Genomic DNA, 230,686 nt, shown 5'->3' on the forward strand with positions numbered 1-230,686 from the left:
CCCTCGAGCATTCGATCAAGGGTGAGCACGGGTTCACCCATCTGGGGTATCGCTATGTCGACGCGTTGATGAATCGCACCGCCGCCGAACGGGTCGTCAACGAACAGGCCGTGGTCATCCGGCCCCTGGCGTTCCAACGCAAGGACGGCGCCGACTGTGATGTGGCCGCCAACATGTTCATCATCGAGCCCAAAGACTTGCAGGCCACTGGCCCGCATATCCTCTATCGCCCTTTGTACACCCCGTCACTGCAGCAATACGCCGCACGCAGCGACTTGCTCAAAGCGGTCGCGCAACAGGGCGCGCTGCAAACCAGCGTGCTGACCTGGCTCCCGGACCGCGCACGTCCGGTTTACGACAACAACGGTTTCAACGAACCGCATATCAACCACTTTCACATCGGCGACGAGTTCTCGCCGCCCGACAAGCCGAAACCGGCGATTCTGGCAGGCGACGAAGCTGCGGCCCAGTGGCTCAGTGCTATGGAGGAAGGTCGATTGCCGGCCAGCCTGTTCGCCAGCAACGCCCGGGCGCTGGCCGATCTGGCTGACAGGCAATCGGTGTCCAATGCCGAAAGCCGTTGGGCGATCATCCTTGAGGGTGGCTGGCTGGTCTTTAACAACCTGGTACTGCCACTGTTGCGCGGCCCGGCAATGCTGGTGGGCTGGATGCTGCAAATCACCCATAGCCTGATCAACGACCTGCCCGCACTGGACAGTGATGACCCAACTACCCGGAATCTGGCCTGGGTCGATGTGCTCTTGAACATCGGCCTGCTCCTTTTGCATGTCGCACGAACTCAAGGTGAACGGCCTGCACTCGCGCCAGAGCGCATGGGCGAAGACGCTCCGGTGACCCTCGATCCGCTGCGCCGTCTGTTGCCACTGGACTTGCTGCATCCCGAGACAACCATCACTCAAGAAACACCCGGACTGCCCTCCGAACCGCCGGGCAGTGGTAATACGTTGCTGGATTTCAACCTGTCGACCGCTCGGGACTCGACCTCGGCGCGGCTGTTCAACAAGCTGCAGGCGGTCAAGGTTGCATGGCCCGCGTCTCTGCCAGAGCCTGTTGCAACCGGTCCGTTCAAGGGGCTGTACCGGATCGACAACAAATGGCACGTCACGGTCGCCGGCCTGCTGTTTCGCGTGAGTGTCCTGCCCGGTTTCGGTGAGGTCTACCTGGTACATCCCGAGCATCCCGACCATCCGGGAATCAAGCTCAAAACCGATGGATACGGCCGGTGGACGCTGGATCAAGGGCTGAAACTGCTCGGCGGAGGACGTAACGCCAGGCGGGATGCCCTGCGCGAGAGCAAACAGCAACGCATCAGCCTGCTGGAACTGAACCACCAGGAATTTTTGCAGCAACAGACGCAGGTGCAAAAACGCGTTGATATCGCGGAAAAGCTGATGGAGCTGAAAACAAACGACCCCGCCAGCAGCGAGCAGGATCGCGCCACTTTTCGCCAACGGTTCGCAGACGAGCTGGACAAACAGAGCGAAACCTATGTCACGGCGCTTGCCGAAATCCGCGAAAAAAGCGCTCTGAGCAAAACTGATCCCGATTCAAACCTGCAGCGCAGCCTGCTGGAGAATCTCATCAACAACGCGCGCAAACGTGTTGTCATCGCCGACCGGGAACGGGAAGCCACCAATCGAACTTACGCGGACTTGACCCGCGGTATCGAACACTTGCGCGAAGCAATCAAGGACAAGGGCAACGTCGTACTGGATCGATACTTCGAATTCATGCGCAGGACCTCCGAAGTCAACGAAACCATGATCAGGTTCTACGAAGAAACAGAGAGCCGACTTACGGAGCTTAAACACTTGTCTCGCTTGGGCTTGGAGGACTGGAAACGGTTGACCGACAATCGCTCCGAGAATGAATTGACCGCTTTGCGAGTCAAGTCCTACCAACTGAGCATCTTGCGTATTCTCAGCCTGAAGGAACTGGGTAGCGCCACCATGGCCCCACTCGAACGCGCGCTCGATCCCCTGATGTTGCTGTCTCGCTCTCATTCCGAACTGCAAACGTCTCGCACATATAACAGCAGCGATCGGATCGCCGTTCTGGACAACCTGGTCGATCACTACCGCAAAGCACTGGACGGGCTTGAAAGTATCGGCATCTTCAATGCCGAAGAATTACAGCCAGCGGCCTTCAATCGCCTGCGAGAGATCATCGGTGAACTGCGCCTCGATGCCGAGCGACGTCTGGCCGACGACCTTCAAAATCTCCCGCAACCTTCGGTCTCCGAGCCTGGTCCGTCTTCACCCGGAACCAGCAAGCCCCCGATCCAGCGCCCCTCTTCATGGGCCAGTCGCAAGCGGGTCATCAAAACCGCCAAGGGCACTCTGATCGGCGATATTCGCCCCCGCGTGGCTAACCAGGGCGCAGACATTGTTGATATCAGCGGTCCACTCGAAGATGCACCACTGGCTTCGTTCCATGAACATGAACCGAATGTCTGGGTAGAAATGATCGAGGTCAGGCAGCCCGCACCCAAGGCCTCCGCGCACTCCTACGCACAGCTCAAAGGGGATGCCCGCAAGGCCATCGCCAATGTCGACAAGCAGGTAAGGAAAATCGAGGGTTACGCGCAACGCGCAAGCTCACCCAAGGAAATTGAAGAGCAATTGCAACGCGAAGCACAAAAGCTGACCGGGTATGCCGAGGGTCTGGAACACCATGAGGCACCCTCGCCAAACCGGGAGCAAGATGCCTCGTTAATCAGCGATTTACGCGATCACGCGCGAGCCCTCGACAGCAAGGCATCGGAACTGCGCATCCGCATGACACTGGCCCAGCCCCCCAGCAGTGAGGGTGTGGCGTTTCTGTTACGGTGCAAGGAGGTTTACCCACGCATGATCGGTAATCGCGTACAACTGAAAACCGGACGTAAAGACTTCATGCAGGAGTACGTCCTGTTGAACAAAGACGATCAACCCTGGGGGTACGCGCATTTTCACTATGAGCGCTTCGATGATGCCAAGACGCACTATACCCAGGCCCATCTGAAAACCAGGGAACAACGCTTCGAAACCTACGAATCGGCGATGGCCAAGGCTACAGATCCGAGACAGAAAATCGATATCCACCGCGGGATCATCAGCAAGGAACTGGCCAACAGTGCATTCCTGACGCTACAACCACGCTGAGTGCTCGGTCCCCCATAAAAAAAAGCCGCAACCTGAGTTGCGGCTTTTTGGGTCAGGCTGACGCCTAGTGAGCAAACAGCGAGTTGCCCTTCTGCCCTGCCAGTTTTTCCGGCTTGATCAGGAACCGCGCCAGCGCCGGCAACAGCCACAACGCGCCAAACATGTTCCAGAGCAGCATGAAGGTCAGCATCAGGCCCATGTCGGCCTGGAACTTGATCGCCGAGAAAATCCAGGTGCACACGCCGATCGCCAGGCACAGGCCGGTGAACAGCACAGCCTTGCCGGTGGATTTCAGCGTCTGGTAGTACGCCTCTTGCAGCGGCAGACCAGCACGCAGGAAGCTTTCCAGGCGACTGTAGATGTAGATCCCGTAATCCACGCCGATCCCCACCCCGAGTGCCACCACTGGCAAGGTCGCCACTTTCACACCGATGCCCATGAACGCCATCAGTGCGTTGCCGAGCACCGAGGTCAGCACCAGCGGCAGCACGATGCACAAGGTCGCCGTCCAGGAACGGAAGGTGATCATGCACATGGTCGCGACGCAGATGTACACCAGCACCAGAATCGTCAGTTCGGAACGCTTGATCACTTCGTTGGTGGCGGCCTCGATCCCGGCGTTACCGGCGGCGAGGAGGAATTCCAGGCCTTCCTTGTTGTTGTCCTTGGCGAAGTCCTGCACCGCATGAACAGCGCGATCCAGGGTTTCGGCCTTGTGATCGTTGAGGAACACCAGCACCGGCGCCAAAGAGCAATTGTTGTTGTACAGACCATCGGCACGGGCGATGGAGTTGTTCAACACGTCCGGATTTCGCGACAGGGTTTCCCATTTCAGGTTGCCCTCGTTCATGCCCTTGATCATTTGCTTGGACACGGTCACCAGCGAGATCGCCGACTGCACGCCCTCGGTGTTCTGCATCTTCCACATCAGCTCGTCGATCGGTGCCATGGCTTCATAGCGCGAGCAACCTTCGGGCTTGGTCTTGACCATTACCACCAGCACGTCGGAACTGGTGGAATAGTTGTTGATGATGAAGCTGTTGTCCTTGTTGTAACGCGAGTCCGGACGCAGTTCCGGCGCGCCCTGGTCGAGGTCGCCGATTTTCAGGTTCTGGCTGTACCAAAGGCCACCGCCGAAGGCGATCAGTGCCAGGAGAATGGAGACCGGTGCGACTTTCGGGCTGGCAAAGTTCGCCAGCAGACGCCAGAACGGATGCTCGCGGTGCGCGTCTTTCTTGCTGCGGTCGACGGCGCGTTTGCTGATACCGACGTAGGAAATGGCTACCGGCAGCAGGATCAGGTTGGTGAACACGATCACCGCCACGCCGATGGACGCGCCGATGGCCAGTTCACGAATCACGCCGATGTCGATGATCAACAGCGTGATAAAGCCCACCGCATCCGCGAGGATCGCGATCATCCCCGGCAGGAACAACTGACGGAATGTTCGCCGCGCCGCAGTCAGCGCGTTGTCCGCCTCGCTGGACTGCAAGGCGATACCGTTGATTTTCTGCACGCCGTGGGAAATCCCGATGGCGAAGATCAGGAACGGCACCAGCATCGAGTACGGATCAAGCCCGAAGCCGAAAAAGTGCATCAAGCCGAGCTGCCAGACCACCGCCACCAGCGTCGTACTCAGTACTGCCACGGTGCTGCGCATGCAGTTGGTGAACCAGTACAGCAGGATCAGGGTGATGACGAAGGCGACGCCGAAGAACATCACTACCATGACCAGCCCATCGATCAGGTCGCCGACTTTCTTGGCGAACCCGACAATGTGGATCTTCACGTTAGGGTTCTGGGTTTCGAACTTGTTGCGGATCTTGTCTTCAAGTTCATGCGAGAACTTGCGGTAGTCCAGTGCCAGCAACTTGCCCTGGTCTTGCGGGTCCGGGTAGGACTCCAGCAGCGGGATGTCGACGATGCTCGACTTGAAGTCGTTGGCCACCAGCCGCCCGACTTGCCCGGACTTGAGCACGTTGTTGCGCAGCAGGTCGAGGCTCTGCTGGGAGCCGTTATAGCTCTGGGGAATCACTTCACCACCGGCGAAGCCCTCCTCCGTCACCTCGGTCCAGCGCACGCTCGGGCTCCACAGCGACTTGAGGCCGGAACGGTCGACACCGGAGATGTAGAACACCTCGTCGTTGATCTGGCGCAGGGTCTCCATGTACTCCTTGGAGAAGATGTCGCCATCGGTGGCTTCAACGGAAATCCGTACGGTGTTGCCCAGGTTCGCCAGATCGTTGCGGTGCTCCATCATTTTTTCAATGAACGGATGCTCGAGCGGGATCATTTTTTCGAAACTGGTGGACGGCCGGATCAGCGTCGCCTGCCAGAACAGGAAAATACTGACCAGCAGGCAGATGACGATCACCGCCGGGCGGTTGTTGAAGATCAGGCGCTCAAGAAACGTCGCCTTGTCCTGATGAGGAGTGCTTAAGGATGTCATAGACCCGCCTTCTTATTATTTGCCCGGCTCATTTGGACGACCCGTTTGTGCCATTCTCTGCGCCCGTTGGCGAGGTGACGCGCACGCCGCCCTGGCCTGCCAGAATCAGATTACCGTTACCCGCCGCCGTGACCGACGAGACGGAAATGCGATCGGGACGGTTGAACACGCTGAAGGTCTCGCCGTCGTCGCTGCTGCGAATGACACTGCCGCCGTTGCCGACGATCACGATGGAACCGTCGTCGAGCAACGTGGCGCCGGACAGGCCGAATTCCAGCGCACCGCGTGCAGCCTTGAGTTCGACCTGCTCCCACGTGGTGCCGAAATCCGTGGAGCGGTAGAGATTGCCCCGCAAGCCGTAGACCAGCAGCGTGGCCGGTTGCGCGGTGCCGATCACACCGAACAGCGAGCCCTCGTAGGGGCCTTCAAGCTTTTCCCAGGTCTGCCCTTCATCGGCGGAACGGAACATGCTGCCCTGCTCGCCGACGATGAAAATGCCGGAATCCTTGACCGCGGCGATGGCGTTGAGGTGGTACTGATCTTCGTTGTTCAGGCGATCGCTGACGTCTTCCCAGTTTTTGCCACCGTCGGTGGTTTCCAGCAAGGCACCGTAGGCGCCCACGGCAAAGCCGCTGTTGACGTCCTTGAACCAGACGTCGAGCAGCGGCGATTCGCGTCGCAGGTCTTCGAATTGTTTGCTCCAGGTGACACCGCCGTCTTCACTGGCGAGGATCTGCGCGTCATGGCCGACGGCCCAACCGTGCTTGTCATCGACAAAAAATACCGCTGTCAGCAATTGCCGGCTCGGCACCTTGGCTTGGGTCCAGGTCGCGCCCTGGTCATCGGAAAAAAGAATGTGCCCGCGATCGCCGACCGCCACCAGGCGTTTGCCGGCATGCACGACATCAAGCATCAGGCCTTTGCTGGCCTTGGCGGATTCAATGGAATAGACCACGTCGGCGGTCGGCGCGGCAGCGGCCAGCACAGGAGCCGACAACACGGCACAACCCAACAGCGAGAGCGCTGTAGCCAGCAACGCGAACCTGCGTAACGCCGGCGGGCGGCAAATACTCACACCCATGACAGGCTCACTCATAGACCTTCCCCCATTATTATTGTTAGGTCATTCAACCTTTCAGGGCGCCGTAAGGGGGTGCTCACCGGGACTGCCCTATTCCAGAGCATAGTCCTGAAACCCGCAATCCAGAGCCCCTTCGGAAGCTGGGCTTATCCTATCGGGGTTTGGAAAGGTCTGACAATCGACGCCACGTTATGTTTTGTTAACCGGGGGGATATGGGGTGTGGGTGAATGGGGAGGCATTCGGAGCGGTGATTGGAGTCTGGGGTCTGGGGTACATATCCGTTTCTGCGGTAACGGCGGCTATTGGTTCCGCTCTTACAGCGGGTCACTTTGGAAAAGCGCCAAAGTAACCAAAGCGCTTTTGCCCCTTTCGTTCGGTGCCTCGCCGAGGCTCGGCATGCCCTCGCTCCGGTCCTGCTCCGTGGGCCCGCCGCCATCGGCCATCCATGGCCGGGGGCGGCTAACCCGGCATCCATGCCGGGTTGCCCACTGCGCAGAACCTCCACTCGGCCTCTCGATGGGGCGGTGCGTCAAAATCAAAAGCAAGGCGGCCTCCCGGCCGGCCTGATCTCAAGCGGACGCATTTCCCTGTAGGAGCTGTCGAGCGAAGCGAGGCTGCGATCTTTTGATCTTGCATTTGCTTTGCTTTGCTTTGGCTTTTGATCTTGATCTTGATCTACCCGCCCCTTCGGGAGGCTGAGTGGAGGTGTTCATCTGGGGATGGGCGCGCAGCGCCGTTCGACGCAGTCGAACCCATCGCATGTAGGTTGAAGCGAAGCCAACCGTAGGGCGATGCCCCCAGATGGATACCGGAGCGAAGGAACGCCGAGCCTTAGCGAGGGGCCGGACGCTTGGGGCGAGCGTTTTTTGCTTCCTTTTTTAGGCGCTTGTAAAAAAGGGAGTCGCCGTAAGGGCGAAACCATAAGTAGCCGTTACCGCAGAAACGGATATGTACACCATCAAAAACCCGGCCGGCCATCAGGCCGCCTTCGCGGGCAAGCCTCGCTCCTACAGGGTCCAAGTGAACCCTGAGGGAGCAAGGCCAAACTCAGGCCAGGCTTTTGCTGACCACTTCGTACACGTCGCTGGACAGCTGCCCCGAAGCGAGAATCCGCTCCAGTTCGCCTTTCATCAACGCCTGACGGGCGCTGTCGTACTTGCGCCAGCGGGTCAGCGGCGCCAGTTGGCGAGAAGCAATCTGCGGATTGAAGCCGTTGAGCTCAATCACCAGATCCGCCAGGAACCGATACCCGGAACCATCCGCCGCGTGGAAGTTGATCAGGTTCTGCCCGGCAAACGCGCCGACCAGTGCCCGCACCTTGTTCGGGTTCTTGATGTTGAACGCCGGGTGCTGCATCAAGGCTTTGACCCGCGCCAGACCGCCGGGCAATACACTGCCGGCCTGAACACTGAACCACTGATCCATGACCAACGGATTGTCCTTGAAGTGCTCGGCGAAGCTCGCCAGTGCCTTGGCTTTCTGCTCTTCGAATGGCGAATTCACCAACACGGCCAACGCGGTCAGGCGCTCTGTCATGTTGTCGCACGCGTCGAACTGCTCAAGGGTCACGGCCAACACTTCTGGTTTATCGCTGAGCATCAGGTACGACAGCGCAATATTCTGCAACGCGCGACGAGCGAAATGCCCTGCCTCAGCAACATAAGGGGTTTTCTGAGACAGATCGCGATTGGCCTGATAGCGCTGCCACAGCGCATCAAACAGGTTGTCCGCCAATTGCTTGCGAGCGAATTCACGAGCGGTGTGGATCGCTTCCACATCAGCCACTTCGCTGATTTCGGTCAGGTATGCCTCGCTTGGCAGCGAGAGCATTTCAGCGACCATCGCCTGATCCAGCGTCTCGTCGGACAGCACGGTACGCAGGGCTGCAACCAGACGCTGATCCAGCACCAGCGCCTCGCCCTTCTGCTGCTGGGCGATCAACTCTTGCAGCACCTGCACCGACAACTGCTGGCCGGCATCCCAACGGTTGAAACCGTCGCTGTCATGCTGCATCAGGAACATCAGTTGATCGCGGTCGTACGGGAAGCTCAGTTTCACCGGCGCCGAGAAGCCGCGCAGCAACGACGGCAGTGGTTTTTCAGCAATGTCGACGAAGGTGAAGGTCTGCTCGGCTTCAGTCACCGAGATCACCCGCGAAGTGCCTTGAGCACTGGCTTCACCGGACAGACGCAATGCAATCGCCGCGCCTTTCGAATCAAGCAGACCCAGCTCCACCGGAATCACGAACGGCAGTTTCTCAACCTTGTCAGGGGTTTCCGGGCAGCTCTGGCGGAAGGTCAGGCTGTAGGTTTTCGCCGTGGCGTCGTAGGACTCGCTCACCGCCAGACGCGGTGTGCCGGCCTGGCTGTACCAGCGCTTGAACTGGGTCAGGTCGACGCCATTGGCATCTTCCATGGCCTTGATGAAGTCGTCGCAGGTCACGGCCTGGCCGTCATGGCGTTCGAAGTACAGGTCGCTGCCTTTGCGGAAGCCATCGGCCCCGAGCAAGGTGTGGATCATGCCGACCACTTCCGAACCCTTTTCGTACACGGTCAGGGTGTAGAAGTTGGAAATCTCGATGAAGCTGTCCGGGCGTACGGCGTGAGCCATGGGGCCGGCGTCTTCGGCGAACTGGTGGGTGCGCAGGTACGCCACGTCCTGGATACGCTTGACCGTGGCCGAGTTCATGTCGGCCGAGAACTCCGAATCGCGGAACACGGTGAAGCCTTCCTTGAGCGACAGCTGGAACCAGTCGCGGCAGGTCACGCGGTTGCCCGACCAGTTGTGGAAGTATTCGTGGGCAACAATCGCCTCGACCCGCTGGTGCGCGGCGTCGGTAGCGGTTTCGGCGCGGGCCAGCACAGCGCTGGAGTTGAAGATGTTGAGGCCTTTGTTTTCCATGGCGCCCATGTTGAAGTCGTTGACCGCAACGATCATGAAGATGTCCAGGTCGTACTCGCGACCGTAAACCTCTTCGTCCCAACGCATGGACTTCTTCAGGCTGTTCATGGCGTGCTGGCACTTGTCGATGTTTTCTGGCTCGACATAAATGCGCAGCGCCACGGAGCGCTCGGTCATGGTGGTGAAAGTGTCTTCGACACACCACAAGTCACCGGCCACCAGCGCGAACAGGTAGGCAGGCTTCTTGAATGGGTCTTCCCAGGTCGCCCAGTGGCGGCCGTCTTCGCCGGGACCGGAGGCAATCGGGTTGCCGTTGGACAGCAGCACCGGATAGCTGTGCTGCTCGGCGACCACTGTGGTGGTGAACGTGCTCATCACGTCCGGGCGGTCGAGGTAATAGGTGATCTTGCGGAAACCTTCGGCCTCGCACTGGGTGCAGAACATCGTGCCGGATTTGTACAGGCCTTCCAGGGCGGTGTTGGTTTCCGGGTGGATCCGGACGCTGGTGTCGACCGTAAAGCTCGTTGCGGTCGGGTGCAGGGTCAGATGGTTCTCGGTCAGTTGGTAGTCGGCGGCGCTCAGCTCCTGGTCGGCCAGGGTCACCGACAACAGCTCGAGTTGCTGGCCGTCGAGCACCAGCGGCGGCAGGCCCGGGCCACGTTCAGGGTTGCGGCGCATCACCAGTTGCGCATGGACCAGGCTGTGGTCCTCGAACAACTCGAAGGTCAGGTGCGTCTCGTCGATCAGGTACTCGGGCGCCTGATAGTCCTTCAGGTAAATCATCTTCGGTTGTTCGGTGCGCATACTGGAGTCCTTACTGATGCACGGCGAGCTGGTAGGCCGTGTATTTACGAATATTGATCACGCCGGTGTCGAAAATCAGGTATTGACCCTTGATCCCCAACAGCGTGCCTTCGGCAATCGGGTTCTTGTCCAGGTTGAAGCTGACGATTTTGGCCGGGTACTGCTCGACCGGATAGCGGATTTCCAGAGGTTCGACATCGGTAATCGTCTGGATTGCTTGTAGGCCGAATCGCTCCTGCAAACTGTGCAAACCTTCGGCGCAGCTTTCAAACAGCTGATCGCGAACCTGCGCCAGGTCCACCGACACCGCATCGCCCTTGAGCAAAGCACGCCAGTTGGTCTTATCAGCGACCTGACTGCGGAACAGGTCTTCGACGAAGCCCGACTGCTGGCGGGTCGAGACGCGCACGATCGGCAAGGCCTGGCTGGCACCCTGATCGAGCCAACGGGTCGGCAGTTGGGTGGCGCGGGTAATGCCGACCTTGATCCCCGACGAATTGGCCAGGTAAACCACGTGGTCGGTCATGCAGAACTTCTCGCCCCACTCAGGCTCCCGGCAAGTGCCAGCGTCGTAGTGGCAGCGCTCCGGGCTCATGATGCAGATGTCGCACTGGGCCAGTTTGGTCATGCACGGGTAGCAGTAACCCTGGCTGAAACTGGTTTTGGTCTTGCGTCCGCAATGGGTGCAGTGGATCGCCCCCAGGTATTCCAGGCGCACCGTGGTGCCGATCAACGGATTGACCGGCACCTCGACGTCGCCCAGACGAAAAGCGTACTGCACGTTCGGCCCGTCAAGGCGCGCCGACATTTTGCTGATTGCACCGCGGCCAATCTCGATCAATGGATGGCATCCGACTTGAACAGAATATTCGGCACTTCGATCGACTTCGACGCGCACTCCTGCGGGCCCATGTAGCCGGTGCGCTGTTCCTCGGGCAGGTTCTGGATTTCCCAGGCGATCATCGCTTGCAGGGAAAGTTCGCGCTGCTCGGCGGTGAGCTTGCCACCGTCGGACCATTTGCCGATTTCCACCGCCAGTTTCAGGCTCTGGTAGATATCCGGGGTAATGTTTTTGATCATTTCGTTAAAAGAGGACATCAAGGGCTCCGCGCTCTTTATTCATAACTGTTTAGACGGCCAGTTTACGGCGGTTGTACAAACCGCCCAACAAACCGGTGAAGCATCCGATGAGTAACCCGCCGACGTGGGCCGCGTTGGCAATCTCGCCGAAGCCGATCATCGAGACCAGCCCCGACAGGCACAACAACAGCCACACCAGCATCATCACCAACACCCCTCGGGGCAGGCGATAAGCCGGGTTCGGCGACAGAAGCTGGAAGATCCAGCAATGCCCGAGCAGGCCGTACAGCACCCCGGACAACCCGCCAAACAGGGTCGGGCCGCTGAAATAGAACTGGGCATAGTTGGACACCAGGCTGAACAGCAACGTCAGGCCGATCAGGTTGATGCTGCCCTGCCGCGACTCGATGCGCCGCCCCAGTTCCCAGTACCACATGCCGTTCATGGCCAGGTGCAGGATACCGAAGTGGATCAGCATTGGCGTCACCAGACGCCACCACTGCCCCGCCGCCAGGCTGTCGGCCAGTGGTGTGAAATGGATGTATTCGCCGACCACGCGGAAATCGAGGAAGGTCAGCCAGCGCATCGTCTCGAGGTTCTCGCCCAGCAGTGTCACCACGCCGACGATCAGGCTCAGCAACAGCACGAACGCCGTGGCCTTGCTGTGGCGCAACTGCTCGACAAAACCCGGACGCTGCAGGGTCGGCGCCACCGGGATATCCAGTTGCTGATCGGGGTCGCCGGCCGGAAAGCGTTCATACAACGAGCGCACGTCTTCGCTGATGCTGGCCGGCACCCACAGCACCTGCTCGCCCGCCTCTTCGCTGACCCGATGGGGCACTTGCATGCGCTGCAGCAGTTTGACGAACCCGCTCAAATCCACCGCCAGCGGCAGGCGCAATACCGCCACCGCCGTCATTGCATCACCTCCGGCCGCTCGACATCCACCCAGACAAATTTATGCGGGTCGAGACGGGTTTCCTGATCCAGACGATACGCCACCAGTTTGCCGTAGAGCACCGCGCTGTAATCCAGGCACGCCAGGTTCGGGCGGATCGGCGCCGGTTTGCCGCTGCGCCAGTAGTGGCCGACGAACAACATCGGCTCTTCGATACCGTAGCGCAGCAAGTTGTCTTTTTCGCTGGACGACAGCGGTGTGCGGGCCACCGGCTCGGGCAAGGCGTCGGGCTGGAACACGATGTCTCCGTAGGTTTGTGGGTCGTCTTCCCAGAATTTAGTGCGGAAGAACGAGCGCGTCAGGCCGTCGCCGCTGGTCATGGTCAAGCCGTGGGGCAAGCGCATGTCGGTGCCGCGCAGCAGGCGATCGAACACGGTGCAGGCGAAACTGCCGGGCACCGCGGAGGCCTGGAGGAAATGCTCGTCGATGCAACCGTCGGGGAACAACCCGCGCAACGGCTCGATCAGGCTGGCATCCCAACAGGCATGCACCACGCGGAAACGCTCGGCATCGACGAACAATGGCAGCTTGTAGAACCATTGCAGGAAGTCGTGCCAATCCTGGGGATGATCTTCGAACTGGGTCAGGGTTTCCTGAAGCAGGCGGGCGTGGCGCGGGGTGTGCTCGCGCACGAACTGTTTGCCGCTGCCCGGCAGCGCCGGCGTGCTCCAGCCGAGGGCGTTGAATTCATGGTTGCCCATGATGCACAGCGCCTGGCCGGCCTCGACCATGTCGTGGACGATGTGCAGCGCCTCGCGAATCCGCGGGCCGCGGTCGATGATGTCGCCGAGGAACACCGCCATGCGCGACGGGTGCCGCCAGACACCTGCCTGTTTGTGGTAACCGAGCCGGTCGAGCAAGTGCTCAAGGGTCAGAGCGCAACCGTGCACGTCACCGATCAGGTCGTAGCTACGCGCGGGATCGAGCATCAGTCGCCTCCACCACCCAACTTGCTGCCCCAGCCGAGCTTGGTCCGGCAGACTTCGTAGTAGTTGTGGTCGAGTGGGTGAATCAGCCGCAGCTTCTGCGCTTTCTTGCTGATGGTGATGGTGTCACCGGGCGCGCAGGTGAAGTGGTTCTGCCCGTCACAGGAGACTTGCGGGTAAATCTGCATATCTTTGGACACGACGATTTTCAGCTCACTGTTGCCATCGACCACAATCGGCCTACCCGACAAGGTATGGGGGTACATCGGCACAATCACAATAGCGTCGAGCTTGGGATGCATGATCGGGCCGCCCGCAGACAGCGCGTAAGCGGTCGAACCGGTCGGCGTGGCAACGATCAGGCCGTCGGCCTTCTGGCTGCAGACGAACTGGCCGTCGATGTACAGCTCGAACTCGATCATTCGCGTCGACTTGCCGGGGTGCAGCACTACATCGTTCAGCGCATCGCCCTGGCCGATGGCCTCGGCGTGGCGCCGGACTTCGGCTTGCAACAGGAAGCGGTTTTCCACCAGGTAATGGCCGTCGAGCACTTCGGCGACTTTGACTTCCAGCTCATCGGGGCGAATATCGGTGAGGAATCCCAGGCTGCCACGGTTGATACCGAGCACCGGGATGTTGTGCCGGGCCAGCGCCCGGGCAGCGCCCAGCAGGCTGCCGTCACCACCGACCACAATCACCATGTCACAGACTTCACCGAGCATCTTGCGCGACGAAGTTTGCAGGCCATGGCCCGGCAGGACTTCGGCGATGGTGTCTTCGAGGATCACGTGCAGGTGACGATCGAGCAGAAACCGTTTCAGTCGGCGGACGGTATCCAGCACCTGAGAACTGCCCAGGCGACCGATGATGCCGATATTACGAAATTGCTCCATGAGGCCCCTAACGCGTGTGGCGGCGAAAAACACGATTATGGGCGAAAGCGCGGCGTAGACAAAACCCTTTCAGCTACAACGGTGTGCTCTAGTTTCGGGCTATGCTCGCAAGATGATCCTATTTCCAGACTTGCTCCAGTTACCTCACCAGTTGCGCCACCCTGAAGTGCGCGACCTGGCTTGGGTCATCCTCGCGCCGCCGATGCTCGACGCCACCCCGTGGCCGCAGCGTCACCCCCTGGCCGGCAGTGATTGGGTGCAGGCGCCGGAGCGTCTGGAACACTGGCTCAGGCAACTGGATCGTGACAGTTACGATTTGCTGCACTGGCTGGCCCAGGCCAGGACCCGGCGCCTGGGCTTGTACTACGAACGGCTGTGGCAGTACGCCGTGCGGCACGCGCCGGGGATCGAGCTGATCGCCGCCAACATGCCGATCCGCCGTGAAGGCCACACCTTGGGTGAACTGGACATGCTGCTGCGCGATCGCGATGGCGTGCATCATCTGGAACTGGCGATCAAGCTCTACCTCGGCCCGCAGAACGGTGACGGCCATGACACCGCGCAGTGGCTCGGACCGGGTTGTCATGATCGGCTGGACCGCAAACTGGAACACCTGAGCCAGCATCAATTGCCGATTTCCGCGCGGGCGGAGAGCCGTGAGGTGCTGGCGTCGCTGGATATCCAGCAGTTCAGCGCGCATCTATGGCTGGGCGGTTATCTGCTCTATCCGTGGCCAGGGCAGGCCGAACCACCGAGTGGCGCCCACCCTCAGCATTTGCGCGGTAGCTGGCTGCACCAGAAGGACTGGGCGGAGTTTGTCGTGCAGCGTCCGTTCGGTCGCTGGCAACCTCTGCCCCGCCACGCCTGGCTGGCGCCGGCGCACTATCCCAAGGAGCAGACCTGGAGCGCTGAACAGCTGGACACGTGGCTGAGCGATCTGGACCCGCTGGCACCGGCACAATTGATGGTGCGGCTGACAGAGAATGCCAAAGGGGATTGGGAAGAGGCCGAGCGGCTGTTTCTGGTGTCCGATCTTTGGCCGAATGTGCCGGGCCAGAGTTGATTCGATTTTTGTAGGTACAGCAAAAAAGATCGCAGCCTTCGGCAGCTCCTACAGGAATCGGGCATGACGGCGGAAATTGGGTCGTCCACGGTCAACGTAGGAGCTGCCGAAGGCTGCGATCTTTTGATCTTGATCTTCAGCAACCTAAAAGGACAACCGCAACGCCAAGGCCGCCAACGTCACCAGCAACACCGGCACCGTCAGCACAACCCCGACCTTGAAGTAATACCCCCAGCCAATCCGGATATTCTTGCGCTGCAGCACATGCAGCCACAGCAAGGTCGCCAGACTGCCGATCGGGGTGATTTTCGGCCCCAGGTCGCTGCCGATGACGTTGGCGTAGATCATCGCCTCTTTCGCCACGCCGGTCGCCTGACTGGCATCGATCGAGAGCAAGCCGATCAGCACGGTCGGCAGATTGTTCATCACCGACGACAGCAACGCCGTCAGCACCCCGGTGCCCATGGCCGCGCCCCACACGCCGTAACCGGCAAAGCCATCCAGCCAACCGGCCAGATACCCGGTGAGCCCGGCGTTGCGCAGGCCATACACCACGAGGTACATCCCTAAGGAAAAAATCACGATCTGCCACGGCGCTTCTTTCATCACCTTGCGCGTGGAAATCTTGTGGCCACGAGCGGCAATGGCCAGCAGCAATGCAGCGCACACCGCGGAGATCGCGCTGATTGGAATGCCCAACGGCTCAAGGGCAAAGCAGCCGAGCAGCAGAATCACCAACACCACCCAACCGGCATAAAACGTTGCGGTGTCGTGAATTGCGGTGGCCGGGTCTGCCAATTGCTCGGGATGGTAATCACGGGGGATGTCGCGACGGAAAAACACCATCAACATCGCCAGGGTCGCTGCCACGCTTACCAGATTGACCGGGATCATCACCGCGGCGTAGCGGTTGAAACTGATCTTGAAGAAGTCAGCCGAAACAATGTTCACCAGGTTCGACACCACCAGCGGCAGGCTCGCGGTGTCGGCGATGAAACCGGCCCCCATCACGAACGCCAGGGTCGCCGCCGGGGAAAAACGCAACGCCAGCAGCATGGAAATCACGATCGGCGTAAGAATCAGCGCCGCGCCGTCATTGGCGAACAACGCCGAGACCAGTGCGCCGAGCAGCACCATATAAGCAAAGAGCTTGCGCCCGCTGCCCCGCCCCCAACGGGCCACATGCAACGCGGCCCAGGCAAAGAACCCCGCCTCATCCAGCAGCAGGCTGATGATAATCAGCGCAACGAAGGTGCCGGTGGCATTCCAGATGATCTGCCATACCAGCGGAATATCGCTCAGGTGCACCACCCCGGACAGCAGCGCCAGCACCGCGCCGAATACCGCACTCCAGCCGACGCCCAGGCCTTTGGGTTGCCAGATCACCAGGGTGATGGTCAGCAAAAAAATCAACGATGCGATGAGCATATAGACCCGGTTCCAGCCCGACGGAAAAACGAAGCGCGGAATATAGGGAGGTTTGAATAGACCGTAAAGTGAAGGCTGGATGAAATGCCTGATGTAGCAGCTGCCGAGCCTGCGAGGCAGCTGCTACGAGCTAAAAGGAAGCGGTCATGGCTTTTTATGCTGCTCGACCCACTGCGCATACGCATTGATGAATTTCTGCAGGAACGGCTTGAGCGACTCCGACAATTTGCCCGCCTCATCGAACGCTGAACCCGCGCCGCCCAGATAAGCTTCCGGCTGCTGCATGCACGGCACATTGAGAAACACCATCGACTGGCGCACATTGTGGTTGGCGCCAAATCCACCGACGGCGCCCGGTGAAGCGCTGATCACTGCACCCGGCTTGCCGTCCCAGACACTCTGGCCATAGGGACGCGAACCAACGTCAATCGCATTCTTCAACGGCGCCGGCACCGAACGGTTGTATTCCGGGGTCACGAACAGCACCGCGTCGGATGAACGCACCTGTTGTCGGAAAGTGCTGTAGGCTGCCGGCGGTGAATCGCCATCGATGTCTTCGTTGTACAGCGGCAAATCGCCGATTTCGACGATAGTCAGCTTCAGATTGGCAGGCGCCAGCTCGGCCAGCGCCAGCGCGACCTTGCGGTTGATCGATGCTTTTCTCAGGCTGCCGACCAGAACGGCGATCTCGTAGACGTTGCTCATGGAAGATACTCGACTGTTCGATGGAAAGAGCTTCTAGTTATAGATGATCAAATGACGATTCAACCAGCGGGCGACGGAAAATCACCGCCCCTGACTATTTTTTTCCTGTAGGAAAACTTACCTCGCCCAACCACGGTCTACAGAGCCGCAAATTGAGTGATTTATCTCCAGAGGTTCTAAGCAGATGGCAGCAGTACTCGTCGGTCAGTTCCATGCAAGAGACGCGGAAGGCCGTGTTTATTCCGTGCATGAGTTCCAGGAATCCACCCTGTCGCACGACGGCCTCGCCGGCTCTGCGCCTGTCACCACCTATAAACTGGCCATTGGCGATCGGGTCAACAAACTCGACGACAACGCGTTTGTGCTGGTGCAAACCGGTGTCACCCTCATTCGCGAGCCTGAAACGAACGTCGCTTCATAACCCGCTGTTATGAGCAGAAGTCATATGCGCGCACTTGAGTTAGGATTCAGTCACTGACTCCCTCACCTGCTGAACATGGACTTCACGCATGCGTTTACGTCATATCGAAGTGATCCAGGCGCTCCTGCAGACCGGTCACCTGGGCACCGCCGCCGAATGGTTGCAGTTGCCCGTGACCGAGGTTGAACGCACGCTGCGCGATGCCGAGGATCAGTTGGGTTTCATGCTGTTTGCCAGCGTGCGTGGCCGTCTGCAAGCCACGCGCGAGGCGCGGGAGTTGCAGGTCGAGATCGCCCGCGTCTACGAGGCCCTTGAGCCGGTCCAGCGACTGGCCAGCAGCCTCAAGCAATATCTGGCCCCACCCTTGCGAATCATCTGCACCCCGCCATTGGCGCAACAGCTGTTGCCGCAAAGCATTGCGGCGCTGCGCCGACGCCTCCCCGATGCACCTTGCACCCTCCTGAGCCAACCGACCCGCGAGATTGTCAGAAGCCTGCTGCTGCGCGAAAGCGATCTGGGCCTGAGCCTGCACGACCCGGACCACGCCGATATCGATTGCCAGGTCATCGCCCAGGGCAAGCTCCAGCTATTGGCACCCCATGGCTGGCTGCAACCGAAACAGAAGTACATCTCGCTGCAAGACCTGGCCGGCCAGTCGATGGTCGGCCTGGAAGGTCACGACCCGCTCAGCCCGGCGCTGGACAACAAGCTGCATGCGCTGCGCCCTGCCCCGGTCATCCAGACCCGAGTGCAGACGCACCAAATGATGCGCAGCATGGTCGAGGCCGGCGAAGGCCTGGCGATTGTCGATCCGTTTACCGCCCTCGGCGCCAAATCGGCCGGGCTCGATGCCTGCCCGCTGGCGCCTGCGGTACCGGTCAGCGTCTACGCCCTGCGCCTGAAAAACGCCGAGCCCTCTTCGGCGGTTCAGACGCTGCTGGACATCATCACGGAACAAGCCGTGGCGATGCTGGCGAGCTGATCGGTTTTTCCAGCGGGTTATCGAACAATCGATACCAGAACAATGCGACTTCGGCGGTGTTCGGGTCGATCCCGCGATAACGCAGATGATCGATCCCGCCAACCACGTAGCCACAGCGTTCATACAGCCGGCAGGCCCCAAGATTATTGTTCTGGGTTTCCAGCATGATGCCCGGCAGCTTTTTCTTGCGGCTCCAGAACTGCGCTACGTCCAGCAACGCCTTGGCCACGCCATGGCGACGCGCCGGTGCATGCACCGCCAATTCATCGATATGGGCGAAACCGTTCCAGTTGGTGCTGACCACCAGGTGGCCCACCGGCTCATCATCCAGATAGGCCATGAAAATCGCACTGTCGGCGGCGTCGCGAAAGCTGCTGAACTCTTCGGGATCGATGCCGTAGCACTTGCGATACGGGGTGATTGGCGTCACCGGCCACTGCGCCACCGGCTTGCCGATTTCTGCTGCGCCATAGGCGGCGACTTCAAAACTGAAATCACTGCCCCAGATATAAGCCGCAAAACCCTCATCGGCGACACGCACCGAGAGGCCCGGGTATTTGGGATTCATGACGGGCTGCATACTCGCAAAGGTCCTCATTCCTTGATGCAATCGACGGTGTAGTGCCGTCCATTGCCCTCGTCTTCATGTTGCAAGCCATGCACATCGGCGACAAACCCGGGGAAGCTGCTGTCGAACGCCCGGGCAAACTTCAGGTAATCGATGATCGAGCGGGTCGACTCGGTGAAACGCTCGCCGGGCATGATCAACGGGATCCCCGGCGGGTATGGCACCAGCATCACTGCCGCGATCCGCCCGTCCAGGGCATCGATCGAAACGGCCTCCACTTCCCCGCGTACCAATTGATCATAGGCGTCCGCTGGCTTCATCGCGACTTCCGGCAACACCGTGTACATGCGTTTGAGGTGTTTGGCCGTGGCGTTGCTGCGATAACAGGCGTGCAATTGATCGCACAGATCGCGCAACCCCATGCCTTGATAACGGGCCATGTTCTGTTGCGCCACGCACGGCAGGCAGGTGGCCAGGCTGACGTTGGCGTCGTAGCTGCGCTTGAACTCCAGTAACTCGGTCAGCAGCGTGCTCCATTTGCCCTTGGTAATGCCCATCGAGAACAGCACCAGGAACGAATACAGCCCAGTCTTTTCCACGACCAGCCCGCGCTCCCAGAGGAACTTGCTGACCACCGCCGCCGGAATCCCGCGCGCACTCAGCGCGCCGCCCGCCGTCAGCCCCGGCATTACCAGCGTGACTTTGATTGGGTCGAGCAGCACGTAGTCGTCGGTCACGCCGCCAAAGCCGTGCCAGTCAGCGTCGGGTTGCAGCAGCCAGTCTTCGCTGACCACCTGCTCGATCGCTTCCGCCGAGGGCGGCTGCCAGATGGAAAACCACCAGTCATCGGCGGCGATATGCTGGCGCAGATTGGCCAGCGCCCGGCGAAAACTCAGCGCTTCGTCGAACATTTCCTGTAGCAGCGAACGACCGGCCGGCCCTTCCATCATCGCCGAGGCCACGTCCAGCGAGGCGATGATGCTGTACTGCGGCGAGGTCGAGATGTGCATCATGAACGCTTCGTTGAAACGATCGCGATCCAGCTGCCGCGCGCCGCCGTCCTGCACGTGAATCATCGACGCCTGGCTGAACGCCGCCAGCAGTTTGTGTGTGGAGTGAGTGGTGAACACCAAGGGGCTGTCTTCGCTGCGGGACGTGCCCATGCCATAACGGCCGGCGAAGAACTCGTGGAATGCCGCGTAGGCGAACCAGGCCTCGTCGAAATGCAGCACCTCGACGCTGTTGCCCAGGCTCTGTTTGATCAGTTCGGCGTTGTAACAGAGGCCGTCATAAGTCGAGTTGGTCACCACCGCCAACTTGACCTTGGGCTCGCGGCCTTGGGTCAGCGGGCTCGCGTCGATCTTGGCCTGGATTGATTCGCGGCTGAACTCACTCAACGGAATCGGGCCAATGATCCCCAGCTCATTGCGCTCCGGGCACAGGTACAGCGGAATCGCGCCGGTCATGATGATCGCGTGCAACACTGACTTGTGGCAGTTGCGATCCACCAGCACCAGATCATCGCGTGCCACCATGGAATGCCAGACGATCTTGTTGGCGGTCGAGGTGCCATTGATCACGAAAAAGGTGTGATCGGCGCCGAAGTTGCGAGCCGCTCGCGCCTCCGCCTCAGCCAGCGGGCCAGTGTGATCGAGCAGCGAACCGAGTTCCGGCACCGACACCGACAAATCCGAACGCAGGGTGTTTTCCCCGAAAAACTGGTGAAACGCCTGCCCTACCGGGCTCTTGTGATACGCCACGCCGCCGCCATGCCCCGGCGTGTGCCAGGAATAATTGGAGTCTGCGGTGTGCTGCACCAGCGCCTTGAAGAACGGCGGCAACAGGCCGTCCAGGTACTTGCGCGCCGCGCGGGCAACCTGACGGGCAAGGAATGGCACGGTGTCTTCGAACAAATAGAGAATGCCGCGCAGCTGATTGAGCTCGGCCATGGCGTCGGCCGGGGCGTTTTCCAGGGTGACTTGCTCGCCCAGGGCGAAAATCGGCAGCTCCGGCGCCCGAACCCGCGCCAGGCGAATCAGTTCGGCCATGTTGTGCAGAAGATGCGCGTGGGTGCTGGCGTCTTCGGCGGCAATCAACATGCAGGCAAGGCCGTGATGGGTCGAGGCGACCAGACGCCCCTCGGTGTAATCGACCGCCGAAACGATACTGAAACCTTCCTGCTCCAGCTCCCGGGCAATGCCACGCACACGATCACCGGCAACGGTGTCGGCCTTGATGTCGCGGTGGACGATCAGGACCGGGAATTTCAAATCTTTATACATGAGGCTCGGCGTCCTGAGGCGGCAGACCGTGGCCTGCCAATCACCTCAGGGTAGAGGGTTGGAGCGCATGTGGCGAGGGGGATGCCCTGAAGTGGGCCGGCCGGCGCACCATCATGTGGCCAGCAAACTCGGTGTCGAGAAAGATACCTGTGGCGAGTGAGCTTGCTCCCGTTGGGCTGCGAAGCGCCCCCCCTGCATTCGCTCGGAACCATATTGGCAGGATTTGCGACTGCTGCGCAGTCGAGCGGGAGCAAGCTCCCTCGCCACAAAAAACCTTCCGCTCGAAGGGACTCAGGCCTGGGCCTTGGCCTCGGCCAATTGCTGCCACAGCGACGGCGCGCCGGCGGATTTGGCGATGGCTTCCAGGCGCGCAACGTGTTGGGCCAGATCCTCTTCACTGGCGCGGATGATCCGGGTCGGCTGACGATCGGCCGGCAGACGACGGATTTCCGTGGCGGAATTATCGGCGCCTTCGCCCGAACCGTTGCCATCGGACGCGTTACCGGCCAGCGACAGGCTGGTCTGGCCGCCGGTCATGGTCAGGTAAACGTCGGCGAGAATCTCGGAGTCGAGCAAGGCGCCGTGCAGTTCACGGCCGGAGTTGTCGACGCCATAGCGTTTGCACAAGGCGTCGAGGCTGTTGCGCTGCCCCGGGTGACGTTCCCGGGCCATTATCAGGGTGTCGAGGATCGTGCAGTGTTGTGTGATGTCCGCGCGATCGTGCTGGCCCATCAGGGCAAATTCGTTGTTGATAAAGCCAACGTCGAACGCCGCGTTATGGATGATCAGCTGTGCGCCCTTGATGAACTCGAAAAATTCATCGGCCACTTCAGTGAAACGCGGCTTGCCCACCAGAAATTCGTTAGTGATGCCGTGGACGCCGATGGCGCCTTCGTCACTCTCGCGATCCGGTTGCAGGTAAACGTGGAAATGCCGGCCGGTCAGCCGCCGACCGATCAACTCGACACAACCGATTTCGATAATCCGGTGGCCGTCGGTCACCGGCATGCCGGTGGTTTCGGTATCGAGTACAACGGATCTGGTGGCCATCAGTGCTCAGCTCTCAACGGGTCAATCGTGCAAAAGCGGCGATGTTAACACGCTCGCGTGGGTCTTTCAGATAGACCGTGTTACGCCGGAATCAAGCCTGCTTGTACCCGCGCACTTCATCCACGCCACGGTTGGCCAGTTGGTCGGCCCGTTCGTTGCCATGATGGCCGATGTGCCCGCGCACCCATTTCCAGGTGACGTTGTGGCGGTTGACCTGCTCGTCGAGCAGTTTCCACAGGTCGGCGTTTTTCACTGGTTCCTTCGCGGCGGTTTTCCAGCCGCGTTTCTTCCAGTTGGCCATCCACTCGTTGATGCCTTTCATCACGTACTGGGAGTCGGTCACCAGCAGCACGTCGCAAGAACGCTTGAGCTCTTCCAGGCCACGGATCGCCCCCATCAGCTCCATGCGGTTGTTGGTGGTGTTGGCTTCGCCGCCCCAGAGTTCTTTTTCAACGCCCTTGCACACCAGCAACGCGCCCCAGCCGCCTGGGCCAGGGTTGCCCTTGCAGGCGCCATCGGTGAAGAGTTCTACGCTATCGCTCATGCCAATCTATCCAGAAAATGCGCTGGCTCGCCGATCGGCGACCGACGATGCCCGAGGCCGGGGCATACCCGGCCGGGAATATAAAAAAGTGTATTACGGCTCGATGTGACGACGATTGACCTTGGCCATCGGCAACGGAATCAGCTTGCCCATCGGTTCGCGCCGCACTTGGCGCACCGGCCGCAGCCCCACCACGATCTTGCGCGCGACTAATAAATAGAAGCCGCCACCCGACAATTGCCAGTCACCGGCCTTGCGCTCCCAACCGGCCAGACGAGCTTGCCAGGCAGGTGACGCAAGCGGCGGACGATAGCACCCGAAGCGGCGTTTCTCCAGCGCGAAGCCCAGCAGGTTCAGCCAGTCGCTGACCCGCGACGGCGAAATGCAGCGCGCCTTGCGCAAGGCGTCATGGGCGAACACATGACGCAGGCCCCAACTGCTCCAGGGGTTGATCCCGATAATCAGCAGATGCCCGCCGGGGCGCACACTGCTCGCCGCTTCGCGCAACAAGCCGTGTGGCGACAGGCAGAAATCCAGCCCATGCTGCAACACCACCACATCGGCGGCATGCTCGCTCAAGGGCCAGGCCTGCTCTTCGCAGACGATCTCGACCCCCGGCAACGGCGCGCCGAGTCGCACATTGCGCTGCACCTGCGGCGCCGCCGGTGGCGTCTGTGCCGAGGGGCCGTAATGCACCAGATAGCCGCCGAAGAAGCGCCCCAACTCGTCTTCGAGCATGCGTCGTTCTTCGTCCAGCAAAAATTGCCCGATGGGACCGGACAGCCAGTCACGGGCCGCGCTGATCAATGCCAGCCAGTCAGGATCAGCCTGAGCGAACGCTTTATCGGTCATTGCATTCTCCAACGCGCCAGGAAGCTCTAAGATGCGCCAATGTTTTCCGCTTGGCGAATCCGACGATGATACAGATCAGTGCCCTGCCCGCCTTCACCGACAACTACATCTGGTTGTTACAAGACCACAGCACCCAGCGCTGCGCCGTAGTCGATCCGGGCGATGCCGCGCCCGTAGAGGCGTGGCTCGCGGCGCACCCGGGTTGGGTGTTAAGCGATATTCTGATCACTCATCACCATCATGACCATGTCGGCGGCGTCGAGCGGCTGAAAAAAGCGACAGACGCAACCGTCCATGGCCCGGCCAGCGAGACCATCCCGGCACGGGACGTGGCCCTCAAGGACAGCGACCGGATCAACGTGCTGGGCTGGGACTTCGATGTCATCACAGTACCGGGCCATACCCTGGGGCATATCGCCTATTACCACCGTGGTCATTTGTTTTGCGGCGACACCCTGTTCGCTGCCGGTTGCGGACGCTTGTTCGAAGGCACGCCCGAGCAAATGCATCACTCGCTGAGCCGCCTCGCGGCGCTTCCCGAAGACACGCTGGTCTACTGCACCCACGAGTACACCCTGAGCAATCTGAAGTTTGCCGTGGCGGTCGAACCGGGCAATCCCGACACCCTCGAACGACTGGCCAAAGTCACCCGTCAACGGGAAGCCGGAATCATGACGCTGCCTTCGACCCTGGCGCTGGAAAAGCTCACCAATCCGTTTTTGCGTACCGGCGAAACATCCGTTAAAGAAAAAGTGGACGAACGGAATGGAACCGAAAACCGGGCGCCGAGTGCGGTCTTTGCTGCATTGCGGGCTTGGAAAGATACGTTCTAAGCTGCCTGCGCAATGGTACAAAAATTCTGAATGGTTGACCGCAGGGGGTGTGCTTTCTAGAATCGCCCGACATTTTCGCCCGGAACTTACTTCCAGCCAATGTCGTCACCTATTCGTAAAGCCACCAATTCAGACGCATTGACCCGCTTGGCTCAAGCCATCGCGGTGGCTGTGTCCGCCACTTTGGCGGGCTGTTCAAGCCATGTGCCGCAGACCGAAGCGACACACACACCGAATATCGCCGCGCGAGCCAAGCAAAAACCAATCTGGCTCAGCGAAAAACCAACACCGCAAGTTCCCCAGGACGTCTGGGAGCGCATGCGCCAGGGCTTCCAGTTGCAGGACAACCTGGGCGTCAACCCGCGCATCGAGCAGCAGCGCCTGTGGTTCGCCAGTAACCCGTCCTTCCTCGAAAACGCCGGCGAACGCGGCAGCCTCTACATTCACTACATCGTCGAACGCCTTGAAGAACGCAACATGCCGCTGGAACTGGCGCTGTTGCCAGTGATTGAAAGCGCCTACAACCCGATGGCCTATTCCCGGGCCGACGCGGTGGGTCTTTGGCAATTCATTCCTTCCACCGGGCGTTACTTCAACCTGCGTCAAACCCGTTTCTATGATGGCCGTCGCGATATCACCGCCTCGACCACCGCGGCCATGGATTACCTGACCCGCCTGCACGACATGTTCAACGGTGACTGGCTACTGGCCCTGGCGGCCTACAACGCCGGCGAAGGCACGGTCAGCCGAGCCATCGAGCGCAATGAGAAGCTCGGCCTTCCAACCGATTATTGGAACCTGCCGCTGCCAGCGGAAACCCAGGCCTATGTGCCGAAGCTGCTGGCGCTGTCGCAAGTGGTGTTGGCGCCCGATGCCTATGGCGTGAACCTCAAGTCGATCGCCAACGAACCGTACTTCCAGGTCGTCGAAATCAACCAGCGCATGGACCTGTCCAAGGTTGCCGCGGTGGCCAACATCGACGAAGACGAACTGTTCCAGCTCAACCCGGCCTTCAAGCAACGCACTACCATCGACGGCCCCCAGCATCTGCTGGTGCCGACGTCCAAGGCGCAACTGCTGACTGCCAGCCTGTCGACCATGCGTCCTGAAGAGCTGATCAGCCAGCGGCCGCTCAAGCCGGTGTTCGAAGGTGCCGACGAGCGCGAAATCGCCAGCATCAAGCGCGCCTACCGGGTCAAACGCGGCGAAAATCTGGCCTCCATTGCCAAGGCCAACAAGGTCGACGTCAAAGACCTGCAACGCTGGAACAAACTGAACGGCAAGAACCTCAAGGTCGGCCAGACCCTTGTGATGCAGGACACCAGCAAGCGCAGCGGCGGTCGCATCAACACTGTCGTGGCGGCGAACAGCAAAACCAGCGGCAAGTCAGACAAACAGAAACCGCAGACCCAGTACAAGGTCCAGCAAGGCGACTCGTTGTACATGGTTGCCAAACGTTTCAATGTCGAAATGCAACACCTCAAGCGCTGGAACCCTCGGGTAGGCCAGGCGCTGAAACCGGGGCAGATGCTGACGGTTTCTTCCCCGCATTAAACAGCACGCCCTGCCTAGGGGCTTTTGTGGCGAGGGAGCTTGCTCCCGCTGGGTTGCGAAGCAGCCCCAAAACCTGAAATCCGGTAACTTCTGACACGCCGCGTACTAGGGTTTACGACTGCTTCGCAGCCGAGCGGGAGCAAGCTCCCTCGCCACAGGTTCTGCGATCCGCAGGGCTATCGAGGCAGCGGTTAACAACGCATTAAGCCCCCGTCTTTTTCCTGTCGATACAAGCTGTTACTGTACGGCCCACAAAGCCCAAGCCGCCTGGATCGGATCTCTGACTTGAAGCGTCCCCTCCTCCTTCTCCTGATCAGCCTGGCCTTGAGCTCCTCCGCAAGCGCGACGATCAGCGAAAGCCACGGTTATGCGCAGTTCGGCACGCTCAAGTACCCGGCCAGATTTACCCACTTCGACTGGGTCAACCCGCAAGCGCCCAAGGGCGGTACGTTGCGGGTAATGGCGTTTGGCACCTTCGATACGCTCAACCCTTACACCTTCAAAGGTTCGAGCCCGGTTTCCACGCCCAACTTCCTGCAATACGGCATCAACGAACTCAACGAACCGCTGATGGTCGGCACCGGCCAGTACGCGCCGTCGGGCGATGAGCCGACGTCCAGTTATGGCCTGATTGCCCAATCGGTGGAATACAGCGAGGACCGCAGCTGGGTGGTGTTCAACCTGCGCCCCGAAGCGCGCTTCCACGATGGCACGCCGATCACCGCCTATGATGTCGCGTTCTCCTATCGCCTGCTGCTCAAGGAAGGTCATCCGCAATACCGCACCAACCTGCAGGAAGTGTCGCGGGTCGACATCCTCAACCCGCAGCGCATTCGCTTCGTCTTCAAGCGCTCCGGCAATCCGTTGCTGATCCTGCGCCTGGGCGAGTTGCCGGTGCTGCCCCAGCATTACTGGAAAGATCGCGATTTCAAGGCCACCACCTTCGAACCGCCATTGGGCAGCGGGCCGTATCGCATCACTTCGGTAACCCCCGGGCGGCAGATCGTCTTCGAACGGGTCAAGGATTACTGGGGCAAGGATCTGCCGGTCAATCGCGGCAAATACAACGTCGATCGCATGGAAGTCGAGTTCTACCGTGACAGCGACGTGGCCTTCGAAGCGTTCAAGGCCGGCGAGTTCGACATCTACATCGAGCATCAGGCGAAGAACTGGGACAACGGCTACGACTTCCCGGCCGTGCGCCGTGGCGAGGTGATCAAGGCGCAGATCCCGCACCAGATCCCGACCCAGAGCCAGGGCCTGTTCATGAACACTCGGCGGTCGACCTTCGCCCAGATCAAGGTCCGTGAAGCGCTGGGGCTGATGTTCGATTTCGAGTGGACCAACCGCACGCTGTTCAGCGGCGCCTACACACGCGCCATGAGTTACTACCCCAACAGCGAGTTCTCTGCCACGGGACTGCCGGTCGGCCACGAGTGGCTGTTGCTCAAGCCCTATCGCGATCAGTTGCCCGCCAAGCTGCTCACCGAGCCGTTCAGCCTGCCGCAGACCGAAGGCCGCGGCATTCCGCGCGAAACCATGCGCAAGGCCTTGGGCCTGCTCGCCGAAGCCGGCTGGAAGCTCAATGGCCAGCGGCTGCAGAACAGCATCGGCCAACCGCTACGCTTCGAGATCCTGCTGGTCAACCCGAACCTGGAGCGGATCCTTCAGCCCTACGTCGAGAACCTCGCCAGCATCGGTATCGACGCACGGCTGCGCACGGTCGATCGCGCCCAGTACAAACAGCGCCTCGATCAATTCGATTTCGACATGATCCTGATGACCCTCAACCAGACCCTCAGCCCGGGCCTGGAGCAATGGCAGTACTTCCACTCCAGCCAGGTCGGGATCAAGGGCAGCAAGAACTACGCAGGCATCGCCGACCCGGTGGTCGACCATTTGCTCGAACAGCTGCTCGGCGCCCAGACCCGGGATGAACAAGTCGCCGCCGGCAAGGCGCTCGACCGGGTGCTGCTATGGCAGCACTACATCATTCCCAACTGGTACCTCAATTATCACCGTTTGGCCTACCGCAACCGGTTCGCCTTCGTCACCACGCCGCCCTATACCCTGGGCCTGAGCGCGTGGTGGCTGAAATCTTCGGAGAAAGATCAATGACTCCCTTACGCGCCCTGCTCTTGCAGGCCAGCGGTCTGTTGTTCGCCGGGCTGGCCTGCGCCGCCCCGCAACATGCCTTGACCCTGTACAACGAGCCGCCGAAATACCCGGCCGACTTCAAGCACTTCGATTACGTAAACCCCGATGCGCCGAAGGGCGGGATCTTCCGTCAGGCCGGGTTCGGTGGCTTCGACAGCCTCAATCCGTTCATCAGCAAAGGCGTGCCGGCCGACGACATCAGCATGATCTACGACACCCTGGCCAAACAGGGTCTGGATGAACCCTTCACTGAATACGGCCTGATCGCCGGCAAGATCGAGAAAGCCCCGGACAACAGCTGGGTGCGCTTCTATCTGCGTCCCGAAGCTCATTTTCACGACGGCCACCCGGTACGCGCCGAGGACGTGGTGTTCAGCTTCCAGACCCTGATCAAGGATGGCGCCCCGCTTTATCGCGGCTATTACAGCGACGTGGAAGAAGCGATCGCCGAAAACCCCCTCACAGTGCTGTTCAAGTTCAAGCACACCAACAACCGCGAGCTGCCACTGATTCTTGGCCAACTGCCGGTATTGCCCAAGCATTGGTGGGCCTCCCGCGACTTCAACAAAGGCAACCTGGAACTGCCGCTCGGCAGCGGCCCGTACAAAGTCAGCGAAGTGAAGGCCGGGCGTTCGGTGCGCTATGAACGGGTCAAGGACTATTGGGGCAAGGACCTGCCGGTCAATCGCGGGTTCTACAACTTCGATGTGATGACCACTGACTATTACCGCGACAACACCGTTGCGCAGGAAGCGCTCAAGGCCGGTCAATTCGACTACTGGCTGGAAATGTCCGCGAAAAACTGGGCCAAGGCCTACAACATTCCGGCGGTGACCGAAGGGCGGCTGATCAAGGAAGAGATCCCCAACGGCAACCCCACCGGCATGCAAGGCTTCGTGTTCAACCTGCGTCGTCCGGTGTTCCAGGATGTGCGCGTGCGCCAAGCGCTGACCCTGTTGCTGGACTTCGAGTGGACCAACAAGCAACTGTTCAACGGCGCCTACGTGCGTACCCGCAGTTACTTCGAAAACTCGGAGATGGCCGCCACCGGCCTGCCGGACACCGACCAACTGGCGATTCTCGACCCGTTCCGCAGCAAGATTCCCGAGCAGGTGTTCAGCGAGGCGTTCCAGAACCCGCTGACCGACGCCAGCGGCATGATCCGCACTCAGCAACGCAAAGCCTATCAACTGCTGCAAGAGGCCGGCTGGCGGATCGTCGACGACAAGATGGTCGACGCCACCGGCAAACCGGTGACCATCGAGTTCCTGCTGGCCCAGACTGAGTTCGAGCGGGTACTGCTGCCGTTCAAGCGCAACCTCAGCGACCTGGGCATCGACCTGGTGATCCGTCGGGTCGACGTCTCGCAATACATCAACCGCGTACGCTCCCGGGACTTCGACATGATCGTCGGCAGCTTCCCGCAATCCAACTCGCCGGGTAACGAACAGCGCGAGTTCTGGATGACCGCCGCCGCCGACAAACCCGGCAGCCGCAACTCCATGGGCCTGAAAGACCCGGTGGTGGACCAACTGGTCGAGCAACTGATCAACGCCGATTCACGCAAAAGCCTGGTGGCCCACGCCCGGGCGCTGGACCGGGTGCTGCAATGGGGCTATTACGTGATCCCCAACTGGCACATCAAGACCTGGCGCGTGGCGTACTGGAACCACATCGGCCACCCGAAGGTTTCGCCCAAATATGACATCGGCATCAACACCTGGTGGGTCAAGCCCGACGCGACACCTGCGATAGAAGTCGAAACCAAACTGCAAGCCGACCCTGCGGGCACGGAGTAATCAGATGCTGGCGTATATTTTTCGGCGACTGCTGCTGATCATCCCGACCCTGTTTGGCATTTTGCTGATCAACTTCGTGATCATCCAGGCCGCCCCCGGTGGGCCGGTGGAACAGATGATCGCCAAGCTCGAAGGCTTCGAAGGCGCCACCAGCCGCATTGCCGGCGGCGGTGCCGAAGTGTCGGTGGCCGGCTCGGCCTATCGTGGGGCGCAAGGCCTGGACCCGGCGCTGGTCAAGGAAATCGAGCACATGTACGGCTTCGACAAATCGGCGCCGGAACGCTTGTGGATCATGATCAAGAACTACGCCACCCTGGATTTCGGCGACAGCTTCTTCCGCGACGCCAAGGTCATCGACCTGATCAAGGAAAAGATGCCGGTGTCGATCTCTCTCGGGCTATGGAGCACGCTGATCATGTACCTGGTGTCGATCCCGCTGGGGATCGCCAAGGCGACGCGACACGGCAGCCACTTCGATGTGTGGACCAGTTCAGCGATCGTTGTCGGCTACGCGATCCCGGCGTTCCTGTTCGCCATCCTGCTGATTGTGGTGTTTGCCGGCGGCAGCTATTTCGACTGGTTCCCGCTACGGGGCCTGACCTCGAACAACTTTGATGAGCTCAGCACCGGCGGCAAGATCCTCGATTATTTCTGGCACCTGGCTCTGCCGGTCACTGCACTGGTGATCGGCCACTTCGCGACCATGACGCTGCTGACCAAAAACAGCTTCCTCGACGAAATCAACAAGCAATACGTGGTCACCGCCAAGGCCAAGGGCCTGACCCGTCACCGCGTGCTCTACGGCCATGTGTTTCGCAACGCGATGCTGTTGGTGATCGCCGGTTTCCCTTCAGCGCTCATCGGGATCTTCTTCACCGGCTCATTGCTGGTGGAAGTGATCTTCTCCCTCGACGGCCTCGGCCTGATGAGTTTCGAAGCAGCGATCAACCGCGACTACCCGATCGTCTTCGGCACGCTGTTCATCTTCACGCTGCTGGGGCTGGTGCTGAAGCTGATCGGCGACCTCACGTACACCCTTGTCGATCCGCGCATCGACTTCGAAAGCCGGGAGCATTGAGATGAACCTGTCCCCTCTCAATCGCCGACGTTTCGAGCTGTTCAAGGCCAACAAGCGAGGCTGGTGGTCGTTGTGGCTGTTTCTGATTCTGTTCGGCGCAAGCCTCGGCGCCGAGCTGATCGCCAACGACAAACCGCTGGTGGTGCATTACGACAACGCCTGGTACTTCCCGGCGCTCAAGCGCTATCCGGAAACCGCGTTCGGCGGCGAATTCCCGCTGGAAGCCAACTACAAGAGCCCGTACATCCGCGAACTGCTCAAGGCCAAGGACGCCTGGGTGGTGTGGGCGCCAATCCCCTACAGCTACCAGAGCATCAACTACGACCTGAAAGTCCCGGCCCCCGCGCCGCCGTCCGCCGACAACCTGCTGGGCACCGACGATCAGGGCCGCGACGTGTTGGCCCGGGTGATTTACGGTTTCCGGATTTCGGTGCTGTTCGCTTTGACGCTGACCATTCTCAGCTCGATCATCGGCGTGATCGCCGGCGCCTTGCAGGGCTTTTATGGCGGCTGGGTCGACCTGGCCGGGCAGCGTTTCCTGGAGATCTGGTCCGGGCTGCCGGTGCTGTACCTGCTGATCATCCTCGCCAGTTTCGTGCAGCCGAACTTCTGGTGGCTGCTGGGGATCATGTTGCTGTTTTCGTGGATGAGCCTGGTGGATGTGGTACGCGCCGAGTTCCTGCGCGGGCGGAATCTGGAATACGTGCGCGCGGCCCGGGCGCTGGGCATGCAGAATGGTGCGATCATGTTCCGCCACATTTTGCCCAACGCCATGGTCTCGACCATGACCTTCATGCCGTTCATCCTGACCGGCGCCATCGGTACGCTGACCGCCCTCGACTTCCTTGGCTTCGGTTTGCCGCCGGGCGCCCCGTCGCTGGGTGAGTTGGTGGCGCAGGGCAAATCCAACCTGCAAGCGCCGTGGCTCGGTATGAGTGCGTTTGCGGTGCTGGCGTTGATGTTGAGTCTGCTGGTGTTTATAGGCGAGTCCGCTCGCGATGCCTTCGACCCGAGGAAGTGAAATGAATCAGGACAATCTGATCGAAGTGCGCGACCTGGCCGTCGAATTTGTCGTTGGCGAGCACGTTCAGCGGGTGGTCGAAGGCGTCAGCTTCGACATCAAGCGCGGCGAAACCCTGGCGCTGGTAGGTGAAAGCGGCTCCGGCAAATCGGTGACCGCCCACTCGATCCTGCGGCTGTTGCCCTACCCGCTGGCCCGGCATCCGTCCGGCACCATCACCTATTCAGACCGGAACCTGTTGGAGCTGAAAGAGAAAACCATCCGCCACATCCGCGGCAACCGGATCGCGATGATCTTTCAAGAGCCGATGACCTCGCTCAACCCGCTGCACTCGATCGAGAAGCAGATCAACGAGGTATTGGGCATCCACAAGGGCCTGACCGGCAAAGTCGCGACCAGGCGCACGCTGGAGCTGCTGGAGATGGTCGGCATCCCGGAACCCGAGAAACGTCTCAAGGCCCTGCCCCACGAATTGTCCGGTGGCCAGCGCCAGCGGGTCATGATCGCCATGGCCCTGGCCAACGAGCCGGAACTGCTGATCGCCGACGAACCGACCACCGCGCTGGACGTGACTGTTCAGCTGAAAATCCTCGAATTGCTCAAGGAATTGCAGGCCCGCCTGGGCATGGCGCTGTTACTGATCAGTCACGATTTGAACCTTGTACGAAGAATTGCGCATCGCGTATGTGTCATGCAGCGCGGTTGCATCGTCGAACAGGCATCGTGCGAAGAATTGTTCCGCGCGCCGCAGCATCCATACACCCGGGAACTGCTGGCAGCAGAGCCCAGCGGCAAGCCTGCGACCAATTTGATTGGCCCGCCCTTGCTGCAAGTCGAGGACCTGAAAGTCTGGTTCCCGATCAAGAAAGGCTTTCTGAAAAAGACCGTCGACCACATCAAGGCGGTGGACGGCATCAATTTCAGCCTGCCCCAGGGACAGACCCTGGGGATTGTGGGAGAAAGCGGTTCCGGCAAGTCGACGCTCGGTTTGGCGATTTTGCGGCTGATCGGCAGCAAAGGGGCAATCCGTTTTGAAGGCAAGCAGCTAGACTGCCTGACGCAGCAACAGGTTCGGCCGCTGCGGCGGGAAATGCAGGTGGTGTTCCAGGACCCTTTCGGCAGCCTGAGCCCACGGATGTGCGTGAGCCAGATCGTCGGTGAAGGCCTGCGGATCCACAAGATGGGCACCGAGGCCGAGCAGGAACAAGCGATTATTGCGGCACTCAAGGAGGTAGGCCTGGATCCGGAAACCCGGCACCGCTACCCCCATGAATTTTCCGGTGGGCAGCGGCAGAGAATCGCCATTGCCCGGGCTTTAGTGCTAAAACCGGCGTTGATTCTGCTGGACGAGCCGACTTCGGCCCTCGACCGCACCGTGCAACGCCAAGTGGTGGAGCTGCTACGTTCACTGCAAACCAAGTACAACCTGACGTATTTGTTTATCAGCCATGACCTGGCTGTCGTCAAAGCGCTGAGCCACCAACTGATGGTGGTCAAGCATGGCCAAGTGGTCGAACAGGGAGACGCGCAAAGTATTTTTGCCGCCCCCCAACATCCGTATACACAGCAGTTGCTGGAAGCCGCTTTTCTGGCACCAGCCACTGCGCAATAAACCTGAAAGAGAGGAGCAACACATGGGTTTTCTCGCCGGTAAGCGCGTACTGATCGTCGGTGTCGCCAGCAAGCTGTCCATCGCATCCGGCATCGCTGCCGCCATGCATCGCGAGGGCGCTGAGCTTGCCTTCACTTATCAGAACGACAAACTCAAGGGTCGTGTCGAAGAATTCGCACAAGGCTGGGGGTCGAGCCCTGAGCTGTGCTTCCCGTGCGACGTGGCCAGCGATGCCGAAATCGCCAAGGTCTTCGAAGAGTTGAGCAAGAAGTGGGACGGCCTGGACTGCATCGTGCACTCCGTCGGCTTCGCCCCGGGCGACCAACTGGACGGCGACTTCACCGAAGCCACCACCCGTGAAGGTTTCCGCATCGCTCACGACATCAGCGCCTACAGCTTCGTGGCCCTGGCCAAGGCTGGTCGCGAAATGATGAAAGGCCGCAATGGCAGCCTGCTGACCCTGTCGTACCTGGGCGCCGAGCGCACCATGCCGAACTACAACGTAATGGGCATGGCCAAGGCTTCCCTGGAAGCTGGCGTACGTTACCTGGCCGGCTCCCTGGGCCCGGACGGCACCCGCGTCAACTGCGTATCGGCTGGCCCGATCCGCACCCTCGCCGCTTCCGGCATCAAGAACTTCCGCAAAATGCTGGCCGCCAACGAAGCGCAAACCCCGCTGCGTCGTAACGTCACCATCGAAGAAGTCGGCAACGCCGGCGCCTTCCTGTGCTCGGACCTGGCGTCCGGCATCAGCGGCGAAATCATGTACGTAGACGGCGGCTTCAACACCACCGCCATGGGTAACATCGAAGAGTGATCTTCGGTTAGCCGTTAAAAAACCCGCCTCTTCAGGCGGGTTTTTTGTGCCCTCAAATTCAAAAGATCTTCACAACAAACACTGGGCAAACAACTGCTGGATCGGCTGTGTGCGCTGGCTATAACGCTGCAACAGCACGATCTCCCGGTAGAACGTCAGCTCTCCCAGCGGGATGATCCGGACCTTCGCCCCATGCTCCAGCCACAGCCCTGCCTCGGGCAGCAGTGAAACGCCGAGTCCGCACTCAACCATCTTCACGATCGCTTCCAGCTCGTCGAGCTCCAGCGCTACTTGCACGTCAATCTGCTTCTCGCGCAAAAAACGCGTCACCAATCGCCCACCGAATGAATTGCGGTCGTAGCGTACGTGGGGATGGCTGGCGAGTAACTGCAGCGGGTCATCCCCCTCGAGGTCGGCCGGCACGATCAGCACAAACGGCTCCCGGCGAATGACTTGCACCGATAATTCCTTGGGTAATTCAAACGGCGGCTTGATCAGAATTGCCAGGTCCACTTCGCCAGTGTCCACCTGGCTCAGCAGGTTCAGGGATACCCCCGGCACCAGTTTCGCCTCCAGCAATGGCGCCTGTTGCCGGAGTCGCAACAGCGCCCGTGGCAACAAACCGGTCTGGACGGTAGCCACCGCGCCGATCTTCAATTCGCCACGAAACTCGCTGATGTCATCACTAACGGCCATGCGACTGAAGATCTCGAGCATTTCCTGAGCCATCGGCAACGCTCGTTGCCCTGCGGCATTGAGGAGCGCCTGACGCCCGGTGCGATCGAACAGACGTATGCCCAACGCCTGCTCCAGATTGCGGATCTGCGCGCTGACCGCCGACTGAGTCAGGCCGATGTGCATGCCTGCCGCTGCGAACGTGCCATGGCGCGTCACGGCAATGAAGGTTTTCAGTTCCCGCAGCATACGGCTCCCCAATTGATCGAAATAATTTGAGCTCGCTGCAAAAACTATCGTCTTTTAATCAAAAAGCACAGGACTAAACTCAGCCTCAACGCTCAACCCGTCGAGGCACATCCGATGCAACTGTCCCCTTTTCATTTGGCCATCCCGGTTTACGATCTGGACGCTACCCGGCGTTTCTATGGCGAGGTGTTCGGCCTGGAAGAAGGTCGCTCCAGCGATCACTGGGTCGATTTCAACTTTTTCGGCCATCAACTGGTGATTCATCTGGCCCCGAAAAACGCTTCTCAGGAAGCCGCCCATACCAACGTCGTGGATGGCCACGACGTACCGGTGCCGCATTTCGGTGTGGTATTGCCGATGGAAGAATGGGAGGCGCTGGCCGAACGCCTGAAAGCCCTGGGCACACACTTCGTGATCGAGCCGGGCATCCGGTTTCAGGGATTGGTGGGCGAACAAGCCACGATGTTTCTTTTCGATCCCTGCGGCAATGCTCTGGAGTTCAAGGCGTTCAAAAATATCAATCAGTTGTTCGCCAAATGACCCGCTCGCCCCTTGACGCCACCACCCTCAGTCAAGCGGTGGTCAATGGCGAAACTACCGCCGCCATCATCGCCGAAACCTTTCTTCAGCGCATTCAGGCGCGGGAGCCGGAGATCCAGGCTTTTGTCTCGTTCGACGCCCGGCAGGTCCGCGCCGATGCGGCGCAGCACAACGGCCAGGGCCTGCTGGCCGGCGTCCCCGTGGGCATCAAAGACATTTTCGACACCGCTGCCTACCCCACACAGTTCTATTCACCCATTTATACCGACCATCAACCCTCCCGGGACGCCCACGTCGTGACGCTGCTGCGCCAGGCCGGGGCGCTGATCATGGGCAAGACCCATACCACCGAGTTTGCGTACATGCACACCGGTCCAACCCGCAATCCCCACGACCTTACGCGAACGCCGGGCAGCTCCAGCGCGGGCTCGGCGGCCGGGATGGCTGCAGGGTTCTTTGCCCTGGCGCTGGGCACCCAGACCGCAGGCTCGTTGCTCAAGCCGGCATCCTACTGCGGCCTCTTCGCCTTCAAACCGTCGCTGGGGCTGGTGTCGCTGGAAGGGGTAAAACCGTTGGCGCCGAGCTTCGACACCGTGGGTTGGTATGGCCAGTCAGTGCGCGACCTGCACCTGGTAGCGCGCGTGTTGATTCCCGGGTTCGTGATGCCTGGCATCGAGCGGCGTCCACTGCAATTGGGGTTCTGCCGCACGTCACGCTGGGATCAAGTGGACTCCGACGTGGTCCTTGCCCTGGAACAGGCGGTGGATCAGTTGCGCAGCGCCGGCCATCACGTGAGCGAAGTACGGCTGCCGGATGAGTTTGCCGGTGTATTCGACGATCATCAGTTGATTAACGATTGCGAAGGTGCCCGCTCGCTGGCAAAGGAGTTTCAACAACACCGAACACAATTGAGCCCTTCGACCCTGGCCATGTTCGAGCGGGCGGCGACCACAACCTGGCAACAGGAATCCGCTGCCAAGGCGCGCCTGGCTGATCTTGCCCCACGCTTGAGCGAGCTTTGCCGCCCTTTCGACGCCATGCTCGGCGCCTCTTGCGGGATGGTCGCGCCGGTCGGCCTGGAAAGCACCGGGCCGTCGGACTTCATCAAGTTTTGGGGGGCGTTTGGCTTGCCGCAACTGAACATCCCGCTGAGGCCCGGCCAAGCCATGTTGCCTGTCGGGCTACAGATGATCGGAAGGTTCAGAGAGGATGGTCAGCTGTTACGAACGGCCGAGCACGTTGCAGCGGTTTTGCAAGGCGCCATTCAAGAATGACGAGCTTCGAACTGTCGGGCACGCAACGCCTTATCGACCAGAGCCAGCAGGTCTTGCGCCGTTTGGGTTAGCTGGGCATCAAACTCGATCTGCCCGACACTGAAGCGAATGTCATAGCCACGATGCACCGTGGCATTACGCTCATCGAGTATTTCTTCGAGGCGCGCCCTGATTGCGGCAATCTCCACCGTGTTGGCACCGGTCAACAAGGCAGCAAACTCATCGCTGCCCAGCCGACCGATCACATCGCTTTCACGAAAAGCGATGCGCAACACGTCGGCAAAGGTTTTCAGGGCGTTGTCGCCCTCGGCACGCCCATACAACCGGTTGATGTGCTTGAAGTCATCAAGGTCGAAAAACAACAGGGTCGCAGGTTGGCCCAACTGCCGACAGGCCTCCAGCGCCAATTGGGCCAGAGCCTCGAAGCCATGACGATTGGACAGCAGCGTCAACTCATCCATGCTCGCCATCTGCACGCCCATCAGTTCTTGCTCGGCCTTGCGCGCCAGGTCGCGCAGTACATCGCGGTCCTGCACGGCGCCGTCGAGGACGTTCGGCGTGCCCGCGCCGGGTTTGAGCGGTTTGTCTGGGGTTAGCATTACTCACTCCCTTGATGGATATAAACGTTAGAGTCGTTCACACCCGGTTTGACTCCTTATAAACGCGCCGCTGGTCAGCTACCCGCCACCGGACACGGCCCTCCAGCGTCCGCCCAGAGTTTGAACTGGGTGACGAAAATGTCGTGGGGCACCGGCACTGGCGTCCGTCCCTCACCTGGATGCCAGCCCCAGAGCACCAGTTTGTCCTCGCTGACATGTTTGATCAGTGCCGCAAAATCACGATCACCATTACTGGAACGGTCCTTGATCATCGCGCACAACCTGTCGGGCGGCAGACCGATCCAGGCCATTTTGTGCGCGGCCGGCGGCAGGCTCCAATGCGGCGCTCCGGGCGGTGCGTGAGGCCCATAACTGGCGGGCGGATTGCTTTCGGCATGGCAACTGGCACACGGCAGACCGGCCGCCCCTTTGCCATCCATCCCGCGAACCACCCTCATCGCGTGAGGATTGCCGGCGTCGAACTGTAAAGGCGAATCGCCGGGGATATGACAGTTCTGACAGCGCGGGCTCTGGAACACCTTCTGTACCGTGTCAAACGCCTTCAGCGCCTCTTTTTCATCAGCGAACAGGTCTGAGGCATAGCCAGTCAGCCCGATCAGCACCACCGCGCCCAGCAACAGATGTCGTTTCATGTCACACCCCCGACAATTGCAGCGGCAGTTCCCGCAGACGCTGCCCGGTCAAGGCAAACACCGCGTTCGCCACGGCCGGCGCCACGGGCGGTACACCGACTTCGCCGATGCCGCCGGGTTTGTCGGTGCTGGGGACGATATGCACTTCGACCACGGGCATTTCGTTCAGGCGCAGCACCTGATAGTCGTGAAAATTGGACTGCTGCACCTGACCGTTCTTGAACGTCAGTTTGCTGTGCAAGGTAAATCCGAGGCCGAAGGTGATGCCTGACTCCATCTGCGCGGCGATGCTCTGCGGGTTGACCGCAATGCCGCAATCCACCGCACACACCACCCGGTGTACGCGAATCGCCAGGTTGTCCTGCGACACCTCCGCCACATGGGCGACGTAGCTGCCGAAAGACTCATGCACCGCCACGCCCAATGCGTGGCCGTCCGGCAACGGCGCTTTCCAGTCGGCTTTCTCCACCGCCAGATTCAGCACCCCCAGATGCCGTGGATGCGCCTTGAGCAAGGTTCGTCGGTATTCCACCGGATCCTTGCCGGCCGCCTCTGCCAGCTCATCGATCAACGACTCCATGACGAATGCCGTATGGGTATGCCCCACCGACCGCAACCACAACACGCTGATGCCGGTTTGCGGGGAATGCAGGTCGATCAGGTGATTGGCCAGCCCCTCAAAATAGGGACTGCCGGCCACACCTTCGACGGAGGTTTTGTCGACACCGTCCTTGACCATGGTCGCCTCGAACGACGTGCCGGCCATGATCGACTGTCCGACCAGCACATGCTTCCAGGCGATCGGCATACCGTCGGCGTCCAGCCCGATGCGTGCCTGATGCAGGAATGCCGAGCGATAGTAACCGCCGCGAATGTCATCCTCTCGGGACCAGACGGTTTTCACCGGTTCGCCCGCCGCTTTGGCGACGTACACCGCCTCGCTGACAAAATCCGAGGTCGGGTTGGCCCGACGCCCGAAGCCGCCACCGAGGAATTGGGTGTGGATCTCGACCTGTTCGGGTTTGAGCCCGGTGATCTTCCCCGCGATCATCTGATCCAGGGTCTGGAACTGCGTGCCGGTCCAGATTTCGCATTTGTCCTTGGTGATTTTCACCGTGCAATTGAGCGGTTCCATCGGTGCGTGGGCCAGGTACGGCACGCTGTATTCGGCCTCGATAGTCTTCGCCGCTCTGCCCAACATCACCGTCGCGTCCCCGGCCTGGCTGACCGAGGTCCCGGGGGTGGCGGCGAGTTTACGGAAGCTTTCCAGCAGTTGCTGGCTGTCGAGCCCGGCGTTCGGCCCCGGTTCCCATACAACCTTCAGCGCATCGCGCCCCAACTTCGCCGCCCAATAATGATCGGCAATCACCGCGACTCCCGTGGGCACCTGCACCACTTTGTGCACGCCCGGCACCGCCAGCGCTTCGGCGCCTTCGAAGGATTTGACGCTGCCACCGAACACTGGCGGCCGAGCGACCACCGCGGTCATGAGCCCGTCGAATTGCACGTCCATGCCGAACTTCGCCTGCCCGGTGATTTTCTCCGGGGTGTCGAGACGCTTGGTGGGTTTGCCGATGACCTTCCAGTCCTTGGCCTCCTTGAACTTGATCGAGGCCGGATCCGGCACCGGCAACTTGCCGGCGTCATCCGCCAGTTCGCCGTAAGTAGCGCGCTTGTCGCCAGCAATCACCACGCCCGACTCGGTGCGGATCTGCGAAGGCGCCATGTCGAATCGCTTGGCCGCCGCGTCGATCAGCATCAGGCGCGCCGTTGCGCCGGCCTGACGATAGCGATCGAACTCCATCCAGGTCGAGGTCGAACCGCCGGTGATCTGCATTCCGCCAAACGCCGGCAGGCCATACTCGGCGGCCGAGGCTGGCGCGTGTTCGACGCGAATTTTCGACCAATCGGCGTCCAGTTCTTCGGCGATCAACATGGTCAGGCCGGTCCACATGCCCTGGCCCATTTCCGAATGGCCGAGCAGCACAGTGACGCTGTTGTCGTTGCCGATGCGTAAAAAGGCATTGGGCGCGAACACCTCTCCTTGATTCTCGGCGCCGAGGGCAAAGCGATGGCTGCCAGGGATGACAAACCCCACCACCAGACCGCCACCCAACACGGCACTGCTCTTGAGAAAACCGCGACGCGAGACAGAGTTGATGCTGTGCATGGCTCAGACTCCCTTCAACGTGGCTTCAACCTCAACCGATCTCGGCGGCGCGTTTGACCGCCGCGCGGATTCTTGGGTAGGTGCCGCAGCGGCAAATGTTGCCGGACAACGCCTGGTCGATGTCGCTGTCGGTAGGCTTGGGGATCTTCGCCAGCAACGCGGCCGCCGACATGATCTGCCCGGACTGGCAATAACCGCACTGAACCACGTCGAGTTCGGCCCAGGCCTGCTGCACCGGGTGCAAGCCGTCGCTGGACAGACCTTCGATGGTGAGAATTTTCTGCCCGTGGGCCACCGCCGTGGCGGGCGTGATGCAGGAGCGCAGCGGCGCGCCGTCGACGTGTACGGTGCAGGCACCACACTGGGCCATGCCGCAACCGAATTTGGTGCCCGTCAGGTGCGCGACATCGCGCAGAACCCAGAGCAACGGCATGTCCGCGGGGACATCCAGTTCCTGGTCCTTGCCATTGATGTTCAGGGTCAGCATGGCGGATTTCCTCAGACTCACAGTGTTCTGAAGGGGCGCCGCTGTGGCAGCGAAATACCTACGCGGCGCCTTGGGTCATCCCTACAGCTAAGCGCAATTTGACCCACAAGCCATGTTCATCGACCACCGGTCGCTCCCGTCCCGTAGCAGCTGCTACGGACTTGTCGATCTACGGTCCGTCCAATCGCCTACAGGCTGGCTAATCTGATAGTCCAGCGTGTACAACCTGCCGAGGACAACCGCCATGCAACGCTTTCCAAAGCTTACACCCTGCCTGTGGTTCGACGATCAGGCCGAAGCGGCGGCGAAGTTTTATTGCTCGATCTTCGATCACTCGAAAATCACCGCCATCACCCATTACGGCAAGGCCGGTCAGGAAATCCACGGCCGCCCGGAAGGTTCGGTGATGACGGTCAGCTTCGAGCTTGATGGCCAGACCTTCACCGGTCTCAATGGTGGGCCAGTGTTCACCTTCAACGAAGCGGTGTCGTTCCAGGTCAATTGTCAGAATCAGGAGGAAGTCGACCACTTCTGGGGCAACCTGACCGCCGGCGGGCCTGTGCAGGCGCAGCAATGTGGCTGGCTCAAGGATAAATTCGGCGTGTCGTGGCAAATCGTGCCGGTGGCGCTGATGCACATGATGCAAGACCCCGACACGGCAAAATCCCAGCGTGCCATGCAAGCGATGTTGCAGATGAAAAAACTCGACATCGCCGAACTGGAACGAGCCTTTGCCGGCCAGAGCTAATACACTGAGGTACTGGCCCGCCAAGGACACCGAGATGAAGCACATCGTCGCCAAAGATGCAGACAAAGCCCCGCGTTTCTGGCGCGACGACGCCCTGCCCTTCATCGAAGCCCGCTCCATCGCCGACGGCCGCGAGGTCTGCTACGCCCGGCATTCCCACGAACACTTTTCCATCGGTGCTATCACCGCTGGGCGCAGCACCTACATCCATGAGCAATCGGAGTTTCAGGTCAGCGCCGGCACCGTGGTGTTGATGAACCCCGGCGATGTGCATGCCTGCAATCCGATCGATGACCAGCCTTGGTCGTACCTGATGCTGTACGTCGAGACGCCTTGGCTGACTGACTTGCAGCATCAGCTCGGCTTCAGCCAGGATTCGGCGTTTCGCCGGTTTTCCATCACCCACAATCGCGATGTCGAGCTGTTCGCCGGCCTGAAGAACTTGTACGAGGTGTTGGTCGATCGGCAGCAGGATGTGCTGCACAAGCACAGCGCGGCGGTGGAGTTTTTCACCGAGGTGCAACAGCGGCTCAACCCTATAGATCAACCGTTGCGCGAGCCTAACTTCAAGCTGGAGCGGGCCGCCGACTACATCCGCGATAACTGCACGCACCAGCTCAAGCTCGAAGACATTTGCGAAGCGGCGCAACTGTCGCCGTCCTACCTTATTCGCGCCTTCAAACAGCATTACGGCATGACGCCCCATGCATTTCTGGTCAACCGGCGCATCCAGTTCGCCCGGGATCGACTGCGCAATGGGCGATTAATTGCCGATGTGGCGTTAGAGGCGGGTTTTGCTGATCAGGCGCATTTTCAGCGGGTGTTCAAACAGCATCTGGCGGCGACGCCTGGGCAATATCGCGGATAAGTTAATACATCGACAAGTTCCCCTATCAAGAACAGGTTAGTTAAAACCAACTCACGACCCTTGCCTGCAAAAGTCATATGAAGTCATATAAATAAAATGACAACGCGCCGAACTCTTATTTAAGCTCCCTTCCCACGCTACAACCCAACATCAGAAGATGGAGCTTCTTACTTGAACACGCAAAATAACTACGTATTTCATTCCAGCAACCAACGCGAGAAACAATCAGTCATTGAAGCCATTACCAACTTCCTCAGCGATGAAGACGTCATGGCAGCCGTTGGGTGGTTATGGGACCGTGTATCAGTTATCTGCGACCCGGATTCCGACTTCTCCCAACTACATCGTCCAGCTACTACCTGCCTGGCGAGGCTCATCCGGCAACCCGACTTCAAAAAAATCGGGGCCGAACAAGGCATCCCCCAAACAAACATCTTTCATGTCAACGAACACGGTCAACTCTTTTACTCCTATAACAACATCAGTACCCGTGAAGTCAACGGCGAGCTGGTCACCGTTGGTTTCTTCTCTGAGCGTAACGACATCGCCCGTCACTTCACTGGCGTTGCCGACATCGATGAACAGCTGCGCCTCCTTTCAAGCAGTGCCAAGCTGACCGGCGGATGGGTGACGTCCACCGAAAAAATCACAATAAGCCAGTGGTTGCGTTTTCACGGCCTGCCACTTCCGGCCAGCGTGGAAAGTGCGAAAGAGTTAATTGATCTACTGAATGCCACCACACTTCCAGTACCGTCGCCCTATGGGAACTACTGGCAGTTGCTGATTTCCCCCAAAGACTCACCATTCGAACTCACGGAGAAAAATCGCGCCCTCATTCGCGATGTGATCGAGGAAGAAACCGGAGGCGAACTTCCTTTGGTTTCGCTCTATGGCCATTCGCTGAAACTTGAAAGCTTTTCCGCCGACAAACTGCCCACCAGCCAAGGTTACCGGCTGACACGGCTGATCGATATTGCAGTGTCGAGCGCGAATAATGGGCATGCGTTCATGACGGCATTAGGCTGGTTCTCTGATGAAAACGGCCCCAAGCCAACCGCACAGTTCATCGAACAGCTGATGATTGCGGTGATGCTGCTTGACCTTGATCCGGAACTGGACAGCGCCAATACCTCATTTGCAGGTTTTGACCTCTACTCGAAACGCTATTTGCTGCTTCCCCCCTCAGCGGTCCGCACGCGACTTGAACAGCATCTGGTCAGCCAACTCAAGCTCGACGCCATGATTGCCCCGCTCGTCGCGGAACTGGTCCTGGGAGGCATGGCGCCGGAATATCTTGCCGATGAGCTGCCGTCAAACCTGCGTATTGGCACACCGGCCTGGGTCGTCTTCACGCAAGCCGTACACTTTGCCGAAGCGATCGTCCCCGGTGTTTCCCGGAGCATGACCTACCAACACCTGCTGGGGTTCGCCCGCGCATCGCAGTTGACCCCTGAACTCAAAACAGTGTTTGCCACGCACTCGGCTGACCCGGTGATAACCTGGGCGCTGATGAACGATCTGATCGCCCGGGATTCAGAGGACAACCTCAACCTGCAAGCCGTTACGGTGGCGAAGGATGAGTACAAGCAACATGCTGACATGATGACGAGCTCCTTGATTGATCTGGGCAAACCGCTGCCCCATCGCAAGGCGCTCGCACTTAAAGAACTCAAATCCCAGGTGCCGGATTGTGACCCTGAGGAACTGTTGGTCAAACATCGCGGAACGGGCGGTGGTGCAGGAAGGCGGGTATCGGTTGTCGATCTTTACCTGGGCGACGAGCTTCACACCCAGGATTGGGACCGAACCAAAGGGAGCAGTATTTACGAGGCATTCCCTGATCTGACTGACCTGTACCCCATTGCAGGTCTATTTGAACAAGCGATCCACAATCATTACAACTCAATGACCGAAGCGTTGTCGGCCATTATCAAAGTTACATTTTCGCAACTAAGCCTGACGGACAGGTCGTTCATTGAGGACGGCCACCTGGGTCTCTATTGTGTTCAGGAATATACCACCACCCGATTTACTAATATCCCCAACCCGACGGGTGCTGTAAGACCGGCAACGCCCACCCCCGGAAAGACCGGTCGTTATGGCGTTATCATTTGTGCGGTACTTGATTCAGAGCTTCGTTGTTATCAACTATTTCCGATGAGGACGGAATGCGTATACAGCGAGGAGCTTAGTGAAGTGTTTCGCCCTCTCTTCATGGCCAGTGGGTCCGCTGCCGCGACATTTGTGAACCACAAACAACATTTGGAAGGCCGTCTGGATATACAGGCTTATCAAGCGAACACGGCCCCCCGCAGCTATGCAAAATCCGCTTTTTTCATCCGCAAAATCGGTGAATTCAACCCATCAGCAAGTGCAGACACCACCACGCCGAACCCCTACTTTCGTTCAACGCGAAAAGAAGCAATCAGTAACCTTATTGCAAAAGAAAACCCCTATTTCACTGAAGATGAACTGATGCAACTGGGCCTCGACCAGACCAAACGTGAAAAAGCGATTGAAAAGACCGAAGCCATCTTCACTTTCATTGTGAACCTGATCATCCCGTTCAAGGAATGCGTCGAGGAGCTTTCCTCGGGGGTGCCTTCCCGACAAAACCGCGCCATTTTCGGCTGTGTCATGGATGCCGCGGCCCTCGCTGTTTCCGTTGCCGTCATCGGCATTAAAGTGGCCGCTATCAGCGCGAAGGCCACAACCCTGGTCTCGAAACTGCTTTCCACTTCCAAAGTGGTTGGCAGTACCGTCATCAGCCTCTTCGCTCCCATCGACAATCCTACAAAGTTACTCACCGGTGGCAGCCAGCTGCTGGCTCGAGGTGTAATGAAGTTGAGCGGCCACGCCCGCTCCGCTTCTCACCTGGCAAGACAGCAATTGCGTTTTATGTCCGGTGCAAACGGCTACGACTTGATCAAGGCCATCGATCATACCGGCTCGGCTTCTCGGATCCGCATGTCGCTGGACACGGTTGCCCATGGGCGTGCGCTGTTCAAGGACGACAGCATTGAGACCGTCGAACAGATTGTGACCCTTTTGGGGAACAAAGACAGTCGTTTGCCGAGTAACGTAACCAACATTGAACTAGAACATCTGTTCAACAATGCAGTTGTTGAATCGACAACAAAACTCAAGTCAGCACAAGATTTGGAGGCTTTGATTGGCCGAGCGGCCGTAGATGATCTGTTCAAGACCTACCTCAAAAATTTACCACACGACTACATCTCCGCCCGACCAGGATCAGGAGCCGATAATTATGGCGAGGCGCTGAAAGTCCTGGCCCAGCTCGACACGAAAAATGTCACCTATGTAAAAAATTACCAGCAAAATGTGTTGAAACAAGATCTGGGCAAGGCGCCTTTTGGCCAAATCATGCCGGAATCGGCTTTCAACCCAAGCGGCTTTACAGATAATTCGCAAAGGGCGGGAGCCTGGATCGTGAACGGTTCAACCACTCCAACTAACGACCTCGACAACATCGTTGCGGTATTGCGTGAGTATGCCGGGAATAAAAAGTCGCTGACCGATCCGGCATTGATCAGAGAGCTGAACGTCCGGATTGCACCAGATGCCGCAGGCATCGAGCGCATCGGACTACATTTTGAAACGACATACCCTAGCAATATCAGTGGGTTCGCTGCGATGAAGGAGCACCTGAAATTACTCAACACCAGCCATGAGCATTTCGATAAACATTTGCTCGCCACCGTCGTGGGCTTCCACGGTCTGGGCAACGGTAACGGCCGAACCGGTCGTGCGCTGTATGCCATCAGCCAGCTACGAAACAACCGGTTCACACCGCTGACAAAAAACGAGTTCAGCTTGCTACACGGCCTCGAATGAAATGATTGTCTGGGGGATGGTGCTAGGAAAACAGCAAATACGCTGCACTCCCCCCCAGCAATCCCGCCATCACCCGGTTGAACAAACGCATGCTTGCAGGATTATTCAGATAACCCTGCAGGCATGTCCCGGCATATGCCCAACAGCCGACAGACACATAGCAAATCACCAGATACACCGCCGCAAACTGCCAGACCAGCCGCGCCTCGCCGTCCGCGACGAACGCGCCCATGCCCGCTACACACGCCAGCCAGGCTTTCGGATTGAGCCATTGCATCACCGCGCCATACAGCATCGACGGTGCCCGGCGCGACTCTTTTGCATCGATGCGACCATCGTCCGCCGCCAGCTTCCAGGCCATGAACAGCAGAAACGCTACACCCGCCAGCTGCACCACCTGCGTCAGCGCCGGCCACAGCCGCAATACCTCATGCAACCCCAGGCCCATCAGCACCAACAGCAACACAAACCCCAGAGTCGCCCCGGCCACATGCCGCTGACTGGCGCGAAAACCGAACTGCGCCCCCGAACTCAACGCCACAATGTTCACCGGCCCCGGTGTAATGGAAGCGACCAAGGCAAACGCCGCCATCGAAAGAATCAGACTCATTGCATACCTTCTTCAATTCAGTTGAACCAGGGCTCAAGGTAAAGAGCCAGGGAAATGCTGTATTGAAGAAAACAACCCTTGCCTGTTCCGCGATGCATGTCGCGCCCTGTAGGTTGCAAGACTGTCACGAGGCACCTTATGGCGGGCCTATACTTCAAGAGTCGGCACACTCGATGCGGGGCGCGTCGAGTGATCGTTCACGCAGGCCACGGCCTGCCTTCATCGTAGGGAGGAGAAGATCATGGCGCGTAAATACATCGACTGCCGCGAGTTCCCAAGCGCTTCCAAATGCTCGGTCGCCCTGTCCGCAGACTCTGAAAACGAACTGCTGGAGGCCGCGGCACAGCATGCGGTCAGTGTTCACAAGCACACCGATTCACCAGAACTGCGTGCTCAACTGAAGACAATGTTCCACGACGGCACCCCGCCCGTAGAAGCACCACGTCCGGCGTAGGAGCTGCCGAAGGCTGCGATCTTTTGATTTCCCCGTAAAAAGGGACGGACCACGATTCAAGGCAAATGCCGAACAATCGTGGTCTGTCCCGTGTTTTTCTCTGTACGGCTATTTGCATCCACCGCTGTATGGGCCAAATCACCAACCACCCGTGATAAAAATACCGCTCTCGTTCCTGGAGCCCGTTCATGGACCTCGCCACCCTCTTCCTGTTTTTGCCGGCCTGCTTTGCCCTGAACATGGCCCCCGGCCCGAACAATCTGCTGTCAGTCAGCAATGCCACCCGTTATGGCTATCGTCGCGCCTGTGTGGCCGGCGTCGGGCGTTTGCTGGCGTTTGCCGGGATGATCGCTCTGGCCGCCGCCGGGTTGTCGGTGGTGCTGAAAACCTCGGAATGGCTGTTCTACGCGATCAAGATCATCGGCGCCGCTTACCTGTTGTACCTGGCATGGCAACTGTGGCGCGCCAATCCCGAGGCCGAGCAGCACATCACCGGCACGCCGGTGGGGATCCTGGCCCTGGCGCGGCAGGAGTTTCTGGTGGCAGCGGGTAATCCCAAGGCCATTTTGCTGTTCACCGCCTTCCTGCCGCAGTTCGTCGACCCGACCCAGGCGGTGGCGCCACAATTCGCGGTGCTCGGCGCGTTGTTCCTGCTGCTGGAATGGATCGCCATCAGCGCCTACGCCTACATGGGCCTGCACATGCGCCGCTGGTTCGCTGAACCACGGGGCAAACGGATGTTCAACCGTTGCTGCGCGGGATTGTTGTCGGCGGCGGCTTCGGTGCTGTTGATGGCGAAACGGGCCTGACCTTTACGCTTGGGACGGTCCTTTCAGTTCGACCTGGTTGCCGTCCGGATCGAAGCAATAGATAGACAGCCCGTTGCCTTCGGCGCCGAAACGCACGGCGGCTTTCTCGGGTTTCAGGCCAAAGGACTGCAAGTGCCTGACCAGTGCTTCCTCGTCAAACGGTTCGATGCGCAGGCAGAAGTGGTCGACGTTGCGCCGTTCGCGACCAGCGGCAGCACCGCCCGTGCGGCCGATTTCGCCCTGGATGTCGACGAGATCGATCATCGAGGTGCCCGCACGCAGATGCACCAGGCCCAGATCGTCGCGGCGCTTGACCAGTTCGGCGCCGAGTACCTCGCCATAAAACGCGATGCTGCGTTCGAGGTTCTCGACGCGCAGGACGATGTGATCGATGTGTTTAATCGTGAATGCTTGCATTGGGATGGATTCCTGAAAATAGCGTTTACAGCATTGCCGGTGACCCGATGACTGTAGCTCAGGGTACAAAAATTCTCTGTCGATTTTCCGGTGGAGGCACCAGGCAACGCGGCTTATGCTCAGCCCATGAACCTACAAAACGCTGTGCTTCCGCCCCACGCCGAGATGGTTCGCGCCATGCTCGAACGCGACACCGCCTACGAGGGGGTGTTCTTTACCGCGGTCAAAACCACCGGCATCTTCTGCCGCCCCAGTTGCACGGCGCGCAAACCGAAGCCGGAAAACGTCGAGTTCTTCGCTCATGCCGATGAGGCGATGTCGGCGGGCTATCGGGCCTGTCTGCGGTGCAAACCGCTGGACGCCGCAGCCATTGCGCCGGACTGGGTGCAGCAACTGCTGAAATCCGTCGACGCCGACCCCGACCAGCGCTGGACCGATGCCCAATTGCTCGCCGAGGGCATCGAGCCGCTGAAACTGCGGCGCTGGTTCAAGCAGCATTTCGGCATGACTTTTCACGCCTGGCTGCGCAGCCGACGGTTGGGCATCGCCCTCGGTGGCATCAAGCAAGGCGAATCCATCGACAACGCGGCGTTCGATTCCGGCTATGAATCCTTGAGCGGTTTTCGCGATGCGTTTCAAAAGTCATTCCACATCACCCCCGGTCGCGCCGTCCACAGCGAGCCGCTGCTGTTCACCCGATTGACCACGCCGCTGGGGCCGATGATCGCCATGGCCGAACGGCGTGGGCTGGTGCTATTGGAGTTTCTCGACCGACCGGCATTGACCAAGGAAATCGAAGAACTGCAGAACCATTATGGCTACGCCGTGGCCCCCGGACACAACAGGCATTTGCAGCAGATTGAAGAACAACTGGCGCAATACTTCGCCGGCAAACGGAGCGAATTCAACGTGCCCCTGCACCTGCCCGGCAGCGCTTTCGCCAAGCAGGTGTGGAACGAATTGATGAAGATCCCCTACGGCCAGACCAGCACCTATGGCGCGATTGCCGCGCAACTGGGCAAGCCCGGCGCCAGTCGCGCCGTGGGCATGGCCAACGGGCAAAACCGTCTGGCGATTGTGCTGCCCTGTCATCGGGTGATCGGCGCAGACGGCTCGTTGACCGGCTATGGTGGTGGACAACCGCGCAAAGCGTTTCTGCTCAGGCTGGAAAGCGCCGCGGTGCAAATCACCCAACAACTGGCATTCTGATCGCTCCACGGCTTTTCAAAAAAAGGTTTTCCAATAAAAAGTCATAAGGAGGGACATTCAATGGACACACTCGACACTCAATTCCATCAACTGCACCAGAGCGGGCTGTTGATTCTGACCAACGTCGCCGATGCCACCGGGGCGCGACTGGTGGAACAGCTGGGCAGCAAAGCCGTGGCCACCAGCAGCGCAGCAGTGGCCTGGGTGCATGGTTATCCGGATGGCAACACCTTGCCGCTTGAGCGGCTGGTTTCCACCGTCGAATCCATCGCCCGGGTCATCAGCGTGCCGTTGAGCGTGGACATTGAGGCGGGTTATTCCGATGACCTGGGGCGAGTTGCGCAAGTGGTCGACGCAGTGATCGCCGCCGGTGCCGTGGGGATCAATATCGAGGACGGCGCTGCCCCGCCCGACCTGCTGGCCCGCAAGATCGAAATTGCGCGCCAGGTTGCCAATCGCCGGGATGTGAAGCTGTTCATCAATGCCCGCACCGACGTATACCTCAGGGGCCTGGTGCCGGCCGAAGATCGTGTCGCCGAGACGCTCAAACGCGCCGCGTTGTATCAGGCCGCCGGTGCCGACGGATTGTTCGCCGCTGGCGTCACGGCGGCGTACGAGATCGACGCCCTGTGCCACGGCACAACGCTGCCGCTGAACGTGCTCGGCTTCCCGGGCCTGCCTTCGCCCGAGGAACTGCAAGCCCTTGGCGTGCGCCGTTTGAGCGCAGGCTCCGGCATCGCCGAATTCCTCTACGGCGCCATGGCCGGCCTGGCCAAAAGCTTTCTGCAAACCGGCACGCTCGACAGCAGTCACCTCAAGGCCTTCACCTACAGCCAAGTGAACGCCCTGCTGGCCCCGACCGGGAAAGTTTGACCGCAAGCAATGGAGTGCGGCGCTGCGGGGGGACGACTAGTCTTCCCGCAGCCACCCGCCCCTCAGGATGCTCCATGCCCGACACCTATCAACTGGCCAGCGAATTCCTCTCGGCCCTCGATGCCGACTGGCAGCGCCACATCAGCGCCATCGGCCCCTGCCTGCATCAGCCCCACGCGGCGCGCGATCCTTATGAATCGCTGGTGCGGGCGATTGCCTATCAGCAACTACATGCAAAGGCCGGCGATGCGATTGTCGGCCGGCTGCTGGCGTTGTTTCCCGCGAACACCTTCCCCAGACCCGAGCAGATCCTGGCGACTGACTTCGAGCAGATGCGCGGTTGCGGCTTTTCCGCCAGCAAGATCGCAACCATTCAGGGCATCGCTCAGGCGGCTCTGGACGGCGTGGTGCCGGACTACGCCACGGCGCTGGCGATGGACGATGAAGCATTGATCGAGCGTTTGATCACCTTGCGCGGTGTGGGCCGCTGGACCGTGGAAATGCTGCTGATCTACAGCCTGGAGCGGCCAGACGTTTTGCCGGCCGATGACTTCGGGGTGCGTGAGGGTTATCGCCGGTTAAAGGGGCTGGAACAACAGCCGAGTCGCAAGCAGATGGTGGATATCGGGTTGGCGTGGAGCCCTTATCGGACGGTGGCGTCGTGGTATTTGTGGCGGGTACCTAACCGGTAGACCGTGTAATCGTTCATCGCGGGCAAGCCCGACATCTGACGTTCAGAGCAACAACCGCGAAAAGTCGCAACACTGCAGCGCCAGTTGCGCGACATCCTGGTTCAGACCGAATTGACGATCGGTGCGGTGCAGCGCGGCGTAGCGAATCCGCGGCAGGCCCGGCGTCGTCACCAGTGCGCGCAACGCGCCTCGTTCGATCAAATGCGACAGGCAGGCCTTGGGCAAATAACTCACACCAACCCCGGACAAGGTCAATCCGACCTGCACCAGCAAGTTATGGCTGGTGATGGTTTTAGGCATCTGCACATTGTGGGAAGCCATCCAGCGCTCGTAGATCAAGCCTGTCCCGGACTGGGATCCCTGGGTCAACACCGTGCAACCGGCCAGGCGCTCGATACTCACCGGATCCGGGTCGGTAATCAGACCTGGCGCGCACATCCAGGCGTTTTCGACGGACTTCAGTGGGGTACTGACGAACCGCGCATCGTTGTAGACATCCGGGACGATGACCAGATCGAGTTGATCGTTTTCCAGTTTGCGAAACAGTTCGCTGCTCAGTTCCACCGAAGGCTCGATTTGCACCTTGGGGTAAGCCTGCCGTAGCGACTCGACCAGCGCCGGCAACCAGGTCAACGCCGTCAGTTCGGTGACCCCGAGGCGAAACCTGCGCACCAATACTTCACGGGCGCTGACCCGCTCCAGCAAATAGTCACGGCGTTCCAGCAAATCCTTGGCGTAATCCAGCAGTTCGCCGCCCTTCTCGGTCAGCCGTGCGTTGCGCTTGCTGCGGTCGAAAATCTCCACGTCGAAGGTTTCTTCCAGCTCCTGGATACGTTTGGAAATCGCCGACTGAGACATGTTCAGCTTGTTCGCTGCCGCTTCGAAGCTGCCCAACTCGGCAATCCAGAACAACGCGTCAATCTGCTTGAAGGTGATCATTGCAAACGCCACATGAAAAAAAGCGATACTACCGCATAATAAAATATCGCTAAAACTGTTTGTTTATCACTCCTAAGATCGAGCCACAGCCCTGATCGGCTGCTAACTCATTCTTCAGGAGATCAGCCATGTCCTTGCCCGGTTCACGCATTCTTCCCAACCCACCGCTGGCCGCTGCCGAAGTGCTCGAAGCGTTCGCCAATGTGGTCACGCCGCACATCAGCGACAACCTCGGCCGGCACATTGGTGCTCGCGGCCTGACCCGCTACAACCGCAGCGGCAAATTGGTCGGCACCGCCCTGACCGTCAAAACCCGTCCAGGCGACAACCTGCTGATCTACAAGGCCATGAGCATGCTGCAACCCGGCCATGTGTTGGTGGTGGACGCCCAGGGCGACACCAACAACGCGGTGATCGGCGAACTGGTCAAGCTCTACGCCCAGCAGCGTGGCTGCGTCGGTTTCGTGATTGACGGCGCGATTCGCGATGTCGCCAGTTTCGACGATACCCCCTGCTACGCCCGCGGCGTCGTGCACTGCGGCCCTTACAAGAGCGGTCCGGGCGAGATCAACGTGCCGGTGTCGATCGGCGGCATGCTGGTTCAACCGGGCGATTTGCTGGTCGGCGACGAAGACGGATTGGTGGCGTTTTCCCAGGCCGATGCGGCCGAAGTGCTGCGTCGCGCCGCACAACATGCGGCCCACGAAGAACAAGTCAAAGCCGAAATCGCCACCGGCGCCCTGCGTCAGAGCTGGATGGACAAGGTCTTGCAGCAGGCCGGCCTGGCCGATTAAGGGGGAACACAATGAGCACTGCATTTTTGTCTGATCGGGTGCTGGGCATCCAACCTTCGCCGAGCATCGCCGCCAACGCACTGGTGACCGAGCTGCGCGCCCAGGGTCGGGACATCGTCAACTTCACCATGGGCGAACCGGATTTCGACACTCCGGCACATATCCTCGACGCCGCCAGCACCGCGATGCACAGCGGTGACACGCACTACACGGCCACCCACGGCACACTTGCCTTGCGCAAAGCGATCTGCCTCAAGCTTGAACGCGATAACGGCCTGCATTACGGGCTCGACGAAGTGGTTACCGGCTGCGGCGGCAAGCACATCATTTACCACGCCCTGGCCGCAACGCTGAACCTGGGCGATGAAGTGATCGTGCACACGCCGTACTGGGTGTCTTACCCGGACATCGCCCGGTTGAACGACGCCACGCCGGTGATCATTCCCGGCGATGAATCCAACGGCTTCAAGCTCTCGCCAGCGGCGCTGGAGCAGGCAATCACCCCGCGCAGTAAATGGGTGATCCTCAACACGCCGAACAATCCGAGTGGTGCGGTCTACAGCGAAACCGAGCTGTTGGCACTGGCGGACGTCCTGCGTCGGCATCCTCATGTATTGATCATGGCCGACGAAATCTACGAGCAGTTCGTTTATGGCGACGCCCGGCATGTGTCGCTGACCCTGCTCGCCCCGGACCTGAAACCGCGCACGCTGATCGTCAACGGCGCGTCCAAGGGTTACGCCATGACCGGTTGGCGTCTTGGGTTTGGCGCAGGTCCGGCGTGGTTGATCGGGGCCATCGGCAAACTGCTGTCGCAGACCACCACGTGTCCGAGTTCGGTCAGCCAGGCGGCTGCGGTCGCGGCGTTTGCCGGGGATCAGGCACCGATTGCTGGCATGCGCGAGGTTTACCAACAACGCCGTGACCGCATGCTCGAACTGTTGCAACCGATCAACGGCCTGAGCTTCACCCCTCCGGACGGGGCGTTCTATGTGTTCGCCAACGTCAGCGGGCTGATGGGCAAAACCACCACCAGTGGCGAGCGCATCGACAGCGATACGCAACTGGTCGCCTACCTGCTCAAGGAGCACGGCCTGGCCACGGTCAGCGGCGCCGCATACGGCATGTCGCCGTATATCCGTCTGTCGTTCGCCAGTTCGCTGGACGTGATCGAAGAAGGTTGCCGTCGTCTCAAAGAAGCGTGCCAACGCTTGCGCTGACGGCTGATCGCAACACCCGACAGCCATCGGACGGCTGCCCATTGACTGCCTAGAACAACACTCATAATCATCGTCATCAAATGAGGCATCCCCCCATGCACAAGCCCCGCATCGCGCTGGTCTGGCAAATCATGATCGGTCTGCTCGCCGGCATTGCCATCGGCGCCCTGCTGCACAGCTTTCCCGAGTCTCGCCCGTGGCTGGTGAACAACCTGCTGCAACCGGCCGGCGACATCTTCATCAAGCTGATGAAGATGATCGTCGTACCCATTGTGTTTTCCTGCATGGTGGTCGGCATTGCCGGTCACGGTGACGGCAAATCCCTGGGGCGGATCGGGGTCAAGTCGCTGACGTATTTCTTCAGCATCACCACCCTGGCAATCATTGTCGGACTGGTAATCGGCAACCTGCTCAAACCCGGTGCCGGCACTGATCTGGCGAGCCTCAAGGCGGCCGCCGTTACCCTGCCGACCAGCAGCGCAGCCGGAGGGCACAGCCTGGGGCAGATCATCGTCGGTATTATTCCGGACAACGTCATCAACGCGATGGCCCAGGGCAGTCTGCTGTCGGTGCTGTTCTTCGCCGTGATGTTCGGCCTCGGTGTTTCGAAGCTTGGCAACGAACGCAAGGAGCCGTTGATCGCGTTGCTGCGCGGTGTCTCGGAAGCGATGTTCAAGGTCACGTCGATGATCATGGCCTACTCACCGATCGGTGTGTTCGGGATGATTGCCGTGACCGTGGCCAACTTCGGTTTCAGCTCTTTGCTGCCACTGGCCAAGCTGATCATGGTCAGTTACGTGGCGATTGCGTTCTTCGTGCTGGTGGTGCTCAACCTGGTGGCGCGACTGTGCGGGATCAACCTGTTCGCGCTGATGCGCCACATCAAGGATGAACTGGTCCTGGCCTTCTCCAGCGCCAGCTCGGCGGCGGTGATGCCGCAACTGATGAAGAAACTCGAAACCTATGGTGTGCCGCCGTCGCTAGTCAGTTTCGTGGTACCGGTGGGTTATTCCTTCAACCTTGACGGTGCGTCGCTGTTTCTCGGCATCGGCACCTTGTTCGTCGCCCAGTTGTACGGCATCGACCTGAGCCTGGGCGATCAGGCGTTGCTGGTGGTGACCATGGTCCTGACGTCCAAGGGGGCTGCCGGTGTGCCGGGGTTCATGTTCGTGATTCTCTCGGCCACCCTGGCCAGTGCCGGATTACCGCTGGAAGGCATCGCGTTCATTGCCGGGGTTTATCGGTTGATGGAGATGCCGACCACCGCCCTGAATGTGCTTGGCAATGCACTGGCGCCACTGGTGATCGCCAAGTGGGAGGGTCGCGAGGCTCATTGCCTGAGGGTGCCGCAGGGGCAGTGCTCGTAACTGAGACCGCGTCATCGTTCTTCGCGAGCAAGCCTGCTCCCACATTTGGCTTGCCCGCGAAGGCGCCCGAACGGCCACCATAAATTCAAGTGCAGAAACGCTTACGGTCTAGTCTGTCTTGAGTCATCCCCCCCATCGGAGGCTCCCATGCAGCTCGAAGGCTCCTGCCATTGCGGCGCGGTGTCGTTCAGCCTGACCAGCGCCCACCCCTACCCTTATCAACGTTGCTACTGCTCGATCTGTCGCAAGACCCAGGGCGGTGGCGGTTATGCGATCAACCTGGCGGGCGACGCCCAGAGCCTCAAGGTGCGCGGTCGCAAACACATATCGATTTACCATGCGCGGCTCAAGGACAAAGGCGATAAGCGCGCCCGGCGCAGCACCGCCGAGCGGCATTTCTGTTCCCTGTGCGGCTCGGGATTATGGCTGTTCAGCCCTGAATGGCCGGAGCTGATTCACCCGTTTGCCTCGGCCATCGACACCCCGTTGCCGGTGCCGCCCGAGCACACGCATCTGATGCTCGGTTCCAAGGCGCCGTGGGTGGAAGTCGAGGTGCATCCGGGGGACCAGCAATTCGAGGTCTACCCGGTAGAATCCATTGCCCAGTGGCATGAACGCCTGGGTTTGAGCCGCTAATCCAAATGCGCCCAGGTCATGCGAAACGACGCCCCGCCCCACGGCGAATCCGCCACTTCCACTTGCCCGCCATGGGATTGAGACACCCGCCGCACCAGCGCCAGGCCCAAGCCGAAACCACCGGTGCGACGGTCGCGGCTGGCATCGAGGCGCGAGAACGGTTCGAAGATTTTCTCCCGTCCGTCCAGCGGCACGCCCGGCCCATCATCGTTGACCTGCACTACGTAATGATCACCGGTGCGCACCAACGACACTTCTACCCGCTCGTTGGCATAGCGAATGGCATTACGCAGCAAATTGATCACCGCCCGGGCCATGAAACGCGGTTCGATGCGAACCTCGTCAACCTGACATTCGACAATCAGCAATTGCACCCCGGCGGCTTCGCCCTCCAGCGCCACGCTACCCACCACACTGTCGAGCCAATGGCTGGCCTGAATGTTCTCCCGCGAAATTACCGTAGCGCCACGCTCAAGGCTGGCGTACGTCAGCAACTCGGAAACCATTTCTTCCAGTTCGCCGAGGTCGGCGTACATGTCGGCAATCAACTCGCGGTTCTGGGTCGGATCCGGTTGTTGCTTGAGTTGATCGAGTTCGAACGACAACCGTGCAATCGGCGTGCGCAATTCGTGGGACACCGCGTTAGTCAGCTCGCGCTGATTGGCGATCAGCCCCTCGATGCGCGCGGCCATCAGGTTGAAGTGTTCAGCCAGGTCACGAATGTTCGAGCGCTTGGACAGCTGGATGCGCGCCGACAGGTCGTTGTCGCCAAAACGTTCGGCGGCCAGGCGCAGTGTCTCCAGATCGCGCCAGTGCGGGCGTACCCAGAAATACAGCACGAAACCGATCATCACCGCGATCATCAGATAGGCCGCGGCAATGTAGAACGGCATCAGACTCGGCTCGGCCGGCAGCTTGATGCTGAGCAGCTGCGAACCGTCGTCAATGCGCGAGATGAACTGCGTGTACTTGTCGCGCATTACCAGCAGGCCCTGGGCCAACTCGGCTTGTTCCTGATCGGTCAGAGACAATTGATCGGTCTCGATCAGAGCCAGGCCCAAGCCGTAGTGAGGGCGTATGGCTTCCAGCTGTCGCTCCCGGGCCGGACTGTCCAGGCCGCGCAATTGCTCGACCAGCGACCAGGCCTGACCACGCACCGCCTCTTGGTTGTAGCTGCGCATCTGGCCGTCGAGCAGCGCATCAAACGTGCGCTCGACGGTTTGCAGCCCCAGTACCAGGCCAACCGTCATCACCAGAAACAGTCCCAAAAATAACCGCAGCATTTACAGCTCCCACGCAAACGGATTGAACAGATAACCCTTGCCCCACACGGTCTTGATGCACATCGGTTCGCGCGGGTTGTCCTTGAGTTTGCCGCGCAATTTGCTGATGTACACGTCGACACTGCGGTTGAGGCCGTCGAAGGCGATACCGCGCATGCGGTTGAGGATGTCGTCGCGGGACAGCGTCTTGCCGGCGGCGCTGGCCAGCAACCACAGCAGTTCGAATTCCATGGTGGTGAGCTCGATGCCCTCGCCCGCCAGGCGCACTTCGCGGCAACTGCGATCGATGCTCAGATGACCGAATTCCAGTGAGCTGCACACACTGCTGTCCGGCAGCTGACGGCGTTGCAAGGCACGCAGACGAGCGAGCAGCACAGGGGGCTTGATGGGCTTGATCACGTAGTCGTCGGCACCGGATTCCAGGCCGAGAATGTGATCGAGGTCGTCTTCCTTGGCGGTGAGGATGACGATGGGTGTGTCGGACACACTGCGGATTTCGCGGCACACGTGCAGGCCGCTCTGCCCCGGCAACATCAGGTCGAGCACAACGACTTTCGGTTTGAATTCAAGGAAAGCGGCTACCGCGAGGTCACCGCGGTGCACCTGTCGAACTTCAAAACCGTGTTGGGCCAGGAAATGCGCAATCAGCCCGGCGAGCTTCTCGTCGTCTTCCACCAGCAATACTTTGCCAAAACCCAGTCTCTCCATGATGACCGTCTGCCAACCCTTGAATGAAATGGCCGGCATTATGGCGCCAATCGATGAAGGGACGGTTATCGCAGACAGCAAAAACCGGCCGCGGGGGCCGGTTTTTGGCGATGTTTCATTCTTTTAAGAGTTTTTAACAATTATTGAAGATGAAACGTTGTCACGCCGCGACCGGCACGCCACTGTGAAACCTGAACTCCACATCCGGCGACTCGATCAACGCCTGTTCGGCATCACGCACCTTGTCGATCACTTGGGCGATGTCCTTGGCGTCACCGTATTGATAAGCCAGTTTCAGATACCCCTGGAAATGCCGGGCCTCGCTTTTCAGCAGGCCGAAGTAGAACTTGCCCAGTTCCTCATCCAGATGCGGCACCAATGCCTCGAAACGCTCGCAACTGCGAGCTTCGATGAACGCGCCGACCACCAGCGTATCCACCAGTTTCACCGGCTCGTGGCTGCGCACCACTTTGCGCAGCCCCGAGGCATAACGCCCGGCGGACAGCTGACGCAGTTCAATCTTGCGCTTTTTCATCAGGCGCATGACCTGCTCGTGGTGCACCAGCTCTTCCCGGGCCAGACGCGACATCAGGTTGATCAGATCGACGTGGGAGTGATACTTGGCGATCAGGCTCAACGCCGTGCTGGCCGCCTTGAATTCGCAGTTTTTGTGGTCGATCAGCAGCGTTTCCTGATCGGCCAGCGCGGCCTGGACCCAACCGTCGGGCGTGCGGCAGCCAAGGAACTCGTGAATTTCGGGAAGGATCATGGGGCTCACGGATAAAAGGTTCAAAACGAAGGGCGCCGATTATACCGGCCTGCCGACAGACCACCAGTCGCCACCGTTGATATGCATCAAGTCCCCGAATCGCCGGCAGCAACTATAGTTGTGCAACGCCGTGCTTTTTCATTTTCAGGAGATCCCGATCATGCAAGCCATTCGCAGCATTCTGGTGGTCATTGAACCCGAACACTCGGAAAGCCTGGCGCTCAAACGGGCCAAATTGATCGCTGGCGTGACCCAGGCTCATCTGCACCTGCTGGTCTGCGATAAAAAGCATGATCACAGCGCGATGCTCGGCGTGCTCAAGGCGGCTCTGCTGGCGGACGGGTACAACGTCACCACCGAGCAAGCCTGGAACGAAAGCCTGCACGACACCATTATCGATGTGCAGCAGGCTGAAGGTTGCGGGCTGGTGGTCAAGCAGCATTATCCCGACAGCCCACTGAAAAAGGCCCTGCTGACCCCGGCGGACTGGAAACTGCTGCGCTACTGCCCGACTCCGGTGCTGCTGGTGAAAACCGCCAAATCCTGGGCCGGCGGCGTGATCCTCGCGGCCATCGATGTCGGCAACATGGACGGCGAACACCGCACCTTGCATGCCAGCATCATCGATCATGGCTACGACATTGCCAGCTTGGCCAAGGCCCATCTGCACGTGATCAGCGCCCATCCGTCGCCGATGCTGTCAGCGGCCGACCCGACGTTGCAGCTCAAGGAAACCATCGAGGCCCGCTACCGCGAGCAATGCAAGGCGTTCCAGGCCGAGTTCGACATCGACGACGACCACCTGCACATCGAGGAAGGCCCGGCGGATGTATTGATTCCGTTCATGGCCCATAAGCTGGGGGCCTCTTTGACGGTGATCGGCACGGTGGCGCGGACCGGGTTGTCCGGGGCGTTGATCGGGAATACGGCGGAAGTGGTGCTTGATGCGCTGGAGAGCGATGTGCTGGTGCTCAAGCCGGACGACATCATGGATCATCTGGAAGAGATCGTGACCCGGCATTGAGCAAGATCAAAAGATCGCAGCCTCGTTTCACTCGACAGCTCCTACATGAATCGTGTTCCCCTGTAGGAGCTGTCGAGTGAAACGAGGCTGCGATCTTTTGCCTTCAAAGACTATCCGCCGAAGGCGTCTTTTAGGAACCCCGGCGCAATGTAGCGCTGGTAATGCGCTTCCGAGAGCAGGAAAAACTCCCGATCAATGGCATCCCTCAGTTCCGGCAGGTTCCAGTCGCGGAACTCCGGCAGCAGCACCATTCCGTAGGCTTCCAGATTATTGATGACCCGCGCGCCCCGTGCGATCAACTGATAAGCCCAGCAATACTCCGACTGATGCGGCACAAAGCGGATCTTGCGCTGTTCCAGCTGCATTCTTAGCAACGCCGGATCGAAAATTTCTACCTTGGCGGCCATCACCTGGGACAACAACTGCTCAAGACGCAACCATACCGCGCGTTTTTCTTCCTCGTTGTAACCGTTCCAATGGATCACTTCGTGGTGGAAACGCTTGCAGCCACGGCACACCAAATCACCGTAAACAGTGGAGCAGAGGCCGACGCAGGGGGTCTTGATGGTCTGATTGGGCATAGGTAGACAAAACACGGGAAAGCAGAACAGGTCGGCATGTTAGCCCTTTGTCTAACATTCATCACCCCTCAAAGTTTTGGACCTAACTTACCTTTCAAATTTTTTTGCCGTAGAATCAGCCAGCCTTTTAAGGCGCCAATGTCCGTTAAGAAGCTGTTTTCAAAGCGTCACGAGCACAGTCGTTCCTTCAGAGCGGTGTTGGCGAAGGGTTTTTCCAGCGGGGAAAAGCCCAACGCCAACCCTCATCAGCTCCCCGTTCTGCAGGCGTAAAACTTTGAAAGCAGCTTCTGTAAGGAATTGCCGGTAATTCTGGCTAAGCGGCCCACAACGCCACGCAGCGCATGAGTACGGCAATTTCGGGATGAGCGTCCCGGACACCCATTTGGGACCACTGATGAGGGTAATAACTGTGCTTGAAGCCTACCGCAAACATATCGAAGAGCGTGCAGCACTGGGTATCGTTCCCCAGCCGCTTAACGCCGAACAAACTGCAGGCCTGGTCGAGCTGCTGAAGAATCCCCCGGCTGGCGAAGAAGCTTTCCTCGTTGACCTGATCACCAATCGCGTTCCGCCAGGAGTGGACGAAGCCGCCTATGTAAAGGCCGGTTTCCTGTCTGCCCTCGCCAAAGGCGAAGCAAAATCCCCTCTGATCGACAAGAAGCGCGCTGTTGAACTGCTCGGCACCATGCAGGGCGGCTACAACATCGTGACCCTGGTAAACCTGCTGGACGACGCCGAACTGGCACCAGTAGCTGCCGAAGAACTCAAGCACACCCTGCTGATGTTCGATGCCTTCCACGACGTGGCTGAAAAAGCCAAGAACGGCAACGTTCACGCCAAAGGCGTCCTGCAATCCTGGGCCGACGGCGAGTGGTTCAAGAAGCGCCCGGTACTGGCCGACAAGATCAGCCTGCGCGTCTTCAAGGTGACCGGCGAAACCAACACCGACGACCTGTCCCCTGCTCCAGACGCCTGGTCGCGTCCAGACATCCCGCTGCACGCCCTGGCCATGCTGAAAATGGCCCGTGACGGCATCGTTCCGGACGAGCAAGGCAAAACCGGCCCGATGAAGCAGATCGAAGAAATGCGCGGCCAGGGTTTCCCTATCGCCTACGTCGGTGACGTGGTCGGTACAGGTTCCTCGCGTAAATCCGCTACCAACTCGGTACTGTGGTTCTTCGGCGACGACATTCCTTACGTGCCGAACAAGCGCGCTGGCGGTTTCTGCTTCGGCAGCAAAATCGCTCCGATCTTCTACAACACCATGGAAGATGCCGGCGCACTGCCAATCGAGTTCGACGTTTCCAACATGAACATGGGCGACGTGATCGACCTGTACCCGCATGCTGGCAAAGTCACCAAGCACAACAGCGACGAAGTCCTGACCACCTTCGAAATGAAGACCCCGGTGCTGCTGGACGAAGTCCGCGCCGGCGGCCGTATTCCGCTGATCATCGGCCGTGGCCTGACCGAGAAGGCTCGCGCCGAGCTGGGTCTGCCGCCGTTCGACCTGTTCAAGAAGCCTGAAGCTCCGGCCGAAAGCACCAAGGGTTTCACCCTGGCGCAGAAAATGGTCGGCAAGGCTTGCGGCCTGGCAGAAGGCAAAGGCGTTCGTCCTGGCACCTACTGCGAACCGAAGATGACCACCGTAGGTTCCCAGGACACCACCGGTCCAATGACCCGTGACGAACTGAAAGACCTGGCGTGCCTGGGCTTCTCCGCTGATCTGGTGATGCAGTCCTTCTGCCACACCGCGGCGTATCCGAAGCCGATCGACGTGACCACCCACCACACCCTGCCTGACTTCATCATGACCCGCGGCGGCGTTTCCCTGCGTCCGGGCGACGGCATCATCCACTCGTGGCTGAACCGCATGCTGCTGCCAGACACCGTGGGTACCGGTGGCGACTCGCACACCCGTTTCCCGATGGGCATCTCGTTCCCGGCCGGTTCCGGTCTGGTCGCGTTCGCCGCTGCCACCGGCGTCATGCCGCTGGACATGCCGGAATCGATCCTGGTGCGCTTCAAAGGCAAAATGAAACCTGGCATCACCCTGCGTGACCTGGTTCATGCCATTCCTTACTTCGCCATCCAGAACGGTCTGCTGACCGTCGAGAAGAAAGGCAAGAAAAACGCCTTCTCCGGCCGCATCCTGGAAATCGAAGGCCTGGAAGGCCTGACGCTGGAACAGGCTTTCGAGCTGTCCGACGCGTCGGCCGAACGTTCGGCTGCCGGTTGCACCATCAAGCTGTCGAAAGAGTCGATCACCGAGTACCTGCAATCCAACATCACCCTGCTGCGCTGGATGATCGGCGAAGGCTACGGCGATGCACGTACCCTGGAGCGTCGTGCTCAAGCGATGGAAGCCTGGATCGCCAACCCGCAACTGATGGAAGCCGATGCCGACGCCGAATACGCCGAAGTCATCGAAATCGATCTGGCCGACATCAACGAGCCTGTGCTCTGCGCACCGAACGATCCGGACGACGCCCGTCTGCTCTCCAGCGTTGCTGGCGAGAAGATCGACGAAGTGTTCATCGGTTCGTGCATGACCAACATCGGTCACTTCCGCGCTGCCGGCAAGTTGCTGGAACAGGTCAAAGGTCAGCTGCCAACCCGTCTGTGGCTGTCGCCGCCGACCAAAATGGACGCTCACCAGCTGACCGAAGAAGGCTACTACGGCATCTACGGCAAGGCCGGCGCACGCATGGAAATGCCAGGCTGCTCGCTGTGCATGGGTAACCAGGCACGTGTAGAGCCGAACTCCACCGTGGTGTCGACGTCGACCCGTAACTTCCCGAACCGTCTGGGTGACGGCGCGAACGTCTACCTGGCTTCGGCCGAGCTGGCGTCCGTTGCGTCCATCCTGGGTCGCCTGCCGACCGTCGAGGAGTACATGGAATACGCTGGCAAGATCGACAGCATGGCGGCCGACGTTTACCGCTACCTGTCCTTCGACCAGATCGCCGAGTTCCGTGAAGCTGCCGCGAACGCCAACATCCCGGTCGTTCAAGCCTAACGCTACAAAGCCATAAAAAACGCCGCCCATCGTGAGATGAGCGGCGTTTTTTTATGCCTGACGCCAATTACCCAGCTATCTTTGCCTGATGTCGGCACCAGGACGGCGTGCCACGAGGCCCCACGGGCCTTATCTCAAGGAGGAGTCATGCGGGTCATCCTGATCGCCATCGGTTCGCCCGGTGACGTTTTCCCCTTCATTGGCCTGGCCAATGCGCTGAACCTGCGCGGTCATCGCGCGACCTTGTGCAGCCTGCCGGCGTTCAAAGCCACCGTCGAACAGTACGGGCTGGAATTCGAGCCGTTAGGTCAGCAAACCTGCGACGACACACCCCGCCCGCGAGACTCGAAAAGCGCTTTGGCAGAGCAGTGGAACGCGGTCTCGCACCTGCTCGAACCGACCTTTGACTACATCGCAGCGCGGCGCCATGAGGATATCGTGGTGGTGGGCTCGTTTTGGGCGTTGGGCGCACGTGTGGCCCAGGAGAAGTTTGGCATTGCCTACCTTTCGGTACAGATTTCACCGTTCTTGCGCGAGGCCCATCGGCTGGCGCTGGACCAGCTCTGTGCGCCATCGCTTAACGCCTTGCGCGCCAGAAAGGGCCTGGGTGGGACGGTTCAACACGTTATCAGCCAATGGATGCATTCGCCGGACGGCGTGATCAGCTTCTGCCCCGAGTGGTTCGCACCGCAGCAAGCCGCAGCGCCCGCCACACTGTGCAAGGCCTGCGAAAAAGCCGTTGCGGCTATCGAGCATTGCCGCCAGCGAACCAAAGGTCGTCTGGCCGGGCATTCGAAGGGGGCGATCAACCGGGGCAACCCCGATTGATCGCCCGCTGTTTCAGGCGCTGAGCGAGTAGATCAACGCCGAAATGGCCACCAGGCCCACCAGCGTCACGAAGACGTTGGAGGCTTGGCCACGGTAACGCGCCATGGCCGGCACTTTGCGGATCGCGTACATCGGCATCAGGAACAGGATCGCCGCGATGACCGGGCCACCGAGGGTTTCGATCATGCCAAGAATGCTCGGGTTCAGGGTCGCGACGATCCAGCAGACCACCAGCATGAACGCGGCGACGATACGGTCCAGGGTCTTCGGCGCCGGGCGTTTGCCGCTCTTGACGATCAAGCCCTTCAAGCCTTCGCTGGCGCCGATGTAGTGGCCCAGGAATGACTTGGAAATGGCCACGAAGGCAATCAACGGCGCCGCGAAGGCGATGGTCGGGTTGCTGAAGTGGTTGGCCAGGTACGACAGGATCGACAGGTTCTGCGCCTTGGCTTCCGCCAGTTGCGCCGGCGACAGGGTCAGCACGCAGCTGAAGACGAAGAACAGCACCATCACCACCATCAAGAGGTGGGCGCGGGACAGGATCTGCGAGCTGCGCTCTTGGGCATGAGTGCCGTAGCGACGTTTCTGGTCCACCGCGAACGCCGAAATGATCGGCGAATGGTTGAACGAGAACACCATCACCGGAATCGCCAGCCACAGGGTGTGCAGCAGCGCCGACGACTCAGGCAGCGTGGACGCGGTGCTGAGGATGCCGCCATTCCAGTGAGGAATCAGGAACACCGCCAGGAACAGCAGCGCGACGATGAACGGATACACCATCAGGCTCATGGCCTTGACGATCACCTGCTCACCGCAACGCACCACCGCCAGCAGGCCGAGAATCAGCACGAACGACAGCACGGCGCGCGGTGGCGGCATGATGTGCAGCTGATGTTCGAGGAAACTGCCCACGGTGTTGGTCAGGGCCACGCTGTAGATCAGCAGGATCGGGAAGATCGCGAAGAAATACAGCAAGGTGATCAGCGCGCCGGCCTTAATGCCGAAATGTTCTTCCACCACTTCGGTGATGTCTGCACCTTCACGACCGGACAGCACAAAGCGGGTCAGGCCACGGTGCGCGTAAAACGTCATGGGGAACGCCAGCAACGCCAGGATCAGCAACGGCCAAAAGCCGCCCAGCCCCGCGTTGATGGGTAAAAACAGGGTACCGGCCCCGATTGCCGTGCCAAACAGGCCCAGCATCCAGGTGGTGTCATGGCGATTCCAGCTTTCGAGGCTCGCTGGTGTCGCCGCTACGTAGCGTTCGTCGACGCTATTGGCCTGATCATTCATCCGGTCGGATCTCCGCTTTCCGGTCACTTGCCACTCGGTCAGGACGCGTCGGAAAAAACCGACAGACATGCTCCGGCCGAAACAGGGGCGGGATTCTCCGCGATAAACGAGCAGAAGCAAAGGCTTAGCTGAGCAATGGTTGTGCGGAGCAGATCAAAGGCCTGTCGCTTTTAGAAAAATAACTGTCGGCAGCGGGTATGCGATGTGTCGTTTTCTGACACGCTTTAGTAAGCCCTAATGTACGGTGTGCCTGACGGACCGCAGCGCCTGATTTTACGACTGATGCGCAGCCGAACGCAGCCTCGCAGACTCGACAGCTGCTACGGCAATTTCATCGCGGACAAATCCTCTCCACCTGCCGCGCACTGATCTAGTGTTGTATCTAAGAAGCTCGCCGGTATCGCCAACGCCTGCACAGGTGCTTGCCAACCAATAGCCTATGATCTCGGACCATTGCCAATCTGCTCTGGAGTCAGCAATCTGACGCGACGTTCGAGCCCCGACACTCCGCTGCCCACAGGAGCCCAGCATGACCGCAACCGTTCTGGTACTGGTTGAAACCATCAATGAATACCTGCCGATTCTCGAACATCAGGGGTTTCATTTGATCCTGGCCCCAACCCCGGCCGAGCGCGCTGCCGCCATTGCCCGCCAGGGCAGCCAGATCGATGCGGTGCTGACGCGTGGCCCGTTGGGCCTGTATGCCAATGAAATCGCCGCCCTGCCCAACCTCAAGATCATCTGCGTGATCGGCGCCGGTTACGAACACGTCGACCTGCAGGCCGCCGTCAACCGGGGCATCACTGTCACCAACGGTGCCGGCGTCAATGCCTCCTCCGTTGCCGATCACGCCATGGCGTTGCTGCTGGCACTGGTTCGTGACATCCCTCGGGCCGATGCTGCCGTCCGTCGGGGCGAGTGGCCGAAAATCATGCGTCCTTCGCTGTCCGGCAAACACATAGGCATCCTCGGCCTCGGTGCCGTTGGCCTTGCTATCGCCAAACGTGCCGCCAACGGCTTCGATATGAGAGTGAGTTACCACAACCGTCAGCATCGCAGCGATGTGCCGTATAGCTATTGCTCGACGCCTACCGAGCTGGCACGCCAATCAGACTTTCTGATAGTTGCCACCCCGGGCGGGATCGGCACCCAACACCTGATCAACCGGCAAGTGCTCGACGCCCTGGGGCCTAACGGTTTCCTCGTCAACATCGCCCGAGCCAGCGTGGTCGTCACGGCAGACCTGATCACCGCGCTCGAACAGCGGCGGATCGCCGGTGCCGCGCTGGATGTCTTCGACCACGAACCCCAGGTACCGGACGCCCTCAAGGGGTTGGCCAACGTGATTCTGACTCCGCATGTCGCCGGATTGTCCCCGGAGGCCACCCAAGGCACCGTCGAACTGGCCGGCAAAAACCTGACGGCTTTTTTTTCCGGTCAGCCGGTACTGACGCCCATTGCGTTACCGCCACCGTCGACAACCACCCGACTCAATCACTAAAGAACGCCCAACAGCGTCCAGAGTCGTCGGGATTCGGCATCGGCGCTGATCAGTTCGCCCAGCAGCTCGCTCAGGGGCTTGTTGCCCCACTCCACGCCCCGCTTGATCAGATAGGGCACCGGACTGTGGGGTTCGGTGCGCGCCAGGTACTCGGCGATCAGCAGCAATTGCCGGTACGCCTCTTCACGATTCGCCGGTTCGCTGAACACCTGGGGCACGGCAAGGACTTCAGGCGCGGCGGTCGGGCTGGGGCTCGATGCAGCCACCACTGGCGTTTCGACCGGAGGCGCCGGGGTCGGTTTTCGTGGATGCATGGCGATAAACTCCTGAACCAGCGTCAACAACGCGTCGATCACGTCCTGCAGCACCTTGAAGCCTGGGGCCTGATTTCCGAGAAAAGCGTCGCTCCACACCTCCAGGCGCTGCAAGTGCTGCTGGCTGAGCAGCAGACTGCCCTGGCTGCGCAACCAGAATGACAACGGTGTGGCGCGAATCTGTTCGGTGATTTTTTTCTGTTCGTTGCGCGCGTTCTCGGCCGAGGTCTTGGCCGCTTTACTGTCGCTGCCCTGCACCTGTTGCAACTGCAACCGGCGCCAGGCGTCCAGGCAGAAACCATCGAATTCGTGGTTGTGCGGCTCGAACAGCGGCACTCGGGTCAGCAACACTTCAGCGTAGCGTCGAGCCAGCCATTCCAGCGGTATCACTCGCCACGACTGGTCGCCGTCCTCAGCCTGCGGGTGCAAGTGTTCGGGATAGCGCTCGCATAACCCGGCCACCAGCGCCAGGCTGCCCGGCAACCCTTCAAGCCCGTCCTGATGCAGCCAGGCCTCCCCCAGCCAAGCGCTTAGCATCAAATCCTTGCTGCGCTCGAGCAGCAGGCTCGTGGCCAGTTTTTCCAGCTCCGGCCACTGGGCGCGCTTGATCGACGACTGCCACACCCCCGTCGGCAAACTGGTGTCATCCTCGCGGCGCAGTTCGCGCAACCGGTCGAACTCGGGTTCATAACGCAAATCCTGACCACAAGGCGCCTCCTTGCTGATCGGTTCGAGCAGTTGCGCAATCAGTTCCGGCAACGGTGTTGATGGTTGATTCACAGGCCCTCCTCCTCATGGGATTCAATCGCCGCGGTCGAGCGCGTCACCAGGAACGGTGAACGCGGAGCCCGGGTCGGCAAGGGCTGAATGGACAACGGCAATTTCGAGCCCTGGGTCATCAACGACAGGCGCACAAACATCAGGGTTTGCTCCGCTGCGCTGGCCTGCGTGGTCACGGGCAGGCGCAAGGTCAACGGAAAATCCGTGTAGTCCATGCTGGGTTGGCGTTGCACCGACATGTGCGAACGCATCAAGCGCAACAGCGACCATGGACCGCTGTACTCCCAACCTGCTTCCAGATCCCGCACCACCAGGCTCGGCTGTAACGGATCGTTGGCCGGACGCTGATAGCCATTTCTGGCCCAACGCAAGGTCAGCCGGACAGGTTGGCCGACCATCCAGCGCAGGTTCTGCTGAGCCTCGCCGGGATAGCTGATCTGTTGATTCCCGGCATTCAAGCCCCAGGCAATCACCTGGTCGGCACCGCGCTCTTCCTCCCGATCGGTGCGCCAGCGCACATCCATCTCCACCCCCAGCACGCCGCTCTTGTCGCGCACGAACATCGGCCCCAGCCAGGTACTGGCTTGCTTCAGACGATTGAGAAAGTCCTCGGCGGCTAAACGTTCCGGGGTCTGGCTCAGGGCCAACCCAGCCTGCGCCACCGGCAAACGCTTGTCGATCAGCTCCAGCAAATGCTGGACCCGGGCCGGGTCGGCGTCGCTGGCCTGCAAGCCATTGGCAAACGGAAAGCGCTCTGCCAGGTACTGGTTGAAATAATTGGCCAGCTCATTCCAGGCCGCCGCAGCCTGTTGCTGTTGCAGGGACTGGCAGCGCTGCATGGCGGTTTGTTGCAGTTCCACGGCGCGCAATGCCAAGGTTCCGCGCCCACCCGACAGATTGGCGGTTTGCAGAATCTGCCCGCAGGACGCGACGTCCATTTCGATGAAGTCGCGGCTCACCAACTGCTCGATCTGCGCTGGCGAACTGGCAGGGTTCTGTTCTTTGTATTTGAGCAGTTCATCGTTGAGCGCACTGAACTGCGTCACCCGTTCGTAATCCAGTGCCGAGAGGTTCTGTTGCTGGACTTTCAGCCATTCCAGCGCCGAAGTGCGGCGTTCGGTGATGCCGAGCATGGTGTTGAACTGCTGCTTGAGGCTCAGTTTCAGATCCTGCACGTCATTGGCGCCGTACAGTTGCAGGCCGAAGTTTTTCGAGCCGTCCCACTGGCTGATTTCGGTGCGCCCGCTGAACAGCGGCTGGGCGACGATTTCATCGAGGCCACTGACGATGTCGGCCAGGGCGCGGCGGTTCAAAGCGGTTTGCAAACGCGTGGCCAGATCGCTGCGGCGCACCTCGACAAAGGCCTTTTGCAAGGCAATCGCCTGAGATGCCTGCACATTGAAGACACCACTGTGGACCTGCGCATTGTGCTCGCGCAGGCTCGACAACATGGCCTTGACCACCGCGCCTTCGGCCGCTTGCAGCAACGCGCCACGATACGCCGGGGGAATGCGCGGCAGCTCTTCGGCGGCATAACTCTTGTAACTGGCGAAGTAGTTCAGCGCACTGTCGAGGTCGTCGCCATCAACACCGCGCCCCTGCCCATCCGGGACGTCGGACTGATCCGCCTGCAAGGCGATGGCGACAAAATCACGCTTGAACAGTGCCTGCACGGCGTTGTTCAACTGCACCACATGCTCCTGCAAGACCAGTTGCCCGCTGCCTTGCTGAATCAGCAAATTGTCCCTGGCCCCGGCCTGGGTGATCCACTGGTCACGAAAGCTCTGCTGCAACTTCGACGCCTGTTGATCCAGTTGCTGTTCGACCTGCGGGCCAAGCAATGTGCTTTGGCGCACCTTGTCCATCATCGCCCGGTAACCGGGCACCAGATCCTGTCCCTTGCCCCGGCTCCACGCCGAGTTGGTCAAGCCGACCAGCGCTTGCAGGTCGTCGATCAACGCCCGCAGATCTTCCAGCTCGGTGAGGGAATTGCCGCTGCCGGCCTCCAGTCGCTCCAGGTGCAATCTCAGATAACCGGCCTGGCGGACAAAGTTATCGGCAAGGAAATACTGGTCCAGCCAGCGCTCCATGAGCCCGAGGAAGTTTTCCTCGATCTGCGCGCGCTCGACGGTCAGGTCAAGTGGTTTCAACTCACTGTTGTCGACATCCAGCAGCGCCCGGTTGTAAAAACCGGCGCGGTGCAACGTGCCAGCGTTGAGGTTCAGCGACAGGGCGTTGTTGCTCAGCAACACAAGGTCTTCGAGCGGCGCCTTGGTGTTGTTCAGCGCCTGACTGAACCACTGGTTCTGCTGCTCCAGACTCACCGCACGCTCGACCAGCTCCGTGGCCTTGACGTAGTTTTGCCATTGGGCCGGGTCTTCGCTTTCGACGTTGCCCCGTCGTTCGGTGTTGCGAATGGTCTTGAGTTGCGCCAGATCCGCGCTCAACAGATCGCGCAGCGGCAACAACAAGTGACTATGTGCGGTCAGGCGCAATTCGTTCTCCAACTGCGCATCCAGCGAGGAGAACCAGGAGGTCGGAAACACCACCGAGGTGAAGCGCCAGCGCTGCGCCTTCTCCAGCACCCGCCAGAAACCCTGGACGTTACGCCGGGTCGCCTCCCGCCGATGAGATTCATCCGTGACCGCCACGTAATTTTTCTGCGCCCCTTGCATCAGGCGCGACAACTCATGGGCATCCTTTTCCGAGTCCTGCCACACCCACAGCATGCCAGCGCCCCAGAGCAGCGCGACCACCAGCGCCACCCCACCGGTCACGCGCTGCCAGCGCTGACGCAGGCGTAACAGACGCGGCACCACCTGAGCCAGACCGCGCTCGGCGACCACCCGCCGCTGCCACAGTTGCCGGGCGAAAGCGCTCTGCTGCAAGCCGGTGTCGTAGGCCGAAAACCCGTCGGCGCTGTCGTCCGAGGGCTGGTTGGCGGTGAAATAGACACCGCGAAAACGTGGCGCCTCGCCTTGCGCATTACCCTGGAAAACCGGTTCCAGCAAGGATTGCAGATGCCGCCGCAAGGCTTCGAAACGTTCCGGCAAGCCATACAAATCGACGCTCAACTGCCCGGACAAGGCGCCGATTTCGATGATCGATTCCGCCAGGGCCCGGTTGACCTGATCCAGCGCCTGATCGCTCCATTGCGCTTGCCACACCGCATCGGGCCCGTGGGGCGAAGACCAGCCGAGTGTGCGTTCGCGAGCCTCGACCGGCAGCGCGCTAATCAACTCCTGAAAACCCGGCAACTCTTCCATGCCGGTAACGACCACGTACACCGGCAGACTCAAACCGAAGCGCTGCAACAGATCGATAAAACGTCGACGCGCCGCCAGGCCGAGGGCCGCCGCCTGCTCGGCATTGCCCAGCCGACTGATCGGCACCGTCCAGATCACGCCGTCCAGCGGACGCTGACTGCGCAAGCGCAGGATCAACCCCAGCAAGCGCCACCAGCCACCCCGTTGCAGGTGCATGCCTTCATCCGGCAAAAACAGCGCCTGGGGCACCACCAATACGGCACCTTCGGGGTCCGACCACCAGCGACCGAACCAGCTCGGTTTGTCGGTGGGCTGCAAGCGCCACTGGGTGCACAACTGCGTGCCCTGAGTCTCGTTGCCGAGCATCAGCAGCCAGGGAATCTGGTAACGATCCCGGGTGCCTTGCTCCTGCTCCATCTGCCGCACCGCCAGGTAAAAACTGCGGATCGCCGCGCCGCTTTGCGTGCGCAACCACCAGACCGCCACGGCGACAATCGCCAGCACCAACAGCACGACGATGATCAGACCGATAATCCCCAGCGTGCTCATGAGTCTTGCTCCGAGGTGGCCACCGAATCGGTCAGTTGCAAGACCGGTTCGAGCTCCTGGCGAATGTCACGCCAGAACAACTGCCCCAAACCGGTCAGCAACAGGACCACGGCAAGAATTCCCAACCCCAGGCGAAAGCCATCGGGCAACGAAAGACGCACCGGCAATTGCAGCGGCGTCACCGCCGAAGGTTGTTCGAGCCGGGCGCTGACATCGGCATAATCCGCCTCGTGCTGCCAGGCAAAGGTGAACAGCGCCAGGCGCCATTTTTCATGCTGGGCCTGATTCTGTTCGCCCCGCAGACGCCCCTGAAAGCCCAGCACCAGGCACTGCAAATAGACATTGGCCAGATCGCGAGTGGTAGGGATTTGCTCATCCAGCAGCTCCTTGATCGCCAACGGTATCCGCTCGCCGGCCTGACGACTGGCGTACATCCGCGATTCCAGGGGTTTATCCTGCCAGGCCGACTGGCCCGGCCACGGCGTGAACAGCAAGGTTTCATCGACCAGCGCGACAAAGGCATAAACCAGCGCTTTGACTTGTTCGGTGGCGGCATCACCGACTTTGGCAAAAGCGGTTCGCCAGAGTCGCTGGGAGATTTGCGTGGAGAGTTCGACCACCGCTTCCACCAGCGCTTCGTCTTCGCTGTCCTTGGGCAACTGGCTCCAGTCCTGGGACCATTGCTGCCAGGCCTGGCGAAAAGCACTGCTCAGCGGCGCTTCGTTCAGGCCTCGTGTACCTGTCCCGGCATTCCCCTCAGACATATGACGTTCCTTCCTTGATCAAGCACTTTCACTCGCCTGGGCCACAAACAACACCACTTGCCATGGACTGCTGGCCAGCCTGGAAGCCGGTGCGGCAATCAGCAACGGCAACTGCCCGTCGAACCATTGGCCTTCGGCCGTCACCACGAACAACCGCGTATCGTCGCCGACGCCGTAGGCCACTTGCTCATTGCGGCTCATGGCCTCATGGGACAAACCGCTCATGCGCTGACGGCTGAGCAACGGGATGTGCGGCTGCGAGGCGATGATCGCTCCGCTCAGCCATTCGCTGGCGGCCTGCTCGCTGGCGCCATTGGGCATGCGCAAACCGATGACCAGCCGTTGGCTCGGTTGGTCGTCGGGCAATTGAATCGAGAAGGATTGTTCGTTGCGTTCGAACGCCAGGCTGCGATAGCCGGCGCGGATCAGTTCGAGGGTCTTTTCCAGCCAGTCGAGCACCGTTTCATAGCCGCGCTGCAACTCCAGAAAATCCAGCGGCGCGAATGCCGGAACCCCGGCTAATGGATCGAGCGCCGACCACGCGCCGGCCAGCCCGAGCAACGAGCCATACAGCGCCTGCGGCGCGGCCACGCGACTGTTCAGCAGACCTTCGACTTCCGGCAATCGCGCCCACAGCGCCGTCAACTGACGCCGGATTTCCATCGAATCATCCTGATTGCCGGCCTGCTGCGCCTGGCGCAAACGACCGGCGAGGAACATGCATTTCTCCCGCGCCCTGGCACACAGTCCCGCCACGCGCCGGCCCACCACCGATTCGGGCAACAGGCACGGCGTTGGCGGTGTGTAAGGCAACGCTAGAAAGCCGCCACCTTCCTTGCGAATTCTCAACAGCGGCAGGCAGACGGAATCCGCCTTGTTCAGTTGCGTGCACAAACGCGGATTCGGACGCCACACCGTGATCGATTCGGGGTACTCGCCACTGGTGAGGTCCGGCAGTGCATCGCCGACCACCGACTGCAATCGCCCCTTGAGCGGCAGCAACTGACCGGCACGCCACAGCGGGCTGACCGCCAGGTAAACGGTGACGGTGGCATTGTCCGTGGCGTCGATCGCCTCACTGACGTCGAGCTCCAGCATCGGCCCGACACCGGCCTGCAGATTGACCGGCAAACCATCCGGCAACGTCGCCTGCAAATTGAGCAGGCGCACCAGCCCGGCACTCAGTGCCGAGGGATCGAATTCAACGCGGGTCACGCCCCAGAACCATGGATTACACGCCTGGGCGAAATGCGCTACCAACGCCTCGGCCCGCAGCCCTTGCAACTGAAAATGCTGGGGCAGCAACTGCATGCCCTCATGCCAGCAAACCGCGTCAGGAAGCAGACTCATACGATTCCCTTCGACCTCTTGTGGTGCCTGGCTTGAACATCAGCCCTTGTGGGAGCAATCCTGTGTTCAGTTCGGGTGGTCGCTGACCAGTGTCATCTCGCGACTGTCGAACTTGAGCCAGGCGTTGCTTTGATCGTCCAGCCGCAACCGGTGTGCTCCGGGAGTGGTATAGCTGGCGAAGACTAAAAGTCCAGCCGCCCGCTTGCCCCCCAACGGGAAGGGTTGTTTGTCGATGAATTGACCGGGCACCAGCTCCAGTCCCCAGACCGACATCAGCTGCCGGTAGTCGCGCTGATACTGCTCGCGTTCGGCGAACCACTGGCGAGCGGTGATGCCCGACAATTGCTTGAGCAGATCCGCGTCGTTCACCGCAATGAAGTCCACCGCAATCGGGGTGTCATCGTTGGCGCGGGGCGCGACGTCCAGCGTCAGGTTATCGAGATCGACGCGAGGCCCGAACAACGAACACCCGGCGAACGACAGGAGCACAAGCAAAGAAAAAAGACGTGCGTACAAAATGAATTTTCCTTTTCTCGACACGGTCCAAAAACGTTTTTCGTTTGCTTTTTTATAGACCTGTTCTAGCGTCTTGGGTAGTTCGGTCGGCACGACGAATGTGGAAGGTTCGTCAAAGGAATGACAGGTCCTCTGCCCTCCCTTTCTAACCTACGGTCCAGTAAGGGAATGCGATGAAACGGGCCTCCCGATGCATTGCTCCCGCCTCATGCATCGGAGTCAGCCACCATGGCAGAAAGTACTCAGCACAAGCTAGACAGGGTTCGCCCACCCCGGGTGCAAATCACCTACGACGTCGAAATCGGCAACGCGATCGAGAAGAAAGAATTGCCATTGGTTGTCGGTATTCTTGCCGACCTCTCCGGCAAGCCTCTCGAACCACTCCCGAAATTGAATGAACGGCGTTTCACCGAAATCGACCGCGACAACTTCAATGAAGTCCTCGCCTCGATCGGCCCGCGCGCCACCTTGCAGGTCAACAACACCCTCAGCGGCGACGACAGCAAGCTCAACATCGAGCTCAACTTCAAACACATCGATGACTTCGATCCGGTCAAGGTGGTCGAGCAAGTCACTCCGCTGCGGCGCCTGTTCGAAGCGCGTCAACGTCTGCGCGACCTGCTGACCAAACTCGATGGCAACGATGATCTGGACAAGCTGCTGCGTGACGTCATTGCCAACACCGAGGGACTGCAAGAGATCAAGTCGGCTCGTCCGGACACCGCCGCTCCCGCTCCTGCTGGCGACAGCGAAGCACCGGCTGAACCGCAAGCCTGATCGCTCATCCACCCAGGGAGAATTTTGCCATGCCCGCCTCATCCGCCGCCCAGACCCAAGCCAGTGACAGTGCAAGCGAGACCTTGTCCTTGCTCGATGAAATAATCGCCAAAGGCCGCATGGCCCATGACGACAGCCAACAGGATTACGCCCGCGACATGCTCGCGGAATTCGCCACCCAGGTCCTCGATGAAGGCATGGCCGTCGACAAGGACACCGTGGCGATGATCAACGACCGCATCAGCCAGATCGACGAGCTGATCAGCGCTCAACTGAACGAAGTGCTGCACCACCCGGACCTGCAGAAACTTGAAGCCTCCTGGCGCGGCCTGCACTTGTTGGTAAAGAACACCGAAACCAGTTCCCGACTGAAATTGCGCCTGCTCAACGTGACTCAAAAAGAGCTGCAGAACGACCTGGAAAAAGCCGTCGAGTTCGACCAGAGCGCGCTGTTCAAGAAGATCTACGAAGAGGAATACGGCACCTTCGGTGGCCATCCGTTCAGCCTGCTGGTGGGTGACTACACCTTCGGTCGGCACCCGCAGGACATCGGCCTGCTGGAGAAACTGTCGAACGTCGCGGCGGCCGCCCATGCGCCATTCATTGCCGCCGCCAGCCCTCGGTTGTTCGACATGAACAGCTTCACCGAACTGGCCGTGCCACGGGATCTGTCGAAAGTGTTCGAGAGCCAGGAGCTGATCAAGTGGCGCTCGTTCCGTGAAAGCGAAGATTCGCGCTACGTATCGTTGGTGCTGCCGCACTTCCTGCTGCGCCTGCCTTACGGTCCTGACACGTCGCCGGTGGAAGGCATCAACTACGTCGAAGACGTCAACGGCAGCGACCACGGCAAATACCTGTGGGGCAACGCCGCGTGGGCCTTGTCGCAACGGATCACCGAAGCCTTCGCCAAATACGGCTGGTGCGCGGCGATTCGCGGTGCCGAAGGCGGTGGTGCGGTGGAAGGCCTGCCGGCCCATACCTTCCGTACAACCTCCGGCGACCTGTCGCTCAAATGCCCGACCGAAGTGGCGATCACCGACCGTCGCGAGAAAGAACTCAACGACCTCGGCTTCATCGCCCTGTGCCACAAGAAAAACAGCGACGTGGCGGTGTTCTTCGGCGGCCAGACCACCAACAAGTCCAAGGTCTACAACACCAACGAGGCGAACGCCAACGCGCGGATTTCGGCGATGCTGCCGTACGTGCTCGCGGCCTCGCGTTTCGCGCACTACCTGAAGGTGATCATGCGCGACAAAGTCGGCAGCTTCATGACCCGCGACAATGTGCAGACCTACCTCAACAACTGGATCGCCGACTACGTGCTGATCAACGACAACGCGCCGCAAGAGATCAAGGCGCAGTACCCGTTGCGTGAAGCCCGGGTGGATGTGACCGAGGTCGCCGGCAAGCCGGGAGCCTACAAGGCCACGGTGTTCCTGCGGCCGCACTTCCAGCTTGAGGAACTGACCGCGTCGATCCGCCTGGTCGCGACCCTGCCGCCACCGGTAGCCGCCTGACCACTGCAACCTGTGGCCCCATTGAGGTCTGTGGTTCCACTAAAACTTGTGGCGAGGGAGCTTGCTCCCGCTGGGGTGCGAAGCGGCCCCAAAAAATGGGACTGCTACGCAGTCCAGCGGGAGCAAGCTCCCTCGCCACAGGTTCGGTGTGTGGCCTTACAGGTTCGGTGTTCGGCTTAACAGGCTCAGTGTTTGGCTTAATTGATTGGATTGGGCATTCACCCCCACTTATCGCGATAATCTTCAGGAGTTTCATGCGATGGATGCAATCATTCTCGACCTCGGCGGCGACATCAAAGGCGATAGCTTGCTTGAGGGTTACAAGGACAAGATCGAAGTCATGTCCTACAGCCACAACGTGGCCATGCAGGTGACCAACGACGTCAGCAACTCGGAGCGCACCTCCGGCAAGCCGCACATCGGCGAGTTCACCCTGACCAAATTCGTCGACAGCTCGACGCCTTCCCTCAACGAATATTGCTGCGCCGGCAAACCGATCCCCGAAGCCAAGATCACCATCGGCCGTAACGCCGCCGAAGGCAGCGGTCAGTTGATGCCGTTCATCATCTACACCCTGACCAACGTGGTGCTGTCCAACGTCAGCGTCAGCGGCGGCACGGGTGGCAAACCGGTGGAAACCATTTCCCTGAACTTCACCAAGATCAAGTGGGAGCTCACCGCCCAGAAAGACGACGGCACCAAGGAAGGCACGGCCGCCTCGACCTGGGACATGGCCGCCAACAAGCTCGTCAAGTAAGCGGACGCGTCGGCCATGGCAGGCACCGGCATGCTCCCACCGTTGTTCGAGCGCCTCGCCGCCAGCGAGGTCGACACCGTGCAGGTGTTCGATCGCCAGGGGCTGCTCGACTCGGTGCACACGGAGTTGCTGCGCCTGTTCAACACCCGACGCGGCTCACGTCCGCTGACCTCTCCGCCGAGCATTCTCGACTACGGCATCGCTGACTGGACCGCCTTGCAACAGCAGCGCAGCGATGACCGTCGTCAGTTGGCACGGGAAATCCGCGAGGCCATCAGCCATTTCGAACCGCGCCTGCAACTGGGCGAGGTCCAGGTCAATCCGGTCCCCGGCCATCCGCAGCAACTGAGCATTCGGCTGGTGGGCGAGTTACGCAGCGGCCAGCAGCACTGGCCCGTGGCCTTTGTCATCGAGAAGGCCAGCCATGGTCTTGAGGTGCGTCATGAGCGACTCGATTGACCCGCAACTGCTCGATTACTACCAACGCGAACTGACCTGGCTGCGCCACGCCGGGAGCATTTTTGCCGAGCGATATCCCAAGGTCGCCAGACGCCTGGAACTGTCCCCCGGTGAATGCCCCGACCCACATGTCGAGCGGCTACTTGAAGGTTTCGCCCTGCTCGCGGCACGCCTGCAACGGCGGCTCGATGACGACTATGCCGAGTTCAGCGACGCCTTGCTCGAACAGCTTTACCCGTTGGCCATGCGGCCGTTGCCGTCCTGCGCGATCGTGCAGTTCGAGCCGGACCCGAGCAAGGGCAACTTGAACGATGGTTATCCATTGCCCCGCGACACACCGCTATTCGTCACCACCAGCAAAGGCGAGAGCATCCACTTTCGCACCAGCGCCGCGGTTCGATTGTGGCCGGTGGAAATCAACGAAGCGCTGCTGCTGGGCAGCGATGAAGCCCAGGCCCTGACCGGTGTGGCGCAAGCACGCTCGGCCTTGCGCCTGAGCCTGCGTTGCCTGGGTGAGAGCCAGTGGTCGACGCTGGCCATCAAACAATTACGCGTGCACCTGGCCGCCTCGCCGGTGATCAACGCCTGCCTGTATGACCTGCTCGGCGCCCACGCGGTGAAGGTGCTGGCCGGACCGGTCGGCAGCGTGCCGGTCATGCTGGCCGGGTTGCCGCAAATCGTCGGTTTTGCCAGCGACGAAGTGCTGTTGCCGGACGAGGATGGTGTGCATCCGGGCATGCGCCTGCTCGCCGAGTACTTTGCGTTCCCGGACAAATTCAACTTCTTCGACATTCCATTGGCCGGCGCCGCCAGCGACAGCCAGCCGCTGTACCTGTACATCGTGTTCGACCGCGCCCCGGCCAACCGCCTGCACCTTCAGGCCAGCGACTTCGCCCTGGGCTGCGCACCGGTGATCAACCTGTTTCCACGTACCTCGGAACCATTGCGCCCGGACGGCACCCGCAGCGAGTATCGCCTGGTCGCCGACAGTCACCGGGAAAACAGCGTCGAGATCCACAGCATCCGCGCCATGCGCGCCAGCTCAAGCCAGGGCGTGCAGCGGGTGCCAGCGTATTACGGCAGCCAGCATATCGGCGGCGACAAACAGTGCTATTGGCATGCGCGACGGGTCAGCGGCATGACCCCGAATCGGCTGGGCACCGACCTGATGGTGAGCCTGGTGGACACCCGACTCGATCCGCTGACCGAGGCCAGCGAATACAGCCTCACCGCCGAACTGCTGTGCACCAACCGGCATCTGGCCCAGAGCCTGCCGGCCCGCACGCCCCTGGGTTTCGAACGACCGGGGCCGGTGGCCTGGGCCCGTTTGCGCAACCCGCCGAGCCCGCAGAGTTTGCCGCGACTGGATGGCGAATCCCGTTGGCGGCTGGTGTCGCAACTGACCCTCAATCATTTGTCACTGGTCGAGGGGCCGCAGGCGCTGGACGCCCTCAAGGAAATCCTCCAGTTGCACAACCTGCGTGACGAGGCCAGCGCCTTGCGGCAAATCGACGGCTTGTTAAGCCTCGGCTGCGAACGAGTGATCGCCCACGTCGGCGAAGACGCGTGGCGCGGCTGGCGCAATGGGCTGGAGGTTCAGCTGCAACTCGATCCGCAGCATTTCGTCGGCAGCAGCGCGGTGTTGTTTTCCGCGGTGCTGGCGCAGTTCTTTTCACTCTATGCCACGGCCAATCGCTTCGTGCGCACGGTTCTGGTCCAGTCAGACAAGGAGGTCAAGACATGGCAACCCCAAGCCGGCATGCCGCTCTCCCTCTGAGCCTGAGTCAGAAGCTGCGGCGCGATCCGCAGGCGTTCCAGTTGCTGCAAGCATTGTTGCTGCTGGAGCGCGAACACCCGCAAGCCGAATCCCTGGGCAGCGGCACCGCCCCCCAAGCGGAAGCCTTGCGCCTGCGCGGGCCGCTTACGCCGCTGTTTTCCGCCAGTGAAATCGAAAGCCTGACTCAGGAAGCTGACCAGCCCCCGACGCTCACGACCCCAGTGTTTGGCCTCGGCGGGCCGGACGGCCCCCTGCCCTACGCCTATCAGGAATGGCTGCAACAACGGGCCCGCGCCAAGGACTATGCCCCGGCCGAATTCCTCGACCTGTTCCAGCATCGCTTGCTCAGCCTGCTGTACAAGGTGATGCGCAAACACCGGATCGCCGTCGGCTTCACAGCCCCCGGCGCGTCGCCGGTGCAGGCGCAACTGCGGGCGCTGACCGGGCTGTTGCCCAAAGCCTTGCAGGAACGCCAGGCCGTACCCGACTCTGCGGTACTGGCGTGCAGCGCGCTATTTGCCGACGGTCGTCGTTCCCTGGCCGGCTTCGCCGCGATCGTGCGCGAGCACTTCGAACTGCCAGTAGAACTCAGCGCCTATGAAGGTGCCTGGCGGGAGATTCCGCCGGCCAGTCGCAGTCGACTGCAACCGGGCGGGCGCAATCTGCAGCTGGGCCGCAACGCGGTGGCCGGCACTCGGGTCTGGGATGAACACGCCGGCATCCGTCTGACCCTCGGCCCGCTGACCTCGGCGCAGGCGGCGCGGTTTCTGCCGGACGGTGAAGCCCATCCGGCACTGGCCAGTCTCAGCGCGCTGTATTTCGGCCCCGACCTGGATTGCACACTGGTGCTGTTGGTGCGCGGTGCCAGTCCGATGAAACTCGGTCGCCAGGCCCCGCCCTTGCTCAGTTGGAACGGCGGCCTGCAACGCCAGACCAGCCTTGCCGTGCAACGGATCGAAACCCGCCTTCGTCAGCTGGAGATCACCTGAACATGGAACTGGCCAGTCTGATCGGACGCCTCAACCCGGACAACCGCCGTGCCCTCGAACGGGCCGCGCAGCGCTGCCTGCAACGGGGTCATCATTACGTCGAAATCGAACACTTGCTGTTGGAGTTGCTGGACATCGAGGGCGGTGACTTCGCCTGGCTGCTGCCGCGCTTCGGGCTGGAGCGCGATGCCCTGACGGCGGAAATCAACAAGGCCCTGGAACTGTTCAAATCCGGCAGCACCCGCACCCCGGCGCTCTCGGCGCACACCATCGGCCTGCTTGAAGACGCGGTGGTTCAGGCCAGTGTGCTTGGCCTGGAGAGCATTCGCTCGGGTTTGCTGCTACTGGCCCTGCTCGACCGTGATGAACGTCGCAGCCTGCTGCTCAATAGCGCCTCGTCGCTGTTGAAAATTCCACGGGAAGCCTTGCGCAGCAATTTGCTGGAGTGGACCGAAAACTCGCGCGAACACGTTGGCGGCACGCGGCCGGTCAGTACCGGCCATCCGCAACCGAAACAGGATTCGGTGCTCGACCAGTTCACCCAGGACCTGACCGCCGATGCCCACGCCGGGCGCATCGACCCCATCGTCGGCCGCGACGGCGAGATTCGACAGTGCATCGATATCCTGCTCAGACGTCGGCAGAACAACCCGATCCTGGTCGGCGCACCGGGGGTCGGCAAGACGGCGGTGGTCGAAGGCCTGGCGTTGCGCATTGCCGCCGGTGATGTACCGCCGTCGCTGCAAGAGGTCAGCCTGCGGGTACTCGACCTCGGTCTGTTGCAAGCTGGCGCCGGGGTCAAGGGCGAGTTCGAGCAGCGGCTCAAAGGCGTGATCGACGCGGTGCGCAGCGCCGACAAACCGATCATTCTGTTCATCGACGAAGCCCACACCCTGATTGGCGCTGGCGGCGCGGAAGGCGGCAGCGACGCGGCCAATCTGCTCAAACCGGCGCTGGCCCGTGGCGAGCTGCGCACCCTGGCCGCGACCACCTGGCTTGAGTACAAAAAATACTTCGAGAAAGACCCGGCCCTCGCCCGGCGATTTCAGTTGGTGCAAGTCGAGGAGCCGGACGAAATCACCGCTGTAGAAATGCTCCGGGGCATGGCCGCGAAACTGGAACAGCATCACGGTGTGCAGGTGCTGGACGCGGCGATCCACGAAGCGGTGAAACTGTCCCACCGCTACATCTCCGGGCGCCAGTTACCGGACAAGGCCATCAGCGTGCTCGACACCGCGTGTGCCCGGGTCGCCCTCGGCCAGCATGACGTGCCGCCACCGCTGGAAAGCCTGCGTCATCGCCAGCAAAGTCTCAAGGAGGAAGTCGAACGCCTGCGCCGCGAACAGGCCACCGGGCTTGATCACCGTGAACGCATCACCCTGCTGGAAACCGAATCCGTGGGTAACGTGCAGGCCATTCGCGAACTGGAAACCCGCTGGAACGAAGAACGGATCGCCGTGCGCGAACTGCTGGAAACCCGTCGCGAATTACTCACCTTGAGCGAACGCGCCGACAACGATAAACCGGACGAAGCCACCGACAGCCGCATCGATCATCTGGCCGCCGAACTGGTGCGCCTGGAGGCCGGTCTGGACGCCATTCGCCAGGACGATCCGCTGGTACCGGAACAGGTCGACGGCAAAACCGTGGCCGCGGTGATCGCCGGCTGGACCGGCATCCCGGTGGGCAAGATGCTCGCCGACGAAGCCCACGCCGTGCGCACCCTCGGCCAGCGCATGGGCCTGCGGGTGATGGGCCAGAGCACCGCGCTGAACACCATCGCCCAACGCCTGCAAGCCTATCGCGCCGGCCTCACCGACCCGCAAAAACCGGTCGGCGTGTTCCTGCTGGTCGGCCCCACCGGCGTCGGCAAAACCGAAACCGCTTACGCCCTGGCCGACGCACTGTATGGCGGCGAACGCAACCTGATCAGCATCAACCTTTCCGAATACCAGGAAGCCCACACCGTCAGCCAACTCAAAGGCGCCCCGCCCGGCTACGTCGGCTACGGCAGCGGCGGTGTACTCACCGAAGCGGTGCGGCGCAAACCCTATTCGGTGGTGCTGCTCGACGAAATCGAAAAGGCCCACCCGGACGTGCTCGAAGCTTTCTACAACGTCTTCGACAAAGGCGTGATGGAAGACGGCACCGGGCTGGTGGTGGACTTCAAAAACACCGTGATGCTGGCCACCAGCAACGTCGGGGCTGAGTTACTGCTCGACACACCGACCGCTCAACTGGGCACCGATGCCTTCAACGAAGTGCTGCATCACGTGCTGCTGAAAGCCTTTCGCCCGGCGTTTCTGGCGCGCATGACGGTGGTGGCGTATCGGCCGCTGGATGAAACGACGCTGGAAGGAATTGTGTTGGCGAAGCTGGAGAAATTGCGCGGCCGGTACAAGGCCGCGACCGGCAAGCAGTTTGAGTTTGACGCCGGAATTGTGCAGGCGGTGTTGGCCAAGTGCAGTGCTGCCGGGGCAAGGGATGTTGAGAATGTGTTGATGACCCAGGTGACGGGGAAGTTGGCGGAGTGGGTGTTGGAGTAATGCCAGGACGACCAGACTGAAACTTCTACTTATTGACTCACCGAGCGGACACAACTAATGGAGCACTTCCAGTAATCAAAGGAGATCCTCGTGAGACGACTAACCACTCGTGTGGACCCGCAGGAATTAATGGCCATCTATAGCCCGATCAGAGCAAGCATAGTCTCAACGACACTGCAACATCAGGGAGTGTTGCCGGTACAGAGGCTAGCCTCTGGGGTAAAGGTTGCCAGAATTATAGAAAGACGCCATGTCGACACTTTCGGAAAGCCCGATAAAAGCAAAGTAACTGTATTTGACAACAGTCTGAAGCCTTACCGATATAACGGGAACTCCCCAAACTCATTCCCACCCATACAGCAATTACTTACCGACTCAAAAATCTCTTTACCTAACCCCCAACCTGGCACTTACGTCGCTACAAAAGGAAACAACAATCTTTTTGCCAGCCTGGCTGCAGAACGTGCGTATTACCGGGATAACGAAACTTATAAAGCACTCTTGAGCGGAGACAAAAGAAAATTGCGCGAGTACTTCGACATGGAAAATCTTATGGAAGACAGGTACATCCTGGAACAAGAAGTCACCCGCCCAATCAATTACATCAACACAGCAGACCCTTCCACCCGACGAGCCATGCAGGAAATATACAAAGAACACATGAAAGAGCTTCTCTATCTTTATAAGGACTTCAACATCCCCAATCTGCCCGACGCCAATGAACCGAACGAATTATTGGATTTTTTTCTCTCAGGCCCTACTTACGATCTTTCTCAACCCATTGGCAATACGCTACTGAGCAACTCACTTGCGATTAAGTTTCCGTCTGCCCGAACGAATGCCGCCCCCACTCCGTTATATTTCGAGGGCTCCAGCAATTTTGTCATACCCAACAACCTGTTTGGTAGCCTTGAATACAACAATACTTACTATGCCCTTAACAACAAAACCCTTATCAAGTCTTCTAATGGAGAAGAAAGCGCCATAGCCAAAATAAAAGACAACACCAAACAAGGTGAACCATGACGAACAACCAAGTATAAACGGGACTTATTTATTTTTAAAACCACAGCTTAATTAGGCGACACTAAAAATAAACCTGTCCCCTTTCCAAAGCACAGACCCAAAAGGCGAACCAACCCGAGCGCCCATAACAATATCAAGGATGTGAATCATGCCCAGTACAATTGTCATTGGAACAGGTATTTCGGCGGCAGCCTATCTCATCTCAATCCAACAGTACTTAAAGTCCATCAACAAAACGCTGGGGGATATCCATTTACTGGGCGGCCCCGATCTGTGGCAAAAAATGTCACCACACCATGCCATGGGACAACCACAGCAATTACTAACGGGTAACCTTTTAGGTACTGGTCGCGAAGACCGTGGTTTTTCCAGTCAGCCGGTTCCGGGAGCCGATTTCATGAAGGCGGGTCTATTCTCGACCGTTATAAAGTACTATCTAAACCAACATTGCCATGTCCAGATCCCCTTCTCTTATGTCACCAACATAAGTAAAACCGGGGCTGCTTACTCACTGAAACTGGACGGCCGCGTGGGTGGGCGAATTACCTGTGACCAGGTAATTATCGCAATGGGCCCTGGCACCCCGCGCGCATTGATGGAAGAGGACGGCAAGCCCTCCGAGGTCAATGTCGAGGCATTCAAGGGCTCGATAGTCGGGGGCAATGAATTCATGGATCCGGACTGGACAATGCCTGACGACTCAAATATCGCTGATGCGACTGTTGCCGTTTACGGTGGTTCGGCGACAGCATCATGGGTGGTAGAGTTAGCCGCCATGAGAAAAATGCAAGTTCTTTTATGGTTCACTCGTCCCGGAAGCGGCGAGAATCCATGGGACGCTGAAGCTCGTTTTAGCGAAGCCTTTCCCGCCGGCAACAGAAACAGCGCGATAGAAAAAGACTTCGAGAAAGTCAGGGACGTTTTAAAACTTACGAAAGTTGTGCGCGACCTAGAGACAGGCAAACTGAAACTGACACTTAAAAACAAAGATGGACAATCCGTAGTACAACTTGTCGACCTATTCGTCTATGCACTAGGAGCAGACCATCTGACAAAAGGAATAAAAACAATTCTAGACCCTGGCATTCACTCCAGTCTGGTTGCCTTTTACGACAAAAATTTTGCTATCAGTTCAAAGCCCTCATTGCTGGCCATCGGCACTGAAAACCGTTCTCTCATTATCGTTGGCTCGGCAATGAGCAGTGAAGCCGGGTTCGGCAAGGACACACTATGGTTGCAAGGTGACCCGCAAAGACTTATTGAAAACAATACCAGAAGCATCAAGCTGGCCAGCTATAAAGATATCAGCAACACACTTCCTGCTGCTGCCAGACCCACAGAAGGAATCGCCATGGTTATGGCAAGTATTGAGGCACTCAATGAATATATGCCTGTCACGGTTTCCTCGCAAAGACGTCTCGTCATGCATTCAACACCCGACTTCACAACCAGTGCTGGCGTACTCCCCAAAGGCTCACCGAATCCAGACGCCGGGCATGATCGCCTGCATGATATAGATTTTGAATGGGATATAAACTTCAACACCAGCAACCGTACACAACTGGCAGCCTATATCGCTCAATCCACGGACCTTTCGCCATTTTCTGCAAACTTTGCGGTGGCGCTGATCGTGCACTTACGAACACGCCCCGGAAACGTTCTGGGTTTAAGCGACCCCCAAGTCCACTTCGTCATCTCAACTGCCGAACGCTTCACTCAAGCGCTGATAAAACTAAATCCGCACATCAATTACGGTGCCACCCGCCTGGTGTACGACAAACTGTGGGGACCTGACAAATACCTGGAGATATGCATCGAATACATCACCACACCCGAAGAGTGGAAACAATACTGGAAAGTTAACGGGATAGAGTGCTGACGGAGTAAAAGATGAAGACGAATCCAGGACAGATCAATATCTATAAAAAATATCGAAATAGCGAAAAGCTTATGCAGCCACTTTACTCAGGTCCGTTATAGGCTGGCTGCATGAGGCGGCTGATTCTATGTTACTGATGACAAAGGTGCTCCATGGCCCGCTCGATTGATACCAACACCAGCCTGTCGCTCATCGCTGCGTCCTTGGCGGCGCTTTACCCTGAATCCATTTCGGGCGAAGAAGCGCTCAACCGATTGGGTCGGCACACACTGAACGGCCTCAACGACGGCGCAACTCTCTCCCTGACCACCGCCGTCGCCACCCACGTCACCGCCACCCTGCACAACGACGCCCTGACTCGCCCGTTGGACGCGCTGGTCGCCGAAATCCGTCAATTGCCCGCCGATGCCACCGCCGAGCGCTATCAGCTTGTACTGCGGCCATGGCTCTGGTGGCTGACCCTGGCTAGCAATAACCGGGTGTTCCAGAACCTCAGTACCTCTGACATCGTCACTACGATATTCAAGGCCCACGCCTTCACCGACTTCAAGCTCTCACTCAGCGGCAGCTACACCCCGCGCGAATACTGCGTGCAGTACGGCGAAACCGATTTCGCGTTCGTCTCGCGGTTGCTGGAGGAAGACGGAATTTTCTGGTTCTTCACCCACGAGGACGGCAAGCACACGCTGGTGCTGGGTGACAGTAACGATGCGTTTGTGCCGATCCCCAATGGGCCCAAAGTGAGCTATCTCGGCCAGCAGTTGGGCGAACGTGAGCTACACGGTATTCGTTCCGGGCAGGTCTGCGTGCAGGCGGTGGCCGGAGTGTACCGGGCGACGGATTACGAGTTCACCACGCCGACCACATCGCTTTACGGCCAGGCCGAAGCGGTGGCCGGGCCGCGTTCGATGTACGAGCATCCGGGCGGCTACAACGCCAAGGCTCGGGGTGATGAGTTGACCAAGCAGCGGGTCGACGGCTTGCGCAGTCAGGAGAAGCGTTTCGTTGGAGAAAGCGACTGCCGCTGGTTGGTGCCGGGGCATTGGTTCACCCTCGCCGGGCACGATGATTCAACGTTGAACATCGATTGGGTAGTGACGGCGGTGACACATGACGCCAGTCACGACAGCTATCGCAATCGCTTCGAGGCAATCCCCAAGGCCACGCCGTACCGCCCGGAACGCATCACCCCCAAACCGCGCATGCACCCGCAAACGGCAATTGTCGTCGGCAAGTCGGGCGAAGAAATCTGGACCGACGAATACGGCCGGATCAAGCTGCAGTTCCCTTGGGACCGCGACGGCAAGAACGACGAAACCAGTTCCTGTTGGGTGCGAGTTGTACTGCCCTGGAGTGGCAAGGGCTTCGGCATGCAGTTCGTGCCGCGCATCGGCCAGGAAGTGATCGTGACCTTTATCGATGGCGATCCGGATCGACCGCTGGTAACCGGCTGCGTCTACAACGGTGACAACGCCCTGCCCTATGCGCTGCCGGCGAATCAGACCCAGTCCGGGATCAAGACCCAATCGTCCAAGGGCGGCGGCGGTTTCAACGAGTTGCGCTTCGAGGACAAGAAAGACGCCGAAGAGGTGTTTTTGCAGGCGCAGAAAGACCTGAAGATCAACGTGCTCAACGACAGCACCGCCACGGTCGGCCACGATGAAACCCTGACCGTGCAGAACGCTCGCACGCGCACGGTGAAAGACGGCGACGAGACCGTGACCCTGGAGAAAGGCAAACGCAGCGTGACCATCCAGACCGGCAGCGACACGCTCGATGTGAAGGACAGCCGCACGGTGACCGTGGGCGCCGACCAGACCCACAGTACCGGTGGCAATTACGCGCACAAGGTCACCGGTGATTACAGCCTGACGGTTGACGGCAACCTGACCATCAAGGTGACCGGCACCCTGACCTTGCAAAGCGGCGGCAGTTTTTCGATCAAGAGCGGCGCCGATCTGGCGGCCGAGGCCAGTACTTCGATCAGTCAGAAGGCCGGGACCTCTCTGAGCAATCAGGCTGGTACCTCACTGGAAAACAAGGCCGGCACGACCATGACCAACGATGCCGGGATCAGCCTGACCAACAAGGGTGCCGCTTCGCAGACCGTGGATGGCGGCGGCATGCTAACCATCAAGGGGGGTCTGGTGCAGGTCAACTGACAAGGAGAACCCATGGCCATCACGCCGCTGGATTTGCAACAGAACGATAAACAGCTCAAAGGGCGCCTGCTCGATGGCCAGCTCGACGGTGCGCTGCACATCAAGGATGACGGGCGCGCGCAGGCTGATTTGCACTACAACCGGGGCGAGCTGCAAGGCACCACCCTGCTCTACCACCCCAATGGCAAGGTCTCGGCGCAGTTGCCGTTTGTGCATGACAAGCTGCAGGGGGTTGCCAGTTTCTATGCCCCCGAAGGCAGTCTGCAGCGCAAGGCGACTTACCGCCGAGGGCTGCTGCATGGCGAGGCGTTCAATTACTTTCCCGATGGGCGACTGGCGGAGGTCGAGTTTTACCGCGACGGCGTGCGCGACGGGCGCTATCAACGCTTTCATCCGAACGGCAAGCCGGCCGTCGAAGCCCGGTATCTCAACGGTCAATTGCTGGAACCGGAACAGGGCTTCGCCAGCGACGGACGACCATTGGACGCCGACGGCAAGCCGATCTCACGAGTGCGCTGGTGGTTCAGGCGCTGGAGCGATCCCGAGCAAGCCTGAGCTCTGTAGCAGCTGCCGAGCAGCGCGAGGCCGCGTTCGGCTGCGAAGCAGTCGCAAGTCCGGCTGACGCAGTCTGCCTGATGTACCGCAGTCTCAGGTTTTACGACTGCTTCGCAGCCGAACGCAGCCTCGCAAGCTCGACAGCTGCTACGGCCGAACGCAGGCTTCGCCAGCTGTTACAAAGATTGTGGGATCAGGGAATCAGCATCTGCATTTGCCCCGGCATCACGATTTTGATCACTCCGGCCCAGTTGCACATCAAGGTGCTGTTGGCATCGATGGCCGGCATGCCGCCCAGCAGCAGGGTCGGCGCGCCGCCGGGGATCCACGGGGTGGCGGTGGCCGGGATGCACGGCATCGGCGTCAGCACGCCGAGTGCCGCGGCGGTGGCGGCCGCGACCATCGGGTTGGCCATGCTCATGCACGTGCCGAACGGCATGACGTTCACCAACGGAATGTGGTCCATGATGTTCGCCGCCGGCATGCCCCCGGTCATTGTGCGGTTCACTGGCAGCACGTTGAGTACCGCCGGCGCCGCGCCGAAACTGCATTGCAGGGTCGCGGTGGCGCAAACTTGCGGACAGCCCATGTCGAATCTCCTTCCTGGAAGCGACGCTCCCTGAACCATAGTCCGCCGCGCCTGTTCGCGCACATCAGGAACGCTGATTATCCGGCAACACGCTAACCTATAAGACCGTGCCGCGCTTGTGGCCACCCCAGCGCGCCATTAGATTAGCCAATGATGTCTGGCCTCCAAAATAAGCAGAAGGGATAAGCATGGCGCTTACTGACCAGTCCACCCGTATCCGCTCTGGCGAAGAACTCGATGCCAGCCTGATCGATCCGTACCTCAAGGCGCACATTCCGGGCCTGAGTGGCTTGCCTGTGATCAGCCAGTTTCCGGGCGGTGCGTCGAACCTGACTTACCTGCTGGAATACCCCGAACAGGAATTCGTCCTGCGTCGGCCGCCGTTCGGCCACAAAGCCAAGTCCGCCCACGACATGGGCCGCGAATTTCGCATCCTCAATCAGCTGCGGGACGGTTTTCCCTATTGCCCCAAAGCCTATGTGCACTGCACTGACGAATCGGTGATCGGCGCTGAGTTCTATGTGATGGAACGGGTCAAGGGCATCATCCTGCGCTCCGAACTGCCGCCGGAACTGGGCCTTGATTCAGCGAAGACCGAAACCCTGTGCAAGAGCTTCATCGACAAGTTCGTCGAACTGCACCGAGTCGACTACAAGGCTTATGGCCTGGGTGACCTCGGTAAACCCGAAGGTTATGTCGCGCGGCAAATCAAAGGCTGGAGCGAGCGCTACGAAAAAGCCCTGACCCCGGACGCGCCGAAGTGGGAAACGGTGAAGGCCTGGCTCAACGACAAGATGCCAGCCGATCACCCGACGTCGAGCATCGTCCACAACGATTACCGCTTCGACAACGTGATCCTCGATCCGAACAACCCGATGCAGATCATCGGTGTGCTGGATTGGGAGCTGACCACCCTCGGTGACCCGCTGATGGACCTGGGCAACACCCTCGCCTACTGGATCGAAGCCGACGACCCGGCACCGGTGCAACTGATGCGCCGCCAGCCAAGCCATGCCCCCGGCATGCTGACCCGCCGCGAATTCGTCGATTACTACGCCGAGCGCGCCGGCATCCAGATCGACAATTTCGACTTCTACTACACCTATGGCCTGTTCCGTCTGGCCGGCATCGTGCAGCAGATCTACTACCGCTTCTTCCATGGTCAGACCCAGGACAAACGCTTCGCACAGTTCATTCACATGAACAAACTGCTGGAGCAGATGAGCTTGCAGGTCATTCAGAAATCCAGCCTCTGATCAGGCCCCATAACAAGGAAAAATCATGTCCAAGACTCAGTTGTTCGACCTCGACGGCAAGATCGCTTTCGTCTCAGGTGCCAGTCGCGGCATCGGTGAAGCCATCGCCAAACTGCTGGCGCAGCAAGGTGCCCACGTGATCGTGTCGAGCCGCAAGCTCGACGGCTGCCAGCACGTCGCCGACGCGATCATCGCCGCCGGCGGCAAGGCCACCGCCATTGCCTGCCACATTGGTGAAATGGAACAGATCACCCAGGTATTCGCCGCCATCCGCGAACAATTCGGGCGCCTGGATATCCTGGTCAACAATGCCGCGACCAACCCGCAGTTCTGCAACGTGCTGGACACCGACCTCAGCGCCTTCCAGAAAACCGTCGACGTGAACATTCGCGGCTACTTCTTCATGTCGGTGGAAGCCGGCAAGCTGATGCGCGAACACGGTGGCGGCAGCATCATCAACGTCGCCTCGATCAACGGCATCTCGCCGGGGATCTTCCAGGGCATCTACTCGGTGACCAAGGCAGCGGTGATCAACATGACCAAGGTGTTCGCCAAGGAATGCGCGCAGTTCGGCATTCGCTGCAACGCCTTGCTGCCGGGTTTGACCGACACCAAGTTTGCATCGGCGCTGGTGAAGAACGAGGCAATTTTGAACACCGCATTGCAGCAGATTCCACTCAAGCGCGTGGCGGATCCGAGTGAAATGGCCGGTGCGGTGTTGTACCTGGCGAGTGATGCTTCGAGCTATACGACCGGGGTTTCGCTGAATGTGGATGGCGGGTTTCTGTCCTGATTCGGTTTTGCGAATAAACCAAAGGCAGCCTCAGGGTTGCCTTTGATGTTTTACCGGAGGACTCGTGGAAGACTCTCGCCTGTTTCTGAGATGCATCGGGTGTCAGGTAATCGTTTGATAGATGGGACTGGGCCAGAGACGGCACTATTCACCCCGCACAAACTCAACCGGCTTACCTGTCAAATCCAGAACTCTAAAATAGCCCTTGATACTCTTTACGTTACGGATCGCCAGCTGAACATGCGTTTCATGCATAAAGTCTGTATCAGGATAAAGACATTCGCCCTCCCAGAATGGTGAACGAACGGAATCATACGCAGGTGCCTCTGTAAGCTCCCGGAAGGTATGCAACGCATCAATGACCTGACAATCCAAACGACGTAGATACTGACTATTTTTCTTAAGAGGTTGACCGCCTTCTTCTTTTGAGGCGGCTTCAAGCCAGAGGTAGGTCTGACAGATTTCACGCAACGCACTCTCAGTTGTGAAATCCAGGCAACGCCCCAAGTCAATCACTGCCCCAATCACGAATGGATTTTTGATAGAGCTCCGTTTTTGTGCATTGGTCGCAAAACTTAACGCGCGCTGCGGGTTGTTTTCCCAAAAATAGGCGCCGCGACCAAGCCAATCATAGTCATTAGTGCTATCAAGGAGTGTTGCTTCTCCAGCCAGCACACGCTCCCCAATTTCTCGCTCACACCCATGGAAACCAAGAACAAAAGAAGGAGAAATGCAATACATCAGCGAGCCTTGGTTTCGCCATTCACACGTTTGAAGAACTCCCGAACCTTGTCCGGATCCTTGAGCATTTCAGTAGCGTATTCATCGATACGTACCGAAGCACAAGTGGCGGCTGATAGCCTGCTACCGTTAGAACCAACCATGACCCAGCCAGTCCCAGTCGATGCTTTGTGTCCCTCTCTATCCATATCCAGCATTACTCCTGATCCACTCTTTGCAACCGCTGCGGCGATAAGTCCGTATGTCTTCTCGGCGTTTATTCCGGCAGCACCGGTACGACCGCTAACGATTTTGCCATTCGTTAGCCGAACAATGCCGCCGTGCTGGAATCCTGCAGAATCACGTACAACCTTAGCTTCGTGACGGTCACCATCAACAAAAACATAGGCCGTTTTTTCGAGATCCTTCGACATAGCCACCTCTATTCGAGCTTGGTTGCATTGCTCAAACTTGATTAATTAGTGGCCAATATAGTCTGTGGTGTTTGTCCCGTCATTAATGCCCGCAATTTGTGGCTGATCTGCACACCTGGAAACGATAGAGGCCGCTAACAAGACGCACAAGCCGGCAGATTCCGGCGTTGTTGTAGGCAATGACGCAAGGCGATGTAGCCATTCTCAGCGCTTCCTGACCTCGCCAAGAAAAAGAATATTTATTCCACTTTATTGCATATTGAGAATTTTTATTCCATAAATAGCCCTCCTGAAAATAAAAATCCAAAGGACCCCGGCTATGCGCGAACTCGGTATCGGACTCATCGGCACAGGTTTCATGGGCCGCGCCCACGCCCTGGCCTTTCGCAATGTCAGCGCTGTTTTTGAATTGCCGCTGAAGCTCAAACTCACCGCCCTTGCCGACGCCGACCCGCAGCGCGCCCGCCACTGCGCCGACGCCTGGGGCTTCGATGCTGCTCACAGCGACTGGCAACAACTGATCGATGACCCCAAGGTCAACCTGATCGCCATCACCACCCCCAATCATCTGCACTACCCCATGGCCATGGCTGCCATCGCCGCCGGTAAACCGGTGTATTGCGAAAAGCCGCTGGCCGTGAGCCTCGAGCAGGCCAGTACCATGCACCTTGCAGCCAAAGCCGCAGGCGTGGTGACGCGGGTGGGTTACAACTATCAGCACAACCCGATCATCGGCCTGGCTCGGGATTTGATTCAAAACGGCGCGCTGGGGCAGATCATCAGTTTCCAGGGCGAGTTCAGCGAAGACTTCATGGCCGATCCCGTTTCACCCTGGTCCTGGCGCTGCGACGCCAATTACGCCGGCGGCGCCCTCGCGGACCTGGGCAGTCACTTGCTGGCCATGGCCCGTCATCTGCTGGGCGACGTCGAGGCGGTGTGCGCGGATACCCAGACCGTGCATGCGCAACGCCCCGTGACGGCGGGTGGTCAGGAACGACGCGAGGTCGCGGTCGACGATCAGGTCCACGCGTTGCTGCGGTTCGCCAACGGCGCACGAGGGACGTTCAGCAGTAGCTGGCTCAAACACGGTTACAAGAATCACCTGAGTTTTGAAATCAGCGGCACCCAAGGCACCCTGGCGTTCGATCAGGAACGCTTGAATGAACTGCGGCTGTATCGTGCCGGGCAAGGCGGTTTCCAACGGCTGCTGGCGGGGCCGGATTTGCCGGGTTACGCCGCCTTCAGCCCGGCGCCGGGGCACCAGTTGGGTTACAACGAACTCAAGACCCTTGAAGTGCATGAGTTGGTGATGGCGCTGGCCGGTCTCGGCCAGGACGGGACCGATTTCGAGCAGGCGTGGGAAGTCGAACGCCTGGCGACGGCAATTCGTCTGGCGGCACGGGAGTCGCGGTGGGTCAGGATCGAGGAAGTCTGAACCGACGCTCAGGTCATACACCGCCAGTTGCACGTGCTACTGGCGGTACACCGGACCCGGTTTACTGAGTGACGCAACGGGTCAGGGTCGTGGTTCGGGTCACCTGCCCTTCAGCCCTCATATCACCCTGTACATCGGTGCTTTCGGTGGTCGAACAGGTACGAACCGGTGTCGGTGGTGGTACGGCCGGGGGTGGAGGCGGCGGACTGGCGCAACCACCCAGAATCGCCACGCAAAGTGCGAGCGACAGAGGTGAAAAAGCACATTTCCCAAAACTGTTCATAGGCTGACCCGCGGTAAGTAATCGACATTTTCCGCGACTCGAAAACCACCCCGCGAACCCGCGGCCCTGTCACAGAAAAGAAATACCCTCGCATTCCTTATAGCTTAGCTACCCGCCAATGCCAGAAAGACAGTAACCACTGCATTACCGCAGGCCTGCGGGATATGACGCCTAAAGAGCGGAGGATCGATTCAAGCCACTGCTTTCAAGCTCATAGCGCAGCTCTTCAATCAACGCCGCCACTGCCTCCGGCGTCCGGAGCGTCGCCACGTTCAACCCGCTGACCACCAGATCCACCTGCCCTGTCGCCGGATGGTAAAGCTTCACCGTCAACGAATTATCCCCGGCAAGCGCACACTCACAGGCCAACGGCAAAAAGCTCCGCTCCAACTGCATACGCAATTGCACCAGGTAACTCATCCCGACTCACCTTGGCGACAGCGTAAAGTCGACTGCCCGCTTGTTCTTTTCGCACCCATGAGGTTGTTCCTTCAGCTGCATCGAAGAGGACGCGATACCGGGCCCAAGCCACGTCTCGCACCCCGACAGCCTAGAAAAAGCCCCATATGATCAATACATGAAATTGCACCACCCGCACTAGTGCATTTGCACCTTAACGTTGCCCCTTGATCCGCTTCACGCCGGAGAACAGACCTCGCTCGCGAGCCCAGACAATCGCCTCGCTACGGCTATGCACATCGAGTTTGGAATACACCGTCGACACATGATTTCGCACTGTATTGGGCGCGAGTTTCAGGCGCGCGGCGATCTCCTTGTCGGCCAGGCCTTCACAGATCAGGCCGAGCACATCGCGCTCCCGGGTGGTCAGGTCGGTGAACGATACACTGGGCAACTGCGGCGAGTTGACGTTCTTCACATTGGCCAGTTTTTCGATCAGCGTGCGGCTGAACCAGGACGCATCTTTCATCACCTCTTCGATCGCCGACACCAACTCCAGCTCGGTACGTTTGCGCTCGGTGATGTCCATCAACACCAGCAGGTAGCAAGAGCCGTCCTGAATGTTCACGGTGTCCGCCGAGACCGCACAATCAATCAGCCCGGCATCCTTTCTGCGCACCCTGACATCGACACGATCCACCCGCCCCGTCTTCTCCAGAGCTGTAAACAGTCGAGTGCGAGCGCCCGCTTCATCAATGAAACCGAGTTGCGCCACGGTCTTGCCGAGCACCTCATCACTGGGGTACGCCAGAGACTCGAGAAAGGCTTCGTTGACGTCCATCACCACTTGGTCGGCGGCGCGGCACACCAGGATCGGCACCGGAGTGAGGCGAAACGCTTTGGCGAACCGTTCCTCGCTCTGGCGCAGGGCGATTTCGGCCTTGTGCCGAAGCTCCATGTCGACGAAGGAAAACAGCATGCAAGCTTCGTCGTTGAGCTCAAGCGGTTGGCCGGCAACGATCACTTGCTTGCTGCCACCGTCGGCCAATCGCAGCTCGGCCTGCATCTGCGGAATGGTGGCGCCGTCACGCAAACGCTGCTTGGCCAAGTCCTTGTTCTCGGCGCGCTCCAGCACATCCAGCTCATAAGCCGAAGCGCCGATCACCTGATCACGGGCATAGCCAGTCATTTCCACGAAGCCCTGGTTGACCTTGATGTAGCGTAAATCGCTGAGGCGGCAGATCACTGCCGGGGCCGGGTTGGCGTTGAAGGTCTTTTCGAAACGCTGCTCGGCGCTGGCCCAGTCGGTGACGTCGTTCATGATCAGCACCAACGATTCCGGCTCACCGGCACGGTCCGCCAGCACCATGCTGCGCACGCTGTGAACCCAGGTGCGCTCTTCATTTTCCAGCTGCGTCACCTCCACCATCACATCGCTGAACGTCTCGCCACGGGCCACGCGGCTGATCGGATAGTTCTCGATCGCTACCGGATGATTGTTGCGATAACGCAAGGCAAAACGCTTGGCGTACTCCCCGGCATTGGCCCCCAACTCGCCAATCTCGCTGACACCGTGCATGGCCAGCGCGGCGTCATTGGCCCAGAGAATGGTCTGGTCGAGCTCCAGCAGAATCACCCCATCGGACAGGCCAGCGATGATTTGCTGCAACTGACGGCGATTGGTTTCAGTGCTCAGGACGTCCTGGCTCATTGGAACTCCACAATTGCGGCGGCACTTTTGCGCGCTGCCCAGTGAAGATTACGACCGCAGGCGTTTGTGATAGTGCATACATCCGCGCGATCACGGTGTACTGGTAGCGTATATCCACGTGATCACGAGTTTACTCGGCCTCCTGTAGGAGCTGCCGAAGGCTGCGATTTTTTGATTTTCAGCGCCCCCCAAAAGATCAAGATCAAAAGATCGCAGGCTGCGCCAGCTCCTACGGGGGTTGCGTGCATCCGTATGTCACCGATGTACGCCGTCTTGGGGTGCATTCGAAATATTCCGAAAATGCTTTCATCCACGCTACTCGCGCTAGCGGCTAACGTTCATCCGACAACACACTTCAAGGAGGCAAAGGAATGCCTGTCGCTGCAAATGGATGTCACCTGCGCAAAGCTCGATTTTCCGAATCTGGTCGTATTTATCTATTGACCGCCGTCGCTCATCAACGCGAGCAGGTGTTCGTGGATTGGCGGTTGGGACGGCTTTTGGTTGATCAGCTTCGTTGTGCCGATGAAGCATCACTCGTTATCTCCATGGCCTGGGTTGTTATGTCGGATCACCTGCATTGGTTGATGGAGTTGAAGCACGGCACATTGGCCGAGCTGATGTGTCGCATCAAGTCCAGAAGCAGCCGATCGATCAATCTTGTGCGTGGCGATCAAGGACGTCTGTGGCAGCGTGGATATTACGACCGGGCATTACGTCGTGATGAAGACTTGAAGGATGCCGCGCGCTACATCGTCATGAATCCGTTGCGTGCGGGATTGGTCAAGCGAGTCGGCGATTACCCCTTGTGGGATGCCATTTGGGTTTGAAAGATCAAAGTCAAAAGATCGCAGCCTGCGGCAGCTCCTACAGGGATTGCGTACATCCTCGGGTGTACACGATCCCTGTAGGAGCTGGCGAAGCCTGCGATCTTTTGATCTTCAGGCCCCCAATTCACCACTGGCAATCGCCTGCGACGCTGCCAGCATCGCCCGCAACAACACGGCGCACCCGGCGGCCAGATCATCCGGCGCGGCGTTTTCGATTTCGTTATGGCTGATACCACCTTCACAAGGCACGAAGATCATCCCGGCCGGGCCGAGTTCGGCGAGGAAGATTGCGTCGTGCCCTGCTCCACTGACGATGTCCATGTGCGACAGACCGAGCCCTTGAGCCGCACCGCGTACCGCTTCGACGCAGCCCTTGTCGAAATACAGCGGCGGGAAGTCGGCGGTGGGTGTCAGTTCGAAGGTCAGGCCGTGTTCCTCGCAGGTGGTTTCGATGACCTCGCGGACTTCGGCGATCATTGAATCGAGTCGCGCCGGTTCCAGATGACGGAAGTCCAGGGTCATGCGCACTTCGCCGGGAATCACGTTGCGCGAGCCGGGATAGGCTTGCAGGCAGCCGACAGTGCCGCAGGCGTGGGGTTGATGGCCGAGGGCGGCGCGATTGACTGCGCCGACGATCACCGCGGCGCCGACCAGCGCGTCCTTGCGCAAGTGCATTGGCGTCGGGCCGGCGTGGGCTTCGACACCGCGCAGTTTCAGGTCGAACCATTTCTGCCCCAGCGCGCCCATCACCACGCCGATGGTTTTGTGTTCGTCCTCAAGAATCGGGCCTTGCTCGATGTGCGCCTCGAAATACGCTCCCACGGCATGACCACTGACCTTGCGCGGCCCGGCGTAACCGATGGCGTTCAAGGCTTCGCCGACGGTCACGCCCTCGGCATCGACCTTGGCCAGGGTTTCCTCAAGGGTGAATTTTTCCGCGAACACGCCGGAGCCCATCATGCACGGGGCGAAGCGTGAGCCTTCCTCGTTGGTCCAGACCACCACTTCCAGCGGCGCTTCGGTTTCCACACCGAGGTCGTTGAGGGTGCGTAAGACTTCGACCCCGGCCAGTACGCCGAAGCAACCGTCGAACTTGCCGCCGGTGGGCTGGGTGTCGATGTGGCTGCCGGTCATCACCGGTGGCAGGTTCGGATTGCGACCCGGGCGACGGGCGAAGATGTTGCCGACGGCGTCGATGCTGACCGTGCAACCGGCCTCCTCGCACCACTTCACGAAGATATCGCGCGCCTGGCGGTCGAGGTCGGTCAGGGCCAGCCGGCAGACACCGCCCTTGACCGTCGCACCGAGCTTGGCCAGCTCCATGAGCGACTGCCACAAACGGTCGCGGTTGATGTGCTGATGGGTGGATTGCAGAACGTCTACGGCAGCGTTCATGGTGATCTCCTCAGGCAGTTGTTATTGGGTCATTCAGGCGAACTTTTGGTGTATTTGATGCTGTCTTCGCGAGCAAGCCCGCGCCCACATTTGGAATGCATTCCCCCTGTAGGAGCTGCCGAAGGGTGCGATCTTTTCGGGGCCGCCCAAGAGCAAGATCAAAAGATCGCAGCCTTCGGCAGCTCCTACATTGGAAATGCGATCCCCTGTGAGAGCGGGGCCACCTCTCACACCGCAGATTTCACGACAGTCGGACTCGGCCGCATCGAACTCAACCCGTAATAAATCAGCCCTCCCAGGGCCGAGCCGGTGAACCAGCCGTAGCTGTAGAACCAGCTGAAGGCATCGCTGCCCAGCGACAGCAGCGTCAACACCACCGGCACGCCGAACGCGATGAAGCCAAACCCGTTCCACGCCGGGTACACGTCGTCACGGTAGAGGCCGGCCAAATCCAGTTGCTGTTTCTTGATCAGGAAATAGTCCACCACCATGATCCCGGCGATCGGCCCCAGCAGGCTCGAATAGCCCAGCAACCAGTTGGAATACACCGTCTCCAGGCTCAGATCCGAGACAATCAGCCCGAGCTTTTTCAGCAGTTCATGGGCCATCAGCGCCAACCCGACCAACCCCGTGAGCATCACCGCCGTGGTGCGGTTGATGTACTTGGGCGCGACGTTCTGGAAATCGTTGGTTGGCGACACGATGTTGGCCGCAGTGTTGGTGGACAAGGTGGCGATGATGATCAGCGCCATGGCCAGTGCGACCCAGACCGGGCTCTGGATATGGCCGATCAGGGTGACCGGATCAGAGACAGTGACACCCACCAGTTTGACCGACGCGGCCGTCATCACCACGCCGAGGGAGGCGAACAGGAACATGGTCAGGGGTAAACCGATGATCTGCCCGACGATCTGGTCCTTCTGGCTTTTCGCGTAGCGGCTGAAGTCCGGGATGTTCAGCGACAGCGTGGCCCAGAAGCCGACCATGGCCGTCAGCCCGGCGGCAAAGTAACTGACCACGCTGGCGCCTTCCGGACGTTTGGCCGGGATCGCCAGCAACTCGGTCATCGACACGTTTGGCATAGCCCACACCAGCAGGCCCACGCCCACCAGCACCAACAACGGCGCCGAGAGGGTTTCCAGCCATTTGATCGAGTCCGCGCCGCGAATCACCACCCACAGGTTCAAGGCCCAGAACAGCATGAAGCCGATCACCTCGCCGGTACCACCAAGGGCCTTCCAGCCATCGAACACCGAGCCGAGAAACAGGTGAATCGCCAGCCCACCGAACATGGTCTGGATGCCGAACCAGCCACACGCCACCAGGGCGCGGATCAGGCACGGGATGTTGGAACCGAGAATGCCGAAGGACGAGCGCAGCAATACCGGAAACGGAATGCCGTACTTGGTGCCGGGGAAGGCATTCAGGGTCAGCGGGATCAGCACGATGATATTGGCGAACAGAATCGCCAGCAGCGCTTCGCCCACGGTCAGGCCGAAGTAGGCCGTGAGCACTCCGCCGAGGGTGTAAGTCGGCACGCAGATCGCCATGCCGACCCACAGCGCGGTGATGTGCCATTTGTTCCAGGTTCGTTCGCGCACCTTGGTCGGTGCCATGTCGTGGTTGTATCGGGGACTGTCGAGGACATCGCTGCCGGCTTCGAGCTCAAACAAGCCGTCGCGCTCGGTCACTTGCGATCTGATCTGTTGCATGGCCGCTCCACTGTTCTTTTGATTATTTTTGCTCATCAGAGGCTGGCGCAATGCGCGCGAGCCGGACGATGGCCGGAGAAACTGACAACTTTTACGGACCGGCCACGGTGTCAGCGGCGGCATCAATAAACGTGCCGGGTGCCCCGCTAGTGCCTCGGGCAGTGCCATAAAACTTTGCTAACCAACTGATGTTAATCAGCTTTATTTATCCAACTTGCGAGTCCCCGGTCAGTTGCCTGTCACTCAGGCCGAATGCCAGGCAAGTTGTCCGAACAGTCAAGACTCAATCTGGTGCGTCGATCTTTTTTTGAAAGGTTGCGCATCAACCATAGACCATCCTCAACCGGCTGATTTCACATAGAAAATCTTGACCATATTTCCAACCTGTCAAGTGCGTCAAAATGGTGAGCGGTCTCACCATTTTGGTGATTTTCATTTTTTATCGTTATTTATCAAACAGTTAAAACAGTAATAAGCTTATAAAAAATATTCTTGCTCAATCCACAAACTGCAGCTAGCGTCTATTCTTGACAGCGCTGACAGGAATACACCGATTGGCGTCTGCTTCATATAAAACATCTAGAACCGGCAATAGTCGGTCATGCCTGCGAGGAACTCGGAATGTCTCTGTTGATCCGTGGCGCCACCGTTATTACCCATGATGAAAGTTATCGCGCCGACGTCTATTGCGCCGACGGCGTGATCAAAGCCATCGGTGAAAACCTCGATGTTCCCGCCGATGCGCAAGTGCTCGACGGCAGCGGCCAATACCTGATGCCCGGCGGCATCGATCCGCACACCCACATGCAACTGCCCTTCATGGGCACGGTGGCCAGCGAAGATTTTTTCAGCGGCACCGCGGCGGGATTGGCCGGTGGCACCACGTCGATCATCGACTTCGTGATACCCAACCCACAGCAATCATTGATGGAGGCCTTTCATCAATGGCGCGGCTGGGCCGAGAAGTCGGCGTCTGACTACGGCTTTCACGTCGCCATCACCTGGTGGAGCGAGCAAGTCCGCGAGGAAATGGCCGAGCTGGTCAGCCAGCACGGGGTCAACAGCTTCAAGCATTTCATGGCCTACAAGAACGCGATCATGGCTGCCGACGACACCCTGGTGGCGAGTTTCGAGCGTTGCCTGGAGTTGGGCGCGGTGCCGACCGTGCACGCGGAAAACGGCGAGCTGGTCTATCACCTGCAACGCAAGTTGATGGCCCAGGGCATCACCGGGCCGGAAGCGCATCCGCTGTCGCGGCCTTCGCAGGTGGAAGGTGAAGCCGCGAGCCGGGCGATCCGCATTGCCGAAACCCTCGGCACGCCGCTGTATCTGGTCCATGTCTCGACCAAGGAAGCCCTCGACGAAATCACCTATGCGCGCGCCAAGGGCCAACCGGTTTACGGCGAAGTGCTGGCCGGGCATCTGCTTTTGGACGACAGCGTCTACCAACACCCGGACTGGCAAACCGCCGCCGGTTACGTGATGAGCCCGCCGTTCCGCCCACGCGGCCATCAAGAAGCCCTTTGGCATGGCCTGCAAGCGGGCAACCTGCACACCACCGCCACCGACCATTGCTGCTTCTGCGCCGAGCAAAAAGCCGCCGGCCGTGACGATTTCAGCAAGATCCCCAACGGCACCGCCGGTATCGAAGACCGCATGGCAGTGCTTTGGGATGAAGGGGTGAACACCGGGCGTTTGTCGATGCAGCACTTCGTAGCGCTCACCTCCACCAACACCGCGAAGATCTTCAACCTCTACCCGCGCAAAGGTGCGATCCGTGTCGGTGCCGATGCCGATCTGGTGCTGTGGGACCCGGAAGGCACGCGGACGATTTCAGCCAAGACTCACCACCAGCAGGTCGACTTCAACATCTTCGAAGGCAAGACCGTGCGCGGCGTGCCGAGCCACACCGTCAGCCAGGGCCGAGTGGTGTGGGCCGATGGTGATTTGCGCGCCGAGCGTGGCGCGGGCCGGTATATCGAACGGCCGGCGTATCCGGCGGTGTTTGATTTGCTGAGCAAGCGGGCTGAGTTGCACAAGCCGACAGCAGTGAAACGTTGATCTGCCCTCTGTGGCGAGGGAGCTTGCTCCCGCTGGACTGCGCAGCAGGCCCAAAGCCAGTCGACTCGGGGGGGCAGGACAACCGATTTGGCAGGATGTGGGGCGGCTTCGCCACCCAGCGGGAGCAAGCTCCCTCGCCACAGGATGATGCGAAAAAAACCAATGCCCATCAGAGGCAGTACCTCAATTAACCGTGAGGCCAACACCGTGATCAAGACCCTGAACCACCTCCCGCATCCCCATGAGGACGCGGCCGCCCTCGCCGGCCATTTCACCGACCTGGCGCCGCCGCTCAACGAGCGTCAAGCGCATCTGGAAGCCTCGCGCTGCCTGTATTGCTACGACGCGCCGTGCGTGAACGCGTGCCCGAGCGACATCGACATTCCATCGTTCATCCGCAATATCCATCAGGAAAACGTGCAGGGTGCGGCGCAGAAGATCCTCTCGGCCAACATCCTCGGTGGCAGTTGTGCCCGGGTCTGTCCGACGGAAATCCTCTGCGAGCAAGCCTGCGTGCGCAACAACGCCCAGGAATGCGCGCCGGTACTGATCGGCCTGCTGCAACGCTATGCCGTGGACAACGCACACTTCAGCGAACACCCGTTCCAGCGCGCCGCCGCAACCGGCAAGCGCATCGCCGTGGTGGGTGCCGGCCCGGCCGGTTTGTCCTGCGCGCACCGCAGCGCCATGCACGGCCATGACGTAGTGATTTTCGAGGCCAGGGAAAAGGCCGGCGGTCTCAACGAATACGGGATCGCCAAGTACAAACTGGTGGACGACTACGCGCAGAAGGAGCTTGAGTTCCTGATGGGGATTGGCGGGATCGAGATTCGTCACGGGCAGAAACTCGGCGACAACCTGACCCTCAGCGAACTGCATCAGCAATTCGACGCGGTGTTTCTCGGCCTGGGCCTGGCCGCCAGCAAACAACTGGGCCTGTCCAACGAGGATGCCCCCGGCCTGCTCCCTGCCACCGACTACATCCGCGAACTGCGTCAGGCCGATGACCTGACACAACTGCCGCTGGCCGAACGCTGCATCGTCCTTGGCGCCGGCAACACCGCCATCGACATGGCCGTGCAAATGGCTCGCCTCGGTGCCCGGGACGTGAACCTGGTGTACCGCCGTGGTGTCGCGGACATGGGCGCCACCAGTCACGAACAGGACATCGCCAAGGCCAATCAGGTGCGGCTGTTGACCTGGGCGCAACCCGAAGAGGTATTGCTCGACGACCAAGGCAACGTGCGCGGCATGCGCTTCGCCCGCACCCGATTGGTGGAAGGTCGCCTGCAAACCACCGGCGAAACCTTTGAACTGGTTGCCGACGCGATCTTCAAAGCCATCGGCCAGGCCTTCGACGCCGGCGCCCTCGCCGATCCGCTGGCCCGTGAACTCAAGCGTCAGGGCGATCGAATCCTCGTCGACGAACAGCTGCGCACCAGCATTCCCGGCGTGTATGCCGGTGGCGACTGCACCAGCCTCGATCAGGACCTCACCGTGCAAGCCGTGCAGCACGGCAAGCTGGCCGCCGAGGCGATCAACGCTCAACTCATGCTCAACGTGGAGGCTGCGTAAATGGCCGATCTCTCGATTGTCTTCGCCGGCATCAAGGCCCCCAACCCGTTCTGGCTGGCTTCCGCGCCGCCGACCGACAAAGCCTACAACGTGGTCCGTGCGTTCGAGGCTGGCTGGGGTGGCGTGGTCTGGAAAACCCTGGGGGAAGACCCGGCGGCGGTCAACGTGTCCTCACGCTACTCGGCGCACTTCGGGGCCAACCGTGAAGTCATGGGCTTCAACAACATCGAGTTGATCACCGACCGTTCGCTGGAGATCAACCTGCGGGAAATCACCCAGGTCAAAAAGGACTGGCCGGATCGCGCACTGATCGTGTCGCTGATGGTGCCCTGCGTCGAGGAGTCGTGGAAAAACATCCTGCCGCTGGTGGAAGCCACCGGCACCGATGGCATCGAGCTGAATTTCGGCTGCCCCCACGGCATGCCGGAACGAGGCATGGGCGCAGCGGTTGGCCAGGTGCCGGAATACGTCGAACAGGTTACTCGCTGGTGCAAGACCTATTGCTCGTTGCCGGTGATCGTCAAACTCACGCCGAACATCACCGACATCCGCGTCGCCGCCCGTGCCGCACACCGTGGTGGCGCCGATGCGGTGTCGTTGATCAACACCATCAACTCGATCACCAGCGTCAATCTGGAGCGCATGGTTGCCAATCCCGCCGTCGGCAGCCAAAGCACCCACGGCGGTTATTGCGGCTCGGCGGTGAAGCCGATCGCGTTGAACATGGTCGCCGAGATCGCCCGCGACCCGCAGACCCAGGGCTTGCCGATCAGCGGCATTGGCGGCATCGGCAGTTGGCGCGATGCGGCGGAATTCATAGCCCTGGGCAGCGGTTCGGTGCAGGTGTGCACGGCGGCGATGCTGCAAGGCTTCCGGATTGTCGAGGAGATGAAGGACGGTTTGTCACGCTGGATGGACAGTCAGGGCTACGCCAGCGTGTCGGATTTTTCCGGGCGCGCGGTGGGCAATACCACGGACTGGAAGTACCTGGACATCAACTATCAGGTGATTGCGAAAATCGATCAGGAGGCGTGCATCGGTTGCGGTCGCTGCCACATCGCTTGCGAAGACACCTCGCACCAGGCGATTGCCAGCCTCAAACAGGCAGACGGCACGCATAAATATGAAGTGATCGATGAGGAGTGCGTGGGCTGCAACCTGTGCCAGATCACCTGCCCGGTGCAGGATTGCATCGAGATGGTGCCGGTGGATACGGGCAAGCCGTTTCTGGATTGGAACCATGATCCCCGCAATCCGTATCACGTTGTGGTTTGAGAGTTAAAGATCAAGAGATCGCAGCCTCGTTTCACTCGACAGCTCCTACGGAGTGAAACGAGGCTGCGATCTTTTGATCTATGGCTCCAAACCGATCCCGCGCAAGATCACACTGGTCACCGTCTGCACCGCCCGTTCGAACTGCATGTCCGACAACGGCTGATGATCATTAAGAATGTTCACCTGATGATCGAAGTCGGCATAGTGCTGGGTCGAGGCCCAGATCATGTACAACAGGCTGGAAGGCTCCACCGGCAGGATGCGTTTGTCTTCCACCCACTGGCGAATTTTCGCTTCCTTCATCTTGGCCCAGTCGTACAGACTCGCGTCCAGCTTCTCACCGAGGGTCGGCGCGCCGTGGATGATTTCGTTGGCCCAGACTTTCGAACCGTACGGCCGGCTGCGGGAATGGTTCATCTTGGCGCGGATGTAGCTACTGAGCACCACGCGCGGGTCGTCGAACATCTCGAAGCACAGGGCGTCTTGCTTCCAGACCTCCAGCAACCCCAGGAGCACCGCGCTGTACAGCTCGCTCTTGGTGCTGAAGTAGTAATGCAGGTTGGAGCGCGGCAGTTGCACTTCGGCGGCGATGTCGGCCATGGCGGTGCTGCCGAAGCCTTTTTCGGCGAAGACCTTTTCGGCCGCCAACAGGATTTTTTCGACGTTACTGCGACGAATCTCGATCTTGTGATTGCCCATGAGGGCTCCCTGACAACAGCGTTGGTCAAGACTAGCATCCGCTCTACGTCGCGGCGACAGGGGAAAACGAAACTTCGTACAGCGGCCCTGCGGCAGGTAAACTGCCCGCCACTTTGAACCTGCCTGCGAGGTCTTCACGATGCTGCTCAAGAACGCCCTGACCACCGCTGCCCTGCTCGGCTCGCTTCTCGCCGCCTCATCGGTATTTGCCCACGCCCATCTGAAAAGCCAGACCCCGGCGGCCGACAGCACCGTGCAGGCGCCAACGGAACTGCGCCTGGTGTTTTCCGAAGGGGTTGAAGCAACGTTCACCAAAGTGAAAATCAGCAAGGACGGTGCCGACGTACCGGTAAAAAGCCTCGCCACCGAAGGCAGCGACAAGAAAACTCTGGTCGTCACCCCGGCAACGCCGTTGGCCGCAGGCGATTACAAAGTCGAGTGGCACGCCGTGTCGGTCGACACCCATAAAAGTGAAGGTGCCTACCGCTTCAAGGTGGGTCAGTAATTCATGACCGAGGCGCTGGTGCTGTGCCGCTTCCTGCATTTCACCGTGGTGCTGATGCTGTTCGGAGCCTGGGTATTCAGGCCTTTGCTGTTGGGCCGTGAAACGGCGCTGCTGGATCCGGCACTGGCGCGGGTGACCCGCTGGCTCAGCGTGGTGGCGTTGCTTAGCGGCGTCGGCTGGTTGCTGCTGATCACCGCCAGCATGGCCAGTTCCCCGGAGGCGGCATTCGACCCGGCGATGCTGAGCCTGGTGCTGAGCAATACCTTTTTCGGTCAGGTATGGCGCTGGCATCTGCTGCTCAATCTGTTGCTCGTGACTCTGCTGCTGACGCCCTGGCGCTCCAGCATGCCCTTGCGCATCGGCCTTTCCAGCCTGCTGCTGGCGACGCTGGCCCCGGTCGGTCATGGCGCCATGCTCGATGGCCTGCAAGGCCAACTGTTAATCCTCAACCAGATTGTTCACCTGACGTGCGTCGGCGCCTGGCTCGGTGGGTTGATGTTGCTGGTGATGATCCTGCGCCAACCGGACGCTCATCCCTTGAGCGCAATACTGCAACGCTTCAGCGGGATCGGTTACGCGTTGGTGGCGGGGTTGGTGATGACCGGCCTGATCAACGTGCGCGTACTGACCGGCGTGTTCTGGCCAACGCCGTTGCTGTCCGGGTTTGCGCTGATTCTGTTGATCAAGGTTGTTCTGGTGATCGCGATGCTGGGGTTGGCGCTGTTCAATCGGCTGCGGGTCAAGGATTGCCAGCAGCGTCCGGGGCTGTTGCGCACCAGCGTCATGCTGGAATGGATACTGGGGATCGGCGCAGTGGCGGCGGTTTCACTGCTCGGCACCCTGCCCCCAATGATCGCCAACTGAAACACACCCCACCTGTAGGAGCCCCCTGTGGCGAGGGGGCTTGCCCCCGTTGGGTTGCGAAGCAGCCCCAAAGTTTCTGTTGTACCAAAAATCCTGTGAGTGCTACGCACTCAAACGGGGCGGTGCGGCGTTCCGACAAGCCCCCTCACCACAGGTCACCCCCAACAAGAGGTATGCGTCAGTCAGGGGTACTGGGATCCCCTTCGGCAGCGGTATCAATACTCACCACCACCGACATCCCCGGCCGCAGCCGTTCGCTCTGTTCCTGATCGGCATCGACGCTGATCCGCACCGGCACCCGCTGGGCGATCTTGACGAAGTTGCCAGTGGCATTGTCAGCCTGCAGCAGACTGAACTCGGAGCCTGTGGCCGGTGAAATCCGCTGCACCCGCCCGTGGAATTTCTGGTGGTTCAGCGCATCGACGGTGAAGCTCACCGGCTGGCCGACCCGCACGTTGTCCATCTGGGTTTCCTTCATGTTGGCGATCACCCACAACTGGTTCGGCACCAACGCCATCAGCTGCGCCCCGGAGTTGACGTAGGCGCCGAGGCGCACGCCAATCTGCCCGAGTTGACCGTCGCGCGGCGCCACCACGCGGGTGTTCGACAGGTCGATCCGCGCCAGTTGCACCGCCGCCTCAGCACTGGCCACCGCCGCTTCCAGCGAGCCGCGATTAACGATCACCGTTTGCAGATCCTGGCGGGCGATGTCCAGATTGGCCTGGGCTTGCGCCACGGCGGCAACGGTCTGGGCATTGGCGGCCAGGGTCACGTCCAGCTCGCGTTTCGACACCGAGCCATCACCGACCAGTTCTTTGTTGCGGCGCAAATCCGCTTCACTTTTGCGCAACTGTGCCTGGGCGTCGGCGACTGCGGCCTGACGCAATTTGATGGTCGCTTCGGCGCTGTTGCGTTGCTGCACCACGTTGGCCAGCGCGGCTTTCTGCACCGCCAGTTGCGCCAGGGATTGATCGAGACGCTGCTTGTAGATGCGGTCGTCGAGGCGCACCAACAAATCGCCGGCCTTCACGAACTGGAAATCCTGCACCGGCACTTCGTACACGTAACCGCTGAGCTGCGGGCCGATGATCGTCACCTGCCCGCGCACCAGGGCGTTTTCCGTGGTCTCGACCGCGCTACTGAACGGTGGCAGTTGCCAGGCGTACAACACGATCAGTACACCGACGAGAGCAATCGCCGCAAAGCCCAGGGACGAGATGATCCGCACCCCCAGCGAGCGCGGTTCAGAGCCCGGCGAGGATGGCGGCGTCACGCCTTCGGGGGTGGCGGCAATAGTGTTGGTGGTCGTGGTGGTCGGTTCGGTCATGAAGAAGTGGCACCGCTGGATTGTTTGGTTGGAGTGGCAGGCGCCGGGGCAACGGCTTGGGTAGTGCTCATCAGCCACAGGGCGCGAATGGAAATCCAGATCATGGTCAGCACCGCGATCACGGCAATCAGCATGAACACATCGTTATAGGCCAGGACATTAGCCTCGCGGGTGGCGGCGGCGGCCAGGCTGCGAATGCCCTGCAGGTTGCGCAGGCTCGGGTCGGCAATCATTGAGCCGACCGCATTGCCGCCGCTCTGGACCCGCGCCGCCACACGCGGGTCAAGCAACGTCAGTTGCTCGACGATGTGGCTGGAATGAAACTTCTCGCGCGCGATCTGGAACGTCCCCAGCAGTGCCGCGCCAATCAGGCCACCGAGGTTCTGGCAGATACCGAACAGCACCGAGAAACTCACCAGGTTGCGCGGGCTGGACAGCACGTTACGCATGCCGTAGACCATGGTCGGCCCGAGGAAAAACGTCCCACCAAAAGCCAGCAGAAACTGACTGATATACAGGTTTTCCGGGCGGGTCAGGTTGTTCGAATAACTGTCCATCACCGAACCGACCGCCATCAGTGCCAAGGAGATGTTCAGCGGCATGATCAGGTGCTTGGGGTCGATGGTCAGGGCGCTGGTGGCAAGGCCGGCGATACTGCCGATCAACATCACCACATACAGGCTGTGCAGCTGCTGACTGCTCATGTTCAGCGCCTGCATGAACCCCACCGCGCCGGTGGACTGCTCCGACGTCACCATGCGGATCAGGATCACCGCCAGGGCCAGGCGAATCATCGCCCCGCTGCCGAGCCAGCGGGTCATCAGCATCGGGTTGCTGCGATTGTGCTCGATGGCCAGGCCCGTGAGGATCAACACGATCGAAGCCGCCGAAGCCACGCCGATCCACTGCGCTTCCAGCCACCAGTCGATACGCCCCAGGGACAGCACCGCGCAGAGCAAGGCCACGCCGCTGGCAAGGATGGCGAAAGTCAGGAAGTCGAGTTTTTCGAAGGTCTTGAAGCGATCACCCGGCGGCAGTTTCAGCAGAAACACGCAGCCCAGGGACAACAGCGCCATGCCCAGTTCGAACAGGTACAGCCCGCGCCATTCGGCGATCTGCAGCAGGTCTTCGGAAAACAACCGCGCCATGGGCAAAGCCAATTGCGAGGTGCCGAGGCCCAATACCAGCGCCTTCATCCGCCATTTCGCCGGGAAAGCCTGGATCATGTAATACAGGCCCAATGAACTCAGCGCCGCGCCGACCATGCCGTGGGCCGCGCGCACGGCGATCGCCGAACTCAGGTCGTTGACGAACAAATGGCCGAAGGTCACCAGCGCGTAAAGCATCAGGAACACTTCGGTGAAAGCCCGCAGGCCAAACTGCTGACGAAACTTCACCAGCAGCAGGTTCATCGACACGTTGGTCATGACAAAGGCCGCCGGCAGCCAGGCCATCTCGGCGGTGGTCGCCCCCAACGCGCCTTGCAGGTAAGGCAGGTTGGCGACCACCAGCGAGTTGCCGAGACCACCGGTCAATGCCACCAACACACCCACCAGCGCGTAGGCCAGCCGCCTGGGGTTGGAGTGCAACGGCGTCGATGGCGATCCGGGCAGGCTGGGTCGCTCGTGGGGCTGCCAGTCGCGCGGGGTGTAGTGATTCATTCAGTAGCCTTGGTTCAAGGAGTGTTGTCAGTTTGCCGCAAAATCACGGGGAGAACACACCCTTGCAAACACGAGCCTGTGGCGAGGGGGCTTGCCCCCGTTCGGCTGCGAAGCAGTCGCAATTCAGACAACTCGACATGCAGGAAAAAATAGGGGCCGCTTCGCGCCCCAACGGGGGCAAGCCCCCTCGCCACAGGACTTCTCCCACACTGGACTGTGTATTCGGCGGGATTCGTAAATTCTGTTTAAAAGTCTTCTCGCCCGCAGCGGATTTTTCCGGGGCAATCCAAATGACACCCTCACGGCACTGTTCAACTCAAAAGGTGCCCCCTATGACCACTGCCCGCTGGCAACGCTCCCCCCGCCTGCTGAAAAATCTGCTGGCCGCCGCCCTGCTGCTGCCATCCCTCGCGTTCGCCCAGGAACGCCCGTGGCCGGATGGCTCGCAACTGGTGATTTCGTTCTCCATGCAATTCGAAACCGGCGGCCAGCCTGACGGTGCCGAAAGTCCGTTCTCCGGCACTCCATTGCCCAAGGGTTACCCGGACATGCCGGCACAGACCTGGTTCGACTACGGCTACAAGGAAGGCCTGTGGCGGATGCTCGACTTGTGGGACCGCAACGGCATCAAGGTCACGTCCCATGTGGTGGGCGAAGCGGCGTTGAAACACCCCGAACTGGTGCGGGCGATCGCCGACCGTGGCCATGAAGTCGCCGCCCACGGCATGCGCTGGGCCGACTCTTACAACATGAGCTACGAACAAGAGAAGGCCTTCATCGGCGACGGCGTCGACGCGGTGCAGAAACTCACCGGCCAGCGCTCCGTGGGCTACAACGCCAATTGGCTGCGGCGCAGCCCCAATACCCTGAAAGTGCTGCAGGATCTGAACTTCACCTACCACATCGACGACGTCAGCCGTGATGAGCCGTTTGTGACGCTGGTCCGTGGCAAGAAATTCGCCGTAGTGCCATACACCCTGCGCAACAATGACATCGTGCTGATCGAAGGCCGGCACTTCTCGGCGCAACAGTTCTACCGGCAATTGGTGCTGGAATTCGATCGCCTGTACGCCGAAGGCGCCAACCGGCGGCGGATGATGTCGGTGAGCCTGCATGATCGTATCGGTGGCACCCCGGCGATGGTCGAGGCGGTGGAGCGTTTTATCCGTTACGCCAAGTCCCATCCGAAGGTCAGCTTCATGCGCAAGGATCAGATTGCCCAGATCGTGCTGACCGAAAAGAACCCGCTGATCGATAACACCGAGGCAGCGTACAACCACTGAGCCAAATTTTCGCCGAGGCCAGAATCAAAAGATCGCAACCTGCGGCAGCTCCTACGGGATTCGTGTTCGCCGATATTTCACGGGAGTATGCGAATCCCTGTAGGAGCTGCCGCAGGCTGCGATCTTTGCAACCATCACTACGCCAACAACTGACTCAACACCGCACGCAACTTGCCAGGCTTCACCGGTTTATTCAGCAGTGGCGCGTCGAGTCGCTGCAACGAGCGTCGACACTGATCGGTGCGGTCGGCAGTGATGATCACCGCCGGTATCGTCCGGCTGAAATGCTCGCGCAAATGCCGGACCACTTCACAGCCCACCACCCCGTGATCGAGGTGGTAATCCGCCAGAATCAGTTCCGGCGCCTGCCCTTGCAAGGCCGCCAGCGCGGAGGCCTCATCGGTGGCGGTGACCACCTCGCAGCCCCACTGCCCGAGCAGTGCGCTCATGCTTTCAAGGATGCTGACTTCATTGTCCAGCACCAACAGGCGTCGACCCGGCAGCGGATTGCCGGTGCTCGGCTGCGGCGCGACCTGGCTGATCGGCAGTGGAATCTCACGGGAAATCGGCACCTCGATGCTGAACATCGAACCGCGTCCTGGCCGGGAATGCACCTGAATCCGGTAATCGAGGATCTTGGCGATGCGTTCGACAATCGCCAGTCCCAGGCCCACGCCCTTGCGGTCGGCGGCGCGGCCAACGTCCAGTTGGTTGAATTCAAGGAAAATCGAGTCGAGACGATCCGCCGGGATCCCGCGTCCAGTGTCCCAGACTTCAATTCGCAGCGCGTCGCCCCGGCGTCTTGCCCCCAGCAGAATGCAGCCTTCGTCGGTGTAGCGGCAGGCATTGCTGAGGAAGTTGCGCAGAATCCGCGTCATCAGGCGCAAGTCGGTATGAATCGCGTAATCGCCCATGTGCACCCGCAGGCTCAACCCGGCCGCCGCGGCCACCGACTGAAACTCCGAAACCAGTGGCGCGAATAATTCATCGAGGCGATACAGGGCGATGTCCGGCTTTACCGCAGCCTGATCGAGCCGGGAAATATCCAGCAGGTCGGTGAGCAGGTCTTCGGCCCCTTCCAGTGCCTGATGGGTGCGCTCCACCAGTACCTGTTCGACGTCGGGCAAATGCCGTTCGCGCAAGGTCGAGATCAACAAACGCGCGGCATTGAGCGGTTGCAGCAGGTCGTGGCTGGCGGCGGCGAGGTATTTGTCCTTGCTGCGATTGGCCGCCTCGGCGGCATCACGGGCGTCGCGCAAGGCTTCGGCGATCTGTTTACGCTCGGTGATCTGTTGTTGCAGATTGCGGTTGGCGTCCAGCAACTCATTGGTGCGCGCGGTGACCCGTTGCTCCAGTTGATCATTGAGCTGTTGCAAGCGCTCCTGGGCCTGCTTTCGTTCGGTGATGTCGGCGACGAACCCCTCCACCAGGCCTTCCTGATCCGGTTTGAGCAGCAGGTTCATCAACACGTCGAGGACAGTGCCGTCCTTGCGCCGCAGCTGGGTTTCATAGCCCAGCAGGCTGCGCTCACGCTGGAGGGCTTCGCCGATGCCTTCCAGCTCTTGCGCGCCGCCGACGAACAGCGTGACCGCCAGGTCCGTCAGGGAAAACAGCACCTCCTGCGGGTCCTGATAGCCAAGCATCCGCGCCAGCGCCGGGTTGGCGGCGCGCATGCCTTCCTGCAGGCTGGCCTGGAAAATTCCGTGCACGGCGTTTTCGAACAGCCACTTGTAGCGATTGCGCTCGGCCTCCAGTTCATCCAGGCGCGCGGCCAGTTCCGGGTAATGACTCTTGCGCGCAGAGTGATTGCCCAGCCCGAGTAACCCGGTCAGCGCCCGTTGCTGTTCGTCAGAGGGCTTCGCCATAGACGACCTCGACGTCGCGCTGACTGGACTCGCGCGGGTTGGTAAGGATGCAGGGGTCATCCATGGCATGTTGCGACAGGAACGGAATGTCCGACGTACTCACCCCGTGCAGGCCCAGGGTTTCGTGGAAGCCGATGGCGTGTTTGAGGGCGATCAAGTGGTCGACCAGACGCCCGCAGATCTGCCGGTGGTTCAGGCCGCGACAATCGATGCCGAAGGTCTCGGCAATCACCTTGAAGCGCTCCGGCGCCGAGCTGTAGTTGAAGGCCACCACGTGCTCCACCAGCACCGCGTTGCACAAGCCGTGAGGCAGATCGAGGAATCCACCGAGGCTATGGGACATGGCGTGCACCGCGCCAAGAATCGCGTTGGAGAACGCCAGCCCGGCCTGCATGCTGCCGAGCATGATCTTTTCCCGCAGGGCGATGTCGTTCGGGTTGGCGATCATCTGCACCAGATTGCCGTTGATCAGCCGCATCGCTTCCAGCGCATGGGGATCGGTGAGCGGCCCGTGGCCGGTGGAAACGAAAGCCTCGATGGCGTGGACCAACGCGTCGATGCCGGTACAGGCCGACAGGAACGGGTCCATGCTCAGGGTGGTTTCCGGATCAATCAGCGACACGTCCGGCACCGCAGCCTTGCTGACGATGGAGAATTTCATGCGTTCTTGCTGATTGGAGATGATCACGAACTGCGACACATCGGCCGACGTGCCGGCGGTGGTCGGGATCAGGATCAGCGGCGGGCTGGGCATGCGCAGGGTGTCCACGCCCTCGAATTCAAGAATGTTGCGCCCGTGGGCGACGACGATGCCGATGCCCTTGCCGCAATCCATCGGGCTGCCGCCGCCGACCGCGACGATCACATCGCAGTGATTCTCCCGGTACAACTCGGCACCGAGCATCACTTCTTCGATCCGCGGGTTGGGCGAAACGTCGCTGTACACAAAGTAATCGATGCCCTGGGCTTGCAGGCTGGCCTCGACATCCGCGACCCAACCGGCGGCGATCACACCGGGGTCGCTGACCACCAGCACCTTGCGGGCGCCGAAGGTCTTGGCGTAGTTGCCGACGTTATGCCGACAGCCGGCACCGAAGATGATTTCAGGCGAAACGAATTTACGCAGTTGACTGAGATTCTGGCTCATTGGAAAGCCTGTTTTTATTGTTTTGAAAGGTAAAGCCAACACTAAAGCATCCGGCTGCGAATGCAATCAGACCAATGGGTAGCAACTGCCTGGGGTGGGGGCTTCGCGTTCGCAATTTATCCGCGATAGATCAGCCGCGAAGCTTTTTCATTGCGCAACGTCAGGTGTTCCATGCCCTGCCCCGGTGCTTCGGCTTCGTCCCGGGCCTTGAGAATAACGTTATGGTGCGGCGACTTGCTGCACACCGGGTCGGCGTTGCTCGCGTCCCCCGTTAGCATGAACGCCTGGCAGCGGCAGCCGCCCAGGTCCTTATGTTTTTCATCGCAGGAGCGGCATGGTTCTTTCATCCAGTCATCGCCGCGAAAACGATTGAAGCCAAAGGAGTCGTTCCAGATGTGTTCGACGCTGTGCTCGCGCACATTGGGGAACTGCACCGGCAGCTGACGCGCACTATGACAAGGCAACGCCGTGCCGTCCGGGGTGATGTCGAGAAACAGGTTGGCCCAGCCATTCATGCAGGTTTTGGGGCGTTCTTCGTAGTAGTCCGGGGTGACGAAAATCAGCTTGCACGGGTGGCCCTCGGCCTCAAGCCGCTGGCGATACTCGTTGGTGATGCGCTCGGCGCGCTGCAATTGTTCGCGGGTCGGCAACAGGCCGACGCGGTTGAGTTCGGCCCAGCCATAGAACTGGCAGGTCGCCAACTCGACGAAATCCGCCTCCAGCTCCAGGCACAGCTCGATGATCTGCGCGATCTGGTCGATGTTGTGCCGATGGGTGACGAAGTTCAGCACCATCGGGTAGCCCTGGGCTTTTACCGCTCGGGCCATGGCCAGTTTCTGGGCGAAGGCCTTGCGCGAGCCGGCGAGCATGTTGTTGACCGCTTCGTCGGCGGCCTGAAAGCTGATCTGGATGTGGTCCAGCCCGGCGACCTTGAAGTCGCGGACCTTCTGCTCGGTCAGGCCGATACCCGAGGTGATCAGGTTGGTGTAGTAACCCATGTCCCGCGCGGCCTTGATCAGCTCGGCCAGGTCCTGGCGCACCAGCGGCTCGCCACCGGAAAAGCCCAGTTGTGCGGCACCCATCTCCCTGGCCTCGCGAAATACCCGGATCCACTCTTCCGTGCTCAACTCCTCACCCTGTTGGGCGAAATCCAATGGGTTGGAGCAATACGGGCATTGCAGCGGGCAGCGATAGGTCAGCTCCGCCAACAGCCACAACGGTGGGCCGGGTTGCTGCTCGATCGCGTTCACAGGGCGATCCCCCGGTGCCAGACCCGCTCGGCGGTGACGGTGTGATACGGCGGGCGGTCCAGCTCATAGGCCATGCTCATCGCGTCGAGCATGCTCCACAGCACATCAAGCTTGAACTGCAAAATCTCCAGCATGCGTTGCTGGCCCTCGACCGTGACGTAATGCGCCAGGGTGATGCGCAAACCATGCTCGACATCGCGCCGGGCCTGGCTCAGGCGCGTACGGAAATAGTCGTAACCGGCCGGGTCGATCCATGGGTAATGGCTGGGCCAGGCGTCGAGCCGAGACTGATGGATCTGCGGCGCGAACAGTTCGGTCAGCGAACTGCTCGCCGCTTCCTGCCAGCAAGCGCGGCGGGCGAAATTGACGTAGGCGTCCACGGCAAAACGCACGCCGGGGAGTACCAGTTCCTGAGACAGAATCTGCTCACGATCCAGGCCCACCGCTTCGCCCAGACGCAACCAGGCTTCGATACCGCCTTCGCTGCCGGGGACGCCGTCATGGTCGAGAATCCGTTGCAGCCATTCCCGGCGCACGTCGCGGTCCGGGCAGTTGGCGAGGATTGCCGCGTCCTTCAGGGGGATATTCACCTGATAGTAGAAGCGATTGGCGACCCAGCCCTGGATCTGCTCGCGAGTGGCGCGCCCGGCGTACATGGCTTGGTGGAATGGATGATGAATGTGGTAATAGGCGCCTTTGGCGCGCAGGGCCGCTTCGAATTCGGTGGGGGTCATGGGGGTGTCAGTCATTGCGGTTCTCCGGGGAATAACCGTTGGGTTCTGCGATGAGGCAATCCGCTACAGCTCAATACTCATGCCGTCATAAGCCACTTCAATCCCGCGTCGCTCCAGCAACGCCCGCTCGGCCGAGTCTTCGTCGAGGATCGGGTTGGTGTTGTTGATGTGGATCAGCACCTTGCGCTGGCGATTGAAGCCCTCCAGCACTTCGAGCATCCCACCGGGGCCGCTTTGCGGCAGGTGGCCCATTTCGCGGCCCAGGCTCTGGCCGACTTCACATACGCGCATTTCATCGTCGCGCCACAGCGTGCCGTCCAGCAGCAGGCAATCGGCGCGCTGCATCCAGCTCAATACCTCGGCATCGACCTGCCCCAGACCCGGCGCATAGAACACCGATGCACCGTTGCGCAGGTCTTCGATGAACAGGCCGATGGTGTCCCCCGGCTGCGGGTTGCCACGATTGGGGGAATACGGCGGCGCGTTGCTGACCAATGGAATGGCGCGAAACTGCAGGTGTTGGCAGGCTGCGATGCTGAACGGCTCACGGTCCAGTTCGATCGGTTGCCACTGCAAACCACCGTTCCAGTGCTTGAGCATGGTGAACAACGGGAAGCCGCTGCTCAGGTCTTCATGCACCCGCTCGGTACACCAGACCGAATGCGGGCAGCCTTCGCGCAGGCTCAACAGGCCGGTGCAATGGTCGATCTGACTGTCCAGCAGGACCACGCCGGCAATCGCCGTGTCACGCAGGCGTCGGGCCGGTTGCAGCGTCGGGAAGCTTTCGAGTTGGGCGCGGATGTCTGGTGAAGCATTGCAGAGTATCCATTCCACTCCGTCGTCGCTCAGGGCAATGGACGACTGCGTGCGGCGTTGTGCGTGCAGGCTGCCGTGACGCATCGCCGCGCACTGGCGGCAGTTGCAGTTCCATTGCGGAAAACCACCGCCGGCGGCGGAACCGAGAACGCGGATGTGCATGGCAGGCTCCAGAAAGCAGGCCCGGCCAACGCGACGGCTGACCGGGCGATCAATCAACGGTTGGCGAAATACATCGTCACTTCGAAGCCAATGCGCAGATCGGTAAACGCGGGTTTATGCCACATGGGTCATTCCTCTTCTTGTGCCGGACGATTCCGGTAACGTCATTAATGCACGGGGCGCCAACTGCCCGAATGCTACTTTCGAAGGAGGCGGCGGCGTGCGTTGGTAGGGGGTGTCGCAAGGCCTTCAAGCACACACAGAACCAATGCGGGAACGGGCTGATGTGGCCAGGGGGCTTGCCTGTGCTGAGGGAGCTTGCTCCCTCAGCACAGGCAAGCCCCCTGGCTACAAAGGCTCGCTCCCACAGGGTTTGTGGTGTGTTTACGGGGTTAGAAGAACCCCAGCGGATTGATGTCGTAGCTCACCAGCAGGTTTTTGGTCTGTTGGTAATGGTCGAGCATCATCTTGTGGTTCTCACGGCCGACACCGGACTTCTTGTAGCCACCGAACGCGGCGTGGGCCGGGTACAGGTGGTAGCAGTTGGTCCAGACGCGCCCGGCCTTGATCGCCCGGCCCATGCGATAGGCGCGGTTGATGTCGCGGGTCCACAGGCCGGCGCCGAGGCCGAACTCGCTGTCGTTGGCGATTGCCAGGGCTTCGGCTTCGTCCTTGAAGGTGGTGACACCCACCACCGGGCCGAAGATTTCTTCCTGGAACACGCGCATTTTGTTGTGGCCCTTGAGCAGCGTCGGCTGGATGTAATAGCCGCTGGACAAGTCGCCTTCCAGACGCTCGGCCGCACCGCCGGTGAGCAGCTCGGCGCCCTCCTCCTGGGCGATTTTCAGGTACGAGAGGATCTTGTCGTATTGCTGCTCGGACGCCTGGGCGCCGACCATGGTTTCGGTGTCCAGCGGGTTGCCGCGCTTGATCTTGACGATCTTCTTCATCACCTCGGCCATGAACGGTTCGTAGATCGATTCCTGCACCAGTGCCCGGGACGGACACGTGCAGACTTCGCCCTGGTTGAAGAACGCCAGCACCAGGCCTTCGGCGGCTTTTTCGATGAACGCAGGTTCGGCGTTCATGATGTCTTCGAAGAAGATGTTCGGCGACTTGCCGCCCAGTTCAACGGTGCTTGGAATGATGTTCTCGGCGGCGCAATGCATGATATGCGCGCCCACCGGGGTGGAACCGGTGAAGGCGATCTTGGCGATGCGCTTGCTGGTGGCCAAGGCCTCGCCGGCTTCGCGACCGAAACCCTGGACGATGTTCAGCACACCGGCTGGCAACAAGTCGGCGATCAGCTCGGCGAACACCATGATCGACAGCGGCGTTTGTTCCGCCGGTTTGAGCACGATGCAGTTGCCGGCCGCCAGAGCCGGGGCGAGTTTCCACGCGGCCATCAGCAGCGGGAAGTTCCACGGAATGATCTGCCCGACCACACCCAGCGGTTCGTGGAAATGATAGGCAGTGGTCAGTTCGTTGATTTCAGCGGCACCGCCCTCTTGAGCGCGGATGCAACCGGCGAAGTAACGGAAGTGGTCGGCGGCCAGCGGCACGTCGGCGTTGAGGGTTTCGCGCACGGCCTTGCCGTTGTCCCAGGTTTCGGTGACGGCGAGGATTTCCAGGTTCTGTTCGATGCGGTCAGCTATTTTCAGCAGCACCAGCGAGCGGTCCTGCGCCGAGGTTTTGCCCCAGGCATCAGCGGCGGCATGGGCGGCGTCGAGGGCCTTTTCGATGTCGGCGGCGCTGGAGCGCGGGAACTCGGCAATCACTTCACCGGTGACCGGTGAGGTATTGGTGAAGTACTCGCCATTGACCGGGGCGACGAACTCGCCGCCGATGAAGTTGCCGTAGCGTGGTTTGAAGGAAACGATGGCGCCGGGTGTTCCAGGTTGTGCGTAGATCATGATGGGCCTCTGTCTGGGTCGATGCCTGTCAGGCCAACAGGCGATGAACCGATAGTAGAGAGCCCCGCCTGCCAGACGAATGCGCCGTTGGCAGGGGGACTCTCGTTATTTGGTAGTAGAAGGCGCCGCTGTGTCAGCAGGCTTTTGTGGCGAGGGAGCTTGCTCCCGTTCGGCTGCGAAGCAGTCGTAAATCCAAACGACTCGGTTGGGGCCGGGAACGTTGGGGGCTGCTTCGCAGCCCAGCGGGAGCAAGCTCTCTCGCCACAGTTCATTCATCGCCACTCAGGTTGTGGTTGCCAGGGTTAGTGCTTGGCAACCAGGTCCTTCGGCAGCTTGAAGGTCCACAGCATCCCGCCCTGGTTGAAGTCCTTGACGCGCTTGGCCACTTCGCCGCCCCACAGCGGTACCGCGCCGCCCCAGCCGGAGAGCACCGAAACGTATTGTTCGCCGTCCATTTCCCAGGTGATGGGCGAGCCGAGCACACCGGAGCCGGTCTGGAATTCCCAGACTTTCTCGCCGGTCTTGGCATTGAACGCCTGCAGGAAGCCTTCAGGCGTACCGGTGAATACCAGGTTGCCCTTGGTGGTCAGTACCCCGCCCCACAGCGGCGCGAAGTTCTTGTGGCGCCAGACTTCCTTGCCGGTTTTCGGGTCGATGGCGCGCAGCACGCCGATGTAATCTTCGTTCAATGGTTTGATGGTGAAACCGGCGCCGAGGAACGCCGCGCCTTTTTTGTAGGCGATGCCTTCGTTCCAGATGTCCATGCCCCACTCGTTGGACGGCACATAGAACAGGCCGGTGTCGCGGTTGTAGGCCATCGGCATCCAGTTTTTCGCGCCGAGGAACGCTGGCGCTACAAACACCGAACTGCCTTTGGCCTCGGAACCCGGCGCCCCCGGACGGCTGGCCTCGTTGTAGATCGGCCGGCCGTTTTTATCCAGGCCACTGGCCCAGGTGATCTTGTCCACGAACGGGAAGCCGCGGATGAATTTGCCGTTGGTGCGATCCAGCACGTAGAAGAAACCGTTACGGTCCGCGGTGGCTGCGGCTTTGATTTCCTTGCCGCCTTCGTTGTAGTTGAACGACACCAGTTCGTTCACGCCGTCATAGTCCCAGCCGTCGTGAGGGGTGCTCTGGAAGTGCCATTTGATCGTGCCGTCGTCCGGGTTCAGCGCCAGGCGCGAGGACGAGTAAAGGTTGTCGCCCGGACGCAGGTGCGAGTTCCACGGTGCCGGGTTGCCGGTGCCGAACAGCAGCAGATTGGTTTCCGGGTCGTAGTAGCCGCCCAGCCACGGCGCCGCGCCGCCGGTTTTCCACAGATCGCCCGGCCAGGTCTTGCCCGCTTCGCCGCCGGAGATACCGTTCTCTACGGCCTTGCCGTCTTTGTAGACGTAACCCATGTGGCCTTCGACCGTTGGCCGGGTCCACAGCAGATCGCCGTTTTTAGGGTCGTAGGCTTCGATCTTGCCCACCACCCCGAACTCGCCGCCGGCCACGCCTGTGATTAGTTTGCCGTTGATGACCAATGGCGCGGCGCTGATGGAATAGCCTTCCTTGTGGTCGGCGACTTTCTTGCTCCACACCACTTTACCGGTGTCTTTATTCAGGGCCACGAGCTTGGCGTCGAGGGTGCCGAAGATCACCAGGTCGCCATACAGCGCCACGCCACGGTTGATCACGTCACAGCACGGACGGATGTCATCCGGCAGGCGCGCATCGTATTGCCAAAGCTTGCGCCCGGTGCGCGCATCCACCGCGAACACCCGTGAGTAGGAGCCGGTCATGTACATCACGCCGTCCTTGATCATCGGCTGCGCTTGCTGACCGCGCTGTTTTTCACCGCCGAAGGAGAACGCCCAGACTGGACGCAGCTCCTTCACGTTGTCGACGTTGAGCGTATCCAGCGGGCTGTAGCGCTGACCCTGGACGCCCAGGCCATTGGTGACGACCTGTTCCGGATTCTTCGGATCCTGGAGGATGTCTTGATCGGAGACTGCGGCCATTGCCTGGCCGGACAACAGCATGGCACTGAGCAGCACGCTCAAGACGAAGGGTTGGCGACGTGCGGGTTGGGTCATGACGGCTACCTCTGCGGTTTTTGTTATACCCGGGAAATTTTCCCGGTCTGGTGCAGATTCTTGGGCGCCGCCGCCCTTGCAACAATTGCCCGCAATGCGGAGATTTCTAGTTCCTTGGTAGCGGGTCGGATGATGCCAACCAACGAAGGCTCACCATTTGTAGCAGCTGGCGGAGCCTGCGTTCGGCTGTAGCAGCTGCCGAGCCCGCGAGGCTGCGTTCGGCTGCGCAGCAGTCGTAAAACCGAAGCTTGCAGTACATCAGGCAGAACGTGTCGGCCGGATTCACGACTGCTACGCAGCCGAACGCAGGCTCCGCCAGCTGCTACAAAAGATGCGTCGCATCTGAAATGGATTACTGATCCTTGCCGGAATCCACCCGCGTCATCAGCGCGCGCTCATAGCGCGGGTACAAATGGCTGACGCTACGGATCAGCTCATAGCGGCTCAGGCTGATCCCGGCGAAACGTTCAGGAATGGGGCTGCGGATCATCTCGGCCATGTCGCTGCCGTTCGCCGCACCGTCGCGCATGAGTTGATCAAGCCAGGAGAGGTAATCGCGCATCTGCTCGAACGGTTTGCTGTCCGTTGCCACGGGGCCATGACCGGGGACGATCAGCGTCCACGGCAGGCCCTGAAGCGTGGCGATATCCGCCAGCCACACCGACAACCCCGGGCTGTTCGGCGTGGTCAGGGCCCGTTGATAAAACACCAGATCCCCGGCAAACAGCACGCCGGTTTTCTGGTCGAGAATAGCCAGATCCGCGCCGGTGTGCCCACCCAGACTCAGCAGCCGCAGATCGTGGTTCCCAAAACTTTGCACGCCAGGCGTCAGCGTCTGCGTCGGCAACACCACTTCGGTGCCGCGCATCCAGTCACCCACCAGCCGATACATGTTCTCGGCCATCGCATCACCCTGTTGATGCAACAGCTCGGTGGTGCCGGCCAGTGCGCCGATCGGCACGTCGGTGAAGGCCTGACTGCCCAGCACATGGTCGGGATGGTGATGGGTCAGCAACACCTGGATCACCGGCTTATCGGTGGTTGCGGCAATCGCTTGGCGCAGGGCTTCGCCATAGCGCTTCGATGGCCCGGTGTCGATCACCACCACCCCTTGCCCGGTGACGATGAACGCGGTGTTGACGATGTTGCCGCCGTTGTTCTTGGCGAAGTTATCGGTGCTGCCCTCCAGCAGCCAAGTGTCTTCGGCAATCTGTCGAGGCTTGAGTGCGTAATCGGGATCGGCCAGGGTCGGCAGGCTCACACAGATGAACAACAACAGCATCCAGCGCATCACACGCTCCTTGGGTCAGGGTATGGCCGCATCGAATTGATTGCCGCTGTTGTCGCGCAATATCAGGCGCGTCCGCCCCGCACCTTCGATGTCGAAAGCCAGGTTGGGGTTCTCGCTGACCGCCGGGAACAGCTCCAGACGCGCCAGTACCCGGTTGTCTGAGTCCCGCAGCTCGGCCTGGTTGAGGAAAAATTCCGGGATGCCGCTGACCATGCCGTTGTCCATCGGATGCGCCACCTGCAAACGCACGCGGCTGAATTCGCCACGGGGATAACGACCGCCGAGCACTTCGCCGATGTGTTCTTCCCAGCCCGGCTGGGTGCGCACCACGCTCGGCGCCGTGCAACCGCCGCCGGCCGCGTCGATCAGGGTCGAACCGACATGCCACAGCCCGTCGCGGGTCAACACCGCCGCGCGCAATGGCGTGGCCTGTTCAACGCGGATGCGGATCGACAGCCAGGGCAGCACACCGGTCAAAGGCTCGAAGTCGACGATTTTCGGCAGCGGGTTGAGTTCGGCCCAGGCAAGGATTCGCACCACTTCGCCCTTGAACGCCCGAGCGTCGATTTCCAACGGCACTTGCCGGGCGTCTTCGGCGAACGGCGGTGCCAGCAGCTTGACCCGCTCGTCGAACACGAACGGTGCGTCGCCAAGCATCTGCTTGTGATAGAACGCCCACATCACCGACGGCACCGGATCGACCTCAATCGCCTGCGCGGCCAAGGGCAACCAACAGGCCAACAGCCAACGCGCGCGCCAGTTCATTGTTGATACATCTCGGGCACGTCATAGCGCAGGCCGTAACGGGCATAAATGCTTTTGACCGTGCCCTCGCGAATCAACGTTTCCAGCGCCTCTTCCACGGCATAGGCCAGTTGCCGGTTGCTTTCATGCACCGCCATGCCGATCTCCCAGCGTTGCTTGCCCATGTTCGGATAGGCGTTTTCCGCCAGCGCCACTTGCGGGTCGGCGGCCTGATGAACCTGCCAGTCGATCTCGCCGCGCATCGCCATCACCGCGTCGACTTCACCGGCCTTCATCGCGGCAAACGCCTGGGGCACGCCGGGGTAATGGTGGGTCTTGGCGGCTAGCATGCCGTTGAACACCGAGGTCAGGTAAAACGAGGGCACACTGTCGACTTCGACGCCGATCGGGTGCTGCTGGAACACCGCGACGCTGGCCACCGAGTCCAGTCGGCGACGGTCATACGCCACTTGCCATTGTTCGGTCTGGTACGGCCCGAACATCACCACATGGCCGTTCTCCAGTTCGCCCAGCTCATTGCGTTTCTGTGAGTAATCGCGGTCGTAGGGCACGCGCATCATCAGGTCGGCCAGTTGCTGGTTGTGCAGCTGACTGGCCCGCCAGATGTAATCGCGTAGGTCGTCGTCGAGCTTCTCCCCGGCGGGTGCCCAGATCAGTTTCAGGTTTACCCCCATGGCCTTGGCCAAGGCCTGGGCGAGTTCGACATCGACTCCGCGAGGCTGGCCGGCGTCCTCGAAACTGTAGGGCGCGAAGTCCTTGTAGACCGCGACTTTCAGCTCGGCGGCGGCGATCATTTCGTCATAGGTTCGGACCTGTGCCTGCGCTGCCTGGCAGCACAACCACACAGCGCTGATCAACACCGCGAGCAGGCGCATGGGTCACTCCTCGACGTGCACGCTGTCCAGGTAGGTGCGTACCGCCCACAAGGCTTCCTGGCTCAAGTAGTCGGCCATCTTCGGCATGTACACCCGGCCATCACGCACGGCACCATTACGCACCCGTTCGACGAACCACTCATCACCAGCCTCGCCGACATCGAGCATGCGCAAGTCAGGGGCAATGCCGCCGGACTTGGCTTCCAGGCCATGACAGGCCGCGCAGTTCTGGTTGTAGGCCGAAGAACCGATCTCCAACGCTTTATCGTGTTCTGGAGAAGAACGATACGGGTTCACCGCCGCCCAACCATCGGCATTGACCTGCACGCCGGCATCCTTGATCGGGGTCAACCCCTTGGTTTCGACGGCCTGGGGTACCACGTTGCCGTGAGCCCAGACAGAACCTGCGCTGAGGAAGCCGGCCAGCAGTCCGGCGACGAGCAAGGCGTTGCGTTTTGTTGTCATTGTTATGCCCTCAAGATTGCACGCAAAACCTCTTTGCAGAGGCTATGGCAGCCATCTTAGGAACCCCGTCGTACCAGCCCTATGCTGCTTTGGTGGCCGCGGCCTACTTCCTTGGTAGTAGGGCTTGTGGTGAACCACCCAGGTGCGTTTCACACGCCGTTACTACCTTGGTACTGGCCCATCGATACTTTCTGCATATTTCCCCACCCGTCATGGGTTCCTATGCTGGCGCTACCTGTGATGGAGTGCCTTATGCGCCAGCTCGCCCCTTATGCCTTGATCTACCTGCTGGCGATTGCCTGCGCCGCCGGGCTGGCGACCCAGAGTCAGGCGGCGGATGCGCCGTTGCAGGTGCGGATCGGCTATCTGGGGTATCGCCCCGATCCCGGGCCGTTGCTGTCAAACGTCATTCCCGAGCCAACCGATGCCGGCTTGCGTGGCGCGGAACTGGCGATCATCGACAGCAACAGTACCGGGCGTTTCCTCAACCACAGCTACAGCCTGGTCAGCGCCAGCGTCGACAATCCGGATGCGCTGATCGACGCGGCCAAAGCCCAACACGAACAAGGCCTGCGCCTGTTTGTGGTGAATGCACCGGCGGAAAACCTGCGCCGACTCAGCACCGTGCTCCCCGACAGCCTGCTGTTCAATGCCGGCAGCCCCGACGACAGCCTGCGCACTACCGATTGCCTGCCGAACGTGCTGCACAGCCTGCCGAGCCGGGCGATGCTGGCCGATGCACTCGCGCAATTTCTGGTGCTGCGCAAATGGCAACGGGCGCTGCTGATCGTCGGCCCCACCGCCGACGATCAAGCCTATGCCGCCGCCCTGCGCCGGGCCGCAAAACGCTTCGGCCTGCAACTGGTGGCGGAGAAAGCCTGGAGCTTCGATAACGATCAACGGCGCAGCGCCCAGGCCGACATGCCGCTGTTCACCCAAACCGCCGAATACGACGTGGTGCTGGTCGCCGATGAACGCGGCGACTTCGGCGAGTACGTGCCCTACCAGACCTGGTACCCACGCCCGGTCGCCGGCACCCAGGGCCTGACCCCGGTGGGCTGGCACAAGACCGTGGAAACCTATGGCGCCGCGCAGTTGCAAAAACGCTTTGAAGCCCTGGCCGGGCGCTGGATGAACGATCGGGATTTCGCCGCATGGATGGCGGTGCGCAGCATTGCCAGCGCGGTGGGCAAATTGCGTCAGGCCGATGCCATGGCGATTCGTACGCTTGAAATCAGCGAGCAATTGCCGCTGGACGGCTTCAAGGGCCGCAAGCTCAGTTATCGGCCGTGGAACGGTCAGTTGCGCCAGCCGATCCCCATCGTGCAGCCCCGGGCGCTGGTCAGCACCTCGCCGCAAGACGGTTTCCTGCACCCCTTCAACGAAATGGACAGCCTGGGTTACGACAAAGCCGAGGTCAGCTGCCGCTTTCCCTGACAGCCCTACCACCACAATAAGAAGGAATCTGCCATGCGCCGCACCCTGCTTTCATGCGCTCTACTGCTCGCCGCCGGGCATGCGGCGGCCAGCACCGCCTGGGTCTCCAACGAAAAGGACAACAGCCTGAGCCTGATCGACATGCAGACCCTGCAGGTCACCGAAACCCTGCCCGTCGGCCAGCGTCCACGCGGCCTGTTGCTGTCCCACGACAACAAGCTGCTGTACATCTGCGCCAGTGATTCGGACCGGGTCCAGGTGATGGACGTCGCCACGCGCAAGATCATCAAGGAACTGCCCTCGGGCAAAGACCCTGAACAATTCGCCCTGCACCCTAATAATCGCTGGTTGTATGTCTCCAACGAAGACGATGCGCTGGTAACCGTGATCGACACCGAAACCTCCAAAGTGCTCGGGCAGATCAACGTTGGCGTCGAGCCCGAAGGCATGGCCGTCAGCCCCGATGGCAAATGGGCGGTGAACACCAGCGAAACCACCAACATGCTGCACTGGATCGACACCGGCACCCAGACCCTGGCCGACAATACGCTGGTGGATCAACGACCGCGTTTTGTCGAGTTCAATCCCGATGGCTCGCAGCTCTGGGCCTCGGCGGAAATCGGTGGCACGGTGACGATTCTCGATGTCGCCAGCCGCAAAATCCTCAAGACCCTGAGCTTTCAGATCAAAGGCGTGCACCCGGACAAAGTCCAGCCTGTCGGCATCAAACTCAGCGCCGACGGCAAGTACGGCTTCGTCGCCCTCGGTCCGGCCAACCATGTGGCAGTGATCGACGCCAAGACCTTCGAGATTGTTGATTACCTGCTGGTGGGCCGACGGGTCTGGCAGATGGCGTTCACCCCGGATCAACGGCAACTGCTGGCCACCAATGGTGTCAGTGGCGATGTGTCGGTGATCGATGTCGACACCCTCAAAGTCAGCAAATCGGTGAAGGTCGGGCGCTATCCGTGGGGCGTGGTGGTGACGCCATGAACGCCCTCGAGGTCAGCGACCTGAGTTTCGCCTACGGCCCGCGCGAGGCCTTGCGCAAGTTGAGTTTCAGCCTGGCACCGGGGCGTTTTGCGGCACTGCTTGGGCCTAATGGCGCGGGCAAATCAACCCTGATCGCCCTGCTCACCCGCCTCTATGATCTGCAACGCGGTGATATCCGGGTCGGCGGCTGCTCGTTGCGCGACGCGGCACGCCCGGCGCTCAAGCAATTAGGGGTGGTGTTTCAGCAAAGCACGCTGGATCTGGACCTCAGTGTCGAGCAGAACCTGCGTTATCACGCGGCGCTGCATGGTCTGTCCCGACGCCAGACCGGGCTGCGGGTCGACGCTGAGCTGGCGCGTCAGGCCCTGACCGAGCGCCGTCGCGAGCGGGTCCGCGAACTCAATGGCGGCCATCGCCGGCGGGTGGAAATCGCCCGCGCGTTGCTGCACGAACCACGCCTGTTGTTGCTTGACGAGGCGAGTGTCGGCCTTGACCCGGCCAGTCGCCTGGCGCTCAACCAGCACATCCGCAGCCTGTGCCGCGAGCAAACCATCAGCGTACTCTGGACCACTCATTTGCTGGATGAAGTGCAACCCAACGACGACTTGCTGATCCTGCATCAAGGCCGTTTGGTCGCCAGCGGACAAGCTGATGCGCTGAGCCTGGAACATGGCGGCGACCTCGATTCGGCCTTCGCTCGCCTGACCACCTCGGTCTCTTCAGAGGCAGTCATCCGATGAACGCTTACTGGCAATGTTTCAGCGGTATCGTGCTGCGCGAATGGCTGCGCTTCGTGTTGCAGCGCACGCGGTTTCTCAGTGCGCTGGTGCGGCCGTTGCTGTGGCTGCTGGTGTTCGCTGCCGGGTTCCGCGCGGCACTGGGCATCGCCATCATCGAGCCCTACGACACCTACATTCCCTATGAGGTTTACATCATCCCGGGCCTTGCCTGCATGATCCTGCTGTTCAACGGCATGCAAGGTTCGCTGTCGATGGTGTATGACCGGGAGATGGGCAGCATGCGCGTGCTGCTGACCAGCCCCCTGCCCCGGACCTTTCTGCTGTGCAGCAAATTACTGGCGACGTCGCTGATTTCGCTGTTGCAGGTGTACGCCTTCCTCGCGATTGCCTGGCTGTACGGCGTGCAACCGCCGGCCATGGGCCTGTTGCTGGCGTTGCCGGCGTTGCTGCTGGTGGCGTTGATGCTCAGTGCGCTGGGCCTGCTGCTGTCCAATGCGATTCGCCAACTGGAGAACTTTGCCGGGGTGATGAATTTCGTGATCTTCCCGCTGTTTTTCCTGTCGTCGGCGCTGTATCCGCTGTGGAAAATGCGCGACTCCAGCGAGTGGCTGTATTGGCTGTGCGCCTTGAACCCGTTCACCCATGCGGTGGAGCTGGTGCGATTCGCGCTGTACGAACGCTTCAACCCGTTGGCGCTGGCGGTGTGCGCGGGGCTGACGCTGGTGTTCGCCCTGCTCGCCGTGCTCACCTTCAACCCGCAACATGCGGCCTTGCGCAAAACCGGCTGACTACTCCGGAACGTTCTCACGCAGAGCGTGGGAACGATCAACAGGACAAAATTACTACTTTGGTACTGGTTTACCTGTCTATCGTCGCATTCACAACGCACCGCTACTGGCATGTAATGGGTCCATAACTATAAGGACTGACCCCCATGCCGCGTGCCCGACGTGTTCTGTTGCGCCCTTCTCTCGCTGCGCTGTCGCTGAGCCTGTTGCTGGGCACCGCGCAGGCCGAAACAGCGCTGTTCTCCGCCGACGGTTATCGCATCGGCCTGTACCGCAGCCCGACCCCGACTCAGCTCCAGGGCGCGAACATCATCGACACGCCCGCCCTGCAAGACCTGCTCAAGCAGACGCCCCGGCCGGTGCTGATCGATGTCTACCGTCGGCAATGGCTACAGGGCCGTTTCATCGAAGACCAGCCCCACGAAAACCTGCCCGGCAGCCATTGGTTGGCCAATACCGGTGACGGCGATCTGACGCCCGACTGGCAAGACTATTTTGCACGTAACCTGAACACATTGACCGCTGGCGATCACACGCAACCGTTGGTCTTTTACTGCCGCTCCGATTGCTGGTTGAGCTGGAACGCGGTAAAACGCGCTGCTTCCATGGGCTATAAAACACTGTATTGGTACCGCGACGGACTGGATGCCTGGCAAGCGGCGAATCTGCCCGTGACGCAGGCGAAGCCCGAGCCTTTTCCCTGACTTGAGCACTTGCGTGTTGTTGCCACACCCTGAAAAAAAATAATGAGGTGAAAGGCCATGTACAAAATTCTGATTGCCGACGATCACCCGCTGTTTCGCGAAGCCATTCATAACGTCATCAGCGACGGTTTCCCCGGCAGCGAGGTCATGGAAACCGCCGACCTCGACAGCGCCCTGGCCTTGACCCAGGAACACGACGACCTGGACCTGATCCTGCTCGACCTGAACATGCCCGGCATGCATGGCCTCAATGGCCTGATCAACCTGCGCAACGAGGCGCCGACCATTCCGGTGGTGATCGTCTCGGCCGAACAGGACAAGCAGATCGTGCTGCAAGCCATCACCTATGGCGCGGTGGGGTTCATCACCAAGTCCTCGCCACGGGTGCAGATGACCGAGGCCATCCAGCAGATTCTCAATGGCAATGTGTACCTGCCGCCAGACATCATCCGCACGCAAAAAAGTGGCGCCAGCCGGCGCCTGAGCGAGACCCCGAGCTTCCCGCCGGAGCTGCTCCAGGCGCTGACCCGCAAACAGCTGCTGGTGCTTGAGCGCATGACCAAGGGCGAGTCGAACAAACAGATCGCCTACACCCTGGAAATCGCCGAAACCACGGTCAAGGCCCACGTCTCGGCGATCTTGCGCAAACTCAATGTGCACAACCGGGTGCAGGCAATATTGAGTGCCGGGGATATTGATTTCGGGTCGTATCTTCGGCGGTAACTGCCCGGTCTGAAAGCTGACCTGTGGCGAGGGGGCTTGCCCCCGTTGGGTCGCGAAGCGGCCCCCTGCAAATTCTCAGATGCACCGAGTCGCCTGGATTTACGACTGCTTCGCAGCCGAACGGGGCGGTGCGGCGTTCCGACAAGCTCCCTCGCCACAGGTTAGGTGTTATCTGGATGGGCCGAGCAAATAACTCATCGCCGTCTTGAGCTTCATCGGCCGCACCGGTTTGTGCATCAGGGTGTGGCCCAGTTCGCGGATCTGCTGTTTGAGTTCGTTGCTGTAGTTGGCGGTGATCATCATCGCCGGGATCGCCGAGGCGCGACGGGCGTTGATGCGGGCCACAGCGTCGACGCCGTTCTGCTCGTCATCCAAGTGATAGTCGGCGATCAGCAGGTCGGCTTCGGCGTGATAATTATCCACTTGCCGCGCCAGGTCCTCCTCCGAGAGTGCCGTGACCACCCGGCAGCCCCAACCTTCGAGCAAGGTGCGCATCCCGGCACAAATTGCCGCGTCGTTGTCCAGCACCCACACCCGTGCACCGCGCAGGCGCTCGAGCATCGGTTCACTCATCAACAAACTCGGCAATGCCTTCGGCGCCGTGGCGCTCAAAGGCACTTCGACGGAAAACATTGAGCCCTTGCCCGGCCATGAACGCACGTGAATCCGGTGGCCAAGAATACGCGCGATTTTCTCGACGATCGCCAGGCCCAGCCCCAAGCCGCGATCTTGATCCGGACGCTGTACGTCACCGCGTTTGAACTCCTGAAAAATCTCCTCCAGACGGTTCTCGGCAATGCCCATGCCGCTGTCCCAGACTTCGATGGTCAGCCGCTGGTGATGGCGCCGGCAACCGAGCACCACCCGCCCGCTGTAGGTATAGCGAATGGCGTTGCTCAGCAGGTTGCGCAGGATCCGTGCGAGCAATTGAATGTCACTGCGCACCAGCGCCGAACACGGGATGAAATGCAGCTCGAGGCCTTCACTGCGGGCTACTTGGGTGTATTCGGCGGCGAGGTTTTCCAGCAATTCGCTGAGGGCGAACGGCGCAATGTCGGCCTTGATCACCCCGGCATCCAGTTTGGAAATGTCCACCAGTGTGCCCAACAGGTTTTCCACGTCCTCCAGGGAATTGCTGACGTTGCGCACCAAATTCTCGTTGGCCACTGGCTCCCGGCGCTCCAGCAACGCGCTGGTAAACAGCCGCGCGGCGTTCAGCGGTTGCAGCAGGTCGTGGCTGACGGCGGCGAGAAATTTGGTCTTCGACAGGTTGGCCTGCTCGGCCTCCAGCTTGGCCTCGCGCAAGCGTGATTCCACGCGCCGACGCTCGTCGATTTCACGCAGCAATTGGTCATTGAGGGTGGTCAGTTCGGTGGTGCGTTCGCGTACCCGCAACTCAAGGTTCTGATAGGCCTGATGCAGCGCCTCGGCGGTACGGCGGCGCTCGGTGATGTCGCGGATCAACACGAAAATCCCCACCACTTCCCCGCTGGCCAGGCGGTTGGGCACGTAGGAGCGCAGCATGTAGCGCTCCTGATTGTTGATGTTGGTTTCGGCGAACTCGAACGTCACGCTCTCGCCGGCCAAGGCACGAGCCACATAGGCCTCGAGGCGCTGATAGTGCTGCTCGCTGTGCACTTCGCGCAGGCTCTGCCCGAGCATTACGCCCCGGGGCCAGCAGTACCATTCTTCGTAGACTTTGTTGGTGAATTCATAGACCAGATCGGCATTCAGGTAGGCGATCAGCGCCGGCACGTGGTCAGTGATCAAGCGAATCCAGCGCTCGCTTTCGCTGAGGGCTTCGGCGTGCTGGTAGCGTTCGGTGATGTCGGTGAAGGTGTTGACGAAGCCGCCGGTGGGCAACGGATGGGTGCGGATTTCCAGGACCCGGCCATCGTAGAGGCGCTGCTCGCATTCCTGCACGTATCGCCCGTTGGCATCACGACTGGCCGGGGTCAGCAGGTTCAATTCGCTGTCGGCGATCACTTCGGCGAACGGCCGATGAGCCGCCACCGGGGCCAGGCCGCTGAGTTCCAGGAAGCGCCGGTTCCACAACTCCAGAATGCCCTCGGCGTTGACCATCGCCACCCCTTGGGACAGGTTGTCGACCGCCCGTTGCAACAGGTGCGACTTTTGCGCCACGGCCTGCTCGCGGCGCAGGGTTTCGCTGAGTTTGACGTCGGTAATGTCGGTGAACAGAATCACCCGCCCGCCTTCCTGGGTCGGCCGCTCGCTGACTTGCAGCCAGCGGCCATTGTGCAGGCGATAGAGCAGGCTTTCGTCGACAGGCGACCGGGGTTCTTCACTGAACAACCCGGTAGAAGTCATCAACCGTTTGACCTCACTCAGGCGCATGCCTGCGTTGATCCGTACCCGGCTGTTACCCCAAAACGCCTTGAAACGGCTGTTGAACAGCACGATCCGCTGCTCGGCGTCGAACAGCACAAAAGCGTCGGAGATGCTTTCGATGGCGTCGATCAAGTGTTGATGGGCGGTTTCGGCTCGTAGCCGCGCTTCGCTGAGCAAATGGTTGCCAGCCTTGAGTTCGGCCATGGCCTGGTTCAGGGCGTCGGTGCGCTCACGCACCTGTTCGGCCAGCACCACCGAATGCTGGAACGCCGCATACGGGTCGTTGCCCCGGGTGATGCCGGACTCGATGCGTTCGATCAGCGCGTCATTGATGCGCTGCAATTTTTGGTTTTCGTGCCGCAGGCTGGCGATTTGCGCCTGAAGGTCAGCGCTGTCCAGGGGCGCGTCCTCGGGCAATGGCAACCCCGGTGAAGGTCTGGTTGATGTGCATGCCATTGAACTGTTCTCCGTAGGTGTTGAAACCCATCACCCGCTGGTCCCGCAAAAACGCGCCGATTTGCTCGAGACTGCCGGCGTCTTCCAGTTCCAGGCGCCGGAGAAAACAGTCGCAGCCGATGGTCAGCAACAAGTCCCCGAGACGCTCGCGCAAACCCTCGAACAGGCCTTGCAGATTCGGCAACATGGGGCCGGGTTTCATGACGGTGAGGACGATGCCGTTTTCCACCGCACAGTAGAAACTCAGGCTCAGGTCTGGGTGAACCTGCTGGATCGCCCGCACGTAATACTGATCGTTGATCCGCACCGCCAACGGGTGTGCGGCAAAGGTCCGGTAATCGAGGTCGGCCACCGCCACGCCGATATGCCGGGCGTACTCCTCGGCGGCCGGTTCGGCGTTGAGCTCGAATACCCGGCGCGAAGTGCTGTCGGCGGCGGTGACCACCAGTTTTTCAGCCCTGGGCAGGATGTGGTGGGTGGTGAAGACTTCGAAGTCCAGCCAGGTATTGACCAGCACCACCACCGCCGCACCGCTGTGAAACTCGCCGCCGAAATACACGTGGGTGTGGGTCAGGTAATTGTCGTCGCCGGCCGAACCACCGAAATGCGGAATATCGCCCAATGCCGCGCTCAAGGCGGCGAGCACCATTTCTTCACGGCTGGACAAGCCATCGAGCAGGGTCAGGGCAAAGCTGTTGCCTTTGATCGGCGCCAGGGTGTTGCTACGACAGCCACTGACCAGGCGCTCGACCATTTGCTGGGCATCGATCAGGCTGAAATGCTCCATCTCATCGATCAGTTCGGTAGAGATGGAAAAGTGCCGATGATCGAAGCCCACCGCGGTCACGCAGCTGCGGCCATAACCTTGGGGGGTGATTTCGCCGGCACTGGTGCAACCCACCAGCCGAATGCCGCCGAAGCTCTGCTGCAACGCCTGCCCCAGTGCCTGCAAGTCGTACTCGGCGGAACAGAAGAACAGCACGAAGCCCAAATGCGGGTGCAAGAGTTGTCGCGCCAGATCCTGCGCCGCTTGCTGGGCATCGATGGCCTGGGACATGGCACTGACCACACCGTCGCTCTGAACCTGCTGCATCGTCGCCCCTCGCCTGTATGAGCTTCGAGTGTACGAAGCCTGCGGGTGGTGACGAATGCTACTTGGGTAGCGGGTGGGTGGTTCGATGGGATGAGAGGGGGATTTGCGTGTGGCGAGGGGGCTTGCCCCCCGTTGGACTGCGCAGCAGTCCCCAAAATTGGCCGATGCGCGACCAGAATCGGGGGTCGCTTCGCGACCCAACGGGGGCACGCCCCCCCGCCACAGGCAAGCCCTCTAGCCACAGGCAAGCTCCCTCGCCACAAGTGGTGCTCAGTCAGCCAGTTACCAGGTCAACACCGCCCCCACCGCAAACGTATCGGTGTTCTCATTCTGGGCGCTGGTGTCGTGGCCGTTGATTTCGAACTGGTTGTACTCGGCCACCAGCTTGAGGTTGTCGTTGACGTCATGGAACAGCGCAACGCCGCGGGTTTCGTAATCAGCGCCGCTGCCGACCACGCCGTTACCGTCGTCCTTGGTCTTGCCGTAAGACAAGGCCAGGCGGTTTTTGCCCAGTTTGTAGGAGCCCTGCAACAAGTAACCGTTGCTGTCGACATTGCGCAGGGTCGGTTCGCCGGCGTTGTTGGTGAAGAACGGGTTGATGCCTTTGGCCTGGAAACCGGAACCGGTCAGCGACAGCCCGCCCATCTTCGCCTGCACACCGTAACCGACACCTTTGGAAGTGACGGACTCGACGTTGGAGTCGGTGTTGTCCGAGGTCTGGTAGCTGCCGTTGAGCCAGCTGTAAATCTTCGCTCCGCCAACGTCGAACTGATAGGTGATCTCGCTCTCGGTGCGCGGGTTCTTCTGGTAGGCCTTGCCGGTTGCACTACTGTCGTTGGTGTCGACCGGGTCCATGATCCCCACCGCGACCCGCAAGCCGTCCATCATTGGGGTGCGATAGGTAATCTGCGACGTCGGGAACGGGTACGGATAGCCGCTGCCGATATTGCCGAACGACACCCCGCCGCCGTCCACCAGGCCCAACGTATCGCTGACCTGACCGTAACCGGCGAGCAGTTCGTCGAGCAGGATGTTGGAGCGGGCAAACAGGCCGAAATCCTTGCCGATCAGCACCTCGCCCCACTCCAGGTTGGCCACCGTACCGTAGAACTGCCGCACGTCGATGGCGGTGTCGGTGCCGTTGGTTTCGCTGTCGTTGATGGTCACCCAGAACGAGGCCCGGGCGCCGAGCTTGAGGTCATCGACCTGCTTGCCCATGTTGAAACCCAGATAGTTAGGTAAAAAGCCCATCTTCACCCGCGCCTGGCGCCGGTCGTACTGATCGCCGGCCCGGTCCACGTTGCTGTTGACGTAGAAGGCGTTGATGTAGCCATCGGTGGAGAATGTGGTCTGGTCCTTGTCGTACAGCATGATCTCGGCCTGGGCCATTGAGCTCAGGCCCAGGGATGACAGACTAACGATGAAAGCCGGCAAGAAACGATGCTTGAAATTCTTATTGTTGTGCATGACGCGCTCCGCTACGGGGACTTGATGTCGGAGGCGATTATCGAAAGCGGACAGGCGGCGTCATACGCTGCCTTGGGGGCGGTTGTCAGGTGCTTTGGGCTGGCCGGTAGCGCGCGGCAAATTCGGCGTAAGACCGCCCGTCGGCCAGGCCCGGAACTTAGGACGTAAGCCTGTGGACCCGACTGGCGTCCACAGGAACTGGTGGCCGCTAGGCGAGCGCTCTAAACAGCATGTAAACGGCGATCACCACACAGACGCTGGCAAAGCCCATCTGCAGCCCCCGGGCCGGCACCCGCGCGCAGAGTTTTCGACCGAGGATCATCCCGACGATGCTGGCGACGATGAACGACACGCCCAAACCATCGATCCGCACCCCGGCGTGAAACGCGCCAATCACCCCGATCACCGAGATCAGGCTGATCACCATCAACGACGTGGCGACGATCCCGCGCATCTGCACATCGGTCAGTTGTTTGAACGCAGGCACTATCAGAAAACCGCCACCGACCCCGAGCAGCCCCGAGACCACACCGGTCACCGCGCCAAGCGTTGCAAGGGTCGCAGTGCATTTGGCGGTCCAGGAGAAACGCCCGGTCTGTTGATCGAGCATGCAGTTTTTCTGGCCCCAGTTGGCGTGGCCGTGATCGCTCGGGCCGGCGTCGAGCTTTTCCGGGCGCAGCATCCGCCAGGCCACCATGACCATCAGCAGGCTGAACAGAATCATCAGGATCTTTTCCGGTAACTGATGCGCGAAGTAGATGCCCACCGGCGAAAACACCGCGCCGAGCAAAGCAATCAACAACGCCGCGCGATAGCGCACCAGGCCATGGCGCAAACCGTCGATCGCACCAACCGCCGCCGCACTGCCCACCGCGAACAAGGCGACGGGCGCCGCTTGGGTCATGGTCAGACCCAGCCCAAGCACCAAGGCCGGCACCGCAAGAATACCGCCACCGGCTCCGGTCAAGCCGAGCACCAGGCCCATGACCAGGCCAAAAAAACTTGCCAACAACATAAAACACTCATGATCCGCGAAAAAAGGCCGGGTACGCCCGGTATCGATTGAGTGACAGGATAGAGCCCGCACAGTTTTTTTCATCAACTGAATGGATGCGGGGCTGGCCAATGCAGGGAAAATGAAACTACCCTCAAGACCTGTCCAAGAAGAAACGGCCACCATGCTCGCCTTGATTGAAGCCTTCCTCGACCCCGCATCCAAGACCTACAGCTACGTGATCTACGAGCACGACGGCGGGCAATGCGCGATTGTCGACCCGGTGCTCGATTACAACGCCGCCGCCGGGCGCACTTCGACCGTCCAGGCCGACAAGATTATCGACTTCGTTCGCCAACACCAGTTGCAGGTGCAATGGCTGCTGGAAACCCATGCGCATGCCGACCACTTGTCGGCCGCGCCGTACCTGCGTCAGGAACTGGGGGGCAAGATTGCGATTGGTCAGTCGATCAGCCAGGTTCAGGGCGTGTTCAAAACGCTGTTCAATCTTGAACCGGGATTCAGGGTCGACGGTTCGCAGTTCGATCACCTGTTCGCGCCGGACGAGTCATTCCGCATCGGCAACCTCAAGGCCACGGCCCTGCATGTGCCAGGGCATACTCCGGCAGACATGGCTTATTTGATCGACGGCGATGTGATTCTGGTGGGCGACACGTTGTTCATGCCGGACGTCGGCACCGCGCGTTGCGACTTCCCCGGTGGCAACGCCAACCAGATGTTTGCCTCGATCCGTAAGCTGCTGGCCTTCCCCGCCAGCGTGCGCCTCTTCGTCTGCCACGATTACCCGCCCGAGGGCCGCGCCCCGCAATGCCAGAGTACGGTTGGCGAGCAGCGCAAAAGCAACATTCATATTCACGACGGCGTCGACGAAGCCTCCTTCGTCGCGATGCGCACCCAGCGTGACGCCGGTTTGTGCATGCCGACGCTGTTGCTGCCGGCGATTCAGGTGAATGTGCGGGCGGGGAATCTGCCGCCGGCGGAAGATAATGGCGTGACCTACCTGAAAATCCCGATTAATAAGCTGTAAATCAAGATCAAAAGATCGCAGCCTTCGGCAGCTCCTACGGGGTCGGGTGCATCCGCAAGATCACGGTGCACACGGTCAATGTAGGAGCTGGCGAAGCCTGCGATCTTTTGATCTTCAATTGGCCAGGGTCAGGCCATTCGCCGGCAACGGCAGCGCCGTTTTGTACCTGACCTGCTTGAGCGCAAAGCTCGAACGAATGTTCGCCACCCCCGGCACCTTGGTCAGGAAGTCCATCATGAAGCGCTCCAGCGACTGGATGGTCGGCACCAGCACGCGGATCAAATAGTCCGGGTCGCCGGCCATCAAATAGCACTCCATCACTTCAGGGCGATCCGAAATCGCCTCTTCGAAATGCTGCAGCGCCTCTTCCACCTGCTTCTCCAGGCTGACGTGAATGAACACATTCACATGCAGCCCCAGCAAGTCGGCATCCAGCAACGTCACCTGCTCGCGAATCAGCCCTAATTCTTCCATCGCCTTGACCCGATTGAAGCACGGCGTGGGCGACAGGTTCACCGAGCGCGCGAGGTCGGCGTTGGTGATGCGCGCGTTCTCCTGAAGGCTGTTGAGAATGCCGATGTCGGTACGGTCCAGTTTGCGCATGAGATAAAAACACCTGTTTTTTATGTTTATGCAGATTTTTTATCCTCAAATGACCTTCAGTGCAACGAAACACAGAGAAATATTCTTCTTGGCCCGGCCTATGATTGTTGTAGGACAAGAATTCTTTTACCGAAGAATGACTGCCAGCTCACTACAAGAAATTCACAAGATCGAGCGTAGAAGCCATGAACCAAGCGTACGAACCGCTGCGCCTGCACGTTCCCGAACCTTCGGGCCGTCCCGGCTGCAAAACCGACTTCTCCTACCTGCATCTGACCGATGCCGGCACGGTGCGCAAACCCCCAATCGACGTAGAACCGGCCGATACCGCTGATCTGGCCAAAGGCCTGATTCGCGTGCTCGACGACCAGGGCAATGCCCTCGGCCCATGGGCTGAAGGCGTACCCGTCGAGATCCTGCGTAAAGGCATGCGCGCCATGCTCAAGACGCGGATCTATGACAACCGCATGGTGGTCGCCCAGCGCCAGAAAAAAATGTCGTTCTACATGCAGAGCCTCGGCGAAGAAGCCATCGGCAGCGCCCAGGCCCTGGCCCTGAACATCGACGACATGTGTTTCCCCACCTACCGTCAGCAAAGCATCCTGATGGCTCGCGAAGTACCGCTGGTGGACCTGATCTGCCAACTGCTGTCCAACGAGCGCGATCCGCTCAAGGGCCGTCAGTTGCCGATCATGTACTCGGTCAAAGAGGCCGGTTTCTTCACCATTTCCGGCAACCTCGCCACCCAATTCGTCCAGGCGGTGGGCTGGGGCATGGCCTCGGCGATCAAGGGCGACACCAAAATCGCCTCGGCGTGGATCGGCGACGGTGCCACTGCTGAATCGGACTTCCACACCGCCCTCACCTTCGCCCATGTGTACCGTGCGCCGGTGATCCTCAATGTGGTCAACAACCAGTGGGCGATCTCGACGTTCCAGGCGATTGCCGGCGGTGAAGCCACCACCTTTGCCGGACGCGGCGTCGGTTGCGGCATCGCCTCCCTGCGGGTCGATGGCAACGATTTCTACGCGGTCTACGCTGCATCCGCCTGGGCTGCCGAACGCGCGCGGCGCAACCTCGGTCCGACCATGATCGAATGGGTCACCTACCGTGCCGGCCCGCACTCGACCTCCGATGATCCTTCCAAATACCGTCCTGCCGACGACTGGAGTCACTTCCCGTTGGGTGACCCGATTGCACGCCTCAAGCAGCACCTGATCAAAATCGGTCAGTGGTCCGAAGAGGAACACGCCGCCGTCAGCGCCGAACTGGAAGCCGAAGTGATCGCCGCGCAGAAAGAAGCCGAGCAGTACGGCACCCTCGCCGGCGGTCAGATTCCGAGCGCCGCGACCATGTTCGAAGACGTCTACAAAGAGATGCCGGAGCATTTGAAGCGCCAGCGTCAGGAGTTGGGGATCTGACATGAACGATCACAACAATAATATTCAGTTGGAAACCGCCATGACCACGACCACCATGACCATGATCCAGGCCCTGCGCTCGGCCATGGATGTGATGCTTGAGCGTGACGACAACGTCGTGGTGTTCGGCCAGGACGTGGGCTATTTCGGTGGTGTGTTCCGTTGCACCGAAGGCCTGCAGACCAAGTACGGCACCTCCCGCGTATTCGATGCGCCGATTTCCGAAAGCGGCATCGTCGGCGTCGCCGTGGGCATGGGTGCTTACGGTTTGCGGCCGGTGGCCGAGATCCAGTTCGCCGACTACGTGTACCCGGCGTCGGACCAGATCATTTCCGAAGCGGCGCGCTTGCGTTATCGCTCGGCCGGCGAGTTCACCGCGCCGATGACCCTGCGCATGCCCTGCGGCGGCGGCATCTATGGCGGCCAGACTCACAGCCAGAGCATCGAGGCGATGTTCACCCAAGTCTGCGGCTTGCGCACCGTCATGCCATCCAACCCTTACGACGCCAAAGGCCTGCTGATCGCCTCCATCGAAAACGATGACCCGGTGATCTTCCTCGAGCCAAAACGTCTGTACAACGGCCCGTTCGACGGTCACCACGAGCGCCCGGTGACCCCATGGTCGAAGCACCCGGCCGCGCAAGTGCCGGACGGTTACTACACCGTGCCGCTGGATGTTGCCGCCATCACCCGTCCGGGCAAGGATGTGACCATCCTGACCTACGGCACCACGGTTTATGTGTCGCAAGTCGCCGCTGAAGAAACCGGCATCGACGCCGAAGTCATCGACCTGCGCAGCCTGTGGCCGCTGGATCTGGAAACCATCGTCAAGTCGGTGAAGAAAACCGGACGCTGCGTAGTTGTTCACGAAGCGACCCGTACCTGCGGATTCGGCGCCGAGCTGGTCGCGCTGGTGCAAGAGCATTGCTTCCACTACCTGGAAGCGCCAATCGAGCGCGTGACCGGTTGGGACACCCCCTACCCGCACGCGCAAGAGTGGGCGTATTTCCCTGGTCCGTCCCGTGTGGGCGCGGCTTTGCATCGGGTTATGGAGGTCTGAATGGGCACGCACGTTATTAAAATGCCGGACATTGGCGAAGGCATTGCAGAAGTTGAATTGTCTCAGTGGCACGTCAAGGTCGGCGACATGGTCGTCGAAGATCAGGTGCTGGCCGATGTCATGACCGACAAGGCGATGGTCGACATCCCCTCGCCGGTGAACGGCAAGGTGATTGCACTGGGCGGACAGCCAGGCGAAGTCATGGCGGTCGGCAGCGTGTTGATCAGCATTGAAGTCGAAGGCGCGGGCAACGTTAAGGAATCGACTGCGCCAGCGGCTGTTATTAAAGAAGCACCTGTGGCGGCGCCGAAAGTTGAAGCCGTCGTAGAAAGCACACCGGCTGCAGCGGCCCCGCGTCCGGCTGCCGCTTGCCAAGGACCGATGGTCGCGCGTGAAGCCGATGAACGTCCGCTGGCCTCCCCGGCCGTGCGCAAACATGCGCTGGACCTCGGCATTCAATTGCGTCTGGTGCGTGGCAGCGGCCCTGCCGGGCGGATTCTGCACGAAGACCTCGAGGCTTATCTGGCTCAGGGTCAGTCGAACGCATCGACCGCCAGCTCCGCTTACGCCCAGCGTAACGACGAACAGCAAATCCCGGTGATCGGCATGCGCCGCAAGATCGCCCAACGCATGCAGGACGCCACCCAGCGTGCCGCCCACTTCAGTTACGTCGAAGAAATCGACGTCACGGCCGTCGAAGAGCTACGCGCACACCTGAACGAAAAACACGGTGCGACCCGCGGCAAACTGACGTTGCTACCGTTCCTGGTGCGCGCCTTGGTCGTGGCCCTGCGCGACTTCCCGCAGATCAACGCCCGTTACGACGACGAGGCCCAGGTCATCACCCGCCTCGGCGCGGTGCATGTGGGCGTCGCCACGCAAGCCGACATCGGTTTGATGGTGCCGGTGGTGCGTCACGCCGAAGCCCGCAGCCTGTGGGACAACGCCGCGGAGATCTCCCGTTTGGCCACGGCTGCACGCACTGGCAAGGCCAGCCGCGATGAGCTGTCCGGCTCGACCATCACCCTGACCAGCCTCGGCGCCCTGGGCGGCATCGTCAGCACGCCGGTGCTGAACCTGCCAGAAGTGGCGATCGTCGGCGTGAACAAAATCGTCGAACGACCAATGGTGATCAAAGGCCAGATCGTGATCCGCAAGATGATGAACCTCTCCAGCTCCTTCGATCACCGCGTGGTCGATGGCATGGACGCGGCGCAATTCATCCAGGCCGTTCGTGGCTTGCTCGAACAACCCGCTACCCTGTTTGTGGAGTAAGTCAGGCATGCAAACTTTAAACACCACGCTGCTGATCATTGGCGGCGGCCCTGGCGGTTACGTGACAGCGATCCGTGCCGGTCAGTTGGGCATTTCGACCATTCTGGTGGAAGGCCAATCGTTGGGCGGCACCTGCCTGAACATCGGCTGCATTCCGTCCAAGGCGTTGATCCACGTCGCCGAACAGTTCCATCAGACACAGCACCACAGCCAATACTCGGCGCTGGGCATCAGCGTATCGGCGCCGACCCTGGACATCGGCAAAAGCGTCGAGTGGAAGGACGGCATCGTCGATCGCCTGACCACTGGCGTCTCGGCACTATTAAAGAAGCACAAGGTCCAGGTCATCCACGGCTGGGCGAAAGTGATCGACGGCAAAACCGTTGAAGTCGGCGACACGCGGATTCAGTGCGAGCACCTGGTGCTGGCCACCGGTTCGACAAGCGTCAACCTGCCAATGCTGCCGATTGGCGGGCCGATCATCTCTTCCACCGAAGCACTGGCGCCGAAAAGCGTGCCGAAACGACTGGTCGTGGTCGGTGGCGGTTACATCGGTCTGGAGCTGGGGATTGCTTATCGCAAACTCGGCGCCGAGGTCAGCGTGGTCGAGGCGCAGGATCGTATTCTGCCGGCCTACGATGCCGAACTGACCCATCCGGTGCACGAAGCACTCAAACAACTCGACGTGAAACTTTACTTGAAGCACAGCGTTGAAGGCTTTGATTCATATATAAATTCTCTACAAGTTCGTGACCCGAACGGCGACATCCTGAATCTTGCAACCGATCAGGTGCTGGTGGCCGTCGGTCGCAAACCCAACACCCAGGGCTGGAACCTCGAAGCCTTGAACCTGGACATAAACGGTTCGGCGATCAAGATCGACAACCGTTGCCAGACCAGCATGCGCAACGTCTACGCCATCGGCGACCTCAGCGGCGAACCGATGCTCGCCCACCGGGCCATGGCCCAGGGCGAGATGGTTGCCGAACTGATCAGCGGCAAACACCGCGAATTCAACCCGACCGCCATTGCCGCCGTGTGTTTCACCGACCCGGAACTGGTGGTGGTCGGCAAGACCCCGGACGAGGCCAAGGCTGCGGGGCTGGACTGCATCGTGTCGAGCTTCCCGTTCGCCGCCAATGGCCGGGCGATGACGCTGGAGTCGAAAAGCGGCTTCGTGCGGGTCGTGGCGCGGCGTGACAATCATCTGATTGTTGGCTGGCAGGCGGTAGGCGTGGGTGTTTCGGAGTTGTCGACGGCGTTCGGTCAGAGCCTGGAAATGGGCGCCCGGCTGGAAGACATCGCCGGCACCATCCACGCGCATCCGACGCTCGGCGAGGCGGTGCAGGAAGCGGCGTTGCGTGCGTTGGGCCACGCGCTGCACCTTTAAAGACTAACGCAACCCTTGGTAGCAGCTGTCGAGCACCGCGAGGCAGCGTTCGGCGGCGAAGCCGTCGCAAAACCGGTCATCGCATTCTTTCAGGCAGACCGCGTCAGGCGGATTACGACGACTTCGTCGCCGAACGCTGCCTCGCGGTGCTCGACAGCTGCTACAACGAGGTGCATCGATGGTCGCGGAGTTCGTAATCCGGGCTGCGATTTAGGCCCGGAATGAAGTATTGTTGTCCCCATCCAGAAAAATGTCAGAAGCCTTGAACCGTTTCGGCGGTTGTTAAGTGATAGAGGGTGTCATGGGTAACGAAAGCATCAATTGGGACAAGCTGGGTTTTGACTACATCAAAACAGACAAGCGCTATCTGTCGCACTGGCGTAATGGCGAGTGGGACAAAGGCACCCTGACCGAAGACAACGTGCTGCACATCAGCGAAGGCTCCACTGCCCTTCACTATGGCCAGCAATGCTTCGAAGGCATGAAGGCCTATCGTTGCAAGGACGGTTCGATCAACCTGTTCCGTCCGGATCAGAACGCTCTGCGCATGCAACGCAGCTGCGCGCGTCTGCTGATGCCGCAAGTGTCCACCGAACAGTTCATCGAGGCGTGCAAGGACGTGGTCCGCGCCAACGAGCGTTTCATCCCGCCTTACGGCACCGGCGGCGCGCTGTACCTGCGCCCGTTCGTGATCGGCGTGGGTGACAACATCGGCGTGCGTACCGCGCCCGAGTTCATCTTCTCGATCTTCTGCATCCCGGTCGGCGCCTACTTCAAGGGCGGCCTGACCCCGCACAACTTCCTGATCTCCAGCTACGACCGTGCAGCCCCACAAGGCACCGGCGCAGCCAAGGTCGGTGGCAACTACGCCGCCAGCCTGATGCCTGGCTCCCAAGCCAAGAAGGCACACTTCGCCGACTGCATCTACCTGGATCCGCTGACCCACACCAAAATCGAAGAAGTCGGCTCGGCCAACTTCTTCGGGATCACCCACGACAACAAGTTCGTCACCCCGAATTCCCCTTCGGTGTTGCCGGGCATCACCCGTCTGTCGTTGATCGAACTGGCCAAGACCCGTCTGGGCCTGGAAGTGGTTGAAGGTGACGTGTTCATCGACAAGCTGTCCGACTTCAAGGAAGCCGGTGCTTGCGGTACTGCCGCGGTGATCACCCCGATCGGCGGCATCAGCTACAACGACAAGCTGCACGTGTTCCACAGCGAAACCGAAGTCGGCCCGGTCACCCAGAAGCTCTACAAAGAGCTGACCGGTGTACAGACCGGCGACATCGAGGCGCCAGCGGGCTGGATCGTCAAGGTTTGATCTGAGGCGACTGTCCGTTTGAACACAAAAGCCCGGCCATCACATTGAAGGCCGGGCTTTTTTTCGCCCGCGTTTCGCGCAAAACGTCACTAGACTTGCCACGTGCAACCACCATCAACAGGTGCCACCAAAACCATGGGTAAATTCTGGCGAAAGTATCTGGCCTTGCTGGACACCGACTTCACCTCGCAAGTGTTCGACAACATCAAGAACCTACTGGTGTGCGCCCTGCTGTTCGCGGCGGGCACCAACGCGTTGCATGGCGGCCATCACGTGTTCATGGGATTGTTCGCTTCAAGCCTCGCCGGTTGGGGGTTGATTGCAACGTCAGCGCTGCTGATGTTGCTCAATATCAGCGACGGAATACGCCGGCTGTCCAGGTTGCAGTATCACACCTCGTTTCAGATCATTCTGTTTCTGGTTTACCTGGTGCTGGCGGTGCGGGTGGTGGAGATTGTCTGGGACTTCAGGGCGTAGCGGTCACGGCACGAGGTGTTTGCCAACTCAGCTCATCCTGAGCGATTCGGGCGAACAACCACTCCACAAAGATCCGCGTGTGCGCCGTCACGTCCGGCGCAACACCGTAGTAATAACGCGGCAACGGCATGCGCAACTCGGGCAGCGGGCAGATCAGGCGTCCGCTCGAGATATGGCTGCCCAACAAAGAGGTCGGGCACAGGGCAATGCCCTGTCCGTCGACTGCGGCCTCAAGCACCAGGTGCATGTGATCGAACTGCCGGGTTAGCTGAGTGGCTGACTGGCCTTGACCAAAGTGCATGGCCCAATTGTGCCAGTCTTCGCGGCGTGCCTTGGCAGTCAGCAATGTATGCCGACTCAGGGACGTGAGGTCTTCAAGTGGCAGGCGCTCGATCAGCGATGGCGCCGCGACCAGCAACAGTTCGTCTTCGAACAGCGCTCGCGCCTCAATCGCCGGTGCCCAATCATCGCGACCACGGCGAATGACGATATCGAACCCGTCGCGTGCCTGATCGGGTGCCTGGGTCTGGGTGATCACCTGCGGCTTGATGCCGGGGTGCTGCGCAACGAAATCCGCCAGCCTGGGCGTCAGCCAAAGCATGGCGAAGGACGGACGCACATTGATCTTCACCGTAGGCAGCGAGGCATGCTGCTTGAGCGCAGTGGCGGCATTGGCGATCTGCGACAGCCCGGCGCTGACCTGCTCATAGAAGCGCTGTCCGGCTGGCGTGAGCACCGATTGACGGATACGCCGCTCGAACAGCAGCACACCCAGGTACTCCTCGAGCAATTTGATGTGCCGGCTGACGGCACTGTGGCTGACATGCAGCTCTTCGGCCGCCAGGCTGAAGCTCTGATGACGAGCAGCAACGGCGAAGGCGCGAACAGCATTAAGAGGCGGTAGTTGATCCATCATGCGTCTAATTTAGTCACCTATGCGCCGTAATTAAAGCGTTTGTCACACCCTCCTCGCCACGCCAATCTGCCAGCACGCAGCCAATGCCACCTGACGGAGCAAGCCATGAACAGTTACGGACTCTTTGTACTCTTCGCCACCCTGACCATTTTGAGCCCGGGGCCTGGTGTGGTCCTGACCCTGTCCAACGCGGTGCGCCACGGTTGGAGGGGCGCCGTGCCGGGCATTCTGGGGATCGCGTCGGGGGCGTTTGTCGTCGCTGCCATCAGCGCCACCAGTGTTGGCCTGATACTCAGCACCTCCGCGAATGCCTTTACCGCGTTGAAATACGCAGGGGCTGCCTATTTGTTGTACCTGGGCTACAAAAGCTGGCGCTCGGATCGTTTCAGCACGCTACCTGAAACGCGCCCCTCAAGCCCGGGTTATCGCTTCCTTGAAGCGGCTTCGATGCAGCTTCTGAACCCCAAGGCGGTGTTTTTCTTTTTGGCAGTGTTCCCGCAATTCATCGACACTTCGGCGCACTTCTACAGCCAGTTCATCAAGCTGGTCGCCTCCTACGGCGTACTGGTGATCCTGGTGCATGGCAGCTATGCCTTGCTCGCCAACGCCGCCAAAGGCTGGTTGTCGAGCTCGAAGGGTTCCTGGCTGGCCGCGAAAGTCTCGGGCGTGACCTTCGCCGGCTTTGGAGTACTCATGGCCTCGACCAGTCGCTAAGTCGCAGGACTGGCGATCGCGCGGCGCCTGTTCTCGGTGGACGTGACTGGCGCTATCGTTCCCTGAACCGGCAGTTCAACGGCGAACCGGCGACTGAGTTCCTTGCGCCCCACCGCTGTCAACGCCAACGCCCGACTGTCCAGGTCCTGCGTCACCCATTGGCGTTTGATCGCCGTTTGCAACAACGCCGCGCCCAAGGCACCGCCAAGGTGCGGCCGGCGCATGCTCCAGTCCAGGCACGGGCAGGCGAAGCGGCGGCGCAAGGTGCCGAGGTCTTTGACGTCGATGCCCAATCCTTCGAACAACGCTTCACCACTGTCGCTCAATCGATAAGCCTGCTCATCGGTTTGCAGCAACCACCCCGCGTCGATCATCCGGTCATGTAGCACCACCGCCAACGTGCCGGCCATGTGGTCGTAACAGGTGCGGGCGAATTGCAGGCGGTCCGGGGTGCGCGGGTTGAACGTCGGCGCGGCGTTCTGGCCGATCACCATCAGTGCTTCGAGTGCCTGGGCCACGCGTTTGTCCGCGAGGCTGTAATAGCGATGGCGGCCCTGAACGTGCAAACGCACCAGCGCCAGTTCCTTGAGCTTGGCCAGGTGTGCGCTGGCGGTCGAGGCGCTGACTTCGGCAACCGCCGCCAGCTCGGTGCTGGTACGGGCGTGGCCGTCCATCAGCGAGCAGAGGATTTTCGTCCGCGCAGGCTCTGCAATCGCTGCGGCCACTTGAGAGACGCCGACGTCGTGTTGTTCTGCGTTCATATTTCGCTCCCGGACGAATCAAGGCCCTTTCGGACTAGAGATAGTAGCAACACTTTTCAACCATCGATAAGGCTGCGACCCATGGACCCGATCATCGCTGCGACTCACGCCGACCCTTACCCCTATTACGCGCAACTGCGTGCCGAGGGTGGATTGGTTTTTCATCAGGGACTGAAACTGTGGGTGGCCAGCAGCGCCCGAGCGGTCGCTGCCGTGCTGGCGCATCCGGATTGCCATGTGCGGCCGGCGCATGAGCCGGTGCCCAAGGCAATTGCTCAGGGCATCGCCGGTAAAGTGTTCGGTCAGTTGATGCGAATGAATGAGGGCGAGCGGCAGCGTTGCCCGAGGACGGCGATTGAGCCAGGGCTGGCGCTGATTGATGTGAACGAGGTCAACGAACGGGTAGCCGCTCGGTTGATTACCCCTGGCGCCGATGGGTTGTACACGGCGATGTTTCGCGGGCCGGTCTGCGTGGTGGCAGCGTTGCTGGGCTTTTCTCCGGCTCAGGGCCGGGCCATCAGCGAGCTGACCGCAGACTTCGTCGCCTGCCTGTCGCCCCTCAGCAATCAGGCACAACTGGACACCGCCCATGTTGCGGCAGAACAGCTGAAGGGATATTTCATCGAGCTTCTGGCTGATCCGAACAATCGAAGCGCCCTGCTCGCCGGTATCCGGCAGCGCTTCGCCACCTCGACCGACCCGGAAACCTTGATCGCCAACCTGATCGGCCTGTTCTCCCAGACCTGTGAAGCCACCGCCGGGCTGATCGGCAATGCGCTACTGGCATTGAATCGCAACCCGCAGCTCGATTTGACTCAGATTGGCGAGCTGATCGCCGAAGTGCAGCGCTTCGATCCTTCAGTGCAAAACACCCGCCGCTTCGTCGCAGCGCCCTGCGAAATCGACGGCGTGAACCTGAACCCCGGCGACGTGATTCTGGTGCTGCTGGCCTCGGCCAATCGTGATCCGCAGCTTAATGACGATCCCGATACGTTCCTGCTCGAGCGCCCAAACCGCCGCAGCTTCACCTTCGGCGCCGGCCGTCATCAATGCCCAGGGCAGGCGCTGGCCTTGAGTATCGCCCGCGCGACGCTGGTTGAGATCCTGGCGATGAAACCTGCTTTGGGTCGGTTGACCTGGCACTACCGCCCTTCCCTTAACGGGCGCATTCCTTTGTTTACTGATCTGCCGAACGCCTGACAGAGCGTGTCATCGTTCATCGCGAGCAGGCCCGCTTGGGTACGCATCGCAACACAGTACCTGGGGTTCAGCAGTCATCATATTGGGCAAGCTGGCGGTGAGTCGGGCGCTGGACAAGATCGATCCGCAGGAGGCTTAACGTGCTGATCGTTCCAACTTCTATGTGGGAACGATCATAAAACTGCGCCGATCCCAATGTAGGAGCTGCCGAAGGCTGCGATCTTTTGATCTTAAATGATTCAACTGCCGCCAAAGATCAAAAGATCGCAGCCTTCGGCAGCTCCTACGCCGACCGGGCACACCCGTAAAATCGAGCTCAGCGCATAGCGACAAGCGCCATTTGTAACTGCGGCCAGAGTTTCAGACCCGTCCTACATCTATCAAATGCCCTTTGATATAGCGTCCGCATCGCTTTCAAAAGATGAAACCAGGACGCTCATGGCTCGAAAAACAGACATACCTCGGGTTCAAAACCCACCGTCAGGCGACGGGCACCACATCACCAGCCGCTACATGACCGCCACTGAACTGGCAGAGCGCGACGCCAGGCAAAAATCCTATGATGACATGTTGGCCCGACAGCAGGCGGAGTTGGCACTGCTGGCACCGGGATGGGTGCTGCTGGCGCAGGCGTAGTGCCCGCTGGTGTTGCAGCTGGAGCCTTGGCCGGAATGGTTGCATTGCTGTGGCCGTCGAGTTTGGGCGACAGCAACCACGAAACAGGTGAACAGATAGACCCCGCGAAACCCGGCAGAACCACCACGAAATAAATTAGGAGGTTATTTATGTTTTTATGGATCAGTGGTTTTTTAAAAGGTGATGACGAAGATGATTCCCTAAAGTACGACTTTACAGTTCGACCTGAGATTGAAGTCGCGGTAATGGGTGTTCTTGGCTGGAAAAGTCTTGAAGAAAGCGCGGATGGAGAATGGTTACTAACCGGCGAGCAAATCCAACAAATCGCAATAGCTCTCAATGAGCAATTACCGACCGAACTGGATCTCTTCATAGGGGTGCGAGAGTAGGTACAACTGAGATGGGAGTTAAAAAGTGAGCCTTCTCTACCAAGATCCAACAATGAGCCACGAGGAAGCGACGAGACTTCTAGCTAGCGGCGTAGAAACCAGCGTTGTCGCCGCATTGATTTCTATTGGCCTGAATGAACAAGACAAGTCCAGGGCTCAGAACACCTGTCTGAAGTACCTTGAGAGTGAGTCCGAATCAGTTGCAGCATCTGCCATCACCGCGCTAGGCCACATAGCCCGCAGACATGTTGATCTGGACGTGGGTGCTGTCATCCCGGCCCTTGAGAAGGTGAAGGAGAAATTTCCCTCCCTGGAAGGGATTGTGGCGGACACCCTTGATGATATTGAGGCATTCCCTGATTCGCCGTTTAGGCAAAAGAACATTTTTTCCGCGAACCGAACACTGAATTGTGGCGAGGGAGCTTGCTCCCGCTCGGGTGCGCAGCAGCCGCAAAACTGGCGAGTGGAGATTCCCTGAAACGCCGCATGCACAGGTTTCAGGGTCGCTGCGCAACCCAACGGGGGCAAGCCCCCTCGCCACAGATAGCAAAAACCCCGCTCTCTCCTCTCAGAAACAGCGGGGTTAATCATTTCAATTCACTCGCCCATCAATCATCCCGCGTCAGCACTTCCAGCAATTCAATCTCGAAAATCAGATTCGAATTCGGCGTAATCGCCCCCATCGAGCGCTCGCCGTAGGCCAGGTGCGCCGGCACCAGCAACTTGCGCTTACCGCCGACCTGCATGCCCATGATTCCCTGGTCCCAGCCCTTGATCACCCGCCCGGTACCAATCACGCACTGAAAAGGCTTGCCCCGGCTGTAGGAGGAGTCGAACTCAGTGCCGTCTTCCAGCCACCCGCGATATTGGGTGGTGATCAGCGCTCCTTTGACGGCGGCTTTGCCGTCGCCCACTTCAAGGTCGATTACCTGCAACTCATCATTCATGACATTTCACTCTATCTGTGCGCCTGCCCGAGCGGGCTTGATGGGCGCCGTTTTCCCAGAAATGCAGGCCATTGGCAACCATTTCGCTCTGCATCCGGCAGTGGTCGTGAACTGGGCACTATACGAAAACTGCCTGATCGCCACTCGGCGACTTTTCGTACAGACCCAAATTTACACAACAGGACTTATGTAACCCGACAATACGCCGATACCGTGCAGCGGCACGGAAGCACCGAAGCAGCACTTACTCCATAGAAGGCAGGAGCCTGAACAATGTTTGAACACATCTGGCGCAGCATCCATTCCCCGGGCTACTTCCCCAACGTACTGGAGTGGATGATCAATATTCTCCTCAACCCGTTCATGGTGATTATGTGCCTGATGGTCGGAGCGCTGGCCGGTAAATGGTGGAGAGCCATCCCCTACGGCAGCCTCATTTGTTATGTGGTGTTCCTGAGCCGGTCGTCATTCTATCGGTGGGGAAGCATTTTCCCCGAAGCCGGCCTGCCTGCGCTGTTGATTGATGGCGCACTGCTGGCCCTCCTCGGCTTCTATCTGAAAGGCGTACTCAAAACCCGCTCAGAAGCAAAACCCGAAGGCCATTGGTTGCGTAGGCTTTATCAAAGCCTGAAGGTCGTCATGCTGACAGTCATGGTGATGTTCTGGGTACTCGTCGTGCTGTTTGTCGTGACCTTCACCGTCTCGGTCGCGACCCAACCGTCAGTGGCGCGCTGACCCACCTCCTGCTTGCCAGGGTCTGTACGAAAAGTCGCCGAGTGTCGATCAGGCAAAAACAGGCGAAGAAGCGGAGTTTACGGGTTGTAAATGAGCATTCCGAGCCTGTTTTTAACGCAGCATGATCGACACGCAGGCAGTTTTTCGTACAGAGCCTTAATATACCCGCCACCTCCCCCACGGTTCGATACGCCATGAGCGCAATTCCTCAATGAGTCAGCTCTGGACCGACGTCACCATCGGCTCACTTACCCTTGCCCTGATCATCGCGCTGATCTGGCGCGATCGTTCGTTGCAAAAGCAGTTGGCGGAGTGTCGTGCGCTGATCGACAGCCTCACCGAGGGACAAAGCATCCACCAGGAAGGAGACGCCGAGCGCTTCAAACGCAGCCAATACTTCGCCCGCATCGGCACCTGGGACTGGGAGGTCGATACCGACAAGCTCTATTGGTCGGATGCAATCTACGGGATGTTCGGGTTCAAGATCGGCGAGGTGACGCCCTCCTACGCCCTGTTCTGTTCCTGCGTACACCCGGACGACCGGGTCAAGGTCCGCGCCGGTGAACTGCGTTGCCTTGAAACCGGCGAAAACCACGACGAGGAATACCGCGTGGTCTGGCCGGATGGCAGCATCCGCTGGCTGCGGGAAACCGGCAATGTGGTCAAGAATGAGCATGACGCAACGATCAAGATGATGGGCGTGGTACGCGACATCACCGAAGAAAAAGCCTCCGCCAGTTACCTGCAACACCTGGCCCACTATGACCCGCTGACCGGCCTGCCCAATCGCCTGGTGCTCGAAGAACGCCTGTCCAATGCCCTGGAACAGGCCCGCCTCAGCACCACGCGGGTGGCACTGGTGTTTGTCGACCTCAATGGGTTCAAGGCGATCAACGACCACTATGGCCATGCGGCCGGCGACCGCGTGCTGATCACCACCGCGACACGCCTGAAGAGAATCCTGCGCTCAACCGACACCGTCGCCCGAATCGGCGGCGACGAATTCGTGGTCATCCTCCAGGGCCTTCCCCAAGGCAACAGCCTGCAAGACGAAGCTCGCAGCATCTGCCAGAAAATCTTCATCGAACTCGCACCGCCGGTGACCATCGGCAACGACCAGCGCCACATCGGCAGCAGCCTTGGGGTTGCGGTGTTCCCGGACCATGCGCCGAGCATGGACCGGTTGATTCACATTGCCGACCTGGCGATGTATGAGGCCAAGCGCAGTGGGAATAATCAGTATCGGTTGGGGAACATCAGCCCGATACGCGTTCACAGCGAATAGCCTTGGGTAAACGCCGCGTCTCTGGGTCGGCAGAATTGATCCGCTTCATGCATCAATACATACCAACTATGCAATTAACATATCGATGTCCCTGCTCCACTATCCACCCCAATAAGAACCGTGCACCGCGTCCAGGCAGTGCACGTCATAAAAGCGGTGGAGTACACGTCAATGACAGCATCAATCCATTCCGGTCGCTCCCGGACCAGTGCGATTTTCCGAGTGACCTCGGGCAACTTCCTCGAGCAATTCGATTTCTTCCTTTTCGGCTTCTATGCCACACAGATCGCTGCCGTATTTTTCCCTGCCAGCAGCGAGTTTGCGTCCCTGATGATGACGTTCGCGGTGTTCGGCGCCGGCTTCCTGATGCGTCCGTTGGGCGCCGTGATACTGGGCGCTTACATCGATGATGTGGGGCGCCGCAAAGGGCTGATCGTCACCCTGTCGATCATGGCCAGCGGTACGATTCTGATTGTGCTGGTGCCCGGATACGAAACCATCGGGCTGTTCGCCCCGGCCATCGTGCTGATCGGCCGATTGTTGCAAGGCTTCTCGGCCGGTGCGGAACTGGGCGGTGTATCGGTGTACCTCGCGGAGATCGCCACTCCCGGCAACAAAGGTTTCTTCACCAGTTGGCAATCAGCGAGCCAGCAAGTGGCGATCATCGTCGCGGCGGCTTTGGGCTATGGTCTGAACCAATGGATGGCGCCGACGATGATTGCCGATTGGGGATGGCGGATTCCGTTTTTCGTCGGCTGCATGATCGTGCCTTTCATCTTCTTCCTGCGCCGTAACCTGGAAGAAACCGAAGAGTTCGCCGCCCGCAAACATCGGCCAAGCATGGGCGACGTGTTCCGCACCCTGGGACAGAACTGGGTCATCGTGTTCGCCGGGATGATGATGGTCGCCCTGACCACTACCGCGTTCTATCTGATCACCGTGTACGCGCCGACCTTCGGCAAAACCGTGCTGCACCTGAATACCTCCGATGCGCTGTTGGTGACCTTGCTGGTGGGCGTTTCGAATTTTTTCTGGTTGCCGATTGGCGGTGCGCTTTCGGATCGCATCGGTCGTCGCCCAGTACTGATCACCATGGCGTTGCTGACGTTGGCCACGGCCTACCCAGCGCTGACTTATCTGGTGCAAGCACCGAGCTTCATCAACATGCTGTTGGTGCTGCTGTGGCTGTCGTTCATTTATGGCTTGTACAACGGCGCGATGATCGCCGCGCTGACGGAAATCATGCCGGTCGAGGTTCGGGTCGCAGGTTTCTCTTTGGCTTATAGCTTGGCGACGGCGGTGTTCGGCGGTTTCACACCGGCCATATCGACCTTCCTGATCCAGTACACCGGCGATAAGGCCGCACCCGGTTACTGGATGAGTTTCGCCGCGCTCTGTGCCCTGTGCGCGACGCTGTTTCTCTATCGCCGTGCCTCTGGCCGCCTGCAACCGGCCGTGTCGTGAACCACCCAACCTCTAACTGCGAGAGCTATTTGATGAAAAGGTTTTTCAACTTCACCGCCCTGGCCCTGGTGGCCAGTCTCGGTCTGAGTTCGATCGCCCAGGCTGAAGAAATCCGTGTAATGACCTCCGGTGGTTTCACGGCGGCCTACAAAATCCTCGGTCCGAAATTCGCCGAGTCTAGCGGCAACACCTTGGACACCGCCCTCGGTCCATCCATGGGAAAAGCCCCGGAAGCGATTCCCAATCGTCTGGCCCGCGGTGAGAAAGCCGACGTGGTCATCATGGTCGGCTATGCCCTCGACGACCTGATCAAGCAAGGCAAAGTCGATCCCGCTTCACGGGTCGAACTGGCGGATTCGCGGATCGGCATGGTGGTGCGTGAAGGTGCGCCGAAGCCGGACATCAGCTCGGTGGAAGGCCTGAAAAAAACCCTGCTCGACGCCAAGTCAGTCGCCTACTCCGACAGTGCCAGCGGCGTGTATATCGAGGATCAACTGTTCAAGCGTCTGGGCATCGAAAACCAGCTCAAACCCAAATCGAAGATGATCCCGAAAATCCCGGTGGGCTCGGTGGTTGCCACCGGCGATTATCAACTGGGCTTCCAGCAGGTCAGCGAATTGCTACCGGTGCCTGGGGTGAGTTTTGTGGCGAAAATTCCGGAATCGGTGCAATCGGTCACCCGTTTCGCCGCCGGTATTCCGGTCAATGCGCAACACCCGGCCGAGGCCAAGGCGCTGCTTGAGTACCTGGCCTCCAGCGCAGCCCAGCCGGACGTAAAAGCGACGGGGCTGGACTCAGTCAGCCACTGACCGAAGGTTGCTGGACTTTCATTTCCACCACCAGGCGCTCTAACGCCAATGCCGCCGGGGTTAACGTACGACCCCGGCGCTTGATCAAACCAACATTGCGCATCACCTGCGGATCGGTCAACGGTACCCGCGTCAGAATCGGGTGGTCCGCCGCCGGCATCGCCATCAACGGCACGGCCGCCACGCCCAACCCGGCCTCCACCAGACCGATCATGGTCGTCACATGACGGGTTTCGCAAATGCTCGGCCGCTGCGGCACCACGCCAGCCAGCGCTTGATCCAGCAAAAAGCGATTGCCCGAAGTCTTGTCCAGCGAGATGTAATCCTGCTGATAAAACTCATCCCATGTCACGCTGCTGCGTCCCGCAAGGGGGTGATCTCGTCTGCACGCCACCACATAACCTTCCTGCACCAGCGGCTCGAAATCGACTTCGGCCTCCAGGGTGCCCATGAAGCTCAGGCCAAAGTCCGCTTCACCGTTGACCACGGCACTCAATACCTCGTGAGCACTGGAGTCGAGCACCTTGACCTTGATCCGCGGAAATTGCCGATGGTAGTGGGCGATCACGCGCGGCATGAAGTAGTAGGCCGCCGACGGCACACAGGCGACGGTGACATGCCCGAGCCGGGTCGAGGCGACTTCGCTGATGCCCAGTAGCGCCACGTCCAGGTCATCCAGCAGGCGCTCGACGCTGGGCATGAAACCACGCCCGGCCTGAGTCAGGCTGACCCGGCGAGTCGTGCGCTCGAACAATTTGACGCCCAGAGCGTCTTCGAGCTTTTCGATCCGCCGGCTGAGGGCTGGTTGGGAGATGCGTACGGTGTCCGCAGCCTTGCGAAAGCTGCCCTGCTCCACCACGGCGCGAAAGGCTTGCAGATCGTTAAGGTCGAAATTGATGGCCATGGTACGCACTCGGGAACGAACAGTTTGATCAGCTTATCCTATGAATGTCACTAATTGATGCTAAATGTAACGACATCTTGGGTGCCTGCAAAACTGCCATCGCAAGGCCCAAACATTTTCGTTCATGGCTGACGCATCCGGCTCCAGCCTTTATCCTGTGCGCCCCCGCCGTATCGAGTTTTTGGAGTTTCCCATGCCCCACGAAGGCAACCTGTTACAAGCCGCTGTCGTTTTTTTATTCGCGGCGGTGCTCACCGTTCCCTTGGCCAAGCGCCTGCAACTGGGGGCGGTGCTCGGCTATCTGTTTGCCGGGGTGATCATCGGTCCGTCGGTTTTGGGCTTGATCGGCAACCCGCAAAGCGTCAGCCACATCTCCGAACTCGGAGTGGTGTTGCTGCTGTTCATCATTGGCCTCGAGCTGTCGCCGCGTCGTTTGTGGGTGATGCGCAAATCGGTGTTCGGCGTGGGCCTGGCGCAGGTGCTGTTGACCGGTTCGGTGATTGGCGTGCTGGCGTTGTTCGTGTTCGGCCAGTCCCTGAACAGTGCCATCGTGTTGGGCTTGGGCCTGGCGTTGTCGTCCACCGCGTTTGGCTTGCAAAGCCTGGCCGAGCGCAAGGAGCTGACCAGCCCCCATGGGCGGTTGGCGTTCGCGATTTTGCTGTTCCAGGACATCGCCGCGATCCCTTTGATCGCGATGGTGCCGTTGTTGGCCGGCGGTGATCACACCAGCAGCGCGGCCGAAGATTTGAACCATGGCTTGCGGGTGCTGGGCAGCATCGCGGTGGTGGTGATCGGCGGGCGTTATCTGTTGCGCCCGGTGTTTCGCGTAGTGGCCAAGACCGGTCTGCCGGAGGTGTCCACTGCCACCGCGTTGCTGGTGGTGATCGGCACGGCGTGGCTGATGGACCTGGTCGGCGTGTCCATGGCACTCGGCGCGTTCCTCGCCGGTTTGCTGCTGGCGGATTCCGAATACCGTCACGAACTGGAAGCGCAGATCGAACCGTTCAAGGGTCTGCTGCTGGGGCTGTTTTTCATCAGCGTCGGCATGGGCGCCAATTTGAGTCTGCTGCTCAGTGCGCCGGTCGTGGTGCTGGGGCTGACCGTGCTGCTGATCGCCATCAAGCTGCCGCTGCTGTTTGTGGTCGGTCGACTGGCCGGGGGGTTGGGCAAGGTTAATGCGATTCGTTTGGGGATCGTGCTGGCGGCCGGTGGTGAGTTTGCCTTTGTGGTGTTCAAGATCGGTCGGGACCAGGGCTTGTTCGAACCGCGCCTGTACGACTTGCTGGTGCTGACCATCACCCTGTCGATGGCGCTGACGCCGCTGTTGCTGCTGGCCTGCGCAAGACTGGTCAAACCCAAGGTGCAACCGGTGGAGGTGCCGCAGAAGTTCCGCGAAATCGACGCCGACACGCCCCGCGTGGTCATCGCGGGCATGGGCCGCATGGGTCAGATCGTGGCGCGGATTCTGCGGGCGCAGAACATCAAGTTCATCGCCCTCGACACCTCGGTGGAAACCATCGAACTGTCCCGCAGCTTCGGCGGTGTGCCAGTGTTCTACGGCGACCCGATGCGCCCGGAAATCCTCAGCGCGGCCAAGGTCGAGCAAGCGGAGTTCTTTGTGATCGCCACCGATGATCCGGACACCAACATCAAGACGGCCGAGGTGGTGCACAAGCTTTATCCGCACATCAAGATCATCGCCCGCGCCCGTAACCGTCAGCATGTGCACCGCTTGGTGGATGTCGGGGCGCAGGCAGTGCGGGAAACCTATTACTCCAGCCTGGAAATGACCCGGCGCACCTTGGTAGGACTGGGGCTGACCCAAGCCCAGGCGGATGCACGGATCAAACGCTTTACTCATCACGACGAACAGGTGCTGGAGGCTCAGCACGCGGTGTATGACGATGCGGCCAAGGTGATGCAAACGGCGCAGGAAGCGCGGGCGGAACTGGCGAAGTTGTTTGAGTCGGATCAGCTGGAAGAGCAAGCGGGCAAGGTTTGAGTTGATTGTGAGGGCCTCTTCGCGGGCAAGCCTCGCTCCTACGGAGTTTGTTGCGGCAAACACACTCCCCCATAGGAGCGAGGCTTGCCCGCGAAGAACGATAACGCGGTGCATTGGATAAATAACAACAACCAAGGAATCCACAATGTCTGAGCAACCCGCCCCCGCCCTGAAGGAAATCTTCAACGCCGAACGCCTCGCGCACATCGCCACCGAGATGACGGCGGTCTATCCCGGGTTCGATGCCAAGGCCTTCCTGAAGCTGGCCAAAACCGGTCTGGCGGACCTCTCTGTCATGCAACGCATGGCCCGCGTCAGTGAATGCCTGCACGCGGTGTTGCCGCTCGGTTATGAAGACTCCCTCGACGTATTGCGCGCCCTCGCCCCGCGCCTGAACAGTGCCTTCGTCAGCATGTTTTTGCCGCACTATGTCGCGACCTACGGCGCTCACGCGTTCGATCTGTCGATGGATGCGCTCAAATACTTCACGACCTTCGGCTCATCGGAATTCGCCATCCGGCACTTTCTGCGCCGTGATTTCGAGCGCTCGTTGGCGCTGATGCACGACTGGTCGCTGGACGACAACGAACACGTCCGGCGCCTGGCCAGCGAAGGCAGCCGACCGCGCCTGCCATGGTCGTTTCGCCTGGAGCCGGTCCAGGCCGACCCGACACTGGCGGCCGCGATCCTCGACAACCTCAAGGCCGACGACAGCCTGTACGTGCGCAAATCCGTGGCCAACCACCTCAACGACATCACCAAGGATCATCCCGAGTGGGTGCTGGACCTGATCGAAGGCTGGTCGCTGGACAACAAACACACGACGTGGATCGCCAGGCACGCCCTGCGTAGCTTGATCAAACAGGGCAACCCACGGGCGCTGGCGATCATCGGCGCGGGCGGCAAGCCTGAGGTTGAAATCATCAAGGTGAAGGTCGAGCCAGCGGTCATTCGCCTGGGTGAAAAAATCACTTTGTCCTTCGCAGTGAAATCCACGGTCCAGGACAGTCAGCGATTGGTGATCGACTACGCCATCGATTACGTCAAAGCCAACGGCAGCACCTCGGCGAAGGTGTTCAAACTCAAGGCCCTGACGCTTCCCGGCGAGGCTACCGAGTCCATTGCGCGCAGTCAGCACATCAAAGAACTCACCACCCGAAAGCATTACCTTGGCCTGCACGCCGTGCACATTCTGGTCAACGGCGAACGGCTGGCCAGCACCGCATTCGAAATTCTCGCGTGACGTGAAATACGGTCCCGTAGGAGCTGGCGCAGCCTGCGATCTTTTGGCGGCTGCAAGACCGCTGAACATCAAGATCAAAAGATCGCAGCCTGCGGCAGCTCCTACGGGGGAGCGGCGTCTTGCAGCAGATCAACGTCAGCTACCCACTCACCACAGCAGAGCGCACCTACTTGGGCAGATCAATTTTATCCAGCACCCGGTTCGCGGTGATCTCCGCCACCATGATGCTGTTTGAAATACCCAGCAGGGCGTAGCGCGACTCACCCTCCAGATGATCCACCAACTGATGGACCATCACATCGACCGAGGCCAGTGTCTCGACCAAAAAAATCGCCAGGGTTTCGGTCGTGGCCTCTGGGGCCACAGCAAACAGCCTGCTGGGTTTACGCGCGGTGGCTTTGATGTCGGCATTCGACGGAAAGTGGAAGTTCAGAGCCCGCTCGGCGGCCTCGTTGAGCTTCTTTGAATCGGGTTCGTACGGGGAGACCGGATCGGCGTCCGGCGGATTGGGCGTAACCTTCAACATAAGCTGGCTTCTCTGATTGGGTGCCACCCTCCTGCGACTAAACGAGAGGGAGGCAGCTGTACGCAGGTTAGTCGACCGGGGAAGCTAGCAAAGCCGGCGCGCCCGAAGGCGCCCTGCGCACAACCACCATCAAGTGCAGGCATGGGAATGCCTGACTGACAAGAGCTTGTACACCTTGCTTATAACCCCGAGCGACTAAACCCGATCACTGATGGGCAGTGACGGGAATCAAGTTACCGAGCGGGCCCAAGGCGGACAAGCCGGCGGATTCTGTCTTACGTGTAGGGGGTGGCGCAAGGCGTTGTAGCCTTTGGATGGTAACGGCAAGCTTCATTTAAACGATCGCGATTGTTCTTGTTTAAGCGCAAGAAAGCTCGCCGTTAACAAGCAACGATTAGAACTATTGCGAAGAGATCTAATGAACTGTCAGTTCTAACAGGTCACTTTCAGTTTGGCCGGGGCTAAGCTGCGTCCACTGGAATGAGTTGAGGTGTTCATCATGTCTCGCAATCGTTACCTGTTGCCGCTGGGCGTTCTCTTGTTGGCGACGCTGCCGGTGTTCCGCGATGTCCAAGGCGGCCAGTGGACGCCCTTACAATCCGAAGTGAACTTCCAATGCGACAACGGCGTCACGACGCTGGGCTACAGTGTTTATGTTGTCGGCAACCGTCCAGAGTTAGGGAGTTGGGATCCGACCAACGCCGTAAAACTCGCCCCTACTGCCTACCCAACATGGACCGGCAAGGTACTTTTCCCAGGCACGGACGATGGCAAAGATGTGGAGTGGAAGTGTGTCGTGCGCAACGAGACCATACCGACCGACGTGCGGAAGTGGCAGAGCAATCCCAACAACATAGTGAAGGTGAGTTTCAAAACAACAAGTGTCGGCACGTTCTGAGGCGTGAGTGAACATATGGAAAAGTGAATCTGTCACTCTTCCTAGATCAAAAGATCGCAGCCTTCGGCAGCTCCTACAAGGGAATGGAGCCTCGCAGCAGAGCCTGCTCACGCTCACACAACTCCACCACGTAATCCCACAACACCCGCAGCCGCACCGACTTGTGCAGCTCGCGCCGGGTGCTGATCCAATAACTGCGCTGGATGCTTTCGTCCGGCAGCAACGGCACCAGTTCAGGATCGGCGCTGGCCATGTAGCACGGCAGCACCGCGATGCCGAGGCCCGAGCGCGCGGCCTGTTGCTGGGCGATGACGCTGGTGCTGTGAAACACCACCTGGGGGTTGCGGCAGAAGCTGTTGAGGAACATCAGTTCCTGGCTGAACAGCAAGTCGTCGACGTAACCGATCCACGCATGGCGGCCGAGGTCTTCGCGGCTGCGCAGTGGTGGCGAGCGGTCCAGATAGGCCTGGCTGGCGTAGAGCGCCAGTCGATAGTCGGTGAGTTTGCGGGTGACCAGCATGTCGGCGGCCGGGCGTTCGAGGTGAATGCTGATCTCCGCTTCACGGTTGAGGATGCTGACGAAGCGCGGCACCGCCACCAGTTCCACTTCCAGCCCAGGATAGCGTTCGAACAAGCCGTTCATGCGGCTGGCGAGGAACATGATGCCCAGCCCCTCCGTCACCCCGACGCGGATCTTGCCCAGCGGCGCGGTGGATTGGGTGATTTCTTCCTGAGCCAGCAACGCGACGTTTTCCATGGCCTCGGCGTGCTTGAGCAGCGCTTCGCCGGCCGGGGTCAATTCGTAGCCCTGGGCATGCTGGACGAACAGTGCGGTGCCGAGGCTTTTTTCGATGGCCTCGATGTGCCGGGCCACGGTGGCGTGGGTGGTGTTCAAGCGGCGGGCGGCGGTCAGCAAACGGCCGCTGCGCTGCAATTCGAGAAAAAACCGCAGGTCATTCCAGTCGAACATGAACCATCCTTGACGTTATGCCGTTAATAACGCTGTTTAAAAACGCACAGCAGCTGCGCAAAAACTAACATTCTTTTAACGAAAGCTAACAACTAGGATGACCGACAACAAGAACAACAATACGAGGTCAGGGATGCAGACTTCCCTTGATGAATACGACTACATCGTGGTCGGCGCCGGGCCGGCCGGGTGTTTGCTGGCCAATCGACTGTCAGCCAACCCGCAACACCGCGTGTTGCTGCTCGAAGCCGGCGGCCGCGACAACTATCCGTGGATTCACATCCCCGTGGGTTACCTGTTCTGCATCGGCAACCCGCGCACCGACTGGTGTTTCAAGACCGAGTCGCAACCGGGCCTGCAAGGCCGCGCCCTGAGCTACCCGCGCGGCAAGGTACTCGGCGGCTGTTCCTCGATCAACGGCATGATCTACATGCGCGGCCAGGCTGGCGACTACGATGGCTGGGCGGCCGAGGGTAATCCTGGGTGGGGCTGGCAAGACGTGCTGCCGCTGTTCAAACAGAGCGAAAACCATTTTGCCGGCGATTCGGAGTTTCACGGCGCCGCTGGCGAATGGCGGATCGAGCGGCAACGTCTGTCGTGGCCGATTCTCGATGCCTTCCGCACTGCTGCCGAACAAAGCGGCATTGCCAGCATCGATGACTTCAACCAGGGCGACAACGAAGGCTGCGGCTATTTCCAGGTCAACCAGAAAGCCGGGGTGCGCTGGAACGCGGCCAAGGCGTTTCTCAAACCGGTCCGCCACCGCGCCAATCTCACGGTGCTGACCGACGTTGAAGTCGACCGCGTGCTGCTGGAAAACGGCCGTGCCTCGGCGGTCAGCGCCCGTTGGCAAGATAAGGCGAAAACCTTCAAGGCACGCAAGGAAATCATTCTGTGTGCCGGCTCCGTCGGTTCACCGGGCATCCTGCAGCGTTCAGGCATCGGCCCTCGTCCGTTGCTGCAAAAACTCGGCATCGGTGTTGCCCATGAACTGCCCGGCGTGGGCGGCAACCTGCAGGACCACTTGCAACTGCGGCTGATCTACAAACTGGAAAACGCCCGCACCCTGAACCAGATCGCCGGCACGCTGTGGGGCAAGATGGGCATGGGCCTGCGTTATCTGTATGACCGCAGCGGTCCGCTGTCCATGGCGCCAAGCCAACTCGGCGCCTTCGCCCGTTCGGGACCCGAGCAGACCTCGGCGAACCTCGAATACCACGTGCAACCCCTGTCGCTGGAGCGCTTTGGCGAACCGCTGCACGCCTTCCCCGCCTTCACCGCGTCGGTCTGCGATCTGCGCCCGCAAAGCCGTGGCCGCATAGACATTCGCTCCGCCGACCCGCGGGAAGCGCCACTGATCCAGCCCAATTACCTGAGCCACCCGGAAGACTTGCGTGTGGCAGCCGACGCGATCCGCCTGACTCGCCGCATCGTTTCCGCCCCCGCCCTGCAAGCGTTCAAACCGGTGGAATACCTGCCCGGCGACAGCTTGCAGAGCGAAGAACAACTGCACGAAGCCGCCGCCCGCATCGGCACCACCATTTTCCACCCGGTGGGCACCTGCCGGATGGGCAACGACGCGGACGCAGTAGTCGACGCTGAACTGCGCGTGCATGGCATCCCCGGCCTGCGCATCGCCGACGCTTCGATCATGCCGCGTATCACCTCGGGCAACACCTGCTCGCCGACATTGATGATCGCCGAGAAAGCGGCGCAGCTGATCCTCAACCCCAACACAAGGAGCGTGCCCCCCGAAAAACAACAGGTCACACCGGCCTGAAGCAACACGCAATCCCTGTAGGAGCTGCCGAAGGCTGCGATCTTTTGGCGCCCTTTAAAGCGCTGAAAGATCAAAAGATCGCAGCCTTCGCCAGCTCCTACAGTAGTGAGCGTGTTACGGAAAAGAAATCGATGCAGGTAGCGTCGAATTGACAGTAGCGGCACCCGCCCACAAGGCTGGCGCCGACAGTGGAACAACAAAAACAATCACTGTGAGGGATACCGATATGTCAGAACATGTTCAGCCCCTGGAAGCCGTCCGCAGCGCGGGCACCAGTCAGGAAACCCAGAAAGTCATCTTCGCCTCGTCCCTGGGGACGGTGTTCGAGTGGTACGACTTTTTCCTCTACGGCGCCCTCGCGGCGGTCATCAGCAAACAGTTCTTTGCCGGGGTCAACGACACCACGGCGTTCATCTTCGCGCTGATGGCCTTCGCCGCCGGCTTCATCGTGCGCCCGTTCGGTGCGTTGGTGTTCGGACGCTTGGGGGACATGATCGGGCGTAAATACACGTTCCTCGCGACCATCGTCCTCATGGGCCTGGCGACCTTCTGCGTCGGCTTGCTGCCGACCTACGCGAGCATCGGTATCGCCGCGCCGATAATCCTCGTGGTGCTGCGCATGCTCCAGGGCCTGGCGCTGGGCGGTGAGTACGGCGGCGCTGCCACTTACGTCGCCGAACACGCACCGATCGGCAAGCGCGGCTTCCACACCAGCTGGATTCAATCCACCGCCACCCTCGGCTTGCTGCTGTCGCTGCTGGTGGTGCTGGGCTGCCGTTACTTCACCGGCGACCAGTTCGAAGTCTGGGGCTGGCGTATTCCGTTTCTGTTTTCGATCGTGCTGCTGGGCATTTCCACCTGGATTCGCCTGAGCCTGCACGAGTCGCCTGCGTTCGTGAAAATGAAAGAGGAAGGCAAACTCTGCAAGTCGCCGCTGCGCGATTCCTTCGGCAAATGGGAAAACCTTAAAGTGGTGCTGATCGCCCTGTTCAGCATCAACGCCGGGCAAGCGGTGACCTTCTATGCCGCGCAGTTCTACGTGCTGTTCTTCCTCACGCAGTTCCTGAAAATGGACCCGGCCCTGGCCAACAGTCTGCTGATTGTCAGCGTGATCATTGGCGCACCGTTCTTCATTTTCTTCGGCTGGCTGTCGGATAAAGTCGGGCGCAAACCGGTGCTGATGATCGGCCTGCTGCTGGCGACTGCACTGTACTTTCCGATCTTCAAGTCCATCGCCCACTACGCCAACCCGGCCATCGACCAGGCCAGCCGTCAGGCACCGATCACCGTACTGGCCGACCCGGCCACCTGCACCTTCCAGTTCGACCCGGTGGGCAAGGCGAAATTTGATAGCCCGTGCGACAAGGTCAAAACCTTCCTGGTCAAACAGGGCCTGCCGTACAACAGCGAAGCGGCCCCGACCGGCAGCGGTGTGCAGGTGAGCGTCGGTGACGTGAAGCTCGACGGCTTTGACGAAGCGGCCCTGCGCGGTGCAGTAACCCTGGCCGGGTATCCGTCTAAAGCCGACATCCAGCTGATCAATAAACCGATGATCGTGGCGTTGATCGTCGCGCTGATCATCATCTCCGCCATGTGCTACGGCCCTCTGGCGGCGCTGATGGTTGAACTGTTCCCAACCCGTATTCGCTATACCTCGATGTCCCTGCCCTATCACATCGGTAACGGCTGGTTTGGTGGGTTCCTGCCGACGGTGTCGTTTGCCCTGGTGGTGTACACCGGGGATATTTTCTACGGGCTGTGGTACCCGGTGGTGATTACCGGGGTGAGCCTGGTGGTGGGGATGATGTGTTTGCGGGAGACGAAGAACGTGGACCTCGATAAAAACTGACGACACAAACCTCTAGCGAAGTCTTACCTGTGGCGAGGGGGCTTGCCCCCGTTGGGTCGCGAAGCGGCCCTGAAACCTTATTCGGTGTGTCAGGTACGCCGCGATTGCAGGTTCTGCGACTGCTGCGCAGCCGAACGGGGCGATGCGGCGTTCCGACAAGCCCCCTCGCCACAAAATGCTTTTTGCACATCAGGTCTTGAGCACCTCAAAAGTCACTTCGTCAGGGTAGAACGCCACATACCCGCCAATCTGCGCAACCGACACCTTGGGGTGCTCATAACTCCATACCGCATTGGCACTTTCATGCCCGGGGATCTGTAGGCTGTAATAGCTGGCATCGCCCTTGTACGGGCAATAGCTGGTGTGGTCGGTGCGGGCGAAATACTGTTCGGCGATATCCTCCCGCGGGATGTAGTACACCGGAGGATAATTGGTCTCATGCATGACCAGCGCCCGAGTGGACGACGCCACTTGAATGCCATGGAACTTCACCACCACGCAGCCGGGTTGGGGCTCGATGGTGATGGGTTTACCGGGACCAGGGGCTTTCATGGATAGGTTCCTCTGTTGCTGTTGCGCTGTATCCGTGACCCATCAGGTATACCCCATGTTTCGGCATCGCGAGCACTTCGCAGCCGAACGGAGTGTGCTTCAGTCGCAGGATTGACCGCTGTCATCAACGGCAACAGCTTAAGCTGTACATCCATACAGATAAAGATTGCTCCATCGCTCGTCAACAGCCATTCTGTGCACCTCTCGAACACTGATCGACGATGGTGGTTATGCGGCTGTACCTCTGTGAAAAACCTTCCCAGGCCAAAGACATCGCGGCCGTACTTGGTGCCAAGCGCCGGGGCGACGGCTGCTGGCTGGGAACGGACGTCACGGTGACCTGGTGCATCGGCCACCTGCTGGAAACCGCGCCGCCAGATGCCTACGACGCGCGTTACAAGCGTTGGGTGCTGGCGGATCTGCCGATCATTCCCGAAAAATGGAAAATGACCGTCAAGCCGCGCACGGCCAGTCAGTACAAGGCGGTCAAGCGCCTGCTCGGCGAAGCGAGTGAACTGGTGATTGCCACCGACGCCGACCGTGAGGGCGAGATGATCGCCCGGGAACTGGTGGAGCATTGCCGTTATCGCGGGCCGATCCAGCGGCTGTGGTTGTCGGCGCTGGACGATGCGTCGATCCGCAAAGCGCTGGCGGCGCTCAAGCCGGGGGCCGAGACGTTCAGCCTCTATCATTCAGCGCTGGGGCGCTCCCGGGCCGACTGGTTGATCGGGATGAACATGAGTCGGTTGTTCACCCTGCTGGGGCGTCAGTCCGGCTATCAGGGCGTGTTGCCGGTCGGTCGGGTGCAGACGCCGACTTTGCGCCTGGTGGTGGATCGCGACCGCAGCATTGCCGATTTCGTCCCGGTGGCCTACTGGGCCATCGACGTGCAACTGCTGCACGATGGCACTGCGTTCACTGCCCAGTGGCGCGCGGCGTCCGATGCTTGTGACGATCAGGATCGCTGCCTGAACCAGGCGCTGGCCCAGCAGGCGGCCGCGGCCATTGGCAACGCGGCGAGCGCTCGGGTGATCAAGCTACGTACCGAGCGCATGCGCGAAGTCGCGCCGCTGCCGTTCGACCTCGGCACCTTGCAGGAAGTCTGCTCGAAAAAACTCGGGCTCGGCGCCCAGGAAACCCTCGATATCGCCCAGGCCCTGTATGAAACCCATAAAGTCATCACCTACCCGCGCAGCGACTGCGGCTACCTGCCCCTGAGTCAACACAGCGAAGCGCCGGGTATTCTTGCCGCGCTCAGGCAAGCCGACCCGGCCCTGAACGCGTTGCACGATTATCTGGAGCCGCAACGCCGCTCGCGGGCCTGGAACGATGCCAAGGTCAGCGCGCACCACGGCATCATTCCGACCGCCGCGGCGAAGAATCTCGACCGACTGGTGGGTAAGCAACGGGCGGTCTACACCCTGATTCGTGCGCGTTACCTGGCGCAGTTCCTGCCCAATCATGAATACGACCGGACCCAGGCCGACTTCGACTGTGCCGGTGAAGCCTTGCGCGCCGTGGGCAAGCAGATTGTCGAGCCCGGCTGGAAACGCGCCCTGCCCGAAGCCCTCGCGCCTGCCAAGGGCCGCGAAGCACCGGCACCGCAAACACTGCCGACACTCGCCGAAGGGCGTGACTGCGCGGTGGCCGACGTGAAGCTCAAGGACCTCTGGACCCAGCCGCCCAAACCATTCACCGAAGGCGATCTGATCAAGGCAATGAAGAACGTTGCCAAACTGGTGGAAGATCCGCTGCTCAAGCAAAAGCTCAAGGACACCACCGGCATCGGCACCGAAGCCACACGCGCCTCGATCATCCAGGGCCTGCTCGACCGCGGTTATCTGATCAAGAACGGCAAGGCCCTGGCCGCAACGCCGGCGGCTTTCAGCCTGATCGATGCGGTGCCGCGCGCGATTGCCGACCCCGGCACCACGGCAATCTGGGAACAAGCGCTGGACATGGTGCAGAGCGGTGAAATGAGCCTGGAAGAATTCGTCACCAAACAGGCCGCGTGGATGAGCAAGCAAGTGGCGCGCTGCGCCGGCCTGAACCTGACCATCAGCGGGCCGGCAAGCCCGGCTGGGCGTGGCGCTACGCCATGGAAAAACAAACGCAAACCCGCCAAACGCAAGCCTTCGGCCGGCACCAAGCGCGCGGCGAAACCGACGGGCAAGGTTTGAGGTCTGCGAATCGAAATAGTCTAGTGTTCTTCAATGTCAGTTAAGAGACGGAAGGCACGACCATGACGACAATCAGGAGTCAGCCCTCGATAGAACTGCACGCCGCTCAGCGCGACGAACTGGAAACCATCGAAAACCTGATGCAGTTCTACATGTACGATTTCAGCGAATGGCTGCCGCTGAAGCTTGGGGAGCATGGCTTCTTCAACATCCAGCCCAAACTGGACTACTGGCGCAACCCGGCTACCCGGCCGTTTCTGATCAGGGTCGACGGCGAGCTGGCGGGGTTCGTGACCGTGGATAACGAAACCCATATCGTCGGCGCCGAGTACAACATCGGCTACTTTTTTGTCAGTCGAGGCTTTCGTGGCCAAGGTGTCGCGAAGTTTGTCGTCTCTGCCCTCTTGAGCCGTTTCCCCGGTCAATGGCAGATTTTCCACATCGATGCCAACCAGCCTGCTCGGCTGTTCTGGGCCAGGGTGATGCCCGATCTCACGGGCGGAGCGTTCACCGTGCATCAGCTGCCGATTGACGGTTATCCATGCACCGTTTACCGCTTTACAAGATCGCAGCCTTCAGCAGCCCCTACCCCGGCACCGTAGGAGCTGCCGAAGGCTGCGATCTTGGCGACTTCAACGACGGCACACCCCTTTAAGCGCTAGCCACGCTGACTTTCTAATTCCAAAACCACTTTGTCCGACAATATGTAGTGAACAAAAATATTCACTACAAAACCGTTGACGCCTCCGATTTGCCCTTGCATGATGCAGACGTCTCCCCGATCGGGAGTACAGGCAACACGTTTGAGCAAGTTCGTCTGACCGCCGAGCTGTTTTTCCCGGATACACGCTGCCCACAAGGCAGATTGAAGAAGCTGACCTGGCCTGAACGTCCAGTACAAGGGCGAGAAGCGCTGGCGATCAATCCTCATGAAGCTTGTGGCCGACCCTGAAAACGTCGGCAGTGGCCTCCAGGTTTTCGCTGCTTCTCTTCGTTGTGACGCTATTGCGTAGCAGTTATTCAACACGACTACATGCAACAGATGCGCGACCCCGTCGTATTGACGGTCGACCGCTGACGTCCTGGTTTCGGTGCCAGGGATCAACTAACCGATGGGCTACCTGTATTAGCGAATCAACTTTGAAAGATCACCAAATGGTCAAGGGGCTTACAATGAATCTGAACAATCAACCTACTATCGATGAACTGGCTCGCTTGTTCGCTGCGCAAAAAGACAGCCATGACAGCCATATTCTGTGGATCAGCAAATCGGGCCAGGTCCATATCGACTGCCTGTCGCCCCATGCCCACGAAGAAGAGTTCGACAAGAACAACCAGAACCTGCTGGCCCGCATGAAGATGTACCGTCGCGGCCAGGGCTATGTCGGCAAGAAAGCCGCGGCCGACAAGGACTTCATCGGCAACGTGCTGCAAACGCTGAAACAGGCGTGGGCCTCGCTGCAGAACCAGAATGAAGTCCGGGTGATTGATCGCTTGTACTGATCTCTCCCAAATACAAGAAGGCCCCGCTCGTTTTATCGAGCGGGGCCTTTTTTTTGTTTGTCGTGCCTGCACCTCTAACTTCGCACCGGGTCAAAAGAACAGGGCTATGGTTAACAGTGCGCTGGACATCGGTTTATCCGCTGGAGGTCTGCGATGAAAACAACCCTGACATTCATGCTATTGGCATTGGCAAGTGCAGCTTATGGAAACAGTGTTCCCGGCGTTCCCGCCTTCGATGTGGACTGCCCCGGGAAAATCATGGTCCACGCCGACCAGGATGGTCCGGTGATGATCAACAGCAAAGAAGCCCAGACCAAAATGATCAATGATCGCCTTTTCGAGGCCAAGGGACCGGACGTGACGATCTCGATCAGCATCGCGGATGACGACACGGTAGCCGTGACCTATACCAGTAAGAAAGGCGGCAATGGCATCTGCCAGTCGGTGGATGATTGATTCACACGCTGGCGCTGCCGGCCATCACCAGGTTCGCGAACGCCACAGACGCGGCACTGTGATAGTTGTTCTTCCTGCGCAGCAATGCCGCGTCGCGCCGGGGTGCCTCGCCCTGTAATTCAATTCGGCGCAATGCCCGTTCCGCAGTGGCGATGGGCTCCGGGAGGATGGTGGCCATCGGCGTGTGGCGAATGACCTCCAGCAACGTACTCACCGAATTCACCTCGATCGCCACCTTGGGCGTGATGTTCTGCTGCCGAAAATACTCGTCGACTGAGGATCGGGTGATGAAGTCCGGCGTCAGCAACGCGAATTCCAGTTGCGCCATCTCCTTGGGTGATAGCGGGTTCTGCCGCTCGTACAACGGATGATGCTGCCCGACCATCACCCCCAAAGTCTCGACAAACGCCGGCACGCACTCGATATCCGGGCTCCTAACCGGGGTAAAGGCAATGGCAATGTCCAGCGAGTCATCGAGCAACCCCGCCTCGATGTCATCCATCGACAACTCGAAAATCTGCAGATGGATGTTCGGAAACTTCGCCACGTAATCGCGCACCAACGGCCCCACCAGATACGCCATGAACGTTGGCGTCATGGCCAGTCGCAAGGTGCCGCGAGACAAGTCCTTCACGTCATGCAGCGCGCGTTTGCCCGCTTCCAGTTCCACCAGCACCCGCCGGGCACATTCGATATAGGCCTGCCCCGCGTCGGTCGCTCTGACCGTGCGCGAGGTGCGGTCGAACAGGCTGACACCCAGGGTTTCCTCCAATTGCCGGATCTGCTGGGACAACGTTGGTTGGGAGACGTGCAACGCCTCGGCGGCGCGGGTGAAGCCGCCGTGGTCGGCGACCGCCAGCAGGTAGCGCAAATGTCGGAGCAGCATGGGGCTCATCATCTATAGGCAGGACTTATGCAAAGCATTGTATATCGATCTTGGACGCTATGGATCAATCAACCGAAGATGGCTCCACATTTCAGCCACAACCGATAGGAGTCACACCATGCAACAGTCCCACGCTTACCAGGACACTAGTCTGGCCCTGACCACTTCGATCCTCGATGCCAAGGCGCGCAAGAATCTGTCCTGGCAGGATCTGACCGACGGCACCGGCCTGGGTCTGGCCTACGTCACCGCCGCCCTGCTCGGCCAGCATCCTCTGCCAGAAGCCGCCGCCAGAGTGATCGGCGAAAAACTCGAGCTGGACGCCGACACCGTGGCCCGCCTGCAAATCATTCCGCTGCGCGGCAGCCTGTCGGGTATTCCAACCGACCCGACCATCTACCGCTTCTACGAAATGATCCAGATCTACGGCACCACGCTCAAAGCCCTGGTTCACGAGCAATTCGGCGACGGCATCATCAGCGCAATCAACTTCAAGCTGGACCTGAAAAAGGTCGAAGACCCGGAAGGCGGCTCCCGCGCCGTGATTACCCTGGACGGCAAGTTCCTGCCGCTGCGTCCTTTCTAAAACAACCGCTCAGCCCCCCCATGTAGCAGCTGCCGAGCCTGCGAGGCTGCGTTCGGCTGCGAAGCAGTCGTGAAATCAAGCAGCGCGGTCTTTCAGGTAGACCGTGTGCACCGGGTTTACGACGGCTCCACCGCCGAACGCAGCCTCGCAGGCTCGGCAGCTGCTACGCCCCCTCATTCATTGCAAGGAAGTCCGCCATGAAAGCGCTCATCGAAGGTTTATTGAAATTCCAGAAAGAAGCGTTCCCGCAGCGTACCGACCTGTTCAAACACCTGGCCACCACCCAGCATCCCGGCACGTTGTTCATCACCTGTTCCGACAGCCGCGTGGTACCGGAACTGCTGACCCAGCAAGAGCCCGGCGAACTGTTCGTGGTGCGCAATGCCGGCAATATCGTGCCCTCTTACAGCCCGCATCCAGGAGGTGTGTCAGCTACGGTGGAATATGCGGTCGCGGTATTGGGCGTGACGGACATCGTGATCTGCGGGCATTCGGACTGTGGCGCCATGACCGCCATCGCCCAGTGCAAATGCATGGATCACCTGCCCGCCGTCAGCGGCTGGTTGCAGCACGCCGAGTCGGCCAAGGTGATCAACGAATCCCGCCCTCATGCCAGCGACGCCGCCAAGGTCAGTTCGATGGTGCGGGAAAACGTGATCGCCCAACTGGCGAATATCCAGACCCACCCGAGCGTGCGCCTGGCCCTGGAAAAAGGCCTGTTGAACCTGCATGGCTGGGTCTATGACATCGAAACCGGCTCGGTCGATGCCCTGGATGCCGGCAGTCACAGCTTCGTGTCGCTGGCCGAACATCCGGGTGCTTGCGCCGTGCACGGCAAAACGGTCGAAGCCGCCTGAAGGTGTCGACCGCACAAGCTGCGCCTGGCTTGGCGCGGCGTTACAAAGTGGACAGGCGCGCTACTGCGCCCGTCCTCGTTTCCCGGCCGGGAATGTGACACTCACACGATCGCCCTTGTTATTTGTCGTCCGTCTTGGCTGACGATTGTGGCCGACGTTCAGGTGTGTCTTCAGCGTTGGGCGCTTCTGGAAAACTGCCTGGGGTGAACACATGAGTGAGCAATTCGCTGGCATCGATGTTGACGATACCTGGAACTGTGCGGGCCAAAGCAACAGCCTGCTCGCACTGTCTATGGGTATTGACGCGCCCGCTCAATGCCACCGCACCCGCATGGGTTCTGACATGGACATTCAGGCCAAGGGTGGTATCGGCCAATGCCAGGGCCGACTTCACCCGGGTGGTAATCCACGTGTCGTGAACGACCGTTTCCAGACCATGGGAGTAATGTTGGAAGTCATGAAGTTTCATGGCGCAATCCTCTCACACGTAATCAGATGCGCTGTCCGTCCCCGCGCAGGCACGGACACACAATAAGTATAGTGCGTACCGTTGCCTGCGGCCGGGGGCTCCTGATGAGCGACGAAAATCCGTGGGAGCGTAGCTTAACTAACCGCTCTCAGCGTTTGACCGACAGATCCACCTGGGTCATGCGGCTGCGGATCGTGAACACGCCATCGCCCGAGAGAATCGCGCTGCGCGCAAACAGGCGGCCACTTTCCCAGTTCGAAAGCCCCAGCTCCGGCTTGTTCAGTGCGTACTGTCCGTCGACCCAGCGGGTGATCCCGTTGCCGACAAAAGGCGCGTTGACCGCGTTGTAGAAACGCGCCTGCGCCTGGGCATCTTCACTGATCAGCGACACGGTGAATTGCGGGCTGTAGCGGTTGAACAAGGCGATGGCCTGATCCAGGTCGTCGACGATCTTCAGGCTGACTTCCGGGGTTTCTTCCCATTCCCACTCGCGGCCCAATTGGTCCTCAGGCAGCGGTTCGGCCTGTGCTTCGGTCTGATAGCCTTCGGCGCGGTACACCTCGACGCTCGCGGTGCGCCAATCGCTCGGCAAATGCTGCTCGCTGCCCTCGACGATGTGCAGTTTGCAGCCCTGGCCCCGAGCGGTGCCGGCCTGTTGCAGTGCATCGAGAAACAGCGGTACCAGTTCGGCTGCTCGGTCGCGGTGGATCAGGCAAACGTTCAAGGTGTTGCAGACTTTGCGGTCCAGCGAATTGCGCACCACGGCGGCGAAGCGCTGGGCATCGGCATCTTTATTCGCGATCAGCCAGGCGCCACCGGTGCCGTGCAGGCTGACGGCGGTGCCGGCCTGTTGCGCGATGCTGCCCAACTGGCTAACCGCACGCCCCGAACCACGGGCCACGGCCAGCGACAGGCGCCGGTCGGCGAACATTGCCCAGCCGGCGGCGTGATTGACACTTTCGACCAGCGACACTGCACCGCTCGGCAACCCGGCATCGGCCAGTGCCGGATTCAACGCATGGGTGACGATGGCTTGGGCGGTGCCCAACGCGTCGCTGCCAATGCGCAGCACCGCAGTGTTACCGGTGCGCAATACACCGGCGGCGTCGGCGAAGACATTCGGCCGGCCTTCGAACACAAAAGCGACGATGCCCAGCGGCGAAACCACCTGTTCGACTTTCCAGCCGTCGTGCTCGACGCAGCTCACGACTTGACCGCGGGTGGCCGCTGCATCGCGCCAGGCCCGCAGGCCTGCGATCATGTCGCGGCGCATGCGCTCATCGGCCAGCAATCGCGTGGTGGAACGCCCGCGCGCCTTGGCCCGCTCGATGTCGGCCAGGTTGGCGGCCGCAATCAAGGCCCAGCATTCCGGGGTTTCCAGGCGTTGCGCGAAGCGATCGAAGAACTCGCTGATGGCGTGATCCGAAACACTGGACATCGCGGTGAACGCTGATTCGGCGCGCTCGATGGCGACCACAGCCGCTTGCTGATCCACCACCGGGATCAGCAACAACTCGCCGCTGACCTGCTCCACCAGCAGATGGTCGCCGGGCTGGAAGCGCGCCGCCAGTTCGGGGCTGACGACAGTGACACGATTACCGGCAAAAGGGATCGGCGTGCCAGCGACTAGACGTTCGAGCGCAAGAGACATGAAGCGGTTTCACCATGCAGGGGGCGGTCGGAAAATGTATAGCAAATTTCCCGTAGCGTCATTATCGCCCCCCGCCTACACCGCTCTAGAACACCGACCAGCCAATCCGCTGACTCAACAACTCCAGCGCCGCCATGCCAGCGAGCGAGTTGCCGGCGGCGTTCAATTCCGGGGACCAGACGCACACCGTGAATTGCCCCGGCACCACCGCGACGATGCCCCCGCCCACGCCGCTCTTGCCCGGCAGACCGACGCGATAGGCAAAGTTGCCCGCTTCGTCGTACAGCCCGCTGGTGGCCATGATCGAGTTGACTTGTTGGGTCTGGCGGGCGCTGAGGATCTGTGCGCCGCTGTGTTTGCAGAAACCGTCGTTGGCCAGGAAGCAGAACGCCCGGGCCAGGTCCACGCAACTCATGCGCAGCGCGCAATGGCTGAAGTAGCTACGCAGCACCGCTTCGACATCGTTATGAAAGTTGCCGAACGACTGCATCAGGTAAGCCATGGCCGCGTTGCGCGCGCGGTGCTGGTATTCGGATTCGGCGACCTTGCCGTCCACCATGATGTTCGGGTTGCCGGACAAGCGCCGGACAAAATCGCGCATCGACAACGCCGGAGCGGCAAAGCGCGATTGATTGATGTCGCAGATAACCAATGCGCCGGCGTTGATGAAGGGATTGCGTGGGCGCCCGCGCTCGAATTCCAGCTGCACCAGCGAGTTGAACGGCTGGCCGGACGGCTCGTGGCCCAGGCGTTCCCAAATCGCTTCGCCGGAGTGTTCGATGGCCTGCACCAGGCTGAACACCTTGGAGATACTCTGCACCGAGAACGGCGTGTCGGCGTCCCCCGCGCAAAACAACTCGCCGTCATTGCCATAGACGGCAATGCCCAATTGATTGCCCGGTACCTCGCCGAGGGCGGGAATGTAGTCAGCCACTTTGCCCTGACCGATCAACGGTCGGACTGCGTCAAGGATCTCGTTCAACAGCGCTTGCATGCCGGGTTCCGAAGTCTCGCCCCATGGGATTGCGGGGACACTGTCGCTAGACGCCGCTGAGCGGCGTTGAATCACAGTTTTGTATGGGAATGTATCTGTCGCGGTCCGGGATACACCAACTTGCACCGGGCGGTCTTTCAGACATATCGCCAATACAGCTGATTGCAACACTTCTGTCGTCCGCTGACCACCGGTAAACCGGGTCGGCCCTTGCTCAGGAGTGTTGTCATGATGACCCAAGTCCCCCGTTACCATGGCTGGTCGCTGTTTGGCCTGCTGGCCATGCTGGTGCTGTTGATGACCGGCCTGATTCTGCTGCTCAACCCCGATCTGGTGGAAGCCACCCGCAGCGCCATTCGCGCCACCGCACGCACTTCGTTTGCGCTGTTTCTTGCTGCGTTCACTGCATCGGCCCTGGCGGTGCTGGTGCCCTCGCCTTTCAGCCGCTCGCTGGTGCGTGAACGACGCTTCATCGGCCTGGCCTTCGCGTTTTCCCATCTGGTCCACGCCATTCTGATCTACAGCTACGGCCAATTGAACCCCGAGTTCTGGCCCGGGCGCACCACGGTCGGCAATATTCCGGGTTCGGTCGGTTACCTGTTCATTCTGTTGATGGCGTTGACCTCATTCAAAACCACGGCGCGCCTGATCGGCCCCAAAGCCTGGAAAACCCTGCACACCAGCGGCATGTGGGTGATCGCGGCGGTGTTCGCCTTTTCCAACTTCAAACGCATACCCCTCAGCGCCTGGTACGTCCTGCCGTTCGGCGTGATGTTTTCGGCGATTGTCATTCGGCTGCTGGGCAAGATTGCGCAGAAGTACAAACGTAGCCTGCCCCGCGCCTATCCCCTGACCAACAACACCCCGTAGCAGCTGCCGAGCAGCGCGAGGCTGCGTTCGGCTGCGAAGCAGTCGTGAATCCGACTGACGCGGTCTGCCTGACGCACCGCAACTTCAGGTTTTACGACTGCTTCGCAGCCGAACGCAGCCTCGCGCTGCTCGGCAGCTGCTACAGCGGCTACGAGTTATTGCCTGCCAACGATCAAACTCACGGAGATCAAACCCATGAACACTTCACTTTCGTCGGCCATCCAAGGCCTGCACCTGAACCTCGACCGCGTCGGCAACTGGATCGCGCCCCTCACCCTGCGGCTGTTTCTGGCCTGGGAGTTTTTCGAGTCAGGCCTGGAAAAATGGAACGGCCAGAACTGGTTCGCCGACATCCAGGACCGCTTCCCGTTTCCCTTCAACCACGTTCCCGCCTCGCTGAACTGGGAACTGGCGATGTGGGCCGAGCTGATCTGTGCCCTCACCCTGCTGGCAGGCCTCGGGACACGGCTCTCGGCGATTATTCTGGTGGTGGTCACGGTTGTCGCGACCGCTGCCGTCCATTGGCCGGCCGATTGGTCTACATTGAGTGAACTTGCCCAGGGTTATGCCATCAGCAACAAGGGCCACGGCAACTTCAAACTGCCGTTGATCTACCTCGTAGCCCTCATGCCGTTGTTGTTCTCGGGGGCCGGCAAACTCAGCATGGACGCGCTGTTGGTTCGACTCTTCTGGCGGCGCAGTCACCGCTGATACGCCAGCGTCTCGATACCCCATCCAACTTGTTTAAAGGAGCCATCATGAGCGTAACCAGCCAATGGATCGAAATCAGTAGCCCCGAAGGCACCTTCGGCGCTTACCTGGCTATCCCCCACACTCGTAAAGGGCCGGGGATCGTGCTGATTCAGGAAATCTTCGGGGTCAACGAGCACATCCGCTCGGTCGCCGAGCAATACGCCGCCGACGGTTATCTGGTGCTGGCGCCGGATCTGTTCTGGCGCCACGGCCACCGTATCGAACTGGGCTACGACGAAGCCGGCTGGAAACGCGCTGTCGAATTGATGAACGCCACCGACATCACCAAGGCCCAGGCCGACATCAAACTGGCCATCGACACTCTGAAGACACATACCGGGCTGGACGGCAGGATCGCCTCCATTGGTTTCTGCTTCGGTGGCATGCTGTCGTACAACACCGCGGCCAACGGTTTCGTCGACGTGGCGATCGCCTATTACGGCGGCGGCATTCAGAACCAGCTGGATCGAGCCAGTGAAATCAAGGTGCCGCTGCTGATGCACTTCGGCGAACAGGACAGCCACATCCCCATCGATGCCGTGAAGCAAATCGCCGAGCGTTTCGAGTTCAACGACGATGTCGATATCGAGGTCTATCCGGGTGCCGAACATGGCTTCAACTGCTCGCACCGTGACAGCTACAACCAGCGGGCGGCGGTCGAGGCGCATGGCAATACGTTGCTGTTTCTCAGCCAGAACCTTTGAACCAGAGGGCCCGGCGGCCGAATCGCATTCGTGCCGCCGGGAGCGCTGAGCGCTATTTCACGATTTCAATCGATGTGATCGTAGCGGTCGCACCCTCAAGCTGAAATTCGAAGTTCACCTTATCCCCGACCTTCACCGAGGCCAGTTGCTCCTCTGTGGCCCGAAACCCCATGGTCATCGGCGGCCATTGCACTGCCGGCACAGCACCGTGAGCAATGGTCAGTGTGTGTTTCGTACTGTCGATGGCTTTGACCGTTCCCGTCGCTTTAGCCACTGGCGCCTGCGCTGCCTGCTGCTTCGTCGGTGTGCCGTCCATGTTCATATCGTCCATCTTCATACCCGGCATCTGCGCTGCGTGGGCAGGAAAAGCAAGCGCGACCAAGGTGCTTGCCGTTGCGATCAGAGTCAGTTTCATTGGATTTTTCCTTGAGTGTGGTTGGGTTCAAGCAGGAGCTGACGGCGGCGCATCAAGCGATACGCCGCCGGGATGACGAACAGAGAAAGCAAGGGCGCAGTGATCATTCCGCCGACCATCGGCGCGGCGATGCGACTCATGACCTCACTGCCGGTGCCGCCGCCCAGCAGGATCGGTAACAGACCGGCAATGATCACCGCCACCGTCATGGCCTTGGGTCGGACGCGTTGCACCGCCCCCTCACGAATCGCGGCGACCAGCCCGCGCTCAGTGCAATCGCCAGCGTCTTCACGCTCGGCCCAGGCGTTCTTCAGATAGAGCAGCATGATCACGCCAAACTCGGCGGACACACCGGCCAGCGCAATGAAGCCGACACCCGTGGCCACCGACAGATTGAAGCCGAGCCAATAGAGAAACCACACACCGCCCGCAAGGGCAAAAGGCAGTGTTGCCATAATCAGCAAGGCTTCGTCGAAACGCGCGAACGTCAGGTAAAGCAGCACAAAAATGATCAGCAGCGTGGCCGGCACTACCAGCTTGAGTCGCGCGTTGGCCCGTTCGAGGAACTCGAACTGCCCGGAATAGCTGAGGCTCATGCCGGGCTGCAATTTGACCTGCTCATTGACCACCCGACGCAGGTCGGCGACCACTGAGGCGATGTCCCGCCCACGCACGTCGATATACACCCAGCCGGAAGGTCGGGCGTTTTCACTCTTGAGCATCGGTGGCCCGTCGGTCACCTTGACCTTGGCCACCGTGCCGAGAGTGATCTGGCTTCCCAGCGGCGTGTAGATCGGCAGTTGCTCCAGAGCGCCGAGAGAATCACGCCACTCGCGGGGATAACGCACATTGATCGGAAAACGCGCACGCCCCTCGATGGTTTCCCCAACGTTTTCACCGCCGATGGCACCGGCCACGATCGATTGCACATCGGCAATATTCAGTCCGTAACGAGCGGCAGCCTTACGGTCAATGTCCACATCGATATAGCGCCCGCCGGTCAAACGCTCGGCCAGCGCGGAACTGACGCCCGGTACGCCTTTGGCAGCGCGCTCGACACCCTGCGTGGCCACGTCGATTTGTGCCAGATCGCTACCGGAAACCTTGATTCCGATCGGGCTTTTGATACCGGTGGCGAGCATATCGATGCGGTTGCGGATCGGCGGAATCCAGATATTGGTCAGCCCCGGGACACGCACCACTCGATCCAGTTCTTCCACCAGTTTTTCCTGGGTCATACCTGGGCGCCATTGTTCATGTGGCTTGAACTGGATGGTGGTTTCGAACATCTCCAGCGGTGCCGGGTCGGTGGCGGTTTCGGCACGACCGGCCTTGCCGAAAACGTGTTCGACTTCCGGCACGGTTTTGATCAGCCGGTCCGTCTGCTGGAGCAACTGCGCCGCTTTCTGTGCAGACAATCCCGGCAACGCCGAGGGCATGTACAGCAGATCACCTTCATCCAGCGGCGGCAGGAACTCGCCCCCTAAGCGAGACAACGGCCACAACGCGCTGAAAAAGATCAGCAACGCAGCCAACAGGGTGATTTTCGGTCGGCGCAGCACTGCGTCCAGCAACGGTTGATAGAGCCTGATCAACCAGCGATTCAGCGGGTTCTGTCGTTCGTCAGGGATCCGCCCGCGAATCCAGTAGCCCATCAACACCGGCACCAGAGTCACCGACAGCCCTGCCGCGGCGGCCATGGCGTAGGTTTTGGTGAACGCCAGGGGTCCGAACAAGCGCCCTTCCTGAGCCTCCAGAGTAAACACCGGAATAAACGACAGCGTGATGATCAACAGACAAAAGAACAGCGCCGGCCCTACCTCCACCGCCGCGTCGATCATCACTTGCCAGTGACGTTCACCTTTGAGTGCTTCCGACGGATGAGCGATGTGCCAGGCCTCGATCTTCTTGTGGGCGTTCTCGATCATCACCACCGCGGCATCGACCATCGCACCGATGGCAATCGCGATCCCGCCCAGGGACATGATGTTGGCGTTTATCCCTTGATGACGCATGACGATAAAAGCAATCAGCACCCCAATCGGCAAAGAGATGATTGCCACCAGCGCCGAGCGTAGATGCCACAAGAAAATCCCGCAGACCAGCGCGACGACGATGAACTCCTCGATCAACTTGTGGGTGAGGTTCTCCACGGCTCGATCGATCAACTTGCTGCGGTCGTAGGTGGTGACAATCTCCACACCGGTCGGCAAGCTGCGTTTCAATTCATCGAGCTTCGTTTTAACCGCCGCAATGGTTTCGCGGGCATTCTTGCCACTGCGCAAAATAACCACGCCGCCCACGGTCTCGCCTTTGCCGTCGAGTTCAGTGATACCACGACGCATCTCCGGCCCCAGTTGAATCGTCGCCACATCGCCGAGGGTGACAGGCACGCTGCCCACGCCGAGCTTGAGGGGGATGGCACGGAAGTCATCAAGGGTCTTCAGATAGCCCGAAGCGCGCACGATAAACTCGGTTTCAGCCATCTCCAGCACAGCTCCGCCGGTTTCCTGATTGGCCTTGCCGATCGCCTCGGTGACCTGGGCCTGTGTGATCCCCAGGCTGGCCATTCTCAGCGGGTCGAGCTGAACCTGATATTGCTTGACCATCCCGCCCACGGTGGCCACTTCGGCAACGTTGGGCAGCGTCTTGAGTTCGAACTTGAGGAACCAGTCCTGCAGGGCGCGCAGTTGTGCGAGGTCATGCCCGCCGCTGCGATCCACCAGGGCGTACTGATAGATCCAGCCAACCCCGGTGGCATCCGGCCCCAATGCCGGTTTGGCGCTGGCCGGCAGGCGACTCTGGACCTGGCTCAGGTACTCCAGCACCCGCGAGCGCGCCCAATACATATCGGTTCCATCCTCGAACAACACGTAGACAAAGCTGTCACCGAAAAAGGAATAGCCGCGAACGGTCTTCGCACCGGGTACCGACAACATGGTGGTTGCCAGGGGATAGGTCACCTGGTTCTCGACAATCTGCGGCGCCTGGCCTGCATAGGGTGTACGGATGATCACTTGAACATCAGAGAGATCCGGCAGTGCATCGATGGGGGTACTTTGGACTGACCAGACGCCCCAGGCCGTGACAAACAAGGTCGCCAGCAGCACCAGGAAACGATTAGCCACGGACCAGCGAATCAGCGCGGCAATCATGGCTGGGCTCCGGTTTGTTCCAGGGGCTGAACAGTCAGCCCTTTGAGACTGGCTTCCGAGTCGAGCAAGAACTGGCCCGAACTCACCACCTGTTGCCCCTCCTCCAGACCGTTCAGAACCGCTGTTTGCCCATCGTTTTCCTGACCTGCCCGCACCTCTACCGGGCGATAGCGCCCGCCGTCTTCGGCAAGCATCACCAACACGCGTCGCCCGGTGCGAATCAATGCCTCACTCGGCACCCACAACACGCTTTGCTCAGTCGACCGATTCAACCGCACCTGCACCGTGAGGCCCGGGCGCAAGCGGCCGTCAGGATTGGGCAATTCAACCCGCACGCTGACGGTTCGGCTGTCCGCGCTGGTTTGCGGCAGGATCGCACTGACCGTACCGTGAAGGATTGCGTCAGGGAACGCCGCCAGCCTGGCCTCTACCGTCTGGCCGACCTCGACTCCCCCGGCTGCCGACTCCGGCACGGCCACCGCCAGCCACACACGATCAAGGCCGTTGACCCTGGCCAGCGTCTCGCCGACGGCCAGGGTCATGCCGGCACGTACATTCAACTCCTGCAACACGCCGGCAGTGGGAGTGGTGATGGTCTGGTTTGCCTGCACCTTGCCGCTGCGCTCAACTTGAGCGATCAACGCCGCCGGCATTCCGGTCAGACGCAGGCGTTGACGGGCCGCCGCCAACAGGCCGGCATCGCCCACGTTTTTGAGTGCCAGGAACTCTTCCTGGGCCGCGGCCCATTCAGGCACCAGAATGTCCGCCAATGGCGCGCCAGCCTTGAGTACATCGCCCGGTGCACGGGCATACACCCGTTCGACAAAACCCGGCGTGCGTGCCTGGATCACCGCGACATCCCGTTCGTTGTAGGTCAGCACGCCTGCCGCTTCGAGGCTGGAAGCCTGAGCGCCACGGGTTACGGTAGCCAGACGAACGCCCAGGTTCTGCGTCACGCTCGCGTCGATCTGCACCGCGGCTGTGTCCCGGGCGCCGTCGGCGTAGCGCGGCACCAGTTCCATGTCCATGAAAGGCGACTTGCCGGGCTTGTCGAACTTTTGCTGCGGGTACATCGGGTCGTACCAGTACAAGGCCTTGCGCTCGTCCTGGGTCATGGTGCCTTGAACGACGGGCTCAGCTTTATGGGCAAGCCAGTAACCGCAGACACCGCCCAGCGCCAGTGCGCCACCAACCCACAGAACACCTTTGAAACGCTGAATGCTCATTGACCCGCCTCCCCATACGCAAAATACAGCCGAGCACTGGTCAGCGCTTTCTGTTCGTTGACATCGATCTGTTTCAGGCGGGCGTCGATCAATTCACGCCGGGCGGCGACGACGGCCGACAAATCAGCTTTACCCGCTCGGTAACTGGCCATGAGCAACTCGACCTTTTCTTTGGCCAGCGGCAACAGGCTTTCCTGATAACGCCGCACAGCACGGTCGAGCCGTTGATAGTCGGCCAGTTGTTCTTCCAGTTGCTGGGTGTGCTCACGGGTCAGGGCTTCGCGTTCGGCCTCCAGTTGATTCAGCTCAGCACGCTTTGCCGCGATCTTCGGGTTCTGCCGGGTGTCGGGGAACAGCGGCAGATCGAAGGTGAATTGCACGCTGACCATGTCGCCAAATTCCCGACCGCGCCGCTGATAATCGACCTCCCAACTCCAGTCGGACCGTTTGTCAGCCTCGGCCTCACGAACTTTGGCCTGCGCCTCACGGGTCATTGGCGCAAACGCCGCCAATGAGGGGTGATGCTCAAGCTTGTGGACGTAACCCGACGTATCGATGGGCCATTGCGGCCAGTTTCCGACCGGTTGTTCGTTGGCGGCAGAACCAATCCAGCGCTTGAGTGCCGCGCGGGCTTGCGCACGTTGCAGCAGTAATTGGTCTTGTTGCTCTTCCAGTTGCGCCGCTTCCTGTTTCGGTGTCACCGCATCGGCAGGCTGAGCCCGACCGCTGGCGATCTGTGCACGAACGGTGTCGGCCAACAACCGATTCTCGCGGTAAAACGCCTGGAACAGCGTCTGTTTCAGCTCCACCGAATAACTGCCGATCCAGGCCAGCGCCGTGGCCTGCCGTACATTCAGGCGTTCGACACGCCCTTGCGCAGCGGCCAGCTCAACCGCGGCCTCGGCAACTTCAGTACGCGCCCGACGCTTGTCACCATTGGGCACTTCCTGCATCACACCGACCGTTTGCATGGTCATGAAATCGTGATCCAGCGTCCCGCGATCGGGACCGCCCACCGGAAAGTTCTGCACCCCCAGCACCAGCTTGGGGTCGGGCAACTCGCCGGCAGGAATGGCAGCGCTTCTGGCCGCCTGGAGTTTTTCGGCCTGGGCTGTGAGGGACGGCGCGTTGTCGTCAGCCAGCCGCAGGGCTTCGTCGAGAGTCAATGGGGCAGCAGCGCACGGCAAGGCCAGCACGCTTGCCGCCAGGGCAGCCGCCAGCGGCCACCCTGTGCGAAAGCACATGGAGTTCATGTTCACAATTCCTGTGATGATCCACTGCGCGCTTTCAAAGGCGCACAGCAACGCCATCCCGTGAAGGCGGAATGGGGCTCAGCGTGGAACAGGAATCAGGCGCGAGGGGGTCGCCATACCCCGGACGGGGTCTGGACAGGCAGTGCGTCTACAAAAAACGTGGTTACGACGGGGTTGAACAAGGTGACTGGAGGTTTGGCGATGCTGACTTGCAGCATGCCGCCGGTCTTGCACTCCTGGCCGGGCTTACAGGCTTTGCCGTGCTCGGCCGGGGTGCTCATGTCCTGGCAGCAGTCTTGGTCCATGTCGCCCATCATCGCCATGCCCGTGGTTTTCATCGGGCAAGGCTCCGTGGGCGCCTGAATGCCCGCCATTCCACTCAGCGGAAGCGCGAAGCACATCAGGAAAATGAGGCAACACCGCAAATAACGTTTCATGGGCCGAAGTCTAGCCAGAGGAATCGTTGCTTACAATGACAGCTGGGTGAAAAACATATCGCACGGTGCAAGCACGGCCTCGCGATACATCGACAGACTTTTGGCCCACAATCAAACACACGCAGGCTGCGACAGCCCACCAACGACCGGTGTTCAGATGAGGACTCGATGTGAACAAAAACCTCGCCAACGCCCAATCCACGCCACTGCGCATCCCACGAACAGTCTGGGCCCTGGGCTTTGTCAGCCTGTTCATGGACCTGTCTTCCGAGCTGGTGCACAGCCTGCTGCCGGTGTTTCTGGTCACCACCTTGGGCGCCAGCGCACTGACCGTCGGGGTGATCGAAGGCATTGCCGAGGCGACGGCGATGGTGGTCAAGATATTCTCCGGCGCCATCAGCGACTTTATCGGCCGGCGTAAAGGCCTGCTGTTGATGGGCTACGGTCTGGCGGCGTTGTCGAAACCGCTCTTCCCTCTCGCGCAGTCGGTAGACCTGGTGTTCACCGCGCGTTTTCTGGACCGCATCGGCAAAGGCATTCGTGGCGCGCCGCGCGATGCGCTGGTCGCCGATGTCGCCCCCGCCGAAATCCGTGGCGCCTGCTTTGGCTTGCGCCAGTCGATGGACACCGTGGGGGCGATTCTGGGTCCGGTTCTGGCGATCATGCTGATGCTCTGGCTCGGGCAGATCCATCTGGTGTTGTGGTTTGCGGTGATCCCTGCGGTGATATCGGTGGCGCTGATTGTCGGTGGCGTCAAAGAACCTACCGATGTCACCGGGAAGCACACCTTTCGCTCGCCTATCCACTGGAAAGTTTTACGGGAGTTTTCCCGCGGCTATTGGTGGGTGGTGATCGTCGGCGGGCTCTTCACGCTGGCCCGTTTCAGCGAGGCCTTTCTGGTCTTGAAAGCCCAGCAAACAGGCCTGACGGCCACTTGGGTGCCGATGGTGATGGTGGTCATGTCGCTGCTGTATGCGGTGTCGGCCTACCCTGCCGGCTGGTTGTCCGACCGGATCAGCCGCACCAAGTTGCTGTGTGTCGGCATGGGATTACTGATCCTGGCGGACCTGCTGCTGGCGCAAGCGGACTCAATCATGACCATGCTGGCAGGCGTGGCCCTGTGGGGCCTGCACATGGGGTTCAGCCAGGGCATTCTCGCGACGCTGATCGCCGACACCGCCCCCGAACATCTCAGGGGCACTGCGTTCGGCCTGTTCAATCTGATCAGCGGCGTGTGCCTGTTGATCGCCAGCGTACTGGCCGGCGCACTGTGGGAAACCTCGGGTTCCGCCAGCACCTTCATTGCCGGTGCGGTGCTGGCGGCTGCGGCGCTGGCGTTGCTCCTGTTGCGCAAGTCCTAATGCCGGCAAATTAAGCCGCAGCGCACTCTTTGTAGCAGCTGTCGAGCTTGCGAGGCTGCGTTCGGCTGCGAAGCAGTCGTCAAACCAGAGCTTGCGGTGTGTCAGGCGAGTCGCGTTAGCCGGATTCACGACTGCTGCGCAGCCGAACGCAGCCTCGCAAGCTCGACAGCTGCTACGGATCGCTGCGCAAGCCCTAGTCCGCGATAGCGGCGAACCCGCGTTGCAAATCCTCGGTCAACGCATCGACATCTTCCAGGCCAATGTGCAACCGCAGCACCGGGTTCAATGCGCGATCTGCCGCACTGTTGCGATCCTGGGTGTCGGCGACGGTGATCAGGCTTTCATAGCCGCCCCAGGACGCGCCCAGACCAAACACCTGCAACGCATCGATGAAGCGCTCTACGTACGTGGCGTCGGCATCGCGCAGTTCGAAGGACAGCAGTCCGTTACTGCCCGTGTAGTCCCGCCGCCACAGTGCATGATGGGGATGATCGGGCAACGCCGGATGGAACACCCGTTTCACCTGCGGTTGCGCCTGTAGCCAATGAGCGATTTCCAGGGCCTGGCGTTCGTGCACCTCCAGGCGTGGCGCCAGGGTTCGGGCGCCGCGCAGCACCAGCCAGGCGTCGTCGGGGCTGACGGCGATGCCAAAGGTGTCGCTCATGGACGCCAGCGGCTGCCAGACTTCTTGCCGGGTACAGACGCTGCCCATGACCACATCGCTGTGGCCGCACAGGTACTTGGTCAACGCCATGATCGAGATGTCCGCGCCCAGCGTCAGCGGCCGGTACAGGTAGCCCGAGCCCCAGGTGTTATCGACGGCCAGCAGAATGCCTCGTGGTTTGCACAGCGCGGCGATGGCCGGCAGGTCGCTGAGTTCATACAGCAGCGAGCCGGGCACTTCGGTGTAGACCATTTTGGTGTTGGCTTGCAGTTGCGCTTGCAGGCCGTTGCCGTCAGGCGCGAAGTAGCTGACCTGGATACCGAACGGCTCAAGCAGTTCGCGGGCCAGACGCCGCACGGGCGCATACACCGCGTCGGTGATCAGTACATGATCGCCGGGCCGCAGGTAGGCCAGGAACGTCTGCGCCACCGCCGCCAGTCCGGTGCCGAACAGGCGGGTGCGGTAACCGCCCTCCAGTTCCGTCACCAGGTCTTCCAAGGCAAAAGCGGTCGGATTGCCCCGAGCGCCATAGCTCAGCACCCGCTCCCGGTCACGGCGAGCACGGGCATCGCGCATCTGCGCCAGGTTGTCGAACAGCACCGTGCTCAAACGAGTGACGGGCACGTTGACACCTCGACTGCCACTGCCCTTTTCGGTACGCGCCGCCTGCACCAGACGGGTACGCACCCGCGCATCACGAGTCGCTTGAGACGGCGCACGCAGCGGTTTCAGGCTGGCGATTTCGTCTGCGCTCATTTGCGCCAACAGGCCGATTTCCCAAGCCAAATACTGACGCGCCGCGTCTTTGTTGCCGGCGTGGCGATCATGGGTAAAGAACAGAAAATCGATGCACTGCAGATCGGGCGGCGTGTTGGCATCCTCTTGCAACGCAAAACCCGCCGCGCGCCAGGCGTCGACACCGCCGCTCAACAACCGGGTTTGCGCACGTTGAACATCGGGCAATTCCAGCACCGCGAAAGCGGCCAGTTGCGGGTCATCGGCCAGCAACACCAGAGGTCGCTGTTCACCGGCCACTTCACTTGCCAGCAACGAACGGATCGACCAGCGTGAGCCGGCGATATGACCTTTGCGGAAGGTCATGCTCGGACGCAGGTCAATCAATGCCACCGCTCTGTCCTTCAACGCATCGGCCAGGGCTTGCGCCGTGATGACCGGCAACGCTTCGTGTGCGGGCGTCTCATGCGTCGGCAACGCCAGACCGCTACTCACCCCACCTTCCAGCACATAAGCTTCATGCCCCAACTGCCGAAGCCAACTGGCAACGATCGGTGCCCGTATACCATCGCTGTCGATCAGCACCAACCGCGCCTGACGCACGCCGATGTACAGGTCGGTAGACTGAATCAACTGCCCACCCGGCGTGTGTTGCGCACCCGACAGACTGCCGGCGACAAACTCCTCGGCAGTGCGCACATCGCACAGAAACAAACTGCGTGCGGCCTCCCCTGCCCACTGCTCGACCTGCGCCGCCGCAACGGTTTTTACCCCGGCCCGCTCGGCCAGTTGTGCCGCGGCGAGGCGTTGTTGCGGCAAGGTCTTCGATGACACCTCATCGGCATAGCGGCGAGTGCTGCCATGCTCCAGCCGGAAATCTTCCAGGTACCAGCCCTGCGTACCGTTTTCCAAGGCGTAGACCGGGTTCTTCAACCCCAGATTGATCAAGGTCTGGGCGCCGATAATGCTGCGGGTTCGACCGGCGCAATTGACCACGATCGGCGTGCTGTCGTCCGGCACCAGATCCTGTACGCGATAGCCCAGTTCGCCATTCGGGCAGCAGACAGAACCGGGAATGGTCATCTTGCGGTACTCGTCGAACGGCCGACCGTCCAGCACCACCAGCGGCTCGCCCCGGGCTTGCCATTCGGCCAGCTGCCTGGCGGTGACATGCGGCGTATCACTGGCCTCTTCCACCAACTCGCCAAAGGCTTTGGACGGCACATGCACACCCGCGAACAGTTGCAGGCCTGCCGCCTGCCAGGCATCGGCACCGCCGTCGAGAACATGCACGCGGCTGTACCCCAGCGCCTGCAAACGCCGAGCAGAGCGCACCGCGATGTCCCCGCCGTTCTGGTCATAAATCACCAGCCGCACCTGAGGATTCGGCGCCAGGCGTCGGACCTCCAGCTCCAGGCGACTGTAGGGCAGGTTCACCCCGTGAAACAGGTGGGCTTCGCCATATTGGCCATGCTCACGCACATCAAACAGGGCAATTTCCTGCCCGTCGAACAGCCATTGCTGCAGTTGCCCTGGGGTTACGGTCCGATTCATGTGTAGGCCTTGATCGACGGCGCCATTTGCGAGGCGTTGTAATTGAGAATGCGCCCGTCGGCCTCGACCCCGTAGCGGCCGTTGAGCGATTCCAGCGGCAAGCCATACAGGTGGAAATGCAGGGTCGGCTGCTCGCCTTCGACACGGATGCCATGCAGGTCTTCACCGAGAAACGAGATCGACGTGCCGGGTTGCACGATCACTTCTTTTTCCAGGTGCAACGTGGTGAACCCGGGCTCGCGGCCCTCGTCATCACGGGTGTAGACGTAGTTGATTTCCTGGCCTTCGACGGCGCTGATGATTGCCCAGGTTTCGTGGTTGTGCGGGATCGTACTTTTACCCGGCAACAATGAGTTGAGGTACAACGTCGGCGTGTCGCCATCGTCGTTCAGACGGTAGCGAAACGCGGTGCTGCCCTGCCCCGGCACTGGCGCCGGGAACACGTCGAAATTGAACAGATCGCGGCGCTCGGCCAGGGTTTCGAGCAAGGCGACGATCTCCGTCAACGCGGCACGGTCGACGCCACGCTGATGGATGACGCGGATTTTCTTGAGGAAATCCTCGATGACGGCGGCACGGTTATCGGTACTCATGAACAGACTCCTCGGTATTAGACGGACAGGCTGTAGCGGCTCAGGTTACTCAACAGATACGGATCGTTGGCGACACGGGGACGGCGTCCCGGATCGACCAGGGCGTGACGCAGAAACTCCTGGGTCCGCTCACTGGTGGGGTACTGGAAGATCTGCTCGGCACTGCCGCATTCGACAATCACGCCGTTTTCGGTGAAGTAGACGATGTCGCTGATCTCTTCGGCGAAACGCATTTCATGGGTCACCAACACACAGGTCATGCCCTCTTCGGTCAGCTCGCGAATCACCGTCAGCACCTCGCCAACAGTTTCCGGATCGAGGGCAGAAGTCACCTCATCGAACAGGATCAATTCCGGACGCATGGCCAACGCCCGGGCAATCGCCACCCGCTGTTGCTGACCGCCGGAGAGTTGCCCCGGATAAGCATCGGCCTTGTGCTCCATGCGCACCTTGGCCAGCAAGGCGCGGGCGTCTTTCTCGGCCTCGGCGCGATTGCGCCCCAGCACTTTGCGCGGGGCGATCATCAGGTTCTCCAGCACCGACAAATGCGGGAACAGGTTGTACTGCTGGAACACAAACCCCACACGCTTGCGTAACTCGATGCGCTGGGTTTCCTGGGCCAGGGTGTGAACCTCAGTGCTGCCGACGCGGATGGTGCCGCGTTGGGGCTGCAACAAACCGGTGATGCAGCGCAGGATCGTCGACTTGCCGGAGCCGGACGGGCCGATGATCGACACGGCCTGGCCGCGATGCACGTCAAGGTCGATGCCCTTGAGCACCGGGTTACTGCCAAACGACAGGTGCAGGTCGCGCAGGCTGACCAGAGGCTCGGCGACGGTTTCAGTAGAAGGCATAACGTCGCTCCAGGCGTTGGGTGAGTCGGGAAATCGGGTAGCAATAAGCAAAGAACAGCACCAGCAGGCTCAGGTAAATCACCACGGTGAAGCCGGTGAGGTTCACCGTGTTGCTGGCGATTTGCGCGGTGTCGATCACATCATGCACGCCCACCAGCGACGCCAGTGCAGTGCCCATGGTGATCACCGCGTAGAGGTTCATCCACGGCGGCAACATGCGCTTGAAGCACTGCGGCAGGATGATCGAACGAAAAATCTGCCCGCGAGTGAAGGCCAGGGATCGCGCCGCTTCCCATTGGGTACTGGGGATCGAGGCGACGGCGCCACGGAAGATCTCCGCAACGTTGGCGCTCGCCGGCAACGCCAGGCCAATCGTGACCTTGACCCAATCCGGGAACGAGACATAAGTGCTGCCGATGTGGATCTCGAACGGGAACACATAGGTGGTGAAATAGATCAGCACCAGCCACGGCGCATTGCGAAAAATCTGCACCCAGATCCGCGCCGGCAAGCGCAACAGCCACAACGGCGACAACGTCAGGGCACCGACCAACAACCCCAGCAACGAGCCCAGCCCGATTGCCACCAGACTGATCAGAATGTTCTGGCCAAACCCGGCGACCAAGGCCGGCGACCACTGCAACAAAGCCTTGAGTACCGGACTGTGCGGCACGAAATACACCAACCAGAGCATGCTACCCACCAACAGCAGCAACTTGCCTCCATGCCGACGCGGCCAGGCCAACGGCGCGGTGACGGACGATTCAATGGCCATAGCCGGGCATCCTCAGGCGCGCTTCGAGCAGGCGACCCACACAATTGACGGTAAAACTCAGCAGGCCGAAAAACGTCAGGATCAGAATCATCAGCTCCAACACGTTATCGCTCTGGGTCCAGATCATGATCGCCGCGTAGGTGATGTCGCCGACGGCAATGGCCGAGGCGACAGCGGTCATTTTTACCAGGTCGATCAGGTTGTTGATCAGCGACGGCAAGGCGAAGCGCAAGGCCAGCGGCAGTTGCACATTCCACAGCAACTGGCGGCTACTGAATGCCAGTGAACTGGCCGCCTCGATTGTTACCGCCGGCACCGCTTCGATCCCGGCGCGCAAGGCTTCGGCATGAAACGCGCCTTTGTGCAGCGAAATCACGATCACCACCCAGGCGAACGGCGTCAGCGGGTTGGCCGCGCCGACGGCCTGGGTCAGCAGCATGTTCAGGACCAGAAATGCGCAATACAGCTGCACCAGGGTCGGCGTGTTGCGGGTGACTTCGACAAACACCCGCGCAGGTTTTGCCAGCCAGGGTTTGCCCGAGGTCAACATCGCCGCCAAACCGACGCCCGCCAACAGGCTGCCGACGATAGTGAAGAGGCACAGCAACACCGTGGTCAGCGCGCCCTGCTCCAGGGTTCCGCGTTGATAAGCGTCCAGCAGAAAGCCGTAGTTCAGGCCGAATCCGGCGGCCCAGTGGACGAATAGCTCCAACAAATGACTCATGGTTCGCCCCGCAATTGCCTGCAGGCTTGAGCGATGCGGCATCCGGCTTCGACTACGGTGTCGGTCGCCGTGGCAATGGACAGGCGAAACCACGGCGACAAGCCATAAGCGCTGCCCGCCACGCCGGCCACGCCCTCTTCCAGCAAATACGCGACGACGTCGGCATCGCTTTGCAGACGTTGACCGTCCGGGCGATAGCGCCCCAACAACCCGGCGCAGCGCACAAACACAAAGAAACCACCTTGAGGTTCGAGCACTTCAAGACCGTCCACTTCGCGTAAGGCGCTGACCAGTGAATCCCGGCGTTGTTGATAGGCCGCGACTTGCGACCGCAAGAAATCCAGTCCACCTTCGAATGCGGCCAAAGCGGCGGCTTGTCCGACCGAGGAAGCACCCGAGGTGGATTGCGATTGCACCACCGTCATCGCAAGAGTCAGCGCTTGCGGCCCGGCGCCGAAACCGATGCGCCAACCGGTCATGGCATAGGTCTTGGACACGCCGCCCACCAGCAGGCAGCGCGCCTGCAAATCCGGCGCAACGTTGAGCAGGCTCTGGGCAGGCAAACCGTCGAAACGGATATGTTCGTAGAGTTCATCCAGCAGAATCAGCACGTGGGGATGGCGCCGCAGCACCTCGGCCAGGGCGCGCAGTTCGGCCGCGCTATACACCGCGCCGCTGGGGTTGCCGGGGCCGTTGAGGATCAGCCAGCGAGTCCGTTCGCCAATCCGTTGCTCCAATTGTTCGGCCGTCAGTTTGCAGCCCTGCGCCAGTCCACATTCGATAAACACCGGTTCGCCGCCGTTGAAGCGCACGCTGTCCGGGAACGACGGCCAGTACGGCGTTGGCACCAGCACCTGATCGCCGTCGTCGAGGGTGGCGGCAAAGGCATTGAAGATGATCTGTTTGGCACCGTTGGCAATCACGATCGATTCCAGCGGATAGTCCAGCTGGTTTTCCTGCTGGAGTTTGCGTTGCACCGCGATGCGCAAGGCCTTCACGCCCGGTGTCGGCGTGTACTTGGTGGCACCGGCGGCGATGGCGGCATAAGCGGCCTGCTTGATGTGCTCCGGGGTGTCAAAATCCGGCTCGCCGGTGGTCAGGTCGAGGATGTCGCGACCAGCCTCGCGCAATGCCGTGGCTTGAGATTTCGCGGCGGCATTGGCCGACAGCGAGACGTGCTGTACGCGTTTGGACAGACGAAGCGTCATGACTGACTCCCCTTCAAAACCTTGCCGGGGTTCAGCAGATTGTTCGGGTCCAGCGCTTGCTTGATCCGGCGCATCAGGTCGAGTTCCACCGGGCTTTTGTAGCGCCCGAGCATGTCCCGTTTGCGCTGGCCGACACCGTGCTCGGCGCTAATGGAGCCGCCGTGAGCGTGGGCGCTGTCGTGCACCAGTTGGCTGAGTGCTGCGTAATGGGCCATGTGCGCCTCGACCGTTGAGTTGTGCGGATGGGCGACGTTGTAATGCAGGTTACCGTCGCCCAGATGGCCGAAGGTGTAATGCCGCACACCAGGGAAATGGCGCTGCAACAGCGCATCGGTATGGGCGACAAATGCCACGACCTGGGAAATCGGCACCGAGATGTCGTGCTTCATGTTGCGACCGGCACGCTTCTGCGCCTCGCTCATGTTCTCGCGTAACAGCCAAAACGCCTGGCTCTGGGCGAGGCTTTCGGCGATCAGCGCATCGGCCAGCAGGCTCTGCTCGTAGGCCTCGCCCAGTACCTGTTCAAACGCTTCGCGGGCATGGCTTTCGCTGTGGTTATCGGACAATTCCAACAACGCGAACCAAGGCTGACGCGCACCGGAAAAGGGTTGTGGGCCTTCGGGAAATTGCTCGCGCAGCAACGCAAGGCACCCGGCACTGAGCAGTTCGAACGCGGTCAGGCTGGCACCGAAACCGGCGCGGGCATGGGACAGGAACGTCACCGTCTGGGCCAGCGAGTCGAAGGCCAACAGCGCTGTGGCCTGGGCCTTGGGCAACGGGAACAGTTTCAGGGTGGCGGCGGTGATGATGCCGAGGGTGCCTTCGCTGCCGATGAACAGGTCGCGCAAGTCGTAGCCGGTGTTGTCCTTGCGCAAACCGCGCAGGCCATTCCAGATGTCGCCCTGGGCGGTGACCACTTCCAGACCAAGGGTCAATTCGCGGGTATTGCCATAGCGCAGCACCGCCGTGCCACCGGCATTGGTGCCCAGATTGCCGCCAATGGTGCAGCTGCCTTCGGCGCCCAGACTCAGCGGGAACAGGCGCCCGGCATCGCGGGCGACGCCCTGAATGGTGTGCAGAATGCAGCCCGCCTCGACGGTCAGGGTGTCGTTGTCGGTGTCCACTGCCCGAACGCGATTCATCCGGTCGAGCAGCAACAACACCGCGCGGCCACTGGCGTCCGGAGTCGCGCCGCCCATCAGCCCGGTGTTGCCGCCCTGCACCACCACCGGCGTATCGCAGGCCACGCACGCGCGCACCACCGCCGCAACTTCTTCGGTGCTTGCCGGGTGCACGGCGGCAATCACCTGCCCCACGTAACGGCCCTGTTTGTCGGTCAGGTACGGCGCGGCCTCTTCGCTGGTCTGCACATGACGGGCGCCGAGCAGTTGCTGCAAGGCCACGAACAACGGTCGACTCATGACCGCACTGCCAGCGGTGCCGCGTTGCGGTATTGCTCGTGCAGGTCACGCAAGGCTTGCGACGGTGCCATGCCCGTGCGTTCGCCCAATTCGATCAGCCAGCCGCTGCGGTGCCAGTCGCGCACGATGGCATCCAGCTTCGCCTGGGTATCGTGCTCGCCCTTGCGTATCCAGATCACCGAGTTCGACGGGATCAAGTCACCCGGCAGCGGAATTTCATACCCGGCCCACTCGGCATCGCTCAATAAGGTATGCATGGTCGGGCTGACATGCACCGCCGCCACGCAGCCATTGCCGCGCAACGACAACAGCGATTCGGACTGGCTGCGAAACGCCTTGATCTGCGCGCCGTAGGTTTCCTGTAATGGCTTGATGAAGTTGCTGCCCTGGGACACGCACACCGGTTTGTCCTTCAAGTCGCTCCACTGGGTGATACCCGCACCCTTGCGAATCAACGCGGCGCCACCGACTTCTTCATAGGGCGTGGGCACGTAATCGAGAATCTCGGCGCGTTCTTCGGTGAACTGCATATTGGCGATCAGGATGTCGACCTTGCCCTGCTGCAGGAACTGCACCCGGTTGGGTGCCAGCACCGAAACAGTCTGGGCCTCGACACCCAGCGCCTTGGCGATGCCCCTGGCCAGTTCGACGTTGTACCCCAGGTGTTCGCCGGTCTTGGGGTCGAGGGTGCCGAACGGCGGACCACTGAGCATCACCCCGACGCTGATCGCGTGGCGTTGTTCGATCTTGTCCAGCGTGGCATCGGCCTGAGCGAGGCTGGCGCCGAGCACGGCGCATCCTGCCAGGCACAGCGTGGCCAGGCTTCTAGCGGAAAAATATCGGTTCATGCACGACTACCTTGAACGACCGCCGAATCCGTCGGCGGTCTATTGAAAACGATGAGGTGAACCGCTCAGGCGCCGTTGGCCTGGAACTGTTTCTGCAATTCCACCAAGGCCGGTGACGCGGGGGTGATGCGGTTGCGGGTCTGGGCGTCGATCAGCCAGCCGCTGCGGTGCAGTTCCTTGACGATGGGGTCGAGCCGAGCCTGGGTATCGCGTTCGCCAGGTCGGGTCCAGATCACCGAAGGGGCCGGGTTGAGCTCCGGACTCAGCGCGCGATAGCCCTGCCATTCGGCGTTGTCGGCGATCAACGGGTTGATCAGCGTGGCGTCATGCACTGCCGCGACGCAGTTGTTGCCACGCAGCGCAAGCAAGGATTCGGACGAGCTCTTGAAGGCCTTGATCTCGACGCCCAATTCGGTGAGCGGCTTGATGTAGCTGCTGCCCTGGGAGGTGCAGACGGGCTGGCCCTTGAGGTCTTCCCAACGGCTGATCTTGCTGTCCTTGAGCAGCGCCGCGGTACCGCCGACACGGTAGAACGGCGTCGGCACAAAACCGAGGATCTCACCGCGCTCGGCGGTCCATTCCATGTTGGCAATCAACAAATCCACTTTGCCCTGCTGCAAAAACTGCACGCGGTTGGCGGGCAATACCGGCACCAGTTGCACCTCGGCGCCCAACTGCCGGCCCAGTTCCTGAGCGAGGTCGACGTTCAAGCCCCGCGGTTTCTGAGTACCCGGATCGATACTGCCGAAAGGGCCGCCGGACAGTACGACCCCCACCGTCAGCACATGCCGTTGCTGGATCTTGTCCAGGGTGGCATCAGCCTGAGCCCCGGCACTGGCGGCCAATGAGATCAAGGCGCCCAGCATCACAGGCAACCATCGTTTTACAGGTGAGCGCTCAAGCAACATGGATTTCCCCTCATGGATGATCGGCGTTCCCCGACCTGATGAGGCGGCATCCTAGGTACAGTCCTGAAGTAACGGAAATTCAAATATCTAATATCGTTATAACTTGCCGTATTGCTGCTAAGCGAAAATCCTCACAGTGCCCGTAGTTACCGCATTAGCACTAAAATATCGCCAAAAATACATAAACAAATGTAATGTTTATGTTTGCAGCCCTGATATAAAAACAGCCCGGAAATGGCCATGTCGACCTCACCTACCCTCGATCTCGAATTGCTGCGCACCTTCATTGCCGTGGTCGATCACCACAGTTTTGCCGAGGCCGGCGCGCAACTGGCGCGCACACAATCGTCGGTCACCCAGCACATGCAACGCCTGGAACAACAAGTGGGGGTGAATCTGTTCGAGAAGCGCGGGCGTCAGAAGCAACTGACCGAAGCCGGTTTGCAGTTGTTGCGTCATGCGCGGCAGATGCTCTCGCTCAACGACGATGCGCTGAATTCCCTGCGCGAAAGCAACTTGAGCGGTGTGCTGCGGATCGGCTCGCCGCATGACATCGCCGACACCATCCTGCCGCCGATCCTCAGCCACATCGCCCGCTCGGCCCCGCGCTTGCGCCTGGAGATCGATGTCGGCCGCAGCCCGTTTCTGATGGATGACCTGCATCGGGGCAAGGTCGACATGGTGATCTCCACCCGCGAAGACCCGAGCCTCGAAGGCTTCGCCTTGCGCACCTCGCCGGTGTGGTGGATTTGCTCGGCGCAGTACATTCATACGCCGGAAGAGCCCTTGCCGCTGATTCTGGTGGATGAGCCGAGTATCTATCGTCGCTACGCCCTGGAGGCGCTGGAACGCGCCAATATTCCATGGCGCCAGGCGTACCTGGCGTCGAACCTGATCGGGATCAAGGCCGCAACGCGTGCCGGGTTGGGCGTCACGCCCAGAAGCATGGAAATGCTCGGCCCGGACATGCGCGTGCTCGGCGAAAACGATGGCCTGCCACGGCTGCCGGACGTGACCTACCACTTGTGGATTCGGCCCAACACCGTGAACCCGCTGGTGCGTCGGGCCTATGAGTTGATCAGGAGCAGTCGGGGGCTTTGACGCGGCCACTCATAAGAACCAAATAGAATTAATAAATACAAAATCAATATTTATAGTTATAAAAATATCCACGTACTCTCAGCTCATCCCGTCATTCATCACCACAGTGAAGTGCCCCATGAATCCGACTGACAACCTCATCGACTTCGCCAGCTACCGCAAACGCAAACAGGCTCAGCAACGGGCACGGGCCATGTGGGAAATGTACGCACGCAACGCGGGTCTACAGGCCTTTCAGTGGATCCAGGCCGCCCAGTCGACCGAGACCCGTCACGCATGAACGCGCAGCAACCCTCGCGCTTTCTGGTGAGCGCAGGCGAACCCGTGACGGACTTGAATAACCTCGAACAACTGGAAGAAGACCCGATCTGCGAGCGGGTCGCGCAGAACCTGCAACGGCTGCGGGGCAAGCGTCATCTATCCCTCGACGCCCTGGCCCGGCAGTGCGGCGTGAGTCGGGCGATGCTGGCGCAGATCGAATCCGGACGCAGCGTGCCGTCGATCAAAGTGCTGTGCAAAATTGCCAAGGGCTTGAAGGTTTCGGTGGCGGCGTTTCTCGAGCATCGGGCTTTCGAAGGTGTGGCCGTGCTGTCGGCGAACCAGAGCAAGCGCCTGGTCAGCGCCAGTGGCGCCTTCGTCAGCCGCGCGTTGTTTCCGTTCGACGTGGCACGCCAATCGGAATTCTACGAACTGCGTTTGAGCCCGTTGGGCGAAGACCACTCCGAGGGGCATGGCCCGGGTGTGCAGGAGAACCTGGTGGTGTCGCAGGGCGTACTGGAAATCAGCGTCAACGATGAACGCTACCTGCTGTCCACCGGCGACTCGATCCTGTTCTACGCCGACCAGCCCCACCGCTATCGCAACCCCGCCGACAGTGAGGCGGTGGCTTATCTGGTGGTGACCTACCCGGAACGCCTGGACTGAATTCCATCGCGCCGAACCGAGATCCCTTGTGGGATCTGTGGTGTCGCCAGAATGAAAAAGCCCCCGCAACCGTCAGGTCGCGGGGGCTTTTTAATGTCTGCTGCCAGGGATCAGCAGGTGCAGCACATCATTGGCATGCCGTTGCAGCTCATCATCATCGGCATGCTGCAATCGTTCATCATTTTCATCATCAGGGCGCAGCAGCTTTTCATCATGTCCATGTTCATGCCGGCCATCGGCATGATTTTGCACATCATGCCGTCGGCCATCATCGTGCATTCCATCACGCACTTCATCGACGGCATCGGCATGCCCATCATTGGCATCATCATGTTCATCATTGGCATGGCCATGCTCGCCTGAGACATGCACATCATGCTCATGTTGCCGCAATGCATCATCATCGGCATGCCGCAGTTCATCATCATCTGCATCATTTCAGCGCTGTTCTTGAACATCGCCATGTCCATGCCAGCGGCCGGCATCATTTTGCACATCATGCCGTCGTCCATCATTTCGCAGCTCATGGTCGCCATCATCATCGGCATGCCCATCATTGGCATCATCGGCATGTTGGCGTTCATCATCGGCATTGGCATCTGCATGGCGTTCATCATGGTGTAACTCCCTAAGCGATTCGATAGTTGGACGAAGCTGATGGAGGCGGATTCTAAGGACTGGTGAAGGGACGACAAGATGATGGCCGAGCAGCAGGATTTGATGTTGAAACCGCTTTAGTGCCGTGGCGGGGACGCCGCTGTCTGCTAGAGCGCCCCTATGGATTTCATTGCATACAGAATCAAAGCGAAGGCGTGGTTTTATCGGTTATGGATATTCGACTCAGCGCTATATAAAGAACCGAAAGAAATAATCGTTCTAAACAGCGCAGAGTTTTTTATCCGTACCAAAAGCTAGCAATACTCGTGGATTCGCAACCAGGCCTGCTGGCGCTGTTGCACTGACTCAGCCGACTCGCCGACCAGCGCCTCATAGACAGCTGGCGCGGTAGCCCCCTCGGTGTTGATGATGAGCACTCTCGAATTCTTGTTCAGGCCGACTTTTTCGGCATCGGCAGGAACACCCACGAGATTGATCAAACCAGCGAGCCCGGCGACACCGGATTCTCCTCCGACAACAGGAACATCATTACCTGAGCCTGCAGCGAGCAGCCGCATTGCGCCTACCGCATCGCTGTCATTGATGAGCATGAAATGGTCAACGCTCTCACTCAGGAATTTCCATGCAAGCGGTGACGTTTCGCCACAGGCCAAACCTGCCATGACGGAATCCACGGAGCCGGTCGCATGGGCAGCCCGCCCCTTCAGCGCGCTTTGATAAAGGCAATCGGCCTGAACCGGCTCAACCATCACCAGGGTCGGGCGATCGGCGCCATAGCGCTCCCAGAAGTAACTGACCAAACCTGCCGCCAGGCCCCCTACTCCGCCTTGCACAAAGATATGCGTGAACGGTTCTGACGCCTCGATGACTTCGGCGGCGATCGTGCCATAGCCTTGCATGACATCGCGCGGAATCACTTCGTAGCCTTCATACGAGGTGTCGGAGACAACCTGCCACTGGTTCTCTCTGGCCAACGTCGCGGCACGCTCGACCGACTCGTCGTAGTTGCCAGTAATGCGGACAATCTCTGCACCATAAGCGGCAATGGCTTGCTCGCGCTCAACACTCACGTTGGCATGAAGGACGATAACGCACCGACAGCCAACACTTTGTGCCGCAGCCGCCAGTGCTCGTCCGTGGTTACCGTCGGTTGCACTGATCGCCGTAAAGATGCCGAGCTGGTCCCGGTACTCACCCACGAGCAACGCTTGAGAATTAAAGTTCTTTTGCGGGAACAATCGCAAAATCAACCGCACCAGGGCAATCGGCGCGCCCAATGCCTTGAAGCTACCCAGCGGTGAGCGAACCGACTCATCTTTCACGCAGATTTGCCCGACATTAAGCTGCTTCGCCAGATCATCAAGATCCCACAGCGGCGTCGCTGTAACGCTGAGTTGATCCCATGTCGAAAGCCAGCGACGACTCTCTTCAGCCTGCTTGATGCTCATGATGTGTTGAAGTGACTCTGGGTACGCTTCGTGTGTGGCGTTCGGGTTGGAAAAAAGCATAAAACCTCCAATGTCAGGCAAAGAGATACCACCGCCGGGTCTTGAAACCCAGGCGCTGTGTTTCAGCGGAAAAGTTATCGGGTGGTAGCGAGTCGTCGAACAACCACGTCCAGCAGTACCTGAGCGCCCTTGATCAGTTGATCATCATCGGTGTGCTCCCGAGGGTTATGGCTGATGCCGCCCTTGCTTGGCACAAAGATCATCGCGGATGGCGCAACGCGCGCGATCATCTGAGCATCATGCCCTGCCCCGGAAGTCATGCGTCTATGGGTGAAGCCGAAACGCCTGGCGCTGTCTTCGATGACCTGCGCCAATTCGGAGTCGAACACGACCGGCTGAAATCTCACCAGCTGCTCGGTGGAAACCCGTACGCCCTCACGCTCTGCGATGTTGGCGAGGAACCGGGATAAACGTGTCTCAGCCGCTTGCAAACGAGCCTCGTCGGGATCACGCAGGTCGACCGTAAACGTCGATTTGCGAGGAATGACGTTAATGACATTGGGTTCAAATTGCATGCAGCCAACGGTCGCCAAGGTAGTACCACCCGACTCACTGGCGATCTCGCGCAAGTGATTCACCACCGCGCTTGCGCAATAACCGGCATCGTGACGCAAATGAGTGGGGGTGGTGCCCGCGTGGTTGGCGTTGCCCTGAATCGTCACCTGCTGCCACGAAATCCCCTGGAGATTTTCGACCACACCGATCAGCGTTGACTCGGCTTCCAGGATCGGCCCCTGTTCAATGTGAAGCTCCACATATTCGTGCGGAATCAGCGCGCCTGGCTCCATATCCCCAGCGTAACCAATACGAGAGAGCTCATCGCCAAGACGGGTTCCGTCCGTCCCGATGGTGTTGAGCGCTTCGTCGACACTCATGCCACCGGCAAAAACCAGCGAGCCCATCATGTCCGGCTGATAACGCACACCCTCTTCATTGGTGAACGCGCCGACCGTGATTGAGCGCTCAGGCGTTACGCCCGCGGCACGGAAAGCACGAATGACGGCAAGCCCCGCGAGCACTCCATAACACCCATCCAAAGCGCCGGCGTTTGTCACGGTGTCGATGTGCGAGCCCATCATGAAAGGCGCCTCTGTGCCGTCATCGGTGCTTGAGCGGAGGGTTCCAAACACATTGCCGATGCGATCGACTTTGACGTCCAGGCCCAACTCATTCATCCAGCAGACGAGCTGATCACGGCCCTCCCTCTCGGCATCAGTCAGCGCAATTCGGGTACGCCCTCCGTCCTTGAGGTCAACACCGATCTGGCCCAGCGTCGCGAGTTGCTCCAGGAGCTTTGGCCCGTCCAGGTTTAATCCGTCATTGGCGCTTGCAACACTCATTAAACTTCTCCGTGAGGCGGGATTCTTTCGTAAATATTAATTCAATGAGATGCTCCACAAATTGATATTTCCGGATCGCCCGCGCACTTCTGTTGCAAATATTGGCGCTTAATCGAAATAAAATTACCAGGATGCAGAAATGACCCTCGACGAGTTCGACATCAAGTTGCTGATTGAAATACAGCAAGACGCAACGCTCTCTCAGATTGAGCTGGGCAAGCGGGTTTCGTTGTCTTCCGCGGCAGTCAACCGCCGTCTGAAACGCCTGAATGACGAGGGCGTTATCAAGAAGACCATCGCGGTGATCGAGCCAGCGGCCATGGGGCATCCGCTGACGATCATTGCTGAGGTCGAGGTCGAGAGCGAGCGCATAGATTTGCTGGATGCCATGAAGCAAAGCTTTGCCGCGTGCCCTCAAGTGCAGCAGTGTTACTACGTCGCTGGCGAGTGGGACTTTGTGCTGATCTTCGCGGTCCGGAGCATGCAGCAATACACCGACCTGACCCGCGAGTTGTTCTTTGAGAACAATAACGTCAAACGCTTCAAAACCCTTGTTTCGATGAGCACCGTGAAGCTGGGTTTGAATATCCCATTGGGCGTTGAATAACTTACGGTGCAGTGGAAGCGTCAGCGACCAAGACTATCCGCCAGTCCCCTGGCCTGCTGAGTTGCGACCTCACGCGCGCCGAGGTCAACGTCTTCCCCCAGGATGGTTTTCTCCACAATCACCGAGTGCACATCCGTCACACCAATAAATTTCAGCCAGGCTTCCACATAGGGCTTCTGGAAGTCGAAGCGCTCTGCCGGCGTGATCGATTGCGCCGAAAAATCCAGGCCACGGGCGTACATCACCACGGCGGTTTTGTCGTGCAGCATGCCTTCCAGACCGCGCTCTGGATCGAAGCTGAACAGGATGTCTTTCTGCGATACCAGGTCGATAAAGTGCTTGAGTTTGTACGGGATGCTGAAATTCCACAGCGGAACGGACATCACCAGCACATCAGCGCTGTGCAAATGCGCGGCCAGATCCTTCAAGGTGTTCCAGGCGTCTTCTTGCCCCGGGGTCAAGGACGTGCCATTGAGTCCGGCGTATTTGGCCTCCATGGCCAGATCATTGAATTCCGGCAACGCCATGTTCCAAAGGTCGAGGGTGATGATTTCGGTGTCCGGGGTGTTTTCCTGATAGCGTGCAATGAAGCTGCGGGCGACTTCAAGGGAGGCCGAGCGCTGTTTGCGCGGGGAACATTCGATATGCAGAAGAGTAGTCATGGCACGCCTCGGGTAGTGGGAGATGGGGGCGATGAACATTGCAACATAGTTTTATTTAGAATATAAATCGCAAATAAATCATCTATTAATCACAGATTAAACTATGTTCGATGCTCTGCTGCTCAAGACATTTGTCACGGTCGTCGATGAAGAAGGCTTCAGCCGTGCAGCCGAGAAGCTGCACCTGACCCAGTCTGCGGTCAGTGGGCATGTGCGGCGACTGGAAGAACAGATTGGTAAACCCCTGTTGAGGCGTACTACCCGTTCCCAGCAACTGACGCCCGATGGCGAACGCCTGGTGGCTTATGCACGCACCATCCTCGCGCTGAACCGTGATGCCTGGGCAGAACTGACACGCACGCCGTTTCACGGGCGACTGCGGATCGGGGTATCCGAAGACTTTGTCGAATCGCGATTAATGCGGACTTTTCAGGATTTCGCGGCGCAGTACCCGGGGATGGAGATCGACGTGCAGGTGGGCATTCCGGGCACGTTGCTGGCCTCGATGAAACAAGGGCATCTGGAACTGGTCATCGGTTCTCTGTGCGAAACCAGCGACACGGGGCTGCTGCTGTGGCAAGAACCGCTGGTGTGGGCCTGGTCGGCGCAACCCGTCACCCAGTTACCGACGCCGTTGCCGCTGGCCCTGTTCCCCGAGCCGTGCCCTTATCGCGAGGTAGCCCTGACGCAGCTGGCTCGGGCAGGGATCGCCCAACGAACGGCGATGTTGTGCAGCAGCGCGGCCGGATTGCGAGCAGCGGCACTGGCTGGCTTCGCAGTAGCACCCATGCCAGTCAGCCAGTTGGGGCAAGGGTTGGCGGTTCTTGGCGCAGAACAAGGGTTGCCGGACTTGCCCGATGCGCAGTTTCGGTTGTTTAGCGCTCCTGAAGCGGATCAGGCGATTGTGGTAGCGGTCACTCAACTCATTGTGGAGTATTGCTCCACGCGCAGGACTTAAGAATCATACCTTGTTGACCCAATTACTCACTGCTCAGGGAGAGCGCCATGTCTGTAGAAATCCAGCTTTCGGAAAATGCGACAGAAGCAGAGCGACTAGGCATTTTGACCCCATTGCTGGCCCATAACCTGGCCAACGGTGGAGACGACGCCTATGAAACTTTTGCTCTGTTGCTACGAGACGCTGACAGTAACGAAGTTATTGGTGGGCTGTACGGCAAGATCTCTTATCGATGGCTGCTCATCGATCTAGTCAGCGTTCCCGAGTCAATGCGTGGTCAGGGCATCGGAGAACGGCTAATGCGCATGGCCGAAGAAGTTGCGCAGAAAAAACACTGCATTGGTATCTGGCTGGAGACCTTCAGCTTTCAGGCTCCCGGTTTTTATCAAAAACTTGGTTACTCCGAATTCGGACGCCTGGCAGACTATCCACCGGGACATACCCGGCTCTATTACCAGAAGTCGTTGTGCTGACCGCGTTTTCGATCCAGGGCCGATAGTTGCGCTTCGTCGTGGACGGCTATCGGCCAAACGCGAACCTTAACGATCGTGAATCAGTCTTCACCTTCATGCGCTCATTTGCCAACCCGGTGCCGTGCAGCTACTGTCAGCTTCATGAATCAGCCACGAATTGCCTTGACCACGACTACCACGACCGCCAGAGGCGGGTCGTGAGAGGTGTCGTGAGCCAATAACACACGAACTTCAAAGGCCCGCCAGTGATGGATAGGGCCTTTTCTTTTGCCCTTGTGTCGCTGGTCCAAACGCAAGGAAAAGCATTATGTATGCACTGCTGATTCTCGATATGCAGGTTGGGTTGTTTCATGGTCCGGATAAACCGGGGGCTGGCGAAGCGCTGCTAGGCTCTGTACGAAATCAGCTGAAACTCATTTGAACCCCGTATGCGTCGGGATTCAGTAGAGTCCGCGTCCATCAAAGGCAGGAGCCCACGATGGTCAAACGGTATGAACTCCCCGACGCAGCCTGGGAATTGGTTGCAGACCTCTTCATCGAAGCCCGGCGCGGTGGCCGCCCAAGGGTAGATAATCGCTTGATGCTCAATGGCATCCTATGGGTGCTCTGCTCAGGCGCCGCTTGGCGAGACATGCCGGAGCGCTTCGGGCCCTGGTCGACGGTTTATCAGCGCTTTCGTGATTGGCGCAACCGCGGCGTCTTCTATCAATTGCTCAAACGCCTCCATATCAGACTCAACGAGCAAGGCTTGATCGACCTGGACACCTGGATGATCGATTCCACTGCTGTGCGTGCAACCCGAGCCTCATCAGGCGCCGGGAAAAAAGGGGGCCTGAAGAACCGAAAGACCACGCGCTTGGACGCAGCCGGGGCGGCCTGACGACAAAGATTCACATGCTGTGTGATGCCAATGGCGTGCCTTTGCACTTCCTACTTTCAGGCGGGCAGGCCAGCGATATCGCCTATGCCCAACCGCTGCTGGATGAGGCTTACATCCCCAGTCTGCGCGGCCGTCCCCGCAAACGCTGTCGATGGCTGCTGGCCGACAAGGGCTATGACGCCGAGGCCTTGCGCCGTTACTGCGATCGTTATCGGATGCAGCCAATGATCCCGTTGCGAAGCATGAAGCGCAAGCCTCGACCGGGTTTGCCCAGGCTGTTTGATCGCCCCAAATACCGACAGCGCAACATCATCGAGCGCATGTTCGGATGGTTGATGGAGAATCGCCGCATCGTTACGCGCTTCGACAAGCTCGCGAAAAGTTTTGCCGCGATGGTCTCATTGGCCTGTGCCGTGCGGTGTTTGCGACATTACTTTTCTTACAAACCCTAGGAAAATGTCACCCGAAGCGGTTAGTTTGCATGTAGGAAGAGGCCGATAACAGGAGTTTATGGATGCCATTTCCACTGACGGAACATAATGCCCTGGTGGCCCGAAAGGGCGTAGGGCAGGCCTTTGAGCTTGCAAAGGGCTGTCAGTTGAGCGCACCTGATGCGTAAAGCTGATCGCTTATTTCAGTTGGTCAATCTGATTCGTGTCCATCAGCCAATCTCCGCTGAACGACTGGCTAGCCGAATTGGCGTTTCCGTTCGCTCAATCTATCGATACATCGACGACCTCTCCTTCAGCGGAATCCCAATCTATGGTACCGCTGGCGTGGGGTATGCCTTGGATGCCGATTTTGAGATGCCGCCTTTAACGTTGAACAGGCTCGAACTGGATGCATTGATACTCGGGATGGAAATGCTTTCAGCTTCTGCCGATAACGATCTAAGTGCTGCTGCAAGGATGTTGTTGAGCAAAATCTCAGCGTCCATGGTCCATCACAAGGTTGACCCCAGCACGGCAAAAATCAGGGCGCTTGGAACCACACCGTCCGCGACGCGTGGCCATCTGGCAACCCTTCGAAATGCCATCGAAAATGCTCAGGCGCTGAAGATAACGTATACCAGTTTGGAAGGTGTGGTTTCGCAACGTCTCATTTCCCCTCTTGGCCTTTTTTACTGGGGGGGAAAGTGGACGGTTGGAAGTTGGTGCAGTACCAAGGCGGCTTACCGCGATTTCCGGGTCGATCGCATAGCCACCATCGCCATTGCCCAACAACCCTCACCCGGCAATCCTGCCCTTGATCTCCAAGCGTATATGAAGCACCAGGCAAGCCAGTGGAAAGCGATCACCACGACTGACACTACGCTGTCAGTATGAGGCACTGACAATAGGGACTTCCTAACACACAGAAGGTCATCCCTATGCAGTGCTCCCCTCATGTACTCGAACTAGCCATTTTCCAGGTCAAACAGGAATGCGTTGCGCAAGTGCCCACGCTCCGCGCCGGGCTTCGTGAAACGTTAAAGAGCTTCCCGGGTTTGATCGAGTACCGCGCTTACTGCCCTATGGGCGACGACCGAATCTTCGCGGACTTAGCCATGTGGGACAGTCTTGAGAACGCACAAAAAGTGGCAAAGGCATTCAACGATGGAGATCCCAGATTCTCTGGGTACATGCACGCTATTGAAAACCTGACGTTCATGAGCCACCTCGTTCCAGAGATGAGCTGACCCCGACGGACTGTCCGAGCAGGCAAGCGACACCGATGCCTTTGTCGCCAGGTATCGTTCAATTGCCTGCAAGGTTTTTCCGAGCCCACTGCTCGGCGGCAGGGACTTGAATTGCGCATCTACATCTACCGCTCAATCAGCTGTAAGTCATTGTAAGAAAAAAACATATTGGAGGTGGCGGCCTCTCAAAAGGTGGCCTATACATGGACAGGCTGGCACACAGATGTGTCAGCGTCTTTCCAATTTGATCGGACAAGGAGTCCGTTTTTATGGCTACAGAACTGGATACGTTGCTTTCAAGTATTCGCGACTGCAAAACCTACGACGCGGTAAAGAATCGCCTCTCTACCATCACCGAAAAAAAGGACAGCGCTACAGACCCTGATGTGGCGCGGGCGCTGCGGGATGCCCAGGTGTATGCACTGGTCTGGGGGGTGTTTACCGTCGCTCTCGACCAGGGCGCGCCGATAGTCGCCTTCGACAAAGCCCGCAAGGCACTCGAAGCTGCCCATGAAGCGAACGCAGATAACGAAACTCTTGAAGCGGCCTATACCGCCTACGAGCAAGCCCATGCCGCCCACCGTGAGGCCCAGAATGCAGGTAACAACCTCCTCACTGATGCCATCAAATCCGTAGCCGACGACGCAGCCAAAGTGGCACCCGGCAAAAACAGCAGCGACTCCATTGCCGATGCTGCCGCCGCCGAAATGGCCTACGCCGACGCCTACGACCACCTCGCAAGCCAGAGCTCTATCTATGCCTCCGAAGAGGTCGGGCTGGATCCCTATCAGGATTACTACAACAAGGAGCGGCAGATCATAAATATCACCAGCCCCGTCAGGGAAGCCTGTGATGCTTATGTCAATGAGTACGTCACCCGTGCTCAGGTGGCGGCCGAGCTCAAGCAGTCACTCAACCAGTACCTGCTCGTTTGGCGTAAGACAAAGACCGGAGGTGGGAACCCTCTGGCTGTTCAAGGCATCTTGGAAAGCATCGATGAGAAGAACGGGACGTTTGTGCTGAGAAGCACTGTCTATGAAGGTCGGCGCGACACGGCTTCGTTTTCCGACATAGAAACCATCGATACATCACGGACGGGCCCAGGGGCGCTATCCAGTGCGGTCACACCCGACTGGAGGAAGGTAGACCTCGGGAAATGGGTGCGCTCCGACGAATATTACAAAACTAAAAGTGCTTGATGCCTGCCTAGCGTAACCCTTCACGACAGCGACCGGATGCTGGCATCCGGTCGCTGTTCTTCGGGAACCTGTCCGCTGGGCAGCCGTCCGCGAGATTGCCCGGGTTTCTAGGCTCTGTACGAAAAGCCTTGATACTCGCTCATGCTGCGTTGAAAACAGCCTCGGAATGCTCATGTACTCCAGTACAGTCGAGCGCGACCCCGGCCGTTCCTCGGCTGTTTTCGCCTTGCCTGACCTTCGTCTCAAGACTTTTCGTACAGAGCCTAGACACGCTGAATAACCTGTTGAGTAAAGCCCGGCGTGCAGGTGCGCCAATTTTCCTTGCTCGTCACGTCGGTCCACCTGATTCCCCTATCGAGTCTGGAAATCCGTTGACGCAACTGGCCTGCTGCACCCTCTTCACGCTCACACCTGATCCATAGCCTCGACAACGTCCTGATCCTCACCCAGAAACCCGCCGCTTTGATGCTGCCACAGCCGCGCATAAATCCCGTTCTTCCCGAGCAATTCGGTGTGGGTGCCCTGTTCGATGATGCGTCCGCCGTCCATGACGATGAGCCGGTCCATGGCCGCAATGGTGGACAGTCGATGGGCGATGGCGATCACAGTCTTGCCCTGCATCATTTCATCGAGGCTTTCCTGTATGGCCACTTCGACTTCCGAGTCCAGTGCGCTGGTGGCCTCGTCAAGAAGCAGGATCGGGGCGTTCTTGAGCATCACCCGGGCAATCGCGACGCGTTGGCGCTGGCCGCCCGACAGCTTGATGCCGCGCTCACCCACAAGGGTGTCGTAACCGGTATGGCCTTGCCGGTCGCTCAGTTGGCTGATGAACTCGTCGGCCTGGGCATTGGCCGCGGCGCTGCGGATTTGCGCGTCGGTTGCATCGGGGCGGCCGTAGGCGATGTTGTCGCGAATGGAACGGTGCAGCAGGGAGGTATCCTGCGTGACCATGCCGATGGCGCCGCGCAGGCTGTCTTGCGTCACTTGTGCGATGTTTTGGCCATCGATGCGAATCTCCCCGCTGTCGACGTCATAAAAGCGCAGCAGCAAGTTGATAAGCGTGGATTTGCCAGCGCCAGAGCGGCCAACCAGACCGATTTTTTCGCCCGGACGGATGTGCAGGCTCAGGCCATCGAGCACCTGGCGTTCGCCACTGTAGTTGAAGCTCACCTTATCGAAGGTGACCGCCCCACCGGAGGTCACCAGGACGCCAGCGTCCGGCGCATCCTGCACCTTTGGGCCGCGGGTAAGGGTTGCCATGCCATCCTGCACGGTGCCTATGCTCTCGAACAGCGAGGTCATTTGCCACATGATCCAGTGCGACATGCCATTGATACGCAACGCCATGGCGGTGATGGCCGCCACGGCACCTGCGCCGACCTCACCCTGGTGCCATAGCCACAGGGCATAACCCCCTGCTGCCATGATCAATGCCACCACCAATGCCTGGTTGACGATCTCGAACTGGCTGACCAGGCGCATCTGGCGAAAGCCGGTTTGTTTGAAATCCTCCATCGCTGCACGCGCGAAATGCGCTTCACGATTGGAGTGGGAGAACAGCTTCACCGTCGTGATGTTCGTGTAGGCATCCGAGATACGCCCGGTCATCATCGACCGCGCATTGGCCTGTTCCTGCCCGACTTTCCCCAGGCGGGGCACGAAGTACCACATGGCCAGCCCGAACAACACGACCCAGGCAATGAAAGGCAGCATCAGTTTCAGGGCGAAACCGCCGGCCAGTGCGATGATCGCGATGAAATACACCCCGATCCCGGGGGCGATCTCGATCAGGGTGAATAGCATGTCGCGCACCGCCAGCGCAGTCTGCATCACCTTGGTAGTGACCCGGCCGGAAAACTCATCGGAAAAAAACGAAAGGCTTTGCCGCAGCATCAAGCGATGGAAGTCCCAGCGCAGCCGCAACGGCAAGTTAATCGCCAATATCTGGTGCTGCACCATAGTGCGCAACGCGACTAGCCCGACGCTGGTCACCATGACGATGCCCATGCCCCACAACACGCGACTTTCCTGCGCAGCCGCTTCACTGCCTGCTTGCCAGGTCGAGAGCAGGTCCACGACCTGCCCGAGGAAGGAAAACAACCAGGCTTCGTAAATCGACACACCGGCACTGAGCAGCGCAAACACCAGAATGTAACCGCGAGCACCCCGCGTACAGGCCCACAGGAAGCGAGCCAGACCGTCGGGTGGCGGTGGTACCTCGTCAGGAGGAAAAGGGTCGAGCCTTCGTTCAAACGCACGAAGCATGGTGTTCTCCAAAACGATCAAGTTGAGGAGATTCTGCCATTGAACGGTTGCTTTGAGGGGGTTGCGAAGTTAGAGGTATGGCGCTTAGGCAGGTCGCTCTGAGGATTGGGCTGCCGGGGGCGGCTTCTTATACTTCGCCAGAGATCCGGTCGGCAGCGATAAATGGCCGGTATCGAAGGGAACTGGCCAAGACCGGACGTTCATCGAAGGGCAATGATCAGCAGACACGGTGACACCGTCTCGAAGGTTAAGGAGTGACCTTCGAGGCTGGTTGATGACAACACATTCGCTCGGCGTCACCACACTTTTTAAGAGCGGTAGCGTGCTGCGGGTTGGGCGTTGCTGAAACCTTGTGCCAAGAGCCCGCGTTCACGCTCGAAAGCTTCCCATGCCGCAACGTCAGGCACAGGTGGAATGGTGACCAACTCCTTACGATCAAAACCTACCAGTGCCGCATCCACAAGATCATCAACATCCATGACGTCGGGCACCTTGCTGATGTCGCCACCCGCACGTTCGTAAATTTCTGTACGCGTAGCTGCAGGCAGTACGGCTTGAACGTACACGCCCTTCGACGTGACTTCTGCCGCGAGGCTCTGCGAAAGCGTCAGTACATAGGACTTTGTGGCCGCGTAGATGCCGTGGGAGTATTCAGGCAGAAGCGCCAGCACTGACGCGATATTGATGATCGAACCGCTGCCACGTTGCACCATCCCTCCAATGACGGCTGACGTCAGTAAGCTTGGGGCAAGGACGTTCAGTCGCAGTAACTTGTACATGTCGGCGGAGTCGGCCGTGGCAAAATCTCCCATTAATGCGGCCCCTGCATTATTGACGAGAATATCAATCGGCGGTTCTGAGCGCAGCCGTTGAAGTACGGGCTCGATTTGAACGCTGTCAGTCAAATCAGCAGTAATGACTTCGATGGAAACACCATGTTGGTCATGTAACTCAGTGGCAAGAATGTTGAGCTTGTCGGTCGCGCGCGCGACGAGAACAAGGTCATGACCACGAGCGGCAAACCTGCGGGCATAAACAGAACCAATGCCACTCGATGCGCCAGTGATAAGTGCAGTTGTCATGTCTGTATTTCCTGTTGTCGGCATTTGTAAATCAACTGGCGACAGCACAGCTGAGTGTAAAGTTAATAACTTCGATAAAACAGTTCAGCGACGTGGTAATTCACAACTCACCCGCGCGCTTTCAAATGAAGCATCGCGTAATGTTCGTAGTGCCCAAATCCGTTCTTTACGATAGGGTCTTGCGATGTGATTGCTGCAATATCCCGATCATCCTCAATTTGATACAGCGAAACACCGTAGCTGCCACCGGGATCAATCACCGGGCCGTGGGCAACGACCACTCCCTGTTCAAGAAGCTCGTTCAGATAACTGCCATGTTGAGTCATCCACTGACGCTCCTCGACAGTCATTGTTGCCAGAAAGTCCGCACGTGGCGGGATGTACTTACAAAGATAATATTTCATAAGTTAGTTCTCGCTAGCTAAGCGCATATGAATCGACAAAAGCAGAGCTGCATATGCCTCCTATAACTTCTTACCTGATGCAATGCTTTTGAATATTGCATTTTCAAATATTTTGGGCAGGTAGCTCTGAAGAAACAAAATCATGCCAGACATCTTCGCCACAGGATTACTGAACTTAGGCTCTTTCGTATCAATAAGCTTGGTGATGGCGTTCACAACGGCGTGCGGAGATTCTGCTTCATCTATCCCCTTTTGGGTGACCAGGTTCACTTTTTTACGGTAAAGGTCGTAGTCAGATATCTTGTTATCCGTTACCGAGAGAGCATTCAGCCCCAGATTTGTTTTAAACCAACCTGGTTCAACCACGCTGACGTTGATATTGAATTGTTTCAACTCAAAGCGCAGAGATTTGAAGTAACCTTCCACGGCGTGCTTTGATGCCGAATAGTAAGAAAGATTAGGTGGGCCTATTAATCCCACCATTGAACTGATAGTGATGATCTGGCCACTTTTCTGTTTACGCAATTGCGGCAACACCGCATTTGTAATCTTGACTGTGCCCCAGAAATTTGTCTCAAATTGCTGACGACCTACTTCTACAGGTGTTTCCTCTGCAATGCCGGTCACCATATACCCGGCGTTGTTAACTAACACATCCAAAGCTTTGATGTTTTTAAACAGCTCATCGATAAACGACTGAATGGAAATATCGTCGTCAATATCCAGACGCAGTAATTTGAATGGGACTGTGCTGGAATATTTTTCCGGATTGCGACTCGTGCCAACGACGTTAAAGCCTTGCTGGTGAAGACTGGTGGCAAGCATCAAGCCGAATCCCGATGAGGCACCGGTGATTAAAACTGTCTTTTTCATATGACTACCATTAGTGGAGGAAAAGCCCAAAACACGTCTTGATCTAGAAGATGCTTTGTTCTGTATTTTCTCGATAACGATGCGATCATCGAGATCGGGCAGTTCAACATCTCAGATAGGCATACATTGCTCGCCTAATGAACGGTTGGCACTCGCCTAACGCGCCAACTTGACCTCGAAAGGCGCCAATTTTTTCCTGGTATTTCTGGCGCAATCCGCCGTTGTCGTGGCGCGATTGGCGACCTAAACTGAGCCCTAAAATTGAAAATAAATCTCCCCATGAGTGCAGTACATTTCCCATGATCGGTAAGCGCAGCTCAGCTTTGGACTATTCAGTTTGGCCAGGATGGCGGGTATTGATGCAAGATGCGGGACTGGCAACTGCTCCCGTTTTGCGTCGCGCACAATTACCAGGCGATTTGTTTACGCGACAGAACGTTCGCCTGGACTCGGCAAACTTCTTCAAGCTTTGGGAGGCTATTGAAGCTGAAGCCAAATCTGTAAACGCCGATTTGCCCGCTCCCTTGCAAATTGCTCAGGTCATGTCGTCAGACTGGTTTGACCCGGAGCTTTTTGCCGCGCTGTGCAGTGCCAATATGGGCAGTGCCCTCGACCGGATCGCCAAGTATGTGAGGCTAATCGCGCCCATGGTGATTCTGGTTGTGCGTACTAATTCGCATACCACCGTCACTATGGATTTTTTAGACGCCTCCGAGCCACCTACTGTGTTTTTAGCATTCAAGCTCGTCTTCTTTGTTCAACTGGCAAGGTTGGCGACACGTAGCGCTGTGCAGCCGTTGCAGGTGAACTGGCCATCGCCGTCAACCCTTGGCCCGGACTTGAATGCGTACCAAGCCTACTTCGGCGTTCCCGTAACTGATGCGCCAAAAGCCAGCGTGGTATTTGCAGCAGCGGACGTCGAGCGCCCTTTTTTGACAGAAAACCATAAGATGTGGTTGTTCTTTGAGCCCAGTCTACGACAGCGTTTGTCCGACCTGGACAGGACATCTGGAATGGTAGAACGAGTACGCAGTACGCTGCTTGAGTCTTTACCGGCGGGCGCTGTATCGATGAAGGAAATCAGTAAAAAACTAGGGGTCAGCACCCGCACACTTCAGCGTAGACTGCGTGACGAAGGGACTACGTTCCAGCAGACACTGGATACTTTGCGCGACTCCTTGGCACGCCATTACCTGCGCAATACCGCTATGTCGAGCGCGGAGATATCGTTTCTTTTGGGGTTCGAGGACTCCAACTCTTTTGCTCGCGCATTTCAATCGTGGACAGGCAGTACGCCACGCAAGGTGAGGGCTCAAATGGATAATTCCAGCCATCCCTTGGTTGATAGTTCAGTCGAATAGGAGGGGGGATCCGCCGATTATATAGACACTCGGGAGCGTCCGCTTATGGCCGATTCTGTTGAAAAACTCGGCTTCGGATTCCACGGCAGAAAAGTACGCGCCTGAGATTGAAATCTGTGTTTTGAGCAGAAGGTTCAGGACTCGGATTTCACGTAGCAGTGTGCAAAAGAGGTGTTTTCGCCCATCAATATTCGAGCGTTTTGGGCAATCCGACTTTTTCAACAGAATCGGCCGATTTCTGCCGTTCGTGAAGGGCAGAAATCGACCAGTAGCGGTCGCATTCGACAGGTGAACTTCTGAGCACCTCGCTCAGATATGCAGCCAAGCCAGCGAACCCAGCATGACGCCAACACCCGCGGCCCCAAACGAGAGCCGCTTGAGCCATTCCTTACGCGTCAGCAAGGTAATGGCCGCCAGTGAAATTGCTATTTGAATCGCTGTCATTGCCTGGGCCCAGCGGTGATGCTGATGCAACGCCTGCTCTGACTTCTCGTCCCACTCTCTTGCCCGTTGTTCGAATGCTTCAGCCTTCTTGCGCGCCTCCTCCTTCTGTTCCCCGTACCGCCGCGCCTCAGCAACATAATGGGCGGAATCCAGCCCTGGGAGATGGCTTGCCAGATCCGACAGGTTCTGCCGGCTGGACTTGGCCTGGTAATAATTCCACTCGTTGGCGGCTTCGGTTTTCTGGATAGCGGCGTTGTTTTTGTCCATGGCCGCCTCATTCTCCGTTGAGCCGGCCTGATAGCTCATCAGGGCGCCGACGGTCGCCATGATGGCTGTCATCACCGCAATCTTGCTGGCAAAGCTGTCGCCTTGTGCATGCGCATGATGGGTGGTGTGCTCAATGTGTTGCTCGTGTGGGCTGGGGACTTCGAACTCTTCAGGCATGGGTGTCGATCTTGGAGGTGTTAGTGGAGATGGACAGCATTATGAATTGTCCCTGATTCTTTGGACACAATTGACTGGCAGCCAGTGGTCCGTTGCAGACTATTCTTGATCTGGGTAACCAACCGGTCGCACCGAAGGAGGTCACTCGTTTATGCACTGTGTCCTTTTCGAAATCCGCCGCGGTTCGATCTGATGCATGAAGACAAATCGATCCGCGCCGTCATCGAGTTCCGATGAATTACCGGGTCTGGGGCACGGCCCCAGGGACTTTTGTCCGACACCCTGAAACGGAGACGCCAGCATGAGCACCTTGCAACTTCACCCTTCACTGGACAATGGTATCCAACCCGCCGCCGCGAATTTCACAGGTGGCACCCTGCAATGCCTGTGTGCGACCGACAAGGTCGAGATCAAGATCGACGCACAAACTCTGCATAACCACGCGTGCGGCTGCAGCAAATGCTGGAAACCCAAAAACGCGACATTCGCCGTTATCGCCGTGGTGCCTCGAGATAAGGTCAGCGTCATTGCCCACGGCGAAAAACTGGAGATTGTCGACGAATCCGCCACCATCCAACGCCACGCCTGCAAGCAGTGTCACGCCCATCTCTTTGGGCGCATCGAGAACAAGGACCATGCGTTTTATGGCCTGGACTTCGTCCACACCGAGCTTTCGCCACAGAGCGGATGGGCTGCGCCGGGATTCGCGGCGTTCGTGTCCTCCATCATCGAAACCGGCACACCGCCAGCGCAAATGAAGGCTATCCGCGAGCGCTTGCGCTCGATCGGCCTGGAACCCTATGACTGCCTGTCCCCGGAGTTGATGGACGCCATGGCGACTCATGTCGCCAGACAGAAAGGCCTGCTCCCCGCCGCCTGATCGGTCGGTCGCCGCGGTTTCTTTTCCGGACCGCGGCAATGGCTTCACCGCAAGCACACCGGTCTTTCCCCAAACGACTACCGGCGCCAGCGTCAGGGCTCTGCTGACCGCAGATAAGGCTCGATAAAGCCGCAGCCAAGGATCTCGTTCAGGCGTTGCGCATCGTTCATTCGGCGAAACAGTCCAATAGTCTTCCACGGCGCGTGACCATCGACATTGGGCGCTCCCAATCCGGCCAACAGGTCGGCGATCAGTATTGATCGGGTCTCGAAAGAGATGCGTGTCAGCCCGGTACTATTGCCAACGCCGGCATGGGCATGAGCCCCGGAAAAAGCGATCAGGCTCCCCGGAGCGATATCGACGGCAATCCCCTCCTGCGGGTCGATCGCTTCCAACAGATGTGGAATGGCTTCGTCGGCATCCACGGCATTGCGGCCGTCTCGATGGGATCGCTGCAGAATGGCGCGCATGTCGAAATCTGCGCTCGAATTACCCAGCGGCCGCCGCCAGAGGCCTGGATACAAGGCGACGGTACGCCCTGCCGCGATGGGATAGATGGGCGCCCACCAGTTGGTTTGTGCATAGATATTCGACCCCCAGGTATCGCGGTGAAACGCGATGGTGGCCGTCGTGCGGGCACGCGGTGTCGACTGCTCTGGCTCGCAATGTGGCTGAAAACGCAAATGCAGGCGATCGCACGCCAGGGTATCGGGGGCGATGCCAAGACTTTGCACGACGTCCTGCCAGCGCCGCCGGACCTCAGCCGAGCCTGCGAAGTCGTTCTGAATTTTCGCAAAGCGCTCAGTCTGCTCAGGGTGGCTCAAATGGCGATGGATCTGTTGCGGCGACCAGGGATGCAGCGCGTCTTCGAGGAACGCACGCGTATATTCCACCAGGGCCTTCATGGGCTGCAGGTCAGTGAAGCGAATGATCTCGCCAGCATAGATCCGGTCATGCAATTGGCGAGCGGTGCTCGGTATGGCAAGCGAGCTGTACATGACTGGAAGTCCCCTGAGGATGCGCCCCCTGACTTTAGATCCACGCCGAGTGTGGCGAAAGTGGCAGGTGAGGCGAAAAAGCGCGGATCAGGCCCTGGGAACGTGAGCAACAAGCGACCGTCAAGCCATGAATGGGACGCTTATGACAGTTCTTGGCAGGCAGTTAACAACCAGAAGCCGACACCAGATAGCAAACCTCAAAGAGACCGAACAATTAGGTCGCCGGCTATTTAAGCAGCGCTATCCTAGAACTTTTCTCTTTTTATCGGTCTATGTGGACAGGCACATCCTCGGTAAGCGCGACCTCGCAGGCTTCCCGCAGTCAGATGGCCACACGTCCATTGTCAATCAGAGGTTGTCTTCGCTCATGAAATTCCATGACCCACGGATGGTGCTCTTCGGCCTGTTCGCGTTCGCGGCAGTGGGCTCCGCATCGGCAACACAAATGAAGACCTCAACCCCTGTTTTCACAACTGAAGTGGCAGCCGTTCAGGCTCCGGTCGAGGCCGCCGGCAACCCTTGGCCAACCTTGGCCAGTATGGCTGGCAAACAGCCAGGCCCCTTGCTGGCCCATGACGACCGATACTGGCATGACGGCCGTTGGCACGATCGTAGAGACGATTGGCGCCGAGACGAATGGCGTAGAGAACAGTGGCGCAGAGAGCAAGCCCGTCGAGAAGCTGAACGCCATCGTTATTGGGAGCGCCACGATGATCGGCCCATGCGGCACCGCTACGAGGACGATCACCGCTACTATCGTCGCTAGTGCGACGCCACGAGACGGAAGTCTGACCATTCAACGCGACGGTCGTAGCTGGACCGTCGCCGACCAGCCAGAAGGCCACTCGGAAACTCAACCGCGCACCAGGTAGGCTCCCGACGGAACCCGATGCCGCAGCTTCTTGCATTTGCCGGGTGGGGGCTGATGCCCGGGCGGGCGATCAGGAAACCAGATTCGGCATTTACCCGGAGGCGGCCAATGGCCGCGGGGAATCTCAACTCCATCGTACGCGGGCGCTGGCTCGGCGGAAGCCGATTGCAATTCTCCTTCGGGCATTGCGCGAGCGAAGTTGCCAGCATCGCGCCCAGTATCCGGAGCGGCTTGTTCAGTAGCGGCCATTTCTGCTTCGCGGAGCCTTTGGGCCTCCTCTTCGAGCCCCTTCTGTACTGCAACCTGGTCCTCTTCTTTGGCGTTGGGTGAGGTGCTCGATGCGTTGGCCTGCTGCGCCGCCTGGATCAATTGGAAGTTGCGGTTGCGTAACGCTGCGTTGCTACCGACTCTCATGTTCGAGCGCACCGCCAACGTTTCAGCCTGCTGGTACTGCCCCTGCTGAAGACGCAACACACCGAGATAATGCAGCGTCGCGGGATTGTTTGGCTGGATATGCAGGGCACGCTCCAGCGTGGCAGCGGCTTGGTCCAACTGGCCATCTCCATACTGCCGCGAGGCGGTTTCGATCAGGGTGGTTGATGCGCTGTTGCTTTGCGAGGGCGCCCTTCGCTCGGCAGCAACCGAACAAAGCGACGTGACGACGCAGAACGCCAGGAGGAGACTCGGCAGAAAAATCTTGGTTGGCATCAGGGGGCGGACTCGGCTGATCTCGGACGGCACTGTCGTAAAACAGGCCACCAGCACTGCTCGGCATCTGCGACACAGGGCCCCCATTGACATGGCCGGTACCCTGAAGTTCCCGCCGCAATGGCCATTGCGGACGGAGTGGAATTCGCAGGCCGCCGCACCGGTATCAATTTTTACCTGAAATTTTAAGCTGGTATCATTCAAGCACTGACAAACCGAGCAGAAAATATGAATCGTCGTAAAAAAATAAATCAGTTATTAAAGGCTAACGCCAAAAAGGCCAGCGCCAAACTGGCACCGAAAAGCAAGACTAAATACATTAGTAAAGCTGACCGATTGAAGCTGGCGGCTGAAGCCGGTCAGGACTCAATCACTTGCGCTGAGAGCTGATCTACGTAGCCTTCACGACCGACCGCTTCCGCCCCAGAGCCCACTTCCCTGCCCAACCGATCTGACAGATTGCGCGGACGTTAAAACTGCTACAGCGGTTTTTTGTTGAGCTGCAGCAGTTCCCTTAGCACGAGTTTATAAACTTTCTTCTTTGTAGGATGACTGAAGAAATTCTGCTATCAGCGATGTGATCTGCTGTTGAATCACCCCACGTGAGCGACCGCCGTCGCCATCCAGGCAAATAATGCCATCGCCTGGTACATCGTCTTCGAGCAGTTTCTGCGCGCCAGGTTTGCACATCGACAAGAAGCTGAAATGGCTTGCGTCGCTGATTTCGACGTAACGGCTTGACGCCGCAGGCAAGCGTTTGGCCAGGTTGGCAGACTCCAGTTCAGCAGGAAGGTCGTGCGACGGTACGCCGGCAGCGATCACCAGCGTTGGTACCGGCAGCGCCGCCAGGCTTTCATCGGTCATGCCCCGTGAAAGGCCAATGTCCAATGTAACCACGGCAGTGACGCGTTTATCGCGCAAATCGGCGGCCAACGCGGCCTTTGATTCTGAGGTACTTGCAGGGTTTATCTTTCCATAGACGGTGCAACTTGCTAGCTGCGGGTGGGCTTTGCAGTCATGGGCGAAGCGGTCTGGATCGAAACGAGCACCGGCGATCTCCAAGGCGGTCATGCCACCGAGTGAATGGCCCACTACTGCAATTCGGTCATTGGCGACCAAGCCGAATTTTTCAGGTTGAGTCGTGACGCTATCAATGGCTCGACGCACATCAACGGGCCGCTGCCATAACTGCGCCGCCGCTTGAGGGCTACGGTCATGAGTGGTGGTGCCAGGGTGATTGATCGCGGCGACGATGTAACCCCTATGGGCCAGAGCACTGGCAAGCCAGATCTGGTTGCTCCAGTTCCCCCTGTACCCGTGGGAGAGCACCAACAATGGATGCTTGCCAGCAGCGGGCGGCGCGTTACGAACGGCAGAAGCACCGACAAACACCACATCATCGCCGATCAACTGCGTGGCGGCGGTAGTCGCACTGGGGTACCAAACGACCATCTCCAGTGAGCGGTCATTGTGCGAGTCCGCCAGTGTGGAAGATTGGAAGCCGACAGGGTTCTCGTCAGCGAGTGCGATAGAAGTCAGCCAGGTGAACAGCAGGACGCCGAAAGCTATTTTCAATGTCGTTTCTTCCTTGATTAGACAAATACATGGCAGCCTGAACCCGCCGTCAGGCGAATCCACCTTCGTACGAAGTCGAAGCTAACGTGGCTGCATAGTGAGCACGGACATTAAAGCCCACAATCGAATCCACGGGCATGAATTTCATCGTTAACTCTGTTCGCGGCCTTTAGTGAGAAGGCTGAATGCCCGCTTTTCCGCGTGTCTTTCCTGATGCCAGGAACCAATAGCGATTCAAGGCCAACCCTTTGGCATACACCTGAAAGAATTGGCCCATGCCCCCTCTTATGGCTCGTTTGGAAATTCGACATAAGCGATGACTTTACCGAACGGCGCACTTGTCATACCTATCGGCATATTCACTCCTGGGTAGCCTGCTATCGGTGTATTGATGATTGAAACCTGCTCCCCCGGGGCGCGGTTATCCGCAGCGATCAGCAAAAAGTAAGTGCCATCGGCGGGCGCGACGCCGGACCATTCAATTGCCAGCGCATTGGGGCCGACCAAATTATCAGCCACGATATTACCTTGTGCATCGAGCACCACTGCTTTGGGTTTCAGAGCACTTTTCGCAAACCCCATGCACATGTTGTTGCACATTGAGCTGACGTTGATCACGTAGGTCTGGCCCTTGAGCAAACGGAAGTTGAACAGTCGGTAGTTGCCTTGCTGCGTCCCCATGACAATGCGTGGCTCTGCTGGGCTGATCTCCCATCGCACCGGAAACAGGTCACGATTGATCGGCAGAGGAGTGACCGGTGCCTGGTGAATGGCTTCCTGGAATGAATGAGCGATTGGTGTATTGCTGGACTGGACCTGATCGATGTATTGGTTTTGCGAATTGCTTGAGCAGCCAGCCAGGGACAAGACAACAGCAAGTGGTAGTAAGCATTTGAGCATCGGGGGTCGTCCATTGAGTACAGGCGGGAGCCGTTAGTCGAATTTAAAAATGTAAACAGCCATTGTCGGCGGCTCTGGCTGAAGCTTGAATGTAAGTAGGTAAAATCGTTGCCCGTCCGCTAGGGAGAGAATGGAGAAGTCTCTTTTGAGACTCGCCCTCTTTTTCAACATAGGCCCCAACCGTTAAAGTGTGGGGTTCACGGATCGCTTAATGAACATGAACTCGATGAGACCTGTTGAATACGAGCGGAGCAACGATCATGGAATATGACGACAAACTGATTGAAGAAGCCGTGCTTGCCCTGTTGGCAACCTTCAGTTTTGACAACGGCAATGCCTGGAAAGGGTTCGACTTCGAGACCATGAACCGATTGCATGAACAAGGTTTCATCAGTAATCCGGTGAACAAGAACAAATCGATTTGGTTGACGGCCGAAGGGCTGGAGCAAGGTCGGCAGATAGCCGACCGGTTGTTTGAGGTAAGAACTCAAGTGGGGCACGTATCCGACTCGGATACCTGACTTCATGCTGCGGCAACCCTAGGTGCCCCTCGAAAAAAGCGCAAAAAAGGGGACGGATTTATTTCTCTCAAATAAATCCGTCCTCTTTTCGTTCCGTTCGCGGTCTTTTAGAGAGAAGGCTGAACGTCCGCGTTCCCGCGTATCTTGCCTAGTGAAAAGGCACTCACCACCCACTAAGCATCCTGCAATTTCTCACGCAGAAACTCGATAAACCGTTGGGTTTTCGCCGGTAACAGTCGCGTCTCGGTGAGGGCATAAACCGAGACGGGCGAAGCCTGCCACTGCGGCAAGACTCTGCGCAGCGTGCCATCGGCGAGGTCTTGCGCAACGATGCCTTCGGCCAGTAACGCGACTCCCAGATCCAGCGTCGCCAGACGTCGAATCATTCCCACGCTGTTGAGTTCAAATCGACCGCCCACCTCAACCTCCTCCTGCCCTTCACTGCTGGAAAGTATCCAGCGCTCAGCACGGGTTCCGCGCAGACGCAGGCATTGGTGATGAGTCAGGTCCGAGGGCTGGACGGGATCGCCGTACTGTTCGAGATAACGGGGTGAGGCGTAAAGACCGCGGCGCAAACTGGCGAGCTTGCGGGCGATCAGGTTCGAACTCGCGGGTTCACCCATGCGGATGACCACATCAATCGGCTCACTCACCAGGTCGACCTGACGCGGGGTCAGATCGAACTCGAAGCTGATGCCGGGATACAGCCGGGCAAACTCCGCTATCAGCGGTGCCAGGTAGATATTGGCGAAATCCACCGGCAAAGAGGCCCGCAGTACACCGCTGGGGTGGGCCAGCATTTCGCCGAGCTGCTCGTGCGCAAGCCTGGCTTCTTCGACGATGCGTTTGCAGCGTTCGAAGTACAACTGCCCCGCTTCGGTCAGCTCGATCTTGCGCGTGGTGCGATGCAAAAGCCTGAGCCCGATTTCTTTCTCGAGGCCGCTTATCCGGCGCGACAGCGTCGAGTTCGGCATGCCCATCGCCTCGGCCGCGCGGCGGAAACTTCGCGCCTTCACAACCTCGACGAACAGCGCCATGTCGTTGAGAAACTCCAAGGCTATTGCTCCATCAGTGGATCAGTCATTTCAATTTTACCCGGTTTATCCCGGATTCGGATTGATCAATGATAGTCCCATGCCGCCCCCCTACTGCCAGGAGAATCATCATGACGTATGAAAAATTCAGTGCCGACAATGCCGCCCTGCTGTTGATCGATCACCAGGTGGGAACGATGGGCTGGGTGAAATCCATCCCGTTCGAAGAACTGAAACGCAACGCGCTGATGCTCGCCAAAGCGGCCAGCATTCTGAAATTGCCGGTGGTGCTGACTTCCAGCATGGAAGAGTACGCACAGGGGCCTCTGCTGAGTGAACTGGAGCAGATCCTGCCTGCCGAGTTCGCTTCCCGCGTCAAACGCCTGGGCATCGTCAACGCTATGGACGATGAAAACTTCGCCGCCGCCGTCAAAGCCACGGGCCGTAAAAAGCTGATCATTGCCGGAGTCACCAATGACGTCTGCACGGTTTATCCGGCGCTGAGTCTGGTGCGTGAAGGCTATGACGTTCAGGTAGTGGCCGACGGTGGCGGTTCACCGAGTGTGATGGCCGATGACATCGCCCTGCGGCGGATGGATAAAGGCGGCGTGACGCTGACCACCACCAACCAGCTGATTGCAGAACTCGCCGGAAGCTGGGCTACGCCGCAAGGTGGGCAGTTGGTGCAAGTGTTGATGGAAGCACTTCAAGGCTAAAGATTGGGTGCAATACCTGTGGGAGCAGCGCACCGCCGCTCCCACAGGGATGAGTCGCTACATCTCAACCTGCGTACCCAGCTCAATCACACGATTGAGCGGCAAATTGAAGTATTTGAGGTTGCTGTTGGCGTTCTTCAGCAAGAACGCGAACAGGGTCTCGCGCCAACGGGCCATGCCGATACGCTTGGTCGGGACGACCGTCTCGCGGCTGAGGAAATAGGTGGTGCGCATCGGACTGAAATCCAGCTCTTTCAAATGGCACAGACTCAACGCCAGCGGCACATCGGGCTCCTCTATAAAGCCGAAGTGCAGACTGACCCGGAAGAACCCTTCGCCAAAAGACTCGATCTCGAACCGCTGATCCGCAGGCACACGCGGACGGTCTTCAGACACCACGGTGAGCAACACCACCTGCTCGTGCAGCACCTGGTTGTGCAACAGGTTGTGCAACAGCGCATGGGGAACTGCATCGGATCTGGCCGTCAGAAATACCGCGGTACCTTGCACTCGATGGGGTGGTTGCGCGCCGATGCTGCTGATGAACAACGGCAGCGGCAGAGCGGTTTCGTCCAGTCGCTCGACAATGATCTTGCGGCCGCGCTTCCAGGTGGTCATCAAAATGAACAGGGCAATACCGGCGATTACCGGGAACGCACCGCCCTGGAAGATCTTCGATATGTTGGCGGCGAAGTACAGGCTGTCGACCACGAGAAAACCCAACAGCATCGGAATCGCCAGCCAGCGCGGTGTTTTCCACAGCAGCAAGACCACGGCCGAGGACAGGATAGTCGTGATCAACATGGTCCCCGTCACCGCCACGCCATACGCCGCCGCCAGCGCACTGGACGACTCGAAGCCGATGACCAGCAACACGACGCCGACCATCAGCGCCCAGTTCACGAGGCCGATGTAAATCTGCCCCTGCTCCTGACTGGAGGTGTGCTGGATAAACATACGCGGCACGTAACCCAGCTGAATGGCCTGGCGAGTCAGTGAGAACGCCCCGGAAATTACCGCCTGGGACGCGATGATGGTGGCCAGCGTCGACAACGCGACCATCGGCAGCAGCGCCCAGTCGGGTGCCAATAGATAGAATGGGTTGCGTACCGCTTCCGGGCTCCCGAGGATCAACGCACCCTGACCAAAGTAATTGAGCACCAGGCCAGGCAGCACCAGCATGAACCAGGCACGGGCAATCGGTTTGCGACCGAAATGGCCCATGTCGGCATACAGCGCTTCAGCACCGGTCAATGCCAATACCACGGCGCCCAGAATGGCGATGCCAATACCCGGATGAACCACGAAGAATCGCACCGCCCAAACAGGATTGAGCGCTTGCAGCACTTCCGGGCGTTGCAGAATGCCGTATGTACCGAGAATGCCCAACACCACGAACCACAGCACCATGACCGGGCCGAACAGGATGCCGATACGCGCCGTGCCATGTTTCTGGATCAGGAACAGTGCTACCAGAACGATAACGGACAGCGGAACGACCCAATGCCCGATGCCCTCGAACGCAAGTTGCAGACCTTCAACCGCGGAGAGCACCGAAATGGCCGGGGTGATCATGCTGTCCCCGTAAAACAGTGCCGCGCCAAACAGCCCGAGCAGCACCAGGTTCCGGCTCATTTTCGGATACGGCGCCGAGGCCCGGCGTGCCAGTGCCGTCAAGGCCATGATGCCGCCCTCGCCCTGGTTGTTGGCGCGCAGGATAAACAGCACGTACTTGATCGAGACGACCCAGATCAGCGACCAGAAAATCAACGACAGAATGCCCAGTACACCGTCCTGATTGGCCTGGACGCCATAGTGGCCGGCGAACACTTCCTTGAGTGTGTAAAGCGGGCTGGTACCAATGTCCCCATAAACCACGCCGACCGCGGCGACGAGCAAGCCCACTCCTGATGTTTTGGCGTGGGAGTTTTCATGGGCGGGGATCGCTGTTTCGCTCACGGGTAGCTTCTCTGAGATTGAAGGAAATAAATGGCATGCCACCTTCGAGCAAGAGGGTTTGCGGGGCTACCGGGCAAACATTGGAACTCAGCCATGAAACCCCACGGCCTGATAATGAGATTAGTCCATGGGTGTCATGCCGTTCGTTCAGGCGACCTGGAGAGTTTGCAGGCCTGTCGACGATCAAAAAAACGCGGCAAGTATCCTCGCAAGGGAAAACACCTACCGTAAAGAAAGCGTAAAAATGTACGGGCAGCAGCGAGCGAATTTCGATCAAGCTTGTTGTGCGCGACCAAAAATAGTCCTTAATTAGAGGCAAGGTTCTTTCCGGGACCTCGCCACATCGCTATATCCTGTATTTCACCCCGAATCACCTGAATCGAGTGCCAAGGCACCACCAGCATGGAGTTTGCGAATGAGCCAAGGGCCTGTCCATGAGGGCGACACCGCTATTGGACCTACCTGTGCACCCTCAGAAGGTAGCGAGCAAACCTCCCCGTCCCTTCACGACCTGGGGTTGAGCGATGTCCTTGAGGCACTGCCCGAGGCCATCTACACCACCGATGCCAAGGGTCTGATCACCTTTTACAACCGTGCAGCGGTGGCGCTGTGGGGAGTGACCCCGGCGCTTGGGGAGAGCACCTTTTGCGGCTCCTGGAAGCTCTATTGGCCTGACGGCACGCCGCTGCCCCACGATGAATGCCCCATGTCCATGGCATTGAAGGAACAGCGTCCTGTCAGAGGGCTTGAAGCCATCGCCGAACGTCCGGATGGCACACGCGTTCGTTTTCTGGCGTGCCCCTCGCCGATATTCGATGCAGAAGGCGGCCTGATAGGCGCCGTTAACATGCTGATCGATCTGACCGACCAGACCGTCGCCGACGAGGCCGCGCTGATCCATGACGCGCTGGTCGAATCGTCCGCCGACGCGATCATCGCCAAAGACCTGAACGGCACGATTACCAACTGGAACGCTGGCGCCCAGCGACTCTTCGGTTACACGGCCGAGGAAGCGGTCGGCCAACCCATTGACATGCTCATCCCCCTGGATCGGCGGGATGAGGAACCCGGCATTTTGGCGCGCATCCGTCGAGGCGAGCGCATCGAACACTATGAAACCCTCCGGCGGCGCAAAGACGGCAGCCTGGTCGAGATCTCTCTTGCCGTCTCCCCCATCAGAAATCGGCAAGGCCGTATTGTCGGCGCGGCCAAAATCGCTCGCGATATCACCGAGCGACGACAGGCGGAAGAACAAAAGAGCCTGCTCATCAGAGAGATGGATCACCGGGTGAAAAACCTGTTTACCCTGGCGAACAGCGTGGTCTCACTGAGCGCCCGTTCGGCAACGACCCCCGGTGAACTCGCCTCCGCCGTTTGCGCACGGCTGAACGCATTGGCGCGAGCCCATACCCTGACCATACCGCACGGTTTGAGTAACGAGCAGCCAACGACATTGCATGCCCTCATACAAACCATTCTCGCGCCTTATGCCGATAGCGGGGATAACAGCCAGTCACGCGCCGTCGTGACCGGCCCTGACATAACGATTGACGGTGCATCAGTCACCAGCTTCGCTTTGCTGTTGCATGAGTTTGCAACCAACGCCGCGAAATATGGGGCGCTCTCTTTGCCTGAAGGGCTTTTGGATATTGCCTGTAGAGAGAGTGAGGAGGTATTCACCGTGGTCTGGAGCGAAAGGAATGGCCCGCTCATTGACCGGGAGCCCGACAGCACCGGGTTCGGCACCCTTCTCGCCAAAGCGACCGTGCATGGCCAGCTTCACGGCGAAATCCGCCGTGACTGGAAGCGCGAGGGGCTGACCATCACCGTAGCGTTTCCCACCCGTAGCATAAGCGGCCAGTAGAGGGTTGACTCCAGATGGTGCGAAGCGATTCGCACCTACTTTGCCGTCCCGCCACCAGGTTTATAGAACAGAAACTTCCGGGTCTCGCCCGTCTTGATGTACTGCTTCGCCCAGTCGGGTTTCACCGTTCTGTCGTGGAAATACAAGGCACCGTGGGTGCGGTCCGTAAGTTGCTTGTTGAGTGCCTTGCGCGCGATCTCCTTGGCGATGGCATATTCGTCGTCTTCCTTTACCTGATCCGCACGCCCGTCGCACCACCAGGAAAACTGGCAGGCATGCTTTTCGGAACCTTGCTTGACCACGGCGCACACCGTATCCGGAAAACCTTCGTGACCGAGCCGGTTCATGACCACGCTGGCGACGCCTTCCATGTCGGCAGCAGTCACCCCTTTGGCTTCCCAGTAGATACTGCGTGCAAGGCACGTTATGGCATCCTCCAGCGGCGCCGTGCCCGCCGGATCGACCGCCTGCGCTTCGGAGGGGGTGATGACCTCGGATTTGGGCACCGGAGCTTCGCTACCCTTCTCTGCCGCTTTCTGTTCCAGGACCTGCGCCTTTTCTTCGGCCACTTCCTTTTTTTGCTCCTGGTCGGTCGCCCACACCTGGCCGCACAGAAGGATGATTGCGAAGCAGGTGGCTACCCCTTTGAATCGCATGTTCCGACCCTTCTGATTGAAACCTTCGTGAGCAATGAAACGATCGCAGACCTGGGTTGATTGTAGTAGCCGCAATTCAATCCAACAGGCAGGCAATAAACTGCATTTGGGCGCGAAAAGGCATTGCATCGGGAGGGGGGACATCGCGCATCATGGGCACAGATCGTTCAAGGGAGATTTTCATGCGCAGCCTGTCATCCGTTTTGCATCTTGGCGTGTTGTCATTCGGGTTGGTGTTCAGCGTCATCGCGTCGGCGGCCGATGAACAACAGCTGGTGGAGTCGATCAACGTTTACCGCAGCCAGGTACAGCGCTGTGCCGGACAGGCGTCTTCGGAGTTACCACCGCTGGCCAGCGATCCGCGTCTGGTGCTGTCCGCCAACAGCATCGGCGACCTGCAGCAGGCATTGGCCCGCGCGGCATATCCGATGGTTAACGTGCAGGCGATCAGCTTGTCCGGCCCGCGTGATGCGCCCGCCGCGATGAAGGCGATTCAGGAGAGCTTCTGCCGGGTGGTGCTGGACCCGCAATTTGTCGATATCGGCGTCAGCCGGGAGGGCCGTGAATGGCGCATCGTGCTGGCACGCCCCCTGTTGACCGGGCGCTTGGGCGACTGGCAGGCGGAGGGACAGAAACTCCTTGAAGCGATGAACAGCGCCCGCACGCAAGCGCGCCAGTGCGGTGCCCAATCCTTCACCGCCACCACACCGCTGGCCTGGAACGCCACGCTCGGGTCAGCCGCCGAGGGCCACAGCCGGGCCATGGCCAACCATAACTTTTTCGATCACAAGGACCGCGACGGCCGCACGCCGGGTGATCGGGCTGAACTGGCGGGTTACGCCGGCCAACAGGTCGGTGAGAACATCGCCGCCGGGCAGGACACGGTGCGCAAGGTGGTCGATGGCTGGCTGGCCAGCCCGGGGCATTGCGCCAACCTGATGAACCCACAATTTCGCGAACTGGGTGCAGCCTACGCGGTGGACCCGAAGAGTGACGCAGGCATTTACTGGACGGCGATGTTTGGCACGCCGTGAAGAGTCGCCATCGGAAAAAGGAATCGCCATTTTGGCGGTGCATCTACTGCGCTAGCGCCCGACAAGACCATCAGTGAAGTTGCCGTTGCCGCTGTAGCTCGGTCTTCAACCAGAGGCTGGCCGGTTGTATGCCTGCCGGACAGTGCACTTCATAGGCGCGGCCACTCATGCTGCTTTGGGTGGCCGCCAGTTCAATGAAGTCTTCTGCGCTGTTCACCCTCTCCTGCTCTTCAAGGTACTCCAGCTTCTTCTCCAAATGCGCCCGGGCTTGAGGGCCAGCGTATTCGCTGCCGTTGCGCACAAACCGGCATTCACTGTGCTCGACAAAGTCCAGCAAGCTGTTTATTTCTTGAGTGGCTTTAGGTGGGATTTGTGCCTGTGCATTGAACACCACGGCAGTCAGGCCGATACCTGCTGCGATCAGCCATTGAGTGAGAGGCGCAGCAACATACCCAGTCAGCCTTCGCATGGTTATTCCTCAGGAGGAGGTTCAGAGCGGTTATCACCCCACTCTGAAGTCAGGCGATCAAGCGTCAATCGTCGCCCTGGTTATCATCGTTGCCACGGTCGCGGTGCCGACGGCGATCATCACGACGATCGTAATCCCGGTCATACCCTCGATCATCACGGTAATAATAGCCACGATCATGGTCGCGACGGTATTCACGGTGATCCCGATCGTACCTGTCTCCCTCTTCCCAGTAAGGAAAGCAACCTCCCAGCAGGAGAGTACTTGCAATGGCCAGGGTCATTATCGCGGTGCGCTTCATTTTAATGTCCTAAAAGGTCAGAACTACGGGGATGAGGTGACGCTAGCGGCGAATCGATCGCAGTGCGTTCAAACCCATAATTACGACCCTCAAGCCGGTCAA

The 230,686-nt window shown here is 59.8% G+C and carries 207 protein-coding genes and 3 pseudogenes (1 of these 210 running past the window's edge); 107 read left to right on the forward strand and 103 right to left on the reverse strand.

The window, feature by feature from the left end; all coding sequences use genetic code 11:
- Positions 1-3,164: the 3' portion of a dermonecrotic toxin domain-containing protein gene (locus tag ACEN9A_RS16380; protein WP_258668657.1), read on the forward strand. 1,552 nt of this gene lie to the left of the window's left edge; 3,164 of the gene's 4,716 nt are visible here — the last part of the coding sequence; its start codon lies beyond the left edge, outside the window; its stop codon occupies positions 3,162-3,164.
- A 64-nt stretch (positions 3,165-3,228) separates the two neighbouring features.
- On the opposite strand, the gene ACEN9A_RS16385 is transcribed toward ACEN9A_RS16380, so the two are convergent.
- From ACEN9A_RS16385 to ACEN9A_RS16420, 8 genes are all read right to left on the reverse strand, one after another.
- Positions 3,229-5,613 (reverse strand): efflux RND transporter permease subunit, encoded by a 2,385-nt coding sequence (locus ACEN9A_RS16385; protein WP_258668658.1) that lies wholly within the window; start codon positions 5,611-5,613, stop codon positions 3,229-3,231.
- Between the two features lie 28 nt (positions 5,614-5,641).
- Positions 5,642-6,709, reverse strand: a complete 1,068-nt coding sequence (locus tag ACEN9A_RS16390) for a WD40/YVTN/BNR-like repeat-containing protein (protein ID WP_258668659.1) — start codon at positions 6,707-6,709, stop codon at positions 5,642-5,644.
- 1,033 nt (positions 6,710-7,742) lie between these two features.
- Positions 7,743-10,400 (reverse strand): aminopeptidase N, encoded by a 2,658-nt coding sequence (gene pepN / locus ACEN9A_RS16395; RefSeq protein WP_258668660.1) that lies wholly within the window; start codon positions 10,398-10,400, stop codon positions 7,743-7,745.
- Between the two features lie 10 nt (positions 10,401-10,410).
- Positions 10,411-11,241 carry a DUF2797 domain-containing protein gene (locus ACEN9A_RS16400; RefSeq protein ID WP_019579317.1) on the reverse strand — a complete coding sequence of 277 codons (831 nt, stop codon included), beginning with the start codon at positions 11,239-11,241 and terminating at the stop codon, positions 10,411-10,413.
- On the reverse strand, positions 11,238-11,498 hold the full coding sequence (locus tag ACEN9A_RS16405) for a YeaC family protein (RefSeq protein WP_007937782.1): 261 nt from the start codon (positions 11,496-11,498) through the stop codon (positions 11,238-11,240). Before ACEN9A_RS16405 ends, ACEN9A_RS16400 begins: the two co-directional genes overlap by 4 nt.
- Positions 11,499-11,529: 31 nt before the next feature.
- Positions 11,530-12,399 (reverse strand): rhomboid family intramembrane serine protease, encoded by an 870-nt coding sequence (locus ACEN9A_RS16410; RefSeq protein WP_258668661.1) that lies wholly within the window; start codon positions 12,397-12,399, stop codon positions 11,530-11,532.
- Positions 12,396-13,370: a metallophosphoesterase gene (locus ACEN9A_RS16415; RefSeq protein WP_408981125.1), complete on the reverse strand. Its 975-nt coding sequence runs from the start codon at positions 13,368-13,370 to the stop codon at positions 12,396-12,398. Before ACEN9A_RS16415 ends, ACEN9A_RS16410 begins: the two co-directional genes overlap by 4 nt.
- Positions 13,367-14,257 carry an NAD(+) kinase gene (locus ACEN9A_RS16420; RefSeq protein WP_007906781.1) on the reverse strand — a complete coding sequence of 297 codons (891 nt, stop codon included), beginning with the start codon at positions 14,255-14,257 and terminating at the stop codon, positions 13,367-13,369. The genes ACEN9A_RS16415 and ACEN9A_RS16420 overlap by 4 nt, the downstream gene beginning before the upstream one ends.
- A 112-nt stretch (positions 14,258-14,369) precedes the next feature.
- On the opposite strand from ACEN9A_RS16420, the gene ACEN9A_RS16425 reads away from it, so the two are divergent.
- On the forward strand, positions 14,370-15,320 hold the full coding sequence (locus ACEN9A_RS16425; RefSeq protein WP_258668663.1) for a DUF1853 family protein: 951 nt from the start codon (positions 14,370-14,372) through the stop codon (positions 15,318-15,320).
- A gap of 144 nt (positions 15,321-15,464) precedes the next feature.
- On the opposite strand, the gene ACEN9A_RS16430 is transcribed toward ACEN9A_RS16425, so the two are convergent.
- Both ACEN9A_RS16430 and ACEN9A_RS16435 read right to left on the reverse strand, forming a co-directional pair.
- Positions 15,465-16,748: an arsenic transporter gene (locus tag ACEN9A_RS16430; RefSeq protein WP_258668665.1), complete on the reverse strand. Its 1,284-nt coding sequence runs from the start codon at positions 16,746-16,748 to the stop codon at positions 15,465-15,467.
- A gap of 144 nt (positions 16,749-16,892) precedes the next feature.
- Positions 16,893-17,453 (reverse strand): NADPH-dependent FMN reductase, encoded by a 561-nt coding sequence (locus ACEN9A_RS16435; RefSeq protein WP_018929616.1) that lies wholly within the window; start codon positions 17,451-17,453, stop codon positions 16,893-16,895.
- Between the two features lie 184 nt (positions 17,454-17,637).
- Here ACEN9A_RS16435 and ACEN9A_RS16440 point away from each other — a divergent pair, with 184 nt between their 5' ends.
- Together ACEN9A_RS16440 and ACEN9A_RS16445 are read left to right on the forward strand one after the other, a co-directional pair.
- On the forward strand, positions 17,638-17,874 hold the full coding sequence (locus tag ACEN9A_RS16440) for a hypothetical protein (protein ID WP_018929617.1): 237 nt from the start codon (positions 17,638-17,640) through the stop codon (positions 17,872-17,874).
- Positions 17,875-17,962: 88 nt separating this feature from the next.
- The gene (locus ACEN9A_RS16445) at positions 17,963-18,856 is read left to right on the forward strand and encodes a LysR substrate-binding domain-containing protein (protein WP_019648960.1); all 894 of its coding nucleotides are present in this window, start codon (positions 17,963-17,965) and stop codon (positions 18,854-18,856) included.
- Here the strand turns inward: ACEN9A_RS16445 and ACEN9A_RS16450 are convergent.
- The 5 genes from ACEN9A_RS16450 to ACEN9A_RS16470 all read right to left on the reverse strand — a co-directional run bounded on the left by ACEN9A_RS16450 (position 18,822) and on the right by ACEN9A_RS16470 (position 24,152).
- A complete protein-coding gene (locus ACEN9A_RS16450; RefSeq protein ID WP_007937773.1) occupies positions 18,822-19,436 on the reverse strand; it encodes a GNAT family N-acetyltransferase in 615 nt (204 codons plus the stop codon). The genes ACEN9A_RS16445 and ACEN9A_RS16450 overlap by 35 nt on opposite strands.
- Before the next feature lie 14 nt (positions 19,437-19,450).
- Positions 19,451-21,706 carry an Orn/Lys/Arg family decarboxylase gene (locus ACEN9A_RS16455; protein ID WP_258668667.1) on the reverse strand — a complete coding sequence of 752 codons (2,256 nt, stop codon included), beginning with the start codon at positions 21,704-21,706 and terminating at the stop codon, positions 19,451-19,453.
- Positions 21,707-21,997: 291 nt separating this feature from the next.
- Positions 21,998-22,756, reverse strand: a complete 759-nt coding sequence (gene dnaQ, locus ACEN9A_RS16460) for a DNA polymerase III subunit epsilon (RefSeq protein ID WP_007937771.1) — start codon at positions 22,754-22,756, stop codon at positions 21,998-22,000.
- A gap of 91 nt (positions 22,757-22,847) precedes the next feature.
- A complete protein-coding gene (gene rnhA, locus ACEN9A_RS16465) occupies positions 22,848-23,300 on the reverse strand; it encodes a ribonuclease HI (RefSeq protein WP_003180633.1) in 453 nt (150 codons plus the stop codon).
- A gap of 93 nt (positions 23,301-23,393) precedes the next feature.
- A complete protein-coding gene (locus ACEN9A_RS16470) occupies positions 23,394-24,152 on the reverse strand; it encodes a methyltransferase domain-containing protein (protein ID WP_018929621.1) in 759 nt (252 codons plus the stop codon).
- Between the two features lie 65 nt (positions 24,153-24,217).
- On the opposite strand from ACEN9A_RS16470, the gene gloB reads away from it, so the two are divergent.
- The 8 genes from gloB (at position 24,218) to fabI (ending at position 35,023) form a co-directional block, all read left to right on the forward strand.
- Positions 24,218-24,985, forward strand: a complete 768-nt coding sequence (gene gloB / locus ACEN9A_RS16475; protein WP_018929622.1) for a hydroxyacylglutathione hydrolase — start codon at positions 24,218-24,220, stop codon at positions 24,983-24,985.
- Positions 24,986-25,084: 99 nt separating this feature from the next.
- The gene (locus tag ACEN9A_RS16480; RefSeq protein ID WP_258668668.1) at positions 25,085-26,539 is read left to right on the forward strand and encodes a transglycosylase SLT domain-containing protein; all 1,455 of its coding nucleotides are present in this window, start codon (positions 25,085-25,087) and stop codon (positions 26,537-26,539) included.
- Positions 26,540-26,848: 309 nt separating this feature from the next.
- On the forward strand, positions 26,849-28,657 hold the full coding sequence (locus tag ACEN9A_RS16485; RefSeq protein WP_408981126.1) for an extracellular solute-binding protein: 1,809 nt from the start codon (positions 26,849-26,851) through the stop codon (positions 28,655-28,657).
- Positions 28,654-30,495: an extracellular solute-binding protein gene (locus ACEN9A_RS16490; RefSeq protein WP_258668669.1), complete on the forward strand. Its 1,842-nt coding sequence runs from the start codon at positions 28,654-28,656 to the stop codon at positions 30,493-30,495. The genes ACEN9A_RS16485 and ACEN9A_RS16490 overlap by 4 nt, the downstream gene beginning before the upstream one ends.
- Positions 30,496-30,499: 4 nt before the next feature.
- Complete coding sequence (locus ACEN9A_RS16495) at positions 30,500-31,573, forward strand: microcin C ABC transporter permease YejB (RefSeq protein ID WP_258668670.1); 1,074 nt, start codon at positions 30,500-30,502, stop codon at positions 31,571-31,573.
- Position 31,574: 1 nt separating this feature from the next.
- A complete protein-coding gene (locus ACEN9A_RS16500; RefSeq protein WP_007906755.1) occupies positions 31,575-32,594 on the forward strand; it encodes an ABC transporter permease in 1,020 nt (339 codons plus the stop codon).
- Position 32,595: 1 nt separating this feature from the next.
- On the forward strand, positions 32,596-34,206 hold the full coding sequence (locus ACEN9A_RS16505; protein ID WP_019648952.1) for an ABC transporter ATP-binding protein: 1,611 nt from the start codon (positions 32,596-32,598) through the stop codon (positions 34,204-34,206).
- Positions 34,207-34,228: 22 nt separating this feature from the next.
- Entirely contained in the window at positions 34,229-35,023 is a 795-nt protein-coding gene (gene fabI, locus ACEN9A_RS16510) for an enoyl-ACP reductase FabI (RefSeq protein ID WP_007937760.1), read from the forward strand.
- Positions 35,024-35,092: 69 nt separating this feature from the next.
- Here the strand turns inward: fabI and ACEN9A_RS16515 are convergent, their stop codons facing one another.
- Positions 35,093-35,947 carry a LysR family transcriptional regulator gene (locus tag ACEN9A_RS16515; RefSeq protein WP_258668672.1) on the reverse strand — a complete coding sequence of 285 codons (855 nt, stop codon included), beginning with the start codon at positions 35,945-35,947 and terminating at the stop codon, positions 35,093-35,095.
- A 114-nt stretch (positions 35,948-36,061) separates the two neighbouring features.
- Between ACEN9A_RS16515 and ACEN9A_RS16520 the strand changes: the two genes are divergently transcribed.
- Together ACEN9A_RS16520 and ACEN9A_RS16525 are read left to right on the forward strand one after the other, a co-directional pair.
- The gene (locus ACEN9A_RS16520; protein WP_258668673.1) at positions 36,062-36,487 is read left to right on the forward strand and encodes a VOC family protein; all 426 of its coding nucleotides are present in this window, start codon (positions 36,062-36,064) and stop codon (positions 36,485-36,487) included.
- Positions 36,484-37,761, forward strand: coding sequence for an amidase (locus ACEN9A_RS16525; RefSeq protein WP_258668674.1), 1,278 nt, complete (start codon positions 36,484-36,486; stop codon positions 37,759-37,761). The genes ACEN9A_RS16520 and ACEN9A_RS16525 overlap by 4 nt, the downstream gene beginning before the upstream one ends.
- Here the strand turns inward: ACEN9A_RS16525 and ACEN9A_RS16530 are convergent.
- The 4 genes from ACEN9A_RS16530 to ACEN9A_RS16545 all read right to left on the reverse strand — a co-directional run bounded on the left by ACEN9A_RS16530 (position 37,752) and on the right by ACEN9A_RS16545 (position 41,670).
- Complete coding sequence (locus ACEN9A_RS16530; RefSeq protein ID WP_258668675.1) at positions 37,752-38,360, reverse strand: GGDEF domain-containing protein; 609 nt, start codon at positions 38,358-38,360, stop codon at positions 37,752-37,754. The genes ACEN9A_RS16525 and ACEN9A_RS16530 overlap by 10 nt on opposite strands.
- A gap of 74 nt (positions 38,361-38,434) precedes the next feature.
- A complete protein-coding gene (locus ACEN9A_RS16535; RefSeq protein WP_019648949.1) occupies positions 38,435-39,013 on the reverse strand; it encodes a hypothetical protein in 579 nt (192 codons plus the stop codon).
- 1 nt (position 39,014) lies between these two features.
- Positions 39,015-41,183, reverse strand: coding sequence for a xanthine dehydrogenase family protein molybdopterin-binding subunit (locus ACEN9A_RS16540; RefSeq protein ID WP_258668676.1), 2,169 nt, complete (start codon positions 41,181-41,183; stop codon positions 39,015-39,017).
- A 31-nt stretch (positions 41,184-41,214) separates the two neighbouring features.
- Positions 41,215-41,670 carry a (2Fe-2S)-binding protein gene (locus tag ACEN9A_RS16545; protein ID WP_258668677.1) on the reverse strand — a complete coding sequence of 152 codons (456 nt, stop codon included), beginning with the start codon at positions 41,668-41,670 and terminating at the stop codon, positions 41,215-41,217.
- Between the two features lie 244 nt (positions 41,671-41,914).
- On the opposite strand from ACEN9A_RS16545, the gene ACEN9A_RS16550 reads away from it, so the two are divergent.
- The 3 genes from ACEN9A_RS16550 (at position 41,915) to ACEN9A_RS16560 (ending at position 47,141) form a co-directional block, all read left to right on the forward strand.
- Positions 41,915-42,418, forward strand: a complete 504-nt coding sequence (locus ACEN9A_RS16550; protein WP_019648946.1) for a VOC family protein — start codon at positions 41,915-41,917, stop codon at positions 42,416-42,418.
- Between the two features lie 34 nt (positions 42,419-42,452).
- Complete coding sequence (locus ACEN9A_RS16555) at positions 42,453-43,286, forward strand: AraC family transcriptional regulator (RefSeq protein ID WP_019648945.1); 834 nt, start codon at positions 42,453-42,455, stop codon at positions 43,284-43,286.
- Positions 43,287-43,457: 171 nt separating this feature from the next.
- Positions 43,458-47,141 carry a hypothetical protein gene (locus ACEN9A_RS16560; RefSeq protein ID WP_258668680.1) on the forward strand — a complete coding sequence of 1,228 codons (3,684 nt, stop codon included), beginning with the start codon at positions 43,458-43,460 and terminating at the stop codon, positions 47,139-47,141.
- A 22-nt stretch (positions 47,142-47,163) separates the two neighbouring features.
- Here the strand turns inward: ACEN9A_RS16560 and ACEN9A_RS16565 are convergent, their stop codons facing one another.
- Positions 47,164-47,751, reverse strand: a complete 588-nt coding sequence (locus ACEN9A_RS16565) for a LysE family translocator (protein WP_258668681.1) — start codon at positions 47,749-47,751, stop codon at positions 47,164-47,166.
- Between the two features lie 241 nt (positions 47,752-47,992).
- Here ACEN9A_RS16565 and ACEN9A_RS16570 point away from each other — a divergent pair, with 241 nt between their 5' ends.
- Together ACEN9A_RS16570 and ACEN9A_RS16575 are read left to right on the forward strand one after the other, a co-directional pair.
- Positions 47,993-48,205: a DUF1059 domain-containing protein gene (locus ACEN9A_RS16570; RefSeq protein ID WP_007937743.1), complete on the forward strand. Its 213-nt coding sequence runs from the start codon at positions 47,993-47,995 to the stop codon at positions 48,203-48,205.
- A gap of 188 nt (positions 48,206-48,393) precedes the next feature.
- Positions 48,394-49,014, forward strand: coding sequence for a LysE family translocator (locus tag ACEN9A_RS16575; RefSeq protein ID WP_258668682.1), 621 nt, complete (start codon positions 48,394-48,396; stop codon positions 49,012-49,014).
- Between the two features lie 3 nt (positions 49,015-49,017).
- Here ACEN9A_RS16575 and ACEN9A_RS16580 read toward each other — a convergent pair whose 3' ends face one another.
- A complete protein-coding gene (locus ACEN9A_RS16580) occupies positions 49,018-49,431 on the reverse strand; it encodes a VOC family protein (RefSeq protein WP_258668683.1) in 414 nt (137 codons plus the stop codon).
- 126 nt (positions 49,432-49,557) lie between these two features.
- Between ACEN9A_RS16580 and ACEN9A_RS16585 the strand changes: the two genes are divergently transcribed.
- The 3 genes from ACEN9A_RS16585 to ACEN9A_RS16595 all read left to right on the forward strand — a co-directional run bounded on the left by ACEN9A_RS16585 (position 49,558) and on the right by ACEN9A_RS16595 (position 52,205).
- Entirely contained in the window at positions 49,558-50,640 is a 1,083-nt protein-coding gene (locus ACEN9A_RS16585) for a bifunctional transcriptional activator/DNA repair enzyme AdaA (RefSeq protein ID WP_258668684.1), read from the forward strand.
- Between the two features lie 60 nt (positions 50,641-50,700).
- A complete protein-coding gene (locus tag ACEN9A_RS16590) occupies positions 50,701-51,513 on the forward strand; it encodes an isocitrate lyase/PEP mutase family protein (RefSeq protein ID WP_019579343.1) in 813 nt (270 codons plus the stop codon).
- A gap of 74 nt (positions 51,514-51,587) precedes the next feature.
- Positions 51,588-52,205, forward strand: a complete 618-nt coding sequence (locus tag ACEN9A_RS16595; protein ID WP_258668685.1) for a DNA-3-methyladenine glycosylase family protein — start codon at positions 51,588-51,590, stop codon at positions 52,203-52,205.
- 42 nt (positions 52,206-52,247) lie between these two features.
- On the opposite strand, the gene ACEN9A_RS16600 is transcribed toward ACEN9A_RS16595, so the two are convergent.
- Positions 52,248-53,144 (reverse strand): LysR family transcriptional regulator, encoded by an 897-nt coding sequence (locus ACEN9A_RS16600; protein WP_018929644.1) that lies wholly within the window; start codon positions 53,142-53,144, stop codon positions 52,248-52,250.
- A gap of 128 nt (positions 53,145-53,272) precedes the next feature.
- Between ACEN9A_RS16600 and ACEN9A_RS16605 the strand changes: the two genes are divergently transcribed.
- From ACEN9A_RS16605 to ACEN9A_RS16620, 4 genes are all read left to right on the forward strand, one after another.
- Entirely contained in the window at positions 53,273-53,938 is a 666-nt protein-coding gene (locus ACEN9A_RS16605) for an RraA family protein (protein ID WP_018929645.1), read from the forward strand.
- An 11-nt stretch (positions 53,939-53,949) separates the two neighbouring features.
- The gene (locus tag ACEN9A_RS16610) at positions 53,950-55,158 is read left to right on the forward strand and encodes a pyridoxal phosphate-dependent aminotransferase (protein ID WP_258668687.1); all 1,209 of its coding nucleotides are present in this window, start codon (positions 53,950-53,952) and stop codon (positions 55,156-55,158) included.
- Between the two features lie 95 nt (positions 55,159-55,253).
- The gene (locus ACEN9A_RS16615; RefSeq protein WP_018929647.1) at positions 55,254-56,525 is read left to right on the forward strand and encodes a cation:dicarboxylate symporter family transporter; all 1,272 of its coding nucleotides are present in this window, start codon (positions 55,254-55,256) and stop codon (positions 56,523-56,525) included.
- 147 nt (positions 56,526-56,672) lie between these two features.
- Positions 56,673-57,161, forward strand: a complete 489-nt coding sequence (locus ACEN9A_RS16620; RefSeq protein ID WP_258668689.1) for a GFA family protein — start codon at positions 56,673-56,675, stop codon at positions 57,159-57,161.
- Here the strand turns inward: ACEN9A_RS16620 and ACEN9A_RS16625 are convergent.
- From ACEN9A_RS16625 to ACEN9A_RS16635, 3 genes are all read right to left on the reverse strand, one after another.
- Positions 57,158-58,444 carry an ATP-binding protein gene (locus tag ACEN9A_RS16625; RefSeq protein WP_258668690.1) on the reverse strand — a complete coding sequence of 429 codons (1,287 nt, stop codon included), beginning with the start codon at positions 58,442-58,444 and terminating at the stop codon, positions 57,158-57,160. The genes ACEN9A_RS16620 and ACEN9A_RS16625 overlap by 4 nt on opposite strands.
- Complete coding sequence (locus ACEN9A_RS16630; protein WP_258674188.1) at positions 58,445-59,152, reverse strand: winged helix-turn-helix domain-containing protein; 708 nt, start codon at positions 59,150-59,152, stop codon at positions 58,445-58,447.
- A gap of 160 nt (positions 59,153-59,312) precedes the next feature.
- Positions 59,313-59,921: a MiaE family protein gene (locus ACEN9A_RS16635; protein WP_008010271.1), complete on the reverse strand. Its 609-nt coding sequence runs from the start codon at positions 59,919-59,921 to the stop codon at positions 59,313-59,315.
- A gap of 160 nt (positions 59,922-60,081) precedes the next feature.
- Here ACEN9A_RS16635 and ACEN9A_RS16640 point away from each other — a divergent pair, with 160 nt between their 5' ends.
- Positions 60,082-60,945, forward strand: a complete 864-nt coding sequence (locus tag ACEN9A_RS16640; protein WP_258668691.1) for a universal stress protein — start codon at positions 60,082-60,084, stop codon at positions 60,943-60,945.
- A 110-nt stretch (positions 60,946-61,055) separates the two neighbouring features.
- Here the strand turns inward: ACEN9A_RS16640 and ACEN9A_RS16645 are convergent, their stop codons facing one another.
- Positions 61,056-61,526: a DUF1289 domain-containing protein gene (locus tag ACEN9A_RS16645; RefSeq protein ID WP_007937731.1), complete on the reverse strand. Its 471-nt coding sequence runs from the start codon at positions 61,524-61,526 to the stop codon at positions 61,056-61,058.
- 409 nt (positions 61,527-61,935) lie between these two features.
- Here ACEN9A_RS16645 and acnB point away from each other — a divergent pair, with 409 nt between their 5' ends.
- Both acnB and ACEN9A_RS16655 read left to right on the forward strand, forming a co-directional pair.
- Positions 61,936-64,545, forward strand: a complete 2,610-nt coding sequence (acnB, locus tag ACEN9A_RS16650) for a bifunctional aconitate hydratase 2/2-methylisocitrate dehydratase (RefSeq protein ID WP_019648931.1) — start codon at positions 61,936-61,938, stop codon at positions 64,543-64,545.
- Positions 64,546-64,692: 147 nt separating this feature from the next.
- Positions 64,693-65,373: a glycosyltransferase gene (locus tag ACEN9A_RS16655; protein WP_258668692.1), complete on the forward strand. Its 681-nt coding sequence runs from the start codon at positions 64,693-64,695 to the stop codon at positions 65,371-65,373.
- Positions 65,374-65,385: 12 nt separating this feature from the next.
- Here ACEN9A_RS16655 and ACEN9A_RS16660 read toward each other — a convergent pair whose 3' ends face one another.
- Positions 65,386-66,666 carry a serine/threonine transporter gene (locus tag ACEN9A_RS16660; RefSeq protein ID WP_258668693.1) on the reverse strand — a complete coding sequence of 427 codons (1,281 nt, stop codon included), beginning with the start codon at positions 66,664-66,666 and terminating at the stop codon, positions 65,386-65,388.
- Between the two features lie 529 nt (positions 66,667-67,195).
- On the opposite strand from ACEN9A_RS16660, the gene ACEN9A_RS16665 reads away from it, so the two are divergent.
- Positions 67,196-68,167 carry a 2-hydroxyacid dehydrogenase gene (locus ACEN9A_RS16665; protein WP_258668694.1) on the forward strand — a complete coding sequence of 324 codons (972 nt, stop codon included), beginning with the start codon at positions 67,196-67,198 and terminating at the stop codon, positions 68,165-68,167.
- Here the strand turns inward: ACEN9A_RS16665 and tssA are convergent.
- The 5 genes from tssA to ACEN9A_RS16690 form a co-directional block, all read right to left on the reverse strand.
- Positions 68,164-69,261, reverse strand: coding sequence for a type VI secretion system protein TssA (gene tssA / locus ACEN9A_RS16670; protein ID WP_258668695.1), 1,098 nt, complete (start codon positions 69,259-69,261; stop codon positions 68,164-68,166). The two genes, ACEN9A_RS16665 and tssA, sit on opposite strands and share 4 nt — an antisense overlap.
- Positions 69,258-73,076 (reverse strand): type VI secretion system protein, encoded by a 3,819-nt coding sequence (locus ACEN9A_RS16675; RefSeq protein WP_258668696.1) that lies wholly within the window; start codon positions 73,074-73,076, stop codon positions 69,258-69,260. Before ACEN9A_RS16675 ends, tssA begins: the two co-directional genes overlap by 4 nt.
- Positions 73,073-73,840, reverse strand: coding sequence for a DotU family type IV/VI secretion system protein (locus ACEN9A_RS16680; RefSeq protein WP_258668698.1), 768 nt, complete (start codon positions 73,838-73,840; stop codon positions 73,073-73,075). Before ACEN9A_RS16680 ends, ACEN9A_RS16675 begins: the two co-directional genes overlap by 4 nt.
- 18 nt (positions 73,841-73,858) lie before the next feature.
- Positions 73,859-75,190 (reverse strand): type VI secretion system baseplate subunit TssK, encoded by a 1,332-nt coding sequence (tssK, locus tag ACEN9A_RS16685; protein WP_258668700.1) that lies wholly within the window; start codon positions 75,188-75,190, stop codon positions 73,859-73,861.
- A 66-nt stretch (positions 75,191-75,256) separates the two neighbouring features.
- Entirely contained in the window at positions 75,257-75,706 is a 450-nt protein-coding gene (locus ACEN9A_RS16690) for a type VI secretion protein (protein WP_258668701.1), read from the reverse strand.
- A 228-nt stretch (positions 75,707-75,934) separates the two neighbouring features.
- Here ACEN9A_RS16690 and tssB point away from each other — a divergent pair, with 228 nt between their 5' ends.
- From tssB to ACEN9A_RS16745, 11 genes are all read left to right on the forward strand, one after another.
- Entirely contained in the window at positions 75,935-76,483 is a 549-nt protein-coding gene (tssB, locus tag ACEN9A_RS16695; RefSeq protein ID WP_026331704.1) for a type VI secretion system contractile sheath small subunit, read from the forward strand.
- A gap of 29 nt (positions 76,484-76,512) precedes the next feature.
- Positions 76,513-78,000, forward strand: a complete 1,488-nt coding sequence (gene tssC / locus ACEN9A_RS16700) for a type VI secretion system contractile sheath large subunit (RefSeq protein ID WP_019648924.1) — start codon at positions 76,513-76,515, stop codon at positions 77,998-78,000.
- A 259-nt stretch (positions 78,001-78,259) separates the two neighbouring features.
- Entirely contained in the window at positions 78,260-78,757 is a 498-nt protein-coding gene (locus tag ACEN9A_RS16705) for an Hcp family type VI secretion system effector (RefSeq protein ID WP_007937704.1), read from the forward strand.
- Between the two features lie 15 nt (positions 78,758-78,772).
- Positions 78,773-79,216, forward strand: coding sequence for a type VI secretion system baseplate subunit TssE (tssE, locus tag ACEN9A_RS16710; protein ID WP_258668705.1), 444 nt, complete (start codon positions 78,773-78,775; stop codon positions 79,214-79,216).
- Positions 79,200-80,993, forward strand: a complete 1,794-nt coding sequence (gene tssF, locus ACEN9A_RS16715) for a type VI secretion system baseplate subunit TssF (RefSeq protein WP_258668706.1) — start codon at positions 79,200-79,202, stop codon at positions 80,991-80,993. The genes tssE and tssF overlap by 17 nt, the downstream gene beginning before the upstream one ends.
- On the forward strand, positions 80,957-81,982 hold the full coding sequence (tssG, locus tag ACEN9A_RS16720; protein WP_019648921.1) for a type VI secretion system baseplate subunit TssG: 1,026 nt from the start codon (positions 80,957-80,959) through the stop codon (positions 81,980-81,982). Before tssF ends, tssG begins: the two co-directional genes overlap by 37 nt.
- Positions 81,983-81,984: 2 nt before the next feature.
- Positions 81,985-84,528, forward strand: coding sequence for a type VI secretion system ATPase TssH (tssH, locus tag ACEN9A_RS16725; protein WP_258668709.1), 2,544 nt, complete (start codon positions 81,985-81,987; stop codon positions 84,526-84,528).
- Positions 84,529-84,618: 90 nt separating this feature from the next.
- Complete coding sequence (locus tag ACEN9A_RS16730) at positions 84,619-85,554, forward strand: hypothetical protein (protein ID WP_258668710.1); 936 nt, start codon at positions 84,619-84,621, stop codon at positions 85,552-85,554.
- 148 nt (positions 85,555-85,702) lie between these two features.
- Positions 85,703-87,433, forward strand: a complete 1,731-nt coding sequence (locus ACEN9A_RS16735) for a hypothetical protein (protein WP_258668712.1) — start codon at positions 85,703-85,705, stop codon at positions 87,431-87,433.
- Between the two features lie 152 nt (positions 87,434-87,585).
- Positions 87,586-89,595 (forward strand): type VI secretion system Vgr family protein, encoded by a 2,010-nt coding sequence (locus tag ACEN9A_RS16740; RefSeq protein ID WP_258668714.1) that lies wholly within the window; start codon positions 87,586-87,588, stop codon positions 89,593-89,595.
- 12 nt (positions 89,596-89,607) lie between these two features.
- A complete protein-coding gene (locus ACEN9A_RS16745) occupies positions 89,608-90,150 on the forward strand; it encodes a toxin-antitoxin system YwqK family antitoxin (protein ID WP_258668716.1) in 543 nt (180 codons plus the stop codon).
- A 193-nt stretch (positions 90,151-90,343) separates the two neighbouring features.
- Here the strand turns inward: ACEN9A_RS16745 and ACEN9A_RS16750 are convergent, their stop codons facing one another.
- Positions 90,344-90,739, reverse strand: a complete 396-nt coding sequence (locus ACEN9A_RS16750) for a DUF4280 domain-containing protein (RefSeq protein WP_018929674.1) — start codon at positions 90,737-90,739, stop codon at positions 90,344-90,346.
- Positions 90,740-90,927: 188 nt separating this feature from the next.
- Between ACEN9A_RS16750 and ACEN9A_RS16755 the strand changes: the two genes are divergently transcribed.
- The gene (locus tag ACEN9A_RS16755; protein ID WP_019648915.1) at positions 90,928-91,995 is read left to right on the forward strand and encodes a phosphotransferase family protein; all 1,068 of its coding nucleotides are present in this window, start codon (positions 90,928-90,930) and stop codon (positions 91,993-91,995) included.
- 25 nt (positions 91,996-92,020) lie between these two features.
- A complete protein-coding gene (locus ACEN9A_RS16760) occupies positions 92,021-92,788 on the forward strand; it encodes an SDR family oxidoreductase (protein WP_018929676.1) in 768 nt (255 codons plus the stop codon).
- A gap of 144 nt (positions 92,789-92,932) precedes the next feature.
- Here the strand turns inward: ACEN9A_RS16760 and ACEN9A_RS16765 are convergent, their stop codons facing one another.
- Positions 92,933-93,529, reverse strand: a complete 597-nt coding sequence (locus ACEN9A_RS16765; protein WP_258668718.1) for a hypothetical protein — start codon at positions 93,527-93,529, stop codon at positions 92,933-92,935.
- Positions 93,529-93,942, reverse strand: coding sequence for a hypothetical protein (locus ACEN9A_RS16770; protein ID WP_019648913.1), 414 nt, complete (start codon positions 93,940-93,942; stop codon positions 93,529-93,531). Before ACEN9A_RS16770 ends, ACEN9A_RS16765 begins: the two co-directional genes overlap by 1 nt.
- Before the next feature lie 319 nt (positions 93,943-94,261).
- Here ACEN9A_RS16770 and ACEN9A_RS16775 point away from each other — a divergent pair, with 319 nt between their 5' ends.
- On the forward strand, positions 94,262-95,377 hold the full coding sequence (locus ACEN9A_RS16775; protein ID WP_258668720.1) for a Gfo/Idh/MocA family protein: 1,116 nt from the start codon (positions 94,262-94,264) through the stop codon (positions 95,375-95,377).
- A 454-nt stretch (positions 95,378-95,831) separates the two neighbouring features.
- Here ACEN9A_RS16775 and ACEN9A_RS16780 read toward each other — a convergent pair whose 3' ends face one another.
- Positions 95,832-96,080, reverse strand: coding sequence for a DUF1652 domain-containing protein (locus tag ACEN9A_RS16780; protein ID WP_019579377.1), 249 nt, complete (start codon positions 96,078-96,080; stop codon positions 95,832-95,834).
- Positions 96,081-96,273: 193 nt separating this feature from the next.
- Complete coding sequence (locus tag ACEN9A_RS16785; protein ID WP_258668723.1) at positions 96,274-97,770, reverse strand: helix-turn-helix transcriptional regulator; 1,497 nt, start codon at positions 97,768-97,770, stop codon at positions 96,274-96,276.
- Between the two features lie 371 nt (positions 97,771-98,141).
- On the opposite strand from ACEN9A_RS16785, the gene ACEN9A_RS16790 reads away from it, so the two are divergent.
- Entirely contained in the window at positions 98,142-98,600 is a 459-nt protein-coding gene (locus tag ACEN9A_RS16790; RefSeq protein WP_258668725.1) for an REP-associated tyrosine transposase, read from the forward strand.
- Positions 98,601-98,711: 111 nt separating this feature from the next.
- Here ACEN9A_RS16790 and ACEN9A_RS16795 read toward each other — a convergent pair whose 3' ends face one another.
- Positions 98,712-99,995: a Zn-dependent hydrolase gene (locus ACEN9A_RS16795; protein WP_258668727.1), complete on the reverse strand. Its 1,284-nt coding sequence runs from the start codon at positions 99,993-99,995 to the stop codon at positions 98,712-98,714.
- A gap of 227 nt (positions 99,996-100,222) precedes the next feature.
- Complete coding sequence (locus ACEN9A_RS16800; protein ID WP_258668730.1) at positions 100,223-101,707, reverse strand: NCS1 family nucleobase:cation symporter-1; 1,485 nt, start codon at positions 101,705-101,707, stop codon at positions 100,223-100,225.
- Between the two features lie 621 nt (positions 101,708-102,328).
- Between ACEN9A_RS16800 and hydA the strand changes: the two genes are divergently transcribed.
- The 3 genes from hydA to preA all read left to right on the forward strand — a co-directional run bounded on the left by hydA (position 102,329) and on the right by preA (position 106,618).
- Positions 102,329-103,768 (forward strand): dihydropyrimidinase, encoded by a 1,440-nt coding sequence (gene hydA / locus ACEN9A_RS16805; protein ID WP_018929684.1) that lies wholly within the window; start codon positions 102,329-102,331, stop codon positions 103,766-103,768.
- Between the two features lie 207 nt (positions 103,769-103,975).
- A complete protein-coding gene (locus tag ACEN9A_RS16810; protein WP_258674190.1) occupies positions 103,976-105,343 on the forward strand; it encodes an NAD(P)-dependent oxidoreductase in 1,368 nt (455 codons plus the stop codon).
- The gene (preA, locus tag ACEN9A_RS16815; RefSeq protein WP_258668733.1) at positions 105,344-106,618 is read left to right on the forward strand and encodes an NAD-dependent dihydropyrimidine dehydrogenase subunit PreA; all 1,275 of its coding nucleotides are present in this window, start codon (positions 105,344-105,346) and stop codon (positions 106,616-106,618) included.
- Positions 106,619-106,696: 78 nt separating this feature from the next.
- Here preA and ACEN9A_RS16820 read toward each other — a convergent pair whose 3' ends face one another.
- Positions 106,697-107,317, reverse strand: a complete 621-nt coding sequence (locus ACEN9A_RS16820; RefSeq protein ID WP_007937670.1) for a TetR/AcrR family transcriptional regulator — start codon at positions 107,315-107,317, stop codon at positions 106,697-106,699.
- A gap of 139 nt (positions 107,318-107,456) precedes the next feature.
- Here ACEN9A_RS16820 and copC point away from each other — a divergent pair, with 139 nt between their 5' ends.
- Entirely contained in the window at positions 107,457-107,822 is a 366-nt protein-coding gene (copC, locus tag ACEN9A_RS16825) for a copper homeostasis periplasmic binding protein CopC (protein ID WP_258668735.1), read from the forward strand.
- A 3-nt stretch (positions 107,823-107,825) separates the two neighbouring features.
- Positions 107,826-108,686 (forward strand): copper homeostasis membrane protein CopD, encoded by an 861-nt coding sequence (gene copD / locus ACEN9A_RS16830; RefSeq protein ID WP_258668737.1) that lies wholly within the window; start codon positions 107,826-107,828, stop codon positions 108,684-108,686.
- A gap of 178 nt (positions 108,687-108,864) precedes the next feature.
- Here copD and ACEN9A_RS16835 read toward each other — a convergent pair whose 3' ends face one another.
- Both ACEN9A_RS16835 and ACEN9A_RS16840 read right to left on the reverse strand, forming a co-directional pair.
- On the reverse strand, positions 108,865-110,013 hold the full coding sequence (locus ACEN9A_RS16835; RefSeq protein WP_019579387.1) for an HlyD family secretion protein: 1,149 nt from the start codon (positions 110,011-110,013) through the stop codon (positions 108,865-108,867).
- A complete protein-coding gene (locus tag ACEN9A_RS16840; protein WP_258668739.1) occupies positions 110,010-111,674 on the reverse strand; it encodes an MFS transporter in 1,665 nt (554 codons plus the stop codon). Before ACEN9A_RS16840 ends, ACEN9A_RS16835 begins: the two co-directional genes overlap by 4 nt.
- Positions 111,675-112,006: 332 nt before the next feature.
- Here ACEN9A_RS16840 and ACEN9A_RS16845 point away from each other — a divergent pair, with 332 nt between their 5' ends.
- Positions 112,007-112,957 (forward strand): polysaccharide deacetylase family protein, encoded by a 951-nt coding sequence (locus ACEN9A_RS16845; RefSeq protein WP_258668741.1) that lies wholly within the window; start codon positions 112,007-112,009, stop codon positions 112,955-112,957.
- A gap of 137 nt (positions 112,958-113,094) precedes the next feature.
- On the opposite strand, the gene ACEN9A_RS16850 is transcribed toward ACEN9A_RS16845, so the two are convergent.
- The 12 genes from ACEN9A_RS16850 to pedF form a co-directional block, all read right to left on the reverse strand.
- Positions 113,095-114,822: a hybrid sensor histidine kinase/response regulator gene (locus tag ACEN9A_RS16850; protein WP_258668743.1), complete on the reverse strand. Its 1,728-nt coding sequence runs from the start codon at positions 114,820-114,822 to the stop codon at positions 113,095-113,097.
- On the reverse strand, positions 114,806-115,969 hold the full coding sequence (gene ercA / locus ACEN9A_RS16855) for an alcohol dehydrogenase-like regulatory protein ErcA (RefSeq protein WP_018929698.1): 1,164 nt from the start codon (positions 115,967-115,969) through the stop codon (positions 114,806-114,808). Before ercA ends, ACEN9A_RS16850 begins: the two co-directional genes overlap by 17 nt.
- A gap of 116 nt (positions 115,970-116,085) precedes the next feature.
- On the reverse strand, positions 116,086-117,219 hold the full coding sequence (pqqE, locus tag ACEN9A_RS16860) for a pyrroloquinoline quinone biosynthesis protein PqqE (RefSeq protein WP_258668745.1): 1,134 nt from the start codon (positions 117,217-117,219) through the stop codon (positions 116,086-116,088).
- The gene (pqqC, locus tag ACEN9A_RS16865; protein WP_018929700.1) at positions 117,216-117,968 is read right to left on the reverse strand and encodes a pyrroloquinoline-quinone synthase PqqC; all 753 of its coding nucleotides are present in this window, start codon (positions 117,966-117,968) and stop codon (positions 117,216-117,218) included. The genes pqqE and pqqC overlap by 4 nt, the downstream gene beginning before the upstream one ends.
- A 48-nt stretch (positions 117,969-118,016) precedes the next feature.
- Positions 118,017-118,931 carry a pyrroloquinoline quinone biosynthesis protein PqqB gene (gene pqqB, locus ACEN9A_RS16870; RefSeq protein ID WP_258668747.1) on the reverse strand — a complete coding sequence of 305 codons (915 nt, stop codon included), beginning with the start codon at positions 118,929-118,931 and terminating at the stop codon, positions 118,017-118,019.
- 53 nt (positions 118,932-118,984) lie between these two features.
- Entirely contained in the window at positions 118,985-119,056 is a 72-nt protein-coding gene (pqqA, locus tag ACEN9A_RS16875; RefSeq protein WP_081499480.1) for a pyrroloquinoline quinone precursor peptide PqqA, read from the reverse strand.
- 267 nt (positions 119,057-119,323) lie between these two features.
- Positions 119,324-120,844, reverse strand: coding sequence for an acetaldehyde dehydrogenase ExaC (gene exaC, locus ACEN9A_RS16880; protein WP_258668748.1), 1,521 nt, complete (start codon positions 120,842-120,844; stop codon positions 119,324-119,326).
- A 302-nt stretch (positions 120,845-121,146) separates the two neighbouring features.
- A complete protein-coding gene (locus ACEN9A_RS16885; RefSeq protein ID WP_258668749.1) occupies positions 121,147-122,922 on the reverse strand; it encodes a PQQ-dependent methanol/ethanol family dehydrogenase in 1,776 nt (591 codons plus the stop codon).
- Positions 122,923-123,274: 352 nt separating this feature from the next.
- Entirely contained in the window at positions 123,275-124,213 is a 939-nt protein-coding gene (locus ACEN9A_RS16890; protein ID WP_258668750.1) for a quinoprotein relay system zinc metallohydrolase 1, read from the reverse strand.
- Between the two features lie 15 nt (positions 124,214-124,228).
- A complete protein-coding gene (locus ACEN9A_RS16895) occupies positions 124,229-124,978 on the reverse strand; it encodes a quinoprotein dehydrogenase-associated SoxYZ-like carrier (protein ID WP_258668751.1) in 750 nt (249 codons plus the stop codon).
- Positions 124,975-125,853: a substrate-binding periplasmic protein gene (locus ACEN9A_RS16900; protein WP_258668752.1), complete on the reverse strand. Its 879-nt coding sequence runs from the start codon at positions 125,851-125,853 to the stop codon at positions 124,975-124,977. The genes ACEN9A_RS16895 and ACEN9A_RS16900 overlap by 4 nt, the downstream gene beginning before the upstream one ends.
- A gap of 3 nt (positions 125,854-125,856) precedes the next feature.
- Positions 125,857-126,318 carry a cytochrome c-550 PedF gene (pedF, locus tag ACEN9A_RS16905; RefSeq protein WP_028940253.1) on the reverse strand — a complete coding sequence of 154 codons (462 nt, stop codon included), beginning with the start codon at positions 126,316-126,318 and terminating at the stop codon, positions 125,857-125,859.
- 252 nt (positions 126,319-126,570) lie between these two features.
- Between pedF and ACEN9A_RS16910 the strand changes: the two genes are divergently transcribed.
- From ACEN9A_RS16910 to ACEN9A_RS16935, 6 genes are all read left to right on the forward strand, one after another.
- Positions 126,571-127,755, forward strand: coding sequence for an ABC transporter substrate-binding protein (locus ACEN9A_RS16910; protein WP_258668753.1), 1,185 nt, complete (start codon positions 126,571-126,573; stop codon positions 127,753-127,755).
- A 33-nt stretch (positions 127,756-127,788) separates the two neighbouring features.
- On the forward strand, positions 127,789-128,748 hold the full coding sequence (locus tag ACEN9A_RS16915) for a YVTN family beta-propeller repeat protein (protein ID WP_258668754.1): 960 nt from the start codon (positions 127,789-127,791) through the stop codon (positions 128,746-128,748).
- Complete coding sequence (locus ACEN9A_RS16920) at positions 128,745-129,488, forward strand: ABC transporter ATP-binding protein (protein ID WP_258668756.1); 744 nt, start codon at positions 128,745-128,747, stop codon at positions 129,486-129,488. The genes ACEN9A_RS16915 and ACEN9A_RS16920 overlap by 4 nt, the downstream gene beginning before the upstream one ends.
- Positions 129,485-130,276, forward strand: a complete 792-nt coding sequence (locus ACEN9A_RS16925) for an ABC transporter permease (RefSeq protein ID WP_096480057.1) — start codon at positions 129,485-129,487, stop codon at positions 130,274-130,276. Before ACEN9A_RS16920 ends, ACEN9A_RS16925 begins: the two co-directional genes overlap by 4 nt.
- 146 nt (positions 130,277-130,422) lie before the next feature.
- Positions 130,423-130,980 carry a PQQ-dependent catabolism-associated CXXCW motif protein gene (locus ACEN9A_RS16930; RefSeq protein ID WP_258668759.1) on the forward strand — a complete coding sequence of 186 codons (558 nt, stop codon included), beginning with the start codon at positions 130,423-130,425 and terminating at the stop codon, positions 130,978-130,980.
- Between the two features lie 57 nt (positions 130,981-131,037).
- On the forward strand, positions 131,038-131,703 hold the full coding sequence (locus tag ACEN9A_RS16935) for a response regulator transcription factor (protein ID WP_258668760.1): 666 nt from the start codon (positions 131,038-131,040) through the stop codon (positions 131,701-131,703).
- 168 nt (positions 131,704-131,871) lie between these two features.
- Here the strand turns inward: ACEN9A_RS16935 and nahK are convergent, their stop codons facing one another.
- The 4 genes from nahK to ACEN9A_RS16955 form a co-directional block, all read right to left on the reverse strand.
- Positions 131,872-134,469 (reverse strand): hybrid sensor histidine kinase/response regulator NahK/ErcS', encoded by a 2,598-nt coding sequence (gene nahK, locus ACEN9A_RS16940; protein WP_111453488.1) that lies wholly within the window; start codon positions 134,467-134,469, stop codon positions 131,872-131,874.
- On the reverse strand, positions 134,438-135,601 hold the full coding sequence (gene nosP / locus ACEN9A_RS16945) for a nitric oxide-sensing protein NosP (RefSeq protein ID WP_096480056.1): 1,164 nt from the start codon (positions 135,599-135,601) through the stop codon (positions 134,438-134,440). The genes nahK and nosP overlap by 32 nt, the downstream gene beginning before the upstream one ends.
- A gap of 282 nt (positions 135,602-135,883) precedes the next feature.
- Positions 135,884-137,068, reverse strand: a complete 1,185-nt coding sequence (locus ACEN9A_RS16950) for a porin (RefSeq protein ID WP_258668762.1) — start codon at positions 137,066-137,068, stop codon at positions 135,884-135,886.
- A 208-nt stretch (positions 137,069-137,276) separates the two neighbouring features.
- Positions 137,277-138,083, reverse strand: coding sequence for a sulfite exporter TauE/SafE family protein (locus ACEN9A_RS16955; protein ID WP_258668764.1), 807 nt, complete (start codon positions 138,081-138,083; stop codon positions 137,277-137,279).
- Between the two features lie 163 nt (positions 138,084-138,246).
- Here ACEN9A_RS16955 and ACEN9A_RS16960 point away from each other — a divergent pair, with 163 nt between their 5' ends.
- Positions 138,247-139,110: an MBL fold metallo-hydrolase gene (locus tag ACEN9A_RS16960; RefSeq protein WP_258668766.1), complete on the forward strand. Its 864-nt coding sequence runs from the start codon at positions 138,247-138,249 to the stop codon at positions 139,108-139,110.
- 114 nt (positions 139,111-139,224) lie between these two features.
- Here the strand turns inward: ACEN9A_RS16960 and bkdR are convergent, their stop codons facing one another.
- Positions 139,225-139,713: a Bkd operon transcriptional regulator BkdR gene (gene bkdR / locus ACEN9A_RS16965; protein ID WP_017339472.1), complete on the reverse strand. Its 489-nt coding sequence runs from the start codon at positions 139,711-139,713 to the stop codon at positions 139,225-139,227.
- Positions 139,714-139,898: 185 nt separating this feature from the next.
- Between bkdR and ACEN9A_RS16970 the strand changes: the two genes are divergently transcribed.
- The 6 genes from ACEN9A_RS16970 (at position 139,899) to ACEN9A_RS16995 (ending at position 146,657) form a co-directional block, all read left to right on the forward strand.
- A complete protein-coding gene (locus ACEN9A_RS16970) occupies positions 139,899-141,134 on the forward strand; it encodes a 3-methyl-2-oxobutanoate dehydrogenase (2-methylpropanoyl-transferring) subunit alpha (protein WP_018929723.1) in 1,236 nt (411 codons plus the stop codon).
- 1 nt (position 141,135) lies between these two features.
- Positions 141,136-142,194, forward strand: a complete 1,059-nt coding sequence (locus ACEN9A_RS16975; RefSeq protein WP_019648882.1) for an alpha-ketoacid dehydrogenase subunit beta — start codon at positions 141,136-141,138, stop codon at positions 142,192-142,194.
- Positions 142,195-143,469, forward strand: a complete 1,275-nt coding sequence (locus tag ACEN9A_RS16980) for a dihydrolipoamide acetyltransferase family protein (protein ID WP_258668767.1) — start codon at positions 142,195-142,197, stop codon at positions 143,467-143,469.
- A 7-nt stretch (positions 143,470-143,476) separates the two neighbouring features.
- On the forward strand, positions 143,477-144,859 hold the full coding sequence (lpdA, locus tag ACEN9A_RS16985; RefSeq protein ID WP_258668769.1) for a dihydrolipoyl dehydrogenase: 1,383 nt from the start codon (positions 143,477-143,479) through the stop codon (positions 144,857-144,859).
- Between the two features lie 301 nt (positions 144,860-145,160).
- Positions 145,161-146,180 (forward strand): branched-chain amino acid aminotransferase, encoded by a 1,020-nt coding sequence (locus ACEN9A_RS16990; RefSeq protein WP_258668770.1) that lies wholly within the window; start codon positions 145,161-145,163, stop codon positions 146,178-146,180.
- A gap of 135 nt (positions 146,181-146,315) precedes the next feature.
- On the forward strand, positions 146,316-146,657 hold the full coding sequence (locus ACEN9A_RS16995) for a hypothetical protein (protein WP_019648879.1): 342 nt from the start codon (positions 146,316-146,318) through the stop codon (positions 146,655-146,657).
- Here the strand turns inward: ACEN9A_RS16995 and ACEN9A_RS17000 are convergent.
- Complete coding sequence (locus tag ACEN9A_RS17000) at positions 146,647-147,573, reverse strand: LysR substrate-binding domain-containing protein (RefSeq protein WP_258668772.1); 927 nt, start codon at positions 147,571-147,573, stop codon at positions 146,647-146,649. The genes ACEN9A_RS16995 and ACEN9A_RS17000 overlap by 11 nt on opposite strands.
- A 105-nt stretch (positions 147,574-147,678) precedes the next feature.
- Between ACEN9A_RS17000 and ACEN9A_RS17005 the strand changes: the two genes are divergently transcribed.
- Positions 147,679-148,287, forward strand: a complete 609-nt coding sequence (locus tag ACEN9A_RS17005; protein ID WP_258668773.1) for a LysE family translocator — start codon at positions 147,679-147,681, stop codon at positions 148,285-148,287.
- Here ACEN9A_RS17005 and ACEN9A_RS17010 read toward each other — a convergent pair.
- Positions 148,284-149,048 carry an ArsR/SmtB family transcription factor gene (locus ACEN9A_RS17010; protein WP_258668774.1) on the reverse strand — a complete coding sequence of 255 codons (765 nt, stop codon included), beginning with the start codon at positions 149,046-149,048 and terminating at the stop codon, positions 148,284-148,286. The genes ACEN9A_RS17005 and ACEN9A_RS17010 overlap by 4 nt on opposite strands.
- Positions 149,049-149,129: 81 nt before the next feature.
- Here ACEN9A_RS17010 and ACEN9A_RS17015 point away from each other — a divergent pair, with 81 nt between their 5' ends.
- The 4 genes and pseudogenes from ACEN9A_RS17015 to ACEN9A_RS17030 all read left to right on the forward strand — a co-directional run bounded on the left by ACEN9A_RS17015 (position 149,130) and on the right by ACEN9A_RS17030 (position 151,751).
- The gene (locus ACEN9A_RS17015; protein WP_258668775.1) at positions 149,130-150,248 is read left to right on the forward strand and encodes a cytochrome P450; all 1,119 of its coding nucleotides are present in this window, start codon (positions 149,130-149,132) and stop codon (positions 150,246-150,248) included.
- Positions 150,249-150,686: 438 nt separating this feature from the next.
- Positions 150,687-150,836: pseudogene (locus ACEN9A_RS17020) on the forward strand (S-type pyocin domain-containing protein); the annotation flags it as partial.
- Positions 150,837-151,033: 197 nt separating this feature from the next.
- Entirely contained in the window at positions 151,034-151,273 is a 240-nt protein-coding gene (locus tag ACEN9A_RS17025) for a pyocin S6 family toxin immunity protein (RefSeq protein WP_258668776.1), read from the forward strand.
- A 25-nt stretch (positions 151,274-151,298) separates the two neighbouring features.
- Positions 151,299-151,751: a hypothetical protein gene (locus ACEN9A_RS17030; protein ID WP_309475214.1), complete on the forward strand. Its 453-nt coding sequence runs from the start codon at positions 151,299-151,301 to the stop codon at positions 151,749-151,751.
- A gap of 130 nt (positions 151,752-151,881) precedes the next feature.
- Here the strand turns inward: ACEN9A_RS17030 and ACEN9A_RS17035 are convergent, their stop codons facing one another.
- Positions 151,882-152,220, reverse strand: a complete 339-nt coding sequence (locus ACEN9A_RS17035; protein WP_018929733.1) for an FKBP-type peptidyl-prolyl cis-trans isomerase — start codon at positions 152,218-152,220, stop codon at positions 151,882-151,884.
- 273 nt (positions 152,221-152,493) lie between these two features.
- On the opposite strand from ACEN9A_RS17035, the gene ACEN9A_RS17040 reads away from it, so the two are divergent.
- The 4 genes from ACEN9A_RS17040 (at position 152,494) to ACEN9A_RS17055 (ending at position 156,513) form a co-directional block, all read left to right on the forward strand.
- Positions 152,494-152,955, forward strand: a complete 462-nt coding sequence (locus ACEN9A_RS17040) for a hypothetical protein (protein WP_258668779.1) — start codon at positions 152,494-152,496, stop codon at positions 152,953-152,955.
- A gap of 211 nt (positions 152,956-153,166) precedes the next feature.
- The gene (locus ACEN9A_RS17045; protein ID WP_258668782.1) at positions 153,167-154,240 is read left to right on the forward strand and encodes a sensor domain-containing diguanylate cyclase; all 1,074 of its coding nucleotides are present in this window, start codon (positions 153,167-153,169) and stop codon (positions 154,238-154,240) included.
- Between the two features lie 171 nt (positions 154,241-154,411).
- A complete protein-coding gene (locus ACEN9A_RS17050; protein ID WP_258668783.1) occupies positions 154,412-155,704 on the forward strand; it encodes an MFS transporter in 1,293 nt (430 codons plus the stop codon).
- A gap of 32 nt (positions 155,705-155,736) precedes the next feature.
- Complete coding sequence (locus ACEN9A_RS17055) at positions 155,737-156,513, forward strand: substrate-binding domain-containing protein (RefSeq protein WP_018929737.1); 777 nt, start codon at positions 155,737-155,739, stop codon at positions 156,511-156,513.
- On the opposite strand, the gene ACEN9A_RS17060 is transcribed toward ACEN9A_RS17055, so the two are convergent.
- The gene (locus ACEN9A_RS17060; RefSeq protein ID WP_019648867.1) at positions 156,503-157,417 is read right to left on the reverse strand and encodes a LysR family transcriptional regulator; all 915 of its coding nucleotides are present in this window, start codon (positions 157,415-157,417) and stop codon (positions 156,503-156,505) included. The two genes, ACEN9A_RS17055 and ACEN9A_RS17060, sit on opposite strands and share 11 nt — an antisense overlap.
- 193 nt (positions 157,418-157,610) lie before the next feature.
- On the opposite strand from ACEN9A_RS17060, the gene ACEN9A_RS17065 reads away from it, so the two are divergent.
- Both ACEN9A_RS17065 and ACEN9A_RS17070 read left to right on the forward strand, forming a co-directional pair.
- Positions 157,611-159,419: a monovalent cation:proton antiporter-2 (CPA2) family protein gene (locus ACEN9A_RS17065; protein WP_019648866.1), complete on the forward strand. Its 1,809-nt coding sequence runs from the start codon at positions 157,611-157,613 to the stop codon at positions 159,417-159,419.
- Positions 159,420-159,564: 145 nt separating this feature from the next.
- Positions 159,565-160,662 carry a DNA alkylation repair protein gene (locus ACEN9A_RS17070; RefSeq protein WP_019648865.1) on the forward strand — a complete coding sequence of 366 codons (1,098 nt, stop codon included), beginning with the start codon at positions 159,565-159,567 and terminating at the stop codon, positions 160,660-160,662.
- A 166-nt stretch (positions 160,663-160,828) separates the two neighbouring features.
- On the opposite strand, the gene ACEN9A_RS17075 is transcribed toward ACEN9A_RS17070, so the two are convergent.
- Positions 160,829-161,188: a DUF6124 family protein gene (locus ACEN9A_RS17075; RefSeq protein ID WP_019648864.1), complete on the reverse strand. Its 360-nt coding sequence runs from the start codon at positions 161,186-161,188 to the stop codon at positions 160,829-160,831.
- Between the two features lie 499 nt (positions 161,189-161,687).
- On the opposite strand from ACEN9A_RS17075, the gene ACEN9A_RS17080 reads away from it, so the two are divergent.
- On the forward strand, positions 161,688-162,086 hold the full coding sequence (locus ACEN9A_RS17080) for a carbohydrate-binding module family 20 domain-containing protein (protein WP_258668787.1): 399 nt from the start codon (positions 161,688-161,690) through the stop codon (positions 162,084-162,086).
- 73 nt (positions 162,087-162,159) lie between these two features.
- On the opposite strand, the gene ACEN9A_RS17085 is transcribed toward ACEN9A_RS17080, so the two are convergent.
- Positions 162,160-163,056: a LysR family transcriptional regulator gene (locus tag ACEN9A_RS17085; protein ID WP_018929748.1), complete on the reverse strand. Its 897-nt coding sequence runs from the start codon at positions 163,054-163,056 to the stop codon at positions 162,160-162,162.
- Positions 163,057-163,189: 133 nt separating this feature from the next.
- On the opposite strand from ACEN9A_RS17085, the gene ACEN9A_RS17090 reads away from it, so the two are divergent.
- On the forward strand, positions 163,190-164,836 hold the full coding sequence (locus ACEN9A_RS17090; RefSeq protein ID WP_258668789.1) for a GMC family oxidoreductase: 1,647 nt from the start codon (positions 163,190-163,192) through the stop codon (positions 164,834-164,836).
- A 226-nt stretch (positions 164,837-165,062) separates the two neighbouring features.
- A complete protein-coding gene (locus tag ACEN9A_RS17095; RefSeq protein WP_258668796.1) occupies positions 165,063-166,685 on the forward strand; it encodes an MFS transporter in 1,623 nt (540 codons plus the stop codon).
- A 189-nt stretch (positions 166,686-166,874) separates the two neighbouring features.
- Here ACEN9A_RS17095 and ACEN9A_RS17100 read toward each other — a convergent pair whose 3' ends face one another.
- On the reverse strand, positions 166,875-167,237 hold the full coding sequence (locus ACEN9A_RS17100) for a DUF427 domain-containing protein (protein WP_258668798.1): 363 nt from the start codon (positions 167,235-167,237) through the stop codon (positions 166,875-166,877).
- Between the two features lie 230 nt (positions 167,238-167,467).
- Between ACEN9A_RS17100 and ACEN9A_RS17105 the strand changes: the two genes are divergently transcribed.
- The 4 genes from ACEN9A_RS17105 to ACEN9A_RS17120 all read left to right on the forward strand — a co-directional run bounded on the left by ACEN9A_RS17105 (position 167,468) and on the right by ACEN9A_RS17120 (position 171,376).
- Positions 167,468-169,417, forward strand: coding sequence for a DNA topoisomerase III (locus tag ACEN9A_RS17105; RefSeq protein ID WP_258668800.1), 1,950 nt, complete (start codon positions 167,468-167,470; stop codon positions 169,415-169,417).
- 62 nt (positions 169,418-169,479) lie between these two features.
- Positions 169,480-170,019 carry a GNAT family N-acetyltransferase gene (locus ACEN9A_RS17110; protein WP_258668801.1) on the forward strand — a complete coding sequence of 180 codons (540 nt, stop codon included), beginning with the start codon at positions 169,480-169,482 and terminating at the stop codon, positions 170,017-170,019.
- 571 nt (positions 170,020-170,590) lie between these two features.
- On the forward strand, positions 170,591-170,920 hold the full coding sequence (locus ACEN9A_RS17115) for a hypothetical protein (protein WP_019648714.1): 330 nt from the start codon (positions 170,591-170,593) through the stop codon (positions 170,918-170,920).
- Between the two features lie 153 nt (positions 170,921-171,073).
- Positions 171,074-171,376: a hypothetical protein gene (locus ACEN9A_RS17120; protein WP_019579446.1), complete on the forward strand. Its 303-nt coding sequence runs from the start codon at positions 171,074-171,076 to the stop codon at positions 171,374-171,376.
- A 1-nt stretch (position 171,377) separates the two neighbouring features.
- On the opposite strand, the gene cynR is transcribed toward ACEN9A_RS17120, so the two are convergent.
- Positions 171,378-172,262, reverse strand: coding sequence for a transcriptional regulator CynR (gene cynR / locus ACEN9A_RS17125; RefSeq protein WP_258668802.1), 885 nt, complete (start codon positions 172,260-172,262; stop codon positions 171,378-171,380).
- A 118-nt stretch (positions 172,263-172,380) separates the two neighbouring features.
- Between cynR and cynS the strand changes: the two genes are divergently transcribed.
- Complete coding sequence (cynS, locus tag ACEN9A_RS17130) at positions 172,381-172,848, forward strand: cyanase (RefSeq protein WP_019648712.1); 468 nt, start codon at positions 172,381-172,383, stop codon at positions 172,846-172,848.
- Positions 172,849-173,045: 197 nt separating this feature from the next.
- Positions 173,046-173,705, forward strand: coding sequence for a carbonic anhydrase (locus ACEN9A_RS17135; RefSeq protein WP_019648711.1), 660 nt, complete (start codon positions 173,046-173,048; stop codon positions 173,703-173,705).
- Positions 173,706-173,823: 118 nt separating this feature from the next.
- On the opposite strand, the gene ACEN9A_RS17140 is transcribed toward ACEN9A_RS17135, so the two are convergent.
- The 3 genes from ACEN9A_RS17140 to glsB all read right to left on the reverse strand — a co-directional run bounded on the left by ACEN9A_RS17140 (position 173,824) and on the right by glsB (position 176,819).
- Positions 173,824-174,174, reverse strand: a complete 351-nt coding sequence (locus ACEN9A_RS17140; RefSeq protein WP_258668803.1) for a BON domain-containing protein — start codon at positions 174,172-174,174, stop codon at positions 173,824-173,826.
- A gap of 148 nt (positions 174,175-174,322) precedes the next feature.
- Positions 174,323-175,825, reverse strand: coding sequence for an aldehyde dehydrogenase family protein (locus tag ACEN9A_RS17145; RefSeq protein ID WP_258668805.1), 1,503 nt, complete (start codon positions 175,823-175,825; stop codon positions 174,323-174,325).
- An 85-nt stretch (positions 175,826-175,910) separates the two neighbouring features.
- On the reverse strand, positions 175,911-176,819 hold the full coding sequence (gene glsB, locus ACEN9A_RS17150) for a glutaminase B (RefSeq protein WP_018929762.1): 909 nt from the start codon (positions 176,817-176,819) through the stop codon (positions 175,911-175,913).
- A 228-nt stretch (positions 176,820-177,047) separates the two neighbouring features.
- Here glsB and ACEN9A_RS17155 point away from each other — a divergent pair, with 228 nt between their 5' ends.
- The 3 genes from ACEN9A_RS17155 to ACEN9A_RS17165 all read left to right on the forward strand — a co-directional run bounded on the left by ACEN9A_RS17155 (position 177,048) and on the right by ACEN9A_RS17165 (position 179,146).
- A complete protein-coding gene (locus ACEN9A_RS17155; protein ID WP_258668807.1) occupies positions 177,048-177,689 on the forward strand; it encodes a ferric reductase-like transmembrane domain-containing protein in 642 nt (213 codons plus the stop codon).
- Positions 177,690-177,884: 195 nt separating this feature from the next.
- Entirely contained in the window at positions 177,885-178,400 is a 516-nt protein-coding gene (locus tag ACEN9A_RS17160; RefSeq protein WP_258668808.1) for an HvfX family Cu-binding RiPP maturation protein, read from the forward strand.
- 47 nt (positions 178,401-178,447) lie between these two features.
- Positions 178,448-179,146, forward strand: coding sequence for a dienelactone hydrolase family protein (locus ACEN9A_RS17165; RefSeq protein WP_258668810.1), 699 nt, complete (start codon positions 178,448-178,450; stop codon positions 179,144-179,146).
- Positions 179,147-179,198: 52 nt separating this feature from the next.
- On the opposite strand, the gene ACEN9A_RS17170 is transcribed toward ACEN9A_RS17165, so the two are convergent.
- From ACEN9A_RS17170 to ACEN9A_RS17190, 5 genes are all read right to left on the reverse strand, one after another.
- Positions 179,199-179,561 carry a copper-binding protein gene (locus tag ACEN9A_RS17170; protein WP_258668811.1) on the reverse strand — a complete coding sequence of 121 codons (363 nt, stop codon included), beginning with the start codon at positions 179,559-179,561 and terminating at the stop codon, positions 179,199-179,201.
- Positions 179,558-182,716, reverse strand: coding sequence for an efflux RND transporter permease subunit (locus ACEN9A_RS17175; protein ID WP_258668812.1), 3,159 nt, complete (start codon positions 182,714-182,716; stop codon positions 179,558-179,560). The genes ACEN9A_RS17170 and ACEN9A_RS17175 overlap by 4 nt, the downstream gene beginning before the upstream one ends.
- Positions 182,713-183,942 (reverse strand): efflux RND transporter periplasmic adaptor subunit, encoded by a 1,230-nt coding sequence (locus tag ACEN9A_RS17180; protein ID WP_258668813.1) that lies wholly within the window; start codon positions 183,940-183,942, stop codon positions 182,713-182,715. Before ACEN9A_RS17180 ends, ACEN9A_RS17175 begins: the two co-directional genes overlap by 4 nt.
- Entirely contained in the window at positions 183,939-185,195 is a 1,257-nt protein-coding gene (locus ACEN9A_RS17185) for a TolC family protein (RefSeq protein ID WP_258668814.1), read from the reverse strand. The genes ACEN9A_RS17180 and ACEN9A_RS17185 overlap by 4 nt, the downstream gene beginning before the upstream one ends.
- A gap of 95 nt (positions 185,196-185,290) precedes the next feature.
- Positions 185,291-185,632 carry a hypothetical protein gene (locus ACEN9A_RS17190; RefSeq protein ID WP_026345769.1) on the reverse strand — a complete coding sequence of 114 codons (342 nt, stop codon included), beginning with the start codon at positions 185,630-185,632 and terminating at the stop codon, positions 185,291-185,293.
- 170 nt (positions 185,633-185,802) lie between these two features.
- On the opposite strand from ACEN9A_RS17190, the gene ACEN9A_RS17195 reads away from it, so the two are divergent.
- Entirely contained in the window at positions 185,803-186,993 is a 1,191-nt protein-coding gene (locus ACEN9A_RS17195) for an MFS transporter (protein WP_258668815.1), read from the forward strand.
- Positions 186,994-187,186: 193 nt separating this feature from the next.
- Here the strand turns inward: ACEN9A_RS17195 and metC are convergent, their stop codons facing one another.
- From metC to ACEN9A_RS17240, 9 genes are all read right to left on the reverse strand, one after another.
- The gene (gene metC, locus ACEN9A_RS17200) at positions 187,187-189,946 is read right to left on the reverse strand and encodes a cystathionine beta-lyase (protein ID WP_258668816.1); all 2,760 of its coding nucleotides are present in this window, start codon (positions 189,944-189,946) and stop codon (positions 187,187-187,189) included.
- Positions 189,943-190,539 (reverse strand): cysteine dioxygenase family protein, encoded by a 597-nt coding sequence (locus ACEN9A_RS17205; RefSeq protein WP_258668818.1) that lies wholly within the window; start codon positions 190,537-190,539, stop codon positions 189,943-189,945. Before ACEN9A_RS17205 ends, metC begins: the two co-directional genes overlap by 4 nt.
- A 17-nt stretch (positions 190,540-190,556) precedes the next feature.
- Positions 190,557-191,393, reverse strand: a complete 837-nt coding sequence (locus ACEN9A_RS17210; RefSeq protein ID WP_258668819.1) for an amino acid ABC transporter ATP-binding protein — start codon at positions 191,391-191,393, stop codon at positions 190,557-190,559.
- The gene (locus ACEN9A_RS17215) at positions 191,380-192,168 is read right to left on the reverse strand and encodes an amino acid ABC transporter permease (protein ID WP_258668821.1); all 789 of its coding nucleotides are present in this window, start codon (positions 192,166-192,168) and stop codon (positions 191,380-191,382) included. The genes ACEN9A_RS17210 and ACEN9A_RS17215 overlap by 14 nt, the downstream gene beginning before the upstream one ends.
- Complete coding sequence (locus ACEN9A_RS17220; protein WP_019648695.1) at positions 192,158-192,892, reverse strand: amino acid ABC transporter permease; 735 nt, start codon at positions 192,890-192,892, stop codon at positions 192,158-192,160. Before ACEN9A_RS17220 ends, ACEN9A_RS17215 begins: the two co-directional genes overlap by 11 nt.
- Complete coding sequence (locus ACEN9A_RS17225; RefSeq protein WP_258668825.1) at positions 192,889-194,100, reverse strand: aminotransferase class I/II-fold pyridoxal phosphate-dependent enzyme; 1,212 nt, start codon at positions 194,098-194,100, stop codon at positions 192,889-192,891. The genes ACEN9A_RS17220 and ACEN9A_RS17225 overlap by 4 nt, the downstream gene beginning before the upstream one ends.
- On the reverse strand, positions 194,097-195,521 hold the full coding sequence (locus ACEN9A_RS17230; RefSeq protein WP_258668827.1) for an FAD-binding oxidoreductase: 1,425 nt from the start codon (positions 195,519-195,521) through the stop codon (positions 194,097-194,099). The genes ACEN9A_RS17225 and ACEN9A_RS17230 overlap by 4 nt, the downstream gene beginning before the upstream one ends.
- Complete coding sequence (locus ACEN9A_RS17235) at positions 195,518-196,369, reverse strand: transporter substrate-binding domain-containing protein (RefSeq protein WP_258668829.1); 852 nt, start codon at positions 196,367-196,369, stop codon at positions 195,518-195,520. Before ACEN9A_RS17235 ends, ACEN9A_RS17230 begins: the two co-directional genes overlap by 4 nt.
- A 65-nt stretch (positions 196,370-196,434) precedes the next feature.
- On the reverse strand, positions 196,435-197,277 hold the full coding sequence (locus tag ACEN9A_RS17240; RefSeq protein WP_026345767.1) for a transporter substrate-binding domain-containing protein: 843 nt from the start codon (positions 197,275-197,277) through the stop codon (positions 196,435-196,437).
- Between the two features lie 240 nt (positions 197,278-197,517).
- Here ACEN9A_RS17240 and ACEN9A_RS17245 point away from each other — a divergent pair, with 240 nt between their 5' ends.
- From ACEN9A_RS17245 to ACEN9A_RS17255, 3 genes are all read left to right on the forward strand, one after another.
- Positions 197,518-198,378 carry a LysR substrate-binding domain-containing protein gene (locus tag ACEN9A_RS17245; RefSeq protein WP_007942105.1) on the forward strand — a complete coding sequence of 287 codons (861 nt, stop codon included), beginning with the start codon at positions 197,518-197,520 and terminating at the stop codon, positions 198,376-198,378.
- A 118-nt stretch (positions 198,379-198,496) separates the two neighbouring features.
- Entirely contained in the window at positions 198,497-198,658 is a 162-nt protein-coding gene (locus ACEN9A_RS17250) for a hypothetical protein (protein ID WP_019648689.1), read from the forward strand.
- Positions 198,655-199,302, forward strand: a complete 648-nt coding sequence (locus ACEN9A_RS17255; protein WP_258668832.1) for a helix-turn-helix domain-containing protein — start codon at positions 198,655-198,657, stop codon at positions 199,300-199,302. The genes ACEN9A_RS17250 and ACEN9A_RS17255 overlap by 4 nt, the downstream gene beginning before the upstream one ends.
- 110 nt (positions 199,303-199,412) lie before the next feature.
- On the opposite strand, the gene ACEN9A_RS17260 is transcribed toward ACEN9A_RS17255, so the two are convergent.
- The 3 genes from ACEN9A_RS17260 to ACEN9A_RS17270 all read right to left on the reverse strand — a co-directional run bounded on the left by ACEN9A_RS17260 (position 199,413) and on the right by ACEN9A_RS17270 (position 202,768).
- A complete protein-coding gene (locus ACEN9A_RS17260; protein ID WP_258668834.1) occupies positions 199,413-199,919 on the reverse strand; it encodes a hypothetical protein in 507 nt (168 codons plus the stop codon).
- Between the two features lie 294 nt (positions 199,920-200,213).
- Positions 200,214-201,428: a diaminopropionate ammonia-lyase gene (locus tag ACEN9A_RS17265; RefSeq protein WP_258668835.1), complete on the reverse strand. Its 1,215-nt coding sequence runs from the start codon at positions 201,426-201,428 to the stop codon at positions 200,214-200,216.
- Positions 201,429-201,502: 74 nt separating this feature from the next.
- Positions 201,503-202,768, reverse strand: coding sequence for a Zn-dependent hydrolase (locus ACEN9A_RS17270; protein ID WP_258668836.1), 1,266 nt, complete (start codon positions 202,766-202,768; stop codon positions 201,503-201,505).
- Between the two features lie 139 nt (positions 202,769-202,907).
- Between ACEN9A_RS17270 and ACEN9A_RS17275 the strand changes: the two genes are divergently transcribed.
- Entirely contained in the window at positions 202,908-203,375 is a 468-nt protein-coding gene (locus tag ACEN9A_RS17275; protein ID WP_258668837.1) for an Lrp/AsnC family transcriptional regulator, read from the forward strand.
- Between the two features lie 20 nt (positions 203,376-203,395).
- Here ACEN9A_RS17275 and ACEN9A_RS17280 read toward each other — a convergent pair whose 3' ends face one another.
- The gene (locus ACEN9A_RS17280; protein ID WP_258668839.1) at positions 203,396-204,037 is read right to left on the reverse strand and encodes an FMN-dependent NADH-azoreductase; all 642 of its coding nucleotides are present in this window, start codon (positions 204,035-204,037) and stop codon (positions 203,396-203,398) included.
- A gap of 103 nt (positions 204,038-204,140) precedes the next feature.
- Here ACEN9A_RS17280 and ACEN9A_RS17285 point away from each other — a divergent pair, with 103 nt between their 5' ends.
- From ACEN9A_RS17285 to ACEN9A_RS17315, 7 genes and pseudogenes are all read left to right on the forward strand, one after another.
- Positions 204,141-204,995: a LysR substrate-binding domain-containing protein gene (locus ACEN9A_RS17285; protein ID WP_258668840.1), complete on the forward strand. Its 855-nt coding sequence runs from the start codon at positions 204,141-204,143 to the stop codon at positions 204,993-204,995.
- Between the two features lie 47 nt (positions 204,996-205,042).
- Positions 205,043-205,468: a GNAT family N-acetyltransferase gene (locus ACEN9A_RS17290; protein WP_258668841.1), complete on the forward strand. Its 426-nt coding sequence runs from the start codon at positions 205,043-205,045 to the stop codon at positions 205,466-205,468.
- Positions 205,469-205,775: 307 nt separating this feature from the next.
- Positions 205,776-205,877: pseudogene (locus ACEN9A_RS17295) on the forward strand (cysteine hydrolase); the annotation flags it as partial.
- Positions 205,878-205,946: 69 nt separating this feature from the next.
- Positions 205,947-206,800, forward strand: a protein-coding gene (locus ACEN9A_RS17300) for an IS5 family transposase (protein WP_258668842.1) whose coding sequence is annotated in 2 segments (ribosomal slippage) — positions 205,947-206,295 and positions 206,295-206,800 — 855 coding nt in all. Because the reading frame shifts where the segments join, the coding sequence is not laid out codon by codon here.
- 159 nt (positions 206,801-206,959) lie between these two features.
- Positions 206,960-207,673, forward strand: a complete 714-nt coding sequence (locus ACEN9A_RS17305) for a helix-turn-helix transcriptional regulator (RefSeq protein WP_413387078.1) — start codon at positions 206,960-206,962, stop codon at positions 207,671-207,673.
- Between the two features lie 622 nt (positions 207,674-208,295).
- Positions 208,296-209,225: a hypothetical protein gene (locus tag ACEN9A_RS17310; RefSeq protein WP_258668846.1), complete on the forward strand. Its 930-nt coding sequence runs from the start codon at positions 208,296-208,298 to the stop codon at positions 209,223-209,225.
- A 263-nt stretch (positions 209,226-209,488) separates the two neighbouring features.
- A pseudogene (locus ACEN9A_RS17315) lies at positions 209,489-209,608 on the forward strand (cysteine hydrolase); the annotation flags it as partial.
- Positions 209,609-209,630: 22 nt separating this feature from the next.
- Here ACEN9A_RS17315 and ACEN9A_RS17320 read toward each other — a convergent pair.
- The 4 genes from ACEN9A_RS17320 to ACEN9A_RS17335 all read right to left on the reverse strand — a co-directional run bounded on the left by ACEN9A_RS17320 (position 209,631) and on the right by ACEN9A_RS17335 (position 213,849).
- Entirely contained in the window at positions 209,631-211,490 is a 1,860-nt protein-coding gene (locus ACEN9A_RS17320; protein ID WP_258668848.1) for an ABC transporter ATP-binding protein, read from the reverse strand.
- A gap of 308 nt (positions 211,491-211,798) precedes the next feature.
- Positions 211,799-212,572, reverse strand: a complete 774-nt coding sequence (locus tag ACEN9A_RS17325; RefSeq protein ID WP_413387075.1) for an SDR family NAD(P)-dependent oxidoreductase — start codon at positions 212,570-212,572, stop codon at positions 211,799-211,801.
- Positions 212,573-212,679: 107 nt separating this feature from the next.
- Positions 212,680-212,976, reverse strand: a complete 297-nt coding sequence (locus ACEN9A_RS17330) for a YciI family protein (RefSeq protein ID WP_258668856.1) — start codon at positions 212,974-212,976, stop codon at positions 212,680-212,682.
- 60 nt (positions 212,977-213,036) lie between these two features.
- Positions 213,037-213,849: an SDR family NAD(P)-dependent oxidoreductase gene (locus tag ACEN9A_RS17335; protein ID WP_258668857.1), complete on the reverse strand. Its 813-nt coding sequence runs from the start codon at positions 213,847-213,849 to the stop codon at positions 213,037-213,039.
- Between the two features lie 359 nt (positions 213,850-214,208).
- On the opposite strand from ACEN9A_RS17335, the gene ACEN9A_RS17340 reads away from it, so the two are divergent.
- On the forward strand, positions 214,209-215,210 hold the full coding sequence (locus ACEN9A_RS17340) for an AraC family transcriptional regulator (RefSeq protein ID WP_019648676.1): 1,002 nt from the start codon (positions 214,209-214,211) through the stop codon (positions 215,208-215,210).
- 309 nt (positions 215,211-215,519) lie between these two features.
- Here ACEN9A_RS17340 and ACEN9A_RS17345 read toward each other — a convergent pair whose 3' ends face one another.
- Positions 215,520-216,098, reverse strand: a complete 579-nt coding sequence (locus ACEN9A_RS17345; protein ID WP_018930261.1) for a DUF4337 domain-containing protein — start codon at positions 216,096-216,098, stop codon at positions 215,520-215,522.
- A gap of 301 nt (positions 216,099-216,399) precedes the next feature.
- Here ACEN9A_RS17345 and gfa point away from each other — a divergent pair, with 301 nt between their 5' ends.
- A complete protein-coding gene (gene gfa, locus ACEN9A_RS17350; protein WP_258668858.1) occupies positions 216,400-216,978 on the forward strand; it encodes an S-(hydroxymethyl)glutathione synthase in 579 nt (192 codons plus the stop codon).
- A 92-nt stretch (positions 216,979-217,070) separates the two neighbouring features.
- Here gfa and ACEN9A_RS17355 read toward each other — a convergent pair whose 3' ends face one another.
- Positions 217,071-217,976, reverse strand: a complete 906-nt coding sequence (locus ACEN9A_RS17355; protein WP_258668860.1) for a hypothetical protein — start codon at positions 217,974-217,976, stop codon at positions 217,071-217,073.
- A gap of 367 nt (positions 217,977-218,343) precedes the next feature.
- Here ACEN9A_RS17355 and ACEN9A_RS17360 point away from each other — a divergent pair, with 367 nt between their 5' ends.
- Positions 218,344-218,742 carry a hypothetical protein gene (locus ACEN9A_RS17360; RefSeq protein ID WP_081628219.1) on the forward strand — a complete coding sequence of 133 codons (399 nt, stop codon included), beginning with the start codon at positions 218,344-218,346 and terminating at the stop codon, positions 218,740-218,742.
- A gap of 87 nt (positions 218,743-218,829) precedes the next feature.
- Here the strand turns inward: ACEN9A_RS17360 and ACEN9A_RS17365 are convergent, their stop codons facing one another.
- The gene (locus ACEN9A_RS17365; RefSeq protein WP_019648671.1) at positions 218,830-219,555 is read right to left on the reverse strand and encodes a tetratricopeptide repeat protein; all 726 of its coding nucleotides are present in this window, start codon (positions 219,553-219,555) and stop codon (positions 218,830-218,832) included.
- 228 nt (positions 219,556-219,783) lie between these two features.
- Here ACEN9A_RS17365 and ACEN9A_RS17370 point away from each other — a divergent pair, with 228 nt between their 5' ends.
- Positions 219,784-219,945: a DUF2986 domain-containing protein gene (locus ACEN9A_RS17370; protein ID WP_018930247.1), complete on the forward strand. Its 162-nt coding sequence runs from the start codon at positions 219,784-219,786 to the stop codon at positions 219,943-219,945.
- A gap of 135 nt (positions 219,946-220,080) precedes the next feature.
- Here the strand turns inward: ACEN9A_RS17370 and ACEN9A_RS17375 are convergent, their stop codons facing one another.
- On the reverse strand, positions 220,081-221,130 hold the full coding sequence (locus ACEN9A_RS17375; protein ID WP_258668861.1) for an alpha/beta hydrolase family protein: 1,050 nt from the start codon (positions 221,128-221,130) through the stop codon (positions 220,081-220,083).
- A 285-nt stretch (positions 221,131-221,415) separates the two neighbouring features.
- A complete protein-coding gene (locus tag ACEN9A_RS17380; protein ID WP_258668862.1) occupies positions 221,416-222,030 on the reverse strand; it encodes a hypothetical protein in 615 nt (204 codons plus the stop codon).
- 260 nt (positions 222,031-222,290) lie between these two features.
- On the opposite strand from ACEN9A_RS17380, the gene ACEN9A_RS17385 reads away from it, so the two are divergent.
- Positions 222,291-222,551 carry a DUF6429 family protein gene (locus ACEN9A_RS17385; protein WP_258668863.1) on the forward strand — a complete coding sequence of 87 codons (261 nt, stop codon included), beginning with the start codon at positions 222,291-222,293 and terminating at the stop codon, positions 222,549-222,551.
- A 173-nt stretch (positions 222,552-222,724) separates the two neighbouring features.
- Here the strand turns inward: ACEN9A_RS17385 and ACEN9A_RS17390 are convergent, their stop codons facing one another.
- On the reverse strand, positions 222,725-223,606 hold the full coding sequence (locus ACEN9A_RS17390; protein ID WP_258668864.1) for a LysR family transcriptional regulator: 882 nt from the start codon (positions 223,604-223,606) through the stop codon (positions 222,725-222,727).
- A 110-nt stretch (positions 223,607-223,716) separates the two neighbouring features.
- On the opposite strand from ACEN9A_RS17390, the gene ACEN9A_RS17395 reads away from it, so the two are divergent.
- Positions 223,717-224,301: an isochorismatase family protein gene (locus tag ACEN9A_RS17395; protein WP_007904567.1), complete on the forward strand. Its 585-nt coding sequence runs from the start codon at positions 223,717-223,719 to the stop codon at positions 224,299-224,301.
- Positions 224,302-224,358: 57 nt separating this feature from the next.
- Here ACEN9A_RS17395 and ACEN9A_RS17400 read toward each other — a convergent pair whose 3' ends face one another.
- The gene (locus tag ACEN9A_RS17400; RefSeq protein WP_258668867.1) at positions 224,359-226,260 is read right to left on the reverse strand and encodes a potassium transporter Kup; all 1,902 of its coding nucleotides are present in this window, start codon (positions 226,258-226,260) and stop codon (positions 224,359-224,361) included.
- Between the two features lie 517 nt (positions 226,261-226,777).
- Between ACEN9A_RS17400 and ACEN9A_RS17405 the strand changes: the two genes are divergently transcribed.
- A complete protein-coding gene (locus ACEN9A_RS17405) occupies positions 226,778-228,124 on the forward strand; it encodes a PAS domain-containing HWE histidine kinase family protein (RefSeq protein WP_258668868.1) in 1,347 nt (448 codons plus the stop codon).
- A gap of 35 nt (positions 228,125-228,159) precedes the next feature.
- Here ACEN9A_RS17405 and ACEN9A_RS17410 read toward each other — a convergent pair whose 3' ends face one another.
- The gene (locus tag ACEN9A_RS17410) at positions 228,160-228,780 is read right to left on the reverse strand and encodes a cell wall hydrolase (RefSeq protein WP_138867799.1); all 621 of its coding nucleotides are present in this window, start codon (positions 228,778-228,780) and stop codon (positions 228,160-228,162) included.
- A gap of 182 nt (positions 228,781-228,962) precedes the next feature.
- On the opposite strand from ACEN9A_RS17410, the gene ACEN9A_RS17415 reads away from it, so the two are divergent.
- Positions 228,963-229,814, forward strand: coding sequence for a CAP domain-containing protein (locus ACEN9A_RS17415; protein ID WP_258668869.1), 852 nt, complete (start codon positions 228,963-228,965; stop codon positions 229,812-229,814).
- Positions 229,815-229,884: 70 nt separating this feature from the next.
- Here ACEN9A_RS17415 and ACEN9A_RS17420 read toward each other — a convergent pair whose 3' ends face one another.
- The gene (locus ACEN9A_RS17420) at positions 229,885-230,283 is read right to left on the reverse strand and encodes a YfeK family protein (protein ID WP_258668873.1); all 399 of its coding nucleotides are present in this window, start codon (positions 230,281-230,283) and stop codon (positions 229,885-229,887) included.
- 64 nt (positions 230,284-230,347) lie between these two features.
- Positions 230,348-230,584 carry a hypothetical protein gene (locus ACEN9A_RS17425; protein ID WP_081628196.1) on the reverse strand — a complete coding sequence of 79 codons (237 nt, stop codon included), beginning with the start codon at positions 230,582-230,584 and terminating at the stop codon, positions 230,348-230,350.
- Positions 230,585-230,686: the final 102 nt, after the last annotated feature.

This window comes from Pseudomonas sp. Pseusp18 (genome assembly GCF_059506005.1).

Coding starts and splice junctions, on each gene's coding strand:
- ACEN9A_RS16385 (WP_258668658.1), bottom strand. CDS start 5,613: ATGACATCCTTAAGCACTCCTCATCAGGACAAGGCGACGTTTCTTGAG.
- ACEN9A_RS16390 (WP_258668659.1), bottom strand. CDS start 6,709: ATGAGTGAGCCTGTCATGGGTGTGAGTATTTGCCGCCCGCCGGCGTTA.
- pepN (WP_258668660.1), bottom strand. CDS start 10,400: ATGCGCACCGAACAACCGAAGATGATTTACCTGAAGGACTATCAGGCG.
- ACEN9A_RS16405 (WP_007937782.1), bottom strand. CDS start 11,498: ATGTCCTCTTTTAACGAAATGATCAAAAACATTACCCCGGATATCTAC.
- ACEN9A_RS16410 (WP_258668661.1), bottom strand. CDS start 12,399: ATGACGGCGGTGGCGGTATTGCGCCTGCCGCTGGCGGTGGATTTGAGC.
- ACEN9A_RS16420 (WP_007906781.1), bottom strand. CDS start 14,257: ATGGAGCAATTTCGTAATATCGGCATCATCGGTCGCCTGGGCAGTTCT.
- ACEN9A_RS16425 (WP_258668663.1), top strand. CDS start 14,370: ATGATCCTATTTCCAGACTTGCTCCAGTTACCTCACCAGTTGCGCCAC.
- ACEN9A_RS16430 (WP_258668665.1), bottom strand. CDS start 16,748: ATGCTCATCGCATCGTTGATTTTTTTGCTGACCATCACCCTGGTGATC.
- ACEN9A_RS16435 (WP_018929616.1), bottom strand. CDS start 17,453: ATGAGCAACGTCTACGAGATCGCCGTTCTGGTCGGCAGCCTGAGAAAA.
- ACEN9A_RS16440 (WP_018929617.1), top strand. CDS start 17,638: ATGGCAGCAGTACTCGTCGGTCAGTTCCATGCAAGAGACGCGGAAGGC.
- ACEN9A_RS16445 (WP_019648960.1), top strand. CDS start 17,963: ATGCGTTTACGTCATATCGAAGTGATCCAGGCGCTCCTGCAGACCGGT.
- ACEN9A_RS16450 (WP_007937773.1), bottom strand. CDS start 19,436: ATGCAGCCCGTCATGAATCCCAAATACCCGGGCCTCTCGGTGCGTGTC.
- ACEN9A_RS16455 (WP_258668667.1), bottom strand. CDS start 21,706: ATGTATAAAGATTTGAAATTCCCGGTCCTGATCGTCCACCGCGACATC.
- dnaQ (WP_007937771.1), bottom strand. CDS start 22,756: ATGGCCACCAGATCCGTTGTACTCGATACCGAAACCACCGGCATGCCG.
- rnhA (WP_003180633.1), bottom strand. CDS start 23,300: ATGAGCGATAGCGTAGAACTCTTCACCGATGGCGCCTGCAAGGGCAAC.
- ACEN9A_RS16470 (WP_018929621.1), bottom strand. CDS start 24,152: ATGACCGATAAAGCGTTCGCTCAGGCTGATCCTGACTGGCTGGCATTG.
- gloB (WP_018929622.1), top strand. CDS start 24,218: ATGATACAGATCAGTGCCCTGCCCGCCTTCACCGACAACTACATCTGG.
- ACEN9A_RS16480 (WP_258668668.1), top strand. CDS start 25,085: ATGTCGTCACCTATTCGTAAAGCCACCAATTCAGACGCATTGACCCGC.
- ACEN9A_RS16490 (WP_258668669.1), top strand. CDS start 28,654: ATGACTCCCTTACGCGCCCTGCTCTTGCAGGCCAGCGGTCTGTTGTTC.
- ACEN9A_RS16495 (WP_258668670.1), top strand. CDS start 30,500: ATGCTGGCGTATATTTTTCGGCGACTGCTGCTGATCATCCCGACCCTG.
- ACEN9A_RS16500 (WP_007906755.1), top strand. CDS start 31,575: ATGAACCTGTCCCCTCTCAATCGCCGACGTTTCGAGCTGTTCAAGGCC.
- ACEN9A_RS16505 (WP_019648952.1), top strand. CDS start 32,596: ATGAATCAGGACAATCTGATCGAAGTGCGCGACCTGGCCGTCGAATTT.
- fabI (WP_007937760.1), top strand. CDS start 34,229: ATGGGTTTTCTCGCCGGTAAGCGCGTACTGATCGTCGGTGTCGCCAGC.
- ACEN9A_RS16515 (WP_258668672.1), bottom strand. CDS start 35,947: ATGCTGCGGGAACTGAAAACCTTCATTGCCGTGACGCGCCATGGCACG.
- ACEN9A_RS16520 (WP_258668673.1), top strand. CDS start 36,062: ATGCAACTGTCCCCTTTTCATTTGGCCATCCCGGTTTACGATCTGGAC.
- ACEN9A_RS16525 (WP_258668674.1), top strand. CDS start 36,484: ATGACCCGCTCGCCCCTTGACGCCACCACCCTCAGTCAAGCGGTGGTC.
- ACEN9A_RS16530 (WP_258668675.1), bottom strand. CDS start 38,360: ATGCTAACCCCAGACAAACCGCTCAAACCCGGCGCGGGCACGCCGAAC.
- ACEN9A_RS16535 (WP_019648949.1), bottom strand. CDS start 39,013: ATGAAACGACATCTGTTGCTGGGCGCGGTGGTGCTGATCGGGCTGACT.
- ACEN9A_RS16540 (WP_258668676.1), bottom strand. CDS start 41,183: ATGCACAGCATCAACTCTGTCTCGCGTCGCGGTTTTCTCAAGAGCAGT.
- ACEN9A_RS16545 (WP_258668677.1), bottom strand. CDS start 41,670: ATGCTGACCCTGAACATCAATGGCAAGGACCAGGAACTGGATGTCCCC.
- ACEN9A_RS16550 (WP_019648946.1), top strand. CDS start 41,915: ATGCAACGCTTTCCAAAGCTTACACCCTGCCTGTGGTTCGACGATCAG.
- ACEN9A_RS16555 (WP_019648945.1), top strand. CDS start 42,453: ATGAAGCACATCGTCGCCAAAGATGCAGACAAAGCCCCGCGTTTCTGG.
- ACEN9A_RS16565 (WP_258668681.1), bottom strand. CDS start 47,751: ATGAGTCTGATTCTTTCGATGGCGGCGTTTGCCTTGGTCGCTTCCATT.
- ACEN9A_RS16570 (WP_007937743.1), top strand. CDS start 47,993: ATGGCGCGTAAATACATCGACTGCCGCGAGTTCCCAAGCGCTTCCAAA.
- ACEN9A_RS16575 (WP_258668682.1), top strand. CDS start 48,394: ATGGACCTCGCCACCCTCTTCCTGTTTTTGCCGGCCTGCTTTGCCCTG.
- ACEN9A_RS16580 (WP_258668683.1), bottom strand. CDS start 49,431: ATGCAAGCATTCACGATTAAACACATCGATCACATCGTCCTGCGCGTC.
- ACEN9A_RS16585 (WP_258668684.1), top strand. CDS start 49,558: ATGAACCTACAAAACGCTGTGCTTCCGCCCCACGCCGAGATGGTTCGC.
- ACEN9A_RS16590 (WP_019579343.1), top strand. CDS start 50,701: ATGGACACACTCGACACTCAATTCCATCAACTGCACCAGAGCGGGCTG.
- ACEN9A_RS16595 (WP_258668685.1), top strand. CDS start 51,588: ATGCCCGACACCTATCAACTGGCCAGCGAATTCCTCTCGGCCCTCGAT.
- ACEN9A_RS16600 (WP_018929644.1), bottom strand. CDS start 53,144: ATGATCACCTTCAAGCAGATTGACGCGTTGTTCTGGATTGCCGAGTTG.
- ACEN9A_RS16605 (WP_018929645.1), top strand. CDS start 53,273: ATGTCCTTGCCCGGTTCACGCATTCTTCCCAACCCACCGCTGGCCGCT.
- ACEN9A_RS16610 (WP_258668687.1), top strand. CDS start 53,950: ATGAGCACTGCATTTTTGTCTGATCGGGTGCTGGGCATCCAACCTTCG.
- ACEN9A_RS16615 (WP_018929647.1), top strand. CDS start 55,254: ATGCACAAGCCCCGCATCGCGCTGGTCTGGCAAATCATGATCGGTCTG.
- ACEN9A_RS16620 (WP_258668689.1), top strand. CDS start 56,673: ATGCAGCTCGAAGGCTCCTGCCATTGCGGCGCGGTGTCGTTCAGCCTG.
- ACEN9A_RS16625 (WP_258668690.1), bottom strand. CDS start 58,444: ATGCTGCGGTTATTTTTGGGACTGTTTCTGGTGATGACGGTTGGCCTG.
- ACEN9A_RS16630 (WP_258674188.1), bottom strand. CDS start 59,152: ATGGAGAGACTGGGTTTTGGCAAAGTATTGCTGGTGGAAGACGACGAG.
- ACEN9A_RS16635 (WP_008010271.1), bottom strand. CDS start 59,921: ATGATCCTTCCCGAAATTCACGAGTTCCTTGGCTGCCGCACGCCCGAC.
- ACEN9A_RS16640 (WP_258668691.1), top strand. CDS start 60,082: ATGCAAGCCATTCGCAGCATTCTGGTGGTCATTGAACCCGAACACTCG.
- ACEN9A_RS16645 (WP_007937731.1), bottom strand. CDS start 61,526: ATGCCCAATCAGACCATCAAGACCCCCTGCGTCGGCCTCTGCTCCACT.
- ACEN9A_RS16655 (WP_258668692.1), top strand. CDS start 64,693: ATGCGGGTCATCCTGATCGCCATCGGTTCGCCCGGTGACGTTTTCCCC.
- ACEN9A_RS16660 (WP_258668693.1), bottom strand. CDS start 66,666: ATGAATGATCAGGCCAATAGCGTCGACGAACGCTACGTAGCGGCGACA.
- ACEN9A_RS16665 (WP_258668694.1), top strand. CDS start 67,196: ATGACCGCAACCGTTCTGGTACTGGTTGAAACCATCAATGAATACCTG.
- ACEN9A_RS16675 (WP_258668696.1), bottom strand. CDS start 73,076: ATGAGCACGCTGGGGATTATCGGTCTGATCATCGTCGTGCTGTTGGTG.
- ACEN9A_RS16680 (WP_258668698.1), bottom strand. CDS start 73,840: ATGTCTGAGGGGAATGCCGGGACAGGTACACGAGGCCTGAACGAAGCG.
- tssK (WP_258668700.1), bottom strand. CDS start 75,190: ATGAGTCTGCTTCCTGACGCGGTTTGCTGGCATGAGGGCATGCAGTTG.
- tssB (WP_026331704.1), top strand. CDS start 75,935: ATGGCAGAAAGTACTCAGCACAAGCTAGACAGGGTTCGCCCACCCCGG.
- tssC (WP_019648924.1), top strand. CDS start 76,513: ATGCCCGCCTCATCCGCCGCCCAGACCCAAGCCAGTGACAGTGCAAGC.
- ACEN9A_RS16705 (WP_007937704.1), top strand. CDS start 78,260: ATGGATGCAATCATTCTCGACCTCGGCGGCGACATCAAAGGCGATAGC.
- tssE (WP_258668705.1), top strand. CDS start 78,773: ATGGCAGGCACCGGCATGCTCCCACCGTTGTTCGAGCGCCTCGCCGCC.
- tssF (WP_258668706.1), top strand. CDS start 79,200: ATGAGCGACTCGATTGACCCGCAACTGCTCGATTACTACCAACGCGAA.
- tssG (WP_019648921.1), top strand. CDS start 80,957: ATGGCAACCCCAAGCCGGCATGCCGCTCTCCCTCTGAGCCTGAGTCAG.
- tssH (WP_258668709.1), top strand. CDS start 81,985: ATGGAACTGGCCAGTCTGATCGGACGCCTCAACCCGGACAACCGCCGT.
- ACEN9A_RS16735 (WP_258668712.1), top strand. CDS start 85,703: ATGCCCAGTACAATTGTCATTGGAACAGGTATTTCGGCGGCAGCCTAT.
- ACEN9A_RS16740 (WP_258668714.1), top strand. CDS start 87,586: ATGGCCCGCTCGATTGATACCAACACCAGCCTGTCGCTCATCGCTGCG.
- ACEN9A_RS16745 (WP_258668716.1), top strand. CDS start 89,608: ATGGCCATCACGCCGCTGGATTTGCAACAGAACGATAAACAGCTCAAA.
- ACEN9A_RS16750 (WP_018929674.1), bottom strand. CDS start 90,739: ATGGGCTGTCCGCAAGTTTGCGCCACCGCGACCCTGCAATGCAGTTTC.
- ACEN9A_RS16755 (WP_019648915.1), top strand. CDS start 90,928: ATGGCGCTTACTGACCAGTCCACCCGTATCCGCTCTGGCGAAGAACTC.
- ACEN9A_RS16760 (WP_018929676.1), top strand. CDS start 92,021: ATGTCCAAGACTCAGTTGTTCGACCTCGACGGCAAGATCGCTTTCGTC.
- ACEN9A_RS16765 (WP_258668718.1), bottom strand. CDS start 93,529: ATGTATTGCATTTCTCCTTCTTTTGTTCTTGGTTTCCATGGGTGTGAG.
- ACEN9A_RS16770 (WP_019648913.1), bottom strand. CDS start 93,942: ATGTCGAAGGATCTCGAAAAAACGGCCTATGTTTTTGTTGATGGTGAC.
- ACEN9A_RS16775 (WP_258668720.1), top strand. CDS start 94,262: ATGCGCGAACTCGGTATCGGACTCATCGGCACAGGTTTCATGGGCCGC.
- ACEN9A_RS16780 (WP_019579377.1), bottom strand. CDS start 96,080: ATGAGTTACCTGGTGCAATTGCGTATGCAGTTGGAGCGGAGCTTTTTG.
- ACEN9A_RS16785 (WP_258668723.1), bottom strand. CDS start 97,770: ATGAGCCAGGACGTCCTGAGCACTGAAACCAATCGCCGTCAGTTGCAG.
- ACEN9A_RS16790 (WP_258668725.1), top strand. CDS start 98,142: ATGCCTGTCGCTGCAAATGGATGTCACCTGCGCAAAGCTCGATTTTCC.
- ACEN9A_RS16795 (WP_258668727.1), bottom strand. CDS start 99,995: ATGAACGCTGCCGTAGACGTTCTGCAATCCACCCATCAGCACATCAAC.
- ACEN9A_RS16800 (WP_258668730.1), bottom strand. CDS start 101,707: ATGCAACAGATCAGATCGCAAGTGACCGAGCGCGACGGCTTGTTTGAG.
- hydA (WP_018929684.1), top strand. CDS start 102,329: ATGTCTCTGTTGATCCGTGGCGCCACCGTTATTACCCATGATGAAAGT.
- preA (WP_258668733.1), top strand. CDS start 105,344: ATGGCCGATCTCTCGATTGTCTTCGCCGGCATCAAGGCCCCCAACCCG.
- ACEN9A_RS16820 (WP_007937670.1), bottom strand. CDS start 107,317: ATGGGCAATCACAAGATCGAGATTCGTCGCAGTAACGTCGAAAAAATC.
- copC (WP_258668735.1), top strand. CDS start 107,457: ATGCTGCTCAAGAACGCCCTGACCACCGCTGCCCTGCTCGGCTCGCTT.
- copD (WP_258668737.1), top strand. CDS start 107,826: ATGACCGAGGCGCTGGTGCTGTGCCGCTTCCTGCATTTCACCGTGGTG.
- ACEN9A_RS16835 (WP_019579387.1), bottom strand. CDS start 110,013: ATGACCGAACCGACCACCACGACCACCAACACTATTGCCGCCACCCCC.
- ACEN9A_RS16840 (WP_258668739.1), bottom strand. CDS start 111,674: ATGAATCACTACACCCCGCGCGACTGGCAGCCCCACGAGCGACCCAGC.
- ACEN9A_RS16845 (WP_258668741.1), top strand. CDS start 112,007: ATGACCACTGCCCGCTGGCAACGCTCCCCCCGCCTGCTGAAAAATCTG.
- ACEN9A_RS16850 (WP_258668743.1), bottom strand. CDS start 114,822: ATGGCGAAGCCCTCTGACGAACAGCAACGGGCGCTGACCGGGTTACTC.
- ercA (WP_018929698.1), bottom strand. CDS start 115,969: ATGAGCCAGAATCTCAGTCAACTGCGTAAATTCGTTTCGCCTGAAATC.
- pqqC (WP_018929700.1), bottom strand. CDS start 117,968: ATGACTGACACCCCCATGACCCCCACCGAATTCGAAGCGGCCCTGCGC.
- pqqB (WP_258668747.1), bottom strand. CDS start 118,931: ATGCACATCCGCGTTCTCGGTTCCGCCGCCGGCGGTGGTTTTCCGCAA.
- exaC (WP_258668748.1), bottom strand. CDS start 120,844: ATGATCTACGCACAACCTGGAACACCCGGCGCCATCGTTTCCTTCAAA.
- ACEN9A_RS16885 (WP_258668749.1), bottom strand. CDS start 122,922: ATGACCCAACCCGCACGTCGCCAACCCTTCGTCTTGAGCGTGCTGCTC.
- ACEN9A_RS16890 (WP_258668750.1), bottom strand. CDS start 124,213: ATGCGCTGGATGCTGTTGTTGTTCATCTGTGTGAGCCTGCCGACCCTG.
- ACEN9A_RS16895 (WP_258668751.1), bottom strand. CDS start 124,978: ATGAACTGGCGCGCGCGTTGGCTGTTGGCCTGTTGGTTGCCCTTGGCC.
- ACEN9A_RS16900 (WP_258668752.1), bottom strand. CDS start 125,853: ATGCGCCTGCTCGCGGTGTTGATCAGCGCTGTGTGGTTGTGCTGCCAG.
- pedF (WP_028940253.1), bottom strand. CDS start 126,318: ATGACAACAAAACGCAACGCCTTGCTCGTCGCCGGACTGCTGGCCGGC.
- ACEN9A_RS16910 (WP_258668753.1), top strand. CDS start 126,571: ATGCGCCAGCTCGCCCCTTATGCCTTGATCTACCTGCTGGCGATTGCC.
- ACEN9A_RS16915 (WP_258668754.1), top strand. CDS start 127,789: ATGCGCCGCACCCTGCTTTCATGCGCTCTACTGCTCGCCGCCGGGCAT.
- ACEN9A_RS16920 (WP_258668756.1), top strand. CDS start 128,745: ATGAACGCCCTCGAGGTCAGCGACCTGAGTTTCGCCTACGGCCCGCGC.
- ACEN9A_RS16925 (WP_096480057.1), top strand. CDS start 129,485: ATGAACGCTTACTGGCAATGTTTCAGCGGTATCGTGCTGCGCGAATGG.
- ACEN9A_RS16930 (WP_258668759.1), top strand. CDS start 130,423: ATGCCGCGTGCCCGACGTGTTCTGTTGCGCCCTTCTCTCGCTGCGCTG.
- ACEN9A_RS16935 (WP_258668760.1), top strand. CDS start 131,038: ATGTACAAAATTCTGATTGCCGACGATCACCCGCTGTTTCGCGAAGCC.
- nosP (WP_096480056.1), bottom strand. CDS start 135,601: ATGCAGCAGGTTCAGAGCGACGGTGTGGTCAGTGCCATGTCCCAGGCC.
- ACEN9A_RS16950 (WP_258668762.1), bottom strand. CDS start 137,068: ATGCACAACAATAAGAATTTCAAGCATCGTTTCTTGCCGGCTTTCATC.
- ACEN9A_RS16955 (WP_258668764.1), bottom strand. CDS start 138,083: ATGTTGTTGGCAAGTTTTTTTGGCCTGGTCATGGGCCTGGTGCTCGGC.
- ACEN9A_RS16960 (WP_258668766.1), top strand. CDS start 138,247: ATGCTCGCCTTGATTGAAGCCTTCCTCGACCCCGCATCCAAGACCTAC.
- bkdR (WP_017339472.1), bottom strand. CDS start 139,713: ATGCGCAAACTGGACCGTACCGACATCGGCATTCTCAACAGCCTTCAG.
- ACEN9A_RS16970 (WP_018929723.1), top strand. CDS start 139,899: ATGAACCAAGCGTACGAACCGCTGCGCCTGCACGTTCCCGAACCTTCG.
- ACEN9A_RS16975 (WP_019648882.1), top strand. CDS start 141,136: ATGAACGATCACAACAATAATATTCAGTTGGAAACCGCCATGACCACG.
- ACEN9A_RS16980 (WP_258668767.1), top strand. CDS start 142,195: ATGGGCACGCACGTTATTAAAATGCCGGACATTGGCGAAGGCATTGCA.
- lpdA (WP_258668769.1), top strand. CDS start 143,477: ATGCAAACTTTAAACACCACGCTGCTGATCATTGGCGGCGGCCCTGGC.
- ACEN9A_RS16990 (WP_258668770.1), top strand. CDS start 145,161: ATGGGTAACGAAAGCATCAATTGGGACAAGCTGGGTTTTGACTACATC.
- ACEN9A_RS16995 (WP_019648879.1), top strand. CDS start 146,316: ATGGGTAAATTCTGGCGAAAGTATCTGGCCTTGCTGGACACCGACTTC.
- ACEN9A_RS17000 (WP_258668772.1), bottom strand. CDS start 147,573: ATGATGGATCAACTACCGCCTCTTAATGCTGTTCGCGCCTTCGCCGTT.
- ACEN9A_RS17005 (WP_258668773.1), top strand. CDS start 147,679: ATGAACAGTTACGGACTCTTTGTACTCTTCGCCACCCTGACCATTTTG.
- ACEN9A_RS17010 (WP_258668774.1), bottom strand. CDS start 149,048: ATGAACGCAGAACAACACGACGTCGGCGTCTCTCAAGTGGCCGCAGCG.
- ACEN9A_RS17015 (WP_258668775.1), top strand. CDS start 149,130: ATGGACCCGATCATCGCTGCGACTCACGCCGACCCTTACCCCTATTAC.
- ACEN9A_RS17025 (WP_258668776.1), top strand. CDS start 151,034: ATGTTTTTATGGATCAGTGGTTTTTTAAAAGGTGATGACGAAGATGAT.
- ACEN9A_RS17035 (WP_018929733.1), bottom strand. CDS start 152,220: ATGAATGATGAGTTGCAGGTAATCGACCTTGAAGTGGGCGACGGCAAA.
- ACEN9A_RS17040 (WP_258668779.1), top strand. CDS start 152,494: ATGTTTGAACACATCTGGCGCAGCATCCATTCCCCGGGCTACTTCCCC.
- ACEN9A_RS17045 (WP_258668782.1), top strand. CDS start 153,167: ATGAGTCAGCTCTGGACCGACGTCACCATCGGCTCACTTACCCTTGCC.
- ACEN9A_RS17050 (WP_258668783.1), top strand. CDS start 154,412: ATGACAGCATCAATCCATTCCGGTCGCTCCCGGACCAGTGCGATTTTC.
- ACEN9A_RS17055 (WP_018929737.1), top strand. CDS start 155,737: ATGAAAAGGTTTTTCAACTTCACCGCCCTGGCCCTGGTGGCCAGTCTC.
- ACEN9A_RS17060 (WP_019648867.1), bottom strand. CDS start 157,417: ATGGCCATCAATTTCGACCTTAACGATCTGCAAGCCTTTCGCGCCGTG.
- ACEN9A_RS17065 (WP_019648866.1), top strand. CDS start 157,611: ATGCCCCACGAAGGCAACCTGTTACAAGCCGCTGTCGTTTTTTTATTC.
- ACEN9A_RS17070 (WP_019648865.1), top strand. CDS start 159,565: ATGTCTGAGCAACCCGCCCCCGCCCTGAAGGAAATCTTCAACGCCGAA.
- ACEN9A_RS17075 (WP_019648864.1), bottom strand. CDS start 161,188: ATGTTGAAGGTTACGCCCAATCCGCCGGACGCCGATCCGGTCTCCCCG.
- ACEN9A_RS17080 (WP_258668787.1), top strand. CDS start 161,688: ATGTCTCGCAATCGTTACCTGTTGCCGCTGGGCGTTCTCTTGTTGGCG.
- ACEN9A_RS17085 (WP_018929748.1), bottom strand. CDS start 163,056: ATGTTCGACTGGAATGACCTGCGGTTTTTTCTCGAATTGCAGCGCAGC.
- ACEN9A_RS17090 (WP_258668789.1), top strand. CDS start 163,190: ATGCAGACTTCCCTTGATGAATACGACTACATCGTGGTCGGCGCCGGG.
- ACEN9A_RS17095 (WP_258668796.1), top strand. CDS start 165,063: ATGTCAGAACATGTTCAGCCCCTGGAAGCCGTCCGCAGCGCGGGCACC.
- ACEN9A_RS17100 (WP_258668798.1), bottom strand. CDS start 167,237: ATGAAAGCCCCTGGTCCCGGTAAACCCATCACCATCGAGCCCCAACCC.
- ACEN9A_RS17105 (WP_258668800.1), top strand. CDS start 167,468: ATGCGGCTGTACCTCTGTGAAAAACCTTCCCAGGCCAAAGACATCGCG.
- ACEN9A_RS17110 (WP_258668801.1), top strand. CDS start 169,480: ATGACGACAATCAGGAGTCAGCCCTCGATAGAACTGCACGCCGCTCAG.
- ACEN9A_RS17115 (WP_019648714.1), top strand. CDS start 170,591: ATGAATCTGAACAATCAACCTACTATCGATGAACTGGCTCGCTTGTTC.
- ACEN9A_RS17120 (WP_019579446.1), top strand. CDS start 171,074: ATGAAAACAACCCTGACATTCATGCTATTGGCATTGGCAAGTGCAGCT.
- cynR (WP_258668802.1), bottom strand. CDS start 172,262: ATGCTGCTCCGACATTTGCGCTACCTGCTGGCGGTCGCCGACCACGGC.
- cynS (WP_019648712.1), top strand. CDS start 172,381: ATGCAACAGTCCCACGCTTACCAGGACACTAGTCTGGCCCTGACCACT.
- ACEN9A_RS17135 (WP_019648711.1), top strand. CDS start 173,046: ATGAAAGCGCTCATCGAAGGTTTATTGAAATTCCAGAAAGAAGCGTTC.
- ACEN9A_RS17140 (WP_258668803.1), bottom strand. CDS start 174,174: ATGAAACTTCATGACTTCCAACATTACTCCCATGGTCTGGAAACGGTC.
- ACEN9A_RS17145 (WP_258668805.1), bottom strand. CDS start 175,825: ATGTCTCTTGCGCTCGAACGTCTAGTCGCTGGCACGCCGATCCCTTTT.
- glsB (WP_018929762.1), bottom strand. CDS start 176,819: ATGCAAGCGCTGTTGAACGAGATCCTTGACGCAGTCCGACCGTTGATC.
- ACEN9A_RS17155 (WP_258668807.1), top strand. CDS start 177,048: ATGATGACCCAAGTCCCCCGTTACCATGGCTGGTCGCTGTTTGGCCTG.
- ACEN9A_RS17160 (WP_258668808.1), top strand. CDS start 177,885: ATGAACACTTCACTTTCGTCGGCCATCCAAGGCCTGCACCTGAACCTC.
- ACEN9A_RS17165 (WP_258668810.1), top strand. CDS start 178,448: ATGAGCGTAACCAGCCAATGGATCGAAATCAGTAGCCCCGAAGGCACC.
- ACEN9A_RS17170 (WP_258668811.1), bottom strand. CDS start 179,561: ATGAAACTGACTCTGATCGCAACGGCAAGCACCTTGGTCGCGCTTGCT.
- ACEN9A_RS17175 (WP_258668812.1), bottom strand. CDS start 182,716: ATGATTGCCGCGCTGATTCGCTGGTCCGTGGCTAATCGTTTCCTGGTG.
- ACEN9A_RS17180 (WP_258668813.1), bottom strand. CDS start 183,942: ATGAGCATTCAGCGTTTCAAAGGTGTTCTGTGGGTTGGTGGCGCACTG.
- ACEN9A_RS17185 (WP_258668814.1), bottom strand. CDS start 185,195: ATGAACTCCATGTGCTTTCGCACAGGGTGGCCGCTGGCGGCTGCCCTG.
- ACEN9A_RS17190 (WP_026345769.1), bottom strand. CDS start 185,632: ATGAAACGTTATTTGCGGTGTTGCCTCATTTTCCTGATGTGCTTCGCG.
- metC (WP_258668816.1), bottom strand. CDS start 189,946: ATGAATCGGACCGTAACCCCAGGGCAACTGCAGCAATGGCTGTTCGAC.
- ACEN9A_RS17205 (WP_258668818.1), bottom strand. CDS start 190,539: ATGAGTACCGATAACCGTGCCGCCGTCATCGAGGATTTCCTCAAGAAA.
- ACEN9A_RS17210 (WP_258668819.1), bottom strand. CDS start 191,393: ATGCCTTCTACTGAAACCGTCGCCGAGCCTCTGGTCAGCCTGCGCGAC.
- ACEN9A_RS17215 (WP_258668821.1), bottom strand. CDS start 192,168: ATGGCCATTGAATCGTCCGTCACCGCGCCGTTGGCCTGGCCGCGTCGG.
- ACEN9A_RS17220 (WP_019648695.1), bottom strand. CDS start 192,892: ATGAGTCATTTGTTGGAGCTATTCGTCCACTGGGCCGCCGGATTCGGC.
- ACEN9A_RS17225 (WP_258668825.1), bottom strand. CDS start 194,100: ATGACGCTTCGTCTGTCCAAACGCGTACAGCACGTCTCGCTGTCGGCC.
- ACEN9A_RS17230 (WP_258668827.1), bottom strand. CDS start 195,521: ATGAGTCGACCGTTGTTCGTGGCCTTGCAGCAACTGCTCGGCGCCCGT.
- ACEN9A_RS17235 (WP_258668829.1), bottom strand. CDS start 196,369: ATGAACCGATATTTTTCCGCTAGAAGCCTGGCCACGCTGTGCCTGGCA.
- ACEN9A_RS17240 (WP_026345767.1), bottom strand. CDS start 197,277: ATGTTGCTTGAGCGCTCACCTGTAAAACGATGGTTGCCTGTGATGCTG.
- ACEN9A_RS17245 (WP_007942105.1), top strand. CDS start 197,518: ATGTCGACCTCACCTACCCTCGATCTCGAATTGCTGCGCACCTTCATT.
- ACEN9A_RS17250 (WP_019648689.1), top strand. CDS start 198,497: ATGAATCCGACTGACAACCTCATCGACTTCGCCAGCTACCGCAAACGC.
- ACEN9A_RS17255 (WP_258668832.1), top strand. CDS start 198,655: ATGAACGCGCAGCAACCCTCGCGCTTTCTGGTGAGCGCAGGCGAACCC.
- ACEN9A_RS17260 (WP_258668834.1), bottom strand. CDS start 199,919: ATGATGAACGCCATGCAGATGCCAATGCCGATGATGAACGCCAACATG.
- ACEN9A_RS17265 (WP_258668835.1), bottom strand. CDS start 201,428: ATGCTTTTTTCCAACCCGAACGCCACACACGAAGCGTACCCAGAGTCA.
- ACEN9A_RS17270 (WP_258668836.1), bottom strand. CDS start 202,768: ATGAGTGTTGCAAGCGCCAATGACGGATTAAACCTGGACGGGCCAAAG.
- ACEN9A_RS17275 (WP_258668837.1), top strand. CDS start 202,908: ATGACCCTCGACGAGTTCGACATCAAGTTGCTGATTGAAATACAGCAA.
- ACEN9A_RS17280 (WP_258668839.1), bottom strand. CDS start 204,037: ATGACTACTCTTCTGCATATCGAATGTTCCCCGCGCAAACAGCGCTCG.
- ACEN9A_RS17285 (WP_258668840.1), top strand. CDS start 204,141: ATGTTCGATGCTCTGCTGCTCAAGACATTTGTCACGGTCGTCGATGAA.
- ACEN9A_RS17290 (WP_258668841.1), top strand. CDS start 205,043: ATGTCTGTAGAAATCCAGCTTTCGGAAAATGCGACAGAAGCAGAGCGA.
- ACEN9A_RS17305 (WP_413387078.1), top strand. CDS start 206,960: ATGCGTAAAGCTGATCGCTTATTTCAGTTGGTCAATCTGATTCGTGTC.
- ACEN9A_RS17310 (WP_258668846.1), top strand. CDS start 208,296: ATGGCTACAGAACTGGATACGTTGCTTTCAAGTATTCGCGACTGCAAA.
- ACEN9A_RS17320 (WP_258668848.1), bottom strand. CDS start 211,490: ATGCTTCGTGCGTTTGAACGAAGGCTCGACCCTTTTCCTCCTGACGAG.
- ACEN9A_RS17325 (WP_413387075.1), bottom strand. CDS start 212,572: ATGACAACTGCACTTATCACTGGCGCATCGAGTGGCATTGGTTCTGTT.
- ACEN9A_RS17330 (WP_258668856.1), bottom strand. CDS start 212,976: ATGAAATATTATCTTTGTAAGTACATCCCGCCACGTGCGGACTTTCTG.
- ACEN9A_RS17335 (WP_258668857.1), bottom strand. CDS start 213,849: ATGAAAAAGACAGTTTTAATCACCGGTGCCTCATCGGGATTCGGCTTG.
- ACEN9A_RS17340 (WP_019648676.1), top strand. CDS start 214,209: ATGCAAGATGCGGGACTGGCAACTGCTCCCGTTTTGCGTCGCGCACAA.
- ACEN9A_RS17345 (WP_018930261.1), bottom strand. CDS start 216,098: ATGCCTGAAGAGTTCGAAGTCCCCAGCCCACACGAGCAACACATTGAG.
- gfa (WP_258668858.1), top strand. CDS start 216,400: ATGAGCACCTTGCAACTTCACCCTTCACTGGACAATGGTATCCAACCC.
- ACEN9A_RS17355 (WP_258668860.1), bottom strand. CDS start 217,976: ATGTACAGCTCGCTTGCCATACCGAGCACCGCTCGCCAATTGCATGAC.
- ACEN9A_RS17360 (WP_081628219.1), top strand. CDS start 218,344: ATGAAATTCCATGACCCACGGATGGTGCTCTTCGGCCTGTTCGCGTTC.
- ACEN9A_RS17365 (WP_019648671.1), bottom strand. CDS start 219,555: ATGCCAACCAAGATTTTTCTGCCGAGTCTCCTCCTGGCGTTCTGCGTC.
- ACEN9A_RS17370 (WP_018930247.1), top strand. CDS start 219,784: ATGAATCGTCGTAAAAAAATAAATCAGTTATTAAAGGCTAACGCCAAA.
- ACEN9A_RS17380 (WP_258668862.1), bottom strand. CDS start 222,030: ATGCTCAAATGCTTACTACCACTTGCTGTTGTCTTGTCCCTGGCTGGC.
- ACEN9A_RS17385 (WP_258668863.1), top strand. CDS start 222,291: ATGGAATATGACGACAAACTGATTGAAGAAGCCGTGCTTGCCCTGTTG.
- ACEN9A_RS17395 (WP_007904567.1), top strand. CDS start 223,717: ATGACGTATGAAAAATTCAGTGCCGACAATGCCGCCCTGCTGTTGATC.
- ACEN9A_RS17410 (WP_138867799.1), bottom strand. CDS start 228,780: ATGCGATTCAAAGGGGTAGCCACCTGCTTCGCAATCATCCTTCTGTGC.
- ACEN9A_RS17415 (WP_258668869.1), top strand. CDS start 228,963: ATGCGCAGCCTGTCATCCGTTTTGCATCTTGGCGTGTTGTCATTCGGG.
- ACEN9A_RS17420 (WP_258668873.1), bottom strand. CDS start 230,283: ATGCGAAGGCTGACTGGGTATGTTGCTGCGCCTCTCACTCAATGGCTG.
- ACEN9A_RS17425 (WP_081628196.1), bottom strand. CDS start 230,584: ATGAAGCGCACCGCGATAATGACCCTGGCCATTGCAAGTACTCTCCTG.